This is a genomic window from Sphingomonas paludis (genome assembly GCF_053502515.1).
Window position 1 is genome coordinate 1,849,108 of the sequence record NZ_CP187558.1, and the last position, 230,686, is coordinate 2,079,793.

The window sequence follows — 230,686 nt, forward strand, 5'->3', positions numbered from 1 at the left end:
ATGGGCGGCATCGGTGCGCTTGCCGGGATGATCCCCGGCCTGAAAAAGGCACAGGCCCAGGTCGATCAGGTCGGCGGCGACAAGGTGCTGATCCGCATGGACGCGATCATCGGATCGATGACGCCAAAGGAACGCGCCAAGCCGGAACTGCTCAACGCCAAGCGCAAGATTCGCATCGCCAAGGGCTCGGGCGTCACGGTTCAGGACGTGAACAAGCTCATCAAGATGCATCAGGAGATGCAGACCGCGATGAAGCGCCTGAAAAAGATGGGCGGGCTGAAGGGGATGCTGGGCATGCTCGGCAAGGGCGGCCTTGGCGGCATGGGCAACGCGCTCGGTGGCCCGGACATGGGCGCGATGATGGACAAGATGGGCGGGGGCCTTTCGGGCCTGCCCGGCGGCCCGGGCGGCGGCAACATCCCGCCGGAACTGGCAAGGCTTTTGAACAAGAAGAAGTAGCTTCCCGTTCCCCGGCGAAGGCCGGGGTCCAGGGCGTCACAGGTAATCGTCGCGGTTCGATCCCGCGACATGGATAGAGAAGAGAAGGACGAAGTTAGAATGGCACTTTCAATGCGTCTGTCGCGTGGCGGCTCCAAGAAGCGGCCCTATTACCGGATCGTCATCGCCGACGCCCGTTCGCCCCGCGACGGCAAGTTCATCGAAAAGATCGGCACCTATAACCCGCTGCTCGCCAAGGATTCGGCCGAGCGCATCAAGCTGGATGCCGATCGCGCTAAGCATTGGCTGAGCGTCGGCGCGCAGCCGACCGACCGCGTCGCCCGTTTCCTCGATGCCGCCGGCATCAAGGAGCGCGCAGCCCGCAGCAACCCGAAAAAGGCCGAGCCGGGCGAAAAGGCCAAGGAACGCGCCGAAGAGCGCGCCGAAAAGCTGAAGGCAGCCGAGGAAGCCGCCGCCGCCGCCAAGGCCGAGGCCGAAGCGCCTGCCGCCGAGGAAGCTGCTGCCGAAGAGGCACCAGTTGCCGAAGCGACCGAGGAACAGGCCGAAGGTTGATTCAGCAAAAGCCCCTCCCCTTCAGGGGAGGGGTTGGGGTGGGGCAGTCCCGATGACCGCGCGTTCCGATATCTTGGCCTCGAGTGACGACCGACCCGTCACCCTTGCCGTCATCATCGGCGCGCATGGGGTGGCGGGCGAAGTCCGGCTCAAGGTCTTTGCCGAAAGCCTGGACGGCTTTGCTGCATTCAACGGCGGTACACTGACGCTCAAGTCCCTGCGCGACGGCCCCAACGGTGCCATCGCCCGCTTTGCGGAAGTGCGCGATCGCAACGCGGCAGAGGCGATGCGCGGCACCGAACTCACCGTGCCGCGCTCCTTGCTTCCGCCGCTGGGCGAGGGCGAATATTATCATGTCGACCTGATCGGCCTGCCGGTCGTCACCGACGCTGGGGAGGCGGTCGGAACCGTCGTCGCCATCGACAATTTCGGCGCGGGCGATGTCATCGAGGTCGAACGGCCCGATGCCAAGCGCTTCATGGTGCCCATGACACCCGCCGCCGTGCCCGATTGGAATGCCGACCGATTGGTGGTCAACGCCGCCTGGATCGAATGACGCGCACCGCCGTCCTGTCCGACATTCACGGCAATTTGCCTGCGCTCGAAGCGGTTCATGCCGATGCACTGGCGCAAGGGTGCACGCGCTTCGTCAACCTGGGCGACAGCTTGTCTGGACCCTTGTGGCCGGCCGAGACAGCGGATTGGCTGATGGCGCAGGACTGGGCGACGCTGGCGGGCAATCACGAGCGACAGCTGCTGACCCACGGGCCGGAGCGCATCGGCAAGTCGGACCGGTTTACGCGCGAACGGCTGTTACCCGAACATCTCGAATGGCTGCGCATGTTGCCGGCCACGACCATGCTCAACGACACGCTGTTATGCCATGGGTCGCCTCGCAGCGATGTCGAGCATCTGCTGCACAGCGTCGATCCGCCGACGATCCGGGATGGGGATGCGGGCGAGGTCGCCTTGCGCCTCGGCCCCGCCGATGCGATGCTCATCCTGTGCGGGCATACCCATCTGCAACGGATCGTCACGCTTGCCGATGGCCGCCGTGTCGCCAATGCAGGCAGCGTCGGATTGCAGGCCTATGACGACGATCACCCCGCTCCTTACCGGGTCGAGGTGGGTGACCCGGATGCCCGTTACCTTATCCTCGATGGTTCGGCGGTCAGTCTACGCAGAGTGGCATATGACCACCACCGCGCTGCTGCAAAGGCGCGTATCGAAGGATTTGAGGGATGGGCGCACGCCCTGTCCACGGGGCAAATGCCGCCTTGGGTTACTGTCGGATCTGCGGGCTGAGCTTGACGTCAAAGCTGCGCGCCGCTCAGGTCCGGGCCGGTTTGGCAAGGGTGATGCCCTGTCATGTGCTATGCCGGGCAGCCGGATCGAAAATGCTTTCCTAACCGCCCGACTTCTGATTGGCTGCGGGCATGCCGATTTCCGCCCTTTCTGCGCCTGACGCCCTTGGTCGGCCTCGCGTTAAACCCGTTCGGTTCGTCAACACTGTCAACCGGTTGACACCCCTTCTGCTGCTTTTTTGGGCATCGGCAGGGGCGGCGCAGCAGGCGATCCCTGCCGAAACCGAAGCTCGGATTGACGCCGCCTTCGATGCCTTTCAACAGGCGACGCCCGTGCCCGGCCTCGTCTATGGCATCGTCCGCAACGGCCGGTTGGAACTGGTCCGGGCCGAAGGCGTGCAGCGTTGGGGCAGCCCGCGTTCGGTCGCGGTGGACACCCGTTTCCGCATTGCCAGCATGTCGAAGGCATTCACCGCGCTCGCCATTCTCAATCTGCGGGATCAGGGCAGGCTGCGGCTCGACGATCTCGCCGAAACCCATGTGCCGGAAATGAAGGGCTGGGCCTATCCGACCAGCGACAGCCCCCGCATCCGCATCCGCGACCTGCTGGCCCACACCACCGGCATGGTCACCGACGATCCATGGGGGGACCGGCAACAGGTGCTGAGCGAACCCGATTTCACCGCGATGATCGCTCGCGGGGTGCCGTTCAGCCGTACGCCGCAACTGGCGCACGAATATTCCAATTACGGCTATGCGCTGCTCGGCCGCATCGTCACCAATGCCTCGGGGAAGCCCTATCAGGCCTATATCCGCGACACGATCCTGACACCGCTGGGCATGACCGCAACCGGCTATGAGGTGGGGGATGTGCCGCCGGACAAGCTGGCTGTCGGCTATCGCTGGGAAAACGACCAGTGGGTCGAGGAGCCGTCGATGAAGGACGGCGCATTCGGCGCGATGGGGGGTCTGCACACCACTGCCACCGACTATGCCAAATGGCTGTCCTTCCTGCTGTCCGCCTGGCCGGCGCGCGATGGCGCGGAATCGGGGCCGGTCCGGCGCTCCACGGTGCGCGAGATGGCTCAGGGGCTGAACTTCGTCCGCCTTTCGCCGCGACCGGGGCAGGGGGCGGATGATCGCTGCACCCACGCCATCGCCTATGGCATGGGGATGCGCGTGACTCCCGACTGCGACCTTGGCCTGACGCTTAGCCATGGCGGCGGCTATCCCGGCTATGGCAGCTTCGTCGTGCTGGCGCCCGAACGCGGCGTCGCCGCCTTCGCCTTCGCCAACCGCACTTACCAGGCCCCGGCCGTCGCCGTCTGGCAAAGCCTCTATGCGCTGGCCCGCGATGGCGCGCTGTCGTCGCCAGCGCCGGTCGATGCGCCGCACCTCTCCGCCTTCGTCGACGCCGCCCGCGCCGCTTATGCGGCCGGTTCGCTGGCCCCGCTTGAGGGCAAGCTGGCGATGAACTTCCTGCTGGACCGGTCGGCGGACAATTGGGCCGGGGAGTTTGCCCGACTGAAAGGGGCGGTCGGTGCCTGCTCCAGCGCCGAGCCGCTGGCGGTCCAGACGCGGATGCAGGTCAGCTTCCGCTGGAACTGCGAACGCGGCCTGCTCGACGGTCAGGTGCTGCTTGCCCCCACCGATCCCCTGACCATCCAGGCACTGCGCTTCGCGCCGCAGGTCCGATAGCATGACCTTCCACGCCACCGTCCTGACGCTCTATCCCGATATGTTCCCCGGTCCGCTCGGCCATTCCATCGCCGGGCGGGCGCTGGCGGAGGGGAAATGGGCGCTGGAAACGGTCCAGATCCGCGACTTTGCCACCGACCGCCACCGGACGGTGGACGATACCCCGGCCGGGGGCGGGGCGGGCATGGTGCTGAAGGCGGACGTGCTCGCCGCCGCCTGCGATTCCGTCGGTTATGGCCGTCCGATGCTGGCCATGTCCCCCCGCGGTCGCCCGCTGACCCAAGCCCGCGTCCGCGAACTGGCTGCGGGGCCGGGGGTGTCGATCCTGTGCGGCCGGTTCGAGGGGTTTGACGAACGCCTGTTTGATGCCCGGCCGATCGAACCGGTCAGCATCGGCGACTATGTGCTTTCCGGCGGGGAAATGGGCGCCCTTGTTACGCTGGATGCTTGCATTCGGCTCATTCCCGGCGTAATGGGCGCGACCCAGAGCGGGGATGAGGAAAGCTTCGAAAGCGGCCTTCTCGAATACCCGCATTATACCCGACCCGTCGAATGGGAAGGGCGCACGATCCCCGAAGTGCTGCGATCGGGGGATCATGCGCGGATCGCGGCCTGGCGAAAGTCGATGGCCGAGACCGATACACGGCTAAGGAGGCCGGACCTGTGGGAGCGCCATGAGGGCGCTCGGGTCGGTTCTCCCTCTGGCGCGCGGCGACAGAAGGACGAATGAGATGAACCTCATCCAGCAGATCGAAGCCGAGAATATCGCCAAGTTCAACGAAGCGAAGAAGATCCCCGATTTCCGCCCCGGCGACACGCTGAAGGTCGGCGTGAAGGTCGTCGAAGGCGAGCGCACCCGCGTCCAGAACTTCGAAGGCGTCTGCATCGCCCGCTCGAACAAGGGCATGGGCAGCAACTTCACCGTCCGCAAGATTTCGTTCGGCGAGGGTGTCGAGCGCGTTTTCCCGCTCTATTCGCCGAACGTCGACAGCATCGAAGTCGTCCGTCGCGGCGTCGTGCGTCGCGCGAAGCTCTATTATCTGCGCGGCCGCACCGGCAAGTCCGCCCGCATTGCCGAGCGCCGCGATCCGCGCGCCGGCGAAAAGGCGGCCGCTGCCGAATAAGCTGCTGGCATACAGGCATGAAAGGGCGCGAAGGCACGGCTTTCGCGCCCTTTTTCTTGGAGCTCGCCTTTACGCCTCAACCCTGCCGCGTAATAAGGTTGCGCGAATGGCCGGACGATCGCGGCCAGGGTTGGAGTGTGTCGGGGATGCTGAAATGGGCCTTTATGGCAAGCGCGTTGATGATGGGTGGCCTGTCCATGGCCGCTGAACCGCAACAGGCACCCGCTCAGTCCGCGCCCGCCGAACTGACGCTGCAGCGCGTCTTCGCCTCGCCCGACCTGAACGGTCCGGCACCGCGGTCGGCCCGGCTGTCGCCCGATGGCAAATGGCTGACGCTGCTTCGCAACCGTCCCGATGAGCGCGATCGCTATGACCTGTGGGCGATGGATACCGCCAGCGGCGAATGGCGGATGCTGGTGGATTCGGCCAAGCTCAGCAGCGGCGGAGAACTGTCCGAAGCGGAAAAGATGCAGCGGGAGCGCGCCCGGATCGGCGGCACGCGCGGCATCGTCGCCTATGACTGGGCACCCGACGGCAAGTCGATCCTGGTGCCGCTGGACGGCGAGCTGTACCGCGCGGGCCTGGACGGCAGCGCTGAAAAGCTGCCCGCCGGAACCGGTGCCAAGCTGAACCCCGAAATCAGCCCGCGCGGGTCGGCCGTCAGCTATGTCCAGGATGGCCGCCTGATGCTTCTCGACCGGGCCAGCGGCAGGGCGACGGCGGTAACGCCTCAGGAGGATAGCGAAACCGTTCACTGGGGCGAGGCGGAGTTCGTCGCTCAAGAGGAAATGAGCCGCAGCAAGGGCTATTGGTGGTCACCCGATGACAGCATGATCGCCGTCGAGCGCTATGACGAAGCGCCTGTCGCCATCGTCAGCCGGGCCGCGATCGGCGCCGATGGCACTCGCGTCTATGATCAACGCTATCCGAAGGCAGGCACGGACAACGTGCTGGTCGACCTCTATGTCCTGCACGACGGCGGAAAGCGGCGGGTAAAGGTCGATCTGGGCGAGGAGCGCGACATCTATCTGGCGCGGGTCGACTGGGCGCCTGATGGCAAGACCCTGTATGTTCAGCGCCAGAGCCGCGACCAGACGGTGCTGGACATGCTGGCCGTCGACCCGCAGACGGGTGCATCCCGCATCCTGTTCACGGAAAAGTCTGGCGAGCGAAGCTGGGTCAACCTGTCCGATGCCTATCGCTTCCTGAACGACGGGACGCTGATCTGGTGGTCCGAACGCGACGGGCACGGCCATCTGTACCGGTTCGACCGCGGCCAGTGGCAGCAATTGACCCGCGGCGATTGGGAAGTGTTCGGGCTGGTCGGCGTCGACCAGCAATCGGGCCGCATCATCCTGACCGGCAACAAGGACGGCGTGCTCGAACGCCACATCTATGCCGTACCGCTTGGTGGAGGCGAACCCGAACGGCTGACCGAAACCGGCTGGTGGCACGGCGCGTCCGGCAATGGCGATGCCAGCCGGATGATCGTCACCCGCTCCAACCCGGATCAGCCGCCACAGACCTGGCTTGCGGATGCGGGCGCCAAGCGCATCGCGTGGATCAACGAAAACGCGCTGGATGCCTCGCATCCCTATCACCCCTATCTGCCCGGCCACCGGCCCAAGCGGTTCGGCACGATGAAGGCTGTCGACGGCACGGTGCTGCACTGGGAAATGGTCACGCCGGTGCTTGAGCCGGGCAAGCGCTATCCGGTGTTCTTCCAGCATTATGGCGGCCCGCACAGCCAGACGGTGGCCCGCCAATGGTCAGGCGCGCTTCAGCAATATCTGGTGGACCGCGGCTACATCTTTTTCCAGATCGACAATCGCGGCGCGGCCAATCGCGGCAAGGCTTTCGAGGATCACCTGTATCAGGCGATGGGCAGCGTCGAGGTGCAGGATCAGCTGACCGCCGCCCAGTGGCTGAAGACCCAGGCATTCGTCGATCCCGATGCCATCGTGACCTATGGCTGGTCCTATGGCGGCTACATGACGCTGAAGATGCTGGAGGCAGGGCAGGGCGTCTTTGCCGGCGGCATTTCCGGCGCGCCGGTCAGCAAATGGGAATTGTACGATACGCATTATACCGAGCGGTACATGGGCGATCCGCGAAAGGTGCCGGATGCCTACAAGACGTCGAACACGGTCGAAAACGCCGCCAAGATCGCCGATCCGCTGCTGTTGATCCACGGCATGGCCGACGACAATGTCGTGCTCGATCATTCCACCGTCATGATGGCGGAAATGCAGAAGTCGGCAGTGCCGTTCCAGGTCATGCTCTATCCGGGGCAGACCCACCGGGTGGCGGGGCCGGGGATCAGCGAGCATCTGTGGGGCACGATCCTGAATTTCGCTGACCGGGTCACCGGGCGGCCCAAGACGGATTGACCCGGCACCCCCCGAAAGCATAGCCTTGGGCGACTTCGGGGGGAGTATCGAAATGACGGAATTGGCAGGCATCGCGCCCGTAAGGGGCGCGGACCGGATCGCGGTGCTCGACATCCTTCGGGGGGTCGCGATCCTGTTCATCTTTTACATGAACATCCCCTTCCAGGCCGCGCCGACCACCCTGTTGTTCGATCATTTCAAACAGATCGGCTGGACACCGTTGGATCAGGCCGCCTGGTTCGGCGTGACCATCTATCTCGAAGGGACACAGCGCTGTCTGCTGGAATTGCTGTTCGGTGCGGGGCTGATGCTGCTCGCGCGGCGGGCGATGGTGCCGGACGGGCCGGTCGCCATCGCCGACCTTTACTACCGGCGGACCATGTGGCTGATCCTGTTCGGCCTGATCGATATCTTCCTGATCCTGTGGGTCGGCGACATTCTGTTCGTCTATGCGCTGGCCGCCATGTTCCTGTTCCCGTTCCGGCTGCTCGGACCGCGCGTGTTGATCGGGATCGGGCTGGCCTATGCGTTGCTGACGATCGGCGGTGGTAGTTTTGGCTATGTCGATCGCACCGGCCTGATCGACCGGGTCGAGGCTGTCGCGCAAAAGCAGGCGCGCGGCGAGAAACTGAGTAAAGACGACATCGAGACCGCCCGGGAATGGAACAAGGTGGCGGCACGGCGCACCCTGTCCGACAAGCAGCGCGAGGAACTGGCCGAGGAGCGCAAGGCGCATTCCGGCAGCGCGCTCGATTACGCGCAATATCAATGGCAAACCTGGATGAAGATCTTCATCGGCAAGGGCGCGCTTGCCTTTACGGTGATCGAGGCGTTCTTCACCATGTTGATCGGCATGGCGTTGTTCAAATGGGGCGTGATCCAGGGGGATCGCTCCCGACGCTTCTACCTGATCCTAATGCTGGCCGCCTACGCCGTCGGCCTTTCGGTCCGCACCCTCGGCGCGATCGAGGTGACGCAGTTCGGATTGGCGGCAAAGACGATCTGGTTCACGAATGAGGTCGGACGGCTGACGACGACCATCGGCCATCTGGCGCTGATCAACTGGGCTGCCAAATCGGCCTTGGGCCTGCGGTTGCTTGGCCCGGCGGCGGCGGCGGGGAAGACGGCATTCTCGCTCTATTTCCTGACCCAGATCATCGGCATCCACATCCTGTTCGCACCCTATGGCCTGAACCTGTGGGGCACCCTCGACTGGTGGGAACTGCTATGGGTGGCGACGGCCGTGATCGCCCTGCTGTTGATCCTGGCCAATGTCTGGTTGCGCTTCTTTGCTGCGGGACCGCTGGAATGGGTGTGGCGCAGCCTGTCCTATGTCCAGCGGCAACCGTTCCGGCGGCGCACCGCATAACGCTTGCCGACACCCGATTCGATCCGCCATTGGCGTTCGCATGACGGTTGGCGTGGATATGGGGGTCGATCCGGCGGGCAGGCCGGTGGTGATGGACCTTGAAGAACTGCTGGCCACCCGGCTGCTGGTGCAGGGCAATTCCGGATCGGGCAAATCGCACCTGCTTCGCCGCCTGCTGGAGGGCAGCGCTGGCCGTGTGCAGCAGGTGGTGATCGACCCGGAGGGCGATTTCATCACCCTGTCGGACGCTTATGGTCATGTCGTGATCGAGGCGGCCGACCATGCCGAGCGCGAGATCGAGCGGTTCGCCGCTCGCATCCGTGAGCATCGCGCCTCCGTGGTGCTCAGCCTGGAGGGACTGGAGGCAGAAGGGCAGATGCGCTGTGCCGCCACGTTCCTGAACGCGATGTTCGATGCCCCGCGCGACCATTGGTATCCGGCGCTGGTCGTGGTGGACGAGGCACAGCTCTTTGCTCCCGCCGGGGGCGGCGAGGTGGCGGAAGAGGTGCGCCGGGCCAGCCTTTCGGCCATGACCAACCTGATGTGCCGGGGCCGCAAGCGCGGTCTGGCCGGCGTCATCGCCACCCAGCGGCTGGCCAAGCTGGCAAAGAATGTCGCGGCCGAGGCGTCGAACTTTCTGATGGGCCGCACCTTTCTGGACATCGATATGGCGCGTGCCGCCGACCTGCTGGGCATGGAGCGGCGGCAGGCCGAGGCGATCCGCGATCTCGCGCGCGGGCATTTCCTTGCATTGGGTCCGGCGGTGTCGCGTCGTCCGATTGCGGTGACGATTGGTGCCGTCGAAACCAGCGCCCGCAGCGGCAGCCCGAAGCTGACGCCGCTGCCCGATGCGCCGGCAGGCGATATGAAGGACCTGCTCTTCGCTCCCGTCGATCCGGTGCCGTCGTTCGTCCGCCCGCCTGAACCGGAGCCAGTTTCGGCAGAGGACGTCCTCGCCGAAATCGCCGCCCCCCGGCCGGAGGACGCGCCTGAGCCGGAGCCTGACCTGTTCGCCGATCTGGATGCGGAAGCCGTGATTGCCGATGTGCTGAAGGCGATCGTTGAGGAGCCGGACTCCGCGACGCGACCGGCCGCCGTGCTGTTTCAGGATTTCCAGGTGCGGTGCAGGATGCAGGGCCTGAAAAGCCCGCCTGTCGATCTGGCGGGCTTTACCCGCCGGCTGTCGGCGGCGCGGGCGGGCATCGTCGACGGGCTGGATGCCGAATGGGCGCCCGCTTTTCGCCTGGCCAGGGAATTGCCGGACGAAATGCTCGGCCCGTTCCTGCTGATCGCGCGCGCAGCCCGGGAAGGCATGGCCTGCCCGCCGGATGAGGAGCTTGCCCGCATCTATGGCACCGCCTCGCTTGGCCGCGTCCGGCGGCTGATCGGCTATATCGAAAGCCGCGAATTGTTTGTCGTCCGCACCGATCTGTCCGGCCGGCGGTCGATCGCCATCCCCCGACTTGGCTGGACCACGATGCCGAGCGAAGCGGTCTGATTGACCCGACCCCGGTTTGCCGTATGATCGCGGTAACAGAAAAAGCGGGGAGAGGGGCAGGTGGCAATGGCGACCAGCGATGCGGCCATGGCGGCGCGGTTCATCCAGCGCGCCAAGTTTGCCGCCACGCCGCAGGATATTGTCGAATATCTGGACATCGGCCCCGACCGCTGGCTCGACAGGCATTTCGCGGTTTCCCCCGGGCAGAGCGGCTCGGACTGGCTGACCGCCAATGGTCACGCCGCCATTACGAAGGAATCCCGCTATTTCTGGCCGCAGGCGGGCGATTACATGATCTGGAACCAGCTCATCGCTCAGCCGGACGAGATGCGCCAGCGGCTCGCCTTTGCCCTGTCGCAGTTCTTCGTGGTGTCGCTCAATCCGATCGACGGGTTCTGGCCGCCCTACATGATGGCGGGATACTGGTCGGTGCTGACGCGCCATGCCTTCGGCAATTTCCGCGACCTGATGCAGGCGGTGACGCTGAACGCCGCCATGGGCATGTACCTCAATACCAAGGGCAATCTGAAGGAAGACCCCGCCACCGGTCGCCAGCCTGACGAAAATTACGCCCGGGAAATCATGCAGCTCTTCACCATCGGCCTGTATGAACTGAATCCGGACGGCACGGAGAAGCTCGATGCGGCGGGCAAGCCGATCGAAACCTATACGCAAAGCGATGTGACCAATCTGGCGCGGGTCTTTACCGGCTATGACCATGACATGCGCCGGGTGAAGAAGACTGATGTCGCCTGGCAGGATTATCCGGTGATCAGCCAGGAATTCTGCCTAGACCCCATGGTGCTTGATCCGGGGAAGCATTCGAAGCTGGCCGTCACCTTCCTGGGCCTGACCATTCCTGAAAACACGCCGGGCGAACAGGCACTGGCGATGGCGCACGACCATCTGTTCAACCATCCCAATGTCGGACCCTTTTTCGGGCGGCAGATGATCCAGCGACTGATCACCAGCAATCCCAGCCCCGCCTATGTCGGGCGCGTCGCGGCGGCCTTTGCCGACAATGGCAAGGGGGTGCGCGGCGACCTGAAGGCGGTGTGGCGCGCGGTGTTGACCGACCCGGAAGCGATGGCACCGCCGCGGCCGGATGACCGGCTGGCTGGCAAGGTGCGCGAACCCGTCCTCCGCTATGTCGGCTGGGCGCGGACCGTTGGTCTGAAACAGGTGGATGAACCTTTCGAGATGTTCGACACCAGCCGCAATGACGAGGCGCTGGCGCAAAGCCCGCTCCGGTCGCCGTCGGTGTTCAACTTCTTCCGCCCTGGTTACCGCCCGCCCCAGACCGAGATCGCCAAGGCGGAGAAGCTGGCGCCCGAATTCCAGATCGCGAACGAGACGAGCATCGCGGGCTATCTCAACTTCCTGCAATGGACGATCCGCTGGGGCGCCCGGGGCATCCGGCCCAGCTATGCCGCGCTGCTGCCCATCGCGCATGACGCGCGAGCAGTCACAGACTGGCTGAACCTGCATCTGGCGGCAGGGCGATTGTCGGAGCAATCCGTGACGCTGATTGCGGATGCGCTTGCCGCAACGGCGGTGGCCGAGGACGCAGGCGAGGACGCAAAGCTAGACCGGCTGGCCAGTGCCTGCCTGCTGGTCATGGCATCGCCCGAATATCTGGTCGAGAAATAGGGGGGATCGGGGCATGGCGAACATCATCACGACGCCGGTCAGCCGCCGGACCTTGCTGGCCCGCGCATCGCAATTGACCGCGATCGGCGCTGGCGCGCCGCTGGCGATGAGCCTGGGCCATATGGCCGAGGCGGCGGCGCCGGGCGCGGACGATTACCGCGCGCTGGTCTGCATCTTCCTGTATGGCGGAAACGACCATGGCAATACGCTGATCCCGGTCGATCCGGTCAATCACGCCCGCTACCTGCGCATCCGGGGCAATATCGGTTATGGCCGGAACGACCTGGGCGCGACGACCCTGGTGCCCCGCGTCAAGCAGGTGCTGACCGACGATCTGGCCTATGCGGTCGCACCCCAGATGCCGCGGGTGAAGCTGTTGTTCGATGCGGGCAAGATTGCACCAGTGCTGAATGTCGGCCCGCTGATCGTGCCGCTGACCCGCGCGCAATTCGACGGCAATGACCGAGCGAACTTTCCGCTGCCGCCAAAGCTGTTCAGCCACAACGACCAGCAATCGGTGTGGCAGGCGCTGGGCAGCGAGGGAGCCGTGGTCGGCTGGGGCGGGCGGCTGGGCGACTGGGCGATGGACCGCAACCAGCATTCGCTGCTCACCTGTATCTCGGCCAGCGGCAATGCCGTGTTCGTGTCGGGCGACAAGGCGCTGCAATATCAGATCAGCCCGAAGGGCGCGATCAAGGTTCAGGCGATTCACAAGCCGGCCTATGGATCGCCGGCCATTGCCGCTGCGCTGAACACGCTGATGACTGCCCAGCGCGATCACGCGATGGAAAACGAACTGGCGATGCTGGCCCGGCGGTCGATGCGGATGGAGGGCATCGTCAATTCGGCCCTCGACAAGGTGGACCTGAAAACCAGTTTCGACATCGTGCCGGGGGAAAACAAACTGGCGGACCAGCTGCGCATCGTCGCCCGGCTGATCGGCGCTCGGGGCGAATTGGGGTCGAAGCGTCAGGTTTTCTTCGTCGCGCTGGACGGATTCGATCATCACAACGACCTGTCGGCCAAGCATGCCGACCTGATGGCCAAGCTGGATGAGGCCATGGCCGCATTCTACATGGCAACGGTCGAACTGGGCGTCCAGCAACAGGTGACGACCTTTACCGCATCCGATTTCGGCCGCACGCTGGTCAACAATGGCGACGGGTCCGATCATGGCTGGGGCAGCCATCATTTCGTGATGGGCGGCGCCGTCAAGGGCGGCCGCTATTACGGCACCGCACCCCATGTCTCGATTGAAACCGACGATCAGGTGGGGCAGGGGCGCTTGCTGCCATCGACCGCGACGGACCAATATGCCGCAACGCTGGCCCGCTGGTTCGGGGTGCCGGATGCCGATCTGGGCACCATCCTGCCCCAACTGGGCAATTTTGGTTCGCGCAACCTGGGCTTCGTGTAACGCCCAGGCTTTCTTGGGTTCCATGAGCGTGCAAAGGCGCTAAAGCAGCCGCGCTCAATCACCGAGCGGGAGCCATCAAGGAACTGGACGTTATCATGGGGTATCGGGTTGTCGTCGCGGGGGCCACGGGCAATGTGGGCCGCGAAATGCTGAACATCCTCGCCGAGCGGGAATTCCCGATCGACGAGATCGCTGTACTCGCCTCTGCACGCAGCCAAGGCGACGAAATCGAGTTCGGTGAGACGGGCCGGAAACTCAAGGTCCAGAATATCGAGCATTTCGACCCCACCGGCTGGGACATGGCGCTGTTCGCCATCGGCAGCGACGGCAGCAAGCTGCACGCCCCGCGATTTGCCGCGGCCGGTTGCACCGTCATCGACAATGCCTCGCTATACCGCATGGAACCGGACGTTCCGTTGATCGTGCCCGAGGTGAACCCGGAGGCGATCGACGGGTACAAGGCGCGCAACATCATCGCCAACCCGAACTGTTCGACCGCACAGATGGTCGTCGCGCTAAAGCCGCTGCATGACGCTGCAAAGATCAAGCGGGTCGTCGTCGCCACCTATCAGTCGGTGTCCGGCGCCGGCAAGGCTGGGATGGACGAGCTGTTCGAACAATCGCGCAACATTTTCGTCGGCGACCAGGCCGAGCCGAAGAAGTTCACCAAGCAGATCGCGTTCAACGTGATCCCGCATATCGACAGCTTCCTGGACGACGGATCGACCAAGGAAGAATGGAAGATGGTGGTCGAGACCAAGAAGATCCTGGATCCGAAGATCAAGGTCACCGCCACCTGCGTGCGCGTGCCCGTTTTCGTCGGCCATTCGGAAGCAATCAATATCGAGTTCGAGGATGAGATCTCTGCCAAGCAGGCCCAGGATATCCTGCGCGAGGCGCCTGGCGTGATGCTGGTCGATAAGCGTGAGGACGGCGGATATGTGACGCCCATCGAATGCGTTGGCGATTACGCCACGTTCATCAGCCGCGTACGCGAGGATTCGACGGTCGAAAATGGCCTGTCCCTGTGGTGCGTCAGCGACAATCTGCGCAAGGGCGCTGCCCTGAACGCGGTGCAGATCGCCGAGCTGCTGGGCCGCCGCCACCTGAAAAAGGGCTGAGCGTCAGCGTCATGGACGGCACCCGGCGGTTCGACAGTTTCGACGGCACACCCATCGCCTGGCGCGAGCTGGGCGAGGGGCGGCCGCTGGTGCTGATCCATGGCTATTTCAGCGACGCCAACACCAACTGGATCAAATACGGCCATGCATCCTTGCTGGCCGATGCGGGGTTCCGGGTGATCGTGCCGGACCTGCGCGCGCATGGCGACAGCGGGCGACCGCATGATGCGGCGGCCTATCCGCCCGATGCGCTGGCGATGGATGCCGAGGCGCTGATTGCGCATCTTGGCCTGACTGCCGGAGATTATGATCTGGGCGGCTATTCGCTGGGCGCGCGGACCGTCGTCCGGGTGCTGGCGCGTGGCAACGCCCCGGCACCCCGCCGCGTCATATTGTCGGGCATGGGGCTGGAAGGGCTGCTTGATACCGGCGCGCGGGCGGGGCATTTTCGCCGGGTGCTCACTGGCCTGGGCAGCCATCAGCGCGGATCGCCGGAATGGATGGCGGAGGCGTTTCTGAAAACCACGGGTGGCGATCCCGTTGCGCTGCTGGGCATCCTCGACACCTTTGTCGATACGCCGCGCGAGGCGATCGCCGCAATTGCCCAGTCGGTGCTGGTCGCCGCAGGCGCAGAGGATGACGATAACGGGTCGCACGTCGCGCTGGCCGACCTGCTGCCGGACGCGCGGCTGGTCGAGGTGCCGGGCAATCACATGAGCGCAGTCACCAAGCGCGAACTGGGCGAGGCGATCCACGACTTCCTGACCGCTTGACGGCCGGTTGCGCGCTGGCTCACAAGACGCGCATCCCATTGTCGCGTCCAGAAGGTCCCGCCATCATGATCCGCACCGGAGTTTCCGCCCTCGCACTCGCTTGCCTGTTGGCAATCCCTGTTTCGGCCCAGCAAAAGCCCGCCGCTCCTGCCGCCGCTGCTGGAAAGGCGCTGACGCCTGCCGATGCCGATGCCTTTGTGGCTGCGGCCGAAAAGGCGGCGTTCGACTATTCGGTCGAGGCCAGCCGGATCGCATGGGTCAACTCGACCTACATCACCGACGATACCGACGCGCTTGCGGCCCAGAGCGGGGCCGAGGGCACGGAAATGGCCGTGAAGTACGCGCTGGATGCCGCGAAATATGCTGCCATCCCCGACCTGTCGCCCGATACCAGGCGCAAGCTGGACATCATGCGCTCCGGCCTCACTCTGCCTGCGCCCACGACACCGGGCGCTGCGGACGAGCTCGCGACTTTGGTGACCAAGATGTCCTCTGCCTATGGCAAGGGCAAGGGGACGCTGAACGGTCAGCCGATCAACGGATCCGATATCGAAGCGGCGATGGGTACCGAGCGCGATCCGGCCAAGCTCAAGGAAATGTGGGTCAGCTGGCACGACAATGTCGGCGCGCCGATGGCCGCGGACTATGCCCGCACCGTCGAGATTGCCAATCTGGGGGCAAAGGAACTGGCGTTCCGCGACGTCGGGGCGATGTGGCGGTCCAATTACGACATGGACCCTGCCGAATTCGCTAAGCTGACCGACAAAATGTGGAAGGAGGTCGAGCCGCTCTATCGCTCGCTATTCGTCTATACGCGCAAGAAGCTGAACGAGAAATATGGCGACGCAGTGCAGCCCCGCACCGGCCCGATCCGTGCCGACCTGCTCGGCAATATGTGGGCGCAGGAATGGGGCAACATCTATGACATCGTCGCGCCCAAGGGGGCGGGCGATATCGGCTATGACGTCACCAAGCTCCTTGAAGCGAAGAAGGCCGATCCGGTCGGCATGGTAAAGATCGGCGAGGGCTTTTATTCCTCGCTGGGGTTCGAACCGCTGCCGGAGACGTTCTGGCAACGCTCCATGTTCGTGAAGCCGGCCGATCGAGAGGTCGTCTGCCATGCATCGGCATGGGATATCGACAACAAGGACGATATCCGGATCAAGATGTGCATCAAGGTGAATGGCGACGATTTCGTCGTCATCCATCACGAACTGGGCCATAATTACTATCAGCGCGCCTATAAGGATCAGAGCTATCTGTATCTGAACGGTGCCAATGACGGGTTCCACGAGGCGATCGGCGATTTCGTCGCGCTGTCGATCACGCCCGACTATCTGGTCCAGATTGGCCTGCTCGATGCGTCAAAGGTGCCGAGCGAGGACAAGGATATCGGCCTGCTGCTGCGTCAGGCGATGGACAAGGTCGCGTTCCTGCCCTTTGGCCTGCTGATCGACAAATGGCGCTGGGGCGTGTTTTCGGGCAGCGTCAAGCCCGCCGGTTACCAGGCCGCCTGGGATTCGCTGCGGCTGCAATATCAGGGGCTGGTCCCGCCGGAGGAGCGGGGCGATGACAAGTTCGATCCCGGCGCGAAATATCATGTGCCCGCCAGCGTGCCCTATACCCGCTATTTCCTGGCTCGGCTGCTGCAGTTTCAGTTCTACAAGGCTGCGTGCGAACAGGCTGGCTGGACCGGGCCGCTCCACCGCTGCTCCTTCTACGGCAATAAGGAAGTCGGCGAAAAGCTGAACGCGATGCTGGGAATGGGGGCTTCGAAGCCGTGGCCCGACGCGCTGGAGGCGTTTACCGGCAGCCGGGAAATGTCCGGCGCGGCAATGGTCGAATATTTCGCGCCGCTGAAGGCTTGGCTGGACGAACAGAATAAGGGTGAGGCCGAGGGCTGGTAAGCCCTCAGCCCGCCGGGCGGACGAGCAACAGGTCGGAAAACGGCGCGCCGATCAGCGCATCGTCGCTGTCCTGCGCCGTATAGCCCTCGTCCGCTTCGATCCGGTAGATGCGGAAGCCGATGGTCCGTAGCAGCTGGAGCAGCGACCGTGCCTCGTTCGTCCCCATGATGTGGGGCACGAACTCCATGATGATCTTCACCGAAGGGGAACGGCGCAGCAGTTGTTCCGCCCCGCGGATGACGGCGGGCTCATGTCCCTCCGCATCGATTTTCAGGACATGGATCTCCGGCACGTCGCGCATCACGTCGTCCAGCCGAGCCATCGGCACATCAATGGTATGGGACGGCCGACCGGTTTCTGCCTCGGTATGCGCCAGGAAATCGTCCGGCACATCGCGAATCGTCGATGTCGCCTCATAGCCCGGAAAGATGCGCAGCGCCGCCGTGCCGGTCCGGTCCGACAGGGCCACGCGGTGACGCCGCGCCATCCATTGCATCGCATTGCTGGTGATGTTGTCGCTCAGAATCCTGAAAACTGCGGGATTCGGTTCGAACGCCCATAGCTGCCCATCGGGATAGGCGCGCCATCCCGCCAGGATGCTGAAATAACCGACATTCGCACCGATATCGACGACCACGTCTCCCTGCCGGACCAGCGACACGAGCGTGCGGCTGTTATGCGGTTCGTTGATGCCCAGATTGATCAGGTGCGGGGCGACGATCATGTCGTTGGTCGACACCATGAACGGATGCCCGGTCCACAGCCGGGTGAGCACCACCTGATTGCCCAGATATACGCCGGAAAGCCGGTCCGCCTTGGCGTTGATCGGGCCGTGTTCCATTGCATCGGGAACAATATCGGTCAGCGCCAGTCGTTGCATGCAGTCATCCCGTTACGCGTTACTGGGTTCACTTTAGCGGAAAGGCGGCTCGTTAAACGCCCTTAATTTGCGGCTGTGCAATTTCGATCCTTCACGCCGCAATTCTTCGACGGTTTCAATGCCGATTTTCAAATGTTCAGCGATGGCCCGCTCGTAAAAGCGGTTCGCCTGCCCCGGCAATTTCAATTCGCCGTGCAGCGGCTTGTCGGACACGCACAACAATGTGCCATAGGGGACCCGGAACCGGAAGCCCTGGGCCGCGATGGTGGCCGATTCCATGTCGATGCCGACCGCCCGGCTGAGTGAAAAGCGAAGCGCCGATTTCGAAAAGCGCAGTTCCCAGTTGCGGTCATCGGTGGTGACGATGGTCCCCGTGCGCAACCGCCGCTTCAGCGCCTCTCCATCCTCGCCCGACACCGTTTCCGCCGCGCGGGCCAAGGCCTGCTGCACCTCGGCGATGGCGGGCACCGGGATCTCAGGCGGCAATACGTCGTCCAGAACGTGATCGTCGCGCAGATAGGCGTGGGCGAGCACATAGTCGCCGATCCGCTGGCTCGGCCGAAGCCCGCCGCAATGGCCGATCATCAGCCACGCATGGGGGCGCAGCACCGCCAGATGGTCGCAGATCGTCTTGGCATTGGACGGGCCGACGCCGATGTTGACCAGCGTGATGCCCTGGCCGCCGGGCGCCATCAGGTGATAGGCCGGCATCTGGTGCCGCCGCCATGCACTGTCGCTGACCAGCCGCTCCGGATCGTCACCCGCGCGGATCATCACCCCGCCGGCCGCTGACACGCCGGTATAGGGACTGTCTGGCCCAAGCTGGGCACAGGCCCAGCGGACGAATTCGTCGACATACCGGTGATAGTTGGTGAACAGGATATAATCCTGAACATGCTCGGCCGGGGTGCCGGTATAATGCCGCAGCCGGGCCAGCGAAAAATCGGTGCGCAGCCCGTCGAACAGCGCGAGGGGGCGGACGCCGGACCCGTCGTCCCATTGCCCATCGGCAATCTCGTCACCGATATGCGCCAGCTCGGTTGCCGGGAAATGCCGGGCCAGTTCGATCGCCGACACCTGGTCAAGGCTCAGCGCATGGCCGGGATCCAGGACATAGGGAAACGGGATTTCCTGGCGGCTGGTGCCGACTTCGATGGTGACGTCATACCCCTCGATAAGCAGGTCGAGTTGTTCGATGAGATAGCCGCCGAACATGGCGGGTTTGGTTACTGTGATCCGGTAATCGCCGGATTCGCTCAATCGCCCGAACGAGCGTAGCGGCGCAGGGCGCTGTTCGCTTTCGCCGTGATAGGTCAGCCGTATCTCGGGATAGGCAAAGCTGCCATCGGTGCGCGCCGATGCCGGCGGGGGGGTGGCGTCGGTCAGATACCGGGTCAGGGCATCCTGCAGATTTCGGACGGATTGCTGGTATCGACGTTCCAGCTCGGCAACGATTTCGGTCGCGTTCATGATGCCCGGGCTAGGCCGTCATTATGACCCTGACAAGACCGCCGCGAAAATGTCGTTTCGCGGCGGTCATGATAAAATCGGCGGAGTGGTCAGTCCTCGGCCGGATCGGTAACCGGCGTCGCAATACCGGTAACCTTGGCCTCTGCCGGCTTGTCGGCCCGATTACGCAGCTTCGCCGCGCCAAAGATCGCACCGGCCACCGCAGCGGCAGCGCCGGTGGCGATGGCGGCAGCGGTCTTGGGATTGTCCTTGACGGCCTTGACCGCCTTATCCACCGGGCTGGCGCCAGCAGCCTTGCCCGCCTTGCTCGGGGCCTTTGCCTTGGTGGTCGTCGCCTTGCCCGCAGTCTTTGCCGGAGCCTTTGCCTTGGGCGCCGCTGTCTTGGCGGGGCGGGAAGTTCCGTTCGCCGACTTGGCCGCAGTCCCGGTCCTGGTCGCCGTGCCCGATTTGGCAGCAGCGGTCGTGCGCTTGCGCGGTGCCGCCTTCTTGGCTTCCGGCGCGGCCGTGTTCTTGGTGTCGGTCGGGGTCCCGGTTGCCGGGCCGCTGGTGGTGGTCATCGGGAATCTCCTTCGTCTGGCGGTCTGAACGAACCTGCAACGAAGATGGTTCCATTACAGCAACGGCCGGAAACCCACGCCCGCGCCGGGATCGTTGCGCGGGCGTGGTCCGATGTCAGAGCGTTTCCAGCAGATGTTCGGCCGAACTCACCCGGAACTCGCCCGGCGCCTCGACATTCAACGCTTCTACCACGCCGTCATTGACCAGCATCGAATAACGCTGGCTGCGCGTGCCCATGCCGTATTTCGATCCGTCCATGGTCAGCCCGATGGCTTCGGCGAATTCGCCATTGCCATCGGCCAGCATCGTCACCTTGCCCTCGGCATCGTTGGCCTTGGCCCATGCACCCATGACGAACGCGTCGTTGACTGAAATGCAGGCGACCTCGTCCACGCCTTTGGCCTTCAGATTGTCGAGCTGCTCCAGATAGCCGGGCAGGTGCTTGGCCGAACAGGTCGGGGTATAGGCGCCCGGCACCGCAAACACGGCCACCTTTCGCCCTGCAAAGAAATCCGCCGACTGAACGGCGTCGGGGCCTTCGCTCGTTGCCTTGATCAGGGTCACATCGGGCAGCTTGTCGCCGGTTTGGATGCTCATGGCCGTCTCCTTTTATTGATATCGTCCGGGCATTTAGGGTTCGGGCTTGCCGTTTAAAGGCGCGCGATCGTCAAACCCGCTGATTGTTGCGCGCCCTGGCGGACAGGATCGGGCGGGCGAGGGGGGGCAATGCCTGCATCACGGCCATGGTCACCCGCCATTTCAGCGATTCCTCGCCCATCCGCCCTTCCGCCAGCCGGGCGATGCCGCCGCGCGTATCGCCCGACAGGATCATCGCCTCTCCCTCCGCCCGGGCCAGCCGCTGTTCCAACAGGGTCGCCATGCGGGCGGCGGTATCCGCCTCCGGTCGGTCAGCCAGCGCTGCCGCAGCCTTTCGGTAAACCGCCGCCTCGTACCGGAACAGGCCCGCGGAATTGCGGGACAGCGACGTGGATCGCCGCCGATACCGGTGCAGCGGCTCTGGCACATAGCCCCCCGTCCACCCCGCCGATAACAGCCGGATCCAGAAGTCCAGATCCTCGGCCGAACGCAGCGAGGCGTCGAACCCCCCGATCGAATCGAACGCGTCGCGCCGGAACATCCCGGCCCCGAACACATAGAATTGCCGTGACAGCACCCGGTCCAGCGTCATCGGCAGCGTCTGCGGGAAATAATCGGTGAACCGCTCGCCCGACCGTGAATCCCCGAAATAGGTCGCATCGCATGTGACGAAGCCATGTCCGGGGTCGGCAGTCAGCCCGGCCAGCATCGCCTCCAGATAGCGCGGTTCATACAGGTCGTCGCCGTCCAGCAGCGACACGACCGGTGCCCGCGCCGTGGCGATCGCCCGGTTGCGCGCCGTCGCCAATCCGCCATTGTCGGTTTGCAGCAGCCGGATGCGCGGATCGGCGAGAAATGTTGCGACCGCGCCCGCCACATCGTCTGGCGCTCCGTCATCGACGACGATCGCTTCCCAGTCCGTCAGCGTCTGCGACTGGAGCGACGCGAGCGTTTCACCGACCAGATCGGCGACGCCATAGGCCGGGACGATTACGGAAACGGCGGGCGGGCTTGGGTTTGCCATGCGGCGCACTATAATGGAGGTGGATGGACGCGCCAGCCTATCTTGTGGGCCAGTTTCTGCTGGCGATGCCGGGAATCGGGGACAGCCGGTTCGACCAGGCGGTGATCGCGATGTGCGCGCACAATGAAGAAGGGGCACTAGGCATCGGCATCGGTGCCACGATCGAGGGCCTCAGTTTCTACGACCTGCTGGCCCAGGTGGAAATCGATGCGCGGGAATGCCCCGATGGGCCGGTCCATTTCGGCGGTCCGGTCGAATTGCGTCGCGGATTCGTCGTGCATAGCCTGGACTGGAGCGGACAGGATACCATCGACGTCGCCGGTCGCTGGGCTTTGTCGGGCACGATCGACGTGCTCCGTGCGATTGCGGAGGGGCGGGGGCCGAACCGCTGGCTCGCCGCGCTGGGCTATGCTGGCTGGGGCGAGGGACAGCTTGAGGATGAGATGACCCGGCATGGCTGGTTCAATACCGGCGGAGATCCCGGGCTGGTGTTCGACACGCCGACCGATCAGCGCTGGTCGCACGGGTTCCAGCGCGCCGGGATCGATCCCCGGCTGCTTTCGATCAGCGGCGGCAGCGCCTGACCGATCGGCATATAAAGAATCCTTTATACGACGTTGCGTTCCGCCGGCGGAGGCTGTATCGGCAGCCTCAGTTCACACGGTGCCAACGCCGTGTGCCTATTGCTGAGCAGGAGATTTGACAGTGGCCACCGCGACGATCGACGCCGCCAAGGACTATGTGATTGCCGATATCGGCCTGGCCAATTGGGGCCGGATGGAAATCGACATCGCCGAAACCGAAATGCCGGGCCTGATGGCGCTGCGCGAGGAATTCGGCCCGTCCCAGCCGCTGAAGGGCGCGAAGATCGTCGGTTCGCTGCACATGACGATCCAGACCGCCGTGCTGATCGAAACGCTGACCGCGCTGGGTGCGGAGGTCCGCTGGGCCACGTGCAACATCTTTTCGACCCAGGATCATGCCGCCGCCGCCATCGCCGCTGCGGGCATCCCGGTGTTCGCGGTGAAGGGCGAGAGCCTCGCCGATTACTGGGACTATGTCGGTCGCATCTTCGACTGGGGTGACGAAACCTGCAACATGATCCTGGACGATGGCGGCGACGCCACCATGTTTGCGCTGTGGGGCGCCAAGCTGGAAGCTGGCCACAGCTTCGGCGAGCCGGAGAATGAGGAAGAGGTCGAAATGCAGCGCGCGGTGAAGGAATTCATCGCTCGCAAGCCCGGCTACCTCACGGAAACCGTGAAGAACATCAAGGGCGTGTCGGAAGAAACGACCACCGGCGTGCACCGCCTGTATCACATCGCCAAGAAGGGCGAACTGCCCTTCCCCGCGATCAACGTGAACGACAGCGTCACCAAGTCGAAGTTCGACAACCTTTATGGCTGCAAGGAATCGCTGGTCGACGCGATCCGCCGCGGCACCGACGTGATGCTGGCCGGCAAGGTCGCGGTCGTCGCCGGCTTCGGTGACGTCGGCAAGGGCAGCGCCCAGTCGCTCCGCAACGGCGGCGCTCGCGTGCTCGTCACCGAGATCGACCCGATCTGCGCGCTGCAGGCGGCGATGGAGGGCTTCGAGGTCGTGACGATGGAAGAGGCGGTCACGCGCGCCGACATCTTCGTGACGGCGACCGGCAATGCCGACGTCATCACCGCCGATCACATGAAGGCGATGAAGCCCATGTCGATCGTCTGCAACATCGGCCATTTCGACAGCGAGATCCAGATCGCGGCCCTGTCCAACTACAAGTGGACCGAGATCAAGCCGCAGGTCGACCTGGTCGAGTTCGACGATGGCAAGCAGATCATCATCCTGTCCAAGGGCCGTCTGGTGAACCTGGGCAACGCGACCGGCCACCCGTCCTTCGTGATGTCGGCCAGCTTTACCAATCAGACGCTGGCGCAGATCGAGCTGTTCACCCGGCCCGAGCAGTACAATAACGAAGTCTATGTCCTGCCGAAGCATCTGGACGAAAAGGTCGCGGCGCTTCACCTGGAAAAGCTGGGCGTCAAGCTGACGCAGCTGAGCCAGAAGCAGGCCGATTACATCGGCGTGCCGGCCGCCGGCCCGTTCAAGCCGGATCATTACCGCTACTGATCCGACGCGCACGATTGCACGTCATCGGGGGCGCTCCGGCATCGGCCGGGGCGCCCCTTTCTTTTTGTCGGTCGTGAAACCGGGGGGCACCGGACCAAAAAAAGGGGCGCGCGGATCGCTCCGCACGCCCCATTCAATGGTGTCGATCGATGTTTAGCGGGTGGGGCCGAAGGCGATCCGCGCACCTGCATAGAAGTACCGGCCAAGGAAGCTGTACGGCTGGTTGACCGACGCCACGTCGCCCACGTCGTTCAGCAGGTTGTTGACGCCGGCATAGAAACGGAAATTGTCCTCGACATTCACCGCGACCTGCACGTCATGTTCCCACTTTTCGCGGTAGAAGAAATAGCGCGGATCGGAGATGTCCGGCTGGGCCGCGATCTGATCGTCCGTGAACCGGCGGGTCTTGCTGAAGAAGTTCAGACCATAGTTGATCATCAGCACATCGTTCGACCAGGTCAGGTCGGCGGTGCCCGACAATTCCGGGTAGCTGACCGTCAGCTTGCTCACCTCGATCGGCGCACCGGGGGTGGGTTCGAAATCGAACCGGTCCAGGTAATTGCCGACCAGCTGCAGGTTGAACTTGCCGATCTTGCCGACTTCGAAATTGTAATTGACCTGAACGTCCAGACCGGCGGTGTTGATCGCCGCGACGTTCTGCGGACCGATCAGAAAGTCGTTAACGTAACCGGTCGTCGTGGAACGTCCAACGCTGTCGCAGAACGCATTTTCCAGGGTCGGCTGATCGACGCAAAGATCCACGATTTCCTGCGCCGTAGCGGTGCGGACTGCGTTCTTCAGCTCGATGTCATACCAGTCGGCCGTGATGTACAGGCCGGGGATGAATCGCGGCTGCAGCACCACACCCGCCGTCCATGTGCGCGCGGTTTCCTCGCTCAGGTTGACGTTGCCGCCGGTGCGGCCGGGCAGGCTGACCGTGGCCGTCGGATCGGTCGTCGGGCTGAACGTGCCCGGGTTGACGCCCAGCGAGGTGAGCAGCGCGGTGCAGTTCGCCTGGCGGAACTCGGTGCCCTCCGGAATATTCTCCGGATCGCACGGATCGTCGATGAACGCGAACGTCCCGCTGACCGGGGAGAACAGCTCCGAAATGTTCGGCGCGCGCACTGCCTGCGAATAGGTGCCGCGGATGCGGATGTCGTCGACCGGCGAATAGATGCCGCTGAACGCCCAGGTATCGGTGCGCCCAACGGTCGAATAATCCGACAGACGGACCGCTGCGTTCACCTCCAGCAACTGGGCGAACGGCACATCGCGCAGCAGCGGGGCGCTCAGTTCGCCGAACACTTCCTTGACGTCGAACTGGCCGCTAACCGGCGAAATCTGCGCAATGTCCGCCAGCACGCCGTCCTGCAGGAACTGGTCGGGGGTATAGTCGCTGATTTCCTTGCGATATTCCCCGCCGACCGCGAATGCGATCGGGCCGCCAGGCAGTTCGAAGAACTGGCCGAAATCGCCGCTGATCGACCCCGAAACAACGTGCTGCTGCACCTTGTAGTTGTTGACCAGATCGACGTTCATGAAATCGAGCGCCGCTTGGTCCAGCACGCCGTCGCCCAGGACATTCAGCGGACGGCAGCCGCTGTTCGCGCCGGGGGTAAAGGTCTGGAAGCCGGGGAAGGGGACCGATCCGAAATCGAACTGGAACGGCGCAGCCGTCGGATCCAGGTTCGAACGGCAGACGATGTTGCCCGACACCGGATCGCGCACCGCGTCCAGCGCAGCCAGGTAACGGTCGGTCAGGCGGTAATTGGTCGACAGGAACTCGCTGTCCGTGACGCCGTACGTGTAATAGACGTCATAGGTCGCGTTTTCGCTGATTTGGCCTTCCGCACCGATGACGCCGCGCCACGTTTCACGCACAGCCCGCTCGCCGCGGATGCCGAAATCGTAATTGTCGCGCGAAACCAGCGCACCGTCGGTCCCCGCACCGAAGCGGTCGACCAGATAGGCGTTGTCCGCCTCAAGATAGGTGAAGAAGTCGAAGCTCGGCTGGGCAACGGTGAAGCTGCGCGTCTTGGCATATTTGCCCTGCGCATACAGGCGCAGCGCCGGCGACACTTCGAAACTGGTCAGCAGATTGACGTTGTGCACTTCGTTCTGTGGCGCCAGGTCGCCCTGATACCCCGCCAGCGGCGTGCTGGAGCCACCCTGGGTCAGGCCGCCCGACGACGGGAGCAGCCGGCCGCGGTCATAGACGCCGCCGGAACCGGTGAACTCGGGAACGCCGTCGAACGCGCCGATCACGAACTGGCCGGTCTCTTCGTCGATCGAGCCCAGATCGATGGCGCCGTCGCGCGAGCTGTCGGCATAGCGCAGGTCGTTGAACAGCAGCCGGTCGAACACGGCGGGATTGTCGGGGAAATCGTCCGGATTGCGGACCAGGCCGAATGCCTGGCGCGGATCGCCGACCCGGCGGCGGCCAAAGCCGTTGACGCGGTCGTCGTCGCGCCATTCATAGGCAAGCGCGATGTTGCCGCGATCCTGGGCGAAATTGCTGCCCAGCGTCACGCTCAAGAACCGGTTGCCCGCATCGCCCTCTTCCGAAATGCCGGTCTGGGCGCGGACGACCGCACCCTCGAAATCGCGGCGCAGGACGAAGTTGACGACGCCGGACACGCCATCGGCACCATAGACGGCGGACGCGCCGCCCGTCTGGATGTCGATGCGGCGGACCAGTTCGGTCGGGATGGTGTTGATGTCCACCGACGCCGTCCCGCTGATGCCCGCGACGTGGCGGCGGCCATCGACCAGCACCAGCGTGCGGTCGGTGCCCAGCGCGCGCAGGTTCAGCAGCTGTACGGCGGTCGCGCCGGTATCGCCGGTCGAACCGGACTGCTGGGCGCTGGTGCTGGACCCGAGCAGGGCCGGGTTCTGGACCAGCACGTCGGTCAGGTTGACACGGCCCGACTGCTGCAGGTTTTCCGAGCTGTACGAAATGACCGGATTGGGGTTGTCGATCGCCGGGCGCTGAATGCGGCTGCCGGTAATGACGATGTCTTCGCCGGTGTCGGTTTCCTGGGCGGCCGCAGTATCGTCGACCGGTGCCGCGTCCTGGGCCATCGCGGCCGGAGCGAGCAGCAGGGTGGCGGGCAACAGGACCGAACTGGCCAGCAGCATACCGCGCTTACGATTGTTCATGGACGTTTCCTCACGCTAACAACCCCGATCGGACGGGAGTCATCCCTAAGGCCATTTACCTAGTGTGGCCCAAAAGCAATGGCATTCCATAGCCAACGCCTATTCACCATCGCCTGTGTTGCTGGATCGCAACACTTGGAAATCGGAGTGGTTACCGTCCCGCCGAGCGTAATGGCCCTGTCCATCAACACGATAGTCGTCGGACCGCCCAGCCAATTTGTCTCGATCGTGACATATCCGCCACGATGCCGAAAAAACGTGGGTTCAGCGTTTACAATGCCCGCAGGTGCAGCATGATGCCGACATTGCACTTTGGATGGGCAGAAGGCGGACCACCGCACGGGCCCGAGTGAGCAAGCGCAGGGGAACATGGCTGGCGGCGTAACGCCACGCCATCGCTCAATCACTATTCATGGGGTGTATCATGTTGAACAGAACAGGGCTCTGGACATTGCGTCTGGCGGCGGGGGCCAGCCTTGCCATCGCGCTGGCCTCGACGGCCATGGCGCAGTCGATCGACACGCAGGACGCTACGGCAGGCGCGGTTGCCACCGACCCAGAGACGGATGACCAGGCGATCATCGTGACCGGCACCCGGCTGGCGCGTGATCCGAATGCCACCTCTCCCTCACCGATCAGCGTCACCACGGCGGCGGACATCGCGGCAACTGGCGCCCAGGATGCGACGGCCGCGCTTCGTCAGATCCCGGCGCTGATCTCGTCCGGGACGGTGGCCGACTCGATCGAACGCGGTGGCGGCGGCGTCGGTCAGGCGACGCTGAACCTGCGCCAGCTCGGATCGAACCGGACGCTGGTGCTGGTCGACGGCTATCGGCACGTCTCGGGCGTTGCGGGCGCTCAGACCGTCGACGTGTCGACGATCCCGACTGCACTCATTGAGCGGGTCGACGTGCTGACCGGCGGCGCTTCGGCGGTGTACGGCGCAGACGCGGTGACCGGCGTCGTCAACTATATCCTGCGCAAGGATTTCGAGGGGCTGCAGATCAACGGCCAGTCGAACTTCGCCACCTCCGGTGCCGGTGGCGGCCAGTCGATCGACCTGACCTATGGCACCAATTTCCTGGACGATCGGGGGAACGTCACGCTCTCGGCCGGCTACACGCTGGAACAGGAAGTGCTGTTCGGCGACCGGCCGTTCACCCGCGACAATGGCCGCGGCAACAACAGCACGACGTACCAGAACCCGCTGCTGCGGTTCCAGCGCGGCGACATCGATCCGGTGGCGACGCCCAACTTCGCCCAGCGCTATGCGATCGGTGGCGGGCGCTTCCCGATCGGCTACGCCATTCCTACCGCGGCGCAGTTCGCCACCTTCTTCCCCGGACGGACCCCGACACCGGCGGAAACGGCACTGATGAACCGGGCGGTCGGCGCACCGCGCTTCGTCATCGGCGCCGATCCCCGCTTTGCGATCAGCTCGGGCCAGGGCCTGATCTTCCGTAACGATTTCGGCTTCTTCAACGCCGACATCAACAACAACGGCATCAACGATTGCGAGGAAAGCTATATCGGCCTGACCGGCTTTGGCGGTGGCGGCTGCTATGTCTCGACGCCGGGCGGCGGCGTGAAGATCTTCGAGGACGGCATCGTCTCCACGTCGCAGAACCAGTTCGGCGGCGATGGCGCGGTCGAACGCACCAACCAGTCTTCGCTCATTCCGCAAAGCGAGCGGATGTTCGCCAATCTCCGGTTGAACTATGATTTTTCGCCGGGGGCCGAGTTTTTCCTCGACGCGAAATATGCCCGCAACAACACGCTGTCGCGCAACAACTACAACACCTTCTACGACAGCTTGCTGATCTTCCCGGACAATCCGTTCATCCCGGCCGTGCTGCAGGCCGATGCCGATGATGCCGGCGGCCTGCGGGTCAGCCGCGACTTCCTGGACCTCGGGCCGAACACGCAGCGGGCGGAGCGGGATACGTACCGCGTCGTCGCTGGCCTGCGCGGCGAAGTCACCAGCAACCTGTCCTACGAAGTGGTTGCCAATTACGGGCGCACCGATACGTCCGTTACCCAGTCGAACTCGGTGCGCTATGACCGTCTGTTCGCCGCGATCGACGTGGTGCGCGGACCGAACGGCCAGCCGATCTGCCGCTCGGACATCGATCCGACGCCGCATCCGGGCAGCGAAATCTTCCCGGTCATCGCCCCCGGTTTCTTCACTTTCCGTCCCGGCGACGGCCAGTGCAAACCGGCCAACATCCTGGGCGGCGAACAGTCGCTGAGCGCGGACGCGGTCAATTTCATCACCACGCCGACCACCGACTTCTTTGGGCTGGAACAGTTCGTCGCAACGGCACTGCTGACCGGCAACACCGGTGCGTTCTTCAACCTGCCCGGTGGGCCGGTCCAGTTCCTGGTCGGCGGCGAATATCGTCGGGAAGAATCGTCGTCGCGCTTCAGCGACCTTGAACTGGGCCTGCTGCCCGAAGGATCGCCCGCCGGACCGGCAGGCACTTTCATCGGTGACATCTCGCCCAACAATTCGCTGCTGTTCGATGCATCGACCCAGACGTTCAACACCGGCGGGTCGTTCAACGTCAAGGAAGCCTTCGGCGAAATCTCGATCCCGCTGTTGGCCAACACCCCATTCTTCCATGAACTGACCGTCGATGGTGCTGCCCGCTATGCCGATTATTCGACGATTGGCGGCGCATTCACCTGGTCGGTGAACGGCATCTGGGCGCCCGTTCAGGACATCCGGTTCCGGGGCACCTATTCCCAGGCCATTCGTGCGCCCAACATTGCCGAGCTGTTCAGCCCGGCACAGGGGGCCACCTTCCGACCGTCGGATCCGTGCGATGTGGTCAACCAGAACGCGACGCCCAACCGCCTGCAAAACTGCATCGCGGCCGCGACGGCATTGGGGATTCCCAATCCGGCCGCATTCATCGCCGGATATTCCGATCCGTTGACCGCCCGTTTCTCGGGCACCAGCGGCGGTAACCCCGACCTGACCGAGGAAACGGCGACGACCTGGACGGCGGGCGTCGTCATCCAGCCGCGCTTCATCCCCGGCCTGACCGTGTCTGGCGACTATTATTCGATCAGCATCGCCGACGCGATCGCGGCGGTGCAGGCGCAGGATATCGTCAACACCTGTTACGATAACGCCACTTTCCCCAACCAGTTCTGCGACCTGTTCGATCGCAACGGGCCGAACGCGGGGCCGACGTCCTTCGGGTTCAACTTCCTGCGTCAGACCCAGCTGAACTTTGGCCGGATCGAAACGTCGGGCGTCGATTTCACGGTCAACTATGCCTTCAGCCTGGGCGACCATGATTTCAACCTGCGCGGCACGGGCAACTGGACGGAAAAGGTCAACCGGTTCTTTGATCCGGTCGACGAAACGCTGGTCAATCCCGGTCTGAACGAACTGGGCTCGCCCGAATGGGCCGGCGTCGGTTCGTTCACCTATGGCTATCAGGGGTTCGGGCTGAACTATACGCTGCAATATGTTGGCCGTCAGGCCATTGCCACAGCGGTTCAAATCGAACGGATCGAGACCGAATTCGGCGATGCCGGATGGGCGCGCGAATATTTCGTGCACAACATCTCTGCCAGCATCAAGGCGAACGACCGTTTCACCCTGAATATGGGCATCAGCAACCTGACCGATGCCCGACCCTACATCGCCAGCTCGGCCTATCCCGTCAGCGGGATCGGCCGGGTGGCGTTCGTCGGGGTTCAGGGTCGGTTCTGACCGTTCCAAGCGAACGATCATTGGGGGAGGGTGCGGCATCGGCCGTATCCTCCCTTTCTTTTCGTTGCTCGCCGGTTGGCCGGCAAAGGCGGGTTGCCTGATCGACTCCATCGCCTACACAGGCACGCATGGTGATCGATGGTGGCAATGGCTGAATCCTATATCGTCGCAATTGCCGGTATCGTGGCGGCGGTCGCGCTGGGCGGCGGCGGCTGGATGCTGTTCCAGGGCATGACAGCCGCACGGACGGCCCGCGCCGCAGCCACCGACCATGCCCGCGCATCGGCATTGGTGCAGGCGGCACCGGCCATATGGATGCTGGTTCACGGCGATGGCAGGATTTCCGGCCCTGCCGAATTGGCGCAGCGGCTGGGGCTGGACCGCCTGCCGGACACGCTGAAGGATCTGGCCGCCCATCCCGACGGATTTGAACCGGCATCTTCAGCCGCGTTTGACGCTGCGGTGGGATCGGCGATGCGATCGGGCCAGCCTTTTGTCGAACACCTGGCAATGGTTGGCGGCGACCGGTATCTGATCGCTAGCGGCGATCGCGCGCCGCCCGCCATGCAGGCGCCGGGTGGCGTGCTCGTCTGGCTGATCGACGACAGCGCGCGCCAGCAGCGGCTGGAGGAACAGACCGGGGCAGCGCGCGAATGGCGCGCCGCGTTCCATGCGGTCAACGACCTGATCGACGCCGCCCCGATGCCGATGTGGCTGCGGGGTGCCGATCTGCAACTGGCGATGGTCAACCGCGCCTATGTCGCGGCGGTCGAGGCGGGCAGCGCGATGGACGTCGTCACCCGACAGATCGAATTGGCGGAAGCGAGCGGCAGGGAAGGGCCGATCGCTCAGGCGGCGGCTGCGCGCGACGACCAGGCCGCCATCGTCGTCTCGGCTCCGGCAACGGTGGCGGGCGAGCGGCGGATGCTGCGGTTCCATGTCCTCCCCCTGGCCGACGGGATGACGGCAGGCTTTGCCGTCGACATCGACGATCTCGAACAGGCGCGATCCAGTCTGAAACGGTTCGGCGAGGCACAGCGCGCGATGCTTGACCGGCTGTCGGCCGGGGTCGCGCAGTTCGGGGCAGACCGGACACTGACCTTCTGCAACCAGCCGTTTCGCCGCATTTTTGGCATCAAGCCGGAATGGCTGGCCGACCGCCCGGAGTTCGACCGCGTGCTCGACCGGATGCGCGAGGGCCAGCGGGTTCCCGAAGTCCGCGATTTCCCCAGTTGGAAGGCGGAGCGGCGCGACTGGTTCCATGCGGCCGAAGGCGGGATCGAGGAAAGCTGGCACCTGCCGGGCGCCGTGCATCTGCGTGTCCTTGCCCAGCCGTTACCCGAAGGAGGGCTGGTCCTGATTTTCGAGGACCGGACCGAACAGGTGCAACTCGCCAGCGCGCGCGACACGCTTCTGCGGGTGCGCACCGCAACCTTCGAAAACCTTGCGGAAGCCTTGGGGGTTTTTGCGGCCGATGGGCGCATTCAGCTGTGGAACAGCAAATTTGCCGCCGCACTTGCGCTTGATGCCGAATATATGGCCGGCCACCCGCGGGTCGATGCGCTTGCCGCCACGGTTCGGCCGGTACTCGCCAAGCCGACACAGGCAGACCTGATCGCGGTGCTGGTGCGCTCGGCAACGGTCGAACGCGTCCAGCGTGGCGGGACGCTGGCGATGGCCGACGGACGTCTGTTCCAATTGAACGCCGTGCCGCTGCCCGACGGCAATGCGCTGCTGACGCTGATGGACATGACCGATTCGCTGCGCGCGCAACAGGCGCTGGAGGAGCGCAACCAGGCGCTGGTCGCGGCCGACCGGATCAAGACGGATTTCATGGCGAATATGAGCTATGAGCTGCGTACGCCGCTGACCTCGATCGCCGGTTTTGCCGAAATGCTGGAGGCCGGCTATGGCGGCAGCCTCAGTGAGGCCGGACAGGGATATGCCACCGCCATCGTCGCCGCATCCGCCCGGTTGGGCACGCTGATCGACGATGTGCTCGACCTGACCGCAAGCCAGGACGCCGAACCCGTCCGCCAGCAGGTCGAGCTTGCGCCGCTCGCACGGGCGGCCGCCGAAGCGGTCATGCCCATGACCACCCAGCGCGGCATAACGCTGGAATTGAACATCCGCGATACCGCTGGCGAGGTCCGCGCCGACCCGCGCCGCATCCGTCAGGCCATGGAGCATCTGTTGCGTCATGCCGCCGGGGGACTGGCCGATGGCGCGCGGATCCTGCTCCATGTCGACGGGACGGCGCGGCGGGCGCGGATCGTCATTTCCGATGACGGACCGGGATCGGATTCAGGCGGGCGCAACCGGGGCACCGATCTGGGCCTGCCGCTCGCAAGGCAGGCAATCGAGGCGCATGGCGGCACGCTGAAGCTGGTCGCGCGGGCGGGGGAGGGCACGATGCTGACCGCAGAGCTGCCTCGTTGATGCGATTGGCAACAGCAGAGGCCAGCGAGGCGCTTGGCCGGGCATTGTCGCCGCTGTTGCGTCCCGGCGACGTCATTACGCTGAGCGGGCCGCTGGGGGCGGGCAAGACGAGCATCGCGCGCGGCCTGCTGGCCGGGCTGGGTCTCGCGGGGGAGGCGCCGTCGCCCAGTTTCGCGATTGTCCAGCCCTATGCTCCGCCAGAGGTGCGGTTGCCGGTGCTGCATGTCGATCTGTACCGGCTGAACGATCCGGACGAGGTGTGGGAGCTTGGGCTGGACGAGGCTCGGATGGATCATGCGCTGGTCATCGAATGGCCCGAACGGGCAGGGATGAATGCATGGCCCGATGCGCTGGGCCTGACCCTGGAGCCGATCGCGGACGGCTCGCGCTGCTTGACAGCATCGGTGCCGGAGGGTTGGAGGCACCGATGGCCCTTTCCATGATTCCGCCGCCCCATGCCGATGCTTTTCTGGACCGTGTCGGCTGGTCCGGCGCACAGGTGACGCCGCTGGCGGGCGATGCGTCGTTTCGCCGCTATTTCCGGGTCTCGCGCGGGGGCGAGGCCGCCGTCCTTATGGACGCGCCTCCGCCGCATGAGGATCCGCGTCCGTTTCTGGCGATGGCCCGCTGGCTTTCGGCGCAAGGGTTTGCCGCGCCGCGCATCCTGGGCGAAGATCTGGCGGGTGGTCTGATCCTGATCGAGGATTTCGGTGATTTGTTGATGCGGCGCGTGGTCGATGAAGGATTGGCCGACGAGGCGGAGACCTATGCTGCGGCGATCGACGTGCTGATCGCGCTTCGCGGTGCCGGTGTCGCCGAAGTCGCGCCCTATGATGGTGCCGTCTATCAACGCGAAGCGGCCTTGCTGACCGAATATTACTGCCCGGCCGTCGGGATCGATGCCGATGCCGGTTCCTATGCCGCTGCCTGGGACCAGGTGCTGGCGCCGATTCTGGATGCTTCGCCCGTCGTGACGGTGCTGCGCGATTACCACGCCGAAAACATCATGGTGCGGGGGCCGGACGCGCCGCTTGGCCTGCTGGATTTCCAGGACGCGCTTGCCGGGCATCCGGCCTATGATCTGGTGTCGTTGCTGCAGGACGCGCGCCGGGACGTCGATCTTGCGCTGGAGGCGGCAATGCTCGACCGATATTGTTCGGTCACCGGCGAAGGGGATGCGTTCAGGGCGGCCTATCACGTACTGGGCGCGCAACGAAACGCCAAGATCATCGGGATTTTCACGCGCTTGTGGAAGCGCGATGGCAAGCCGCGCTACCCGGCTTTGTGCCCGCGGGTGTGGCGATACCTGGAACGCGATCTGGCGCATCCGGCGCTGGCCCCAGTCGCCGCCTGGTTCGATGCCATGATCCCGGCGGACCGGCGCGGCGACCCCATGGTCATCGCGGGGCAATGATCCGATGGCCGTAGCGCAGTCCATCCGCCCCGAACCCACAGTGCAGGTGCCGGAGACGGCCATGGTGATGGCCGCCGGGCTGGGCAAGCGGATGCGGCCCCTGACGGCGACCCGACCAAAGCCGCTGGTCGAAGTCGCGGGCAAGCCGCTGATCGACCATGTGTTCGATCGATTGCGCGCCGCCGGCGTCAAGCGGGCGGTCGTTAACGTCCATTACCTGGCCGATGCGCTGGAGGCGCATTTGCGCCGCCGGGTCCAGGGCATCGAGGTCGTCATTTCCGACGAACGGTCCCAGTTGATGGAAACCGGTGGCGGGCTGGTTCATGCCCGGGCGCTGATCGGCGACCGGCCGTTCCTGTGCGTCAACAGCGACAATCTGTGGCTCGATGGGCCGATCGACGCGATCCGCGCGCTGGCCCAGGTGTGGGACGATGACCGGATGGACGCGCTCTTGCTGATGGTGCCGCTGGCGCGGGCGCATCATCATGGCGGCCAGGGCGATTTCTATCTCGACGCGCGCGGACGCATCACCGGACGACGCAAGCCGGGACGGGTGGCCCCCTTTGTCTTCACCGGCATCCAGATCCTGTCGCCGCGGATCATCCGCGACTGGCCGGACGGACCGTTCAGCACCAACCTGTTCTGGGAACGCGCCATCGCCGATGGGCGCGCATGGGGCCTGCCGCATCAGGGGTTGTGGTTCGACGTCGGCACGCCCGCCGCGATCCCCGCGACCGAGGCGATGCTGGCCGATGGCTGATCGGGCCCGCCCCGGCCTTTATACCATCCCAATTCATCGGGCCTTTGCCGACGCACTGGCCGACGGGTTGCTGCGGATGACCGCGAAGGACCCGATGGCGCTGGCCCGGGCTTTGGTGCTGGTGCCAAACAATCGGGCCAAACGGTCGATCAGCGATGCATTCGTCCGGGCAAGCGGCGGCGGACTGTTGTTGCCACGGCTGGTCGCGATCGGCGATCCCGAACTGGACGAAGCGGCGGGCGCTTGGTTCGATGCGGCCGATGCCGACGATCCACCGCCGCCTGCCGTCGACCCGCTGACCCGTCGGCTGGTGCTGGCCCGGCTGGTGGAACAGGCGCTGGCCAGGGCCGGGCGCGCGGTCGATGCCGTGGAGGCCATGCGCCTGGCGGGTGACCTGGGTCGGACGCTCGACCAGTTGCTGATCGAGGAGCGGGACCCCGCCGATCTCGACACGCTTGCGTTGCCGGAGGGCCTGTCCGAGCATTGGGAACGATCGCTGGCGCTGTTCCGCATCGTCGTCGAACAATGGCCGCGTGAACTGGCGCAGATGAACCGCATCGATCTGGCACGCCGCCGGGCGATGCTAATGGACCGGCTGGCCCGATACTGGCGCGACACGCCGCCACAGGGCCTGGTCTGCGCGGCTGGCGTCACCACAGCAGCCCCGGCCATCGCGCGCCTGCTGCGCCAACTGGCCGAATTGCCGCAGGGCATGGTCGTCCTGCCGGGCCTGGCCACCGAAATGCCGGACGATCAGTGGGAATCGCTCGGCCCCCATCGCGCAGATCCGGACACGGGCCGCCGCCAGCCGTCGATTGAGACCCACCCGCAATTCCACCTGAAACTGCTGATCGATCGGATGGGCGTCGGTCGCGGCGAGTTCCGGCTATGGCGCGGCGGCAGCGAGCATGATGCAGCGCCCCAGCGAAGCCGGGCGGTCGCCACCGCAATGGCACCGCCCAGATACACGCGCGACTGGATCGCCAAGCGGCCCGACGAACGCCGCCTGGCCGGCGTATCGTTGGTCAGCCTGCCGACCCCGGCGGACGAGGCTCAGGCGATCGCGCTGGCGCTGCGCGAGGCGCTGGAGGTGCCGGGCCGCACCGCTGCACTGGTGACGCCGGACCGGGCGCTCGCCCGGCGCGTCGCCGCACACTGCGAACGCTGGGGCCTGGCCATCGACGACAGCGCCGGGCAGGCCCTGTCGCTGACCCCGGTGGGCACGCTGCTGATCGGGCTGGCCGAGGCAGTGGCGGAGCGATTTGCGCCGGTGCCGCTGCTGGCGCTGCTGAAACATCCGCTGGTGCGGGCCGGGGATCAGCGACTGGCATGGCTGGACGGTGCGCGTCAGCTGGATCGGGCGCTGCGCGGCCCGCGGCCCGCCCCCGGCCTGATTGGGATCGACCGGCATCTGGTTCAGGATACCGGACGGCCAGGCGAGAACCTGGTCCGGCAGCGGGCGGCTGGCTGGTGGCCTGTAGCCCGTGACTTGCTGGCCCCGCTTGCCGACCGGACGGCAGCCGACACCATGCCGCTTCGCCCGATGCTGGCTGCACTGCGCGAAGCCGCCACGGCGCTGGCGGGCGATGCCGCATGGGCGCGGGCGGAGGGGCGGTGCGCCGCCGACCTTTTCACCCGGCTGGAGGCGGAGGCCGATCTCGGCCCGCCGCTGATGCAGGTGGGCGCGCTGCCCGCCCTGCTGCGGATGCTGTTCGACGAACAGTCGATCCGGCCGCCACAGGGCGGCCATCCGCGCCTGTCGATCCTGGGCCTGCTGGAAGCGCGGCTGCAGACGGCTGACCTGATGATCCTTGGCGGATTGAACGAAGGGGTCTGGCCATCCCGACCGGCACCTGATCCGTGGCTGGCCCCGCGTATCCGCGCCGAACTCGGCCTGCCGGGGCTTGAACGGCGGATCGGTCTGGCCGCCCATGACCTGGCCGGTGCACTGGGAGCGCCAGAGGTGATCCTGACCCGGGCGGAGCGCGATGCGACCGCGCCGACCATCCCGTCCCGGTTCTGGCTGCGGTTGGAGGCCTTGACCGCCGACCAGCGGGCCGCCGCCGAGCGTGCCCGCGCCGCGACGCTGACCGGCTGGACCCGCGCGATCGACCGCGCCGTCGAACATCGCCCCGCCGGGCGCCCCGCGCCCGCCCCGCCAGCCGCCGCCCGTCCCCGCCGGATCAGCGTGACGGAAGTGGACCGGCTAAAGGCAGACCCATACGCATTCTATGCACGCCGGATGCTGCGGCTGGAGCCGCTGGATGCGGTGGATGCCGATGTCACCGCAGCGTGGAAGGGCACTGCCGTCCACCGTGCCTTCGAACTATGGGCCAAAGAAGATCGCCAGCACCCCGACCGGTTGCGTGCCCATGCCGAAGCGTTGTTCCTGGCCGAAACCACGCATCCGATGATGCGCGCCCTGTGGCGCCCGCGCCTGATGGAGGCCATCGACTGGATGATCGGACAGTTGGCGACCATGCAAGCCACCGGGCGGGAAGTGCTGGCGGTGGAGGAAAGCGGCAAGATCGATTTCGACGGGGTTACGCTGTCCGGCCGGTTCGACCGCATCGACCAGGCGGCGGATGGCGGGCTGGTCGTGATCGATTACAAGACCGGGACGCCGCCATCGACCCGTGCGATCCGCGCAGGCTTCAGCTTTCAGTTGGGGCTGATCGGGCTGATGCTGGAACGCGGTGCCTTTCGCGGGCTCGCCGGCCGGGCCACCGGGTTCGAATATTGGTCGATGGCGAAGAAGGGCGGCACCAGCCAGTTCGGATATATCGACAGCCCGGTCGATCCGGCCAAGCGCGATCCGGTTCCCGTCGATACATTCGTCCCCCATGCAGCGGAGCAATTCGGCCATGCGGTGCGCGAATGGTTGACCGGCGATGCGCCGTTCACCGCAAAGCTGCGTCCGGAATATGCCAATTATGCCGATTACGATCAGTTGATGCGCCGTGACGAATGGTGGGGCCGTGAGTGACATGCGGCCCCTGCCCCTGCTGAAGGGGGACCAGGCGCAGGCGTCCGCGCCGGATGCGCATATCTGGCTGTCCGCGTCCGCCGGCACCGGCAAGACGCAGGTGCTGTCTGCCCGGGTCTTTCGCCTGTTGCTGTCCGGCGTTCGGCCGGAGGCGATCCTGTGCCTGACCTTTACCAAGGCCGGCGCGGCGGAGATGGCGGAGCGGATCAATACGCGGCTGGGCGCTTGGGTGCGGATGCCCGATGCCGCGCTGGCGAAGGAAGTGTTCGCGCTGGGCGAGGATCACACGTCTGAGGCCGTTCTGCAGCGCGCCCGGACGCTGTTTGCCGAGGTGCTCGACGCGCCGGGCGGCGGCATCCGCATCCAGACCATTCACAGTTTCTGCCAGAGCCTGCTTGCCGCTTTCCCGCTGGAGGCCGGGCTGGCGCCCGGGTTCCGCCCGCTGGAGGCGCGGGAAGAACAGGTGCTGGCCCGCGAAACGCTGGCGGCGATGCTGGTGTCGGAGGCGGCTGGCGGGGCATCCGAGGTGCTCGATGGCGTCGCTGCGCTCAGCCTGCGGTTGGGCGAGGGCGGGGCGGAACAATATCTGCGCGCCTGCGCCGCCGTGCCGGATGCCATGGCGGCACTGCCCGATGCGGTCGCGCCTTGGCTGCGGGAGCGGCTGGGCCTGCCGGTGGGAGAAGTCGAGGCAGAGATCGCGGCGCAATGCTCGGTCGAATGGCTGGGCCTTGCCGAAGTCGCGCGGCTGAACGCGGAATGGGGCACCAAGAAGGGGCTGGACCGGGCCGACCGGATTGCGGCGTGGCTGGCCAGCGATGCGGCGCGGCGGGCGGAAACGCTCGCCAACCTGCATCTGTGCTGGGCGAGGAAGGACGGCGAACCGTCATCCACCGGCAAGGGACAGGCACCGCAGGTCGATGGCTATGGCGATCTTGCCGCCCGGTTGTTCGAACGCTGTTCTGCGTTGATCGGCCTGCGCGCCAAGGCCGCTTTCAGCGACCTGCTGGCGCAGGGCATGGCCGCCGGGCGCGCCTATGCCCTTGCCTATCGCAGCGCCAAGCAGCGGCTGGGCGCCGTCGATTTCAACGACCTGATCCGCGAAACCGGGCGGTTGTTGTCGCAACCCGGCATCGGCGAATGGGTTCGGTTCAAACTCGACCAGACGACCGACCATATCCTGATCGACGAGGCGCAGGATACCAACTGGGACCAGTGGGAAATCGTCAAGGCGCTGGCCGACGAATTCTTCGTCGGGGAGGGGCAGCGGGCGTCCGGCACCCGCACCCTGTTCGTCGTCGGGGATTACAAACAGGCGATTTTCGGGTTTCAGGGCACCGATCCCTATAATTTCGCGCTGGCGCAGCGGCATTTCGAACGGCAGGCGCAGCGGGACGCGGCCGTGGACCGCGATGCGCCGCTGCTGGCGTTTCACCCCTTGTCGCTCACCCACAGTTTCCGGTCCGCCGAACCGATCCTGCAATTCGTCGATCGGGCGATCGAGACGCTGCCAGCGGGCGCGCTGGGACAGTTTTCCGAAATCCAGCGGCATGGCACCCATGTGCCGGGGCCGGGGCTGGTGCGGCTGTGGCGACCGGTGACCGACGCGGCGATCGATGACGGAGAGGAAGGGTGGGTGGACGATGCCACCCGCGCCCTGGCCAAACGCATCGCTGCCTGGCTGAAACACCAGATCGCGGATGGGCGGATCGCGCCGGGCGAAGTGATGATCCTGGTCCGGAGCCGGGGGGAACTGGCGGCATTGCTGGTCGCCCGACTGTACGAGGCCGGGGTGCCGGTTGCCGGGGTGGATCGGTTGCGGCTCAATGCCCCGCTGGCGGTGCAGGACCTGCTGGCGGCGATCCGCTTCGTGTTGCAACCCGACGACGATCTGTCGCTGGCGGCGCTCCTGGTTTCACCGTTGATCGGATGGAGCCAGGACGAATTGCTGGAGGCTGCCGTCCGTCCCGATGGGGTGACCTTGTGGCGTCATCTGCGCGATACGCACCCGCAGGCACGGCTGGCACCGCTGTTCGCCATGCTCAACGCGGCGGATTTCACGACGCCGCACCGGTTTCTGGAAGCCATCCTGTCTGGCGACATGGATGGCCGCCGCCGGCTGCTGGAACGGCTGGGCGAGGAGGCGCGCGACCCGATCGAGGAACTGCTGTCCGCCGCGCTCCAGTTCGAGGGGCTGGCGACGGCGTCGCTGCAACGGTTTCTGGACTGGTTCGACCGGGGCGAGGTCGAAGTGAAGCGCGATGCCGCCCAGCCCGGCAATGCGGTGCGGGTGCTGACCGCCCATGGGGCCAAGGGGTTGCAGGCACCGCTCGTCATTCTGGCCGACGCCACCGCCGACCCCGACCGGCGGCCGGAGCGCAGCTTTCAATGGGAGGTGGAGCGCGGCGTGAAGCTGCCTGTCTTCCGACCCAGAAAGGATGAACGGGGCGAGGCGCTGGGCCAGTTGATGGCCGACGCGGCTGCGCGCGAGCTGGAGGAGCATTGGCGGCTTTTCTACGTCGCCGCCACGCGCGCTGAACGCGAATTGATCGTCGCCGGGGCGCTTGGCCGCAGTGCAAAGGGCGAGGTTGCGCCCAACAGCTGGTATGCACAGGCGGCGCGCGCATTCGATGCACTGGGGGTCGCGCCGCTGGGCGAGGAGGCCGATGAACGCACCTGGGGCGCCGACGGATTGGCCGGTCGCCGTCGCACGGTTGTCGAGGCGGCCTATGTCCCGACAACCCGCACCGATTTGCCAGCCTGGGCGGCTCTGCCCGCCCCGCAGGAGGCGCGACCGCCCCGGCCGCTGGCGCCGTCGTCGATGGGCGATGATTCGGTCGCCGATCCGCCGCCGGGTCCGGCCATGCTGGCGGCGGCCGAGCGGGGCAAGCGGTTGCACGCCCTGTTCGAACGAATGCCGGCGGTGATGCCCGACCGGCGTCGGGCGGCCGCCGATCGCTGGCTGGAAAAGGGGGCGGGGCTGGCCGATGCCGATGCCCGGCGCGCGCTGATCGACGACGCGCTGGCGGTGATCGAGCATCCCGGCTTTGCCGACTTGTTCGGCCCCGATGCGCTGGCCGAGGCACCGATCGCCGCCGTCCTGGCGGATGGGCGCGTGGTAGCGGGTACCGCTGATCGGCTGCTGATCGGGCCGGACCGGGTGCGGGTGATTGATTTCAAGACCGGGCGCCATGCGCCCGCCGATGCCGCCGCGGTCCCGCCCTATCACCTGCGACAGATGGCGGCCTATTGCGCCGCGCTGGAGGTGATCTTTCCCGGCCGGGCGGTCGATGCCGCGCTGCTTTATACCAGCGGCCCCCGACTGATCGCGCTCGATCCCGAAATGCTGGCGGCGCACAAGGTTCAGTTTGGCGATCCGCAACAAAGCTATATCGCGCAGATGCTTGAGCCGGGCGATCCGCCCGCCTAGATTGCACCCAATGCAAGCCGATTGATCAAGGAGAACTCCCCATGGCCACCAAGGCCGTTTCCGACGCAAGTTTCGAGGCCGATGTACTGACCGCGGACAAGCCCGTTCTGGTCGATTTCTGGGCTGACTGGTGCGCACCGTGCAAGATGATCGCCCCCGCGCTGGAGGAATTGTCGGACGAGCTGGCGGATCAGGTGACGATCACCAAGGCCAATCTGGACGATGCGCCGTCAAAGGCGGCCGAGTTCGGCATCCGCTCGATCCCCGCACTGATCCTGTTCAAGAATGGCCAGGAAGTCGCCCGGTTCAACCGCGCCGCGCCAAAGCGCGAACTGGCTGCCTGGCTGCAGAGCGAGCTGTAATGCGATCCAGCCGGGGCTGAGCGATCAGCTCCGGTAATCTGCGTTGATGCTGATATAGCCGTGGGTCAGGTCGCACGTCCAAACGGTCGCGCGACCTTCCCCCAGGCCGAGATCGACGCCGATATCGATTTCCTCGCCCTTCAGATGCGCGGCGACCGGGGCCTCGTCATATCCGTCCACCGCCAGCCCGCCGCTGGCGACCTGAACCCCGCCGAAGCGGATGGACAGGCGGTCGCGCTCGGCCGGTTCGCCGGCCTTGCCCACCGCCATGACGATCCGCCCCCAATTCGCGTCCTCGCCCGCGATTGCGGTTTTCACCAGCGGCGAATTGGCGATGCTGAGCGCGATGCGATGCGCGCTCGCGTCGTTTGTCGCCCCCTCCACGTCGATCCGGATGAACTTGCGCGCGCCTTCGCCATCCCGGACGACCAGATGGGCGAGTTGCAGGCACAGGTCCGACAGTGCCGCGCGGAACGCATCGGCCCCGTCGCTGTCCTCGTCGGTCAGCACCGCGTTGCCCGCTGCACCCGTCGCAAAGGCAAGCACCGTGTCGCTGGTCGACGTGTCGCTGTCGACGGTAATGCAGGAAAAGCTGCCCTGATTGGCGGCACTGAGCGCGCGTTGCAGAAAGGCGGCATCGACGGCGGCGTCCGTAAAGATGAACCCCAGCATCGTCGCCATGTCCGGCGCGATCATGCCCGACCCCTTGATGATCCCGGCCAGCGTCACGGTGCGTCCATCGACCACCGCCCGCGTCACCGTACCCTTGGCAAAGGTGTCGGTCGTCATGATCGTGGCGGCCGCCGCTTCCCAGCTGCACGGTTCGGCGGCGAATGCCGCGTCCAGACCCGCCTCTGCCTTGTCGATCGGCAACGGGACCCCGATGACGCCGGTGGATGCCACGAACACATCCGATGGCTGGCAGCCCAGATGCCCCGCCACCCGGGCCGCAATCGCCTCCACCGCCATCCGCCCGCGATTGCCGGTAAAGGCGTTGCTGTTGCCGGCATTGACGACCAGTGCTTGTGCCCGCCCCAGGACCAGCGCGTCGCGGCACCATTCGACTTCCGGTGACGGGCATTTGCTTTGGGTCGTCACGCCCGCGACAGCCGTCCCCTCGCTCAGGGTGATGTAGGTCAGGTCGCACCGACCCCAATCCTTGTATCCGGCACGCGCGACCCGGGGCACGGCTCCGGCGATGGCGGGCATTTCGGGAAAGGGGCGGGCGAGCGGCGAGCGTTCCATAGCGCCGGGGTGATTACAGGCTGCATCCCGGGGTGCAAGTCGCGGTTCGATTTCCGTTGGACGACGCCTTGTTCAGAAACTATGTCGGCGTTCGGGTGTATATGTGACACCGAAGCGTAACGAAGGGCCTGTCTTGAACCTGTTGCTGTTGCTGACCGCGTTGCTGACCGGCCTGTCCGGCGCGATGACGGCTGCCCAGCCGGTCGGGCGTATGGCGATCGAGGCGCGCCAGGAAGCGGCCATCGCCGTCGCCGCCGAAATGGCACAGGCATCGGCCATCCGCCCGTGGCTTTCGCTGATCGGCACACCCATTGCGCCACGCAGGATCGACGGTTCGCCGGCCATGCTGGGCGATCAGCGGGCCGTCCTTCGCGGTGAGCGGCGGCTGAACTGAGTTCCGGGCGGAGCGTCCATGCGCTCTGCCGGCCTCCCTGCACCCGCGCCGGCAAACGGCGCTGTCAGACCGCGCGCAATCCGTGCGGCCCCCCCAGATCATAGTCAGGATTTCATCATGCTCGGCGGTATTGCCAAGTCGCTCTTCGGATCGTCCAACGATCGCTACGTCAATTCCATGAAGCCGCAGGTCGCCAGGATCCGCGACCTCGAAACGCAGATCCAGGCGCTGTCCGACGAGGATCTGGCGGCCCAGACCGTCCGGTTCCGCGAACGGCTGGCCAATGGCGAAAAGCTGGATTCGATCCTGCCCGAAGCCTTTGCCACGGTCCGCGAGGCATCGGTGCGTACGCTGGGCATGCGGCATTTCGATGTGCAGATGGTCGGCGGCATCGTGCTCCACCGCGGCGAAATCGCCGAGATGCGCACGGGCGAGGGCAAGACGCTGGTCGCCACCCTCGCCGTCTATCTGAATGCGCTTGAGGGCAAGGGCGTCCATGTCGTTACCGTCAACGACTATCTCGCCCGGCGCGACGCGGCGGAGATGGGCCGCATCTACGGCTTTCTGGGCCTGACCACCGGGGTGATCGTGCCCAACCTGTCGGACGGCGAGCGGCACGCGGCCTATCACGCCGACATCACCTACGGCACCAACAACGAATTCGGCTTCGACTATCTGCGCGACAACATGAAGTATGACCGCGAATCGATGGTGCAGCGGCCCTTCAATTTCGCCATCGTCGACGAGGTGGACTCGATCCTGATCGACGAGGCGCGCACGCCGCTGATCATTTCCGGTCCGACCGACGACAAGTCGGACCTGTATGTCTCGGTCGACGCCATCGTGAAGCAGTTGGTGCCCGAGGATTACGAAAAGGACGAGAAGCAGCGCTCGATCGTCCTGACCGAGGACGGGACCGAGCGGATCGAGCGGATGCTGGAGGCGGCCGGGCTGCTCAAGGGCAGCAACCTCTATGATTACGAGAACACCCAGGTCGTCCACCACCTGCAACAGGCGATGCAGGCGAACATCATGCGCAAGCGGGAGACGGACTATATCGTCAAGGATGGCAAGGTTATCATCATCGACGAATTCACCGGCCGCATGATGGATGGCCGCCGCTGGTCCGACGGCCTGCATCAGGCGGTCGAGGCCAAGGAAGGCGTGAAGATCGAGCCGGAGAACCAGACGCTGGCCTCCATCACCTTCCAGAATTATTTCCGCATGTATCCCAAGCTGTCGGGCATGACCGGCACGGCGGCGACCGAAGCGGCCGAGTTTTACGACATCTACAAGATGAACGTGGTGTCGATCCCGACCAACGTGCCGGTGCAGCGCGTGGACGAGGACGACCAGTTCTACAAGTCGCTGCAGGACAAGTTCATCGCCATCGCGCGCACGATCAAAGAACATGCCGAACGCGGCCAGCCGGTGCTGGTCGGTACCGTGTCGATCGAAAAGTCCGAATTGCTCAGCGAATATCTGAACAAGGAGGGCGTCACCCATTCGGTGTTGAACGCCCGCTATCACGAACAGGAAGCGCGCATCGTGGCGCAGGCCGGGCGGCTGGGGGCAGTAACGATCGCCACCAACATGGCGGGCCGCGGCACCGACATCAAACTGGGCGGCAATCTGGAATACCGGGTCGAGGACGAATTGCGCGACATGCCGGAAGGGCCGGAGCGCGATGCCGCCATCGACGCGATCCGTGCCGAGATCGAGGCGGAAAAGGCCGAGGTGCTGGCTGCGGGCGGCCTGTTCGTGCTGGGCACCGAACGGCACGAAAGCCGCCGCATCGACAACCAGCTGCGCGGCCGTTCGGGCCGTCAGGGCGACCCCGGTCTTTCGCGCTTCTATCTGAGCCTCGACGACGATCTGCTGCGCATTTTCGGCCCCGACACGCTGTTCGCCAAGATGATGCGGTCGAGCGTCGGCGACGGTGAGGCGATTGCCAGCAAATGGCTGTCCAAGGCGATCGAGACCGCCCAGAAAAAGGTCGAGGCGCGCAACTACGACATCCGCAAGCAGGTCGTCGAATATGACAACGTCATGAACGACCAGCGCAAGGTGATCTATGAACAGCGCGCCGACATCATGGACGCCGATACCGTCGGCGATGTTGTGGTCGACATGCGGGCGGAGACGGTGAACGCCCTGGTCGGGGAAGCATGTCCGGTCGGCAGCTATCCCGAGCAATGGGATGTCGAGGGCCTGATGCAGCGTTCGCGCGACGTGCTGAACGTCGATCCGCCGGTCAGGGACTGGATCGAGCAGGAAGACGGTATCGAGCCGGAGACGCTGGAGGAGCGCATCCGGGCGATGGCGGACCAGCTGATCGAGGAAAAGGCCGCGACGCTGGACCCCGACACCTGGACCCGGGTCGAAAAATCGATCTTGCTCCAGAATCTGGACCATCACTGGAAGGAGCATCTGGCGCTGCTGGATGCGCTGAAGGCCGTGATCCACCTGCGCGCCTATGCGCAGAAGACGCCGATCAACGAATATAAGGCAGAGGCGTTCGCGCAATTCGAGCGGATGCTGACCGCGATTCGCGAGGATGTGACCCGCGTGCTGGCGGTGAGCCAGTTCGGCTATGCGCCGCCGCCGGAACTGCCCGAACTGCCCGATTTCCTGACCACGCATATCGATCCGCTGACGGGCGAGGACGACAGCCGCGATATCGACGGCGGTACCCTGGGCCTTGTGACCACCCGGTTGCCGCCGATGCAGATGCCGCGGCCGGAAATGCAGGAGGATATCGACCCGGCGGCCTTTGCCAATATCAACCGCAATGCCCCTTGCCCCTGCGGATCGGGTCGCAAGTTCAAGCATTGCCATGGGGCGGTCGCGTAACGCACGCCCCCGTCGCGGACGGTCTGGCCACCGGGCCGGACCGTCAATAAAAAGGCGTGACAGGCACTGGCCCGTCACGCCTTTTCGCTGGATCAATTGAGCGCCGGATCAGCCGGCGGTCGGCATCCTCACGGTCGGGCCCAGGCTCTGGACCACTGCCCGTGCGTCGAATGCCCGCACGTCGTTGCCGGGCTTCGGACCCTTGCCCATCACGATTTCCGCCATCGCCTCATATTTGTTGATGGTGCGGACATCGATCTGGCGATCCCAGAACGGATCGTACCACGGGCTCCACGCCCCGACGCCCCAGCGCGGACCGCCAAAGCGCCAGCGCGGACCCCAATAGCCGAAGCCGCCGCCGAACGCGCCGAATCCGGGGCCACCCCAGTCATTGACGACCGTCCGGCTCTGCTTGTCGGTGTCGCGGTTGGCCAGGACGAAGTGATCGTACCCCTGTTCCAGCGTCAGCTGGGCCGACCGGTACAACAGGTACCGTTCGACAGTTTCGCGCGACGTGACGCTGTTGCCGGCGAACATGACCTGGAACCGGTCGGGTTCGATCTGCTGTTCGGCATAGCCGGTGCGCGAACTGCCGCTGCCCATTGCCGGGCGATAGGGGGTGGGGGTCGCACAGGCGGCCAGCGTGGCCGTCAGGGCCGATGCCAGTGCCACCTGCTTGATACGCTTAAAGGTCGACATCGTCATTCTCCATGCCGCCCCGTTCGAACCAATGAGGAGCGGAGCAGGTTCGTTGGTATCATGGCGAAACGCGCCAGGACAGACTGGGGTCCAGCTAAACCATCCGACATTGCGCGGCGCTGAACATGGGATGACCGGGCGGCTCCGTCCGGCGCCCGGCAATGGCGGCCGGTCCGAACCCTGTCGGCAATTTCTGGTCGCAGCCCCCGGATCGCCGCTTGGCAGGGCAATCGACCGACACTAAGGTCCGCCGCAATTCGGTCCCCCGGCAAGGGGGTTTTCCAGACGATCGACGGGCGAACATGACGGACCAGGGCTTCAAACGCATCCTTTTGAAATTGTCGGGCGAAGTGTTGATGGGCGGTGGCCAGTTCGGCATCGATCCCGCAACCTGCGACCGGGTAGCACGCGAGGTAAAAGCCGCGACGGAAACCGGGCTCGAGGTCTGCATGGTCGTCGGCGGCGGCAACATCTTTCGCGGCCTGGCCGCCGCAGCGAAGGGGTTCGACCGGACGAGCGCCGATTATATGGGCATGCTGGCGACGGTGATGAACGCGCTTGCCATGCAGAATGCACTGGAACAGCTGGGCGTCGACACGCGCGTCCAGTCGGCGATCCCGATGGCCAGCGTCTGCGAACCCTATATCCGCCGACGCGCGGAACGGCATATGGAAAAGGGCCGGGTGGTGATCTTTGCCGCCGGCACCGGCAACCCGTTCTTCACCACCGATACCGCAGCCGCCCTGCGCGCCGCCGAGATGCAGTGCGATGCCCTGTTCAAGGGCACCAGCGTCGATGGCGTATATGACGCCGATCCAAAAAAGGTGCCGGGCGCACAGCGTTATTCGACGCTCAGCTTCAACCGCGTGCTGGCCGACGATCTGAAGGTGATGGACGCCAGCGCCGTCGCGCTTTGTCGCGACAACGATATCCCGATCGTCGTGTTCAACATCCGCAGCGAGGGCAATCTGTCCGCCGTGCTGCGCGGCGAGGGTACGCACACCATCGTCCGCAACGACGCCTGAGAACGACAAAGCAAGAAGGAACATTGCCATGGCCGTTTATGACAAGGCCGATCTGGAACGCCGGATGCACGGCGCCGTCGAATCGCTGAAGGGCGATCTCAGCGGCCTGCGCACCGGACGTGCCTCCACCTCGCTGCTCGATCCGGTTACCGTGGAGGTGTACGGCGCTGCGATGCCGCTGAACCAGGTGGCGACCGTTTCCGCGCCGGAGCCGCGCATGTTGTCGGTACAGGTGTGGGACAAGACGAATGTCGGCCCCGTGGAAAAGGCGATCCGCTCGGCGGGCCTTGGCCTCAATCCCATTTCGGACGGCAATACCCTGCGCCTGCCGATCCCCGACCTGACCGAGGAGCGCCGCAAGGAACTGGCCAAGCTGGCCGGTCAATATGCGGAAAAGGCGCGGATCGCGGCCCGCAACGTCCGCCGCGACGGCATGGACAGCCTGAAGACCGACGCAAAGAAGGGCGCGATCAGCGAGGATGAGCGCAAGCGGCTGGAAACAGAGGTCCAGAAACTGACCGACGCGACCATTGCCGACATCGATGCCGCCGCCAATGCCAAGGAACAGGAAATCCTGGGCAAGTGAGTTCCGACGCCGCCGGAGACCAAATCGAGGGCGGCGTGCCTCGACACGTCGCCATCATCATGGACGGAAACGGTCGCTGGGCAAAGGCCCGGCGGCTTCCCCGCATTGCCGGTCACCGCAAGGGCGTAGAGGCCGTGCGGGCGGTATCGCGCGCCGCCCGCGATCTTGGGATCGAGGTGCTGACCCTCTACGCCTTCTCCTCGGAAAACTGGCGGCGGCCGGAGGAAGAGGTGGGCGACCTGATGGGGTTGCTGCGCCATTTCCTGAAGACCGAGATCGACGATCTGGTCGAAGAGGGGGTCGGTCTTCAGGTCATTGGGGACTATCGCAAGCTGTCCCCCGATCTGGTGGCGATGATCGATCGCGCGATCGAGCGGACGGCGGCGTTCAGCCGGCACCGACTGGTCATTGCCCTGAATTACGGGGCCCATGCCGAAATCGCCGAAGCCATGCGGACGCTGGCCGCACAGGTCGCCGACGGCACGCTGTCAGCCGATGCCATTGATCCCGAACGGATCGAACGCACGCTTTCGACTGCCGATCTGCCGCCGCTGGACCTGTTGATCCGCACATCGGGCGAGCAGCGGCTCTCCAATTTCCTGCTGTGGCAGGCGGCCTATGCCGAACTGCTGTTCGTCGACACGCTCTGGCCCGATTTCGATCGCGCGGCGCTGGTCGATGCCATTGCCGCCTTTCGCCGTCGCCAGCGGCGGTTCGGCGGGTTGTGAGACAGCGCATGGCAGGGCCGCTGGCCGATCTGTCGGTACGCGCGACGGTCGGACTGGCCCTGGCGGTTGTCGCGATGACCGTCATCTGGCTCGGCGGATTCGCATTCTGGCTGGCATTGACCGTCATTGCCCTCCTGATGCTGCGCGAATGGGGTGGGCTGGTCAATCTGCCGCCCCGGGTCACCTGGTTGGGGCAGATGGCGCTGATGGTGCCGCTGGCCATCCTGTCTCCCTGGGCGGCTGGTCCGGGGTTTTTCGGATTGGGCCTGATCCTGGCAGCCGCATTGTTTGCAGCGGCGGTCGACCGGCGTCTGTGGCTGTCGGCAGGCGTGCTGTACGTCGCGCTTCCGGTGATGGCGCTTCTGGTGCTGCGCGACCGGCCCGACGGGATCCTGTTGACGCTCTGGGCGATGGCACTGGTCTGGGCCTGTGACATCGGGGCCTATTTCGCCGGGCGATTCATCGGCGGCCCGAAACTCGCACCCGCGATCAGTCCGAACAAGACTTGGGCCGGGCTGGCCGGCGGCGTTGTCGCGGCGGCATTGTTCGGATGGGCACTGACCGGTCAGGGCTTGCCGGTGCCGCTTGCCATCGCCACGCCGCTGCTTGCCGTCATCGCGCAGATCGGCGACCTGTTCGAAAGCTGGCTGAAGCGGCGGGCAGGGGTCAAGGATGCAAGTACGCTGTTGCCGGGTCATGGCGGGCTGATGGATCGGCTGGACGGGCTGGTCCCGGTCGCGCCGGTCGCGGCGCTGATGCTGGCGTTGGTTTCAAAGGGGTTGTGATGCGCCGCGTAACGATTTTGGGGGCGACGGGCTCGATCGGCACGTCGACCCTGGACCTGATCGAACGGGCGCCCGATGCCTTTCGTGTCGTCGCACTGACGGCGAACCGGGACGTCGATCGGCTGGCCGACATGGCGATCCGGACCCGTGCCGAACGGGCGGTGGTGGGTGATGCCGCATGCCTGCCCGAACTGGAAGCTGCGCTGGCAGGAACCGGCATCGACGCCGCCGGCGGCATGCAGGCCGTCTGCGATGCCGCACGGATCCCTGTCGACTGGACGATGAGCGCGATCGTCGGTTGTGCGGGGCTTGGCCCGACCCTTGCTGCGATAGAGGGCGGCCAAACCGTCGTCATCGCCAACAAGGAGCCGCTGGTGTCGGCCGGGGAGTTGGTATTGGCGGCGGCACGGGCCAGCGGGGCGAACATCCTGCCGGCCGACAGCGAGCACAATGCCATCTTCCAGTGTTTCGATTTCGACCGCCCGGAACGCGTTCGGCGGATCATCCTGACGGCCAGCGGCGGGCCGTTCCGCGACTGGCCGCTGGAGCGGATGGCGGCGGTGACGCCGGAACAGGCGGTGGCGCACCCGAACTGGTCGATGGGCGCAAAGATATCGATCGACAGCGCCACGATGATGAACAAGGGGCTGGAGCTGATCGAGGCGGCACGGCTGTTTCCGGTGCCTGCCGACCGCATCGAAATCCTGGTCCATCGTCAATCGGTCATTCATTCCATGGTCGATTATGTCGATGGCTCCATTCTTGCCCAGCTGGGGCCGAGCGACATGCGGGTGCCGATTGCGCATACCCTGGCCTGGCCGGACCGGATGCCGACGCCCATCGCCCCGCTGGATTTCGCCAGTCTGGCGCGGCTGGATTTCGAGGCGCCGGACCCGATGCGGTTCCCCGCCCTGCGACTGGCACGGGCCGCCGTCGATGCAGGGGGCGCCAGGCCGGCGATCCTGAATGCGGCAAACGAGATCGCGGTCCAGGCATTTCTCGACAAGCGCATCGGCTTTCTTGAAATTGCCGCAATCGTCGAGGAAATATTGTCGGGCTATGATCCGGCGGCCCCGGCAACGGTCGATGCGGTTATCGCCATCGACACGGAAGCACGGGCCCGCACGGCAGAGCGGGTGAAGCGAGGCGTTTCTTGACCGATAATCCCGGCCTGATCTTTTCCATTTTCGGGTTCGTGCTGGTCATCGGCCCGCTCGTTTTCCTGCACGAGCTTGGCCATTATGCCGCCGGCCGCTGGTTCGGCGTGAAGGCAGAGGCGTTTTCGGTCGGGTTCGGTCGGGAAATCGCCGGCTTCACCGACCGGCGCGGCACCCGCTGGAAATTCGGCATCCTGCCGCTGGGCGGCTATGTGAAGTTTGCCGGCGACATGAACCCGGCGGGTCAGCCAAGCGCCGAATGGCTGTCGCTCCCCGCCGAGGAACGCGCCCAGACATTTCAGGCAAAGCCGGTCTGGCAGCGCGCGATCATCGTTGCGGCCGGCCCGGTGACCAATTTCGTGCTGGCCATCGCCATTATGGCGGCCTTTGCCATGATCTACGGCGTCGATCGTACCCCGGCGCAGGTGGGGTCGGTGGAACCGGACAGTGCCGCGGCAAGCGCCGGATTGCAGCCCGGGGACCGGATCCTAGCGATGGGCGGTCGCCCGACAGAAACCTTTGCCGACATGCGGTCCTTTACCGTCATGCGCCCCGGCGAGCGGGTGATGCTGACGGTCGAGCGCGACGGTGCCCGGATCGACCAGCCGGTCACATTGGGGGTCCGGCGCGAAATCGACCGGTTCGGCAACGAATATCGCTTGGGACTGCTGGGGGTGCGGCCGGTCGCCCCTGTATCGGAAACGGTCGGCCTGCTCGAAGCGCCGATGGCCGGGTTGTCGATGACGATCGGCCAGCTGACGACCATGCTGGACGGCTTGGGCCAGATCATCACCGGTCGCCGCTCAATCGACGAATTGGGCGGGCCGCTCAGGATTGCGCAGGTGGCTGGGCAGCAACTGAGCCTCGGTCTGCCGGAACTGATCTTGCTGGCCGCGATCATCTCCATCAATCTGGGGTTCATCAACCTGTTGCCAGTGCCGATGCTGGATGGCGGGCACCTGATGTTCTACGCGGCCGAAGCGGTGCGCGGGCGGCCGGTGCGTGCCGAGGTGATGGACTGGTCGTTCCGGCTGGGCATGGTATCGCTGCTGACGCTGGTTCTGGTCGTGACCTTCAATGATCTCGGCGCATTCGGCCTGTGGCGCGGCCTCGCTGGCTTGATCGGCACGGCAGGTTAGGGCAGGGCTACGCGCGCATCCGGGACAGATGCGCTTTTTCTTCCGGTTCAAGGTGGTGGGGTTCGTGATCAAGGCAAAGCTTTTCACCAATGGGTCGGGCGCGTCGGCGCTGCTCGCATGCACGATGCTGTCGGGCGTCGCGGTGGCACAGACCGCACCGGTGGCTCCCGCCGTTCCCGCCGCTCCGGGGCAGGCCGCCCCGACGGCTGCGCCGCAGCCGGGCCAGGACGTGCGCATCGTCCGCTCGCTGACGGTCGAGGGGTCGCAGCGGATCGAGCCGGAAACGGTCCTGTCCTATACCAAGCTGCGCATCGGCGAACCCTATACCAACGAGTCGGTCGATGAGGCGATCCGCGACCTTTATAACTCCGACCTGCTCGCCGACGTGGCGATCGCCGGGGTGGAAACGGGTGAGCTGGTCGTCCGGATTCGGGAAAACCCGATCATCAACCGCATCGTGCTCGAGGGCAACCGGCGGCTGAAGAACGACAAGATCCTGCCCGAAATCAAGCTGGCACCGCGTCAGATCTTCACCCGCACCGCCGTCCGGGCCGATGTGGCGCGCATCATCGAACTGTATCGCCGCCAAGGGAGGTTCGCCGCGACGGTCGAGCCTCAGATGGTCACGCTCGACCAGAACCGGGTCGATGTGGTGTTCGAAATCAACGAAGGGCCGAAGTCCAAGGTCCGCCAGATCAACATCATCGGCAACGAACAGTTCAGCGACAGCGAGCTGCGCAAGGAGATGGCGACGAAGCAGGCCCGCTTCTTCCGCCTGTTTTCCTCGGCCACCAGCTATGACCAGGACCGGCTCGCCTATGATCAGCAAAAGCTGCGCCAATTCTATCTGACCGAGGGTTATGCCGAGTTCCGGGTGATCTCCGCCGTCGCGGAACTGACCCCGGACAAGGAAGACTTCATCATCACCTATGTCGTCGAGGAAGGGCCGCGCTACAAATTCGGCGAGGTGACCGTCGACAGTGCCATCCGCGATTTCAACGACGATTCGCTGGCCAAGAACCTGCCGATGAAGCAGGGCGACTGGTACAACGCCAAGCTGGTCGAAGAAACGATCGACCAGCTGAGCGAGCTGGCCGGCACATTCGGCTATGCGTTCACCGACGTCCGTCCGGAGTTCCAGCGGGACCGCGAAAAGCTGACGATGAACCTGGCCTTCTTCATCGCAGAGGCCAACCGGACCTATGTCGAGCGCATCGACATCACTGGCAACACCCAGACCCAGGACAAGGTCATCCGCCGCGAAATGCGCGTGGCGGAGGGCGATGCCTTCAACACGTTCCTAGTCAAGCGCAGCCAGGACCGGATCAACTCGCTCGGCTATTTCCAGGACAAGTTCGAAATCGAACAGGCCGAGGGGTCGGCGCCGGACCGCGCTGTGCTCCGCGCGAATGTCGAGGAACGGTCCACCGGCGAACTGACCCTGTCCGCGGGCTTTTCCAGCCTTGAACGGTTTATCCTGCAAGGGGCGATCCGCCAGCGTAACTTCCGGGGTCGCGGCCAGGATATCCGGCTGGAGGTGAATTATTCGACCTTCTCCAATTCGGTCGAGGTCGGCTTCACCGAACCCTATCTGTTCGACAAGAACATTGCGCTTGGCGGCGCGATCTTCCGCCGGGATTTCAACTCGTTCAACTTCCTGGGCCAGAACCGGAACACGACGTTCCAGCAGGTGTCGACCGGGTTCAATATCGTGTCCGGCATTCCGCTGACCGAATACTGGACATTGTCGGGCCGCTATACGTTGCAGCAGGACGACATCACGCTGGACGAAAGCCAGTTCTTCACGAACGGGCAGTGCGATCCGCTGCGCGCCGGCCGGTATCTGTGCGATGCCATCGGCAATCGCATCACCTCTGCCATCACCCTGTCGCTGATCTACGACAATCTGAACAGCCGGTTGCGGCCGACCCGCGGGCAGCGGCTGGTAGTCGGTGCCGACGTGGCGGGGCTGGGCGGCGACGTCCGGTATCTGCGCGCCCGCGGCGATTTCCGTAAATATATGAGCTTTGGCAGCGGCTGGGTGTTTTCGACCACGCTGGAGGGCGGATACATCTATTCGCTCGAATCCAGCCGTGGCCCCGGCAACGATCCGATCCGGATCAACGACCGTTTCTATCTGGGCGAACCCCAGTTTCGCGGTTTCCAGATCCGCGGTGTCGGCCCCCGCATCCTGCGTCAGACCTATACCGGCATCGATCCGGATACGGGCGACCAGATCCCGGTGACCGACCGCAATCAGCTGGTGGACGATCCGCTCGGCGGCACCGTCTATTATATTGGCAAGCTGGAACTGGAGCCGCCGCTGGGCAGCGGGATCCAGGAACTGGGCATCCGGCCGTCGGTGTTCGTCCAGGTTGGTGCTCTTGCCGGGCTGACGCGGCCCGTGCTGCAATCGCCCCAGGCGCGGGACGGTGCCGGCAATCCGCTGTTCATCGGCCGCAATGCAGAGGGGGATTTCGTATCCACCACGCAGGCGATCGACGTGAACGGCAATGCCAACCGGCCGCAGCTGTTGTTCAACGAACTGTTCCTGGGCGACACGATCAAGCCACGCGTCACCGCCGGTATCGGGGTTAACTGGAATTCGCCGTTCGGCCCGCTGCGCATCGACATCGCCAAGGATATCGTCAGCTATGAAGGCGACGATCCGAAACTTGTGACCTTCAACGTAGGAACTGCATTCTGATGACCAAGCTCAACCATCTTCCGCTCGCCGCGCTGGTGATCGCGCTGGGCGCGGCGCCGGCTATCGCCCAGGTCGCTGGCCTTGCCTATGCCGACCCGTCGGAAGCGATCCTGACAGCAAAGGCGTTCGACACTGCCAACCAGCAGATTCGGACCACCTACAAGCAGAATATCGACCAGATCGCACAGCGTCGCCAGCAGACCGACACGCAGCTGCGCCCGCTGATCACCGCCCTTGACACGAACAAGGACAATCAGCTTTCCGAACAGGAAGTGCAGGCGGCACAGACGGCGAAGCGCGCCGAAGTGACGCAGATCCAGACGATCCAGCAGCAGTCGGAACAGGCGATCACGCAGCTGAACGAGCCGATGCTCCTTGCCCAGGCCTATGCGCTTGAAACCATCCTGCGCGCCTATCCGGCCGCGCAGACCAAGGTGGTCACCGACAAGAAGATCAACGCGATCCTGACGCCCGAAGCGTTCGTCTATGCGCCCGACGCCGCCAATGTGACGCCCGCGATCAAGGCGGAACTGGATCGCAGCACGCCCAACGTCGCGATCACGCCGCCGGCCAACTGGCGTCCGTCGCAGCAGACGCTGCAGCTGTTGCAGCAGTATCAGCAGCTGGTTGCCCGCGCGGCGCAGGTGCAGGCGGCGCGTGCCGCCCAGCAGCAGCCCGCCGCCGGCACGACCCCGGCCCCCGAAGGCCGGTGAGCGAGAGCGCCGTCGAAGGCCGCACCGCCATCGGCCCGCTGGATGTCCAGCGGGTGATGGCGGCGCTGCCCCATCGTTATCCGATGCTGCTGGTCGACCGGGTCGAGGAAATCCTGCTCGACCGGTCGATCCGCGCGGTCAAGGCGGTGACGATCAACGAAGGCTTTTTCCAGGGGCATTTCCCCGGCCGTCCGATCATGCCCGGCGTGTTGATCGTCGAGGCGCTGGCCCAGGCGGCGGGGGTTCTGGCCGTCGAGAGCCTTGGCCTGGCCGGTTCGGGCAAGCTCGTCTATTTCATGGCGATCGAGGAAGCGAAGTTCCGCAAGCCGGTTGAGCCGGGTTGCCTGCTGACGCTGGAAGTCGAGTTCGTCCAGAAACGGTCGAGCGTCTGCAAGTTTGCGGGCCGCGCGCTGCTTGGCGATGCGGTTGCCGCTTCGGCCAATTTCACCGCAATGATCGCCGATCCGCCCAAGGCTTGATCGGTCGAATTTCGCTTATTTCAGGGCGTCCGGACCGGTTCCGGGCGCCCTGTTTGTTTATGGACGGCCGCAGGTCTCGGCGCCCGGTCCACCCGTGCGCCAGCAGCGATGCTTTGCGGCACGACAGCAAAACTGTTCACTTTGCAGCAACCATTCCGTCCAGGGCGCATTACATAGGGTGAAGCCTCATTTGGAATTGCACCATGAACAAGATCGTCCCCGTCGTCCTCAGCCTGATCCCGCTCGCGCTGGTCATTACCGCCTGCGTGTCGGTGCCCTGACCGGACGGCAACGTCACCCCGAATCGAAAAGGGCCGCCGGGTGGATCCCGGCGGCCCTTTTTCTTGTCCGTCGAACCGGGCGATCAGCCCTGTTCGGCTTCGTCTGTTGCCGGTTCGGCCGAAGCGATTTCGCCCGGCTCGGCATTGGGATCATAGTCCTCGGTGAAGCCTGCTTCGTCCTTTTCGAACATCGCGGACATCACGTCGACGCCCTGAGCCTGCATATCGGCCTCTTCGGGCGAGCGAGCGACATTCACCTTGATCGTCACCGACACCTCGGGGTGCAGCGCGACCTTGACGTCATAGACGCCGATGGCCTTGATCGGCTTGTCCAGCACGACCTGGTTTTTGGCGACCTTGTGCCCTTCGGCCTCCAGCGCCTCGACCAGATCGCGGACGGCGACCGAGCCATAGAGCTGGCCGACGTTCGACGCCTGACGGATCAGGGTGACGGACGCGCCGTCCACCTTGCCGGCATCCTTTTGCGCTTCGCTGCGGCGCGCGGCGTTTTCCGCCTCGATCCGTTCGCGATTGGCTTCGAACACCTTGCGGTTGGCTTCGTTGGCGCGCAGCGCCTTCTTGTTGGGCAGCAGGTAGTTGCGGGCGAACCCGTCCTTCACCTTCACCACATCGCCGATAGCGCCGAGCTTTTCGACGCGTTCCAGCAGAATCACATCCATGGGGCGCTCCTTACTTCACGATGTAGGGCAGCAGGCCCAGATGACGGGCGCGCTTGATGGCCTGAGCCAGTTCGCGCTGCTTCTTTGCGCTCACCGAAGTGATGCGCGACGGGACGATCTTGCCGCGCTCGGACACAAAGCCCTGCAGCAGACGGACGTCCTTGTAATCGATCCGCGGCGCGTCCTTCGCACTGAAGGGGCAGCTCTTGCGGCGGCGGAAAAATGCGCGTGCCATGTCTTATTCTCCCCGGCCTTCGTCGTCGCGGTCGCGGCGGCCGCGGCGGTCACGATCGCCCTTGCGCATCATCACGCTTGGGCCGGATTCCAGTTCGTCGACCTTGACGGTCATGTAACGGATCACGTCTTCGTTGATCGCGGTCTGGCGCTCCAGCTCGGCGACGACCGTCGGCGGACCGTCGATCTCGATCATGACATAATGCGCCTTGCGGTTCTTCGCGATGCGATAGGCCAGGCTGCGCAGGCCCCAGGTCTCGGTCTTGACGACCTTGCCTTCCATCGATTCGACGATCTTGGTGGCGGTTTCCGCCAGCGCGTCCACCTGCGCCTGTGCCAGATCCTGGCGCGCAAGGAACACGTGCTCGTACAGAGCCATGTGTCTTCCCATCTGTTGGCCGATCGCTGACATGGCCCCGTGCCATGCCCCTCCGGCTGTCGTCTTCAAATGCAGGCCGGGGCGTGAAGGCTGGCTTCACACCCCGGACGCTGTCGCCTTTAGCCATATCCGGCCGAAAGGCAAGGGTTAGAACGCAATCCCGCCGATGACCGCACCGATCAGGCCGCTGGCGACGGCGACCAGCACCGCGTCATTGCCGGAGCGGACCCACTGATGCCCGCGGGGCGGGGCATACAGGCCGCGCTGGCGATACTGGCGATAGTCGATCTGGCGATAATTGGTCGCATAGCGCCGGTCGAACCGCTGGCCGCGCTGCCACTGCCGCTGGTTGTTCCAGCGATTCTGCTGCGCCCACTGACGCTGGTTGTTGTGGCGGACGACCGTGCGCTCGCGGTATCCGGGGCCGCGATTGACGATCACGGTGCGGTTCGGCTGCTGCTTCACGATCTGACGGTCGCGGGGCGGGGCGGCCAGTGCCGGGGTGGCCATCAGCGAGGCGGCGATTGCGCCCAGGATCAGCTTTTTCATCTTCCTTACTCCTCGATTGAACTTCGATGAGGCCAATCTGGGGGCTGCCTGTCCCGCAAATGTCCCAATGGCACCGCAAATGCGTCACCAAATGTCGCAAGGCGCACCCTTGCGTTCAGGTTGGATGCCGCTAGTCCGGCACACCAGTTTCAATCGGAGGACGCCGACGCCATGCGCGCATTCATTTTTCCGGGGCAGGGCAGCCAGGCCGTGGGCATGGGCAAGGCGCTGGCCGATGCCAGCCCGGTCGCCCGCGAAGTGTTTCAGGAAGTGGACGATGCCCTTGGCCAGCATCTGTTCCGGCTGATGACCGAGGGGCCGGAGTCCGACCTGACGCTCACCGAAAATACCCAGCCCGCGATCATGGCCAACGCCATTGCGGTCCTTCGCGTAGTGGAGCGCGAAGGCGGCGTGCGGCTGTCGGAAAAGGCGGATTTCGTCGCCGGCCATTCGCTGGGGGAATATAGCGCCCTGTGCGCGGGCGGCGCATTCGACCTTGCCACGACCGCCCGGCTGCTGAAATTGCGCGGCCAGGCGATGCAGGCGGCCGTCCCGGTGGGCGAGGGGGCGATGGCCGCGCTGCTGGGTGCCGATGTCGCCAAGGCGCGCACGATCGCCGAAGCCGCTGCAGAAGGCGAAGTCTGCACGGTCGCCAACGACAATGATCCCACCCAGGTGGTGATCTCCGGGCACAAGGGTGCGATCGACCGCGCGGTCGCCATCGCCAAGGATCATGGGGCCAAGCGCGCGGTGCTGCTGCCCGTCTCCGCGCCCTTTCACTGCCCGTTGATGCAGCCTGCCGCCGACGCCATGGCCGCCGCCCTTGCCGATGCGGCCATTCAGGCGCCACTGGTGCCCGTTTACGCCAATGTCACCGCCGCTCCGGTCAGCGATCCGGACGCGATCCGCGCGCTGCTGGTCGAACAGGTCACCGGCATGGTCCGCTGGCGGGAATCGGTGATGGCGATGTGGGATGCCGGGGTCACCGGCTATGTCGAACTGGGCGGCAAGGTGCTGACCGGCATGGTCAAGCGCATCGCGCCCGACGCGACCCCGGTCAGCGTCGTGGGCATGGATGATATCGAGGCGTTGCTCGCCTCGCTTTGACGACAAGGATGATGACATGTTCGATCTGACGGGAATGACTGCGCTGGTGACGGGCGCATCCGGGGGCATCGGTTCGGCGATTGCACGGGCGCTGGCGGCGCAGGGCGCGCGTCTGGCGGTTTCCGGGTCCAATGCCGACAAGCTGAACGCCTTCCTCGCCGACCTTGGCGGCGATCATGTCGCCGTGCCGTGCAACCTGTCCGATCCGGCGTCGGTCGACGCGCTGGTGCCCCAGGCGGCGGAGGCGCTGGGCGGGCGGCTCGACATCCTGGTCAATAATGCCGGGATCACGCGTGACAACCTGTCCATGCGGATGAAGGATGACGAATGGAGCCAGGTGATCCAAGTCAATCTTGAGGCCGCATTCCGCCTGATCCGCGCGGCTGCGCGCCCGATGATGAAGCAGCGCTTCGGCCGTGTCATCTCGATCACCTCGGTCGTCGGCGCCACGGGCAATCCGGGCCAGGCCAATTATGCCGCATCCAAGGCGGGGCTGGTCGGCATGAGCAAGGCGCTGGCCCAGGAACTGGCCAGCCGCAGCATCACGGTGAACTGCGTGGCGCCCGGCTTCATCCGCTCGGCGATGACCGATGCGCTGCCCGATGCGCAAAAGGCCGCGCTGCTCGGCCGCATCCCGGCGGGCGATCTGGGCAGCGGGGAGGATGTTGCCGCCGCCGTCGTCTACCTCGCCAGCCGAGAAGCGGGCTATGTCACCGGCCAGACGCTGCACGTGAACGGCGGCATGGCGATGATTTCGTAACGTTGGTTCCATCGCCAACGGTCCGCCCTCTTGCGCGCGAACAGCGGGCGGATTAGGTGCGGATGGGACAAGACAATCATTTTTCTGCATAAAGGAATTGGGAATGAGCGAGACCGCCGATCGGGTTAAGAAGATCGTCGTCGAGCATCTGGGCGTCGAAGCCGAGAAGGTGACGGAGGATGCCAGCTTCATCGACGATCTGGGCGCGGACAGCCTGGACATCGTCGAACTGGTCATGGCTTTCGAAGAAGCGTTCGGCGTCGAAATCCCCGAAGAAGCCGCCGAAAAGATCACGACCGTCAAGGACGCGATCGCTTATATCGACGAGCATCAGGGCTGATCGCAGGATCGCCCATGGCCCGCCGGGCCGGATAAGGATTGACGGCTCCATCGCGCGGGTGTTTTGACCCGCCGTCGATGGGGCCGTTTTTCATCCAACGGCCGGAAACGGTCTCGCTGAACTGGAATCATGGAGAAATTGCCCATGCGCCGCGTCGTCGTCACCGGCCTCGGCCTGGTCACCCCGCTGGGGGCCGATGTCGAAACCGCCTGGAAAAACATCATCGCCGGCAAATCCGGCGCGGGCACCATCACGCGGTTCGACGCCACCGATTACCACACCAATTACGCGTGTGAGGTAAAGCCGGCCGACCATGAGTACGGGTTCGATCCCGGCAAGCGCGTGGACCACAAGGTGCAGCGTCAGGTGGATCCGTTCATCGTATTCGGGATCGATGCCGCCGGTCAGGCGCTGGAGGATGCCGGCCTGACCGACATGACCGAGGAAGAGCGGTTTCGCGCCGGTTGTTCCATCGGATCGGGCATTGGCGGCCTGCCGGGAATCGAGAGCGAATCGCTGGTCTTGGCTCAGAAGGGGCCGAAGCGGGTTTCCCCGCATTTCGTCCATGGTCGCCTGATCAACCTGATTTCCGGTCAGGTCAGCATCAAATACGGACTGATGGGGCCGAACCATGCGGTCGTCACCGCCTGTTCCACCGGCGCGCATTCGATCGGCGATGCCGCGCGCATGATCGCGATGGACGATGCCGACGTCATGCTGGCCGGCGGAGCCGAAAGCACGATCTGTCCGATCGGCATCGCCGGGTTCGGTCAGGCGCGGGCGCTGTCGACGGGTTTCCGGGACGAACCATGGCGGGCCAGCCGCCCATGGGATCAGGACCGGGACGGCTTCGTCATGGGCGAAGGCGCCGGCATCCTGGTGCTCGAGGAATATGAGCGGGCCAAGGCGAGGGGCGCGAAAATCTATGCCGAAGTGGTCGGCTATGGCCTGTCGGGCGATGCCTATCACGTGACCGCTCCTCATCCGGAGGGGTCGGGCGCGTTCCGTTCGATGGAAATGGCGCTGCGCAAATCCGGGCTGGCTCTGTCGGACATCGATTACATCAATGCCCATGGCACCTCGACCCCGCTGGGCGACGAACTGGAACTGGGCGCGGTCCGCCGCCTGTTCGGCGACGCGATCGGCGATCTGTCCATGTCGTCGACCAAATCGGCCATCGGCCACCTGCTGGGCGGTGCCGGCGCGGTGGAGAGCATCTTTTGCATTCTGGCGATGCGCGACGGCATCGTGCCGCCGACCCTGAACCTGGATAATCCCAGCGAGAATTGCGCTGGCGTCGATCTGGTTCCGCACAAGGCCAAGGAACGGTCCGTGCGCGCCGTGTTGAACAATTCGTTCGGCTTTGGCGGCACCAATGCCAGCCTGGTGATGAAGGCGGTTTAAGCGGACAGTTCAACCAACCCCCGTTCGCGCTGAGCCCGTCGAAGCGCTGTCCTTCTGTTTCGACCAGCGGAGGAACAAGGGCGAGGCTTCGACAAGCTCAGCCTGATCGGGTTAGGGAGTTGGGTAATGCGCAAGTTCGGATGTCTGCTGATCCTGGCCGTGCTGATCGCGATTGCCGCGGGCGGCTATGGCTTGCGCGAATGGGGTGGGCCAGGCCCGGCCAGGGACAATCTGTCGGTGATCGTGCCACAGGGGGCCAGCCTGTCCGCTGCGGCACGCGAGCTGGAGCGGGCGGGGGCAATCCGTTCGGCCGACCGGTTCCGGCTGTACGCCCGCATCTTTGGCGGCGACGAACCCATCCGGGCGGGTGAATACCGGGTGCCGAAGGGGCTGAGCCAGGCCGATATCCTGAAGATGCTTCAGGGCGGCCAGACACTGCAACGGTTCGTGACGGTGCCGGAGGGGTGGCCATCGGTGATGATCCACGACGCATTGATGAAGGCACCGCAACTGGAAGGGCCGGTCGACGTGCCCGCAGAGGGTTCGGTCCTGCCCGACAGCTACAGCTATAATCGCGGCGACAAGCGGGCGGATGTGCTGACGCGGATGCAAAAGGCGATGCGCGACTATCTGGCCGAGGCATGGCAGCGGCGCAAACCGACCACCGTCGTCAAGACCCCGGAAGAGGCGATCATCCTGGCCTCCATCGTCGAAAAGGAGACGGGCGAGGAGGAGGAGCGCCGCACCGTCGCCGCCGTCTATTCCAACCGGCTGCGTCAGGGGATGAAGCTGCAGGCCGATCCGACGATCATCTATCCGATCACCAAGGGCCGCCCGCTGGGCCGCCGTATCCTGCGGTCGGAAATCGCGCAGGTGAACGATTACAACACCTATGCGATGACCGGCCTGCCAAAAGGGCCGATCGCCAATCCCGGGCGGGCCAGCATCGATGCGGTGCTCGATCCGGCGCCATCCAGCGCGCTCTATTTCGTGGCGGACGGCACCGGCGGGCACATTTTCGCCGACACGCTGGAACAGCACAACGCCAACGTCCAGAAATGGTATGCCATCCGCCGTTCCCGCGGCGAAATGTGAACGCGGCAGACCTGCCCGGCGGGGCAGGGCAGCAGGACATTGCGGGGATCGCGCAGGCGATGCCGTGCGGAATCGGTATCGCGTACGCCGAGGGCACGATAAGGGCGATCAGCGGCCCAAGTTGGCGGCTTCGCGGGCCAGTGCCTCGACCTCTGCCATCGACGCACCCTTAGCCGTCACCCAGCTGCCACCGACACACTGGACGGGGCCGAACGCCAGCCATTCGGGTGCGGTCGCCGCGCTGATCCCGCCGGTGGGACAGAACTGCGCTTCGTAAAACGGGGCCGCCAGCGCCTTCAGCGCCTTCAGGCCGCCGCTCGTCTCGGCCGGGAAGAATTTGAAATGGCGCAGGCCCAGGTCATAGCCGCGCATGATGTCGCCTGCCGTGGCGATACCGGGCAGGAACGGGACGCCCGATGCGATGATCGGATCGGCCAACCGTTCGGTGAGGCCGGGCGACACGATGAACTCGCCGCCCGCATCCATCACCTGCGCGAACTGCTCGGGCGAAACGACGGTGCCGGCGCCGACGATCGCCCCTTCGACCTTCTTCATCTCGGCAATGGCTTCCAGCGCCGCGCCAGTGCGCAGCGTGACTTCCAGCACGCGCAGGCCGCCCTTGACCAGCGCCTCGGCCAGCGGGCGGGCCGTCGCCGCATCCTCGATGACCAGCACGGGAATGACCGGGCTGGTTCGCATGATCGCTTCGATACCGTTCATCGCGTGTGCTCCTGCGCATAGGCGGCAGCCGCGCCGTACAGGCCGGGCTGGGGGTGGGTGATGATCTTGACCGGAATGGACTTCATCAGCGTGGTAAATCGGCCCTTGGCGGTGAACCGCTGTTCGAACCCGGATTCCAGCAGCTTGTCCTTGAGCCGCAGGCCAAGGCCGCCCGCGATCACGACGCCCCGCGGGCCATGCGCCAGTGCCAGATCCCCGGCAATGGCACCCAGCGCCAAGCAGAACCGGTCCAGCGCCGCGACCGCCAGGCTGTCCGAACCCTCAAGCGCCATGGTCCAGATCGTCTTGTCGTCGCGGCTCGCGACCGCCAGATGCTCCAGATCGGCCAGCGTTTCGTAGATGCTGACAATGCCCGGCCCCGACGCCACGCGTTCGGTGGATACGCGGGTAAAGCTCTTGCGAAGTCGCTTGACGATCGCATCCTCGATCCCGTCCAGCGGCGCGAAATCGACATGGCCGCCTTCGGTTTCGATGACGTGATAATGGCCGTCCTTGCCGGTGCGGAACACCTGGGCCACGCCCAGTCCTGTGCCTGGACCGCACACCGTGATCGATCCGCGATCGGGCAGGGCAACGTCCGGCCCGCACAGATGAACCAGCTGATCGTCGCTGACCTGCGCCACGGCGTGACCGATGGCCCCGAAATCGTTGATCAATGACCAGCTGTCCACCTGCAGCCGCTCGTTGATCAGCTGGGGGCGGATGATCCACGGATTGTTGGTCAGCTTGATCAGGTCGGAATTGATCGGGCTGGCGACGGCGATCGCGGCGGCGCGGGGCAGCGGCCGGCCGATCTCGCGCCCGAAATGCTGCCAGGCGAGTTGAAGGCTGCCATGCTCAGCCGTCTTCAGCGTGATCGGCTGGCCAAGCGACTGGACCTTGCCTTCATCCACCTCCGCGATGGCAAAGCGGGCATGGGTGCCCCCGATATCGACGGTCACGATTTCCATGAATTTATCCCCTCCTGTACGCTTACAGGCCTGCCGCGGCCAGAATGGCCGACGCGCCCTTTTCGGCTTCGTCTGCCTGGCGCAGCATGGCGAACAGTTCGCGTCCGGTGCCCAATGGCGGCGGCGGCGCTTCGGCTATGGGGCGCGCTGCCCATTCCGCCGGATCGACCAGCGCCTCCAGCACCCCTGCTTCGGCGTCCAGCCGCACGATATCCCCATCCCTGATCTTGCCGATCGGGCCGCCGCCCAGTGCCTCGGGCGAAAGGTGGATGGCGGCGGGCACCTTGCCGGATGCGCCGGACATGCGCCCGTCGGTCACCAGCGCGACGCGAAATCCGCGATTCTGGAGGACGCTCAGCGGCGGGGTCAGCTTGTGCAACTCCGGCATGCCATTCGCCCGCGGCCCCTGAAACCGCATGACAACGACGACATCGCGATCCAGCTCGCCGGCCTTGAACGCGGCCTGCACGGCAGCCTGGTCGCTGAACACCAGCGCCGGAGCTTCGATCACCCAGCGGTCGCGTTCGACGGCGGACACCTTGATGCATGCCCGGCCCAGATTGCCGGACAGGATGCGAAAGCCGCCTTCCGGGGAGAACGGGACATCGATGGTGCGAACGATACTGTCATCACCGCTCTGGTCGGGATGGTCGTGCCAGACCAGCGCCTCCGCATCGATTGCCGGCTTGCGGGCATAGGCTGCCATGCCCTCTTTGGCGATGGTCAGCGTGTCCGCATGCATCAGGCCGCCGCGCAGCAATTCGCGGATGACGAAGCTCGGCCCGCCGGCATCCTCGAACCCGTTCACATCCGCAGACCCATTCGGGTAAACGCGCGCCAGCAGCGGCACGACCTTGGACAGCCGGTCGAAATCCTCCCAGTCGATCACGATGCCCGCGGCCCGCGCGATTGCGGGCAGGTGGATCAAGTGGTTGGTCGATCCGCCAGTGGCGAGCAGGGCGATTGCCGCATTGACGATGGCGCGCTCGTCCACCACTTCGGCAATAGGCCGATAATCGTCGCCGTCCCATCCGATCTCCGCCAACCGATGCACGGCAGCGCGGGTCAGTTCCTGGCGCAATCTGGTCCCCGGATTGGCAAAGGCCGCGGCGGGGACATGCAGGCCCATCGCCTCCATCATCATCTGATTGCTGTTGGCGGTGCCGTAGAATGTGCACGTCCCCTTGGAATGATAGGCCGCGATCTCGGCCTCCATCAGTTCCTCCCGGTCTGCCTTTCCTTCGGCATAGAGTTCGCGGACCCGCGCCTTTTCCTTGTTGCTGATGCCGGTGCGCATCGGTCCGCCCGGGATCATCACCATGGGCAGATGACCGAAGCGCAGTGCCCCCATCAACAGCCCCGGCACGATCTTGTCGCAGATGCCGAGCAGGGCTGCCCCCTCAAAGGTGCGGTGGGACAGGGCGACGGCGGTGGAAAGGGCAATGGTGTCGCGGCTGAACAGCGACAGCTCCATGCCCTGATACCCCTGCGTCACGCCGTCGCACATCGCGGGCACGCCACCCGCAACCTGAGCCGTTGCGCCGGCTTCGATTGCCCAGATCTTCATCTGTTCGGGGTAGCGATAATAGACCGCATGCGCCGACAGCATGTCGTTATATGCCGTGACGATGCCGATGTTCATCCGATTGGCGGGGCGCATGGCATCGCGCTGTTCATCCGTTCCGGCATAGGCGTGAGCGAGATTCGCGCAGCCCAGCTTGGCCCGGTCGGCACCGGAATCGCGCTCGCGTCGGGTCAGCGCCAGATAGGCCTCGCGGCCAGGCCGGCTGCGTTCGATCACGCGATCGGTGACGGCGGCAATCTCGGGATGAAGCTTGGTCATGTCGGTCTTCCTTTTCCCGTTCGGTCAGTGCCGGAGGACGTCGTCTGCACCCGGGCGGGATGCTGCAGTTCGGCGGCGAATTCGGAGCGAACGGTGTCTGTCGTGCGGCTTACGCTCCCCAATGGATGTCGACCGGCAGATCGACCTCGGCCAGCAGCCGCCCGATGGGATAGGGCGAGCCCGCCCCCTGTTCGATGGCGCGTTCCAGCACGTCCTTTTTCTCGTCGCCCGTGATCGCGATGATCAGCGACTTGGACGATGCGATTGCAGCGGCCGACAGGGTTACGCGCGCCACGGGTGCCTCCGGCGGCAGCGGGTCGGGCATGACGCCAAGCGCGCGGCGCTCCTTCGGTCCGGTCAGCGCTTCATTCAGGTCCGGCCCGGGAAAGATCGACGCGGTATGCCCATCGGCGCCCATGCCAAGCACCACCAGGTCGAGCGGCCAGTGCAGGTCCTGAAGCCGCGCATCGGCGGCGCGGCCACACGCCTTGTAATCCTCCGCTTTCTCGCTGGTGATCGGGATCACCCGCGCGCCCAGCGGCAGGAACGTGCGCGCGATCATGGTGACGTTGGACAGCGCATCGCCCATCGGGACGATCCGGTCGTCGGTCGGGACGATCGTGACGCGTTTCCAGTCGAGCTTGGTCTTGGCCAGCTTGTCATAGGCAGCCTGGGGCGTCCGGCCGCCAGCCAGCGCGATCACCGCACTGCCGCGCGCATCGAGGGCGCTTTCGATCACGAACCCGATATCGCCCGCCAGCGCGTCGGCGAATTCCGATTTCTCTTCATAATCCCACCATTCGATTTCATCGGCCATGGTCGGGTACTCCTTGTTGTTCAATCATTGGACGCCGATCCCGGACGATCATTCGTTCCAGGTCACATCATCCTTTTCGGTCAACGCGATCGCGGCGTTCGGACCCCAGCTGCCAGAGGCATAGGGTTTTGGGCGGACCCCCTGATCCGACCATCCCTTGCGGATCGCGTCGATCCAGACCCATTGCGCCTCTACCTCGTCCCGGCGGACGAACAGGGTCGGATCGCCCTCGATCAGGTCGAGCAACAGCCTTTCATAGGCAATGCGGCGGCGGGTGCCGGCAAAGGCTGTGGTCAGCGATAGATCGAGCGGGACTTCCCGCAGGCGCACGCCGTCACGGTCCAGGCCCGGCTCCTTGGCCATGACCAGCAACCGGACATATTCCTCTGGCTGCAACCGGATGACGAGCGTGTTCGGTTGAAGCGCGCCGCCGCGTTCGGAAAAGATCGAATGCGGGACCGGCTTGAACTGCACGACGATTTCGCTGCGCCGCTCCGCCATCCGCTTGCCGCTGCGAAGGTAGAAGGGCACGCCCTGCCACCGCCAGTTGTCGACATGCGCCTTGATCGCGACGAAGGTTTCGGTCGTACTGGGCCTGCCCAGTTCATTTTCGTAGCTGTCGACGATGGTCGAGCCAACCACGCCAGGGCCATATTGGCCGGTGACGGTCAGCTTGTCGGCGTCGGTGATGGGACGCAGCGACCGCAGAACCTTGACCTTTTCGTCGCGGATCGCCGTTCCGTCGAACCGCGAGGGCGGTTCCATGGCGATCAGCGCCAGCAGCTGGAGCATGTGATTCTGCACCATGTCCCGCAGCGCGCCGGACCCGTCATAATAGCCGGCCCGCCCCTCCAGCCCCACGGTTTCGCTGACTGTGATCTGGACATGGTCGATGCCGCGCGCGTTCCAGCTCGGCTCGAACAGGGCGTTGCCGAAGCGCAGAGCCAGGATGTTCTGGACCGTTTCCTTGCCCAGATAGTGGTCGATGCGGAACGTGCGCTCCTCCGGAAAGGCGGAGGCGACGATATCGTTGATCTCGCGGCTGGTTTCGAGGTCGATGCCCAGCGGCTTTTCCAGACTGATCCGGACATTGCTGCCCGTCAGCCCCGCAGATTGCAGCCCGTGGATCGTCGGTCCGAACAGCGACGGAGCGGTGGACAGGAAAATGGATAGCCCGCCGGATATGTCGCCCAGCTTTTCAGCCAGCGCATCGAACCCCTCAAGCGTCGATGCATCCAGCGGCTGATAATGCAGCCGGGCCAGAAACGCATCGGTGACGGCCGCATCTTTGCGGTCGTCCGGCAGGAACTGGTCCAGCGCCTTTGCGGCGAAATCTCGGAAACCGGCATCGTCCATCGCCGAGCGGGCCGTGCCCGTAATGGTCAGCCCGTCCGGAAGCAGCCCATCGGCATGAAGGCCGTGAAGCGAGGGCAGCAGCATCCGTTGCGACAGATCGCCGGTCGCTCCGAACAGCAGCAGCTTTCCAAACGGCTCGCCCATGTCATCCCCTCGACGGATTGTACCCTGTTGCGCCTAGCAAGGCTTGGCCGCCCCGCGAAGCGCGAACCGGGTATTTTTTCGTATGCGGGCGCCGATTGGGCCTAAATCGCTAGTCCGGCGAGCGGATCGCACCCCGCCATCAGGTTCAGGTTCTGAACCGCCGCGCCCGCCGCGCCCTTGCCCAGATTGTCGAGCGTTGCCACCAGCCGCACCTGGCCGCGGTCGTTGCCGAACACCCGCAAGGTCATCCGGTCGCTGCCGGCATTTTCCTCGATATTCAGTTCCGGCTCGGTCGCATCGGCCACGGTGATCAAAGACGACGCCTGATAAGCCTCCTTCAGAATCGCGGTGATCCCCGTTGGGGTTGCACTGCGCGGCAGCAGCGGCAGGGCCAGCGGCACTTCCAGCAGCATCCCGCGATAGGTGTTGGCGACGGCAGGCTGGAACACTGGAGGATGCTCCATGCGCGAATGCTTCTGCATCTCGGGCAAATGCTTGTGCGCCAGCGCCAGGCCATAGGCACGGTAGCCGGTGGTGGGGCTGCCGCCTTCAAACGCCTCGATCATGGCGCGTCCGCCGCCGGAATATCCCGATGCACCGCCCGCCGACAGCATCCAATTCGCCGGGATCAGGCCGGAACGGACCAGCGGGCGGACCAGCGCCAGATAGGCCGTCGGCCAGCAACCGGGATTGCTGACTCGAGCGGCATCGGCGATGGCAGCCGCCTGGGTGGGTTCAAGTTCGGCAAAGCCATAGGTCCAGCCATCGGCAACACGGTGCGCCGTCGAGGCATCGATGATCCGGGTCGTGGGATTCGTCACCAGCGATACTGCCTCGACCGCTGCGTCGTCCGGCAGGCAGAGGATGACATAATCGGCATCGTTCAATGCCTGCGACCGCTTGGCCGCGTCCTTGCGGTCGGCATCATTTAACAGGATCAGATTGAATTCGGATCGTCCGGCAAGACGCTCGCGGATTTCCAACCCGGTGGTGCCAGCCGCGCCGTCGATGAAGACATGGCCGGACATCAATAGAACCGCCGACCGATGGCGCCGGGATGCGCGGCAAGCCATGCATTCAGAGCCTGTGCAACGACCCCGGCATCCGGATCGACGGCGGCTACCTGGTCAGGGGCAATCAGCATCGCGGTCTTGCCTGAACAGAACAGGGCATCGCCCAGGCGCAGGGAGGACAAATCGACGGGAAGCCCCTGTTCCTGCTGCAGATCGGCAAAGCGAGCAATCGTCGGGGCGATTCCGACATGGACAGCGTAGATAAAGCCATCGGCGTCCACCGCGGCAGGGGTACGACCGCCCGTCCGATACGGCGTGCCGATCATGGCCCTTGCACGCTCCACCGGGTCGCCGGTGGAAGCCGTCGGAGTTTGGACTGCACCGTCGGGTTGCAGTGCGATTGCAGCGGCATCGATGAAACCGACAGAGCCGTCCTGCGCACAGCCCCAGGCGCGGCCAGCGGTTTGCTCAAGCACGTCGAAGGTTTCGCCCGCGACGATTTCGGACAAGGGGTGGCCGTCCATCGACGGCTCGGCCCATAAGGGCGCAGGTGAAACGACGACATGCGGCAGGGCGCGCGCATAATGAGGCGCAAAGATACTGCCCGCCAGTCGCATGTCCACCAAGTCCCGCCGCGCGGGCGTGGTGCGGGGGTCGAATCGGCGGGAAGTCCCGTTCAGGTGAAAGCGATCAGCCGGCTGCGCGTCGCCGACGATCTTGCTCCTGTCTGACTGGACCGAGCAATTGTCCGAATTCGTCAAGAAATGCTGCCCCTTCCTCGGTGCACGCGACAAAGATATTCCGCTTGTCGCTATCGTCGCGCTGGCGGCGCAGATAGCCGAGCGCCCCCAGTCGATTCAAGGCGCGAGTGATCACCGGCTTAGACACGTTCAGGCTGCGCGCAAGCCCCCGCACGGTATGCGGCCCATCCTCCAGATGGACGATCATCAACAGCGCCATCTGGCGATTGGTCAGGTCCGGGCGACCGGATCGGACATAATTGATCAGCGCCGTGCACCATTCGCCGAGGGGATTGTCACGATCGTCGGATCGGGACTTCAGAATGAAATCAGCCATTTGCTACACCATTACTGGCCCGGTGGGGCATAAGAGGAACGCAACTGTAACGTCCCGTCGCGCCCGACGGTTCCGCTGCCATTTCCATTGCTGCATTCGTCGGACCCCCGAGTGACCAGTCAGGTCCGGCGGGACGGTTGATTGCCATGCCCGGCTGGCCTATGTGCGCGCCTTGCCAAGTTGCCGGGACGTTTGCGAACCATCATGCTGTTTACCTTTCTTCTTGTCGTTCACGCCATCATCGCGGCCCTGCTGGTGACGGTTATCCTGATGCAGCGGTCCGAAGGCGGCGGCCTGACCACCGGCGGCAGCCCGGCCGGATTGATGTCGGCGCGTGGCGCCGCGGATTTCCTGACCCGCTCTACCTCGGTGCTGGCGGTGCTGTTCATCGGCATGGCCATTGTGCTGGCGGTACTGGCAGCCATGCGCGGCAACGACCGTATCGACCCGTCGCTGGCGCGGGACATCGCACCGGTAACGGCGCCTGCGCCCGCCGCAGCGCCCGCAGATGCGATGGGCAATGCCGCCACCGGCACCGAGGATTCGGTTCCCCTGCAGCAGTAATTGCTGCCCAAGGCGGGCCATTTCGCGCTTGCCCCCCGGTTTTTTTGCATCGTCCGGATTCGGGCGCTTGCTCTTGTTCGTTCCAAAGGACTAGGCGTTACCCCCCATGGCGCGGTATATTTTCATCACCGGCGGCGTGGTCTCGTCGCTCGGCAAAGGTCTGATGGCAGCCAGCCTGGCGGCACTGCTCCAGGCGCGTGGCTACCGGGTGCGGATCCGCAAGTTCGATCCCTATCTGAACGTCGATCCAGGCACGATGAGCCCGTATCAGCACGGCGAAGTTTATGTCACTGACGACGGCGCGGAAACCGACCTGGATCTGGGCCATTACGAGCGCTTCACCGGCGTGTCGGCGCGCCAGTCGGACAATGTGACGTCGGGCCGGATCTACAAGACCATCATCGAGCGCGAGCGGCGCGGCGATTATCTGGGCGCTACGGTGCAGGTCATTCCGCACGTGACCGACGCAATCAAGGCGTTTGCCACCGCCGATACCGATGATCTGGATTTCGTGCTGTGCGAGATTGGCGGCACGGTCGGCGATATCGAATCGCTGCCCTTCATCGAGGCGATCCGCCAGCTGAAGAACGACCTGGGCCGCGGTCAGTCGATCAGCGTTCACGTGACGCTGGTGCCCTATATCGCTGCAGCGGGCGAGCTGAAGACCAAGCCGACGCAGCACAGCGTGCGGGAACTGGCGGCGCTTGGCGTTCAGCCCGACGTGCTGGTCTGTCGGTGCGAAAAGCCGCTGCCCGACAGCGACCGGGGCAAGATCGCCCTGTTCTGCAACGTCCGCAAGGAAGCCGTGATCCCGGCGCTGGACGCGCGCAGCATCTATGCCGTGCCGCTGCAATATCATGCCGAGGGTCTGGATGACGAAGTGCTTCGCGCCTTTGGCATCGAGCCAGGGGCGAAGCCGGACCTGAGCCGCTGGAGCGGCATCATGGAGCGGCTGGACAATCCCGAAGGCGAGGTGACGATCGGCGTCGTCGGCAAATATGTCGGCCTGCCCGATGCGTATAAATCGCTGCAGGAAGCGCTGGTCCATGGCGGCATCGCCAACCGGGTGAAGGTGCATGTCCGCTGGCTGGACGCCGAATTGTTCGAGCAGGAAGAAGAGGTGATCGCCGCGCACCTGGAGCCGATGCACGGCATTCTGGTGCCCGGAGGCTTTGGCGAGCGCGGGAGCGAGGGCAAGATCGCGTCGGTCCGCTTTGCGCGGGAACGCAACGTGCCGTTCCTGGGCATCTGTCTGGGGATGCAGATGGCCTGCATCCAGGCCGCGCGCGACCAGGGCATTTCCGATGCCTCGACGACCGAGTTCGGGGAAACGCACGAACCCGTGGTCGGGCTGATCTCGGAATGGATGACCGAAAAGGGGCTGGAACGGCGGGAAGCCGGAGGCGACCTTGGCGGGACGATGCGGCTGGGCGCCTATCCGGCTGCGCTGGCGGGGAACAGTGTCGTCCGTTCGATCTATGGCGATGCGGAAATTTCCGAGCGGCACCGCCATCGGTACGAAGTGAACACGGGGTACCGGGAAGTGCTGGAGCGGGACGGACTGGTCTTTTCGGGCATGTCACCCGACGGAACGCTGCCCGAAATCGTCGAGCGGCCCGACCATCCCTGGTTCGTCGGCGTCCAGTTCCATCCGGAGCTGAAGTCCAAGCCCTTTGACCCGCATCCCTTGTTTGCAGGGTTCATCGGTGCGGCGGTGAAGCACTCCCGTCTGGTCTGACACTGTCCGCGTGCCAGTCGTTCGGCAACCGCTGGCCTGAATGCAATCGCAATCAAAAAAGGGGGGAGGCGACCCGTTCGCCTCCCCCCATTATTTCGTGGTATCGCCAGCGATCAGAGGCCGACGACCCCACCGTCATTCTTGGTGATCACCACCGTCGCCGAACGCGGACGGCTGCCTGCTGCCGGGCCGGTCTGGCTGGCCGGCCAGTTGCTGGTGATGTTGGCAACGCTGCCGCCTTCGCCCGGGTGCTGGATGTTGACGAACAGCGTGCGGCCATCCGGCGTCGAGTCGACCCCGGTGATCTCGCATCCGACCGGGCCGACCAGGAAACGGCGCAGCTGCGTGCCCGGGTTGGCGCCGATCCGGGTGACAACGGTCGAGGTGGTGCCGTTGGCGGCGGTGTTGGTGACCGTGCGCGTGCCGCCGTCACCGACGCGGCCCGGCATGCCGACCAGCATCTGGTTGTTGGTGACGTCAGTGAACGCGCCGTCATCGGTCTGCAGCCACAACAGCGGCGTCACCTGGCCAGAGGCGTTGGTCGGTCGACCGAACCACAGGCCGTCAGGGCTGGAGAAATCATTGTCCGCCGTCAGCCCGGACAGGTTGACGTTGGTGCCGTCCAGGTCCGAACCGGCGCCAAAGGCATAGATGTCCCAGACGAAGCGCGTCGCCTCCGTCGTGTCGCCCTGTTCGCGCAGGCGCAGGATGTGGCCGTTGCGGTTGCCGCGCGCCGTGCTGGGCGCATCGACATAGACGCGCGGGTTGGCGGCATCGACCAGCCGCTGGCTGCCGGACAGCGTATCGCCGGGCACCCGGCGATTGGCGTTGTTGGTCAGCGTCAGGTACATTTCGCCGGTCACCGGGTTGACCGCCGTCCATTCCGGACGGTCCATCGGCGTCGCGCCCTGGGCATCGGCGGCGAGCCGGGCGTGGATCAGCACATCGGCCTGATCCGCAAAGGCATAGGCGGGGTTGGCGGCCGTCACATTGCCCTGACCGAAGACCAGCGGCAGCCATTCTCCGGTGCCGTCGGCATTGAAGCGGGCCACGTAGAGCGTGCCACTGTCCAGATATTTGTCGCCAATGGCCAGCCGGTCGGTTGCCTGGGCGTCCGCCGCGGCCCAGGGGGTGGCGGACACGAACTTGTACACATATTCGTTCTGCGCGTCGCAGCCCTGATACCAGGCGGGACGAACGCCGGGCACGAAATTGCCGGGCCAGGCCCCTTCATGGTTCATCCGGCCAAGCGCGGTGCGCTTGCGCGGGGTCGATGCCGGATCATAGGGATCGATTTCAACTACCCAGCCATATTGGTTCGGTTCGTTGCGATAATCCTGCGTTGCGTCCGCGCCGGAGACGCGGGCATCCCATTTGCGGAAGATGGTGTTGGCGGCATTTGCGGGAACGACGGTCGCCCAGCCATAGTTGCCTGTGCTGCTGGTGACGCCGTACCGGGCAAGGCCGACGACTTCCTTGGGCGAACGCAGCGCATTGTCGGTCGCCGTCGGGCGGCGGAAATAGCCGGCCCAGTTTTCTTCACAGGTCAGGTTGGTGCCCCATGGCGTCACGCCGTTGGCACAGTTGTTGATCGTGCCGCGACCCGCAACGCCGGTCGGCGAAAAGGCGGTGCGCAGCATCGCGCTGCCCCGCGCCGGGCCGTTGATCGCCATCGGGGTATTCGGCGTGATGCGCCGGTTGAACGGGCTGCTCTGAACATAGGACCATGCGCCGCTGGCGGCGCGAGTCACTTCGACGATGCTGACGCCGTGCAGGTCGATTTCGGTCGTGGCTTCGCTTTCCGGGCGAACGCCGCCGGGCGCGGTTGGGCCGTTGGCGTGCAGATATTGTTCGGTGATGTTTTCATGGTTCATCACCAACAACCCGCGCGTGCTGCTGTTGTCGTCGCGCGCGCCCGTTGCGGACAGGCCGTAATAATAGAGCGCGTCGCCGTGATCGCCCGCGCGCTGAGCGAAGTTGGTGTCGGTGCCGTCGTTGCGATAGGCGGGGACGCTGGCCGCCAACGGATCGCCCATGCGGTAGAGGACGGTGGCAGTGTAGCCGGCCGGGACCGTCACCACGTCGTTCCGGTTCTTGGCAATCGCCGAAAAGCCGATGGCGGGCGGGTTGACCGTCACGGTCGTGTCGGCCTGAGAAATCAGGCCACCGGCATTGGTCGCGCTGTAGCGGAAACCGAGCGTGGTGGCCGTCGAAACCGCAGGCGCGATGAAGGTCGCGGTGCCGCTGTTCGCGCCAGTCAGTGCGACGGTCGGGCCGCTGGTCTGGGTAAAGCTCTGCGCCGTCACCTGCGCGCCGCTGGCATTGCCGTTCAGCGTCACCACCCGGCCGCCCGAGGTGGTGCCCGACGATCCGGCGGTCACGCTGAGCGCGGGTTCGCCATTGGTCGTATCCTCATCGCACGCCGCCACGACGCCGCCGCCGAATACGGCCAGCGCAGCGGCATTGACGCCGCCACGCAGGGTCGACCGCCGGGAATAGCGCTGTTCGATCAGGCTGTTCAGCGATACGGCGCTGGACGGATTGGTGTCGATGTCTCCGTCGGTATAGCTGACGGTCGGCAAGGCCATGTCTTCCATTGGATCGGTCCCCCGGGATGCGAATCAAACTGGTGCGGTCGTGCCGCTGGAGCATCCCTTGATCGTGCCATGAGACAGGCTGATGAGCGTTTGGCGACAAACCCAAGACGGTGGTGCGACACAATCGTGACGGCCGGGCTGCTTGTATCGGTGGGCGTGGGGATCGGGGGCTTGCGGGACGCGGCCCCCTTGTCTTGGCCGGTGACACCATTAGGGGCAGCGCGATGGAATCGCCCAGCGAACCTCGGTCGGACACGCGGCAACGCGGCACGCCGCTGATGACGCGGATCCGGGTCGCGGCCGGAGCGCCGTGGCGTCGGCCGGTCCTGCCAGGCGGGCAATGGCCCTTGTGGCTGGCGCTGCTGATGGCCTGGACCATGGTTGCTGTGTGGGCGGGGGGGCGTTGGCTGGAGCGTCAGGTGCGCGCGGACACCGCCCGGGTCGTAGCTACGGGACAGGTCGATCGCTTGCGCCACGCCATCGGGTCTGCCGAGCACCGGACGCTGGCGATGTTCGCAGGAAGGCCGGGTGCGGCCCAGACGATGGACGAACTGGCAATGGCGATCCCGGTCGATGACCGGTTGGTGCAGGCGGGCCAGGATCAGGACAATCGCTTTGTGATCGAGGTGGTGACGGTCGATCCCGCACGGCTGCGCGCCGCGCTGCGTCGGTCGGCCCGCTTTTTCCGGCTGCGGACACAGGCTGAGCGCCGGACCGAGGGGGGGATGCGGGTGACCCTGGCAGGTGTGGTTCAATGACCGGGCGTATTGCAACCCTGATGGCGGCGGCGTTCGCTGCGCTGGTCGCATGGCCAGCGATGGATGCCTGGTTCGACCTAGCCGATGCGCGAACGTCCTTTGCCGCAGCCAAGGCCGATCAGTCGGGGGCGAGGCAACCCTTGCCACCGCTGGCCGAACCGGGGTCGGAACTGCGCGCCATCGACGCCATGGCCGCCCGACGCGCCATCGCCAGCGCGGCGATGGGCCGGGCGCGGGCGGGGGGATTGCTGGTGGAACGGATCGCCCTGGCACGCGGCACGCCCCGGCTGGCGGCGGTGAGACTGAGGCTGTCCGGTTCCGAAGCGGCGGTGATCGCACTGATCGATCATCTCGAACGACAGCGGCCGATGGTCCGGCTGGCTCGGTGGCGGCTGACAGCGGCCGGGGAGGGGACCGTCCGGCTGGATGCTGTGCTCGTGTCGCCATGGCGTCGATGATGCGATTGGGCATCGGCCGTGCCGCGCTGGTGGGACTGGCCCTGGTCCTGCCGCCCCTCATCCTGGCCCTGGCGCGGGGAAGCGAACCCCCGACCGCGGACCGGGCGTTGCCGCCCGTCAGGCCGGGCACGCCGCCGCAGCCGGCAAGCGCATTCCAGCGCAGCCTGTTCGGACAGGCGGACATCGATGTCGGCGTCGAGGATCAGCCAGTGCTTGTCGGCATTTTCGGGCGGATCGGCCGCGATGCGGTGGCGATCGTCCGCAGCAGCGGGGGCGAAACCCGGACGCTTGGCCTGGGCGACAGTGTCGAAGGCTGGCGACTGGAGGCACTGTCGGCGGATGCTGCGTCCTTTCGGCGCGGCAATCGCCAGGTGCGTGTCGCGGTGCCCGGTCAATAGATCCCTTCGAGCTCCAGCGTCAGGCGGGGCGGGGGCCGGTCGATCAGCAGGCTGCGATACTTGCCCAGCCGTTCCTCCTCCTGCCGCAATCGATCCATCCGTTCGCGCGTCACCTGAGCCGCATCGGCCGTATCGCGCAGGATGGTCGGCTTCAGGAAAATGAACAGGGTGCGCTTTTGTTGCGTTTCCCGGCGGCTTTTAAACAATTCGCCGACAATGGGAATGTCGCCCAGCACAGGCACCTTCTGCTGCGTTTCCGACCGGTCGTCGGTGATGAGTCCGCCCAGCACGATCACCTCGCCGTTGTCGGCCAGCACCGTCGTCGAAATCTGACGCCGATTGGTGATCAGGTCGGCGGCAGAGGTGGGCAGGCCGGTCGGCAGCGAAGACGCCTCCTGCACGATTTCCAGCCGCACCGTCTCTCCGGCATTGACGCGGGGCAGGACGCGCAGGGTGATGCCGACATCCTTGCGTTCGATCGTGGTGAACGGGTTTGCCGTGCCGTTTCCGGTCAGGATAGAGCCGGTAATAAACGGCACTTCCTGGCCCGCAATGAACTCGGCCGGGCTGTTGTCCAGCACCGTCACCTGCGGCTTGGAGAGCAGGTTGGCACGGGTCGACTGGCCCAGCGCCTGAACCAGGATGGAGAAGGTGTCGCCCACCGACACATTACCGTTGAACCCGCCCAGCTGCCCAAACAGCGCGGCGGCCGGCACGTCCAGCGCACCCAGGATCTGCCCGAGCGACGGACCGGCGGTGGTGAACGACGTGCCCGCGCCTTCGACCTGATTGAGGACGGCCGCACTCGTGCCCAGCTGAATGCCCAGCGCCTCCGCATCGTCGCCGGTGATTTCGGCGATCGCTGCCTCGATCATCACCTGTGGCCGGCGGACATCCAGTTCGCGGATGACCGTTTCGATGGACGCAATCATCGCCGGGGTTGCCCGAACGACCAGGGCGTTGATCTCCGGCGCAGGCTGAACGGTGATGTCCGGGGTCGAGAACCCTTGCGGCGTCGCTTCGCGCCCGCCATTCACTTCGGACGGCAATTGCAGGGGGGCAGCACCCTGGCCCCCGCCCGCGGCCTGCGCATCCTGATTGGCGGCGATCAGGCCAGCCACCGCTGCACTCGGGCTGTTGCGCGATGTGCCTGCTGCGCCGTTCCGCGATTGCAGGCTGCGCGCAACGGGATTGGTCGCGCCCGTATCGATGCCCAGCACGCCGCGCAGCACTTCTGTCACCGATTCGGCATCGGCATAGCTCAGGCGGAACACTCGGGTTTGCGGTGTCGCGCCGCCCGGGGCATCCAGCGATGCGATCATCCGGCGCGCCTCGTCGACGGCGGACGGCGTGCCGCGCACGATGACGGTGTTGGACCGCGCATCGGCGGCAACGCGGGTCGCCCCGGCACCCTGACCGTCGCCCATCACCCGTTGAATGGCTTCAGCGACGGCCTCTGCGCTGCCGTTGCGCAGCACGATCGCAACAAAGGTCTGGCCGCCGCCGCCGTCCAGCGACCGGACGATCTGCTCGATCCGGCGCACATTGTCGGCATAATCGGTGACCACGATGGCATTGGGGCTGTCGAGCGGTTCGACCGATCCGAATACGGCGATCAGCGGACGGGCGATGCGCGCAGCCTCTGCGGCGGGCACGTTGGACAGGCGGATCATGCGTGTCACCACCTGTTCCCCGCTGGCCGATCGGGTAGGCACGCCGCCATCGCGCACCGCATTGGCTGCGGGCACTACGCGCCAGCCGCTGCCCGAGCGGACCGCCGCGAAACCATTGGCCCGCAACACCGACAGGAACAGTTCCCAGACGCCGTTCGGCGACAGGGGCGCGGCGGAAGTGACCGTCACATTCCCCTTGACCTGCGGGTCCAGGATCAGCGTGCGGCCTGTGATCCGTGACACCTGATCGGCGACCGTGGTGATGTCCACGTCGCGCATGTTGACGACCACATCCGCCGTTTCCGCCGTCTGCGCCAGGATCGGCTGAACGGTCGTGGCGGCCATGGCGGTGGCGAGCAGCAGGGTCCGGATCGAATGGCGCACGGGCGGAAACTCTATTGGATGGGGATGGTGACGATGACGGTTTGGCCGTCACGCTGGATTTCGACATCGGCACTGCCCCGCTGGATCGCACCGGCCATGGCGGTATTGGCCGAATTGGCGTCGCTGAGTGGTTGCCGGTTGATGCTGCGGATGAGGTCGCCGGGCTGAAGCCCCGGCAGGCCTGCTGCGCCGACGACGAAGCCGCCCTGCACCGGGCTGGCCTGGATCTTGGACAGGATCGCCTGCACCCGCTGGGCATCGGGCGACCCGGCGGCGTCGCCGGGCGGGGCGGCAATGGGCGACTGACCGGCCGGCTGGGCCGGGGCAGCCGCCGCGTCGGTCGCGGACGCCGGCCGGGCAAAGGGATCGGGCAGCGCGAGATATTCGATGCGCCCGCCATTGTTCAGGATGGCGCGATCGCGCAGGATCGCCGTGATCTGCGCGCCGCCAAGCGATTGGCCGATGGCATATTCGCGCGCGGGCTGATCGCCAATCTGGACGATGACCCGTGACAGGGCGTCGGGCCGGGCAAAGATCACGCCCTTCAGCGTGGCGGCGATCGTGGTCGGCTGGGCAGCATCGGCGGGATTGGCCTGGCCAAAGGGTGCGAATGCGAGTGCCGGGGCAATATCGGGGCGCGCGTTTGCCGGGCGTGCGACACCGCCGGGAACGGTCACCGCACCGGTTCCGGCATGGCCCGCAATCCGCCACGTCAGCCCCGCTAGCGCGACCGCGACCGACAGCACCACCGCCCCGGTCAACAAGTCGAGCGCACGCCGCTTTCGGGCATCGGTCAGGGGCGGGAACAGCGTCATTGCGCCGCCTTCATGACGAAGCCGTCGAGCGATGCAAGCGATCCCTGTTCCCCGGCGGGCGATACCGTGATCCGGACGCGGTCGAGCATCGGGTCGCTGGTCCCCTGCCAGGTGACCTGCGCCTGCCATTGCTGGCCCATCATCTCGACGGGTTCGTCCCCGGCAGGGGCAATGCCCAGCGACAGTTCGGCCAGCCGGTTTTCCGCGACCCACAAGGCGGCCGCCCGGCGCTCCATCGCGCGGGTCGAATCGATATGCGTCTCCACCGTGCGGACCAGCCCGACCGTGGCGATGGCCAGCACTGCGAGCGCTACCAGCGCCTCGATCAGCGAAAAGCCCTGTTCGGTGGGGTCGGCGGTCACAGCGCCGGGACCTGTTCGGCGGGCAGTGCGACCGCGATCAGGCCGTCATAGACGATTCGCCAGCGTTGATCGCCGCTTTCGACCGTTGCCGTTACCGGCTTGCCCATGCCGCTGCCGTTCAGGACAATCGGCGGCGCGGTGTCCAGTTCGATGGCCATTCCGCCCGGCACCTGATGAAAGGCGAGCGCGTCGTCGGTCCGTTCCCGCCAGCGGCCATCAGGCTCCATCGTCGAAAACGCATAGCCATCGTCGCGGATCGTTAGGGCGATGATCCGGTCGCCGAGCATCGCGTCGTCGGATGCCGCCTGAATGCGTCCGGCAAGCCTGCGCGCCTCGGTTTCGACGTTCGGCGTCCGGCTGGCCGCGCCGATGCCCAGGGTCACGGCACCGGCGGCGACAGCGATGATCGCAAGGACGATTAGCATTTCGATCAACGTCATGCCCGCCTCGCCCGCACGGGGCGGGGGGCGCCGGCTGATCAGGTCCCCCCCGCTCATCGGATCAGTTGCGCTTGCCGCTGCTGATGTCCGCGTCCATCCCTTCGCCGCCGGGCTGGCCATCGGCGCCCAGCGACTTCACCTCATAGCTGCGGCCGTCGGATTCATAGACCAGCGGGTTCTGCCACGCGTCCACCGCAGGTGCCGACAGATAGCCCCCATCCGGCCAGTTGTTCGCAAGCGGCGGGACCGTCGGGCGTTCGACCAGCGCCTTCAAACCCTGGGCGGTCGTCGGATATTGCCCGTTGTCGAGGCGGTAGAGCTTGAGGGCGCCCGACACGCTGGTCAGGTTCGTCTGGGTCGTCGTCACCCGCGCCTGATCGGGCCGCCCGATGACGTTAGGCACGATCAGCGCCGCAACCAGCGCGATAATTGCCAGAACGACGATCATTTCCACCAGCGTCAGGCCGGTTTCGCCGGCAGCGGGAAGCGGGTTCGACTTGCGGGCCTTGCGCAGCTTTGCCACGCTGTCATGGAACTGTTTCAATACTATGTGCATCCCCGCCCCATGCGTTTGATCCGTGAAAGCAATGTGACAGCCATGGCCGCCCACCCTCTAGATACGCCATCAAACGCCGGAACGACGCAAAAGCGGGCGGACGGGGTGTGGCGGCTGACCGCCGACGGATCGATCATAGCCGTTTGCGACGGCCCTGCAACGCTGCTTGTCCCCACCGAATCGGTGCGGGTGCTGGTGGTGGAACTGCCCATTCGTTCGGCCGCGAAGCGGCTGGAGGCATTGCCCTATGCCATCGAGGACCGGATTGCCGACCCGCTGGATGCCGTGCACCTGGCGATGGGGCCGGGCATTGGCGGTGACCGATACCGGGTCGGCGTGGTTCGCCATGCGGTGATGCGGGAATGGACGGCGCTGGCCGATGCGGCCGGGCTTGGCCATGCAGCGATGGTGCCTGATGCGCTGGCGTTGCCGGAACCACCGACCGGAGAATGGGCCATCGGCATGGATGGTCAGCGTGCATTGGTCAGGGACGGCGAGGGAGCGGCCTTTGCGCTCCCCGTGCAGGCGCTGACCCCGGCATGGCGGGCGGCCGGTGCTCCGGCGGTGCTGGCTGATGGCGATCAATTGCCGCCGGAACTCGCGGCATTGGCTAAGGTGCTTACCGCTGCAGAACCATCGGTGGCGTTGGCCAGTCCAGGGCTTGATCTGCGCCAGGGGGCGTGGCCGCGCCAGTCGGTCGCCGACCCGCACCTGCGGCGGCTGTTCTGGATCCTGGCGATCGGCGTCGGGGCGCATGTGGCCATTGCCGGGGCGGACACGGCGATGACGCGCGTCATCGCGGAACGAAGGGCGGCTGATACCCGCGTGCTCGTTCAGCAATTCGCACCGGGCACGCCGGTCGACGGCGATCTGGCCGACCGGGTGACGGCGATGTTGCCAGCGCCCGGCAGCGGGGGCGGGAATGACCGGTTCCTGCCAAAACTGAGCCGCCTGGCCGCAGCCTTGCAACCCGTCGTGCCGGCGGGCAGCGTGCGCAGCGTCCGGTTGCAGGGCGATGCCATGATCCTGGTCATCGATGGCGATGCGGCGCTGGCGGGCGGGATCGAGCGATCCTTGCGGGCAGCATCGGTCGCGGGCACGGCGATCAGCGACGGGGCGGGTGCGGTGACGGTGACTTCGGGGGCATGATGCGGACGGTAATTGCACGGCAGATGCCAACGCTGGACCGCGCGCTGATCGCGTTCGACCGGTGGTGGGCCGGACGTTCGACCCGCGAGCGACAGGCAGTCAGCGTGCTTGCAGTCATTCTGGCGGTGGCCGTCCTGATTTTTCTGATCATCAAGCCGTTGCAGGCTGCCCGCGCCGATGCACTGGCGGACATCCGCCTCTATGAAACGCTGAACGCCCGGATGCTGGCCGCAGGACGGCTGGACCCGACTCAGGCGCAGCCGACCCTGCCGCCAGACCAGCTGTTGCAGCAGGCAGCCGGTCAGATCGGTGCCTCGGTTGCGCCAAGCGGCGACCAGTTCGTCCTGACGATGACCGATGCCGATTACGGACAACTGATTGCGCAACTGAGCACGGTAACGGGCCAGGCAGGCCTTTCCGTGGTTCGCGCCGATCTGGTGCGCACAAGCTCGCCTGGCCGGGTCAGCGGCACGGTGGAGCTTGCGAAATGAACGACATCTCCTTTGCCCAGGCCGCTTCGGCTCCCGCGCCCCGGATCGGATCGGCGATGATCCCCTATGGCTTTGCACGGCGGCACGGCGTCATCCTGCGCGTCGGCGACGGCGGCGCGGAATGCCTGCACCGCGAGGGGGCCGCGCTGGAGGCCTTGCTCGAGGTTCAGCGGATCGCGCCGGGTGTTGCCATGCAGCCACTGGCCGATGCTGCGTTCGATGCCGCCCTTGGCGCGACCTATGGCGAGGGCAGTGCGGCGACCGCCGCCGAACTCGACATGGGCGGCATGGACCTGGCCGCGCTGGCCGACAGCGTCGCGGCGGTCGACGACCTGCTGGACACGCGCGACGATTCGCCGGTCATCCGCCTGATCAACGCGATCCTGCTGGAAGCGGTGAAGGAGGGCGCGTCGGATGTCCATGTCGAAACGCAGGAAAAGCGGCTGGTGGTCCGGTTCCGCATCGACGGCGTGCTGCGCGACATCGTCGAGCCGCAGCGCGCGCTCGCGCCGCTACTGGTCAGCCGGATCAAGGTGATGGCCAAGCTGGACATCGCCGAAAAGCGGGTGCCGCAGGACGGGCGCGTGACGCTTCGCATCGGCGGGCACGACGTCGATGCCCGCGTCTCCACCATCCCGACCCAGCACGGCGAACGGGTGGTGCTGCGCCTGCTGGAAAAGGGCAATCTGCAGCTGGACATGGCCGCGATGGGCATGAGCGACCGCGACCGGGCGGTGTTCGAGCGGCTGCTGGAAAAGCCGAACGGCATGGTGCTGGTCACCGGCCCGACCGGTTCGGGCAAGACGACGACGCTCTATTCGGCACTCAACCGGCTGAACGATCGCAAGCGCAATATCATGACGGTGGAGGACCCCATCGAATATGAGCTGGCGGGCATCGGCCAGACCCAGGTCAATCCGCGGACCGACCTGACCTTTGCGCGCGGGCTGCGTGCGATCCTGCGTCAGGACCCCGACGTCATCATGGTCGGCGAAATCCGCGACCAGGAAACGGCCAGCGTCGCCGTCCGGTCGGCGATGACCGGCCATTTCGTGCTGTCGACGCTGCACACCAATTCCGCGATCGGATCGGTCACCCGGCTGATCGACATGGGGGTCGAACGCTATCTGCTGGCGCCGATGCTGGTCGGGCTGGTGGCGCAGCGGCTGGTACGGCGGTTGTGCCCCGATTGTCGGCGCGAGGACCGGGCGAGCGAGGCTGATGCCGCGCTGCTCGGCGGGTTGCTGAAGGCGGGCAAGAAAATCTGGCGGCCGGTCGGATGCGACGCGTGCCACGGCGAAGGCTATCGCGGTCGGGCGGGCTTGTATGAAGTCATCGCCGTGGACGACCAGTTCCAGGCGCTGGTGCATGAGGGCGCATCCGAGGCGCAGATGGAGCGGGTGGCGCGCAAATACGGACCCGGCCTGTTGGAGGATGGCGTGCGCAAGGTTCGCGAAGGCCTGACCACGGTCGAGGAAGTCGCCCGTGTGGTGCGGGACGAGGCCTAGTTCCGTGCCCGCCTTTGCCTATCGTGCGGCGGATCGCGCCGGTGCCACCAAAAGGGGGGTGGTCGAGGCATCCAGCCCCGCCGCGGCGCGTGCGATGCTGCGCGATCAGGGGATGTTGCCATTGGCGGTCGACCTGGCGGCGGAGCGGGGAGGGGCTGGCGGCCCCGGCCTGCGCCTGCCGTCGCTGCGCCGTCGCGGCGTTTCCGCCCGGCAGCTGGCAACGCTGACGCGGCAGATCGCCACGCTGGTCGGATCCGACATTCCGGTCGAGGAGGCCGTTCGGCTGGTGGCGCAGCAATCCGACGCACCCGCCGCCAGCGCCGTGCTGATGGACGTGCGGGCGGCGATCCTGGACGGGCGGGGATTCGCCGCAGCGCTCAATCGTCACCCGCGCGTTTTCCCGGAATTCTACCGCGCCTCCGTTGCGGCCGGGGAACAGTCGGGCACGCTGTCGCAAGTGCTGTCGCATCTGGCGGAATTTGTCGAACGGCGTCACGCCAACGGCCAGAAGATTCAGCTGGCGCTGCTTTATCCCGCGCTGTTGGCTGCGGTGTCGTTCGGCATGATGGTGCTGCTGATGGTGTATGTCGTACCCGACATCGTTAGGGTGTTCGTCAGCCGGGGGGCGGAGCTGCCGTTCCTGACCCGTGCGCTGATCGCGATCAGCGCGTTCCTGCAATCCTATGGCTTGTATGTCGCGATCGGCGCGGGCGTGCTGGCGCTGGTCTATGCTCGCTGGGCACGCGTTCCGGCCAACAAGCTGCGGGTCCACCGCGCGTTCAACCGGCGCCCGCCCTTTGCCCGGTTCAGCCGCCAGTTCAATGCAGCGCGCTTTGCCGGATCGCTGGCGACGCTGGTCGACAGTGCAGTGCCATTGCTGGAATCGCTTCATGCCGCAGCAGCGGTCACCCCCAATCTGCATGTGCGGGAAGCGGCGCTGGGCGTCGCGGCGCGGGTGCGCGAGGGGGTCAGCCTGCGCGCCGCGATGCAGGAATCGGGGGTTTTCCCATCGATGCTGGTCGCCATCGTCGCATCCGGCGAATCCAGCGGCAAGCTGGGTCCGGCATTGGGCCGGGCGGCCGATGAGCTGGACCGGGAACTGGATGCGCTGACCTCGACCTTGGTGTCGCTGGTCGAGCCTCTGGTCCTGCTGGTGATGGGTGGACTGGTGCTGCTGATGGTGCTGGCGATCCTGCTGCCGATCATCAACCTGAACAACCTGGTCGCGCTATAGCTGTTTCTGGATCGTGACGCCGGCGGGCAGGCCGGTAAAGGGCAGGTCGGCGGCACCATCCGGGGTCAAGGTGATCGACAGCCGCCCCGTTTCGCTCAGCCGCGCGTCGATCAGCGTCCGGCGCTGCTGCGCCTGCGGCACGACGCGGATCAGGCTTTGGTCGCCCACCTTTTCGGCGGTGATGCGCAGCGCCGGAACCGCCACGGGTGCGCCCGGCGTCCCCTTTGCCCAGCATTGGCCGGGTTCGGTGACGATCCTGCCGCTGGCCATCTCCTGGGATCCAGTTGCCAGTCGATCAAGGTCGACGCGCATGACCAGGTCGCATTGAAAGGGCAGGGCACCGAACGCCGCGCCGAACAGCGAATAGGCGGCGGCCCCGCTGACCTGATCCAGCGCCCAGCCGCCCGGCCGGGCGAGCATCCGTCCGCCCAGATCGGTATCGGTCCCGCTTGCCCGCCAGTCGGCGGCGAAACCCAGGCTGGTCAGCGAACGCAGCGGTGCCCAGTCCCATTCGACGCGGCTGCCGCCTGCGATCCCCACCTCGCCGTTCCAGATCGTGCCCGCGATCCCCGTGCGCCATGGCCGGTTCTTCAATATAACGCTCGCGGGTATGGTCGCCACCATGGCGACGGCATAGCAGGCTATGCCCCAGGCGGCGAAGCGGATAAGGGTGCGCCGAGCCGCCGCGCGTGAGGGAATCGGAGTTGAGCGTGAACCGCCGTCAGTTGCTGCACCTGTCATCGGGCCTGATGCTGTCGTCGCTGCCATGGCTGTCCGAACCCCTGTTCGCCCAGAAGAGCAAGGCAAAGCCCGACAAGCGGCCCATTGCCCTGTTGCTGCCGCTGACCGGCGAGCATTCGGCGCTGGGCACTAGCATGAACAATGCAGCGATGCTTGCCCAAATCGCGGCAAAGGATGCCGACGCCCAGCTGGTGGCGTTCGACACCGGCGGTACCGCCGCCGGGGCCGCGCGCGCGGCGGCGCAGGCAATCAAGCGGGATGCCGCAATCCTGCTTGGCCCGTTGACGGCGGGCGAGGCCCGGGCTGCGGCCGGGGCAGCGGCGGGGGCGGTCCCGTTGATCGCGTTTTCAAACGACGCCGATCTGAGCGTCAGCGGAGCGCATGTGTTCGGCATCACTCCGGGTCAGGTGACGACGGCCGTGCTACGCTATGCCCGCCAGCGCGGCGTCCGGCGATTGCTGGTGATCGGCGATCAGACCCCTTGGTCCAGAGCGGCGAGCGCCGCCGCCATCGGCGTTCAGGGTGAGCTTGGTCTGGATGTGCGGACCATCGATGTTGCCGCCGGACAGCCTTTGCCAGCCGCCGGCGAGGTGCCGGATGCGGTCTTGATCCCGGGCGGCGGGGAAGGGGTTCTGGCAGCGGCGCGGCAATTGCGGGAAACCGGCGTACAGTTGCTGGCGACGATGCAGGGTCTGGATCACCGCCCCGCCGCACTTGCCGCGCTGAACGGGGCGTGGCTAGCCAGTATCGATCCCGAAGTGTTCAGCGGGTTCGCCACCGAATATGAGGCGCGCCACGGCGGCAATCCCGGCGCGGTCACCGCATTGGCCTATGACGCGACGACCATTGCGCTCAAACTGCGTGCCGGGGGCGCGATCAGCCGCGCCGCGCTGTTCGATCCGGCGGGGTTCGATTGCGTGACCGGGCCGGTCCGGTTTCGCACCGATGGCAGTTGCGCCCGCCAGTTCGCCCTGTTGACCGCAACGGGCGCGGGCTATGAAAAGGTGGCAGTGAGCCAGGGCACATGATCCAGCCGCGTGTCGAGGAGCAAGGCTTCACGCTCATCGAGCTGATGATCTCGCTCGGCCTATTCGCGCTGATCGCGGTCGCGGGGCTGGGGATGGTCGACGGCATTCTGGGCGTGCAGGCACGAACCGAGGCGCGGCTCAGCCGCTTGTCCGATCTGCAGCGGGCGATGCTGGTGATCGAAAGCGATCTGGACGCGGTTGCCGGTGGTGACGTGACCGGAAACGGGGATGGCGTTGCATTTGTCCGCAGCGCACCGGGGCTGGGCGGCCCGGCCGTCCCCGTCCGCTACGGCCTGTCCGGCGACATGCTGACCCGGCAGGTCGGTCCGCAATCCCAGTTTCTGTTGCGCGGCGTGACCGGCGTGCGGTTGCGGTATCTGGGCGCGGGATGGGTGGACCGATGGCCCATGGAACAGGAAACGGCACCACCCTGGCCCCGCGCGGTCGAGGTGGAACTGACTTTGGCACCGGGTTCCGGACCGCAGGGCAAGCTGCGGCGCCTCGTCGCCCTGCCTGAACGCCCCGCAACTGTCCCGGCGGCTCAGCCATGAACCGGGTCGTCCGCGCGGACGAGCAGGGCATGATCCTGGTCAATGTGCTGATGTTCGTCGCGATCGCATCCGGCCTGGTGCTGTTGATGATCAACCGGGAGGAACTGGCGCTGGACCGGGCGCTGCGCGTCAGCGAGGCGGCGCGCGCCATGGCGGTGGTGCGGGGGGGAGAGGCCAGCGCGGTCACGGCATTGAGACGCGACATGATCGACGCGCCGACGATCGATCACGCTGGCGAACCCTGGGCCGCAATTGCCGAACAGTCGGTCGCGATCGATGGCGGGGTATTCAGCCTGGCGATCGGCGATGCGGAGGGTCGGTTCAACCTCAACAACCTGATGACGGGGGACGTCATCGAAACCATTCGGTTCCAGGATATCGCCAAGGCCGCAGGATTGACCGAGGATCAGGTCGTCCAGGCGATTGCCCTGGTCCGCACCTATGGCCCGATCAGCGACATCCGGCCGCTGCGTCAGGCGGGCATCGATCCGGCTGCGAGCGCGCGGCTGGAAACCATGGTGACGGCGCTTCCCGGGCGGACGACGATCAACGTCAATTCGGTATCGCAGGAATTGCTGGCCATCCTGATCAACAATCCCGAACTGGCCCAGCGGGTCATCTCTGTTCGGGAACGGGATGGTGCGCTGACACTGGAAAACCTGACGTTGGCCGGGGCATCGCTGCCGGAAGGGGTGACGATCACTTCGGGCAGTTTCTGGGTGCGGACGCGCGTTGCAGTGGGCGACAGCGTGCAACAGGGGGCATCGCTGATCCAGCGACGCAAATCCGGCCCCGACCAGCAGCCGGTGGTGGCGGTGGTCGGTCGATGGCGCAACGCCAGCCTGCCGCCGGGCATCCCCGATCTGGCCGCAGATCCGGCGTCGGCGCGATGACATGGCGATGAACGATTACCGCCATCTGTTTCAGCGCAGCATCGCCGCCGCGCCCGACCGGGTCCACTTCGCTGCCCACAGCCATCACCTGTGGCCCGACGCTAGCTATCTAGGCCAGATTGCATGCTGGCAGGATGCGGCCCGTCTGGCTGACCGCAAATGGGGCCGCGTGATGGACGAATTGTGGCCAGCGGCCCAGGCCCATGTCGCCGATGAACTGCACCTGCCCGATCCGTCGACGGTGGTATTCGCCGGCAACACCCATGATTTCCTGATCCGCATCGCCTCGGCCCTGGCCGGGCGGCCGCTTCGCATCCTGACCAGCGAAGGCGAGTTCCACAGTTTTCGCCGCCAGGTCGCCCGGTGGGAGGAAGCGGGCCAGGCCGTCGTCCACCGCGTCGCCGTCGGCGATACCATGGTTGATGCCATGATCGGCGCGGCGGCGACGTTTAAGCCCGATCTGATCTATGTCAGTCAGGTGATGTTCGGAACCGGGTTCATCGTGCCCGGCTGGCAGCGGCTGGCGCAGCTTGCCGATCCGGCCGGACCATGGGTGGTCATCGATGGCTATCACGGGTTCATGGCGATCGACACTGACCTGTCCGCCGTTGCCGACCGCGTCTTCTACCTGTCGGGTGGCTATAAATACGCCATGTCGGGGGAGGGCGTGGCCATGATGCATGCGCCCCCGGGCTATTGCGATCGCCCGGTGCTGACCGGATGGTATGCCGAGTTCGAGGACGTTCAGCTGCCGCCCGGGCATGTCGGTTACGCCCCCGATGCGCGTCGATTCATGGGCGCGACGTTCGATCCGTCGGGCCTCTACCGTTTTGTCGCCGTGCGGGACATGCTGCGGGGGGAGCGGCTGGATACCGCCGCGATCAGCGGCCATGCGCTGACGTTGCGCCAGCGGGTGCTTGCTGCGCTGCCCGACACGATCTTGCGGGATGCGCAGGTGCTGAACCCAGGGATCGAGGGTCCGCTTGCCCGCTTCATCTCGATCCGCTCACCGGATGCGGCGTCGATCCAGGCCCGGCTGGCCGCGCAGGATGTGATGACCGACGTTCGCGGCGACGTGCTGCGCATTGGCCTCGGTCTCTACCAGTCGTCGCGCGATGTCGATGTGCTGATCGACTGCCTTGCGGGATAATCCTGACTTTCTCTTGCCTCGCGCAGTCGCTATCGGCATTTGTCTGATTAGTTGATGGCGCAGCCGGGGATAGTGAATGACGACGACGGGAACGGGCGAGGGACGCAAGCTGCGATCGCGGGCATGGTTTGACGACCCCGACAATACCGACATGACGGCGCTCTATCTCGAGCGGTACATGAATTTCGGGCTGTCGCTGGACGAGCTTCAGTCGGGCAAGCCGATCATCGCCATCGCCCAGACCGGCAGCGACCTGTCGCCCTGCAACCGTCACCATCTCGTGCTCGCCGACCGCGTGCGCGAGGGCGTGCGCGAAGCGGGCGGCGTGGTGTTGGAATTTCCGGTCCACCCGATTCAGGAAACCGGCAAGCGGCCGACGGCGGGGCTCGACCGCAACCTGGCCTATCTGGGCCTGGTCGAGGTGCTGTTCGGCTATCCCATCGACGGCGTGGTGCTGACCACCGGATGCGACAAGACGACGCCTGCGATGCTGATGGGTGCCGCCACGGTCAACATCCCGGCGATCGCGCTGCCGGTCGGGCCGATGCTGAACGGCTGGCACAAGGGCGAGCGCACCGGATCGGGCACGATTGTGTGGAAGGCGCGGTCGATGCTGGCCGCCGGAGAAATCGACCGGCAGGGATTCATCAAGCTGGTGGCAAGTTCCGCCCCGTCGACCGGCTGGTGCAATACCATGGGCACGGCGACGACGATGAACTCGCTGGCCGAGGCATTGGGCATGACCCTGCCCGGTGCCGCCGCCATCCCCGCGCCCTATCGTGACCGCCAGGAGTGCGCCTATCGCACCGGGCTTCAGATCGTGGAAATGGTCCATGCCGACCGCAAGCCCTCGGACGTGCTGACTAGGCAAGCGTTCCTGAACGCCATCCGGGTCAATTCGGCGATTGGCGGTTCGACGAACGCGCCGATCCACATCAACGCCATTGCGCGGCATATCGGCGTGGAACTGAGCATCGACGAATGGCAGGAGCATGGCCGCGACGTGCCGCTGCTCGTCAATCTGCAGCCGGCCGGGGAATATCTGGGCGAGGATTTCTATCGCGCTGGCGGCGTGCCCGCCGTGGTGGCCGAACTGATGCGCCACGGTCTGATCGAACAGGGCGCGCTGACCGTCAACGGCCGTTCGATGGGCGACAATTGCCGCGACGCCGCGAACGAGGATCCCAAGGTCATCCGGCCGATGGATCAGGCGCTGAACCCCAAGGGTGGCTTTGTCGTGCTGCGCGGCAACCTGTTCGACAGTGCGATCATGAAGCTGTCCGTGATTTCCGACGATTTCCGCGCGCGCTATCTGTCCAATCCCGACGATCCCGATGCGTTCGAGGGGCCGGTGGTCGTGTTCGACGGGCCGGAGGATTATCACCACCGCATCGATGACCCGTCGCTGGGCATCACCGAAGAGACGCTGCTCGTCATTCGCGGCACCGGGCCGATCGGCTATCCCGGCGCTGCGGAAGTCGTGAACATGCGGCCGCCGGCCGACCTGATCAAGCGCGGGATCAAGGCGCTGCCCTGCATCGGCGATGGCCGCCAGTCGGGGACAAGCGGTAGCCCGTCGATCCTGAACGCCTCGCCCGAGGCGGCGGCGGGCGGCGGCTTGGCGCTGCTGCGCACCGGCGACCGGGTGCGGGTGGATATCGGCCGGGGCACGGCCAATATGCTGATTTCCGACGAGGAGCTGGCCGAGCGTCGCGCTGCGTTCGAGGCGGCGGGAGGCTACAAGTTCCCGCCGCACCAGACGCCCTGGCAGGAGATGCAGCGTGCCGTGGTCGGCCAGATGGAAACCGGCGCGGTACTGGAGCCGGCGGTCAACTATCAGCGGCTGGCCCAGACGGTCGGCGTCCCGCGGCACAATCACTGATCGGCGCGCCGGGCCGACGGAACGCTTCCGTCGGCCCGACGCCGCATTGGCTCCGCAAGTTTATCGCGGTTCGGCGCGCACCATCCGCATTTCATAGACGGGCGCATCGCTGCCCCGCGTCTCGATCCGCACCCGCACCTTGGCCTTGCCGCGCGTCAGTTCCATTGGGATGGGATAGTCGCGCGACACGAACGCGCTGACCGACGGATCGGCGCGTCGTTCGACCGCTACTTCCCGCCCGTCGACGAGCAGGGCAAAGTGCTTGTTCACTTCCTCGCCCCAATAAAGCGCGCGCAGGGACATCGGCCCTTCGGCGACGGCTAGGTCGAACTCGGCGAAATTGCCGATGCCCCACCAGATCTGACGCCCGGCCCGCCCGCCCCAGGACAGCAGGTCGGCCTGATTGGTCACGAAGCCATGATCCTGTTCCGGCTGCTGCTCGCCCAGTTCCAGGACGTCGACGGTTCGTGTCGCCAGCAAACGCGACTGTTCCGCCTTGACCGCATAGGCATCCGCCTCGACCTGCCATTCGGCGGCGGTGAAGCGCGGAAAATAGACCGCGCTGCGTCGGTCATATTGCCGATAGAAGGGCACCATGGGCAGCGGGGCAGGACGTGCCGCTGCCAGCACCAGCCTTCCGTCCGTCCGGGACACTGCCTGTTCGGGGCGCTCCGCGACGATCGCCGGGTCCGGGCTGGCATAGGGCTGATCCGACGGACCGAGGTCGGCCGCCAGCACCATGGGCCCGTTGCAATAGGCGATGCGCGGGCTGGTGCCCGGCGTTGTTTCCATTCGCACGGTCATCGGCAGTGTCAGCACGATCCGGTCGCCGCTTTGCCACGTGCGGGTGACGCGTGCCTGTCGAGCGTCCGAGCCGATAGGTTCAGGAGCGCCGTTGACTGTGAGGGCAGGGGCCAAGCACCAGCCGGGCAGGCGAAGGGCCAGCGTCTGGCCGCCGCGCGGGGCCGCCTCGACAATCAGCTCTATCCGCTCGCTCTCGGGGTAGCGCGTGTCCATCCGCACGCGCCAGCCCTGCCAGTCCAGCGTCGATGGGATGAACAGATTGGCGACCAGCGCATCGTCCTCGCGCCACCAGATCGATTCGCCGTGCTTGGCATGGCTTTCCAGGCCGGAGCCGTAACAGCACCAGAAACTGTCCTCGGTCGTCGACCAGGTCCGCCGCGATCCCGAGGCGAGCGGCATGAAATAGGCGAACATGCCGGTCGCGGGATTCTGGTGCGCCAGAATGTGGTTCAGGTGCACGCGCTCGTAAAAGTCGAACAGCGCCGGATCGGGCCGCCAGCCATGCAGGTGCCGGGTCAGGCGCAGCATATTGTAGCTGTTGCAGGATTCGCAGGTGCGGTCGGTAATGAAATCGGCTTGGCGGTCGGGCGGGGTGAAGTGTTCCCGATCCGAATTGCCGCCGATGACATAGCTGTGATGGGTAGCGACCGTTTCGTGGAAGAAGCGGGCGGCGATGGCATCGCCGGGTTCCCCGATCAGTTCATATAGGCGGGCTAGGCCGACCAGCTTGGGAATCTGCGTATTGGCGTGCAGGCCGGGCAGGATGTTGCGCTGCTGCGCCAGCGGATCGAGCACCCGGGCATCGCGGATGCGCCGCGCGAGCGCCAGCCAGCGCGGATTGCCGTCCAGCGCATGCAGGTCGGCATAGGCTTCGTTCAGCCCGCCATATTCTGCCTTGAGCAGCGTTTGCAGTTGCCCGTCATCCAGCCCCTCGATGATCGTGCCGAGATAACCCGCCATGCCGGTCAGCACCGGCATCGCCTCCGCGACCCGAGCGGTCCGCACCGCCTCGATCAGTCCGGCCTGCACCTTGTGCCAGGTATAGAGCGGCACCCAGCCGCCATTGACGTCGAAGCCGCTGGAGCGGACGTCCCCGCGGCGCAGTTCCTCGAACACGATCTTGCCGTCGACCACCTTGCCGTCGCGTTCGACGGTGGTGCCGCCGATATAGCCATCGCCATGCGCCGCCTGGATGCGCGCCAATTCGCGCACGATCCCCGCCAGCCGCTCGCGCGGCGCCGGGTCGCCCGTCTGGGCGTGGATCAGCGCCAGCGCACTCATCGCATGGCCCAGCGAATGGCCGGCAATGCCCCGCGCTTCCCAGCCGCCATAGCATTCGCCCTCAACGGGCAAGCCGGCGCTCTTGTGGAAATTGTGAAGAAGCCGCCCGGGATCGAGCGCCATCAGCACCTTCATGTTGGCGCTGACGGCGTCGAGATAGGGAGAGGGCAGCAGCCGGACGGCCTGCAGGGGAGCAGGCACCGCCCGGATGCGCGGGATCAGGTCGGCGACGCGCCCCAGCACCGGCCCCGCAAGCGCCGCAATGCTTGCCGATGCCAGAAAGGCGCGTCGCCCGATCCGCATCACTCGACGGCCACGACCGCGATCGCCTTTGCCGGCAGGTCAAACACCAGCTTGCCGCTCTCCACCTTGCCGGAATAGGCCACCGGCTTCAGCGTTTCCGGCTTGGCGAAGGTGTTGTGGGTATCCATGGCAGGGGCGGTCAGCATCCGACCCGTCGCCCGTCCGGTCAGGCTGGTGCGCACCTTGACCGGCCGCTTGGGATCGAGATTGACCAGCGAGACATACAGCTTGCCGTCCGCGCCCCGAGCGACGGACGAATCCACCATCGGCAGGTCGATGCTGCCCAGCACATAGCGGGGGCCGTCCACCTTCGCGTCGATCGGCGTCGCGCCCTGGAATGGCTTGTACAGATCAAAGGCGTGATAGGTCGGCGTCAGGAGCATCTTCTCCTTGTCCGTCAAGATCATCGCCTGCAGCACGTTCACCGTCTGCGCGATCGCCGCCAGCTTCACGCGGCGGGTGTGCCGGTGGAACACGTTCAGCGTCAGCGCAGCGACGTGCGCGTCGCGCAGCGAGTTCTGCTGATACAGGAAGCCCGGATTGGTGCCGGGTTCGGGATCGTACCAGGTGCCCCATTCGTCGGGATAAAGCGCGACGCGCCCTTCCGGATCATATTTGTCCATGATGGCGATATGCCGGGTCAGCAGATCATCCATCTTCATGGCGTTGCGCAGGGTCGATGCCCATTCGCTTTCGGGGAAACCCAGTGCCTGGCCCTTTTTCGCCCAGTCGCCGGTCGGCAGCGTATAATAATGGATGCTGAGCGCCTGGACCTCCTTGGTCGCGTCGCGCATCAGCGCCTCGGTGAATTTTTCATCGTCGCCGTTCGCGCCGGTTGCCACCTCGATCGTCGGCTCGGCGCCGGGCGGCGACTTGACGAACGTCTGATAGCGGCGGTGCAGCACGGCCGACTGCTCGCCCGTCATGTTGCCGCCACAGCCCCAGCTTTCGTTGCCGATGCCGAAATACTTGATTTTCCACGGCTGTTCGCGGCCATTGGCCTTGCGCTGCTCGACCAGGGTCGAGGGCACGGTGCCCGTCATATATTCCATCCAGCGCGCCATCTCGATCGGCGGCATGGAGCCCATATTGCCGGCGATATAGGCGTCCGCCCCGATCATCTCGGCGAAGTTCAGGAATTCGTGCGTTCCAAAGCTGTTGTCCTCGATCACCCAGCCCCAATGGGTGTTGATCCGCTTGGGCCGTTCGGCGCGCGGGCCGATGCCGTCCTTCCAGTCATATTCGTCGGCGAAGCAGCCGCCGGGCCAGCGGATCGCGGGCACTTTCAGTGCCTTGAGCGCCGCCACCACGTCGTTGCGATAGCCATTGGTGTTGGGAATCGGGCTGTTCTCGCCGACCCAGATGCCTTCATAGACGCTGCGGCCCAGATGTTCGGCAAACTGGCCCTGGATGGCCGGCTCGATCTTCGGGCCTTGCTTGGCCATGTCGACGGTCAGGGTTGCCTCCGCCATCTGCTGCGCATGAGCCGGGGCGGCAAGGGCCAGGGTCGCCGCGCCCGACAGGGCCATCCGTGTCATCCATTTCATCATGTCTCTCCCAGATGCCGCCTTCATTCGGGCGGCCGATTGTTCAAAGCGCCTTTACCGTCACCTCGACGGGATCGGCGATGGTGAGCGCATTGCGCAGCGGCAATGTGAACGGCGCTGCCTCGATCTCGAACTCGTCACCTGGCTGGACGGTAAATCCGTCAGCGAAGCTGAGCGTCGCGGTGCCGAAGAAATGAACATGCACATCGCCCGGCCGCCGGAACTGGGCGTATTTGAAGTGGTGGTGCTCCAGATTGGCGATCGAATGCGACATGTTCGCCTCGCCCGACAGGAACGGTTTTTCCCAGACCGTCTCGCCGTCGCGCAGGATGCGGCTGGCGCCCCGCACGTCGGCTGGCAACTCGCCGACGAACAATTCGGCCCCAAGCGCGGCGTGGCGCAGCTTGCTGTGCGCCAGCCACAGATAGTTGCCACGCTCTGTCACATGGTCGGAAAACTCGTTCGCCAAACAGAAGCCCAGGCGATGCGGCGTGCCGTCGGGTCCGATCAGGTAGATGCCGGCGATTTCCGGCTCTTCGCCGCCATCCAGCGCAAATGCAGGCGACGGGATCGGCTGGCCCGTCGGGACGATCGAATCGCCGTCGCCCTTGTAGAACCATTCCGGCTGCACCCCGGCCTCGCCCGGTGCAGGCTTGCCGCCGTCGACGCCCATCAGGAACATCCGCATGGAATCGGTCAGGTCGCCGCTGGCCGCCGCCTTGTGCATCTTGTCGCGACCTTCCGCCGAACCAAGATGCGTCAGGCCGGTGCCGGTCAGGTGACAATGCGCCGGATCGTCATGGCCGATAGGGGCCAGCAGCCGACCGTTCGTTGCCAAGGCCGCCAGATCGACCGGGGCACCGGATCGCTGATCGCACAGCGTCGAAAGCGAGATGCCCGCGGCGACGGCGTCGTTGGCAAGCGCATAGACGGACGGGGTGGCCGTCAGCCAGTGCGCTCCCCGTTCGTCCGCCGCGACGACGCCCGGTGTGCCATCATCATCCAGCGCCTGAATCAACCGCATCATGCCCTCCTGAGTTGCCGGTAATTACTCAGACATATCGCTTTGCCGCAACCCTATTCCGTCCGGTCGTCCGGCATCCGCATTTTCCGGTTGCCCGCCACCGGTGGGGGCCATAGGAAAAGTCTGATTATTCGGCAGCAGAGCCGATTGCAGGGAGAGTGGGATGCCGTCTGTGGGAATGAGTGGGGGGGCAAGCGCGCCGACGGGGGCACCGGTCCCCGCCTATCGCGGTGCGCTCGGCGTGCTGGCATCGCTGTTCTTCATCTGGGGTTTCATCACCGTCATCAACGGCACGTTGCTGCCGCATCTGCGCAGCGTGTTCGACCTGAATTATACCCAGACCACGCTGATCGAAAGCGTGTGGTTCATCGCCTATTTCTTTGCCTCGATCCCGTCGGCGTTCCTGATCCGGCGGATCGGGTATCAGCGATCGCTGGTGGTCGGGTTGCTGATCATGGCGGCCGGGGCGCTCGGCATGATGCTGGCGGCGAGCATTCCATCCTATGGCGTCACCCTGGCGATGCTGTTCGTCATCGCCAGCGGCATCACGCTGCTGCAGGTGGCGGCAAACCCCTATGTCGCTGTCATCGGCCCTGCATCCTCGTCTTCGGCGCGGTTGACGCTGGTTCAGGGGTTCAATTCGCTCGGCACCGTGCTGGCGCCGCTGTTCGGTGCCTATCTGATCCTTGGCCGGTCGGTCGGTGGCACGGCCGAACAGGGCCGGGTGCTGACCCAGGCTGAGCGCCTCGCTGATGCGCAGTCGGTGATCCTGCCCTATGGCATCGTCGCGCTCGTGCTGGTCGTGCTGGCCGTCGTCATCGCTCGTTTCCCTTTGCCTGCGATGGGCGGGGCCACCGCGTCGAACAAGGCGGACCGGCACAAGCATTCGCTTTGGCGGCACCGCAACCTGGTGTTCGGCGTGCCCGCGATCTTCATCTATCTCATTGCTGAAATCGGCGTTGCCAACCTGTTCGTCAATTTCGTCAGCCAGCCGGACATCGCCAACCTGACCACGGAACAGGCGGGCCGGTATCTGACGCTGATGTGGCTGGGGATGATGGTCGGCCGATTTGCCGGTGCGGGCATCATGCAGAAATATGCAGCGGACAAGGTGCTGGCGGTATTCAGCGTGGGTGCGTTCATCGTCATGCTGGCAACCGTGGTCGTCGACGGCCCCGTGGCGATGTGGACGCTGATCATCGTCGGGCTGTTCCACTCGATCATGTTCCCCACGATCTTCACCCTGGGCATCAAGGGGCTGGGGCCGCTGACCGAGGAAGGCTCCGGCCTGCTGATCATGGCGATCGCCGGTGGCGCGCTGGTGGTGGTTCAGGGCTATCTGGCCGACATCTTCGGGTTGCAGGCAAGCTTCCTGCTGACGGCCGTCTGTGAGCTGTACATCCTGTTCTACGCGCTGTGGGGGTCGAAGCCCACCAACGCCTTTCCCGACGAGGCTGCGACGGCGGAAACTGCCGCCTAAGCAGCGGGCAGGGTGGACGTGGTGTCGCGGAACGCCTGATCCACCAGCTCGGTCATGACCCGGTGCGCAAGCGCCGGGTCACCCGCCACCACGGCGTCGAACACGCGGCGATGATCGGGCAAGGGATCGCGTTGAAGCGGGCTTTTGCGCTGCTTGAAAATCGTGGTCCAGGCCACCGCCGCGCCGACCCCGCTGGTCAGCGTCGTCAGGAACGGGTTGGCCGCGGCATCCAGCAATGCGGCATGGAAATGCTGGTCGGCCACCCGCCCCTCCGGGGTCGCCAGCGTATGCCGCGTCATCCCGTTCAGTGCGTCGGCCAGCCGTTGCAGATGGCTTTCGGTCCGCCGCGCGGCCGCAAGCGCAGCCGCCTCCGGCTCGACGATCCGGCGCAGCTCGAACAGGCTGGCGAGCAGATCGGCATCGGGTTCGTCGGCGAATATCCACGACAGGACGTCCGGATCCAGCAATTGCCAACGGTGCCGCTCGCTGACCCGTGTTCCGGTCTTTGGCCGCGATTCGACCAGCCCCTTGGCCGCCAGGATGCGCAACGCCTCCCGATAGGCGGTGCGGGACACGTTCAACTGCTCGCTGGCAGCCACCTCGCCGCTCAGGACTTCGCCAGGCACATACCCGCCCGACACGATCCGTACGCCCAGATCGCGGGCGATCGTTCCATGGATGCGCAGCGCGCGCACGACGGGGCCTTGGCGGGTCATGGGGTGGTTGTAACGGCAATTGCCGGGGCTGCAACAAGTGCCCCTGGCAAGGGTGATCCAAAGCGCGACATGGGCGATGCTGGAAAATTGGTCGGGGAAAGAGGATTCGAACCTCCGGCCCCTGCCTCCCGAAGGCAGTGCTCTACCAGGCTGAGCTATTCCCCGACCATGGGGTCCGCCGGGGCCTGCCCCGGTGGAGAGCGGCGCGTATATCACCGCGGACGCCGGATTCAAGGATTAGTTGACGGGGGCGGGGCAACGGAACGGGTATTGATGGAACCGCGTTCAGCATTCTTGCAAAATCGACGGCGCGATCGCAGTCTGGATCGGGGCGGACGGGGACGGGATTGGCGATGCTCACGGGCCGATGGCACATCCTGATCCTCGCCATCGCGATATTGCTGGCCGGATGCGAGCGGCAGAAGACCTATCCCAAACCGCCGCGCTTCGACGCCGGCTTTACCATCCCGGAGCAATCGTCTTCGCTGAACGTCCCGGTCCGGTTCGACCTCGATGCGCTGGAGGCCGAATTGAATCGGCAGACGCCGCGGACTCTGTGGTCCATCGACGAACGAACCCAGTGCGCCGCGCCCCAGCGCCTGACCGTCTGTCTGAAGCATGAGCGACCGTGCAAAGGAAAGGCGTGCCGTGACGTGCCCTGCAAGGTGGGGTTCAAACGCGCCAAGGTAACACCGGCGATCGGATGCCGCATCGTCGGACAGGTCGTTCGGGGAACCATCCGTCTGTCGGGCCGGGGCGACCGCATGGCCCTGTCGATGCCGGTCAAGGCAACCATTCAGGCCCGCGATATCGGTGGCATCCTGAAGCAGGAAACTGCGACCGGGGCAGCGATCGTTCGCGCGACCGCCCGCCTGGACATCGATCAGCGCTGGGAACCGACTGCCCGCATAGACATCGATTATGACTGGACCGAACCGCCGGGGATCGATTTCCTGGGTCAGCGCATCCGCTTTGCCCGGCGTGCCGATGAAAAGCTGGTCGGGGTGGTGCGGCAACTGGAGCGGGATCTGCCCCGCTCGCTGCCGCGCGGGGTGGTGCGAAAACAGGTCGAAGCGGCTTGGAAAAGCGGCTTCACCGTCATTCAACTGAATCGTGAACGACCACCCGCCTGGATGCGCGTCACGCCCCAGGCGCTGGGCTTTGCAGGTTACCGGATCAGCGGACGGACGATGGAGGCGTGGATCGCGGCGCAAGGGTTGACCCAGACCTTTCTCGGCGATGCGCCCGCTGCTGCCCAGCCGACGCCGCTGCCGCCGCCTATCCGGCAGGTGGGGAAGGCGGGTCTGCGGTTCCATATCCCGGTGCTGGCCGATTATGACGAACTGAAACCGCCGCTGAAACGCGCGCTCGGCCGGCTGGCGGCGCGAAAGTCCATCGAAATCGATGCGGTCGGGCCGGTCAAGGTCGCTTTCGGCGATGTCGAAATCTTTCCCACCGACAATGGCCGCATCGCGGTCGGCGTCGATGTTGCCGCAGATGTGGTGCGCGGACCCCTGGCCCCCACACGGGGACGGGTTTGGCTGACCGCGATCCCGGTGTCGGCGGAGGGATCGCAGATCGTCAAGGTGCGCGACCTGCAGATCTTCGGTCAAAGCGAGCGCGGCGAGGCAGTGGACCTGCTCATCCGGTTGTTCCTGACGCCGATCGTGCAGAGCGAGATCGAACGATCGTTGACGCTGGATTTCAACAAGGATTACGAAAAGGTACTGGCCGCGGCGCGCAAAGCGATTGCCGAGCGGCGAGAGGGCGATTTCCTGGGCACGGCGACCATCGACCGCGTTCGCCACGGACCGGTGCAGGTGACGGGACAGGGTCTGTTCATGCTGACGGACATCTGGGGAACAGGCAGCGTCCGGTACGTGCAATAGGGCCTATCGTCCCGCTTCCCCGGCGGGCGGGTCCCTGCTATCGCGCGCGATTATGGCAACCGATCTGTCCAAAATCCGCAACTTTTCCATCATCGCGCATATCGATCACGGCAAGTCCACGCTTGCCGACCGCCTGATCCAACGCACCGGCGGCCTGACCGAGCGCGAGATGAGCGCGCAGGTGCTCGACAACATGGAGATCGAAAAGGAACGCGGCATCACCATCAAGGCACAGACCGTGCGCCTGGAATGGAAGGGGCATGTCCTGAACCTGATGGACACGCCCGGCCATGTCGATTTCGCTTATGAAGTGAGCCGGAGCCTGGCGGCATGCGAAGGCGCGCTGCTGGTGGTCGATGCCGCGCAGGGCGTCGAGGCGCAGACGCTGGCCAATGTCTATCAATCGATCGAGCATGATCATGAGATCGTGCCCGTCATCAACAAGATCGACCTGCCCGCCGCCGAGCCGGAAAAGGTGAAGACGGAGATCGAGGATATCATCGGTCTGGATGCCTCAAACGCGATCCTGGCCAGCGCCAAGTCCGGCATCGGCATCGACGAAATTCTGGACGCCATCGTCGAGCGCATTCCTGCGCCAAAGGGCGACGCGCAAGCGCCGCTGAAGGCGATGCTGGTCGACAGCTGGTATGACCCGTATCTGGGCGTCGTCATCCTGGTCCGCGTGATGGAAGGGACCTTGAAAAAGGGTCAGCAGGTCAAGTTCATGCAGGCCGGCACCACCCATCTGATCGACCGCGTCGGATGTTTCCGGCCAAAGATCGAACAGCTCGCCGACCTTGGCCCCGGCGAAATCGGCTTCATCACCGCCCAGATCAAGGAAGTCGCACAGACCATGGTCGGCGACACGATCACCGATGCGCGCAAGCCCGCGTCCGAAGCGCTGCCGGGGTTCAAGGAAGTGCAGTCGGTCGTGTTCTGCGGCCTGTTCCCGGTCGATGCCAACGACTTCGAGAAGCTGCGAGAAAGCATTTCCAAACTGCGCCTCAACGACGCCAGCTTCACGTTCGAGATGGAAACCAGCGCTGCGTTGGGGTTCGGCTATCGCTGCGGGTTCCTGGGCCTGCTCCATCTGGAGATCATCCAGGAGCGGCTGACGCGCGAATATGACCTCGACCTGATCACTACCGCGCCGTCGGTCATCTATGAAATCGAACTGGTTCACGATGGCGGCCGGATCGAACTGCACAATCCGGCGGACATGCCCGATCCCAGCCGGATCGAAACCATTAGCGAGCCCTGGATCAACGCCACCATCTATGTGCCCGACGAATATCTGGGTGCGGTACTGAAACTGTGCCAGGATCGGCGTGGCATTCAAAAGAACCTGACCTATGTCGGTGGACGGGCGCAGGTAACCTATGAACTGCCGCTCAACGAAGTGGTGTTCGATTTCTATGACCGGCTGAAATCCCTGTCCAAGGGCTATGCCAGTTTCGACTATACCCAGATCGGTTACCGAGAGGGCGATCTGGTCAAGATGGGCATCCTGGTCAACGAGGAACCGGTCGATGCGCTGAGCATGATCGTCCACCGTGCCACGGCCGAGGTGCGCGGGCGCGGGATGGTCGAGCGGTTGAAGGATCTGATCCCCCGCCACTTGTTCAAGATCCCGATCCAGGCGGCGATCGGTGGCAAGGTGATCGCGCGCGAGACGATCAGCGCGATGCGCAAGGACGTGACCGCCAAATGCTATGGCGGCGATGCGACGCGCAAGCGCAAGCTGCTGGACAAGCAGAAAAAGGGCAAGGCCAAGATGCGCGAATATGGCAGCGTCAGCATCCCGCAGGAGGCATTCATCGCTGCACTGCGCATGGGTGACGACAAGTAACTGCCCGTCGCGCGATACCGGGCTTCCATCCATTCCGGTTGCGCTGAGCCTGTCGAAGCACTGCCCTTTCGTTCTGCACGCCAAAAGGAAGGGCAGCACTTCGACAAGCTCAGTGCGAACGGGTATGGAATGAACGCCTTAACCCCTCCGTTTGCGGGAGGGGCTTCAAATCATCAGAACTCGACGCTGGCCGACGCCTTGACGGTCCGCGGCTGACCCTGAAGCAACTGCGGCGCAAAGCTGTCGAAGGCGGACGCCCAATAGCGTTCATTGGCCACGTTATCGACCTGCACCCGCAGGGTGAGCGCCTGCTCGCCGACGCGGGCGACGTAGCGCGCACCAAGGTCGAACCGCGTCCAGTTGGGCAGTTCAAGCGTATTAGCGACGTCGACCGCCTGCGGCCCGGTATGCACCACCCGACCGGTCAGGGTCAGCGCAGGGATAAAGGGCACGTCCCATTCGACATTGGCATTGGCGGTGTATTCCGGGATGCCGGCCGCCTTGTTGCCCGCGTTCACGCCGCCCTGGGTTTCGCGCAGGACCGCATCGGTGATGGCGATGCCCGATATGACGCGCAGGCCCGGCGTCACTTCGCCGTCCAGCGCCAGTTCGATGCCGCGATTGCGCTGAGTTCCATACACGCCGAAGCGGTTGAGGCCCGATCCCAGAGGATCGGCGATGGCATAGGCGCTCGGCAGTTCGATCTGATAGATGGCGGCGCTGGCATTGACCGGCCCAAGCGACACCTTTGCCCCCACTTCATACTGGGTGGACACGAACGGCGCGAACACCTCGCCCGAATTGACCAGCGTGACGTCAACGGGCGCCGTCGGACCCTGGCGCAGACCCTCGATCCGGTTGGCGTAGAAGGACAGGCCCTCGACCGGTTTGACCACCAGCCCGACGACCGGCGTCACCGCATCCTCGGAATAGGTGCCCGTCTCGGCACCCCCGAAATAGCTGTAGCTCTTGACCGTGATCGACTGAAGCCGAAGCCCGCCGGTCAGCAGCACCCGCCCGTCGAACAGGCCGATGGTATCGCTGGCAAAGGCGCTTCCCTGTCGCACGCGGGTGATCGGATAAGGCTCATATAGATCGCCGCCGGCAAACAGGCTGGCCGGGATGGCGACATCCTGCGGTGCATAAAGGTTTGTCGCAAAGCCGCCGAAAAAGTCATAGGCATTGCGGTTCACCTGCCACAGATGATCGCCGCCGACATTGATCTCGTGCGTCACCGCCTCGCCAAGGCGTACGCGCAGGCCGGCCTGAACCGCCTCGTTATTGTCGGTGCGGGGAATGAAGCTGCCCCCGCCGGTGGCCGCGCCGGTGGCGGCATCCGTGACCGTGATCGAATTGTAGATGCCGGTTTCCGATCCGTCGCGCGCACCGAAGCGGGCATAGAGCATCGCGTTTTCGGACAGGTCATATTCCAGCTTGGCGATGCCGAACACATCCTCCAGCGTCGTCGTCGCCCAGTCCTGCGCGTAATTGGCATCGGCGCGCGGCACGGACGGCAGCCGGGTCAGCCCGGCCCCCAACTGCACCTTGGGCCGCAGCCGGTCGACCTGCACCCGCTGATAGGCCAGATCGAGCGAGGCACGGAACCGACCGGTGTCGACATCGAACGCCGCGCCGATGACCCGGGTATCGCGGTCCTCGCCATCGACGGCCAGCTCGCCCGATCGCCACGCGCCGTTGATGCGGACCCCGACCGTACCGTTCGCAAAGCGGCGTCCCGCATCGAACGCGCCACCGAAATGGCCAGCCTCCGCATAATTGGCGGTGACGCGGAGAAGATCCTCGCCCGCGCGCTTCGGCAGCAGATTGACGCTGCCCCCGATGCCCGATCCGCCGGGTGCCGCACCGTTCAGGAACGCGCTGGCCCCGTTCAGGACCTGAACCTGGTCATAGAGTTCGGGCGCGACGATCTGCCGCGGCGCGATCCCGTACAGGCCGTCAATGCCGACATCGTCACCGAACAGGGGAAAGCCCCGGATGACGAACAGTTCGGCCGCATTGCCGAACGCATAGGTGGTGCGGACAGCCGGATCGTTTTCCAGCACCTGACCCAATGTCTGCGGCTGCTGGTTGCGGATCAGCGCCTCGTTATAGCTGCGGATGCTGAACGGTACGTCCTCCGCCGCCTTGTCGCCCAGCACGCCCAGGCTGCCCTTGCGGCTGACCTGGGTTTCATTGGCCTGTTGCGCGGTGACCACGATATCGTCGCCATCGACTTCCTGGCCAAGCGCGGCGCTGGCGCTGGCAAGGGCCAGGGTGGATGCGGCAAGACGGACGGCAGCCCGGACGGCGTTCATGGTGTAACTCCCTTGAATGATTGTTGTCGTTGTTCAGCGTTGGCGGCTGCGCACGGCCAGAACCGTCGCCAGCACTGGCACCGACAATGCGGCCGATGCGGCCAGATCGGCGATTCCGTCGCCGGTCAGCGCCAGTACCAGCCCGCCCAGGCTGAGCACGCCGACCACGGCGGGTATGGCAAAGGTCGACCGGATCATTCCGCCGGTTCCGGCATCATCGCGGTTGCGGGTATCAGGCCTCCGGTCTCCACCTCTTGCACCGGTGCCTCCGCCCCGCGCCGCCGCCCAAGCCACAGATACAGGCCTGACCCCAGCACCAGGATGGTGAACACATCCAGCACCGCCCACAGGATCTTCAGGGGCAGGCCGCCATAGTCGCCAAAATGCAGCGGCTGGGAATAAAGCAGCGCCTGTACATACCAGGGCAGGGGGCGGGCGTCGGTAAATTCGCCGGTCGCGCCGTCGATCAGGGCGGGGGTCAGCATCCGCTCGGTCAGCGGCGTGCTGCCCTGCATGAACACCGCCATATGGTGCGCCGAGCTGTATGCGCCGCCGGGAAAGGCGATGAATTGCGGATTGGTGCCCGGCAGCGCCGAACGGGCGGCGGCCATCGCCCGGTCCACCGATCCATAGCGAGCCGGTGACAGCGGGGGGCGACCGGCATAGGCCGTCGTCATCTGCGCCAGTTCGCTTTGCTGCCATCCCTGAATGATCGGCGTGGCAAGCGTGTGAATGATGCCCGTGACACCAACCACGCTGGCCCAGACCAAGGCGGTGATGCCGAGCAGATTATGCGTATCCAGCCATTTCAGACGCTGGCTGCGACCGGTGCGCAGCGTGCCGAAGTCCAGCTTTCGCATGAACGGGGCATAGAGGACGACACCGGAGACGAGCGCAACGACGAACAACAGCCCCATTGCCCCCAGAAACAACATGCCGGGCAGGCCCAGAAACATGTCGGTGTGAAGCTGCAGGATGAAGTGCATCACCCCATCGTCGCTCGCCGCGCCGGCGGGTTCGCCGGTCGCGCGGTTGAACAGCATCACCGTCATTTCCTCCGCCGGCGAATCAGGACGCGGGGCGGTGGTGACGGTCAGCACCGGGCTGGCATTGTCGAACGCCATGAACACCGGCACTTCGCCAGGCCGCTGCGCCAGGCCCTTTGCCAGCATCTCATCCAGCGTACGCAGGGATGGATCGGTTCCCGCCGACGGCGCACCCCGCATCCCCGCGATCACGTCGTCGCCGGTCAGGGCATCGATTTCGTCGTGAAAGATCAGCGGCAGGCCGGTAACGCATAGCATCAACAGGAACAGCGTGCACAGGATGCTCGACCATTTGTGGACGAGGAACCACGCGCGGATCACGCCGCGACTCATGTCCGATGTTCCAATGCGGTAATGCGAACCATTATCATTCGCGCTTAGCGAACGACCGCATCACGGGCAAGCGACAATTGCTGTCCAATGTTCGACGAGAGGTAGGGGAGGGCGGACGTTACGAAGGCTGGGCTTTGGACAAGGAGATGGGGCGGGACCGGAGGAGGGGATGCCGATCAGCGCCCGGATCGCTTTCGTAACGTCCTGGAAATCGAAATAGTCGATCCGGCCCGATGCGACGATACGGTCATTGGCCGGTATGGGCCAAAGACCAGTTACAGTCCCGCTTCGACCGCCACCCGGATCATGTCTGCGGTAGTCGGCGTTCCCAATCGGTCCATCAGGATCGCACGGTGCATCTTCACCGTTTTTTCGGACAGGCCGAGGACGTTGGCGATCTGCTTGTTGAGCAGTCCGTTCGAAGCCAGTTTAAGCACCTGGCGCTGCCGTTCCGACAGGTTCTTCACCCGCTCTGCCGCGCGGATGCGCCGGGCGGTCGATGGTCCGCGGCTGTCGTCCGGCAATTCAACCTGCGACCCCAGAAAATACACCAGCGCATCATTCTCGTCGAAGATCGGCGCGACCAGCACGGCATTGCGAAACGGAGTCCCGTCCCGCTTGTAATTCAGGATCTCGACCAGGACCGGCCGGTGGTCCCGGACACCCTCCCGAATGGCTTCGGACAGCCATGGTTCGGTGCCCGGCCCAGACAGGAACCGGCAATTGCGCCCGACGACCATGTGTTCGGGATACTGGGTCAGTTCGCAAAACGCCCGGTTGCAGGCCACGATCGGGTTGTCTTGCAGCCGGGGATTGCTGATCACCGATGCGACGGGACTGTCGGCGATCAATTGCAGGATGTGCGGATCAATCAGCGTGATCGTGTCGGTCGACTGACTGGCCCTCATTGCCATAAGTTAACTCGCCAAGCGGCGAATAGCCAGCGAAAGCGAACGGTTGGCGACAAATCCTTCCACGATCAGCCCCCGGCGTCGGGTGGTAGGGGGCAACCAGCCGGAAACGCACCTTGCAATTTGCGGTGGGAGGGTCGACCTTGCGGAGCGGCGGGGGCCGTGCAGATCGGACGACGGGTGAGCGCTGAACCAGCTTTTTTGAATGCCATCGCCACCGCCACCCCCGAACATGACATCCATGATGCCTTTGTCGGATGGGCTTCGTCCCGCCTGGACGGGCGCGACCGGGCGATTTTCACGCGGATGGCGGCGCGTTCCGGGATCAGGCACCGCTGGTCCGTGCTCCCCTATGCCCGTGAAGGGGACGGTTCGCCGATTGACGAGGGTGGCTTTTATGCCTTGGGCCGGATGCCCGGTACGGCGGAGCGGATGCAGGTTTACGCGCAAGCCGCGCCCGATCTGGCGGCTCGTGCCGTTTCATCGCTCGATGCCCCGATCCACAGTGCCACGCACCTGGTCGTTGCCAGCTGCACCGGCTTTACCGCACCCGGCATCGATCAGATCCTGGTGCACCGGCTGGGATTGTCGCCGACGGTCGAGCGGACGCTGATCGGCTTCATGGGTTGTTATGCTGCAGTCGTCGCCTTGCGCACCGCCCGGCAGATCGTCCGGTCGGACCCGACGTCGCGCGTCCTGGTGGTGACCGTCGAATTGTCGACCCTGCATCTTCAACCGGATCGGGCGATCGAGCCGCTGCTCGCCATGCTGCAGTTCGGCGACGGTGCCGCTGCCGCCTGGGTGACGGCCGAGCAACGCGGCATGCGGCTGTCCCGCCCCTTTTCCCTGACGTTGCCCGACAGTGGTCCGCTGATCCGGTGGCACATCGGCGATACCGGGTTCGCCATGCATCTGTCGGGCGAGGTGCCGGGCCGCATCCTGGCGGCCCTTGGCGACCCGGCGGTCCGCGGGACGATCACGGGCGGAACCGCGCCGGATCAGCTCGCATGGGCCGTCCATGCCGGCGGGCGCTCGATCCTCGATGCGGTGACCGCCGGGTTGGAGCTCGATGCGGATGCCCTTGATCGATCGCGGGCCGTGCTTGAACGGGCTGGCAACATGTCGTCATCGACGCTGATGTTCGTGCTTGCCGATCTGATGGCTGCGTCAGAGGCGCGGCCGGGCATCGCCCTAGCCTTCGGCCCCGGTCTGGCGGCCGAGGGTCTGGCGTTCGGGCCGGTGCAATGACCCTGGCCGTTCGCAGCATGCAGGCCGAGCAGATGGATGCGGATGATCTGCCGCAACCCGTTTACGCCGCCGTTCTGGCCGATCTGGCGCGGGTCAATCGGTGGACGATGACTGCGCGTCCGATCCTGAACTATCTGTCGCGCGTCGTCCCGCCGGGACAGCCCTTTTCGCTGCTGGATGTCGGTTTCGGTCATGGCGATGGCCTCCGCGCCGTCGAGCGATGGGCGCGCCGTCGCGGATCGGTCGCACGGCTGGTCGGCGTCGACCTGAACCCCGGCAGCGCGCCCGTCGCCCGGTCGGCCGCGCCAGCGGGGTCGCAGATTGAATATCGCACCGGCGATGCGGGCGACCTTGCGGAGCGGTTCGATTTCTGGACGGCGTCACAGGTGGCGCATCACATGACCGACGATGCGCTGGTGGCGTTCATCCAGTTGATGGAGGCGCGTGCCCGGCGCGGATGGGTGGTCGGCGACCTGCACCGGCACTGGCTGGCGCATCGCAGCTATCCGCTGCTGGCGCGGGTGCTGCGGGTTCATCCGATCGTCCGGGCCGATGGCACATTGTCGGTCGCCCGCGGGTTCCTGCCTCACGAAATGGGCGCGTTGATCGCTCGTGCGGGGCTCGACAGCGCGGCCACCACCATCCGCTGGTTCATGCCGTTCCGGTTATGCGTCGCACGGACGCGTTGATCCTGGGCGGCGGACCAGCGGGAAGCGCCGCTGCGATCCGGCTGGCCCAATCGGGGCAGGCCGTAACCCTGATCGAACGTCGAACCGATCCGGGCGAGGGGGTCTGCGGGGGTTTTCTGGGGCCTGACGGCATGACGGCCCTTGCGGCGCTGGGACTATCGCCTCCGGATATCGACGCCAGGCCCATTCGGTCGGTGCGGATGTTCAATGGCCGCGAACAGCGGCAACTCGCCTTGCCCTTTGCCGCGCATGGCATTTCGCGGGCCGTGATGGATGGGGCGCTGCTCGATCACGCGCGAAGGGAAGGGGTGACGGTACGATCCGGGATTGCCGTCCGCGCGCTCGAGGATGGCGGTGCCCGACTGTCCAACGGCGAAAGGCTGGGTGCCGGAACCGTCATGCTGGCGACGGGCAAGCATCCGCTGCGGGGCATTCAGCGCCGGGCCGAGGCGGTGGGCAAGGGCGCTGTCGGTATTCGCTGGACCATCCGGCCCAGCCCGCGGCTCGCGGCTGCGCTCGACGGGTCGGTCGATCTGATTGCGTTTCGGGGCGGCTATGCCGGTCTGCTTCTGCGTGGCGACGGGACGGCCAATCTCTGCCTGTCGATCGCGGCAAGCCGGGTGGCCGAAGCAGGCGGAATCGACGGCATCATCGAACGGCTGGGTCGCGAACAGCCGGTCTTCGCGTCCTGGTGCGATCAGGAGCGGCAGGGCGAGCGCAACAGCGTCGCCGACGTCCCCTATGGCTGGCGGGCGCGGGTACCGGCCATGGGCGCCTATCGATTGGGGGATCAGGCGGCGGTCATTGCGTCGATCGTGGGCGACGGCATGGCCATTGCGCTTAACAGCGGGATTATCGCCGCCGACGCAGCAGGCGCTGCCGATGGCCCGGATCTGTTTCAGGCACGGTTTGCGAGGCTGGCGCGGCGACCGGTCGCACTGGCCCAGGCGCTTCGCTGGGCAGCCGAACGGTCGGCGCCGCGTCGCGCAATGATCGCGCTTGCCGCGATCGCCCCGGGCTGGGTTGCCCGGGCAGCAAGCGCAACACGCATCATTGCCACAGCGCCCCCGCCGGGATAGGCATTGCAGCGTGACATCGGACAGCGGAACGGATCGTGCGCGACAGGCGCTCAGCGACGCGCTGGTCCAGGTGGCGACCGGCGACCGGGCGGCGCTGCGTCTGGTTTATGATCAGACCGTGTCGAAACTTTTCGGCATCTGCCTCCGTATCTGCGGAGAGCGGGAAGCGGCAGAGGACGTGGTGCAGGACGTTTACGTAAAGATTTGGCATTCGGCAGCACGCTTCGACCCCTCGCGCGCCAGCCCGATCACCTGGATGGCCACCATCGCGCGCAACACTGCGATCGACCGCATCCGGGCGACGGGAAACCGTCGGATGGAGGGTGAGGAAGCGGCATTGGCAGTGGCGGACGATCGGCCATCGGCATCCGATACCCTGATCGCAGCCGAGACCAGCGACCGCATTCGCACCTGTCTCGACACGCTGGACGAACGATCGCGTGGCATGATCCGCCAAGCCTATTTCGACGGAATGACCTATGCCGTCCTGGCCGAACGGACCGGTGCGCCGCTGGGGACGGTCAAGAGCCTGATCCGGCGGGGCTTGCTGCGGTTGCGGACGTGCATGGCCGATGACTGAGGAACAGGATATCCTGGCTGGCGAACTGGCGCTGGGCGTTCTGGACGGCGATGACCGGGCAGAGGCCATGCGCCTGAAGCTGAATGACCCGGCCTTTGCAGAAGCTGTTCGCCGGTGGGAATCGCTGTTGGCTCCGATGGCGGTTGCAACGGGTATTGCCGATCTTGCAGCGGCAACCATCTGGCAATCGCTTGAGCCGCGCCTTGCGGATCGTAGTGGCGCCGTCGACGTCGTCCAGCTGCCCCTGCGCCGGTCGCTTGCACGGTGGCGGGCGGGGGCCGTTGGATCGGCTTCGGTCGCGGCCGCGCTTGCCCTGGCTTTGATGCTGCGCCCCGACCCATCGCCTCTGCCTTCACCGGTACAGCCGGTTCAGGCGATTGCAGTCGCGCAGTTGAGTGGTGCAGCCGAAGGCCCGCTTTTGACGCTGCGTTATCAGCCAGAGCGTGGGGCGATGATCATCCGGGCCGACGGGGTGACCGCAGTCAACGCCTATGCGCCCGAACTATGGGTCATCCCGCAGGACGGCGTCCCGCATTCGCTGGGTCAGATTGCCCCCAGCGGCACGTCGCGAGTCACGGTGCCTGACAACCTGCGCGCGTTGATCCGGGACGGCGCGGTGCTGGCCATCACCATCGAGCCCCAGTCGGAAACGCCCCATCCAGCGCCCAGCAGTCCGCCGGTCGCTTCGGGCCATCTGGCGACGATCTGATTCCTGCCGTTTTCAGCGAAACCGTCCGTTTCGCAATTCTTACCTGTCGGTATGCATCCAGTGACAACCGCGATGCGTAACTTCGCTGCCTCCGGACCAGTACCCAGGTACTGATTGCCCCCCGCCCGGAGCAGAACAGGAAGGATGACCCCAATGCAGAATGTTTCCAAGCGATTCATGCTGTCGGTTGCCGCCGCCGCGCTGGCGATCACTGGTTCGGCCGCCGTTGCCAACCATCACAAGCAGAATCCGATGGTCGGCGGTGCAGCAATGTACGCGACCAAGACGATTGCCGAGAACGCCTCGGCCGCTCCCAACCTGACCACGCTGGTCGCTGCGGTGAAGGCTGCCGGCCTGGTCGACACGCTGGCCAGCCCGGGACCGTTCACCGTGTTCGCGCCCACCAATGATGCGTTCGGCAAGCTGCCCGCCGGCACGGTCGAAACGCTAGTCAAGCCCGAGAACAAGGGCACGTTGACCACGATCCTGACCTATCACGTCGTCCCCGGCACCTATACCGCCGACAAGATCGTCGCGGCGATCAAGGCAGGCGGCGGCAAGGCCGAGCTGACCACCGTGCAGGGTGGCAAGCTGACCGCTTCGCTGAAGGGCAGCTCTGTGGTGCTGACCGATGCCAAGGGCGGCATGTCCACCGTGACCACCGCCGATGTCATGCAGTCGAACGGCGTCGTTCACGTCATCGACACGGTGGTGATGCCCTGAACCCCTTCGGTCGGGGGCTAGTCATCCCATTGCCGCCCCCGATCGGCGCGCCCGCCGGACTTCCATCCCCCTCCTGACCGGCGGGTGCGTTTCATTGATGCGGGTCGGCTGGCCCCAGCGCGCCGGCCGGCCCGTTTCGCATCAGAACAGAAAGTCGTCGGCGTCCAGGCTGGCCTTGGCGACACCGGCGAGGATGATGGTACTGCCATCGGCAAGCTGGATGGCGGTGGATCCTCCGATTTCGGTCATGCGTGGCTGGAGCGTGGACCAGGTGAGGCCAAGCCCGCCCAGGACGACTTTGTCCACATTGACCGCGAAGTCGCCGATCGTGTCGATGCCGAACGCGCCGGAAAACTCGAAACGGTCGGCCCCGGCCTCGCCGAACAGAACGTCGTTGCCGCCGCCGCCGTTCAGCCGGTCATTGCCTGCGCCGCCGAGCAACCAGTTTGCCGTCTCGCTGCCGATCAGCACGTTGTCCAGCGCGTTGCCGACCCCGAACGGGGTTTCGCCCATCAGGGTGAGGGTCTCGACATTGGCATAGAGATAATAGCCTGCGCCCCGGATATCGGCCACCACCCCGTCGGTGCCGCCGCCCACTGCCTCGAACGTCAGGTCATCGGGCGTGTCGACGAAATACAAGTCGTCGCCGGCCCCGCCATCCAGCAGGTCGTAATCGCCTTCGCCGCTGTTGCCGTCGAGCACGTCCGCGCCGTCGCCACCGACCAGAATGTCGGTGAAGAAGCCAGTGCCGCCGAACAGGTCGTCGTTGCCACCCTCGCCATACAGCGCATCGGCGCCGTCGCCGCCCTCGATGCGGTCGTCATCGGCACCACCGGCCAGATAGTCGACCCCGCCACCGCCGATCAGGATATCGTCCCCCGTCTCGCCGAACAGCTGGTCGTCGCCGCCCGCACCCTCGATCCGGTCGCTGCCGCCGCCGCCCAGCAACAGGTTGCTCCCCTGATTGCCGGTGATCGCGTTGCTAAGCGCGTTGCCGACGCCGAACCAGTTCGCGCTGCCCGCCGCCAGGATCAGCCGCTCGACATTCGCGAACAGGTAATAGTTGGTCGAAGCGACCACCGTATCCATGCCCTGGCCCGCATCCTCGAACACCAGGTCGCCCTGGCTGTCGACAGTGTAGCTGTCGTCGCCCAAGCCCCCGTACAGCCGGTCATTGCCCGACCCGCCATCCAGAATGTCGTTGCCGGCAAGCCCGATCAGCGTATCGACACCGCCTTCGCCGCGCAGGAAATCGGCATTGGCCGTTCCGGTCAGCGTTTCACCGGCACTGGTGCCGACGATCGGATCCGCAACGGTGCTGAGGATCAGGTCGCTCATCTGGACCGTTTGCCGGACGAAGAGCTGGAACCGGCCAAGCGCGCCGGTCGCGGAGATGAAACTGCTGGTGCCGGACGCTTGGATACGGACATCGTACAAAGCCATCGCGGACAGATCGATCCGGTCGATGCCGGATTGAAAATCCTCGATCTGGTCCTGGGCAATGTCGGTCGATTGATCGATGGCCGTAAAGACGAACCGATCGGCCCCGGCATCACCATACATGAAATGCCGTCCCGTGCCCGCGCGGATCACATCGTCACCGGCGCCGCCACGCAGCGAACCGAATCCGGTCGTACCGTCGCTGCCGTACAGCGTGTCGTTGCCCTCGCCACCCGACAGATCGACCGTGACGAACCCGCTTTCGACCTGCAGGACATCGTCGCCGCTGCCGCCGGTGATCCGTACCGATTCGATCGAACGGATGTTCAATCCCAGGGCAGCAATCCCTGCGCTGGTCATCGTCAGTGGCGCACTGCCCGCGCGGACCAGATTGATGGTGTCCGTTCCCGCTCCGCCGTCGAAGGAGTCGGTCAGGTCGTCGATGTCGAAGGTCGCGCTGTCATTGCCAGCGCCGCCGATCAACCGGTCGATCCCTGCGCCACCGGTCAGATTGTCGTTGCCCGCGCCGCCGTCGAGCACATCGTCGCCAGCGTCGCCAAGCAGCGAATCATTGCCGTCACCGCCAAGCACGCTGTCATTGCCGAGGCTGGCGCTGATATAGTCGTCGCCCGCCAAGCCCTCGATGATGTCACTGCCGCGCCCGGCAAAGATGGTGTCGCGGATCGTCGATCCGATGACGGTCATGTCGTGGGTCGGCGCGACGATCGACAGCTGGACCGATTCGACGCCGACCATCGTGGATCCAGCAGCAAGCGCATCGCTCACGGACAGGCGGTCGCCGCGATAGGCAAAGGCGGAAATCTCGAAACTGTCGGTGCCCGCACCGCCATCGATGGCGAAGGACACGGAAAATCCGTCCGCCTCGACCGACAACTGGTCGTTGCCGTCCCCGCCGGACAGTGTATTGCGGCCCAGCCCTCCGACCAGTCGGTCGTTTCCGGAACCGCCGGTCAAGGTGTCGTTACCCTCGCGCCCGATGATGACATCATCGCCGCCCTTGCCGTCGATGACATCGGTGCCGCCAATGCCGAACAATCGCTCGTCTGCATCGGTGCCGTTCTGGGTCAGGGTCAGGCTGGTCGCATCCCACGACCATTGGGCGACCTGGGTACCCTTTTTCGTTTCGTCGCCATACAGTTCGCGCATCGCCTGGATATCGAACGGTTTCAGCGCGTCGCGCTGAGACCCGCCAGAGGTGTAGCTCATGACGGTATTGCTGAAATTATCCAGGTCTTCGGCCAGCGTATTCTCGCCTTCAAAGGGGTGCTTCAGTCCCAGAGCGTGGCCGATTTCGTGGAGCAGGATACCGTAATTGCTCATGAACTGAATGCCCATGAACACATCGCTGGACAGCGTGCCGCCGAACCCGTTGTCCGGAAAATAGGCAAATCCCGCCGCCGTGCTGTCCAGCGCCGACAGGTCGAACCCCATGAACTTCAAATCGCCTTCGCCGGGCGCAACCTCGAAAAAGGTGATGCCGGACACGGCGGAAAAGGCAGCGATCGCCTGTCGCACGACGGCCTGCTGCTCACTGCTATAGGCCTGGAACGTTGCCAGCCCGGATGCCGAATAGGTCCGGTAAAGATAATCGGGAACGACGGTGGGAAAGGAAAAGCTGATAAAGGCTGCCTGCCCCGGCTGACCGTTAATGGATGCCCCGGACAGCAGAGCGCGAAAATCCCGAACAATTGCCATCTGAAGCCCCCTCCGAACTGCTCGGGTATCAGGCTAATATAGTCGCGCGACTTTGCCCATAGTCGCCGCTGCCGGCCATGGCATTTGTTCCGGTCACCACACCGCCGTCATGCTGCATGAGAACAGGAAGTCGTGGGCGTCCAGGCTGGCCGTAGTGACGCCGGCAAGTACCCTTTGTCCATATTAACGACCAAGTCGCAGATGGGATCAATGCCCAACATATCGACTGCTATCATCGAACGCGCAAAGAAAAGGGCCACCGCCTGGATGAAGCCAGGCGGCGGCCCTCGCCCGATCGGTTAATCGGCTCAGTCGTTCAGATAGTCACCGGCATCCGCGTCGGTACCATGGCCGCTGTTGACCACCGCCGCCAGCGGATCGTCGCCGATGCCCGCCGAATCCCGCGCACTACGCGCGAGCTCGGCATCATGCTCTTCCTTGGCGGAAGCGGGAGCGATCAGCGACGCCCCCTGCATCTTCCGCTGGGCGACGCGCAACGCCGCATCGCGCGACGTGGCGGCAACCCGCAGGCGGTTCATTCCGGCACCGGTGCCCGCCGGGATCAGGCGGCCGACGATGACGTTTTCCTTCAAGCCAATCAGCGTGTCCTGCTTGCCCTGGACCGCCGCCTCGGTGAGCACGCGGGTGGTTTCTTGGAACGACGCGGCGGAGATGAAGCTGCGGGTCTGCAGCGACGCCTTGGTGATGCCGAGCAGGATCGGCTTGCCCTGGGCGGGCTGCTGACCCGGCTCCAGCTTGGCATTCACGGCATCCATTTCGTCCCGGTCGACCTGTTCGCCGGCCAGCAGCGTCGTGTCGCCGCCGTCGGTGATCTCGACCTTTTGCAGCATCTGGCGAACGATCACCTCGATGTGCTTGTCGTTGATCTTCACGCCCTGCAACCGGTAAACTTCCTGGATTTCGCTCACCAGATATTCGGCAAGCGGCTCGATGCCGAGCACTTCCAGAATGTCATGCGGATCGGGCGAACCACCGATCAGGTTGTCGCCACGCTTGACGTAGTCGCCTTCCTGAACGTCGATCACCTTGGACTTCGGCACCAGATATTCCACGACCTCGCTGCCGTCCTCGGGCTGAATGCCGATCTTGCGCTTGGCCTTGTAATCCTTGCCGAACACGACGCGGCCCGAAACCTTCGCGATGATCGCGTTTTCCTTGGGCTTGCGCGCTTCGAACAGCTCGGCGACGCGCGGCAGACCGCCGGTGATGTCACGGGTCTTGGCGGACTCGCGGCTGGCTCGGGCCAGCACGTCACCGCCCTGAACCTGCGCACCGTCCTCGACCGACAGCACCGTGCCCGGTGCCAGCATGTAGCGGCCGGCCTCGCCCGACGCATCGTCGTGCAGGGTCAGGCGCGGACGAAGATCTTCCTTCGACCGCGACGCGGCGCGATATTCCGTCACCACGCGCTGCGCGATGCCGGTCGCTTCGTCCACCTGTTCGGTCAGCGTCTTGCCGTCGATCAGGTCCTGATACTTCACGATACCCGGATTTTCCGTGATCACCGGCATGGTGAACGGATCCCATTCCGCCATCCGGTCGCCCTTTGCCACCGGCGCGCCGTCGGCGTGCATGACATAGGCACCATAGGGAATGCGATGAACCGCCAGGTCACGACCTTCGCCGTCGACGATGGCCAGTTCGCCCGAACGCGACAGCACGACGCGACGGCCGCGCTGATCGTTGATCAGGCGCAGATCGCGGTGTTCGATGATGCCATCGATCGATGCTTCCAGGTTGGACTGTTCGTTCAACTGAGCCGCACCGCCGATGTGGAAGGTCCGCATCGTCAGCTGTGTGCCCGGCTCACCGATCGACTGGGCGGCAATGACGCCGACCGCTTCACCGATATTCACCGGCGTACCGCGGGCCAGGTCACGGCCATAGCATTTCGCGCAGACACCGATCTTGGCTTCGCAGACCAGCGGCGAGCGGATCTTCATCCCCTGGATGCCGATGGCTTCGATCTGGGCGATGTGCCCCTCGTCCAGCAGCGTGCCGGTGGGGATGATCACCTCGCCGGACTTGCTGTCGACTACATCCTCTGCCGTGGTGCGGCCAAGGATCCGTTCGCCGAGCGACGCGATGGTCGAGCCGCCCTGCACGATCGAGCGCATTTCCAGCGCGCGCTGCGTGCCGCAATCCTGCTCCATCACCACGCAGTCCTGCGACACGTCGACCAGACGGCGGGTCAGATACCCCGAGTTCGCCGTCTTGAGCGCGGTATCGGCCAGGCCCTTGCGGGCGCCGTGCGTCGAGTTGAAATATTCAAGAACGGTCAGACCTTCCTTGAAGTTCGAGATGATCGGCGTCTCGATGATCTCGCCCGACGGCTTGGCCATCAGGCCGCGCATCCCGGCAAGCTGCTTGATCTGCGCCTGCGAGCCACGGGCACCGGAGTGAGCCATCATGTAGATCGAGTTGATCGGCTTCTCGCGACCCTGGTTGGGGCCGTCGTCGTACCGCTTCACCGCCTTGATCTCGTCCATCATGGCGGCCGCCACCTGGTCGCCGCAACGGCTCCACGCGTCGATCACCTTGTTGTACTTTTCCTGCTGGGTGATCAGGCCGTCCTGATATTGCTGCTCGAAATCCTTGACCAGGGTGCGGGTCTCGTCGACCAGCGCCACCTTGCTGTCCGGGATGATCATGTCGTCCTTGCCGAACGAGATGCCGGCCTTGAACGCGTGGCGGAAGCCCAGCGTCATGATGCCGTCGGCAAACAGCACCGTCTCCTTCTGGCCGGTGTGGCGATAGACGGTGTCGATGACGTCGCCGACTTCCTTCTTGGTCAGCAGGCGGTTGATCGTCTCATAGGGAACGCGGTGCGACTGGGGCAGCTTTTCGCCGATCAGCAGGCGGCCCGGGGTCGTCTCGACACGCTTCTGATAGACGTTGCCGTCCTCATCGGTCTGCGCGACGCGCGTCACGATCTTGGTGTGCAGCGTAACGGCACCGGTATCCAGCGCGTGATGCACCTCCGCCATGTCGGACAGCATCATGCCTTCGCCCGGCTCGCCTTCCTTCATCATCGACAGATAATAAAGGCCAAGTACCATGTCCTGCGACGGCACGATGATCGGCTTGCCGTTTGCGGGCGACAGGATGTTGTTGGTCGACATCATCAGGACGCGCGCTTCCAGCTGCGCCTCAAGGCTCAGGGGTACGTGCACGGCCATCTGGTCGCCGTCGAAGTCGGCGTTGAACGCCGAGCAGACGAGCGGGTGCAGCTGGATCGCCTTGCCCTCGATCAGCACGGGTTCGAACGCCTGGATCCCCAGGCGGTGGAGCGTCGGCGCGCGGTTCAGCAGCACAGGGTGCTCGCGGATCACCTCGTCCAGGATGTCCCAGACTTCCTTGCGCTCCTTCTCGACCCACTTCTTGGCCTGCTTGAGGGTCATGGACAGACCCTTGGCGTCGAGGCGCGCGTAGATGAACGGCTTGAACAGCTCGAGCGCCATCTTCTTGGGCAGGCCGCACTGATGCAGCTTCAGCTCAGGACCGGTCACGATGACCGAACGGCCAGAATAGTCGACGCGCTTGCCGAGCAGGTTCTGACGGAAGCGGCCCTGCTTGCCCTTCAGCATGTCGGACAGCGACTTCAGCGGACGCTTGTTGGCGCCGGTGATCGTACGGCCGCGACGGCCATTGTCGAACAGGGCGTCGACGGCTTCCTGCAACATGCGCTTTTCGTTGCGGACGATGATGTCCGGCGCGCGCAGCTCCATCAGCCGCTTTAGGCGGTTGTTGCGGTTGATGACGCGGCGATAGAGGTCATTGAGGTCCGACGTCGCAAAGCGGCCGCCGTCCAGCGGCACCAGCGGGCGGAGTTCCGGCGGAATGACCGGCACGACGTCCAGGATCATCCATTCCGGGCGGTTGCCGGAATCGATGAAGCTTTCGACGACCTTCAGCCGCTTGATGATCTTCTTGGGCTTCAGTTCCGACTTGGTGGTGGCCAGTTCCTCAAGCAGGTCGCGGCGCTCGCCCTCCAAGTCGAGGTCGATCAGCATCTGCTTGACCGCCTCTGCACCGATCCCGGCGGAGAACGCGTCCTCGCCATACTGGTCCTGCGCGTCGAGCAGTTCGTCCTCGGTCAGCAGCTGATACTTCTCGAGCGGGGTCAGGCCCGGCTCGATCACGATATAGCTCTCGAAATAGAGGACGCGCTCAAGCTGCTTCAGCTGCATGTCGAGCAGCAGGCCGATGCGGCTGGGCAGCGACTTCAGGAACCAGATGTGCGCGACCGGGGCGGCGAGCTCGATATGGCCCATGCGCTCGCGGCGGACCTTGGACACGGTCACTTCCACGCCGCACTTTTCGCAGACGATGCCCTTGTACTTCATGCGCTTGTACTTGCCGCACAGGCATTCGTAATCCTTGATCGGACCGAAGATGCGCGCGCAGAACAGGCCGTCACGCTCGGGCTTGAACGTGCGATAGTTGATCGTCTCGGGCTTCTTGATCTCGCCGAACGACCAGCTGCGGATGCGGTCGGGGGACGCGATGCCGATCTGGATCTGGTCAAAGGTTTCCGGCTTGGCGACCGGATTGGCGAAGTTGGTCAGTTCGTTCATTTCTGCTTCCTCTTGGGAGGATCAATGTCTGGCGCGGAGGGGGAGGGCGCTATCCGAAAGGCAGCGCCCGGTTCCCTTACTCCGCCGCGATCGCGACGCCGTCGTCGTCGAAGCCCAGGTCCTCATCGGTCTTGAGTTCGACATTCAGGCCCAGCGAGCGCATTTCCTTGACGAGCACGTTGAAGCTTTCCGGAATGCCGGCCTCGAACGTGTCGTCACCCTTGACGATCGCCTCATAGACCTTGGTGCGGCCGACCACGTCGTCGGACTTCACCGTCAGCATTTCCTGCAGCGTATAGGCAGCGCCATATGCCTGCAGTGCCCAGACCTCCATTTCGCCGAACCGCTGGCCGCCGAACTGCGCCTTGCCGCCCAGCGGCTGCTGGGTGACGAGCGAGTAGGGGCCGATCGAGCGAGCGTGGATCTTGTCGTCGACCAGGTGGTGCAGCTTCAGGACGTACTTATAGCCGACAGTCACCTTGCGGTCGAAGGATTCACCGGTTCGGCCGTCGTACAACGTCACCTGACCGCTTTCGTCCAGCCCGGCCAGCTTCAGCATCGCGGACACGTCGGCTTCCACCGCGCCGTCGAACACTGGCGTTCCCATCGGAACGCCCGCGCGGACATTCTGGGCCAGGTCAATCAGCGAGGCGGTATCGCGGTTATCGATCTGATCGTCGTAATTCTCGCCATACACTTCCTTCAGCAGTGCCCTGACTGCCTCCGGCGGCTGCCCGGCCTGCGGGTCCGGATTGGCTTCGCGCCAGGCATCCAGCGCCTCGCCGATCCGCGCGCCCAGACCGCGGGCGGCCCAGCCGAGATGGGTTTCGAAGATCTGACCGACGTTCATGCGCGACGGCACGCCCAGCGGATTGAGCACGAAATCGACCGGGGTTCCGTCCTCCAGGAAGGGCATGTCCTCCTGCGGCAGGATGCGGCTGATGATGCCCTTGTTGCCGTGACGGCCGGCCATCTTGTCGCCCGGCTGCAGCTTGCGCTTCACCGCGACGAACACCTTGACCATCTTGAGCACGCCCGGCGGCAGTTCGTCACCGCGCTCCAGCTTTTCGCGGCGGTCGTCGAACTTGTCCTTGATGCGCTTCACGGCCTCATCATACTGGACCTTCACCGCTTCCAGGTTCGACTGCATCGCGTCGTCGGCAACGGCGAACTTCCACCATTCGTGCCGCTCGGCCTCCTCCAGCACCTCCTCGGTGATCTCGACGCCCTTCTTCAGACCCTTCGGCACCGCAGTCGCGGTCTGGCCGAGCAGCATCTCCTTCAGCCGCGACCAGGTGGCACGGTTCAGAATGTTGCGCTCGTCGTCCGAATCCTTCTTCAGCCGCTCAATCTCCTCGCGCTCGATCGTCATCGCGCGCTCGTCCTTGTCGATGCCGTGACGGTTGAAGACGCGTACGTCGACAATCGTGCCCGCAACACCCGGCGGCAGGCGGAGCGAGGTGTCACGCACGTCGCTCGCCTTTTCGCCGAAGATGGCGCGCAGCAGCTTTTCTTCCGGCGTCATCGGGCTTTCGCCCTTCGGCGTGATCTTGCCGACCAGGATGTCGCCCGGTTCGACCTCGGCGCCGATATAGACGATGCCGGCTTCGTCCAGGTTGCGGAGCGCTTCCTCACCCACATTGGGAATGTCGCGGGTGATGTCTTCCGGCCCCAGCTTGGTGTCGCGGGCCATGACTTCGAATTCGTCGATATGGATCGAGGTGAACACGTCGTCCTTGACGATGCGTTCGGAGATCAGGATCGAATCTTCGTAGTTATAGCCGTTCCAGGGCATGAACGCGACCAGCACGTTACGACCCAGCGCCAGTTCGCCGAATTCGGTCGAAGGACCATCGGCGATGGTGTCGCCGGCATTGACCAGGTCGCCGACCTTCACCAGCGGACGCTGGTTGATGCAGGTGGACTGGTTCGACCGTTCGAACTTCATCAGCGTGTAGATGTCGACGCCGCTTTCCTGCGCCGACACGTCGCCGGTCGCACGGATCACGATACGGCTGGCATCGACCTGATCGACGATGCCCGCCCGCTTGGCGGCGATCGCAGCACCTGAATCCCGCGCAACGGTCTCTTCCATGCCGGTGCCGACGAACGGCGCCTCCGCCTTGATCAGCGGCACTGCCTGACGCTGCATGTTCGACCCCATCAGGGCGCGGTTGGCGTCGTCATTTTCCAGGAACGGAATGAGCGAAGCGGCGACCGACACCAGCTGCTTGGGGCTGACGTCCATCAGCGTGATCTGTTCGCGCAGCGCCATCAGGAACTCGCCGCCCTGACGTGCGGAAACCAGTTCCTCGGCAAACGACCCGTCGGCATTCAGCTCGGCCGAAGCCTGGGCGACGGTGTGCTTCTGCTCCTCCATCGCGGAGAGATAGACGACCTCGTTGGTCACCTTTCCGTCGATCACCTTGCGATAGGGCGTTTCGATGAAGCCGTATTTGTTCACCCGGCTGAAAGTCGCCAGCGAGTTGATCAGACCGATGTTCGGGCCTTCCGGCGTTTCGATCGGGCAGATACGGCCATAATGCGTCGGATGAACGTCGCGGACTTCGAAGCCAGCGCGCTCGCGGGTCAGACCGCCCGGCCCGAGCGCCGAAACGCGGCGCTTGTGCGTCACTTCCGACAGCGGGTTGGTCTGATCCATGAACTGCGACAGCTGGGACGAGCCGAAGAATTCGCGCACCGCTGCCACGGCGGGCTTCGCGTTGATCAGGTCGTTCGGCATGACGGTCGACACGTCGACCGAGCTCATGCGCTCCTTGACGGCCCGTTCCATCCGCAGCAGGCCGACGCGATACTGATTTTCCAGCAGCTCGCCCACCGAACGGACGCGGCGGTTGCCGAGGTTGTCGATATCGTCCACCTCGCCCTTGCCGTCCTTCAGATTCACCAGCGTCTTGACGACTTCCAGGATGTCTTCGGTGCGCAGCGTCGTCACCGTATCCGGGCAATCCAGGTCGAGGCGCATGTTGAGCTTGACGCGGCCGACCGCCGACAGGTCGTAGCGGTCCGGATCGAAGAACAGGCCAGCGAACAGCGATTCAGCCGTTTCCAGCGTCGGCGGCTCGCCAGGGCGCATCACGCGGTAGATGTCGGACAGCGCCTGTTCTCGCTCTTCGGCCTTGTCAGCCTTCAGCGTGTTGCGGATCCAGGCACCGGTCGACACATGATCGATGTCGAGCAGCTCGATCCGGTCGATACCAGCCTTGTCCAGCTTCTCCAAGTTCTCGGCGCCGATCTCGTCGCCCGCCTCGACATAGATTTCGCCCGTCGTTTCGTTGATCAGGTCGAAGGCCGAATAGCGGCCATAAATTTCCTCGGTCGGGATCAGCAGGTCGGTCAGGCCATCCTTGGCCGCTTTGTTAGCAGCGCGCGGCGAAATCTTCTGGCCGGCCGGGAAGATCACTTCGCCGGATTTGGCGTCGACGATATCGAACATCGGCTTCTGGCCACGCCAGTTTTCTGCCGCGAACGGAATTTGCCAGCCGCCTTCGCCGCGGACGAACGTCACGCGGTTATAGAAGTGGTTGAGGATTTCCTCGCTATTCAGCCCCAGCGCATAGAGCAGGCTGGTCACCGGAAGCTTGCGCTTACGGTCGATGCGGACGTTGACGATGTCCTTGGCATCGAATTCGAAATCCAGCCACGACCCGCGATAGGGGATGACGCGGGCAGCGAACAGATACTTGCCCGAAGCATGCGTCTTGCCGCGGTCATGGTCGAACAGGACGCCAGGCGAGCGGTGCATCTGCGACACGATCACGCGCTCCGTGCCGTTGACGATGAACGTGCCGTTCTCCGTCATCAGCGGCATGTCGCCCATGTAAACGTCCTGCTCCTTGATGTCGAGCACGGAGCGGGCATCGGTATCCGGGTCCACCTCGAACACAATGAGGCGCAGCGTGACGCGCATCGGCGCGGCATAGGTGATGCCCCGCTGGCGGCATTCTTCCTGGTCGAACTTCGGCGATTCAAGCTCGTAGTTCACGAAATCGAGTTCAGCCGTGCCGGCGAAGTCGCGGATCGGAAACACGCTGCGCAGCGTCTTTTCCAGGCCGGACACATAGCCGATCGACGGATCCGACCGCAGGAACTGTTCGTAGGATTCGCGTTGAACCTCGATCAGGTTCGGCATCTGCACCACTTCGTGGATGTCGCCGAACACCTTGCGGATGCGGCGCTTCATGGTGCCGCTCTCGATCGCCTTGGTTGCCATAGTTGAGGATTGCCCTTGTTGAAACAGAAGGTCGTGCAGTCGAAAATCACATCCGGAATGCCACCGGATCATGCACGCAACCGACGCAAAAAAAAGCCGCGCATTCATCGCCTGGCAGGCGAGGATGGCAGCTTTACGGCGTCGTGATACCGGATGATCCATTCATGGGTGCGCTGCGCGACGGCGTACCTTGCTCGATCAGCTAGTTGGCGTGAGATAGCGGCCTGTCCCGTCCGTGTCAATCGTACCTGCTGGCTCTCGCCATTTGCTTATCCGTCGTCAAGTTGATGCCGACCCACAGATAAACCGTTGATGAACAGGTGGTTATCCAGCGCGACTTGTCGCTTGGTCAGGGCAATCCATCGCTGATTCCGCAACCGCAATGAACCCATATTGGGCTTGGCAACGTTGCGTCGCCGCTATGAACAAATATCGGCTCTCCGCTCACACGGCCACCCTGGCGCTGATTGCCACGCTGGCCATCCCTGCAACCGCCCAGCAGCTGACGCCCGTACCGGCGCCAGCCGAACCCGTGGCCGCACCTGTCCCGGCGTCGCCCGCACTACAAGCGCCTATCACCATTCAGCAGGCACCCGCGCCTGTCGAGCGGGCGGGTGCACCGGTTTCCCCTTCCGCCACAGCAAGTGCGAATGATGGCGCATCCCGAAGTGTGATCGCCCCAGAAGCGCTGCGATCGGTGGAGGCGGAGCGTCGTGCCGAGCGCATCCCGCCACGTCCCGCCCGCGTCCCATCGAACCAGGAGCCTACCCTGCGCGAAGTTGCTGCCTCTGAACCGACCGTACCGGCCCCGGAGGCACCTTCGGTCATGGCCGTCGCACCGATCCAGGCGGTGCCGCCAAGCGAGGGCGCTCCATCATTCGATAATGATCCGCTTCCGGCAGAATCTGCGGTTGAAGAGCGCTCCGACATCGCGATGCCTGTGATCGTTGGGGTTGCGGGTATCGGACTTGCCTTTGCCTTGCTGGCATGGCTCGTTGCACGGCGCCGTCGGCCCGCTGCACTGCGTCCAGCCGTGGCGCGGCCCAACGGCCGAGCACGCACTACCCCGAAATCGGCTTCGCCCATGCAACAGGCGGCCGATAACAGTCGGCATGGATCGGCTCCGGTCACCCCTGTGCGTCAGTCGACCGTCGCGGCGAGCATGACCCCGATTTCGGCCGATGCCGGTCGGCATGAGCGTGCTGCGCTGACGGGTCCTTCTCCGGATAATCCTTTCCTGACCCGTCGCGCCCGGCTGAAGCGCGCGAGGTTCCTTGATGCCCGCGAACGCGAAGTCTTGCTCAATCGCCAATCATCGTCCGACGCTTCACCCATCGATCGGGTCGAACCGGCGAGGCCGGCGGCGGGGCAGCAGACCGTTTCCCGGCCCGCAAAGCCAGTCACCTTGCAGTGGCCGGGCGGTTTCAAACCTGGCTTTCAGGGATAGATCGAAGGTATAAAAAGAGGGCGACGTTCCAAATCCGGAACGCCGCCCTTTTTTTGCAAGCAAGTGCCGGGGCCGATGCCCCGGCAGCCGATTACTTGACTTCGACCGTGCCGCCAGCGGCTTCGATCTGAGCCTTGATCTTCTCGGCTTCGTCCTTGTTCACGCCTTCCTTGACGGGCTTCGGCGCGCCTTCGACCAGCGCCTTGGCTTCGGTCAGGCCCAGGCCGGTGATCGCACGGACTTCCTTGATGACGTTGATCTTCTTGCCACCGTCGCCGGTCAGGATCACGTCGAATTCGGTCTTTTCCTCGACCGCTTCGGCAGCAGCGCCACCGCCGGCGGGGCCAGCAACCGCAACCGCAGCAGCGGCGGACACGCCCCACTTTTCTTCCAGCATCTTCGACAGCTCGGCGGCTTCGAGGACGGTCAGTTCGCTCAGCTGGTCAACCAGCGCGTTCAGATCAGCCATTTCAATACTCCAATCAATCGGTTCAATTCAGGGGTAAATCGGTGTCACCGCGCAAAGGTTACGCGGCTTCCTTCTCGCTATAGGCTGCCAGGACCCGCGCGATCTGGGCCGCCGGAGCCTGCGTGACGGTTGCCAGCTTGGTGGCGGGTGCCACCAGCAGACCAACCAGCTTGCCACGCAGTTCATCAAGCGACGGCAGAGACGCGAGCGCCTTTACACCGTTCGCGTCGAGCAGCTGCTTGCCCATTGCTCCGCCGACGATTTCGAGCTTGTCGTTCGTCTTGGCGAAATCAATCACCACCTTGGCGGCGGCCACCGGATCGGTGGACGTGGCAAGCGCCGTCGGCCCGACCAGCAGGTCGGCAAGACCCGCATAATCCGTGCCCTCGAGCGCGATTTTGGCGAGGGTGTTCTTCGAAACCTTGTAGCTCGCGCCGGCGTCGCGCATCTTGTTGCGAAGGGTCGTCGACTGCGCGACGGTCATGCCCAGATTGCGGGTGACCACCACAACGCCGACCTCCGAAAAGGTGCGGTTCAGCTCGGCAACGGCATCGGCTTTCTGCGAACGATCCATGCCATTCTCCTCAAACAAGCGTCATCGCCAAAGCCATGACGCGGGTGAAACCAGGCCTGCGTGAGCAGACCAGGCGGTATTCGTCCAAGGGGGCAGGGTCCGCAGCCGGAGGTTTCCGATGGCTGCTGTCCGCGCCAGCGCCATAGCACCGGTCGCGCATCAATTCTGTCCCCGTCTAGGCGGGGGATTAAGGTGGGCATATTCCCACCACCCGCTGTCTCGGACGGATGCCTGCCGACACTGAGCCGACTGACGGTCGGGCGTCTGCATTTGCAACGACCAAAAGTCAAGCGTTCGCTTCGCGGAACGGCATGGAATGACAGCAGGTCGGCTTCTCGATCCTGCAAATCGTTAACGCCAGCGGGTTTGTCCCAGCGGGGAACATCGAAAAAACGGGGCTTTTCTGCGGATCGCAAAGCGGGGATAAGCATTGGCATGACACAGATGCTGCTCGCCCGGATTAACCATTTGCCGCGGATCACCTTGATTCGGTGGGCATTGTTATTGCTTAGCGTGGCACTGCTTACGGCGCCGGTGCTGGCCAATCCCGCATCGCCGCTGGAACGGCGCGTATCGCTGGTGATGGAACTCGACGCGCCGCTGAACCCGGGGGAGTTCGCATGGGACGAAGAGGGCGCAGATCCCGCCGGCGAACGCTGGATCGTGGTCGATATCGCCAGCCAGATGCTGTATGTTTACCAGGGTGGAGCGGAGATCGGGCGGTCAACCCTGGTTTACGGATCGGACGAAAAGCCGACCCCCTATGGCAGCTTTCCCATTCTGGCGAAGGTGGCCGACAAGCATTCGATGAAATATGACGCGCCGATGCCGTGGTCGCTGCAACTGACGCGCAGCTGGGTCGCGATCCACAGCAGCGATGTCGACCCGCGCTATGCCACGCATGGCTGTATCGGCGTTCCCGACGCCTTTGCACGGACCTTGTTCGCCAAGATGCGGATCGGCGACAAGGTGACCGTTACGAACAACTGGATGCGGCGCCATTATGCGGCCCAGGAACATGGGCCGGCATCCGATGTCGCCCATTCGTCAATGGAGGCAGGGGCCGAAGCTGTTGCGGAGCAGGTGGCCGATCCAGCCTATTGATCTGACCTCAAGGTCCACCGCGCACCATGTCGGCAAGCGATGGGCCTTTGCATCACTCCTGCGGCGCTGGGTCAGTTGAAGGCGGCGTAGGGTCGATCGGGGTCGGGTCCATGGGCTTGGGATCAATCCCTTCCCCCGGTGCCGGAACGGGGGCGGGCGTGACGGCGCTGCGGTCGATCCGGCTGGTCATCCCGGTGGATTCGGCGTCCTCCAGCACCTGCTCCTCATCGGTGAACTCGGCATCGGGCGCACGCGCTGGCGGCGGCGTCGGGGTCGACTCCGGCACCACGGGCATTTCGCCCTCGATCGGGGCCGGGGGTGGTTGATCGATCAGGCCCATATCGGCGCTATTCTCGGTTTCCGACGCCATCGGTTCGTCTCCGCCGCCCGAACACGCAGCAACCAGCAGCAGCGGCGCCGCCATGGCCGGTCGAAGCCCGATCAAACCCTTTGCCATGTTCCATTTCCTCATCGTGCAGCCAGCTGAGCCTTTTCGGCGCGGGATTCGATCTTTTCCGCCAGTTGCCGGTCCCAGCCATAGGGATCGCCCCGGAAGCTGACGGTGCCGTCGCTGGACGCAATCGCTGTCCAGTACAGCAGATAGACGGCGACCGGCTCGGGCAGGGCGGCGCGAACCGTCTTGCCGCCCGCCAGCGTCTCGTCGATCTTTTCCGGCGTCCATTCGGGGCTCATTGCCAGCAATAGTTCAGCCAGTTCGCGTGGCTTGGCCAGCCGGACGCAGCCATGGCTTGCCAGCCGGTCAAATCGGGTGAACCCGGCCTGAGCGGGGGTGTCGTGCAGATAGACGGCATAGCGATTGTCGAAATCGAACTTGAACCGGCCCAGCGCGCTTTGCGGCCCGGCCGCCTGTTGCAACCGCTTTCCGCCGCCTTCTGTTTCGATCACGCGAAAGCCATTGCGACGCAGATAGCCGGGATTGGCCCGTTCCTTCGGCCACAACTCCCCATTGGCGATGCTGCTGGGCACGTTCCAGGGCGGATTGAGCACGATGGAATGGATCGTGGACGACAGCATCGGCGTCGCGGTGCTCGGTGCCCCGGTTACGACCTTCATCGACGCAACCGGCCTGTCGCCGTCGAACACGGTCAGCTTGGCATCGGCAATGTTCACTTGGATCCGCTTTGGCGGCAGTTGCGCCGGCAGCCAGCGCCACCGCTCCATATTGGCCATGATTTGGCGAATCCGGTCGCGCACCGGCACATTCAACGCAGCTAGGGTCTGTGTCGACACGATGCCGCTGGGGTTCAGGCCATAGCGCTTCTGCGCCCGCTTCACTGCCGCATCCAGATCATCGTCGAACGCGCTGCCTTCCAGGCGAACCAGCATGTCCTCGGCCGCCAGTCGCTTGCGCAGAGCAATCACCCGCGCACCGCTGGCACCGACTTTCAGGTCAGGCCCGGCGGGAAGGGCGGCCCAGCCCCCCATGGCTTCGATCTGGCGATATTTCTCCAGTCCCTCACGCAGCGCTTCATAGCCGGTCCAGGGCGGGGGCAGGGATGCGATCCACCGGTCCAGCCGGTTATCGGACAGAGCCTGCTTGAACGCGGGATAGGGATCGAACGACGGCGGGCGCATTCCCCAGTCATCGGCGAAATCTTCCTCAGCCAGGCGTCCGTTATGGACCGAACGCGCATAATCCAATGCAGCGCGGACCAGCCCGTCATTGTCGGTGGGCAATGGCATTTCGCTGTCGATCCGTCGCAATCCTTGAACCTGCGACGCGGTTTTCAGCAGCGCGGTCAGCTGGGCGCGCTGACTGTCGGACAATACTGGCAACGGTTCGGTGATGGTGCCGGGCAGTGGCTGGACCATCGGTGCAGCCTGGGCGGGTCGCGCCTGAGCAGTCGGGCTTATTTGCTGCTGCGCGACGGCAGCACCCGACGCCAGCGCCAATGCCGAAAGTGCAGCGGCACCAGATGGATACGCAACCGAAAGCTTCACGATTCCCCGACCCTCCATGCAGATGACCATAACCGGCCTGATCCGTCGGCTAAAGAGGGACCACGCCTGTATCGCCAATTAACGCCCCGGCAAGAGGCGGGTTCATGCGGAACGGTTGCGGGGCAAAGTTTTCTGGACCGCCTTCGCTCTAGCGCGCGCCGTCGGAACCCCCGATCCGGTTCAGGATCGCTTTCGCCTGTGGCTGCTCGGGCGTTACATAGGCTCCGTTGGCGACCGGTTGGAGCATCAGACGCGCGGCATCGGCCTGACCGCGTTCGGCCAATGCCTCGCCGAGCATCAGCTTGACCTCCGGCGACTGCGGAACACGCGCATTGGCTTTCACGAGACCCAGGACCGCGATTTCGGGAACCGCCTGATCCAGCGCGGCATAGGACCGGTAATAGCCGAGCAGGGGAAGGGTTTCCTCCGTCTCCGCCTTGTTCGCGCGGACGATGGTGCGTCGTGCCTGATCGGCCAGCGCCGCCCGCTGATCGGCCGGAGCGACGGCTGCCTGGCCAGTCAGCGCAACGCCCTTCCATCCGAGCGTCTGCGCATTTCCCGGTGCCAAGGCGAGCGCCCGGTCGGCTGCGGTGGTGCACCCTGCGCCAGAGGGATCGGAGCGGCATTCACCCTCGGCCAGCAGCAACTGTGCTACAAGCTGTTTCGGGTAACGGTCTGCGTTCGATCGGGCATCGCGCAACCACGCATCCCGGCGATCGATGGCCCGTTCGCGTTGCTGGGTCATGTCCTTGGCCGTTTCGGGATCCATGCCCGGTGTCGGGGCGGGCGGCAGCGTGACATGGGCGCCGAGCTTCAGCCGGCCAAGGATCGATGCGGATTCGTCCCGGGTCAGCCGCCACGTCTTTGCCGGTTGGAACTGACCCACCGGAACCGTGACTTTTTCGTACGGCACCTTGGACCCGTTATAGTCGGCCAGTGCCTTGCGCAGGGCAGCCTCGTCGCCAAGCGCCCGCGCAGCTTCCGAATGGCTCTGGCCGCGCTGATAGGCCGCCAGATAGTTCAGGAGCGGCGCCTTCCACTGTTCGTTGAAGAACAGCATGTGCGTCAGCGACCAGGCACGATAGGGCGACCAGCGAGTTTTGCGATCGGTCAGATAGCTGCCGTCCAGCACCTTGGTCAGCGAATACGGCCCAAGTGCTTCCAGCGTTTCCCGGTAATTGGGCGGACGCTGACCATAGACCAGCGCGCCGGTGGCATCGACGTGGAAATCCGCGAAAATCTCCCCAAAGCCGTCCAGATACCAGCGCGGATAGGCGACCGGGAAATAGGTCATCAGGAAATGCCGGGCATAAGCGGCGTAAACCCGCCCCTCGACCGTCATCTGGCTGGAAATCTCGCCTACGCTGGCCTGGGCGACGGCGCCGCCCTGATCGGCAAAGCTGTTCCCCACCTGTGCCTGTTGGCCCGGCGCTGTCGGTTCGGACGCTGTCAGCCCGCCCAGCGATTGCAATTGCACCCCCTGGCGAACCAGCATCACCTGATTGGTCCCGGTCGTCGCCAGCACCGCTCCGTCATCCCTGGGGTCGTAGTAAAGCGACGAGGGCACGGCCCGGGCATAGGGTCCCTGCTGCCAGCGATGGCTGACCAGATCCAGATTGTTGAAATCCGCCTCGTCGCCGAACAGCGTGATTGCCAGGGGGACGGGCTCTTCTTCCGGATCGAAGCGGTTGAAGGTCAGGGACAGGAGGAAATGCAGACGTTCGAGATTTTCCGCCAGGCTGGCCAGCTTGGTCTCCTCGACCCGGGAAAAGATGACGAAATGGCGGGTTCGCGCGACCCGCCAGTCGCTCATTTCCACGTCTGCGCGGCGGACCTGGCGGCCGGTCGTTCCCTCGACCACGATGTCGTCAGGCCGTGGCACCGTATCCGGAATGCCCGATTGGGCATGGACGACGGATGGCAGGGCTAGCGCCGACAAACCGACGAGCATGGCAAGGGTGTGGCGCATCGTCCGGCTCTCCATCGACATTTATGCGGTGGTACTACCACCCGCACGCCGATGGGCAAATAGCGCTGAGCTATATCGCCAATAGTCGACCATCATTGTCGGGAGCCAAGCAAAAGGGGCCGGAACAGCGTTCCGACCCCCTGCTTCATCGTGATGTTCGACGATCAGGCGCTGGCGACTTCCGCCACATCCACCTTCACGCCCGGGCCCATCGAGGACGACAGGGCGATCTTGCGGACATATTTGCCCTTCGCGCCCGAAGGCTTGGCCTTGACCAGCGCATCGACCAATGCGTCAAAATTGGCGCGCAGATCCTCGGCAGGGAAGCTCGCCTTGCCAATGCCGGAATGGATGATCCCGGCCTTTTCGACGCGGTATTCCACTTGGCCCGACTTGGCATCAGTGACAGCCTTGGTCACGTCCATGGTGACCGTGCCCAGCTTGGGGTTCGGCATCAGACCCTTGGGACCCAGCACCTTGCCCAGACGACCAACGATGCCCATCATGTCGGGGGTTGCAATACAGCGATCGAATTCGATCGTGCCGCCCTGGACCAGCTCCATTAAATCTTCCGCGCCGACAACATCAGCGCCAGCAGCCTTGGCTTCCTCTGCTTTGGCACCGCGCGCGAATACACCAACGCGGACAGTTTTGCCTGTGCCTTTGGGGAGGTTTACCACGCCGCGGACCATTTGGTCGGCGTGGCGGGGGTCGACGCCGAGGTTGATGGCGACTTCGATGGTTTCGTCGAACTTCGCGGTCGCGTTGCTCTTTACCAGCGCGATCGCCTCGTCGACGCCGTGCAGCTTTTCCGCGTCCACGGCCAGAGCCTTCTGCTTCTTGCTAAGCTTTGCCATGGGATCAGCCCTCCACCACTTCGACGCCCATTGCGCGGGCACTGCCTTCGATGATGCGGGTCGCCGCGTCGATATCGTTGGCGTTCAGGTCCTTCATCTTGGTCTGCGCGATCTCGCTCAGCTGGCTGCGCTTGATCGTGCCCGCACGCACCTTGCCCGGCTCCTTGGAGCCCGACTTGAGGTTCATCGCCTTCTTGATGAGGAAGGTGGCGGGCGGCGTCTTGGTCTCGAAGCTGAACGAACGGTCGGCATAGACGGTGATGATCGTGGGGATCGGCATGCCCTTTTCCAGGTCGCCGGTCGCCGCGTTGAACGCCTTGCAGAATTCCATGATGTTCACGCCGCGCTGACCCAGCGCAGGGCCGATCGGCGGCGAGGGGTTGGCGGCACCGGCCGCCACCTGCAGCTTGATATAGCCAGTAATCTTCTTGGCCATGGTTTCTCACTCTGTTGCAGGACCACAGCCCCAAAGAGCCGCAATCCGGTTCAAGTTTAGCGGTGGTTGCGGCCCCGGTCGCCCGGAGCCTCCCGCACGGATTTCCGCCACCATCAGTGTTGGAAGCGGGTGCCCTTAGCGGAAAGGGGGGAAAGGTGCAACCGGGTCAGGCGATGTTGAGCTTCGTCTCTCCGCGCGCGACCGTCACCTTGGCGCGGGAGCGGGCGGGGGCGCCGCGTTCGCTGACGCGGTCGAGGACCATGTAATCGCTGGTCCAGCTGTCTCGCGTGACGTCGCACAGCACGAAGCCGCGCTGATCGTTGTGGAATTTGAGCTGCGGGTCGGCGGCCTGGATCGCGCTGGTCTCCGGCCGCTGATCCTGTCCGTCGCCGCCCGAGGTGATCGAGGTGGCGACGAATTCCACCGCCACCGCGTCCCGATCCGGCCGCTTGCCGTCCAACTGCACCTCTCCGGCATAATTCTGATGCTCGTCGCCGGTCAGGATCACGGTATTCTTGCGACCCAGCCCCTTGATCCCCGACAAGAGCCGCTCGCGGGGCACGCGGTATCCGGCCCAGGTGTCGAGATTATAGGTGGTGTCGGCACCCGGATTGCGATCCAGGTCCATCACCATCACCTGCTGCGCCAGCACCTGCCACCGGGCATCCGACCCGCGCATATTGGCCATCAGCCAGTCCTGCTGGCGCCGACCCAGCACCTCCGCATCCCGGCCCGACACTTCAGTGCAGACCTGATTCCAGCGATCGTTGCACGGTTGGTCGGTGCGGAACTGGCGGGTGTCTAGCAGGTTGAAATCGAGCAGGTCGCCATATTGCGCGCGGCGATACAGCTGCATCTGCGCGCCGACGGGCAGGGACGAGGCGCGCAGCGGCATATGTTCGTAATAGGCCTGCATTGCCGCTTGCCTGCGGAGCGCGAAAAGGCGGGGATCGGTGCCGTCCTGATCCAGCATATCGACCCAGTTATTGTCGATTTCGTGATCGTCCCACGTCACGAACCAGGGCGCGGCGGCGTGCGCCGTTTGCAGGTCCGGGTCCATCTTGTACTGGGCGTAGCGGCGGCGATAATCCTCCAGCGTATAGATTTCCTGGCCGAAATGCTGGCGGACGCTTTCATAGACGCCGCCCGGGCCGCTGCGGAGCCGATTGCCGCGTCCTTCATAGATATAGTCGCCATAGCAGAAGACGAAATCGGGATTGGCCTCCGCCATGCGGCGATGCGCGGTGAAATAGCCGGCCTCATAGCTCTGGCACCCGACCACGGCGAAGCGCGCGCGGGCAAGCGGCGCGCCCGCCGCCGGAGTGGTGCGCGCCATGCCGGTGCCGCTGCGTTCGCGCCCGGCCATGAAGCGATACCAGTATGGGCGGTCGGCCTTTAGCCCCGTCAGTTCGACATGGACGGCATGGCCGAGTTCGGGGCGGGCAATTGCCGTGCCCTTTTGCGCGACGGTGGCGAAGCCGCGATCCTCCGCCACCTCCCACGTCACCTCGACCGGCGCACCGGGCATCCCATGGCCGATCTCAAGCGGTTCGGGCGCAAGCCGGGTCCAGATGACGAAGCCGTCCGCCGCCGGATCGCCCGAGGCAATGCCAAGCTGAAACGGATTGGTGGCGAACACCGCCTGCGCCAGGGCAGGGCGGGCGGCGGGCATGAACCCGGCAGCAATCGCCGCCCCGCCGAATCCGCGCAGCAGATGGCGGCGGGACAGATCGAGACGATGGCTGCGGATACGGTCGGACATGGCACAGGCTCCGGGAAGCGGGGGTTAGCTGCGGGGAGCGGTAGCCCGGCTGTGCGACGGATTGAAGACGGTTTGGGGGGTGGTGGTTGAAAGGCACAGATTTGCTGACAAAAGTGTATTCGTTTAGGGAGAACTGCGCGAAGTTTGAATACAACCAACCGATCGCCTTCGTTTTGCAAATGAGCGCAAAAGCATTACGGACCGCAGCTGAATAGCATAGGCTAACCATATATCACATCACATACGGAGGATGTTGCACTAGGCTTAGAGCAGACAAAGCCAGCTCGTGGTGCAGCTTGTCTATGTACGCCCTTTACAAGCCCCTCCGAAATTTTTTACGCGGCTTCAATCTGTGGAGCGGTCTTGGCGCGACCTATTTCTACACACAGCACCTATGTTTCAACCAGCGATTACCCGAGCAGTTGAAGAACAATGCGCTCAAACTAGGGCAATCGAATGTGAAAGCAGGCCTCCACGGCCACCTTGTGGAATTACTCGCGCGCGAAATGATTCTCAATGGGCAACAGCGCGGCGGAAAGCCCCTGAGCAACGCAGATGCGGCGTTCAAGGCAATGGGCATGATCCATCGACTCGATGATAAGTTTTGGGGACTGCACGGCTCCCGATCCGACGATATAATCCTCCATCTATCACGGGTAGCCTTCCAGCAATTTCCTTGGCAGACCCCGCTGACCAACGGCGTGCTCGCACGCTATCACATGCTCTACGATCACCCGTTGGTTGCGCCGCTGGTAGAGGCAGAGTTTGGGATGTCGACTGGTGAACTTTTCCAGCTGATCCTTCTGCTTGCCGATGAGATGCTTTGGCGTCCGACACTCGCTTTCGAGTTCCTCCCCGCTGCCGACAAATCGATACACGCGCCCGTTTGGGCGCTTTTGGACCGCATTTCTCGCTCAGCCAACGATCTACGAACGGCGACAGTTGAACGTCAAAGTTACGACGTGAATTGGGCCTACAGTTTCAATCCCCTTCGGGCATTCCCGTTGGTACATGCCGGCAATCCGGGCGCCCTGATGTGCCCTGTTCCAACGATCCTCCTCCAGCGGTTGACCGATGGACTCTATTTTGACTTTATCAACGCGCACAGCAGTTTTGGTAATGTCATCGGCAAAGCCTTTGAGCATTACGTGGGCAAGGTGGTGGAACGGATCGGAGGTGATGTATTTGACCTGCGCGAAGAGGCGCGGTGGGGGAAGCCGGAACGTCGAAGCATAGACTGGATCGTCAGCGACAACAGCGCCTCGCTGTTCGTCGAGTGCAAGCTGGGTCGTCTCGACAACGCGTCGCAGACCGAAATATCGCCCGAGCCGCCGTTCGTTGCCGCGATCGGCCGCCTCGCTGAAAATGTTGGGCAGCTTTACGCCACGCTTAGCGACGCGCTAGCGGGAGGATATCCTCACTGGAAGCCTGATGGTCGCCCCGTTCATCCGGTCGTCGTCACGTTCCACGAGTGGTTTTGCTTCGGTCCGTTTTTCTACAAGCATCTCGATGAATTGGTGGACACGGAGTTTGAGAAGCGCAGATTGGACAGGGTCTTGCTCAAGCGCCATCCTTACTGTGTTTGTTCGATCTCCGAATTTGAGGGGCTATTGGCAGCCGGATCTGAAGCAACCCTCGACGTCGTGCTTTCGGAAAAATTGTCGGCTGCACATCGGCTATCGTTGACGCAAGGTTTCCTTGCTGATCGCTACCCTGGCAGTCTGAGCCGAGCGAAGCGTGCATTCGAGGACGGCATGGACTCTGTAATCGCAGCACCATCGCGTCTGACACGGCAGTAACTATTTTGGCTTGCTCAGTTGAGCATTGACTAACGCAATTTGATTGTGGCCTCGTTCACGAGGGCTTTGCGTCGAGCGCTGCCTCTCACCACACTCACCCAGCTTCGACTAGGCGGCGTAGCCGCCAAGTCTGCGCAACCCTCTCCCACAAGGGGAGAGGGGAAGGTGGGCTACCCCTTGCAATGTAGGATATGCCGGATCAAACCGGGAACATGGCAAAGCCGCTGACCCGAGAGCAAGTGCATGAGAACCGCGCTTTCCTGAGGCTGCTGGCCGAGGGCGGGAATGCGCGGGCGGCGGCGCGGGGGATCGGGCGGGCTTTTTCCACGATGATGCACCGGCGGGGCGCGCATCCGGACTTTGCGAGGGGCTGGGATGCGGCGGTGGCGGCGGCGGATGCGCGCTTTCACGCACAGGGCGGGCGGCAAAGGCCGGTGGGGCCGGCGGGCAAGGGCGAGGACTGTGCCGCGCGCATGGCCGAACGGCGGACGCGGGGCGGCGAGCCGATCGTGGTGATGAGCCAGAATGGCCGGTTGCAGGTGCGGGGCGCGCATCCGAACAAGCTGACGGCGCAGGCGGAGCAGGCGTTCCTGCTGGCCCTGTCCGCCACGGCCAATGTCACGCTGTCGGCCAAGGCGGCGGGGGCCAGCCCGGCGGCATTCTATCGCAGGCGGCGGCGCGATCCGGCCTTTCAGCGCGAATATGCGCTGGCGCTGGCGCAGGGCTATGAGCGGCTGGAGATGGAGCTGCTCAGCAATTGCGATCCCGCCGCTTATGCCCATGACGGGTGGCGGCACAACGAACCGCCGCCGGTGCCGACGATGACGGTAACCCAGGCCTTGCAGCTGATGTACCTGCACCAGAAGGCGGCGCGGTTCATGGACGCGCGGCCCGACCTGAGCTGGCGGCGGGGGGAGACGGCGGAGCGGAGCCGCGCGCGGATGGCGATGATGCGGGCGATCGAGGCGGCGCGGGCGCGCGAGGCGGCGGCGGATGCGCTGGCGCAGGCGCGGTCGCGCGGGGGACTGGCCCCGCACGAGCCGCCGGTCACGCTGCCCGCGCTGGACCAGGTTACGGGGTGGAGCCGGGCCGCCTCTGGCAAAGGCGGGCCGGAGGGGCGGTGGGGCGAGGCCGCGCTGTTCGGCGGATGGCGGATGGACCATCTGGCCGAGCGGATGGCGGCGGCCGAAGCCGAGGAATGGCGGCAGAGCGACCGGCCCTATCGCACCGTCGGCGGGCGGCGGGTCCATTCCTCTCGCGCACGGTCAGACAATCATGGCGACGGGGGCGGCGGGGGCCGGGGATGACCTGGCTCAAATGCCCCCTTTTCACGGGCGGCATTGCGGTTAGGCTGGGGCGCATCATCCCCATCCCGTGCAGGAGTATTCCATGAAGACCATCGCCATGTTGTTGCGGACCGGCAGCCTGACCCCCCTGGCGCTGGCCGCGATGGGCGGCGCGGCGATGGCGCAGGACGCGCGGATCGTTCAGCCGGGCGCGCCGGGCCAGGCGCCGCGCGCGCTGACCGCCAGCGAGGCGACCCGGATCGCTGCCACTACGGACTCACCGGCCGATATCGCGTTCATGTCCGCGATGATCCCGCACCATGCCCAGGCGGGCGAGATGGCCGCCTTGGTCCAGGGGCGGACCAACAACCCCGATGTGGTGAAGGCGGCGGAGCGCATCCGGGCATCGCAGGCGGACGAGATCGTGTTCATGCGCGACTGGCTGAAGGCGCGGGGCGTGGATGCGGCGGCGGCGGGCGGCATGGATCATGGGGGCCATGCGGGCCATGCGATGGCCGGCCATGCAGGGCATGGCGTCATGAAGGGCATGGCGACGCCGGAGCAGCTGCGCGCGCTGGCCGCGGCAAAGGGGACCGAGTTCGACCGCCAGTTCCTGACGCTGATGATCGCGCATCACGAGGGGGCGACGGCGATGGTCCGCGAGCTGCTGAACCAGCCGGGCACGGCCTATGACCCCGCGCTCTATGAGTTCGTCAACGATGTGCGGGGCGAGCAGCAGAGCGAGATCAACCGGATGGGCGCGATGCTGGCCAAGCTGTCGGACGATCCGCGCGCGACGCTGGCCGCCGGGCTGACCGATGCGGGGGTGGCGGCGAAGAACATGCGGCTGGTGGCGTCGCTGCCCAAGCCGGCGGGGTTCTTCGATCCGGGCAATCCGGGCGCGCTGGCCCCGCCGGTGCCGGCAAAGGATGCCAAGCCGGGCGAGGGCGGCGAGGGGCAGGAGGGGACGCAGTTCGGGTCGCGCTCCTCGCTGCTGAGCTTTTGGAACACCGACATCGCCTTTTCCGGCGACCTGATGGTGACGGGCAATTATCATGGGTTCAACGTCTATCGCCTGGCGGATGGGGGGATGCCGTCGCTGGTCAGTTCGGTGGTGTGCCCGGGCGGGCAGGGGGATATCTCCATCGTCGGCACGCTGCTGGTGATGTCGGTGGAACAGACGCGCGGGCGGGTCGATTGCGGGCTGCAGGGCGTGCAGGGCGAGGTGAGCGCAGAACGGTTCCGGGGGCTGCGCATCTTCGACATCGCCAACCCCGCCCAGCCGGTGCAGGTGGGCCAGGTGCAGACCTGTCGCGGCAGCCACACCCATTCGATCGTGTCGGCGGACGACAAGCGGATCGTGGTCTATAACAGCGGCACGGCATCGGTGCGCGACGAGCGGGAGCTGGCGGGCTGCATCGGCGACGTGCCGGGGGACAGCCGGACGGCGCTGTTCAGCATCGACGTGGTGGAGATCCCGGTCGCCAATCCGGGCGCAGCGCGGATCGTGGACCGGCCGCGCGTCTTTGCCGATGAGGGCACGGGGCAGATCGCCGGCCTGTGGCGCGGCGGCGATCACGGCGACGGGACGCAGGACACCAGCCGGACGGACCAGTGCCACGACATCACCGTGTTTCCGTCGAAGAAGATCGCGGCGGGTGCGTGCTCGGGGAACGGCATCCTGCTCGACATCTCCGATCCCATGAAGCCGAAGCGGATCGACGCGGTGACCGATCCCGGTTTCGCCTACTGGCATTCGGCGACGTTCAACAATGACGGGACCAAGGTGATCTTCACCGACGAATGGGGCGGCGGCGCGCGGCCGCGGTGCCGGACCTATGACCCGGTCAACTACGGCGCGGACGCCATCTACGACATCGTCGACAACAAGCTGGTGCGGCGCGGCACGTTCAAGATCCCGGCCCCGCAGGGCGAGAAGGAGAATTGCGTCGCGCACAACGGGTCGATCGTGCCGGTGCCGGGCCGCGATCTCTTTGTCCAAGCATGGTATCAGGGCGGCATTTCGGTGATCGATTTCACCGACAGCAGCGCGCCCAGAGAAATCGCCTATTTCGACCGGGGCGCGATCGACAAGCAGCAGCTGGTGCTGGGCGGATTCTGGTCGGCATATTGGTATAACGGTCATGTGTACGGGACGGAGATCACGCGCGGGCTGGACGTGCTGGCGCTGGAGCCCAGCGAAGCGCTGACCGCGCAGGAGATTGCCGCGGCCAAGGCGGCGCAATATCCGGGCGGCGTGTTCAACCCGCAGACGCAGCAGCCGGTCACCTGGCCGAGCGCGGCGGTGAAGGCGGCGACCAGTTCCCGTGGGGCGCGCTAGTCCGAGTGATTGAGCGCCAGACCGTTTGTGCTGAGCTTGCCGCAGGGGTGCCTTAAGAAAGGCAGTGCTTCGACAGGCTCAGCACGAGCGGTTGTTTTTGAGAGTCAGCGTTAGTCGGCGGCTTGCCAGTGCATCACCGCGCCATTGCGGCGATCCGGCGATGCGCCGGGCAGGTCGGCGGCATAGGGGTTGCCGGTGCCGGGCGACAGGCCGACATAGCGGTTGGTGGCGAGCGACAAGAGCATGAACTGACCCCGCAGCATGTCCTGCCACTGGAACAGGCCGGTGGAACTTTCGGCCTCAGTCAGCCGCACATCGGCGGCAAGGCCCGCGCCGGTCACGGTCAGGAAGCGGCCGGTGGATACCGACTGGAGCGCGACGCGGCCTTGGCCCCGGTCGAGGACGCGGAAGCGGACCTGATCGCCCTTTGCTGCGTCCGATTCACCTGCAACATGGTGCAGCATTCCATGCGGGTTGGCCCATGCCACGCTGTTGTCGGCCAGGTTGCGGATGGTGATGGTGCGGCCGAGCGGCAGGTTGGCGCTGCGGTCGGCGAGAGGCTCGGCAACGGTAAAGGCGTCGAAATCGGCGCGCCCACCGGTGCGGCCAAGGGTGTTATAGGCGAACAGGGCGAAGCGGACGCCCTGAAACGTCTTGAGCTGATAGGGCGTGCGGATGGCATCGCCGATCGGCGTGAAGGCGGTGCCGTCGGTGCTGTAGCTGAACCGGGCGGTTTCCTGATCCGCGTCGAACGCCATGCGCAGATGGACGCGGGGGCCGGACAGGGGCGCTTCCACCGTGCCGTTCGTCCCCTGATCATAAAGGCGCAGCGTGTAACGCCCCCCGTCCCGCGTCACGCCCAGCGTTGCGTGGGGCAGGTTGAGCAAGCCCAACCCGGCAATGTCACCGGGGGCAAGGCCGCTTGCGTCGAGCAGCGCGGTGGCGGTGGAGGCGGGTGCTACGGCGCGCTGGGTCAGGCTGTTGCGGGCCAGCATGAAATGGGCGGCGGGAAGCGGGGTGAGCCGCAGATGGCCGGGTCGCGTCCGGAGCGACCAGCGGCGGTCGTCCGGGTGATGGTTCCATTGCCAGACCGGTTGCAGCGCGGGGCCGCTGAAGTCGTCGCTGCGCTGCCAAGCCGGGCGGGGAAGCGTATCTGTGCCGGTGGCCGGCTTGATCCAGGTTACCGGGCTGCGCCCCGGATTGCCGGGCAGACCGAACATCGGCCAGCCGCCCTGCCAGTGAACGGGCGAGAGGAACGTCGTGCGCCCCATCGCGCCCACATCCATCATGGAAAAACCCCACCAGTCGCCATTGGGAAGCTGAACCAGCCCGCCCTGATGCAGCGGCGTGGCACCATGGGCATTGGCGCTGTCCGGCCGGGTGAAGTCGAACCTGGCGCCGGGGCCGGGCAGCGGCTTGCCAAGGCCATTGTCCGCAAGCCACCAGCCGCGTGGCCTGCCCATCGTTTCGGCGGCGCTGATGACGGTGGTTTCGTACGGCCCGTCGATCCGGTCGGCCCGAGCGGCCTGCATCCGGCCGGTGGGCGAATAATTGGCGCTGATGATCCAGTATTTGCCGTCGATCTTGTAGAAATGATGCCCCTCACCCATCGCATTACCGGCGGGAATGATCGTCCTTTCGCTGCCGGGGACAAAGCCGGACAGATCGGGTTTCAATTCCAGCAGGCGGACCGCATCATAGCCGGTGACCGCCCACACGCGCCCGTCATCGTCGAACAGGACGGAGATGTCATGGGCATCGCCGGGGATCGAATTATGGGTCCACGGTCCGGCGGGGTTCTTCGCGCTGAAATGCTGAAGCCCCTTGCGATTAACATTGGCGAAGATGTGGAAGGTGCCGTCGTGATAGCGCAGCGACGGTGCCCAGATGCCCTGGCCGTAGATTTCCTGACCCTCGGCCAACCGCCAGCCCGACCCCAGATCGAGCCGATCAAAGGCATAGGAGGCGAGCCGCCAGTTCACCAGGTCGCGCGAATGGAGCAGGGGCAGGCCGGGCATGACATGCATGGTCGTGCCGGTCATGTAATAAACGTCGCCGACGCGGATGATGTCGGGATCGGAAAACTCGTCGTTGAACAGCGGGTTGGTGAAGGTGCCGTTGCCATTGTCCGCCGTCCAGCCGGTGATGGGGACGGGCGTATGCTGCGCCACCGCCACGCCGGAAAGCAACGCGGCGGCGAGCGCGGCGCGCAGCATCATTTCCAGATGCCCTGCGGCGTCTGTTCGACAAAGGCGAGCGTGCCGTCGGGCTTGTGATGCAGCTTTTCGGCCCGCACCGCACGCCTGCCCATGCTGCCCGGCACGCCGTTCACGGTCAGGCTGGCGTCGTGATAGAAGAACAGCCAGTCGCCACGGAATTCGGCGACGCCCGGATGGATGGTGAAGCTGTTCTTCGCCACGTCGGTCAGCTCGCCGCGATAGGTCCAGGGGCCGGTAATGCTGGGCGCGGTGGCATAGGAAATGCGCTCGTCGCGGTGGCTGGCGCGGTCCATCGAGGCATAGGTGAGGTAATAGAGGTCGCCGCGCTTGTGCACCCACGGCCCCTCCTCGAAATGCCTGGGCGTGATGTCGACGATCGGCCCGTCCAGCTCGATCATGTTGGGCTTGAGCTTGGCCATGTAGCAATTGCCGTTGCCCCAGATCAGGTAGCTGGTGCCGTCCGGTTCGGTCCAGACGGTCGGGTCGATATCGTCCCAGTGATGCGGGCCATCGGGCGTCATGTCGTTATGGACCAGCGCCGAGCCCTTTGCGTCGACGAACGGGCCGGTCGGGCTGTCCGACACGGCGACGCCGATCGATTTGCCGGGATGAGTGCCGTCATGTTCGACGGCGGTATAGAACCAGAACTTGCCGTTCTTCTGATGCACCTGCGAGGCCCAGGCATCGCCCTTGGCCCATTTGAAGTCGGTCGCCCGCATGATCGGCCCGTGATAGGTCCAGGTCTTCAGATCCTTGGTCGAATAGGCGATCCATTCCTCCATCCGGAACATCTCGCCATCGCGCGCCTGATCGTGACCGGTATAGAGGTAGAGCGTGTCACCGACGACCAGCGGCGCGGGGTCGGCGGTGAAGCGATCCTTGAACAGCGGATTGCCGTTCGTCGTCACGGTTGTCTGGGCCGAAGCCGCGCTTGCCATCAGTGCCGCCGCAAGGGCCAGTACCATCCGCATCCATGCTCTCCTTCGTGGTCCATGCCCACCGGTCCTCCCGCTCGTACTGAGCTTGTCGAAGCACTGCCTTTTGTCGTCCGTTTGGAAGGGAAGAAAGGCAGCCCTTCGACAGGCTCAGGGCGAACGGTGGGGGGACAAGAGCGTAATAGTCAGACAAATGCAAGTCAGCGCAGTTGCCGTTTTTCCAGTTTCCGCGCCAGCGTCCGCCGGTGCATGCCCAGACGACGGGCCGCTTCCGAGATATTGAAGTCGGTTTCGACCAGCGTCTGGTGGATATGTTCCCATTCCACGGTCTTGATCGAGGATTGGCGACCATCGACGGGTGCGTCCGCATCGCCGGAGGTGCGCGCGAACGCGGCCTCGATATCGTCGGTGTTGGACGGCTTCGCCAGATAGTGATCGGCCCCCAGCTTGATCGCCTCGACTGCGGTGGCGATGCTGGCAAAACCGGTCAGGACGACGATGCGGGCATCGGGAAGGGCGGACCGGAGCGTCTGTACACAGGCTAGGCCGGACGCGCCGCCCGCCAGCTTCAGGTCGACGACCGCATGGCTCGGCCGTTCGCCCGCACCCAGCAGGGCAGCGAGCGCATCATGTCCGTCGGCCGACAGCACGCGGTAGCCCCGCCGTTCGAACGACCGGCGGAGCGTCCGGGCAAAGACGGCGTCGTCCTCGACGATCAACAGGGTGGGCGCATCGGTCATGCCGGCTGGTTCCGGTCGGGCAGGGCAAGTGCGGCCAGCGGCAGGCGGATCGTTACCCGAGCGCCGCCGCCGGGGGGATTTTCGCCCATCGCCTCGCCGCCCAGCTTGCGCACGACATTGACCAGCAGGAACAGGCCAAGGCCCGCGCCTGGCCGTTCCTTGGTCGAATGATAGGGGCGGCCGAAACCGTCGATCATGTCGGCGGGAAAGCCGGGGCCGCGATCGTTGACGGTGAGCACCAGGATGTCGCCATCGCGCGTGGCGCGAACGCTGACCCAGTCCGGCGACACCTCTGCCGCATTGTCGATGACGGTGCCGATCACCTGGCGCAGCGCCGGATCGGACAGGATGGGCATGTCCGCCCCGAAACGGTTGTCATAGTCCAGCTGTTTCAGGCCGCGCGTACCTTGCCAATCGGTGATGATGCCGGCGAGAAAGGCATGGACGGTGGTGCGCTCCGTCGCCTCGCCCCGCGCCTCGCCCGCCGACATCAGGATGCCGCTGACGATCGCCTTGCAGCGATGAACGGCGGATTCCATGTCATCCAGGTCGTCGCGGATCTCATGTTCCTCGGCCAGGCGGGGCATCGCCTTCAGATCGCCCAGCAGTACCGACAGCGTGGCGAGTGGCGTGCCCAGTTCATGCGCCGCGCCGGACGCGAGCAGGCCGAGGCGCACGATATGATCCTCCTCCGCCGCGCGCTGACGGATGGCGGCAAGCGCTGCGTCCCGCTGACGCAGGTTGCGGGCGATGCGGGTGACGAAGGCGGTCAGCAGCACGGCGATCAGCACGAAACAGACGAAGCTGCCGGTCAGGTACAGGGTCAGCGGGTCGCTGGCATAGGGGGCGGGCAGGGCGAGCGGCACCGCATCGATGGTGAGTATCCCAAGCGCGATCAGGGTCGCGGCGACCAGCGCCCAGGATGCGGCGGGGCGCAGGATCATGGCGCCGATCACCACCTGCAGCAGGAACAGCGAGGCGAACGGATTGGCGAGGCCGCCGGTGAATTGCAGTTGCCAGGTAAGCGCCGCGACATCGAACAGCAGCACGCCGAACAGCTCGGGCTGCGATACCGACCGGCGGCCCCGCAGCACAGCCATGGTGACCAGGTTGATCGCGACCAGCCAGCCAAGGGCTGCCAGCAGCGGCGGCAGGGGCAACGGAACGGCCATGCCCCAATGCACGACGACGATGGTGGCAAGCTGGCCCCCGACGGCCAGCCAGCGCAGCTGAACCAGCAGCGCCATGTTGCGCAGGCCGGCATCGGTGTCCGGGGTGTGGGCAAGCACGCTCATCCCCGGCGGATCACCAGCCACGCGCCCCACCCGCAACCGATGGCCAGCGCGAACCAGGTGAGGGCATAGACCAGATGATTGTCGGAAAAGCGCACGACCGTCAGCCCCCCCACCGGATAGCCACCCGGAATTGGGGTGGCATCCGCATCGATGAAATAGGGCGCGGCGTTGCGGATGCCGCGCGCCGCAGCAATGGCCGCAACATCGCGCGAATACCAGCGGTTCTGCCGGGGGTCGTTGGTGCGCAGGAAGCCGCCCGCCGGTTCGGTGAGCCTGAGCAGGCCCGTGACGGTCGTTTGTCCGCCGGGATTCGCATCCCCACGACTGGCCGGATCGCGCCGGTCGGGGGGCACGAAACCGCGATTGACGAGGACGGTGAAACGCGGCGTCTCCAGCGGGGTCATCACCCAATAGCCGGCGCCGAGATCGGTCACCGCCTGGACCAGCGTTTCGCGGTCGTGGCGGAAGCGACCGGTGACGGTGACGCGTCTATAGGCATCGTTGCCTGCCGTCAGCCGCACGTCTGGGCCGGGAGCGGGGACGGGCGGCGCGGTGATGCGGGCATCGACGGATGCGATCAGTGCCGCCTTCCACTGCATTCGCTGCACCTGCCAGATGCCGAGCGCGATCCCGGCAAGCGCAAGGAGAACGAGCAGGCCCGCCAGCCCATAGCGGGCGGTGGCGGGCCGGGCGGTCATGGGGCCGGGTTGGTCGTGTCGGGCGTCATTTCCATGCCGCCCGGCATGGGCATCATGTTGCTGTTCAGATGGCTCATTACCCAGAGCGACCCGGCGAGCATGATGAAGACGACGATGATCGTGAAGACGAGCGAGGTCAGGCTCCACCCGCCCTCCGCCTTTGGCGTCATGTGCAGGAAGTAGATCATGTGTACGATGATCTGAGCCACCGCGCACAGCATGATCGCGACCGCCGTCAGCGTGGCCGAGAGCGCGCCGGTCATGACGAGCGCAAAGGGAATGGCCGTCAGGATCACGGAGAGGACGAAGCCTCTCGCATAATCCCGCATCGTCGCGTGCGGAATTTCGATGCCGTGATGTTCGTTGGCATCATCGCCGTGGATGGCAACCGGATCAGCGCTCATCGCAACATTCCCATCAGATAGACAAAGGTGAAGACGCCGATCCAGATGACATCCAGAAAGTGCCAGAAGAGGCTGAGGCAGGCCACCCGCCGCTGATTGGCGGGGTTGAGGCCGTGCAGGCCAAGCTGGACGATCAGGGTGACAAGCCAGATCAGGCCGAAAGTGACGTGCAGGCCATGCGTTCCGACCAGCGTGAAGAAGGCGGAGAGGAAGGCGCTTCGCTGGGGCGTGGCGCCGATGTGGATCAGGTGCGCGAATTCATAGAGTTCGATGGCGAGGAACGCCGCGCCGAACAGGCCGGTGATGGCCAGCCAGAGCTGCGTGCCGCGCACCCGGCCCGCCTGCATCTGGATCATCGCCATGCCATAGGTGATCGACGAGAACAGCAGCATCGCTGTGTTGAGCGCGACCAGCGGCAGATCGAACAGGTCGCGGGGACCGGGACCTGCGGCGAAATTGCCGCCCAGCACCGCGTAACAGGCGAACAGGATCGCGAAGATGAGGCAGTCGCTCATCAGATAGATCCAGAAGCCCAGCATGGTGCTGTGCCCCTCGGGATGAGGATGCTCGTCGAGCTCGAAATATTCGACGCGTTCGCCGCCCGCCGCAATCGTGGTGGTGCTCATGCGCTTCAGGCTCCCAGGGCGGCGAGCTGGCGGGTGCGATCACCCTCTGTCGCCGCAACCTCGCTGGCGGGGATGTGATAGTCCCGCTTGTAATTGAAGGTATGCACGATCGCCGCACCGACAATGCCGACGAAGCTGGCGGCGGCAAGCCACCAGATGTGCCAGACCAGGGCAAAGCCGCACACCGCGCTGATCCCGGCGATGATGACTCCTGCACCGGTGTTGGCGGGCATATGGATGTCCTTGTAGCCGTCGACTGGCCGTTCGACGCCCGCTGCCTTCATGTCGTACCATGCGTCCAGTTTGTGGATGCGCGGCGTGAAGGCGAAGTTGTAGGCGGGCGGGGGCGAGCTGGTCGACCACTCAAGGGTGCGGGCATTCCAGGGATCGCCGGTTTCCTCGTGCAGCTCGTCGCGCTTCCAGATGCTGACCGCGAACTGGATGAGCATGGCCCCGATCCCCGCCGCGATCATCGCAGCGCCGATTCCGGCGATCACGAACCAGATCTGGTAGGACGGATCGTCGAACACGCGCATCCGGCGAGTGACGCCCATCAGGCCGAGGACGTAAAGCGGGGCAAAGGCGACCCAGAAACCGGGCACCCAGCACCAGAAGCTGACCTTGCCCCAGAACTCGTTCAGCCGGAAGCCGAACGCCTTTGGCCACCAGTAATTGATCGCCGCAAAGATGCCGAACAGCACGCCGCCGATGATCACATTATGGAAATGCGCGATCAGGAACAGCGAATTGTGGAGCACGAAGTCGGCAGGCGGCACTGCGAGGAGCACGCCGGTCATGCCGCCGACGGTGAAGGTCAGCATGAAGGCGACGGTCCACATCATCGGCAGTTCGAACCGGATCCGCCCGCGATACATGGTGAAGAGCCAGTTGAAGAGCTTGGCGCCCGTCGGGATCGAGATCACCATGGTAGTGATGCCGAAGAAGCTGTTGACGCTGGCGCCCGATCCCATGGTGAAGAAGTGGTGCAGCCACACGACATAGCTGAGGATCGTGATGACGACCGTGGCATAGACCATCGAGGTATAGCCGAAGAGCTTTTTCCCCGAGAAGGTCGAGACCACCTCGCTGAACACGCCGAACAGCGGCAGGATGAGGATGTACACCTCCGGGTGGCCCCAGATCCAGATGAGGTTGACGTACATCATCGACGACCCGCCAAAGTCGTTGGTGAAGAAGTTGGTGCCGGCATAGCGATCGAGGCCCAGCAGGGCGAGAACCGCGGTGAGAACGGGGAAGCTGGCGACGATCAGGATGTTGGCGCAGAGCGATGTCCAGGTGAAGACGGGCATCTTCATCAGGCCCATGCCGGGCGCGCGCATCTTGAGGATCGTCACGATCAAGTTGATACCGGATAGCGTCGTGCCGACGCCCGCGATCTGGAGCGCCCAGATATAATAGTCCACGCCGACGCTGGGGCTGTACGAAATGCCGGAAAGCGGCGGATAGGCGAGCCAGCCGGTCGCCGCGAATTCGCCCACGAACAGCGATGCCATCGTCAGGCCAGCACCCGCAGCGGTCATCCAGAAGCTGAAATTGTTGAGAAACGGAAAGCTGACGTCGCGCGCGCCGATCTGAAGCGGGACGACATAGTTCATCAGACCGGTGATGAACGGCATCGCCACGAAGAAGATCATGATGACGCCGTGCGCGGTGAAAATCTGGTCGTAATGATGCGCGTCGAGATACCCTTCGGACCCGCCGAAGGCCATCGCCTGCTGCAGGCGCATCATGATCGCATCGGCAAAACCGCGCAGGAACATGACCAGCCCCAGGATCATGTACATGATCCCGATCTTTTTATGATCGACAGTGGTGAACCATTCCTTCCAGAGATAGCCCCACAATCTGTAGCGGGTGATCAGGCCGAGCAGGCCCGCGCCGCCGATCATCACCACGATCATGGTGGTCAGCACGATCGGATCGTGCGGCAGCGCATTCCACGACAACTTGCCAAGCAGGAATGTCGGTTCAGCGGCGGAAGTCGATACAGTCATCGGGACACCGTGTTTCAGGAAAGCGGAACGGAATTGGTTTGCGCGGTCGACGGCCCGTCAGCGGCCCTGGCGCCGCCGGGGCGGGGCAGATTGGCCCCGGTCAGCGGCGTCAGGTCGACCCGGCGAACCATGGCAGCCGCAACCCCTTTGCCAAGCATGGTGGGGTTGGTGCACAGTTCGGCGACATAGGCCTGGCCCTGCGCCTGAGCGGTCTGCCCATCGGCGGTACCGCGCGCCCGCGCCTTGTCATATTCGAGCTGGCGGACATTGTAGAGCCCGGCACGGCCAAGACCCCCCTTCGCGTCGATGGCCATCATGTCGTGCATGCACATCTTGCCCGGTTCGACGCAGAGGTTGACCACCCGGTCGAACAGCCCGTTTTCAACCGAGGCAAAGCGCATCACCGGCACCTTTTCGCTCGGCCGTTCGAGCTTCAGATAATTGGCCCGGTCGAGCGCAAGGCCGCTGCCCCGCGCGGTCATCGCCCAGGCATCGAATCCGGCCTGATCCAGGCTTTTCACCGCGAAGCGCATGTTCGAGAAGCCGGCGCCGGAATAGTTGGCGGAAAAGCCGGTAAAGGTGCCGCGTTCGTTCAGGACGCCGTGCAGCTTCGTCTCCATGCCGGGCATGGCGTATATCTGTCCGGCCATTGCCGGCACGTAGAAGCTGTTCATGACCGACGACGATGAAATGCGGAACTGCACCGGCCGGTCGACCGGCAGGGCGAGTTCGTTGACCGAGGCCACGCCGAGTTCGGGATAGATGAACAGCCATTTCCAGTTGAGCGCCACCACCTGAACCTCGAGCGGCTGGATGTCCGCCGCCACCGTCTTGCCCGGCGCAGTGCGGGCAAGCGGGCGATAGGGATCGAGCAGATGGGTGCCGACCCAGGTCAGCGCGCCGAGGCAGATGATGATCATCAGCGGCGCGGCCCAGATCAGCAATTCAAGCTGGGTCGAGTGATCCCAGTCGGGCTTGTAGGTCGCAGCCTTGTTCCCCGCCCGGTAGCGCCATGCGAACAGCGCCGTCGCCGCCATCACCGGCACGATGATCAGCAGCATCAGCGCAGTCGAGATCATCACCAGATTGCCCTGTTGCCGGGCGACGTCGCCGGCCGGGTCGAGCACGATCATGTTGCAGGCACCCAGCATGGACAGCGCGACCAGCGCTGCGATCACGCGGACGGGGCGAAGGGGCGACGGCATCCTGGTCATGTCGATCCACTTATTCTGGACAGCCGGACCGCGACATTGGACATTTTGTCCAATACCCAGTCCCGGGGCAAATCGGCACAGCACCAAAACGGTCGTGATGCGTTATGGTTCGCACTGACCCCGGAATAAACTGATCCAGCCCGTGGAAAGCCGCCTATGACCACCACCGCCGTGCCAACGACCGAAGCAGAGGACGATGCCCGCGACGTCAATGACGACGGCCATCGGATCGCACCGGGCGAAATCGCCATCGGGGTCATCATCGGACGGACGTCGGAGTTTTTCGACTTCTTCGTCTATGCCATCGCATCGGTGCTGGTGTTTCCGAAACTGATATTTCCCTATCTGGACCCGCTCACCGGGACGCTGTGGTCTTTCGCGCTGTTCGCGCTGGCATTCATGGCCCGGCCGGTCGGGACGGCGTTCTTTACGTGGGTCGACACCGCCTATGGGCGCGGCGCCAAGCTGACCATGGCGTTGTTCCTGCTGGGCGGGTCGACCGCCGCGATCGCCTTTCTGCCCGGTCATGCCAGCATCGGCATCTGGGCGGCGTTATTGCTGGCGCTGTTCCGCATGGGGCAGGGCGTGGCGCTGGGCGGATCATGGGACGGCCTGGCGTCGCTGCTGGCGCTGAACGCGCCGCAGGACCGGCGCGGCTGGTATGCGATGATCCCGCAGCTTGGCGCGCCGCTCGGCCTGATCGTCGCCAGCCTTTTGTTCGCGTTCCTGATCGCGGCGTTGCCGGCGGAGGATTTCCTGCAATGGGGCTGGCGCTATCCGTTCTTCGTCGCCTTTGCGATCAACGTGGTTGCGCTGTTCGCCCGGCTGCGCATCGTGGTGACGCCGGAATATGGCGAATTGTTCGAAAAGCGGACCTTGCAACCCGCACCGGTGATCGAGACGATCCGCACCGAATGGCGGGTCATCGTGCTGGGGTCGCTGGCACCGCTGGCCAGTTTCGCGCTGTTCCACATGGTGACCGTCTATCCGCTCAGCTGGGTGTTCCTGTTTACCGATGAATCGCCGGTGCGGTTCCTGTTGATCGAGGCGGCGGCGGCGGCCGTCGGCGTGCTGGCCATCCTGGCGTCGGGCAAGCTGGCCGACCGGTTCGGCCGCCGCAACCTGCTGGCCGCGACGGCGGTGGCGATCGCGGCGTTCAGCGGCTTTGCCCCGCAGCTGCTGGATGCGGGCGGGACGGGCGAGGCGGTGTTCATGTTCGCCGGCTTCATCCTGCTCGGCCTGGCGTTCGGACAGTCGTCGGGCGCGCTGTCCGCCAGCTTCAGCCAGAAGCGCCGCTATACCGGGTCGGCATTGACTTCCGATCTGGCCTGGCTGTTCGGCGCGGGCTTTGCGCCGCTTGCTGCCCTGTGGCTGTCGGCCAATTACGGGCTGATCGCGTCGGGCACCTATCTGCTGTCGGGCGCGGTGGCGACGCTGGCGGCTTTGTGGGCGAACCGCGAACTGGGCAAGCAGCAATAGGGCGGGGCGGGTGTTCGTCAGCTTCGACCCCGACTGGCCGCCGCCGGACGATCCGGCCCCGCCACGGCCCGAACCGCCCCGGCGCATCGACCGGATGCAGGAAAAGCGCCTGTTCCAGATCGTCGGCGTCAACATCGTCATGTTGCTGGTCGCGCCGATCGGCGGGGCGACGCTGTTCCTGGCGCTGGCCCGGCTGTTTCAGTAAGCCGCAGCGGCGCCGGGCGTCACCAGTAGCGCGCGCTGGCGATCCGGGCGCCCTCTGCCAGGGCGGCCATCTTTGCCCAGACGACTTCCCGGTCGACGCCGCCCGACCCGACATGGACCGAAAAGCCGCAATCGACCCCGGCCAGCACATTGTCGCGCCCGACCAGGTCGGCATAGCGGCCGATCCGCTGTGCGATCAGCTCGGGATGTTCGATATAGCCGGACTGGCATTCGACCACGCCGGGGATCAGCACCTTGCCGTCCGGGAGGCCGATTTCCTTGAACAGCTCGTACTCATGCGCGTGGCGGGGATTGGCCGCCTCGAACTGGATGGCATGCGGACGCGCGCGCCAGACGAGGTCGATGATGTCGCGCATCGGCACGTCGCAGTGGTGCGGGCCGGGATAATTGCCCCAGCACAGGTGCATCCGCAGGCGTTCCGGCGGGATGTTGGCGGTGGCGCGGTTCAACGCCTCGATATTCAGCATGATCCGGTCGCGGAACTGCGACAGGCTCAGGTCGCGGAACTGGGTATGGCGGCCCATGGCGAGATCGGGGCAGTCGATCTGAAGCAGGATGCCGGCATTGGCGATGGCTTCATATTCGTGGCGCAGGCCCTCGGCGAGGGCGAACAAATAGGCCTCGTCGCTGTCATAATAGTCGTTGGCGAAGAACAGGGCGGTGACGCCGGGGGAGGCGGCGCTCATGAACGCCTGTCGCCCCTCATGCTTCGCGACCGCAGCGTTCAGCGTGCGGGTGTCCGCTTCCACCGCCGTCATGTCCTTGACCGTGATCGGCGCGTTGCACGCCGGGGTCTTGCGGTGGCGGCGGCCGGGATCGCCGAAGATGCGGTCCTTCACCCCCGGAAAATCCTCCACATCGGCAAAGACATAGCTGTTGCCGCTGCCGCCGAAGCCGTTCAGCCGATCTTTGATATAGGTCGCGTAGCTGGGTTTCGACTGTTCGCCGTCGTTGACGATATCCAGCCCCGCCTCGGCCTGACGCCGCACGACATAGTCGACCGCCTGTTCGACCCGGGCAGCGACCGCCGCCTGGTCGAGCGGGAGCCCTTCTTCGCTGGCGAACATCAGCGCGATCAGGTCGTCCTCGCGCGGCAGGCTGCCGACATGGGTGGTCAGGAAACGGCCATGGGTCATCGATGCGGTCTTTCTCAGCAAGGAAGCGAGGACAGGAAATCGGCGACGATCGCGTTGAACGTATCCGGTGCATCGAGATTGCACAGGTGGCCCGCGCCATCGATCCGGGCGTGGCAGCCTTTGGGCGCGGTGGCGGCGATCCAGGCGGCGACCTGACGCCGCCAGGCGGTGTCATCCGCTCCGGCGATTGCCAGTACCGGCATCGGCAGCTGCGCGATATCGTCGGCCGCGAACTGCAACGCCGCATTAGCCCCGATCAGGTCGCGGCCATCATAATCGGCCAGGATCGCATCCAGCAGCGGCTGGGCCGACGGAGTGACGCGCGTGAGCGGGTGGCGTCGCCACTGGCTGCGCACCGCGTCGATCCGCCCGGCACGGACCAGGTCGGCATAGTCGCCGCGCGGAATGGCCGGTTCGCCGCCGCCGTTCGGGACGATTCCATGCAGCGGCGTCCCGACCAGGATCAGCCCCATCAACCGGTGAGGTTGCCGACGGGCGTAATCCAGTGCGACGCCGGCCCCCTGCGACAGGCCGAGCAGGACGAACCGATCATCGCCGACCAGCCGGTCGATGTCCCGCCATTCGGAGTCAGGCGACGCAGCGGCGCTGGACCGGCCGAACCCGCGGCGGTCGGGCAGGATCAACTGGTGCGATCCAGCGAGCGGATGCTGGGGCGTCCAGCTGCGGTGATCCAGGGTCCAGCCGTGGAGCATCACAAGCTGCGGCCCCGATCCCAGCCGGAGACAAGCCAGGGTGCCGCCATCGACGGCAACATCCGCCATGGCGCCGACCCCATCCGTCACCGCCGGTTCGTTCAGGGTCAGCGCGGCGCCGATGCTCACTGGGCTGGTTGCAACAGATGCCGGACGTCGTTGTTCGGCCGGTGATCGCCAGCCAGCCAGCGTTTCAGCTCCGCATGGGCATCCTGGCGCCGGGCGGCATTGATGGCGTCGGAACCGGGCGCATCCTGAGTGAATTCAAGGATCATGCCGTCGGGATCAGTGACATAGACCGAGCGGCAATAGCCATGTTCGAGGACATAGGTGGCCGGCGGCTCGATCCCGGCGGCGATGATCCGGCGCTCCAGTTCCGCCTGCGCCTGTGCATCGACCGTCAGCGCGATGTGCCGAAAGGGGCTGGGGGGCAGTTCCGGCCCGAACTCCGCCTGATCCGCGGGATCAGCGAAGGAGAAGAAGGCCAGCGCACTGCCGTCCTGCATCCCGAAGAACAGGTGGCAATAGGTCCGCTCGCGCCCGAACAGCTCCTCCTGTTCGCACCAGGTGGCGACGAGCGGAAAGCCGAGGATATCCTCATAGAAATGCCGCGTCGCCTCCAGATCCTTCGACACATAGGCCGTGTGGTGGAGGCGGGTGGGAAGGGAAGCAGTCATCGATGCAGCTCCATGCGGTTCAATTGAGAAGGGGTACACCCGGAAAAAGCTTGGACAGCCATCCGATCAGAACTTCACCGTTGCCTCAAGCCCGTACACGCGCGGCCGCGCCTTGAACACGAAGCCGCCGGGCGAGAATTCGGCGTTGTAGCGTTTGTCGAACAGGTTGTCGGCGAAGGCGGACAGGGTCCATTGGCCATTATCCAGCGCCACGCGGGTATCGACCAGATCGACCGGATCGCGCGAGGTCGAGTTCGTGACATCGAACCAGGTCCGCCCGATGCGGCGATAGTCGATGCGCACCCGCGCCTTCAGATCGCCGCCGTCGATCGCCGTTTCATATTGGCCGCCCGCGTTGAGGGTGTAGCGGGAGATGAAGGGCGCTTCGTTGCCGATCACAGTGGGATCGGGAAATTCGCGGATGTCCGAATAGGTGACGCCAAGCCCCAGGTTGAAGTCCAGGCCGGGCGCGGGCCGGAGGGTGCTTTCAAGTTCGAAGCCCCGCAGTCGCGCCTTTGGCACGTTCCCGAGATTCTGGGTGGAGTTGGCGGCCAGAAAGACGAAGAAATATCCGTTTCTGGATTCGGTCGTATAGGCGCTGCCGTTGAAGGTGAGCAGACGGCCGAACGGGCTGCTCTTGAACCCGATTTCGAACGTGTCGGCGATTTCCGCTTCATAGATATCGGCTACGCCGACGACGCCCGTGCCCGCCGCCACCGCGCCGACGCCGGTCTGGTTGAAGCCGCCCGAGCGGAAGCCCCGGCTGTATCCGCCGTAAAGGGTCAGGTTGCGATTTGGCGTCCAGGTGGCGGTGATCTTCGGCTGCCATGACGAGAAGGACCGCTCGCGCACTTCGCCGGTGGTGCCGGTGGGAAAGCCGGGAACGACGGGGATGAACGGCTGGGGGGTGAGCGTGGTGTTTTCACGGTTGTCGCGGTCGTAGCGGAGGGAGGCATCGACGCGGAACCGGTCGCTGAACTTGTAGCCGAGCCCGCCATAGACGGCCCAGGCGAAATTGTCCTGGCTGTCCGCCAGGAACGTCGCCTGCGGGTTCAGCGGATTGGTGCTGGGGGTGCGATAGACGGGAAACACGCCGTTGCCGCTGTCGACCAGATTGCCGGTCGAGATATAGCGGTCGGTCTGGATCAGATAGGTGCCGATCGACCAGCTGAACGCGGAATCGTCGTTGGACGAGATGCGCAGATCCTCGCTGATCGCGCGCACGTCCAGAAACTGGCTCTGGTTCAGGTCGAAGCCGAGGATGTTGAAGAACAGCGAGTCCGGGATGGGCAGGAAGTCGAAGGCGTCGCCCGTCAGGATTTCGCTGATCTTGTCATAGGAGGTGACCGAGCGGATATTGCCCCAGTCGGCATCATATTCGACCTTGGCGGAAAAGCTGTAAATGTCGCGGTCGTTCTGACCCGCATTGTTGACCCGCACCGGCAGGCTGACATCGTTCACGTCGGCGACGATGTTGTAATAGAATGCCTGGGTTTCCAGCCGCGAATAAAAGCCGCGCAGATCGACGGTCAGCGCGTCGGTCGGCTGCCACAGCAGCTTGCCACGGACCGAGAAATCGCGGACCGGATCGGCATCCTCGCCAAGAAACGTGTTGGGGATATAGCCGTCGGTGTCGCGGAACGAACCGGACAGGCGGAACTTGAGCGTGTCGCTGAGCGGACCGCTGATCCCCGCCCGGATGGTGTAGCCAAAGCCGTTGTCGATCCCGGCCATCACCCGGCCCTCCAGCTCGTCGCTGGGGTCCTTGGTCGTGATGACGATCGCGCCGCCGATGGCGTTGCGGCCATAGAGACCGCCCTGTGGCCCCTTCAGCACCTCGATCTGCTCGATGTCGAACAGCTCCTGGTTGAACTGGGCGGCGTTCACTTGCTGCACGCCGTCCACAACCACCGCGACCGATGGTTCGGAATTGCGGTTCTGGGTGATGCCGCGGATGATGACGAAGGCGTTGCCGACATTCTGCGTCTCGACCAGCTGGACGTTCGAGGTCAGGTCGATGAAGTCGGAGGGACGATCGATGCCCGCCGCCTCGATCGAACCGGCGTCGAACGCGGTGATCGCAGCTGGGGTATCCTGAAGCCGGGTGTCGCGGCGAAGCGCGGTGACGACGATGTCGCCCGAGTCCTGAGCCTGTTCCTGGCCCGTGTCTGCCGGAACCGGCCGATCCTGTGCTGCGGCAGGGGATGCGAGCGCGGCCGCTAGAGCCAAGCAGGACGACGCGGCCAGAGCGCGAAAGCCGGTGGTGACGTGCTTCATTCGGAAACCTCCCCTGTCGATGCCACCGCGCCCCGATTGTTGTCCCCGGGTGCGCTATCCCTGGCAATGCTGCAGGCTGAACACTTCGTCATACGAAGTCAAGTTCGATATGCGAAGTTTCGTTTCGATAAGGCAAGGGTGTTGCGCGGAAGGCGTAGCGCTCCGACGATCCAGCCTGACAATGGAGAAGATCAGCCGATGTGGAGGGAATGCAGCAGCGCCGGCCAGCGTTGCAGCGCGCCGCCAATCTCCGCAGCGGCATCGCGCAGCAAGGGCAGGCGGGTCCGCACCAGCTCGTCCTGCGAAATGCGAGTCGTCAGCGTCGAGCAGTTGATGGACGCAACCACGCGGCGATCGGCATCGAACACCGGTACCGCGACCGAGACCAGTCCGTAATCGAGTTCGTCGAGCGCGGAATCATAACCATTCGTGCGCACATCGTTCAGCCGGGCGACCAGTGCGTCCTGGCTGGTAATCGTGCGTTCCGTGAACCGGGTGAGGGTTGCCCGCGCGAGATAGGCGTCCAGCGCCTGTTGCGACTGATGCGCCAGCAACACCTTGCCCATCGATGTCGCATGGAGGGGAAAGCGGGTTCCGACGCTGGCGCCCAGCCGGATCCGGCGATTGGTGGACAGATGCGCGACATAGAGGATGTCGTCGCCGGACAGCACCGCCATCGACGAACTGTCACCGGTTGCATCCCGCACCTGTTGCAGCGGCGGCACGACGATCTGATCGACGTTCATCGACGACAGATAGCTGGTGCCGAATGCCAGCACCTCTGCCCGCAACAGAAACTTGCGACCATATTGCGCGACATAGCCGAGCTGAACCAGCGTGTTCAGGCAGCGGCGGGCAACTGCGGGGCTGAGCCCGGTAATCTGCGCGACCTCGCTCAACTGCATTTCCGGGTGCGCGGCGTCGAACGCCCGCAATACGCGCAGCCCCCGTTCCAGGGTGGATAGATATTCGCTGTCCTTGCCGTCGCGCGGTTCGTCGGTCATGCCCCGCGTTACGGAACCGGACGCATCCCGGCAAGCCGCACCGTCCGGGTGGCCTGCGGTCATTCAGCCGCTTCGGCGCGGGGCGGCATTCCGAACCGTTCATTATGCTGTCCCAGCACCGGCGGGGCGGTGACCGACGTCATCCGCTCGCCGTCGAAGCTGACTGGCGAACGGATGGTGCGGAACGGGCCGTGGGGGCCGCCCGGATCCTCGACGCACAGACCCAGATGCCGTGCCTGTTCGGTTTCCAGCACCTGGGGCGCGGTATGGACCGGGGAATGCGGCACTTCTAGGCGGCCCAGTTCGGCGCACCATTCGGCGCGCGACCGGGTGGCGAAGATCGGGGCCAGAAACGCCGCGACCTTTTCGTAATTGGCGATGCGGGCGCTTCTGGTGCCGAATTCGGGGCGTTGAAGCATGTCCGGTTGGCCGACCGCCGTCGCCAGATTTTCCCAGAATTTGGGCGGCGACGACATGTGCAGCGCGATCCAGTCGCCGTCCGCGCACTGAAAGACATAGGATTGCGAGACGTTGGGGCGGCTGTATGGGCCCATCACCTCGCCCTCGGACAGGTAATGGGTGAAATCGTCGAGGTTGAAATGGGCCATCGCCTCGAACATCGATACCTCGACCAGCCGCCCCCTGCCGGTAGTCGCGCGTTCATGCAGTGCCGCCAGCACGCCGTACGCCCCGTAAAAGCCGGTGATCGCATCGGCCAGCGCAGGGCCGACCACACGCGGGCTTTCGGGATTGACGAGCAGCCGCAGGAAGCCGCTGGCCGCCTGTGCCACAGTGTCGAAGGCGGGGCGATCCCGGTCGGGACCGGTCGGCCCGAAGCCGGAGATCGACAGATAGATCAGACGCGGATTGATGGCACGCAGGCGTTCCGGGCTGATATTCAGCTTGTCGGCGACGCCAGGCCGGAAATTCTGGATGAACACGTCCGCTTCGGCGATCATGGCATCGAACCGGGCAAGATCGTCGCCGCCGCGGGTATCCATCGTCACCGACCGCTTGTTGCGATTATAGGTCTGGAAATGCGGGCTGTAATAGCCGCCGTTGAAGGCGCGGAACGGATCGCCGCCATCGGGCCGTTCGACCTTGGTCACGTCGGCACCCAGATCGGCCAGCAACATCCCGGCCGCCGGGCCGGTGATGAACGTGCCCATTTCCACCACCGTGACATTGGAAAGCGGCGTTGCCATGTTGACGTCTCCCTGTATGCCGGTCATAGAAAGTTCGATATACGAAATCAACTTCGTAAAACGAAGTTCCGCCTCGGGTCGCACCGAATACTCACCGGAGAGCCAGTTTCATGCGCATCGGCAAGCAGGACGCGCCCCACACATCCATCTGCACATCGGATGCCGACAGCATCACGGTGCGCGGCCGCGACCTGTGCGGCGACATCATCGGCCAGATGGATTTTACCAGCTATTTCTGGTTGCTGGTCACCGGGCGCGAGCCGACCGAGACGCAGCGCTTCTTCGCCAATGCGGTGCTGGCGGCGATCGCCGAGCATGGCCTGGTACCCAGCGTCGTTGCCGCGCGCATGACCTATGCCGCGGCACCGGAGGCGTTTCACGGGGCGGTTGCTGCCGGATTGCTGGGTTGTGGTTCGGTGGTGCTGGGAAGTGCCGAGGTGGCCGGGCAATTCTATGCCGAGCGGGTGGCGGCGGCGGGTGAGGGCGGAGACCTGTCGGCGATCGCAGCCGAGGGCATCCGGCGGCTGCGCGCGGAGAAAAAGGCCATTCCGGGGTTCGGCCATCCGCAGCATTCGGCGGGCGATCCGCGCGCATTGCTGTTGCTCGATCTGGCCCGGCAAAAGGGCGTCGCGGGCAAGCATATCGCGATGCTGTATGCGATCCGCGACGCGCTGCCCGACACCATTGGCCGGCCCCTGCCGATCAACGTCAACGGTGCGATCCCGGCGGTGATGCTGGACGTCGGCTTTCCGCTGGGCGCACTAAAGGGTATTTCGCTGCTGGCGCGCACGGCCAGCCTGATCGGGCATCTGAACGAAGAGATCGAACGACCGATCGGCTTCATCCTGTCCGGCGCGGCGGCGGAGCGGATCGACTATGTCGAAGGGGACAGCGATCCGGCATAGCGTTGCTGCCGATCATCGAGTGGACGGAAGGCGACGGATGGCCCCTCCGTCATCGCTGGCGGCGGACAGATGGGCGGGTGCCACGCCCGCTTCGACCCATTGTTCCATGGCCTGCTGAGCATCGAACCGCCAGAAGCCGGGACCACCCGCGCAGTGGTTCATGCCGGGAACCAGGAACAGCCGGTACCATTGCTGCAGCTTTGCTGCACTGTGCTGCATTCGGGCAGCGACCTGACGGCGATAGGCGAGCGTATCCAGCGGCGACACGACCGGATCGGCGAGCCCGTGATAGACCAGCAGCCTGCCGCCCCGCCCATGAAAGTCAGACAGGTCGGGATCGACGGCGTCGATGGTCGGTGACAGCCGCTGCCGTGCGAGAGACAGGTCGCGGGCGAACCGGTCAATGCGCGGTTGCCACGACTGGTCGAATGCCCAGATGCGCCAGAAATCGGCGCGCGCCGGTTCGTTTGGATTGGCGGGGTCTGCCCAGTAAGCGCTCCATCCAGCCTCGCTGCCCGGCAGCCAGGGATGGGTGAGCGCCCGTCCGGTCCGCGGATCGCGCGCGCCGGCATAGAGGCGGCGGGCGGCCGTTATCTGGGTCGCGGACAGGCAGGACCGGCCCTGGCTGGACTGGCCTTGGCCGGGGCGGCATTGCAGCACGGTCACATCGGGGCGGCACGAAAGCGGGTCGACGAGCCAGCGCCGATCGCCGGCCCCCTCTGTAGAGCATTGGTTCAGGCTGTTTTGCTGGAGCAGGCGCAGCGCCGGCACGTCGAGGACGGGTTTGCTGTCGCCGCCGCGATTGGCCAGAAACTGCCACAGAAAGGCAGCGTTCAGCGTCACCCGGTTCGATCCCGGAGCACCCGCGACGATGCCATCGAAATCGTCGGGAAAGCGTTGCGCCTCCATCATCGCCTGATGCCCGCCGGTCGAGCAGCCGTTGAAATAGCTATGGCGCGGCCAAGCATGATAGTGGCGGGCGGTCAGCTGCTTGGCCGCGACCGCCGTCCGGTGCACGGCGCGCCAGGCCCAGTCGCGGATCGCCTCTGGCCGCCCGAGGGCGAAGTCGGGACCGTCGCCCTGATGCCCCGTATCGGTCGCCACGACAGCGGCACCCCGCAGCAAATGCGCGGCCATCGCTTCGACCGGCAGGCGGGACGAATAGCCGCCATTGCCGAACATGATGAACCGCCCCGACCAACGGGCGCGCTGCGGCAACCAAAGGTCGAAGCCGATCCGCGATCCATCGACGGGGATCAGCACGCCCTGAACCCTGCAATGCGGGGGCAGGGCCGGAGCGGGAGCGGGGGCGGGCGTGGCGGCTTCGGGCCGCCAATCGGCCTGGACGATGAAACGGGCGGATTGCCGCGTCAGGGCGCGGCAGCCATCGGCCTCCCCGGCAATCTGAGCCGACAGCGGCGTCGACGATGCGGCAAGCGCGGCGGCTGCGATCGCAAGGGCAAAGCAGCGCGACCTAGCGCAGGACATCGCTTGCCTGTGCCTCGGCGACGATCCGGTCCGCATCCTCCGGCAACAGCCATCCCTCGGCCACCTGTTGCGCGGCGGCCGATCGAACACGGGCGACGAACCCGTCATGCGTGCCATAGCGCGCTTCGAGCGACGGTCGGGGATCGCGATTGGCGATGCGTTGCGCCTCGGTTCGCGCAAAGGGAATGAAGCCGCCGACAAAGCCGCAATTGCCGCCCACGCCATAGCCGGATTGCAGCCGGTTCCAGCCGGTATAGGTGCCCAGCGGCACCAGATGCTGCACCGACGGCACCCCGCCGATTTCATTGCCATCGGCATCGACGCGGGGGACGCGTTGCGGGATCATGCCGCGAATGACCGGCGGCTGCCGGGCGATGCCGCTCAGATAACGGTCATCGAATTGCGGACCGAAATCCTGGTCCGGCAGCGTGTTCAGCATTCCGTCCGGCGCTGGCCAACCCTGAATGAACGGCCATCCCATCGCCGCACTGGTCGGTTCGACCAGTTCGCCGCGCGACAGCATGGGATAGGCGCTGGGCGGCGGTGCCGTACCCTTTGCCACCCAGTTCTGCAGCACGGCCAGCAACGCGCGCCGGGTGTCCGTCATCGGATTGGCATTCCAGGGCAAGGCGCATTTCGGGGCGCCGGGATAGGTCGGATCGCCGTTGAGTGGCCAGCCGCCGCGATAGGAACCGCCATGCGTCGTGCCGGGCGAGTAATAGCGGCGAACCCCATCCGGCAGCGGGATGTCCGTCGCGGCGTCGGTTCCGACCAGTCCTGGCGACATGCGCAGGCCCCAGAATTCGGCGGACCCAAAGGTTTCGATGACCCGGGGACAGGTTGCCGTCGCCGTGCACCGGTCGAGGAGGCTGGAGGCGCCCTGGCCACGCCGGCGATCGTCATACCGTCCCCACCAGAGCGTGCCCTCGCTGCCCACCTCATAGGGATTGGCTGCGCCGCCGGGCACTGCAAAGCGCAGATTGAGCGGAACCTGACGCGCGGCGATGTGCGGATTGGCACCGTCGAACACGATACGGCCCCGTTCATCGGCGTTATGGCCGTGGTGGATCAGGCTCTTGACGAAATTGCCCGATTGCGACGTCCCGGTCGCGATGGTCCAGCGGACCAGCCCGGCCAGCGGATTGGCGCTGCCGTCGACGGCAGTGGCATCATAGCGCAGAAAGCTGTTCAGATCGCGCACCGCCGCAAAGCCGATGCCCAATATCTGCGGATCCCTGCCCTGATAGACCAGGGTATAGGCAAGGTTGGGATCGAAGCCGCCGCGCAGGCACAATTTGCTGGCGTCCGGAGTGCCGGGAAAGGGCGTGACCGAACAATCGGCAAAGGACCAGTCGGTGGCGGCGATGGTATGCGGCGCATCGTCGTCGGTTCGCTGGACGACAAGCTGCGCCTGCCGGGTGTCTAGGGTCACGGGCAGGGGGCGGGGCGTAGGCCGCCCGATGCCGCCGGTAATGGCGATGCTGGCAGAACCCCGCGGAATGTTGGTGAAGCGCTGGAGCACCGGTCCGGTGCGTCCGGCCGCCACCGGCACCTCAAGATACTGGACCCCCGGCTGGGGCGCGATATCGCCCTGCCATCCGCTGATGACATGGATATGCCCGGCAGGGTCGGCGGCAACAGCACCGTTCCCGCGATTGGGCACGTCATAGATCAGGAACCCGCTGGCGCGCGCGGGATCGGCCGGCATGGCGATGGCAAAGGTCGCCCGGTAACCGACCCTGCCATTGGCGTCGCGCGGCGCACCGTCCAGATCGGTGATCGGCACCGCGCGGCTATCTGACGGATCGAGCGACCCCCGGTAATGCCCGCGGATCAGCACATAGGCGGGGGCACCCGGCCGCGCTGCCGGGATCGCCTCGCGCGTGTCGATCGAGATGCTTTCGACCCGTGCCGATAGGGGGTGCAGGGCGACGGAGGCAGCCAGTGCCGCCACCAGGGTTTTGCGGTTCATCCGGGGTCTCCTGTTCCGATCGGCAGGTCGAGCAGCTGAGTGCCCAGTGCCTTGCCATGGGCATCCAGCGCCAGCGAACGGGTGACGCCGCCCTGCAACGCCCCTTCCAGCACGAAATTGAGCGCCCCGATGCCGGGCAATGTGTAGCGCGTGGCCCGCCGGACCGAGAGGGCGGGCAGGTGCGCGAGCAGACGATCGACCGTCACCTCGCGTTCGATGACCGCATAATGGCCAGCTTCGTTGGCGATGACGGCGATCTGGCTGATATCGCCCTTGTCGCCCGTGCGGACATGCGCAATTTCACGCAGCGTCATCATTGCAGCACCTCATGCATTTCGATGACAGGATGCACCTGTGCGGCGTCGATCAGGGTCGATGCGACGGCGACCACCGGGCGGACGCCATGGGTCGCGCCGCCTCCACCGGCCGGGCCGTTGGTGTAAAGGGCCTCGACCTCGGCCCCGATGGACAGGGCGTGATCGCCGCGGGCAGCGCGGCCGACCACGCGGAGGCGCACTTCGGCGGGTTCATGGCCGGACGGGCCGCGCCGGTCGGTTGCATCCAGTCCGATCAGATCGACCCGAAGGTCATCGACTTCGGCACCGATCAGCCTGAGCCGTTCCTGCACGATGGCACCGGCAAGCCGGGCACGATCCACTGCCCCCGGCCCGGCATAGGAAATCTGTCCTTCGCCGATGAACCCGTCCCGATAGCCGATGGAAACCTTCAACTTCCCGCTGGGCGGACGACCGGTGCCGCCGGTCACGCCAACTTGGTCGGGGCCGAGCGCATCGAAGCGGACACCGGTGAAATCGGCGATCACATCCGCCTGGTGATAGGCGGCGGGGTCGAGAATTTCATACAGCAATTGTTCCTTGCACGTCGCCGGGGTGACCCGGCCGCCGGTGCCGGCGACCTTGGTCAGCACGGCCGATCCGTCCGCCGCGATTTCAGCCAGCGGAAAGCCCAGCCGCGCAAGGTCCGGCACATCCTTGAACCCCGGATCGGCGAAATAGCCGCCGCATAACTGCCCTGCACATTCCAGCAGGTGACCGATCAGGGTAGCCTGCCCCATCATATGGGGATCGTCGATACTCCAGCCGAAACGATGGAGCATCGGTCCGCAGAACAGGGCCGGATCGCCGATCCGTCCGGTCACCACCACATCCGCACCCATCAACAGCGCCCGGGCCACCGGCTGCGCGCCCAAATAGGCATTGGCGGATACCAGCTCGCCCAGATCGCGGGTCGTCCCGGCCCGGTCGGTCAGCGGCAGTGCCTCGCGCAACATCAGGTTGAGCACATCGTCGCCCGTTACCGATGCGATCCGCACCGGACCCAGGCCAAGCGCGCGTGCCTCCTCGGCGATGGCGAGCGCTGCGCCGCGCGGATTGGCCGCGCCGCCATTGGTGATGAGGCCGACGCCGCGCTGCATCGCCAGCGGCAGCGCGCGGCGGAACCGTTCGCGCAGGCGGGGGTCATAGCCCCTGGACGGATCGGTCAGCCGTTCGGTCTGCGCAAGCGCAATGGTCCGTTCGGCCAGGCATTCGAACACCAGATAATCGAGATCGCCCTGTTCCAGCAGCTCGAGCGCCGGTTCGATCCGGTCGCCCGCAAAGCCGGCACCTGCGCCGATCCGCAGCGCCCTGGTCTGCGCGGTCATAGCGGCAATGCTCCGATCAACAGCGCGGCGACCAGCATCACCAGGCTGGCGGCGAACAGCCAGGGGATGGCGAACCGCTGATGCGCGCCCAGATCGACGCCGCTCAAGCCGGCGACCAGGAAGGTGGCCGGGGTCAGCGGGCTGACCGGAAATCCGGTCGTCATCTGCCCGATCAGCGCCGCACGGCCCATGAACAGCGGGTCGGTCCCAAACTGCTCGCCGACCTTTGCCAGCACGGGCAGCACGCCGAAATAGAAGCTGTCGGGATCGAACACCAGGCTGAGCGGCATGGAGACGGCACCCAGGATCACCGGCAGGTTGCCGCCGATCTGGGGCGGCACGGCCCCGGCCATCGTCGTCGCCATCGCGCCGATCATGCCGGTTTCGGTCATGATGCCGGTAAAGGCGCCCGCAGCGAACAGCACCGCCGCCATCAGCAACGCCGCCTTTGCATGGGCATCAATCCGCTCGCGCTGATCCGCAGCTGCCGGATAGTTGATGATCAGCGCCAGCGCGGTGCCGACCATGAACGCGGCGACCGGCTCGACCAGGCCGGTGACCATCGCGCCGACGATGAACGCGGTCAGCACCAGGTTCACCCAGAACAGCCGGGGCAGGCCGGTCTCAGCATTGGGACCGCTGGATGAGGGGGACGCGGTACCGGCGGGGGAAGGACCGGTCATCGCCAGGCGGTCACCATCCGTCATGGGTGGAGCGCTGGCCAGGCCTGCGAGCCGAACCTCCTCCCGTCGGCCCATCCACCAGGCCGCCGCAAAGACAAAGGCCAGCCCCGCCAGCTGCGCCGGGAGCATCGGCACGAACAGGTCGGTAGTCGACACGTTCAACGCGGCCGATGCGCGGAGCGTCGGGCCGGTCCAGGGCAGGAAATTGACCCCCGCCGCCAGCGATGCGGTGGCGGCGAGGACCCGGCGGTCCATGCCCAGCCGATCATATAGCGGCCTGAGCGCCGGGATCGTGATGAGGAAACAGACCGCGCCGGATCCGTCGAGATGGATGACCAGCGCCAGGAACGCCGTGCCCATGGCAATCCGCGTCGGCCGTTCGCCGACCAGCCGCAGGATCGTGCCGACCAGCGGATTGAGCAGCCCGGCATCGGTCATGATGCCGAAAAACAGGATGGCGAAAACGAACATGCCCGCCACTGGCGCCAGCCGTTCGATCCCGGCGGTGATATGGTCCGGCAGCTGCGGCCCCTGACCGATCAGCAGTCCGACCGTTACGGGAACCAGGATCAATGCAGCGATCGGCGAGACCCGGTTGGACATGATCAAGGCCAGCAGCGCTACGATGGCCAACGCGCCGGATAATGCGAGCATTCACCCCTCCTGTCCCGGCCGCGCCGGGGCTTGCAATGGGAATGGCGGCATCGAAGCTATCCATCAATTACAATTATTCGATAGATCAATGCACCGAGTGGAACGGTAAGCCGCTCGGTCGATCGATAGCGATGCGTTATCAATCGATGAGAAAATTGTATTTCCCTTCTTGAAACTGCCCTCCCATCCTTCCGGGCAAGGCACTCGCAAAAGGTGCTGGCGATAGTGCGGCTCGTCCCCGGCGCTGGTCCCGATCGACCATCGCCATAGCGTATCGAGGACTGCCGTCCCTTCGCAACGGGAACCATTGAAAAGGGAGGGGACGCATGACCGTGCGTTACAATCAGCTACGTTCGTCGGTGCGGCATTGGTCGCTGAGCGCCATTCTGGCGGTGGCGCTGGCCGCGCCGGTGCAAGGCGCGGTGGCACAGGAGGTTGATCCCGACGATGCAGCGGCGCAAGCGCAGGGCGCGCAGCCGGAGGCCGAAGAGACGGGCGGCGCCGATATCGTCGTGACCGGTTCCTATCTGAATATCCGGCAGGAGGATCGGGCATCCCCGGTCCTGTCGATCACCGCCGACGATCTGTCGCGCACGGGGGTCAATTCGCTGGCCGACCTGACCCGCTACATTCCCCAGAATATCGGCAGCGCGGGCGGCATCCAGGACCTGGCCAAGGGCGGCGGCGCGGATTCGCGCGATACCCGGTCAGCCAACCTGCGCGGCCTGGGTTCAGGCGCGACGCTGGTGCTGCTGAACGGGCGGCGCGTCGTTCCGCTGGACGGGTTCGTCAACCTGAACAGCCTGACGCCGGAAATCGCGATTTCGCGCATCGACACCGTGCTGGACGGGGCATCCTCCACCTATGGTGCCGATGCCGTGGCCGGGGTGCTGAACGTCATCACGGACACGCGCTTCTCCGGGCTGCGCGTGGCCGGCCAATATACGCATATCGCCGACTCTCCCGCCTATAACCTGCAGGCCATGTTCGGGGTCGGGAACGAGCGGTTTCATACCGTCACCTCGCTGACGTACCGCGATGTCGACCGGTTGCAGAATGGCGACCGGGCCGTCACCGATTTCTTCAACCCATCGTCCGGCGCGGGGGCCAATCCCGGATCGTTCGTCCTGTACGGTCGCCCGGTCAGCGCGACGGGCGGGGACGTCATCATCAACGGCAACAATTATTCGACGCTGTACGACCGGTTCCGCAACGCCAATGGCACGTTGACCGTCGTCGATCCCGAATGCGGGTCGGAGGCGACGCAGAGCCGATATGTTCCCGCCGCCAACAGCCCCGGATTCGGACTGGGTGCATGTCAGTTCAGTTTTCAGGCGCAGAACCCGATCCGTCCCGCTTCTCAATCCTGGCTGGTGCACAACGATACGACGTTCGAGCTGGCGGAGGGGCATACCCTGTTCGCCGAACTGGCATTCTATCACCAGGAAGCGCAGCGTTACGGGGTTCCTTCCTTTGCCCAGAACCGCAACGGACCGTTGCCGCCGATCGTGCCGGCGGAAAATCCGTTCAACCCGTTCGGCGTCGATGTGGGCTTTATCGGGCGTGCCATCGGATCGCAGGGATTTGCAGGGACGCAGTTCAAAATCCAGCGCGATACCGTGGACCAGCGCCATTTCGTGCTGGGCGCACGCGGCCGCATTTCCAGCAACTGGAACTACAACGCCAACGTTACCTGGTCGCGGGGCGAAGTCCATGTCAACGACAAGGACACCGACATGCGGCTGTTCCAGGCGGGGCTGGACGGGTTCGGCGGCCCCAATTGCAACATCCGGTTCAATGGCCCTGGCAGCGGCGCCCAGCCGGGGGTCGGCAACTGCCTGTGGCTCAGTCCGTTCGGGGCGGACAGCCAGACGCAGGACCCCTCGCTGATCTTCAACATCCAGACCGATGAGTTTTCGACCACCATCCGCGAATATCTGATTGGCGAGGCGGTGGTGAACGGCACGCTGATCGAGATTGCCGGCCGACCGCTGGATGTGGCGGCGGGCGCGCAATATCGTCGTGAGTTGCAGATCAGCCGGTTTTCCGACCTGTTCAAGAACGGGTTCGGTGCGTTCAACGGACCGTTCCGCGATCAGGACCTGCGGCGGGAAGTGAAGAGCCTGTTCGCCGAGGCGAACATCGAGCCCGTCGACGGGCTGAACGTCAACGCCGCCGCCCGGTACGAGGATTACGGCAATTTCGATGCGCTGACGCCCAAGATCGCGGTCAACTGGCGGGTGTTCGAGCAACTGTCCCTGCGCGGATCGGCCAGCAAGGCGTTCCAGGCACCGGCCATCGCCAATTCCACCGCTTCACTGATCGCAACGAACGTCGCCAACATTATCGATCCGCTGGACGGATCGCTGGTGTTCCGGTCGATCCAGCAATTCGGCAATCCGGAACTTCAGCCGCAAAAGGCCGATGTGTTCAACATCGGTGCGACCTTGTTGCCCGTGGCAGGCGCGCGGCTGTCCATCGATTACTGGAATTACAAATATGCCAACCAGATCCAGCTGGAGAACGGCCAGGCTGTGATCAATGCCGACCCCAACGGGCCGAAGGTGATCCGCGACGCAAGCGGCGTGGCGCAATCCGTGATCGTCACGTCATATAATGCACCCAGCGGCACCCAGACATCCGGCATCGACGTGGCCGGACAGTTCAATTTCGATATCGGCGCGTTCAGCATCGGGCTGCGCGACAACCTGTCCATCCTGCTCAAATATGACGTGGATACCGGCCGGGTCGTCTATGACGGCGTGGGCACGCGCAACAATTACCAGACATCGCCGCTGACCGCAGCGGCCGCGCCCCGGTTCCGCAACGTGGCGGGGATCGATGTGTCGACGGGTAGCCACAGCTTCAACCTGGACTGGCGCTATGTCTCGTCGATCCGCGACGATTATCAGCAGGTGCTGGGCGCCCCCGAAGTCGCGCGGATCGGCGCATGGTCGGTATTCGACTGGCAGTATAATTTCACCTTTGGCGCAGCAGATCAGTTCACGCTGGGCGCGGGCATGATCAACCTGTTCAACAAGGAACCGCCCCGGGCGATCTATACGGGCTTTCTGTCGTCGGTCGCCGATCCGTTCGGTCGCCAGACCTATGTCCGGCTGGTCGCCACCTTCTAGGCGACGGCATCTCCCGACCAGGCAGCCGCATCCTCACCGGGAGCGGCTGCCGCGTCCGGGCCGCCGACATTGGCGAGCAGGTGGCGGACAAAGGCCTGGGCGGCGGGGGGCAGGGTGCGGGCCGCGAAGCTGACGATACCCAGCATCCGTTCGACGGGCGGATCGACCAGGGGCCGGGCCACCAGATTGGGCGCGCGCAGCAGACCCAGCGTCGATTGCGGCAGCGCCGTAATGCCAAGCCCCGCCACCAACAGGCCGCCGACGGTCGCCAGCTGAGTGCATTCATACAAGGGTCGCACCTTGACGTCCGCCCTGTGCATCACCTGATCCGTCATCTGTCGCACGCTGCTGCTGGCGGCCATGGCGATGAACGGGTGGTCCCCGAAGATCGACCAGGGCGCGGGCCCACCGACATTCAACGGTGAATCCCGACGGACGACCAGCATATAGGGGTCGGGGTGCAGCAGGGTGAACGCATAGCCATCGCCTTCGGGCTGGGTGGTGAGGGCAAGATCGATCTGACGATCCCGCAACTGCTGGAGCAACGGCCCGGACAGGTGATCGCGCAACTGGATTTCAACCTGCGGATAGAGCGCCTGGAACGAGGCGATGGCCGGTGGCAGCTGGACCGCGGCAAAGGAGGGCAGCGCACCGATGACGACGCGCCCCCGCTCCCCCGCAAAGGTTTGCGCCAGTGCCGAAAAGGCGTGATCGAAATCCGACGCCAACCGCTCGACGATGGGCAACAGCGCCTCTCCGGCGCTGGTCAGCGCGACATTGCGCGAATTGCGGTCGAACAGTCGGACGCCCAGATCCTCCTCGAGCAGCCGGATCGACCGGCTGAGCGCAGGTTGGGAGACATTGGCCAGCCGCCCTGCTGCGCTGAAACTGCTGTGCTGGGCCACCAGCATGAACAGCCTGAGGCTGGAAAGCGAGGGGCGGCGCGGCATCAGCAGTCAATCCTATCCATATCCGTTATCGATGTGATGAACGCATCTGTTTTTGGCAATGGTTTGGGCAGGCATGCGTGCCGCGTCAAGCAAAAGCAAAACCGGCTGCATGGCCAGAAAAGCCATGCAGCCGGTCGAGTTCGTTCAAGGATCGGTTCGTCGCGAACCGATTCAGAAGCGGTTGATCAGGTTCTCGCAATATTCCTGACGGCCCGAACGCTGCTTCGGATCGGCGTTGGTCGACACGGCATGGTCGGCGATCGCCGCCAAGGTCGTCCCTTCGGCATGGACCTTCTGGCCCAGTTCGCCCTTCCAGCCCGCGTAGCGATCGGCGCGCAGCGCCTCCAGACGGCCATCCTCGATGATCGCGGCAGCGCGGACCAGCGACCTGGCGATGGTATCGACGCCGCCGATATGGCCATGGAACAGGTCGATCGCGTCGATCGACTGGCGACGCACCTTTGCATCGAAGTTCCAGCCGCCATTGCCCAGGCCGCCGTTGCGGACGACTTCGAGCATGGCCAGCGTCACTTCCTCGACCGAGTTCGGGAACTGGTCGGTATCCCAGCCATTCTGGTAATCGCCGCGATTGGCGTCGATCGACCCCAGGATGCCCAGCGCACGGGCCATGGCAATCTCATGCTCAAAGGTGTGGCCCGACAGCGTGGCGTGGTTCGCCTCGATGTTCACCTTGACCTCGTTCTCAAGGCCGAAGCGCTTCAGGAAGCCGTACACGGTCTGCGTGTCGAAATCATACTGGTGCTTGGTCGGCTCGTGCGGCTTCGGCTCGATCAGGATGGTGCCGGTGAAGCCGATCTTGTGCTTGTGCTCGACCACCAAGCTGAGGAACCGGCCGAAATTGTCGAGTTCGGTGCCGATTTCGGTGTTGAGGATCGAATCATAGCCCTCGCGGCCGCCCCACAGGACGTAGTTGGAGCCACCCAGGCGGTGCGTCGCCTCAAGCGCGTCGCGCACCTGCGATGCGGCCCAGGCATAGATTTCGGGATCCGGGTTGGTCGCCGCACCGCCCATGTAGCGCGGGTGGCTGAACAGGTTGGCCGTGCCCCAGAGCAGCTTGCGGCCATGCTGCGCCTGCAGCGCCTCCAGATGATCGACCGCCTCGGCAAAGCTCTTGCGGAACTCGCTGATCGTGCCGGCATCGGCCATCACGTCGACATCGTGGAAGCAGTAGAAGGGCAGGTCGAGCTTTTCGACGAACGCCAGTGCCGCTTCGCGCTTGGCGGCGGCGTTCTTGGCGTCCATCGGCCCCTGCAGCCACGGGCGGCTGAAGGTGCCCGCGCCGAACACGTCGCTGCCCGGCCAGCAGAAGGTGTGCCACATGCAGACGGCGAAGCGCAGATGCTCCTCCATCGTCTTGCCCAGGATCACCTTGTTCTTGTCGTACCAGCGATAGGCAAGATCATTGGTGCTGTCCGGCCCTTCGTAACGGACGGTGTCAAACTCGGCGAAATAGTCAGCAGACATGGACGTTCCTCTCACAGTGTCCGGATGGCAGGGTAGGCGGCGCGGAAGCGTTCGAGCTTCGGCGCCAGCCGGTCGGCTAGGGCCGGGTCCGGCTGAATGCTCTGGCGGATGGGCGGGCGGGTGCAGACCGAGGCGGGATCGTCGCCGGTCGCGGTCAGCTGAGCCAGACGGGCCGCGCCCAGCGCCGGACCGACTTCGCCGCCGTCGAGATAATCGAGGCGAACGCCCAACGCCGAGGCGATGATCGTGCCCCAGAAGCGCGACCGGGCGCCGCCGCCGATGACCGACAGGCTTTCGACCTGGGTCCCCGCCGCCTTGAGCGAGGCAAGGCCGTCGGCATGGGCAAAGGCCACGCCCTCAAGCACGGCGGCCGCGATGCGACCCGGCGTCGCCTCATGGCCCAGGTGCAGGAACGCGCCGCGGACATGCGGGTCGTTGTGGGGGGTCCGTTCACCCGACAGATAGGGCAGGAACAGCTCACGGCCCGTTCCCGCACCTTCCTGTTCCGCCAGTGCCAGCAGGTTGGGCACGTCGATGCCCATCAGCCCCGCCGCCCAGTCGAGGCAGCAGGCCGCCGACAGGTGAACGCTCATCTGATGCCAGGTGGCGGGCAGACAGTGGCAGAATGCGTGGACCGCGCCGGCAGGATTGGCACGGAACTGGTCGGTCGCGACAAAGATGACGCCGGAGGTGCCCAGCGACAACAGGGCATCGCCGTCCTTGACCACCCCGACGCCCACCGCTCCGGCGGCATTGTCGCCGGCGCCGCCCGCGACGATCACCTGACCCATGCCCCATTGCGATGCGATTTCCGGCCGCAGCGTGCCCGCAGCATCCGTCCCCTCGACCAGGCGCGGCATATGGTCGCGCGTCAGGCCGGTCGCGGCGAGCAATTCGTCGGACCAGTCGCGCGCGGCCACGTCCAGCCACAGCGTCCCCGCGCTGTCGGACATGTCGCTGGCCTTTTCGCCGGTCATCACCAGGCGAACATAATCCTTTGGCAACAGGACGGTGGCGACCCGGTCGAACAGGGCAGGTTCGTGCTTGCGCACCCAGGCGAGCTTCGGCGCGGTGAAGCCCGGCATCGCCAGGTTGCCGGCGATGGCGTGCAGCGCGGGTACCGCCGCTTCCATCTCGGCGCATTCGTCGAAGGCCCGACCGTCATTCCACAGGATCGCGGGGCGGAGCGGACGATCGTCGGCATCGAGCAGGGTCGCGCCGTGCATCTGCCCGGCCAGGCCGATCGCCTGGACCCGCGCCCGAAGATCGGCGGGCAGTGCGCGGACCGCAGCGTCCGTTGCCGTCCACCATTGATCTGGATGCTGTTCCGACCAGAGTTCCTGGGGCCGGGATACGGTCAGTGCCGACGTCGCCTGAGCGGCGACGGTGCCGGTCGGTTCCACCAGCACGGCCTTGACCCCGGAGGTGCCGATATCAATACCCAGATACATTATCGTGCGTCCGCCTGTTCCTGTGTTCGCGCCGAGGGACCGGCATCAGCCCGGTGCCCATTGCCGTGGAGCGGTTGCGACGGCGGCAGATCGGCGTGACGCACGCCCGCGGCAATGGTGCCAGGCACCGTTGCACCCGCGGTGTGAGCCACATTCATCCCCGACATTCCTCCCCTCCACCCGCTGACGGATCAGCGGTGCCGGCTTCGGCATTGGTATGCGGTAGCGCTAACAAAGCCCGATGACCAGATGGTTTCTTTGCAGAGGACGGGAAATAGGACAAGCCGGAACGGGATGACGTGGCGCCGTCCAGCGTTCATGCGCCGGGTGTCGCTGCACGATCGACGCAGCCCTGATCGGGATTCGTGGTCGGTGCACGGCCATACTGCAGAGCGCCGGTCCGCATCGATCATGCGGCGGCGGGGACGGGGGCAGGAGCCAGTGGTAGGGTCACGCGGAAAGTGCTCCCTTCGCCCGGCACGCTGCGGGTCAGCGCAATCCGCCCGCCATGCAGTTCGACGAGCTGGCGCACGAGGGCCAACCCGATGCCGAGCCCCCCATAGCCGACATCGGTTTCCGTATGGACCTGTTCGAAGATGCCGAAGATGCGATCATGCTGATCGGCGGGGATACCCATGCCGTTGTCCGACACCTCGATCACCGCATCCGCGCCGTCGATCCTGGATTCAACGCTGATCCGGCCACCGGCGGGCGTATAGCGGGCAGCATTGCTGAGCAGATTGCCGACGATCTGCGTCAATCGTGCCGGATCAGCGTCGAGCCGGATCGTGTCGGTCCACAGGTTCAGAATAAGGCTGTGCCCCGCCTCGTCGATCACCGGCCGGGACGTCGCCACCGCCAGCGAAAGGACATCGTTTAGGTCGACCGGCTCGCGCTTCAGCGACACCTTGCCCTTTTCGATGCGCGACACGTCCAGCAGGTCGTCCACCAGCCGGGTCATGTGCGACAGGCAACGGTCCATCGCCTGGCGGATGTCGCCCGCGCTTTGCGTCCCCGCCCGCCGTTCCAGCAGGTGCAGGCCGGCAGTCAGCGCCATGATGGGGTTACGCAGTTCATGCGCCAGCACCGCCAGGAACCGGTTCTTCTGGCGGTCGGCCGCCTTCAGCGAGGCACCGAGTGCTGCCAGTTCGTCGCGCTGGGCCGCGATCTGGCGCCGCTGGGCATAGAGGGAATAGAACACGTTGGCCTTCGACCGAAGGATATCGGCCTCGATCGGTTTCTGGATGAAGTCGACGGCCCCGGCCTCATAGCCGCGAAAGCGCCGGGCGACGTCGTTCGACCCGGCAGTCACGAAGATGATCGGGATGTGGCGGGACCGTTCGCTGTTGCGCATGAATTCCGCGAGTTCGAACCCGTCCATGCCGGGCATCTGAACATCGAGCAGCGCCAGGGCATAGTCGTTGACCAGGAGCAGTTCCAAAGCCTCGTCGCCGCTTCGCGCGGTATCGAAGGCCAGCCCCTCGCGCCGCAACAGCGCCGCCAGCGCGAGCAGATTTTCCTCAAGGTCGTCGACCAGCAGAAACTTGATGTCCTGGTCTGCAGTCATTGGTCGGCGCTTTCGGTGAACAGGGTAGCGATCTGATCCAGGGTCATGATCCGTGCCTCAGGACAAGCGGCCAGTGCGGCGGCGGGCATCGCCGCCACCTCTGCGGTCGCAGGATTTTCGACGATCGCGGTGCCCCCGGCATCATGGATGGCGCGCAACCCTCTCGCACCGTCGTGATTGGCACCGGTCAGGACGATGCCGGTCAGCCCCGGGCCAAAGGCATCGGCCGCGCTTTCGAACAGCACGTCGATCGCCGGACGGGAATGATTGACCGGTTCGTCCGAAGAGAGGGCGGCGGCTCCGTCGCGTTCGACCAGCAGGTGATAGCTGGACGGGGCGAAATAGATCGTGCCGGGCAGCAACGGCTCCTTGTCCTCCGCTTCCTTCACGGCGAGCCGACACTTTGTCGTATAGAGTTCGACCAGGGGATTCTCCTTGCGCTGGGGTACGTGCAGCACGACCAGGACGGGACAGGACAGGCCCGGGCGCAGGGCCGGCAGGATGGCCGACAGCGCCTGGACGCCCCCGGCTGAACCGCCGATGACGATTGCCCGGGCCGTCATGCTGCGGCCCTGCGATAGATTTTTTCCTGCGGCACGAAATCGGTGAAGGCCGATGCATGGGCAGAAAAGCGCAGGCTTTCCTTTGAGCCGATGCCCAGGAATCCGCGACGGGCGAGCGAATCGCGGAATAGCCCGACCGCCCGATCCTGAAGCTCCCGGTCGAAATAGATCAGGACGTTGCGACAGGAGATGAAATGCATTTCGCCGAACGCAGCATCCGTGACCAGGCTGTGATCGGAAAACACGACCTGGCTGGAAAGCTGCCGGTCGAATGCCGCACGGCCGTAGTCGGCGGTATAGTAATCGGACAGGGAGGACCGCCCGCCGGACTTCTGGTGATTTTCGGTGAACAGCCGGATGCGGTCGAGCGGATAGATGCCCGCCTGTGCCGCGTTCAGTGCGGCAGGATTGATGTCGGTCGCGTAGAACATCGTTTTGCGGAACAGCCCTTCTTCCTGAAACAGGATGGCAAGCGAATAGAGTTCCTCCCCCGTGCTGCAGCCGGCGACCCACACTTTGAGCGAGGGATAGGTATGCAGGTGCGGCACCACCTTTTCCCGCAAGGCCCGGAAATAGCCGGGATCGCGGAACATCTCGCTGACCTGAACCGTCAGGAAGTCGAGCAGTCGGGGCAGCACCAGGTCGTCGCGGAGCACCGCGGCCTGCATCGCCGAGATACTGTCATAGCCGAGTTGCACCCGCGCCTGCAGCAGCCGACGCTTGATCGACGCGCGGGCATAATTGCGAAAGTCGTAATGATAGTGATGATACAGGGCATCCAGCAGCAGCTGGATCTCGATATCCTCGATACTGCCGGTCATCAGCGCGGCATCCAGACCCGGACCAGCGACAGCAATTTGTCGACGTCGATCGGCTTGGCCATATAGTCGTTGGCACCGGCATCCAGGCAGTTCTGCTGATCGTCCGGCATCGCCTTTGCCGTCAGCATGATGACCGGCAGTTTGCGCATTTCCGGCCGGGCGCGGATTTCACGCACGGCGGCAAGGCCGTCCATCACCGGCATCATGACGTCCATCAGCACCAGATCGATCCTTGCCCCTTCTTCGGTGTTCAGGAAATCGAGCGCCTCCTGGCCGTTGCGGGCGATGCTGGTCACCACGCCGCGCGGTTCCAGCACGCTGGTCAGCGAATAGATGTTGCGCACATCGTCCTCGACGATAAGCACCCGGCGTCCCTCAAGCGCGGCATCGCGGTGCCGTGCCTTTTCGATCATCCGTCTCTGTTCGGGTGGCAGATCGGCGACCACGCGGTGCAGGAACAGCGACACTTCATCCAGCAGCCGTTCGGGGGATTTTGCGCCCTTGATGATAATCGAGCTGGAATAGCGGCGCAGGCGCTGTTCCTCGTCCGTCGTCAGGTCTCGCCCGGTGTAGACGATCACGGGCGGGTAGGAGATGGTATCGTCGCCGCTGAGTGTTTCCAGAAGGGAAAAGCCCGACGCATCGGGCAGCGACAGATCCAGCACCATGCAGTCATAGGATTCGCTGCGCAGCCGGTCGATGCACTCCGCCGCCGTGCCGACGCCGACAGGTTCGACGTCCTGGGATTTCAGCAGTTCGCTGACCGCTGCGCGCTGGACCGCATTGTCCTCAACGATCAGCACGCGCCGCATCCGGGCGGTCAGCTTGTCCTGAAGCGCAGCCAGCACGTCGACAAGCTGTTCCCGGCGCGCGGGCTTTTCCAGATAGCCGATCGCACCCAGCGCAAGCGCGTTCTGACCCTGGTCTGACCCGGAAATGACATGGATCGGAATGTGGCGCGTCTCGTCCTGGTGCTTTAACCGGTCGAGGACCGTCAGGCCGGACTGGTCGGGCAATCCGATGTCGAGGACGATGGCATGGGGTTTTAGGTCGCGGGCAATCTCCAGCGCTTCCTCGGCGGTATCCGCGATGGCGCATTGGAATCCCCGTTCGCGGGACATGTCGCGCAGGATGGCGGCAAAGGTCGGATCATCCTCGATCACCAGCAGCAGGCGCTTGTCCGTTTCAAGCATGTCGCGGTCGTCGTCGATCCGTCCGCCCGACTGGACAGGCGCCGTCCTGACCGCCGGGCCGGGTTTGCCCGGTGCCGGGGCGGCGGCAGGGCTTGGTCGGCCGCCCGCCTCGATCCCCGCGACGGAGGCCGGATCATAGACAGCCGGGATAGACAGGGTGAAACAGCTTCCCTGGCCCGGCGTACTGGTCAACCGGATCGAACCGCCAAGCAATCGGGCCAGTTCGCGCGAGATCGACAGGCCCAGGCCGGTGCCGCCATAGCGGCGGCTGATCGTGCCGTCGGCTTGCTGGAACGCCTCGAAGATGCTCGCCTGATGCTCGGCGGAAATGCCGATGCCGGTATCGGTCACCGCCAGTTCGATGCGATCGCCAGCGGGGGCGATGCTCAGGCGGACACTGCCCTGTTCAGTGAATTTCAGCGCGTTGGACAACAGGTTCTTCAGCACCTGTTCCAGGCGCATTCGATCGGTTTCGATCGAGCGGGGCGCGTCGCTCGCGACATCGATGGTCAGCGCCAGGCCGCGCTGGTCCGCGATCGGCTGGAACGTCTTGCGGACGTCGGCGACGATGCGGTCGATGGCGACGGGGGCAGGCTGAATTTCGATATGCCCGGCCTCGATCTTCGACAGGTCGAGAATGTCGTTGATCAGGCTGAGCAGGTCATTGCCCGACGATTCGATGGTCCGGGCAAACTTGACCTGTTCGGCGGTCAGGTTTTCGTCCGCATTGTCGCCGAGCAGCTTCGACAGGATCAGCAGCGAATTGAGCGGGGTGCGCAGTTCGTGCGACATGTTGGCGAGGAAGTCGGATTTATACTGGCTGGCCTGTTGCAGCTCGCGCGCCCGTTGCTCGAGCGCGTTGGAGGTTTTTTCCAGTTCGTCGCGCTGGATTTCCAGCGTGTGCGCCTGCTCCTCCAGCTGGCTGTTCGTCTGTTCCAGTTCCACCTGTTGCAGTTCCAGACGGGCCTGGGTTTCGCGCAGGGCCGCACCCTGCTCCTCCAATTCCTCGTTGGATACGCGCAATTCCTCGGACTGGGCCTGCAATTCGCCCGCTTGCCGCTGCGTTTCCTCAAGCGCGTCCTGCAGGCGTTCACGAAAGCGCGCCGACCGCAGGGCAATGCCGACTGCGCCGGCGGTTTCATCGAGGAATTGAAGCACCAGATCGTCGACCGGCTCGAAAAAGCCGAGTTCGATCACTGCATTCACCTGACCATCGGCAGTCGCGGGCGCGATGACCAGATGGCGGGGATTGTCACGCCCCAGTGCGGAACCGATCGTCAGATAACCGGACGGCACGTCCCGCAGGACGATGGGACGGGCATCGGCCGCGACCTGACCCAGCAACCCTTCCTCACGGACGAAGCTGTCGGGGATGTCCGCGTCCCCCGGGACGCCCTGTGTCGCGATCCGGCGGAAATGCCCTGCCTCTCCCTTGAACAGCACCCCAGCCTGCGCAGCGACGCGTTCGTGCAGGAACGCCAGGATCGCCTGCGACAAATCGGTCAGGCTGCGGTCACCCATCATGGCCCGGCCCAAGTCGTTCTGCGCCGTCTGGAGCCATTCCTGACGCTGGCGGGCGCGGAGGTTGCGGACGAACAGGGTGTAAACGGCACCCACGAGCAGAATACCGCTCAGGCTGGAGATGATGGCGCCGATGATCGCGGTTCGCCATGCGGCCGCCATCTGTGCCATGCGCATATCGCGCGACTGCTGCTCGGCTTCGGCCATTCGGGCGATCTGGGTGCGAATGGCGTCCATCGCCGCCTTGCCGCGGTCGTTCCCGACGAACTCGCTGGCCTGCTCCATCGTTCCCGAGCGGCGAACCTCGACCCCCTGAGCCAGGATCGCCAGCCGTGCATCGACACGGCTGCGCAGAACCACGATGTTTTCCCGCTGAGCCGCGTCGTCGCTGGTCAGCCGGGCCAGCTCGTCCAGCTTTTCATCGATCATCGCCAATCCGGCCGTGTACGGCTCCAGATAGGCGTCCCGTCCGGTCAGCATGAACCCGCGCTGCCCGGTTTCGGCATCCAGCGCGGCGTTCAGCACATCGTCGAGCGTCGTGATGACCGCGTGGGTACTGCGGACTTCGGCCTCCGCTTCCTGCACATTGGCGATGTTGACATAGGCAATGGCGGCATTGCCAAGGAAGAACAGGACACCAAGGACCAGCCCCAGCACCGCCCATTTGTCCGCGCGGCCACCGGATTGCCGCGCTGCTGATTTCAATGACACGCTGCTGCTTTCGCTTGGAATGGATCGGTGTGACTACAGCCCCCGGGATGAAACAATCAAGCGAACAGAACGGCATATCGTTCCGTGTGCGATACCGTTTTCCGTCCGATCGACCGAGCGATCCGCGCCCGGCAAACCATCGAGCGGAAAACGTCATTGCCTTTTTCGCGCGGTTCTGGCCGGAGGGTGCTGGCATGGGGACATATGGTCCCTGCATGACGGGAGACGCTGTGCGTTGGATGGCGATGCCGGGCAAATGGCGATGACGGGAACGCACGATGCAGTGCTGGTGCTGGTATCCGTCGCCGTTGCGGTCCTGGCCTCTTTCACCGCGCTCAGCCTGGCTGGGCGGATGCGGGCGGCCAGCGGGCGATCGGCGCAATTGTGGCTGGGTGCAGCCGCGGTAGCGCTGGGCGGCGGCATCTGGTCGATGCACTTCGTCGCCATGCTGGCCTATCGGATGCCGGGCATGCCCATGCGCCATGACGTGACCATGACTGTTTTGTCGTTGATGCTGGCCATCGGCGTTACCGGTTTCGGGCTGGCGATGATCGATTGGCGGCGGCCCCGCCCGGCGCGGATCATGGCGTCGGGGCTGTTGATCGGCGGCGGTGTCGCGGGCATGCATTATCTGGGCATGGCGGGAATGCGGATGCCCGGCCTGATTGCAGTCTATGATCCGGCATGGGTTGCTGTATCGGTCCTGATCGCAATCGGCGCAGCCACCGCCGCCATCTGGCTGTCGCTCCGCGAATATCGACGCGGCCAGCAACTGGCCGCCGCGATGGTGATGGGCGCTGCCATATCCGGGATGCACTATGCCGGCATGGTTGCGGTCCGGTTTATCGACGGTGGCAGCGATGTCGGACAGGGGGGGATCGCGGTCATCGATCAGGGCCACCTGGCGATGGTCATTACCGGCATCACCACCCTGATCCTGGTCCTGGCGCTGGCGGCCGCGCGCGTGCAGCGGTTTCTGGACCGGACCGCGCTGGAACAGGCGCGGACGACGCTGTTGCTGACCATCGCGGACACGCTGCGCGGGCAGGACAGCAGCGAGGCATTGTCCCGGATCGCAGCCGCGCTCGGCCAGCATTTCGCCGTCGCCAGAACCGGATTTGCCGAATATGACTCATCGGAAGGCAGCCCGGACCATGCGGTGGGATGGAGCGACGGGACGGTCCCGCCGTTCCAGGGCCGGGATGCAACGCCGTTCGATCCATCGACGACAGCGGCATTGGCGGCAGGGCGAACGGTCGCCAGCGACCAGGTGTCGCCGGTGCGGGGCGTCGACGATCCCGCTTCGCCGGGGGAGGGGGATCGCCACCGCGCCTATCTGATCGTGCCGTTCGTTCGGCACGGCAAGTTGCGCAGCATCCTGTTCCTGAACGACTGGACGCATCGGCGTTGGCGACCGGACGAGATCGCGGTGATGGAGGAAGTGGCCGAGCGCATCCGGCTGTTCGTCGAGCGACAAGCAGCGGAGAACGAGCTGCGTGCGCTGAACGCCAGTCTTGAGGAGCGGATCGAGGCGCGCACGGCGGAGCTGAGGATGGCCGAGGATCAGCGGCGCCAGGCGGACGCCCTGTACCGCGCCTATTTCGAGCATACGCCGGACCGGTTGTTCGTGATCGGCGCGCGCCCCGACGGCCGGTTCGTCGTCGAGCAGCTGAACCCTGCCCATGAAGCAAGCCTGGGCGTGTCGCTTGCCGATATCGACGGCCGTGCGGTGGACGACATCCTGCCGCCGGACCAGGCCGAACGCGTCATCCGCGCCTATCGCCACGTCGTTGCGACCCGCCAAGTTCACCAGTACCGGGACGTCCATCCCGATACCGGCGATCAACGCTTTCTGGACACGATGCTGGTCCCGCTGATGGATGGCGACGGCACCGTCGTGCGGATCATCGGATCCAGCCGCGACGTGACCCGGCAGGTCAGGGCCGAAGAGGCATTGCAACAGGCGCAGAAGATGGAGGCGCTGGGCCAGCTGACCGGCGGCGTTGCCCATGATTTCAACAATCTGCTGACGCCCATTCTGGGTGCGGTCGACCGGCTGCACCGCAAGGGGGTGGGGGACGAACGCGACCGGCGGATGATCGACGGTGCCCTGCAATCCGCCGAGCGGGCAAGGACGCTGGTCCACCGGTTATTGTCCTTTGCCCGGCGCCAGCCGCTGCAGCCCGTGGCTGTCGACCTATCGCAATTGGTGATCGGCATGTCGGACCTGATCGTCAGCACGGTCGGCACGCCAGTCAACGTGATCATCGATGCGCCAACCATGTTGCGCCCGGCCATGGCCGACCCCAACCAGCTGGAAATGGCGTTGCTGAACCTGGCGGTGAATGCGCGCGACGCGATGCCGAATGGCGGGACGCTGACGATCGGCGTGTCCAGCGCGACCGTCGATCCGGGCGACCGTTCCGGGCTGACGCCTGGCCCCTATATCTGCCTGTCGGTGGAGGATACCGGCACGGGGATGGATGCGGACACGCTGGCCCGTGCGATCGAGCCGTTCTTTACCACCAAGGGACAGGGGCGGGGCACCGGGCTTGGCCTGTCGATGGTGCACGGCCTCGCTTCGCAGCTTGGCGGGACGTTGACCATCGATAGCGCGCCCGGGCGGGGCACCGGCATGACCATCTGGTTGCCGGCGTGCGACGAGGCCCCCTTGCGACCAGCCCCGGCGGCAGGCCCCGTGGCCCTGGCCGACAGCCAGGTGCTGCTGGTGGACGACGAGGAACTCGTCCGCCAGACCACCGCACAGATCCTGTTCGACCTGGGATACCGCGTAACCACCGCTGATTCCGGTGAGGCGGCATTGGCGTTGCTGGATAGCGGTTTCCGGCCCGATCTGCTGATCACGGATCATCTGATGCCGGGCATGACGGGCAACGCACTGGCCCGAACGTGTCGCACGCGCATGGCCGATCTGCCCATCCTGATCCTTTCCGGCTATGCCGATGCCGACGGGATCGACGCGGACCTGCCACGCCTGACCAAGCCGTTTCGTCATGCCGAACTGGCGCAGGCGATCCAGCAGGCAGGCAGGCCGATCGTCCTGCCCGTCGAGCGGGATCCGGTGCAATAGGCCGATCGGATCGGCCAGCAAGTTCTCCGCCACCGGATGGCACCCACATGGCAGAGCCCATTGACCGGCTTGTCACCTCTAACGCTGGACGACGCCGCTGCTTGGATTAGGGTTGCGGGATGAGCGAACCCGATAGCTATGCCGGCGTCGAACTGGGCGGGACCAAGACCATCATGGTGCTTGCCCACGGCGATGCCATTGTCGAACAGCGGAGTTTGCCGACACAGTCACCATCGGTGACGTTAGAGGCCGCACGGGAGCAATTGCTCCGTTGGCAAGCGATCCGGCCGCTGCGCGGCCTGGGGATCGCCTCGTTCGGGCCGATCCGGCTGGATATTCGGGCGCCCGATTACGGCCGGATGCTGGCCACGCCAAAGCCCGGCTGGGCGGACGCGCCCGTGCTGGCCACACTGACCCGCGATCTGGCTTGCCGGGTGCGGATCGACACCGACGTCAATGCTGCCGCGCTGGCCGAATATCGGTGGGGTGGCGGGATTGGCTGCGACAGCCTGTGCTACGTTACCATCGGCACGGGCGTGGGCGGTGGCATATTGATCGGCGGTCGTCCGGTTCATGGGGCATTGCATCCGGAAATCGGCCATCTGCGGCTGCCCCGGGCCGGGCATGACCCCTTTCCCGGATCATGCCCGTTCCATGGTGACTGCATCGAGGGATTGGTGTCGGGCCCGGCCCTGGCGCAGCGCTTCGCCGCCGACCCGCGAACGATTGCCGATGATCATCCGGGATGGGACTTCGTCGCCAGCGACCTTGCCGAATTGTGCAGCGCCATGGTGCTGACCCTTTCGGCCGAGCGCGTCCTGTTTGGCGGCAGCGTCTCGCTGGCCCGCAGCGCACTGTTCAACCGGGTTCGCGGGCGAGTGGTCGATCGATTGGCGGGATACCTGCCCTTTGTCGACGCGGACAGCGTGTCGTCCGTCATTCAGGAAGCGGCACTGGGCACGCAGGCGGGCCCGCTCGGCGCCATCGCCCTGGCGCAAGCTGCGGCGCGGGACTGATCATTCCGCATAGCCGGTCCGCGGCGCGACTTGCAGCTGTCCGATCGGAAAACGGTACAAGAGCGGCGCAATGGCGGCCGTTGCGCTCGGGCGGAACTGCCCATTTTCAACGAAGGAAATGGTGGACGCACTTGGGCTCGAACCAAGGACCCGCTGATTAAGAGTCAGCTGCTCTACCAACTGAGCTATGCGTCCATTCGCGTCGACAACAGGCCGACTAGGTCGGCGTCCTCAAGCGAGAGCGGGCGGTTAGCACCGGGTTTGGCGCATTGCAACAGCTTAATTGGCAAAGTTCGCCCAGCGCATTTGCCGGGTTATGGATGCCGTGCCGTTCTGGATTGGCGGTCGATGCTCATCATGATGCCGATGCAGATCATGACGGTCATCAGCGCCGACCCGCCAAAGCTGATGAAGGGCAGGGGGATGCCGACAACCGGCGCCAGGCCCATGACCATCGCCATGTTGATCGCGGCATAGAAGAAGATCGTCGCCGCCAGGCCGGCCGATGCCAGCTTGCCGAACCGGCTGGTCGAACGGATGCCGACCAGGATGCCCCAGCCGATCAGCAGGGCGAATCCGATGATCAGTGCCACGCCGCCGACCAAGCCCCATTCCTCCATCATCGTGGCCAGCGCGAAATCGGTATGACCCTCTGGCAGATAGTCCAGGTGGCTTTGCGTGCCGTTCAGGAATCCCTTGCCGAAAATGCCGCCCGATCCGATCGCGATCTTGGACTGGCTGATATGGTAGCCGGTGCCGAGCGGATCGCTTTCGGGGTCGAGGAAGGTGAGCACGCGCTTGCGCTGATAATCGTGCAACAGGAAGTTGACGGCCAAGGGGACTGCCAGGGCAACCGCCAGTCCGCCCCCAACGAACAACCGCATCGGAACGCCGGCCAGGAACATGACCACGACCCCGCCAAAGCCGATCATCAGCGCAGTGCCAAGATCGGGCTGAAGCATGACGAGCCCCATCGGCACGCCGATCAGCACGGCCGCCGGCCAGATGCCCGACAGCCGCCGCGTTTCGACCGGCGGCAGCACTTCGTAGAAGCGCGCGAGCGCCAGGACGATGCACGGCTTCATCAATTCGGACGGCTGCAATCGGATGAACCCGAAATCCAGCCAACGCTGAGCCCCGCCGCGAACCGCGCCGAGCAATTCTACCAGCACCAAGAGAATAAGGATGACGGCATAGGCCGGCAGCGTCCACCGCGCGAACAGGCTGACCGGAATGCGGGAAATGCCGATCGCGAGGCCAAGGAATGCGACAAGCCGCATCCCGTGCGATTTGGCCCAGGGCGAAATGCTGCCCCCCGCCGCCGAATAGAGAACCAGTAGCCCAAATCCACCAAGCAGCAGCACCAGCAACAGCAATCGCCATGGCTGATCGGCGACAGCCGAAGGGACGACGTCGCGCGCCCTCATTGCCCCGGGGACTCCGGTGGCGATGCCTGTGCCAGGTCGCCGCGCGACCGCGCCTCTCGGGCAAAGAGCCAGGCCGCCTGCTTGCGCGCCATCCGTTCCATCATGGTGCCGCCCCATGCGGTTTCCAGGCCGGTCAGCGTGGCCATCGCCCGATCCCGGTCGAACAGCCAGGTCAGCACGTCGCGGGCAACCGGGGCGGCCGCACCGGAGCCGGACATGCCATGTTCGATCACCACGGAAACGGCATAGCGGGGATCGTCGACGGGAGCGAAACCGACGAACAGGCCATGATCGCGGTATTTCCACGGCACGTTCAGACCGCCGCGGGCACCGCCGGCGATCCGCCGCACCTGAGCCGTCCCCGTCTTGCCACCCATGCGGATGCCATCGAGTTGAAGGCGGCTGCGTCCGGCGGTTCCGGCACCGTTCACCACTTCATCCATGCCCGACCGGATCAGCGCCATGCGGTCGGGCGACACGTCCAGCGGCGGCCCGACGATGGGGCTGTCGGCCAGGATGCGGGGTACCAGCGCCCGGCCCGATGCGATCCGCGCCACCTGAACCGCCAGCTGCAACGGGCTGGCGAGGATATAGCCCTGACCGATCGAGGCGTTCAGCGTATCGGCGGCGGTCCATTGCTGTTTGTACTTGCGCAGTTTCCAGGCGGGGTCCGGGATGGTGCCGTACCGCTGCGACGGGAAGGGCAGGGGATATTCCGCGCCCAGACCCAGCTGGCGGGCGGCATCGGCGACGGCATCCATCCCCGTTTCCCGGCCGACGGTATAGAAATAGGTATTGCAGCTTTTGGCGATGGCGCGGTGCAGGTTCACCGGCCCGTGCCGTCCCAGACAGCGGAAGAAGCGATTGCCCAGCTGATAACCGCCCGGACAATTGACGGTCCGTTCGGGATCGATACCGGCCCGCAAGCCCGCAAGCGCGGTCGCCGGCTTGAACGTCGAACCGGGGGGATACAGGCCCTGCAGCGCCTTGTTGGTCAAGGGCAGGTGATCATCCTCGTTCAGGAACGCCCATTCCATCCGGCTGATCCCGTCCGAAAAGCCATTGGGATCATAAGCGGGCATCGACGCCAGGGTCAGGATGCCGCCCGTTCGCGTGTCGATGACCACGACCGCACCGGATTCATCGCCCAGGCGGCGCGCCGCATATTCCTGCAACCCCGCATCGATGGACAGCTTGACCGTCCGGCCCGGCACATCCGGTCGCGTCGCCAGTTCCTGGACCAGCCGTCCGCTTGCCGTCACCTCGACCCGCTTGGCGCCGGGGCGACCGCGCAGTTCCTGTTCCAGCACCTTTTCGATGCCATCCTTGCCCAGCTTGAAACCGGGCGTGACCAGCAGGGGGTCGCGTTCCGCCTTGTACTGGTCAGCATTGGCCACGCCGACATAGCCGATCAGATGCGCCACCGCCGGGCCGGAGGGATAATAGCGGGCAAAGCCGCGCGCAGGCGCTACGCCGGGCAGTTCGGGCAGGCGAAGACTGACCGCGGCAAAGCGTTCCCAGTCGAGATTTTCCGCCACCGGAACGGGGCGAAAGCCCGATGCGCCTTTCAGGTCGTCGCGGATGCGCTGCATATCGTCGGCGGTCAGCGCCAGGATCTGTTGCAACAGCCCGAGCGTCGCATCGGCGTCCTTGATCCGGTCGGGGATCAGGTCGACCCGGAAATCCGTGCGGTTGGAGGCGATGGCCGCACCGTTCCGGTCGACGATCCAGCCGCGACGCGGCGGCACCAGGGTCAGGTTGACCCGGTTGCTTTCGGCCAGGCTGCGATAGCGCTCATTCTCGGCGACCGACAACCAGGCCATGCGACCGGCCAGGACGACGCCAACGCCCGCCTGTAGCCCGCCCAGCAACAGCGCCCGTCGGGAAAAGCTGAACGCCTGTTGCGCCTCGGTTACCAGCTTGCTCGACCCGCCCAGCAGATTGCCCGGCTTCATGCCGCCACCTGCCGCGCATCGAGCCAGGCCGCGAGGCGCAGGGCAACCGGCAGCACCACGATCGACGCCACGATCTGAACGGTGAGGGCCGTGTCGACATGCGCGGTGAGGGGTGCCGCGACCAGTCGGCCCGCCACGAGGCAAACAGCGACGATGCCGCCGCCGACGAGCCAGTCCTGCCAGAAATTACGCCACATCAGGCGGGTATCTAGCACGTCCACGGCCAACAGGCACAGGGTCCAAAGGACGACCGCACTGCCGACCGGTTGGCCGCTGATCAGATCGTCGAACAATCCCAGCGGCAGCGCATGCCATGCCGGCAGCTTGCCCGGCCGACAGAAACGCCACCCGATCAACATCATCAACCCGAACGGCGGCAGCAACGGAACGGTGGCGACAACCGGAAACAGGGCAAGCAGCGACGCCGCCATGATCGATACCGGCATCACCCAGCGGCGGCGGTGCACCCGTTCATCGGGGCCAAGCAGGTTCCGGCCGGGGGGTGTCATTCCGCCGCCGGTTCGGCTGGCGGCGCTTCGTCGGGGCGGGCCAGTTGAGGCACGAATGCCCGCTGGACCAATGCGAAATCCAGCGAATCGGGATTGGCGAAGGGGCGTCCCACCACCACGTCGCGGCCGTTGCGCAGCACGCGCGCCACCGGAATGTCGGGGGGATAGATGCCCCCGGCGCCGGAGGTGACAAAGCTGTCTCCCGCCTGCAACGGCGCATTGGAAACCGCCGCGACGCGGATGTCGACCATCCCGTCGCCGCGACCGTTGACGATGGCGGGCATCCCATCGCGCGTCCGGCGAACCGGCACCACGCTGTCCGGATCGACGATCAGCAGGACCCGTGCGGTGCTGGGGCCGGTTTCCAGCACGCGACCGATCAGCCCCTCCGGCCCGCGCACCGGCTGGGCACGGCGCACGCCCTGCATCGATCCCGCATTCAGGATGGCGTATCGCCGGGTGCTGCTGGCCGAGGATGCGACAAGCCGCGCCGCGATGACCGGCTCCACCGCGCGGTCGCGCACCTGTGCCAGCGCCCGTAGCCGGCGGTTTTCGATGCTGAGCGCTCGCGCCCGCTGAAGCAGCAGGCGATTGTCGGCCAGTTCCCGCTTCAACCGGCGGTTTTCGCTGACCGCGCCGAAATGAGCGCCGATGCCCCGGGGAATGGCACTGAGCTGACGCCGAACCCAATGGGTTCCGGTCGCAACCGGCGTCGTCACTTCCCGCGTCGCACCGCGCAACACGGCAAAGGCCTGGGGATCCAGAACGGACAGCAGCAACGCGGCAGCACCGATCACCGTGCCGGAAACCGCCACGACATAGCCGATGAACAGCGAATATTGCGCCCGGCGCGAAAATCCGGGCCGGTTCTTTGGCGGTGCCATGACCGCGCTCCCTGGCTTAGCCTGCGAGCAGCACGCCGCGATACACCGGATCCTCGAGCGCACGGCCAGTGCCCAGCGCCACGCAGGTCAGCGGATCCTCGGCCACCGAGACGGGCAGGCCGGTTTCGTCGCGCAGCACTTCGTCCAGCCCGGACAGCAGCGCACCGCCACCCGTCAGGACGATCCCCTGATCGACGATGTCGGCCGCCAGTTCCGGAGCGGTATTTTCCAGTGCGATCCGGACCCCCTCGACGATCTGGCCGACGGGTTCCGACAAAGCCTCTGCGATCTGGCCCTGATTGATCTGGATTTCCTTGGGAACCCCGTTGACGAGATCGCGGCCCTTGATGTGGATGGTCTGGCCGATGCCGTCCAGCGGCGGCTTGGCCACGCCGACTTCCTGCTTGATCCGTTCCGCGGTCGCTTCGCCGATCAGCAGATTATGGTTGCGGCGGACATAGGAAACGATGGCTTCGTCCATCTTGTCCCCGCCAACGCGGACGCTGGTGGAATAGGCGAGGCCGCGCAGCGAAAGCACCGCGACTTCGGTCGTGCCGCCACCGATATCGACCACCATCGAACCGATGGGTTCGGTGACGGGCATGTCGGCGCCGATCGCGGCGGCCATCGGCTCCTCGATCAGCCATACCTGGCTGGCACCGGCATTGCTGGCAGCATCGCGGATCGCGCGGCGTTCGACCTTGGTCGAACCCGACGGCACGCAGATCACGATCTGGGGCCAGCGGAAATGCGACTTCCGTCCGCCATGAACCTTGCGGATGAAATGCTTGATCATCTCCTCCGCCACGTCGATGTCGGCGATCACGCCGTCGCGGAGCGGCCGGATCGCCTCTATGCTGCCCGGCGTCTTGCCCATCATCAGCTTGGCGTCGTCGCCGACCGCCTTTACCCGGCGTTCGCCATTGCGCGTTTCAACCGCCACGACCGACGGTTCGTTCAACACGATACCGCGTCCCCGCACATAAACTACCGTGTTTGCCGTGCCCAGGTCGATGGCCATGTCGTGCGACATGAAATTGAAAAGCCGGGAAAAATTCATGAACCGTTACCGCCCGCTACCAAATCATGAAACGACGCCTGCGCCGTTCCCTTTGCCGAGTTTACCCGCGCCGCCGGGGGGCTGGCCCAGGTCCAGACAGGCTGGCCAAAACGGGTCGCGGATAGCCGCCGCTTGGGCTAGAGCCGGGGTCATGTCAATACGCCGCCTGCCAGAACATCTGATCAATCGTATCGCTGCCGGTGAAGTGGTCGAAAGACCGGCCAGCGCGCTGAAGGAGCTGTTCGAAAACGCGGTCGATGCCGGCGCGCGGCGGATCACGGTCCGATTGATGGGCGGCGGAACCGACCTGGTCGAAGTCACCGACGACGGGTGCGGCATGGCCCCCGCCGACATGCTGCTGGCGCTGGAACGGCATGCCACATCGAAACTGCCCGACGATGCGATCGATGCCGTCACAACGCTGGGGTTCAGGGGCGAGGCGCTGCCATCCATTGCCAGCGTTGCCCGGCTGACCATCGAATCGCGGCCCGCCGGGGCGGAGGGATGGTCGATCGCCGTCGACAACGGCGTGCTGACCGCACAGGGGCCAGCCGCAGTGCCGCCGGGAACGCGCGTGCGGATGGAGGGATTGTTCGATCGGGTTCCCGCCCGGCGCAAGTTCCTGCGCAGCGCCCGGTCGGAATATGCCGCATGCCTGGACGTGGTGCGGCGGCTCGCGATGGCGCGGCCCGACATCGCCGTCAGCGTGGAACATGACGGCCGCAGGACCATGAGCGTTCAGGCCGACCAGGATCGGCCCGCCCGCGTGGCCGCACTGACCGACCGGGCGCTGGCCGACAACAGCGTCGTCGTGACACTGGACCGGGAGGGATACCGGCTGGGCGGCGTGGCGGGCATTCCGACGTTCAACCGGGGCGTTGCCGATCATCAATATCTGTTCGTCAATGGTCGCCCGGTGAAGGACCGATTGCTGATCGGGGCAGTGCGCGGCGCCTATGCCGAGATGCTGGCCCGCGACCGGCATCCCGTGCTTGCCCTGTTCCTCGACCTGCCGACCAGCGAGGTGGACGTGAACGTCCATCCCGCCAAAACCGAGGTACGCTTCCGCGATCCGGCGCTGGTCCGCGGCCTGATCGTCAGCGGCTTGAGGCGTGCGTTGGACGAGGCCGGGCATCGCAGCATCCAGGCGGCACAGGCCGGTGCGATGGACCGCTGGCAGCCGGGATCGATTGCATCACCACAGCCATTCGGCGCCATGGCGCATCGGCAGAGTGGCTTTGCCCATTGGTCTGGGCCGGGCGGGGGCGACACCCAGTCGGAAACGACCGTGGCCGATGGCCGCCCCGGCTTTTTCGCGGAGCCGCCATCGGCGCGCGCCGAGCCTGCGGCCGATCCGGTGCCGACAAGCGCCGATCATCCCCTGGGCGTCGCGCGGGGACAGGTGGCGCAGACCTATATCGTGGCAGAGGCAGCCGACGGTCTCGTGCTGGTGGACCAGCATGCGGCGCATGAACGGCTGGTCCTGGAGCGGATGCGCCGGGCGATGGCCGATGGCGGCGTTCCGGCACAGGCGCTGTTGTTGCCCGACGTCGTCGAACTGGACGAACCGGCCTGTGACCGGCTGGAGGCGCGGGCCGGCGAACTGGCGGCATTCGGGCTGGAGATCGAACGGTTCGGCCCGAATGCGGTGCTGGTGCGCGCCATTCCGGCGATGCTGGGGCAGGGGGACGCGGCCGGTCTGGTCACCGATCTGGCGGATGAGCTGGCGGCGTTCGATACCGCGCTCAGCCTAAAGGAACGGCTGGATCACGTCGCTGCGACGATGGCCTGCCATGGGTCTGTGCGGGCGGGTCGCATCCTGTCGGTCGCCGAAATGAACGCGCTGTTGCGGGAGATGGAGGTGACGCCCCATTCCGGTCAGTGCAATCACGGCCGCCCGACCTGGGTCAAGCTGGCGCATGGCGACATCGAAAAGCTGTTCGGCCGCAAATAGGCCGCGATCGCTTGCCTTTCCGGCGCTTCGCGGCTATCGCGCGCCACCTGTTTCCACGAAGGCTGGTCGGAACCAGCCACTATCGGAGAACATCCATGAAGCGCGATACCCACCCCGACTATCACATGATCAAGGTGCAGATGACCGACGGCACCGTGTTCGAAACCCGCTCCACCTGGGGCAAGGAAGGCGACACGATGCAGCTGGACATCGATCCGCTGGCGCATCCGGCATGGACCGGCGGCCGCGGCCAGATGCTGGATTCGGGCGGTCAGGTCGCACGGTTCAACAAGCGGTTCGGCGGGCTGTCGCTTACCAAGAAGTAAGCCGCGCTCGTCCCGACGGGATGAAAAAAGGGCCTGGTACCGCGATGGTACCAGGCCCTTTTTGCTGCAATCGACCGGCCGTGCGCGCCGGATTGGTGACCCCTACGGGCATAGTTCTGAAATTCCAGTAACCTTCAGAACGTCCCAACCTATTGATCAGGCATCGAATATTTGAAAACGGCTGGGCCAGCTCGTCCCACAGTCGGTCACAAAATCCGGATCAAAACGTGGGACGCAATGTGGGACTTCAGAAAGAGGTTTCCGATGGCGCTGACCACACTGAAGGTGAAGCACGCCGGTCCTGGCAGGCACGCCGACATGCATGGACTTTACCTGCTCGTGCGCGAAAGCGGGGCGCGTTCGTGGGTACTGCGGATGCAGCATGCCGGGCAACGGCGGGATTTCGGTCTTGGACCCGTGCACGACGTTTCATTGGCCGACGCGCGCATACGCGCTGCTGATTTCCGCAAGGCGGTTCGCGCAGGCATCGATCCGTCCTCCAGTCGGCACGGGAGCAGGAAATCAGCACCGACCTTCGAGAAGGTGACGCGCGACTGCTACGACGCGATGAAGGGCGGCTGGAAAGATCAGCGCCACGCCTCATGGATGTCGAGCTTCGAACGGCATGTGTTTCCACACATCGGGGGACGGGCCGTGACCGCAGTGGACAGCGCAGCGGTCCTTTCTGTGTTGGAGCCAATTTGGCTGACCATCCCGGATACAGCCAAGCGCGTGCTTCAGCGAATTGGCACCGTCCTGGACTACGCGCACATCAAGGGGCTAGTACCGGAGGAAGTTTCGCTTCGATCGGTGACGCGAGGTCTACCGCGCCAGACCCGTCAGGTCACCCACCGCGCCGCAATGCCGTATGAGGATGCTCCAGGCTTCATGAAGGCACTGAGCGCGCTTCCTTCCACGCTTGGTCGAGATGCGCTCAGGCTCACGGTACTGACTGCTGTGCGTTCCAATGAGACACGGAAGGCTGCGTGGGGCGAGTTCGATCTCGACATGGCGGTCTGGTCGATACCGGCGGCCCGAATGAAGATGAAGGAGGCGCACGTCGTTCCTCTCGCACCGGCCGCAGTCAAGCTGCTGCGCGCGCTGCGCCAGCGTCACCTGGAACTGCACGGCCAAATCAAGGCCGAAAGCCTGCCGTTCAGCTTCACAGGGGAGAAACCAATCAGCGATATGACGATGCTCAAGGTCCTCCGCGATATGAAGATCGGCGATGCGACCGTTCACGGTTTCCGCAGCACCTTCACCGACTGGGTCGCCGAATGCACCAATGTGCCGAAGGAAGTCGCAGACAAGGCCCTGGCCCACCGCATCGCCAACACAGTAGAGGCAGCCTATCGGCGCACCGACTTTTTCGATCGCCGCAGGGTGCTGATGAACGAATGGGCCGAGTTCCTTCTGACCTGAGCCTGTTGTGGCAGTTGTTGGGCCGATTGCTGAAAGGCAGCTTTCAGCCGACAGAATAGAAAAAGTTACCGTCGCGAGATTGCTCGTCGGTTGGCACTATCAACCGGTTCCCGAACGCGCAGGGCAAGATTTTTTGGTACAAGGTGCAGACGGTCCGCTGTTTCGGCAATTGCGACTGAGTACCTGCGAAAACTCTTCGTTGTAATTCAGGCCACGACACTCCGAGTCCAACCGTTATCTCCAGAAAGCGAGGCACACCGCTGACCCTGTGGGCGCGAGCGTGAGAAAGGCGATAGAGGTGGCGAGCGCACCCAAGGCTAGGATGGCGCAGATTCCGATCAACGCGCCGCGATGCCACCGTATTCTTTTCGCAAGATCATCGAACACGTCCATAAACTGATCAGCGACCGCGGCGAAGTCGTCCGAAAGCCGAGTCTTCTGGCGTTCGACCTCATTCGAGATTACCTCCAGCGTCTTCCACTGGTTGATACCAGCAATGACGAGCATGCTGACGAATATCCACGCCCCCAGCAGCACACCAAAATTGGCCCAAAAGGTCACGTCGCAGCCGGTCACTTTCTTCAGCTGCGACACGACGACGATGGTAGCAACCGGGATGCCGAGGAGTTGCCCCTGGATGTCCACGATGGTCTTGTGGATTTTACCCGCGAAGTCGAGACGCGCGGTCTCGACGTCATTCCGGATCTTCGAATAGGAGAAGCTGGAGGTGAAGAGGCGATACCCCTTATCCACCTCGTCGGCGAGGCGGTCCAGATTGCGGATCAGATAGCCTAGCCGGATGTCGGCGCGCATGGTCCCGACCATCTCGATCAGAGTGGTCTGGAGGATCGTCCGTTTTTCGTCGATGTGGAGTTCCTCCGCGAAGAGCCTGATGACTCGCGCGGCCTTCGCGACGACATCGCCCTGGAGGTCACGGGTGCCGAAACGGATCGGGACGACGACCTTATCCTTCCCGATGAAGATCATCTGGCGCATCGTCTCGTCGTTCAAGGAGGCGGTATCTCTCAGTATGCGCAGGACATCCAGGACGGCTCGGTATCGAAGGAGGACATCTGGGACGGGATGGTCGCCAGATGCGAAACTGGAATCCTTGACATAATAGCGCTCAGGCTCGGCGATAACGGCGCCGGGCGCCCGGAACAGGTCGTCGAAGGAGGAGACAAGCAGACCCATGCTCGCGGCATTTGGCGGGCCGACGTGAACGCGCAGTTCGGAGCCGACCGCCGGCTCATCGTCGCCATCGACCGTGATCTGGGTTTCGGCATACAGGTCATTATCGTCCATGATGGCGCGCAGATTTGCCGCCATATGCTCGCTGCCGACGGTCAACACGCCGCCGTCTTCGCCGTCGAACCGCGTGGCGCGGTAGATCTCGACGAGATCGGCGAATGTGATGTCAGGCACCAATCATCCCCTGCTCGCGCATTTGCCTCACCAGATCCTCAGGCACCTCAAACAGGGTGAGCGAGTTCGCCGCCTGATCGAAGCGCACGATGCTCTTGTCGACCGCCTCGCGAGAGAAGTCGACCGTCCACATCTTGGTCTTGCCGGTGAGGCGCACCAGCGTTTTGATCGCGCTCGCGTTTGGCACAAAGCCTTCGTTCAATTGGCGGTCGGTGTCAGCGAGGAAGCTCGACAGCTTGGCGGGAGCGTTCGGCATGAGCCGGTTTGCCATCGCCTCGAACTCGACAGGTTCCTTGGCCTTGTTCGCCTTGCCGAGGTACTCCATTGCGTCGGACAGGAAGGCCGTGGCGGTCTTGTCGTCCATCTTCTCGGCAATAGTGAAGTCCTTCAGTGCTCCGACGAGATGCAGCGTGTCCTTCCGTTCCAGAATCGCCGAATCACACCCGAGGAAATCTCGGAAATAGTCAGAGACGGATCCCTTCCCCTTCAGGAAGCTCAAATACCGGTCTTGGCCGTTGGCCCATGCCGTTAGATTGATGCGCCCGGCGAAGCGGAAGCCGTCTAGATCGAGCGTCTCGACGTCCTGTATGCCGCGCCGCTTGGTCAGCGCGGTGCTCAGCGTATCGGTGATGATCGTCACCAGAATGTAATCGCTGCCCTCGCGCCGGAAGTGGGCGAAGAACACGTGCCCGCCTTCCGAGGCCGTCTTCTTCCCGGCCTCCCGCGCAAGATTGTCCATCATCCGGCCGGTCAGGCCGAGGAAGTCCTTCTTTTCCGTTGTGACATAGTCGCGGATCTGCCCCTCAGTCGGCGATCCCTCGGCCGTGGTGAAGCGGCCATGGGATTTGGAGGTGCGCCGATTGTAGAGGTCGTAGATGATCGCGATGACCCGCTCGGCCGTCGGAGTGACCTGAAGAAGCTCCTCCGACTGAGTCACAGAATACACTGCATCTTTGCGATTCAGATCATGGATCGCGAGAGCTATTATCTCGTTCAACTGACTTTTCCCCCGTCCCATCCAATCGAGGATCGAACCTAACGCCAAGGTCGGCATTCAGAAACCGCAATCTGGTCCGCATGTCGCTGAGTGGTGAGGCCGGCTCAGCGAGTTAATCTGATTGGCAGCGATCCGTCCGCCTCCTGTCGGTCCACGCTCAGGCAGAGCGTGACAATGGCAGGAATAGCTAGCGAATATCAACGATATCGAAGAATCGCGTCGCGTGGTTGCGCTCACCCTTGACATAGCCCGCCTCCAATCTCATGTATCTCACAACAAGCGGTGAGACATATGAGATGATCGTTTCGATTCGCCAGCAATGTGATGACGCAGTCTGTGCCGGCAGCCATGCCGGACGCGAGCTACTGGGCAAGCTGCTGGCGTTGACCAGCGGCGAACCGCAGTCACCGTCGCCGCTCTTCCTGGATTTCAGAGGAATAGAAGTCGCCACAGTCAGTTTCGTCCGTGAGAGCGCATTGGCGCTCCGGGACTTCCTGCGCGCCCGGAAGTCAAATTACTTTCCGGTTTTGGCCAACGTCAATGAACAGATTCAGGATGAATTTGAAATCATCCTATCACTCAAAAACGAGGCATTTCTTCACTGCCATCTACAAAGTGACGGGCGCGTGACTAATATAAAGATGCTTGGCTCTCTCGATGAGAGGCTCAGGCATGTTTTCGGGTTGATACAAGAACGGGGCGAAATCGACGCGGGCGAGCTTCAACGAGAATTTGGTGCAGCGGAAGGCGTCCAGCAGACCGCGTGGAATAACCGACTGGCAGCCCTTGCGGCAGCTGGGCTGGTTACCGAAACAAGTCGTGGTCGCGCTAAACGCTATTGGTCCCTTTTGAAGGAAGGCTAACAGTGGGCACGGATTTCATCGAAAAAACCAAGCGGTCCTTTGACAAGCATCTCGATCGCCAGAAGGCGAAGTTAGCGACGGCTGACCTCTTCACGCAAGAGCTTGGCGATATGTGCCAGACCTTCCCGGCTGTCATTCAGGATGGAGCGGTTGTCACGCCCGGCGAGGCTCTCATAGCCGAAGTGGCAGGTGGTCAGCTCATTTTGACGCATGACTTGCGTGTTGTCGCAATCGTGGCTGATCCGCCTGTTGCCGTTTTGAACGCAATTCAGGACTCGTGCGGCATCGCCACCGCCCTCGTTCAGGAAGTCCATATCTTCTCCGGCATTGCCGAGGTGACGCTGTGCTGACACCCTACTCAGAAAATCCTGATGCGGTGCAAGCCCGTCTGCGACGGCGGCTCCGTCGACATTGGGATCAGCCGCACCTGCCAACCTCCTTAGGCTGTTCCCTCTGCCCGCAAAAGGAGATGTGTGGAGGGCTGCATACCGAAATCAGGCAATTCGACTGCCTTGCCTATTGCTGCGGCAAGCCGGAGGGCTGCACTAAGGTTTGCCGAAAGAAGCCGGAGCTGTTCACTCAACAGGTGCGCGAGATTGGCGGTTTCGACCTCGCTCTAACACCGCGCTCGCCTGCGTTGGAGCCGCCAGCACTGCCGCCCTTCGCGCCAGTCATCTATCATCGTGGTAAGCGGCAGGTGCCTTTGGATCGGCCAGCGGTTGCCCTACCACTTTACGCCCTTTTCTCGAAGAAAACTGGGATCGGCAAGTTTGCGTCGCGCGAAGCTCTTTGCGCCGCGTTCGCCATTTCGCCGGAAACGGCGATCATCCTCACCGGCACGGATCAGGATGAAGCTCTTGAACGATGGTGGGGCTACGGCGAGGAGCGCAGGCGCGAAGGGATCGCCTATCTGCGCACGCTGGGGGTCGCGCTGATTACAACACCAAATTACAGCCTTTTCGCCAATATCCCCCGCACCGACGATATGCACTCAATGAAGCGAATTGCATTGGTGCATTCGGAGTTTCTCGAGGGTGGCATCCCTGCCGCCCTCCATATCAACGGCCGCACGGAGCAAGATTTCGCGCATTGGGCAGCCTTCCTGGCCGCCCGACCGGAAATCACGCACGTCGCTTATGAATTTGGAACGGGCGCTGGATTTTCGGAGCGGATACAACAGCATTTGGCTTGGCTCGAATCCATTGCGCGGGCGCCGGGTAGGCCGCTGACATTGGTAGTGAGGGGCGGTTTTGAAATCCTCCCGGCGCTATCTGCGGCGTATGAGCATATAGTCTTTCTGGACACCGCCGTTTTCATGAAAACCATGAAGCGTCAGCGCGCTGTCCGCGTCGCCAATTCCAAGTTGGATTGGCAGCGGTCACCTACGCTACAAGGAGCTTGTCTCAGCACGCTGTTCGAGGAAAACAACCGCGAACGAGAAGCCTTGGTGAGGCTTCTCACATCCCCTCCACCGTCGTCTATCGCGACCTGATGGTAGTCCCCGCGCTCGATTTCCGCGCTCTCGATGACGTGGCATTCGCGGCGGAACGCGGGAAGCTGGGCAACATCCCCGCGACCTACCGATTGAGAGCAGATCGAATAGGGCCATTTCTAGAATTATTACATCTACAGCAAAGTGGTTTGCTGCCGCCCAATCCTTGCTGGCTTGAGGTTGGCGATCTCACCGATCTTCAAGCAGCCATTATCGCGGGAAAGGCAGCTTTCGCGTCCGATGGCGAAGCGCGCGTCAGTATGATGAAATTGGCACCCCTCGCGATGTCGAACGAATGGACCGCATTTGCGATGGAAGCACGGCGGGCAGCGGTGTTCGCTGGGTTCGACATGAGTTGGGCTGGGCAATTGATAGCGGCGATCCGAGAGCTGGAGAATAATGTTCGGGATCACTCTGGCGCTGCAGAGAGCGCCTATATCGCGATCCGAGCATCGGCTGGCAATTTCGAGTTTGTCGTTGCCGATGAAGGCAAAGGTGTACTCGAAACGCTGCGCGAGGCGGCAGATTTCGTGAATCTGACGAGTGACGGAGATGCTCTCCGGGCCACGCTATCAGATGGTGTTTCGCGGTTCGGTGTAAACAAGGGGCGAGGCTTTGGTTATGCTCCACTTTTTACCGGCCTGGTCAATCGGCGGGCAACCCTCAGATTCCGATCGGGTCGGGGCTCGCTTGTGATGGATGGTGTTACACCGGCTCTGCCGTCTGCTCAGATCGGTATGAAGCCACGTTGCCCAGGTCTATTTATCTCAGTGTGCTGCTTTGCGAATTGAACTTTGGCGCTGCCACCGTCGCATATCGGAATGCGAGCGCCAAACACCCGCTTGAAGGCTTCCAACTGAGCGCGATGCCGTGCGGGCCCATTGACACTTGCTGGCTGACCGATCGCCGCTTCTCTCGGGGATTAACTTTGCCCCAGGAACAGCCGTAACCGAAGCAGCAACAGCCACCACTAAATGCCGCCACCGATGTCCGCCTTATTCGGATCACTACCCGGAACCCGGCAGCGGACGACCAAAGGTGAACCGTCGGAAATCCTGCCATCGGCGGATGAACCGAACGACTGATTTTTGGGTCGCTCGTGCTAGCAGTGAACGGCCGAGATCGGGGCGCAAAGCTGACAGGCTGCCGATAGCGGAACCAGCCTGATCGTTTGTGGGCCGGTTGCCGCCTTTCCGGTTCTGGGGACCAAATCAGGAAAGCGGACATTCGGAAACGGAGTAGCCATAAGGCGCTGCGAGGCGTTGTACTTCGATGAACATTCACCACACGCGCTTAGGCCGCGGCAAACCCCTCCTGCTCATTCACGGTCTGGGGGGAAGCCACCGCAGTTGGGATACGGTCTCTACTGCTCTTGCCGAAGCGCGGGATGTTATTGCCATCGACCTGCCCGGCCATGGGCAAACTCCTTCAGAGGCCGACAGCGGCACGTTTGTCGGGTTGACGCGCGGCTTGGAGGAGTGGCTGGTCAACGAGCATCTCGAAGGGATCGATATGGTCGGCAGCTCGATGGGCGCTCGCCTCGTGCTCGAGATGGCGCGGCGGGGTCGTGCCGGCGCGGTGGTCGCCCTTGATCCGGGCGGTTTCTGGCAAGGGTGGGAACGCATGTTCTTCAGGACCACCATAACGGCCTCGATTGCCTTGGTGCGGGCGATGCAACCGGCGCTTCCCACCATCACCAGGAATGTCGCCAGCCGAACCGCCCTCATGCTCCAGCTCTCTGCAAGGCCGTGGGTGCTGCCCCCCTCTCTGGTACTGAACGAACTGCGTTCGTTTGCCGAGACCTCTACCTTCGATTCGCTGGTGAAGGATCTCGCTTCGGGTCCGATGCAAGAAGGCCCCGCAAACACTGATGCGCCGGTCGTCATCGGCTGGGGCCGCAAGGATCGTCTGTGTCTTCCAAGGCAGGCGAGCCGAGCGACGGTGGCATTCCCAAAGGCAAAGTTGCATTGGTTCGAGCAGAGTGGACATTTCCCCATGTGGGATCAGCCAAACGCGACAGTTACGGTAATTCTCAACGCCACGGGTCAGTGAATCTGGGTGGCAGCGGCGGGGCTGGTTGGTAGCCGAACCGCACAAGTGCAAGCGATGTGGGCGGCAGCGGGGAGCGAGGAGAACTGGCGGGCTTGGAGCGAGCGGTAGGGGTGAGGGTTGAGGCGGTTATTGGGCCGTTAACCGTTGGTCGGGTTTCAGGCGCGCATCTGGCGAAGGCGGACAGGCAGGCATCGCCTGATGCTTCACTTGATTGCTGACGGCTAAGCTCGTCGTCTGCCGCCCTTAGACGCCGCGTTGTCGCTTGGAACGCTATCAAGATGTTGAAACCATCGGCGTAGTTAGCCAATGTGGATCGCTTCCGCGACAGCCATAGGCATGATAGAAGCGTTTTGAGGTGGTGATGACGTCGGGTATTGAGATGGCCAGCGGCAAACACCGGTTTGCAGCGCTGCTGAGTGGTCGTGGCGACACGGCCTATGACCGGCCTTTGCTAGAAACCAAGGACTGGATAGTCGCGCCGACCCTGGGCGCGATCGTCCCGGGCTGGCTTCTGGTCATCCCACGCCGTGCCGCAACCAGCTTCCGCGAATGGACTGCGAGATCCGGACTCGTGCCGCTCTCTGCAGTGGTGGACGTCGCAGCGCACCTGGGTCTCGCGATGAACGAGATAATCTGGTTCGAGCACGGGCCGGCGACTGCTGGCACCGTCGTCGGATGCGGCCTCGATTATGCGCACATGCACATGATCATACGCCCGCAGTTCGATTTCGACGCCTTCGCAGCAACGGCACATGCAATGACTGACCTTGAGTGGCATAATTCGGAAGCCCACGACGCGTACACACGGGTTGGTACAAGCTCCTACTTTATTGCCGGTTCGGGAGATTCGGCGATGATCGCGACCGAGGTCGAGACCGCGGGCTCCCAGTTTTTCCGCCGCGTTGCTGCCTCGTTGATTGAGGATGGTGAGAGCTGGGACTATCGCAGCCATCCGCATAGCAAGAACATCCAGGGTACCATCGAGATGTTCAGTCGTCTCGAGGACGCCAAACGACGTGGCTGCTGATGCCGAGATACCCGTACCGACGGAACCGGCAGCGCCGATGAAGCCTACCTTGGGTGGGATTCAGGACTATACCGACGGCCGAAAGCCTTGGGAGTGGGAGTCCAGATATCCCGCTCCCGCGCGGCGTGAGATGAACGTCGAGACACGCGCGCTACTCGCCATGTTGATTGTTTCGATTCTCGGTGCCGGATTCTGTCTGGGCCTTGCCGATCAGAATGTTTCGATCTCGGTAGGTGGCCCCGAACTGTCTATCAGCTTTCGATTGCTGGCCATTTTTTTCACAGGGTCGGTTGGCGGGGTTACCTTCTCTATCAAATGGCTGATCCATTCGGTGGCCAAGGGCAAATGGCACCTGGATAGACGATATTGGCGGCTGATGACGCCGATCGTCGGTGGCGTTTATGCCTGCGTGGTCATGACGTTGTTCGCGTCCGGCATGTTTGCAGCGGAGACGGCAGCTGTGCCCACGGCGGGGATTGCTCCCACCGCGGCGCTTGCATTCCTTGTCGGCTATTTCTCGGACGGCGTGAGCGGGTTGCTCTCCAATATCGCCAACGCCGTGTTCGGCACGCTGGAGAAAAAGTGAACGATATCATCCTGTCCGATGCATATGAGCGCATTGACTGGTCGGACGTTCAACAGTTCGCTTCCCGCTTCGGCGTGAAGGGGGCGAGTTCGCTCGCGATCCCGAGGTCTTGGACGCCCCCATTTGCATTGATCTCCGCACCGCTGGCCACCACGGTTGGAGCATCAAGCGCTTGGCTTTCTGATCTTCTGGTTGCCAAGCTCGCCGAGATTGCGGGGCCAAGAAAGCAGCTTTTGGTGCGTTCGAGCGTCGTTGGCGAGAGCATATGGGAAAGGGGCACGTTTCAAAGCCACGCGCTGGAAGTTAACGATGACCCAGTCGCCTTCGGCCAAGAATTGATTGAGGCCATCGGCAGGGTCCTTGCGTCGACCGAAGGCCGAGAATCCGGGATAATGATCCACCGCCGTATTCGGCCGACAGCACAGGGTGAGTTTGGCAACCTACAACGTATCTCTAAGACCCGAGACCATTGGGAGATCGCAATAAGGGAGGCCGATGGCCTTACCTTGCGCCAGCGGTTGAACAGCCAGCGCGATCAAGCCGCTGAACCTGAAGCGCCCCTTGCCGTCCGGTCTGGCCTGGCACGGGAGAGACTATTCGGGAGCGTGGGCGCCTGGCTCAACAACGAGCTTCTTCGAGGACGATCGCAACGGCTAAACTGCGAGTGGATCACCGACAATAGCGCCTATTATCTCGTACAGCTCGACGAGGAGGATGAAGATCTCTGGGGCGTAAATCCTTTTCAGGTGCGCGTGGCGCCAGCGGTACGACCAGCAGCGAATAGCGGGGCCTATTTCCGCTTGGCAGAGGGAGACGCGCTTCGCGAGTGGGACAAGCTGGAGGTCCTTGAACAGTTGTGGGAGCCCGATGCGCTTCATAAGCCGACGCTATTTTACGCGCCGCTGACCACCCTGCCCGCTAGGCTTACAAATTCGACGCAGAAGAAGCTCGAAGAGGATTTTCGGACCCTGATCGGCGTGACAGGTATCGTCGTGCGCACGAGCGTTGCCGCCGGTGCCGAAAAGATTACCAACCTGCCTCGATCGGAATGCCTCGATTCCGCTGCAGCCGCCGACTGGGTTCTGAAGCACGCGCGAGATCTTCGACGTAAAAACCCCGATGCTCAATTCGCATTCGTCGCTCATCGCTTCGTTGCGTCGCGCAGCAGCGCTTGGGCGCGCGCCGAACCGGAAAACCCGATCGTCGAGATCAATTCCCTCTGGGGCCTACCAGATGCCCTTCAATATTGCCCCTATGATATCTGGGAAGTGCATGTGCCGACTGGCCACGCCACCGAGTATCCCGATTACAAATCCGACATGCTCATCTCGCAACCCGACGGCGGCTGGGAATATGTGCGAGTCAAGAATGAGCTCGCCCGGAGCAACTGCATAATTTCGAGCGAGGCAAAGGACATCGCGTTACGATCTTCATTGATCGCCAAGCGTCTTGGGCGCGCTTGCCATATTATGTGGTTCGTCGGGTGCGTCGATGCAGACGGCAACACCTTCAACATCCCTTGGTATTGGACTGAGGCGCATGAGTCAGATCACGATCCCGGCCGGAACCCCGACCGGAGCAGCTACAAGGTCTTCACCGTCAGCGATCGTGAAACGCTTGGGCATTTCGTTGCCTGGGAGGGGCCGCGAACGAAGCAGGCGCTTGCCTTACGTCCAACAGATCTCAACCTGATGCGCGACAACGGCTTCATTGAAGCGGTCGGAACCGCCGCACATAATGCGCGCGTTCCTATCATTTTATCTGGTTCGACGCTCGCTCATGCATTCTATCAGCTGCGCAAAATTGGCTGCACGATCGTCACCCCAACCGAAAAGGATCATTCTCGCGTCCGGAGGTCGACGAACCTCGGCAAGCTGGTACGTGACAAAATTCCCGAACGAATTGCTCAGCGACACGAACTCCAAGTCGCCCGCCAAATGTCCGGCAATCTTCGCAAGGGTTTCCTGATCAGTAAACTGCTCGAGGAAGCGCTTGAAGTGCGAGAGGCCTCGGACGGATCCCAGAAGCTCGAGGAACTCGCTGACTTGTTCGAAGTCTTTCGCGCCATTGCCAAAGCGGAAGGTGTTTCGCTCGATGCCGTGAAGCGGGCAGCGGACGAGAAGAAACGCAAGGCCGGCGGTTTCGAAGGGGGCCTTATCCTGCTTCAGACCGGAATCGGTGGCCCGGATGGTAACGCGCTGGCTGACTGGGAACGTGGGATTGGCGAAGTTTTGACGGACCGCTCTGCAGAAGACGTCGCGGAAATACCCTTCTCTTTTTTCGGCTTCATGGAAATGGGTCAGTCCCGCTCCATATATTTCGAGCAGTTAGGGATACGACTCGACATAGCACTCAAGGCGGATCGCCTCGAGCTACGACTAACGCCCGGCCCTCAGCAGCTCGGCCTTCCGCTCAACTGAGCGGGACACCTCGTGCGCCCCCCACGCTCGGAAAAGGTTCCTCCATCACCCTTAGGATGGCATAGGCCAGAATGGCCAGAATTACGCCCGGTGCTAAGAATCTTATGAAGCGGAGCGTCGTCGAATAAATTTCTGTTCCCATAACGTTGTAGTGGAGCGGTGGCGATCTCAACAGCCGATAGGGCCATCTAGGCGCTATCAATTGGGCTCCTGATCTGACCAACGTCCCTCGGTCGCCGGCCTGCGAACTGGTGTGTCAGTCGGCCAACAGCCGAAATCGGTGAAAGGACGACAGCTTTCGGGACAGTCCGCGGACCGACTTAACGGCCGCAATTGGGGCGCAATGCTGACAACGAATTCCTGATCATCGTGACGTTTCGCGCCTGAGGCGCGACCATGCTCTATTCCGCTTGCGCTCCACCGAGCCCCTGGCGGGTCTCGTCCCCTGCCGCGGTGACGATCATTAACGCAAAGGGCCGGCGAAGTGCCGGCGATGCGGACAGCGCTGGCGCGCTGGCGTTGGCCTGCCGGCCGCGGCCAAGGGGGGTGGGCGTCGCTGCCCTCTAGTCCCGCGGCGGCGGGCTGCAACCTGGGCTTTGCCCAGGTCCTCCACTGCGTTGCGGCCCTACGGGTGCAGCCCCCCGCTCGAGCGGGACTGCCGGTTCGCTCCTTGCCGCCCACCCCCCTTTTCCGGGGCCGGTGCGGTGTTCGAGAAGGAGTAAGGACCATGGAACTCAAGCATATCGACATCGCCAAGCTGAGCATTTCGCCTGTGAACATGCGGGCGGGTCGGAAGGCATCCGACCTTGCCAACATCCTGCCGTCCGTCCGGGCGCGCGGGGTACTGGTCCCGCTGATCGTGCGGCAGAACGGATCGCCGGACACCTATGAGATTGTCGCTGGCAAGCGGCGCTATCATGCGGCGCTGGCAGTCGCCGGGGAGGGCGGGGACGTGGATGCGCTGCCCTGTGCGGTCATCGATGCCGGAGACGATGCCGCAGCGCTCGAAGCTTCGCTCATCGAGAACATCGCCCGGCTTGATCCCGACGAGGTCACCCGCTGGGAGACCTTCACCCGGCTGGTTCGGGAAGGCCGCAGGCCGGACCAGATCGCCGCCGTGTTCGGGCTGACCGAGTTGCAGGTGAAGCGCACCCTCGCGCTCGGCAACCTGCTGCCCCGCATCCGCAACCTCTATCGCAGCGAAGCCATCGATGCCGTGACCGTCCGGCACCTTACCCTCGCCTCCAAGACGCGACAGCGCGAATGGCTGGCCATACTTGACGATCCCGAGGCCCGCGCACCCACCGGCCATGCGCTCAAGGCATGGCTGTTCGGCGGCGCGTCCATCTCAACCAAGGTTGCGCTGTTCGACCTTGTTGGGTTCGACGGCGAGATCGTCGCCGACCTGTTCGGCGACGATAGCTATTTTGCCGATGCCGACGCGTTCTGGGCTGCCCAGCATGCCGCCATTACCGAACAAGCCGAGGCCTATCGGGCTGCGGGATGGCGCGAGGTGGTGATCCTCCAGCCCGGACAGCACTTCCAGAGCTGGGACCATGAGAAGCGGTCCAAACGGCAGGACGGCAAGGTCTATATCGCCATCGGTTATCGCGGCGACGTGACCATCCACGAGGGCTATCTCAGCCACAAGGAAGCGCGGCAGCTGACCAAGGGCACCGCCCCAGAAGCGCCTGCCGACAAGCCCGCCCGGCCGGAGATCAGCGCAGCCTGCAACGACTATGTCGATCTTCATCGCCATGCAGCGGTTCGCGCCAGACTGGCCAATGCCCCGGGGATCGCGCTCCGGGTTGCGGTCGCGCATATGATCGCCGGTTCGCCTCTCTGGTCGGTCCGTATCGAGCAGCAGCGGGCAGTGACAACCATCGTCGAGAGCGTCGAACTGTCCCAATCGGAAGCTGCGTTCGATGCCAGGCGCCGTGCCATGCTGGCTGTGCTCGGGTTTGATGGCGACACCCCGACCCTCACCTGCGGGGAAGGGCTGGGACTGGCTGACCTATGCGCCCGGTTGCTGCCGCTTGCCGACGAGCAGGTGCTCGCCATCCTCGCTATCGTTATGGGCGAGACGCTCCATGCCCGCAGCGAGATAGTGGACCTGCTTGGGCGGCATCTAGGCGTAGACATGGCATCGGTCTGGCAGGCGGATGATGCCTTGTTCGACCTGATCCGCGACCGCGAGGTGCTGCTTGCCATGGTCGAGGAGGTCGCTGGCAAGTCGGTGGCCGAAGCCAATGCTAAGGCCACCGGCAAGGTGCTCAAGACCATCATCCGGGACTGCCTGAGTGGCGAGAACGGGCGAGCGAAGGTCGAGGGCTGGGTGCCGCGCTGGCTGCGGTTCCCCGCGTCCGGCTACACCGCGCGCGGCGGGGTGGGGGCGGTGGATCGCACCAGTGCAGTCGCCACGCTGGTTGGTCTGCAGTCGTCTGGCGAGCAACCTGTCGAACCTGTCCAGCCGCATGTGTGATCCGAGTGCCCGGCGGCGTTTATGCCGCCGGGCGTTGCTCGCCGAACCCCGGTGCACAGCGATTACGAGCGATGCTGATCCTCGACACTGTAGAACACCGGATTTTGCAGCCAGTCCTTGATGGCTGACTCCCGCCATCCGGCGCAGCGCGTGCTGATCTTGATGTTCGGGGGGAAGGTGCCTGCATCCATCTTGCGGTAGAGGGTCGAGCGGCTGAGCCCGGTGCGGTCGAGCACCGCATCGAGCCTCAGAATACGGTCGGGCTGGTCGGTTTGCATGATCACTCCTTCGACATCACGCCATTTGGTGATGCGCTATCGGACAGGCTGACCCGGATCGTGGCCGTGCAAAAGAGCCCTATTGGGGTCCATAGGGCCCGGTTCGGCGAAGGACGGTACAAAGGATGAAGCGGTCAGTCCGCCCCGCGACGGTCCGGCGTCCCAGCACGTCCCGTCATTGCGACGGGTTACGCCGACCAGCGTGATTGACGGACCTGAGTCGCGGGCTGGCGGCTGTGTCGCTTTGGTTTCCATTCCCCGGCATGGCGGGGAGAGGCTGGGCAGTGCGGTTCCAAGTGGTTAGGGTTGAATGCAATGCGTAGCGATCTCGATCATCTCCCCGCTGCCAAGCGCCGCGACCTCGAACGGATCGTCGCGATCCTGTTCGAGGAGTTCGAGGACGCCACCCGGCTTGCCACCCAGAAGTGGAAGAAGCAGGGGCGCATCCTTAAGATCATTCTCTATGGAAGCTATGCACGTGGCGACTGGGTCGAGGACCCAGTCGGCCGCTACTTCTCGGACTATGACATCCTCGTACTGGTCAGCGACCAGCGGCTGACCGATCCGGTAGACTATTGGGCGAAGGCCGATGACCATCTCACCCGCGAGGTGACCATCTCGCAGAAGATCAGCGCGCCGGTGACGTTCATCGTCCACAGCCTCGAGGACGTGAACAACTTCCTGCGCTGCGGGAAGCCGTTTTTCATCGATGCGGTCGAGCAGGGCGTCGTTCTCTACGAAGCCGAGGGCCACCCGCTCGCGGCGCCACAGCCGCTGACTGAAGAAGCGCAGCGCGCCGAGGCGCAGCGGCATTTTGACCAGTGGTTTCCGAATGCAGAAATGCGATTTGATTTGGCGCGAACCGCCATCGAACGCGGTTACTCAAATCAAGCGGCATTCGACCTGCATCAGACCGCAGAGCAGCTCTACCACTGCCTGTTGCTGACCCTGACCCTGTACAGCCCCAAGTCGCACAAGCTCAACTTTCTGCGCAGCCAAGCAGAACCGTTGGTACCGGAGCTAATTGGAGTATGGCCGCGCGACACCAAGTTCGCGCAGCGCTGCTTCGAGCTACTGCGCCAGGCTTATGTCAACGCGCGCTACTCGCCGCACTACAAGATCAGCGCGGCCGAACTCGACTGGATCGCCGAGCGCGTCGAACTGCTGCAGCAACTCGTGCGCGAGGCCTGTGACCGGCGGCTCGCGCCACACGACTAATCACGCGGCGCTCGCCAATGATCAGCCCTGCTTGGTCGTGCGCCGCTTGGCGGTAGCAACGGTGGCAGCGTCGGCGGTCTTGCCTCCACGCCCACGCGACCCGAGCCCAATCTGCTTCGCCATCGCCCGGCGTTGCTCGGAATAGCTTTCCGCGACCATCGGATAGTCGGCACGCAGATTATAGCGCTCGCGATACTGCTCCGGGGTGAGCCCGTGCGTTGAGAGATGTCGCCGCAAGGTCTTGTAGGGCTTGCCGTCGATCATGGAGATGATCACGTCCCTCGACGCCAAGGATTTGCGGACCGACACGGCCGGCGTGTATTCAGCAGCTTCGGACGAGCCGGGTTCGGGGGACGAACCAGTGTCACCTGCAAGACTGGTCAGTGTCGCGTGCATCGTGCGCAGAAACGCCGGCACTTCATCGGCTGCGATCCGGTTGTTCTGATTACCCAGCCACGCAATGGTGAGTTCAGTTGCCAGCTCGACCGTGTTCAGCTGCGTCTCTTCAGTCATGATGTTCCTCTCGGATGCTTTGGGTGCTTGCACCGCCAACGTCTAGATTGATCCGTTTCGGAGGTATTTCGATCCAGCGCAAGCCGCCAAGATTAGCAGGCTCAGCAAGAACGTCTCGCATGGTGACACCCGATGCGCCGTGGGGTTCTGAACTCCGCTAAATCAGGCGACCTGTTGCCGTCAGTAACGCCTTGTCTCTGGACCGGCCGGGAACTGCCGCAACCTTCTGGCCTGCACGATTTTCCCCGCCGACCGTGTCGGCTCCTCGCGAAGCAAAATCGCGCGTCCGCCAGGTCCTTCGCTGACGCTGCGGTCGCATGCGCGATGCGCCGGTTCCCTGATGGCCGGTCCGGTCGGTCGGCGTCGACGGGAACAGGTCCCCTCGATCATCAGGAGCAAGACAATGCCTGCCATCGGATATGTCACCAAGGACGCAAACGGTTCGTTCAAGGGCCAGCTGAAGACCCTCAGCATCCGCGCCGAGCTCACCATCACACCGAACGCTAGCAAGTCGAACGACGTCCAGCCCGACTACCGGGTCCATTCCGGCGATGTCGAGATCGGTGCCGGCTGGAACCGCCGCTCAGAAAGCTCGGGCAACAGCTATGTGTCGCTTAGCCTTGCCGCCCCAGAGTTCGGGCCGCGCCGGCTCTACGCCAATCTCGGCCGCGCCGCCGATGGCGGGGACCACCGGTTCGCGATCATCTGGAACCCCGCCGACTGACCTCAGGGCCCGGCGGCGCTGCCGCCGGGCCCCCTTCTTGTTCGGACAGTGCACGCGAGGGCCGTTTCAGCAAGCCGATCAGCCCGGTTCTATGAGGCCACATCATCGGCTGATGCTTGGAACCCGCGAACGCCGCGCCGCCGCCACAGCAGCATCTGGCGATCACGCTCCTCACCCTGAAGCCTAGCGGCAACTTCGATGAGCGCGCCGTAGATCACCGCGCGATCATCTTCGGTTAGATCGATGAGCCCAGCCTTGGCGACCAGTCCGCCCAGCTCGATCAGCTGGCGGGTACGCTCGCGCCGCTTCACGACCCAGGCCCGCCGGTCATTGCGCGCCAGCTTCGCCTGGCACCGATGGCGTGCCGCGATCGTCTGCTTTAGTGCTGCGCCCAGCATTTCCAGTTCGCCCGCCAGTACCGGCCGTGCCGTGAAAGAACGCCGCGCCGCGAACGCGCTGCGCCTCCTTTGCGGGCTCGCTGCGTTCGGCGACCGCTAGCAGCAGCGCACCCGTCAGTCGCTCTATGGGCAGTGTGTCTGCGCCCGTTGCAATGACCAGCTCGCCGAGCTGCTGGAGCTTGCGGGTCTTGAGCAGTCTTGCCTTGTCGTCCAGTGCCTTCAGTTCAGCGTCGAAGTCGCGGGGTTTTCGCATGATGATGTCCTCGGTTGCAGGGGGAGGGCAGACCAGTTATCGCGTCAGTCGATCAGCGGCAACACACTGAAATCCCATGGGACTTCGCGTTTCCAAGAAAGATGAATTCTTTTGAGGGCGCGCTTATACGTCGTGCCGACGTGCTCGTTCAGGTGTAGATGGATTGCCGTCATGGCGATCTACCATTTCTCGGCCAAAGTGATTTCACGCGCTGCTGGATCATCTGCGCTAGCGGCTGCAGCCTATCGCTCCGCCTCACGGTTGCACGATCAGCGGCTCGACCGGCACCATGATTTCTCGAACAAGGCGGGCGTCGTTCATTCCGAGGTGATGCTGCCGGACGGCGCTCAGGAGTACCTGTCAGATCGAGAGGAGTTGTGGAACGCCGTCGAGGCCGCCGAGCTGCGCAAGGACGCGCAGCTTGCGCGCGAGATCGAGTTCGCGATTCCGCGCGAGATGACCAAGGCGCAGGGCATCGAACTGGCCCTAGATTTCGTCCGCGACGAGTTCGTCCAGCGTGGCATGATCGCCGATCTCAATGTCCATTGGGATATCGGCGTCGATGGCCTCGCAAAGCCGCACGCCCATGTGATGCTCACCATGCGCGAGGTTGGCGACGACGGGTTCGGCAGGAAGAACCGCGACTGGAACCGCACCGACCTGCTGGAGAAATGGCGTGAGCGCTGGGGCGAGCACGTCAACCAGCGCCTTGCCGAGCTCGATATCGACGCACGGATCGACCACCGCTCGTTGGAAGCCCAGGGGATCGACCTTGAGCCACAGCACAAGATCGGCCCGGCGGCTACGCGCATGGCGGGGCAGGGGTTAGACTCCGAACGTGCCGCCGAGCACCGCGAGATCGCGCGGACCAATGGCGAGAAGATCATCGCCAACCCGCAGATCGCGCTCGACGCGATCACACACGGCCAGGCGACCTTTACGACCCGCGACCTCGCCCGGTTCATCCACCGGCATAGCGATGACAAAGAGCAGTTCGACCTGGCAATGGGCGCAGTTCGTGGCTCGCCCAACCTCATCGCCCTCGGTAAGGACGGACGCGGTGACGACCGGTTCACGTCGCGCGACATGATCGATGTCGAGCAGCGGCTTGAGCGTGCCGCGCTGCGGCTTGCGGATCGCTCAGGCCATGGTCTCCCGGCAGCGATGCGAGACAGAGCCATCGATGCTGCCGGGAGTAACGGCCTTGTCCTCGGGGGGGAGCAGAAGGCCGCGTTCGACCATATAACCGGATCTCGCGATATCGCCATCGTGACTGGCTATGCCGGCACCGGCAAATCAGCCATGTTGAGCGTTGCGTGCGATGCCTGGGAGCGGGCCGGCTACGAGGTGCAGGGGCTTGCCTTGTCGGGCATCGCGGCTGAGAACCTCGAAGGCGGATCGGGCATTACCTCGCGCACGATCGCATCGATCGAGCATCACTGGGCGCAGGGGAGGGACCTGCTGACATCCAATCATGTGCTGGTGATTGATGAGGCCGGGATGATCGGCTCGCGCCAGATGGAACGCCTCATCTCCGAAGCAGAAAAGCGCGGCGCGAAGCTGGTCCTGGTCGGTGATCCCGAGCAGCTTCAGGCAATCGAAGCGGGGGCAGCGTTCCGCTCGATCGCTGAGCGGCATGGCAGTGTCGAGATCACCGAGGTTCGCCGCCAGCGTGCTGACTGGCAGCGTGATGCGACGCGGCAGCTTGCGACCGGGCGGACCGGCGAGGCGATCCAGGCCTATCACGCGCATGACGCGGTGCACGCTGCCGCGTCCCGGGACGCGGCACGCGATGCACTGATCGACCGCTGGGACCGCGACCGGATCGCCAATCCCGATGCTTCGCGCATCATCCTCACCCACACCCGCGATGAGGTTCAGGCGCTGAACGCTGTCGCACGTGAGCGGCTGCGGATCGCTGGTGCGCTTGGGCAGGATGCCACGATCGCCACTGAGCGCGGAGCGCGGGACTTTGCGCCCGGCGACCGCGTCATGTTCCTCAGGAACGAGCGCGGTTTGGGGGTGAAGAACGGGACGCTCGCCACCGTGCAGAGCGTCAACGCGATGCGGATGGCGGTGCTGCTCGATGACGGCCGCTCGGTCGCGTTCGACCTCAAGGATTACAACCACATCGACCATGGCTATGCCGCGACCATCCACAAGGCGCAGGGCATGACGGTCGATCGTACCCATGTGCTCGCGACGCCGGGGATGGACAGCCATTCGGCCTATGTCGCGCTATCCAGACACCGCGACCGGGTCGACCTGCACTATGGGCAGGACGACTTTGCCGATCGGGGCAGGCTTATCCGCACGCTGTCGCGGGACCGTGCCAAGGATATGGCGAGCGACTATGCCCGCGAGCCGGAGCAGCGCTTTGCCGAAGCCCGGGGTATTACGTTCCGACAGCGCATCGCCGAACTGGCGCGCAAGGTGCCCGAGAAGATGCGGAACATGTTCGATGGGTTGCGCCTCCCGGTCGAACGAGCGGCGGAGCCGGTCAGACCACCCGAGGACGAAGCGCGGCAAGCCCGCAGGGCCATTGTCCAGCGCCACGCCCGCGTCGTGGTCGGCATCTTCGAGCGGTTCGACCAAGGTCTCGCTGCCACTCCAGACCAAGTGAAAGAACTCCGCGCGGCACGCCACGACCTTAACGCCCTGCGCGAGAATGCATCGCTTGATCTGGAAACGGCCTACAAAAAGGATCGCACGCTTGCTCGGGACGCAGCAGGTGGTGACTTTACACGGACGAACCAGGTGCTGCGGCTTGAAGCCAGGATGCGTAACGACCCCACGCTGCGCGCCGACCGGTTCGTCGAGCGCTGGAACAAGCTCAACGCCCAGGCCGAGCGCGCCTATGTGACCGGCGACATCTCTGGCCGCAAAGCAGCGCAAAGCCAAATGGCCGGGATGGCAAAGAGCCTCGAATGCGATCCGCAACTGGAATCCATTCTCGCGGCGCGTAAGGCTCAGCTGGGTATTACGATCAATACCGGGCGAAGGCTGGGCGCCGAACTCGCGTTTAATCACGGGATCGACTTTGGGCGGGGCAGGGGCATCGGTCGATAAACAAACGTAGGTCCGCTTGGCGCCGGATTTCAGCCGTCGGATACCCATTCCGTTTCGCTCGAAAGCGGACGAGCCGGACAGCCCAACCAAACGAACTAAATTGCCAACGTCCTGTTAAGTGTCACACCTTTTCACGGGCGACATGCGGCGTCCACTCAGGCGACGCTGAGGTCAGTCCTGCCCCTATTCAGGCCCAGGAGTAATCGCCGCCGGCCCGGCTCTGGTTGCAGCATAGTCCGCCTCAGCATTGACCATTTGCAATCTGCCGTTCTCGATCTTCAGGCTAGCATCTGCCCTTTGCGACGAAGCAACGCTGATCTGTCGCTCCGCCTTTGCAACAGCAGCGCGAGCCCGCACAAGGTCTCGTTCACCGTCGGCCAACCTGCGGCTACTTTGCTGAACCGATCGCTCGCCCTGCTTCACGCTATCCTGTCCCTCGGACCAAGCGGTGCCATAGGATCCGATGGCCGCGCCCCGTGCCGACAGTCTCTGACCGGTGTCGGTGCGCTGATCATTCATGGAACAGGCACCGAGCGCTATGCATGCCATTGCAATGGCAAAGCCCGGCGTCGATCTCGACCTGCTGGTCGGCAATGGCGTGAAAGAAACGTGGCGATCAAAAGAATATGACATTGCATCATCCCGACATCAGCGGGAGCACAACGTCTCTCAGTCGCGCAGCGCCGAAACCGGAGACGCGATGGTTTGGAAATGGGGTTCATCCCACAATATGCAAGGGGACATTGTCGCTGCGGACAACATTCTGGCCCGTAGCGCGCGTCCGTCAATGACCGTGAGGTCGATGAACGATGCCACAGGACGAACGATGGCGTTGCAGCATCTCGGGTGGCGGCCTTTGGAGCGATGCGACGCGTTCGAAACCCATCGCCTCGTCGCCAGATTTGCTCGGCCCCGCATACCCAACCACCCGACATCCAATCGTGGCATCCGGTCAGGGCAACAGCCGGCTCGGGCCGTTATCCGTCCGATCGATCTCGAGCGAAGCCGCTATCGCTTGCAACAGCGCGTGCGCTCTGCGCGCATGACCCGCCGTTCCATGGGCTGAGTCAGCGTGATCCAGCTGAACCTGCACGGCGCGATCGGTAATCGCGATCGCTTCCTCGGTGCTGATCACACCTTTCTCGCACAGACCGTGGATGAGGCTTTCAACCAGAAGCAGCGCAGCCTGGCCATGCGGATCGCTTGTTGCGGGCATTGGCTTGCCATCGATGTGTTGGGGCATTGGTGTCGCCTTAGTCGAGGCGAGAGTATTGAACTCCCAGCCGCCGACGCCTGTGAAACGATGCCAACGATGGGCTGGCGATACAGCATGCAGCGCCCCTCTACCACAACATACAATAACAACCGACAATAACTTCCTACAATATCCGGGGGACGGGGAATGCGGTAAACCGCATCATGGACAATCGGTTCGTGCAGAAATTGAGCGGGTTGGCCAAGCTTACGGATCGCGACATCCGGGCCCTCGAACGCGTGACATCGAGACCACGCCAATACGTCGCGCGACATGATTTGATCCGTGAAGGGGATGAGCCCGGGCCGATGTTCGTGGTCCTCGACGGCTGGGCCTGCAGATACAAGGTTCTTCCAAGCGGGACGCGCCAGATCATGGCATTCCTGATGCCTGGCGATGCCTGCGATTTGAACGTCAAGCTGCTCGCCGAAATGGATCACAACATTCAGGTGCTGACAAGCGCGGCAGTGGCAACCGTCACCAGGGCCGAGATGCAGGCATTGATGGACGCGCACCCGAACATTGCGTCGGCCATGTATTCGGCCCAGCTTGTCGATGAAGGCATCATGCGGGCGTGGATCGTCAGCATGGGCCGACGCAGCTCGATCGAGCGGGTGGCGCATCTGATGTGCGAACTCTATCTGCGCGCGCTGAACATCGGTCTCACCAGCGGCGACGAATTTGCGCTACCGCTCTCGCAACTCGTGCTCGCGGACGCACTTGGCATGACGGCAGTCCATATCAACCGGGTGTTGAAAGACCTGCGACTCCAAGGAGCCATGGCTCTTCAGCGCGGTAGCGTCACGATCCTTGATCCGCGGAAACTGGTTCAGATTGCGGGGTTCGATGAAAATTATCTACATCGCCGAATGCGTCAAACAGTCTGACTGACCGTCATGATAACTTCTGCCTTTTCCCGAGAGAGTGAAGCCATAAAGTCGTATCGACGGGCAAGCTCGGCATGAATGGCAGCGACGGATGGACTGATTGCGCGCTTTTCCATTTCGCGCGCGTTTGCGGCGCGGCTGGCATAATAGTCACGATCACAAATCCTGCTCATCTTCATTCCCCGGGGGCGAAGTTTGCATAATTGATCTGCCGGGAGCGGCCCTGTCTTCGCTGACGGCCCAACCAGTCTATCGAACCGCCGCGGCCCATTGTTAACTTGACGCAATGAAACTACCGGTTTTGGTTCCTCGCAAAGCCACGACATGCGCTCCGTCGGTTTCGCGTGCCTCGCTGTGCATCGCATCCGGTCTGTCATCGGGGATCGGGGGACCACAGTGACGCAGCGACGTATCGCCGCTCCGCCCGTCATGCCGCCGTTTCCAGCGATCAAGAAGGCTGAGCGCAGGCGTGACCGTAATTCCATGAAGGAGGATCGAGGCCAGCACAACGCCGCCGATAATGCCCCACAAGCGTTCAGGGTCCGCGAACGCCGCATGATTGAGTGCAAAACCGAGATAGTAGATCGAGCCCATGCCGCGGATGCCGAAAAACGCGATCACAATCTGTTCGCGCCACGGCAGATTCGACCCCGCCATGCTCAGGAGGCCCGCTGCGGGCCGAGCCACGAGCAGGACGCCCGCGATGAACAACAGCATCGTCCAATCCAACGGGTCAAGCAGGCCGCCGAAGGTAGCGACACCGCCGAACAGGATCAGCAGCGCCATCATGAGCAACCGCTCAGCCGCCTCCGCAAAATCGTGTAGCCGATGATGATAATCGTGATCCCGGCTCGCATTGCGAATGGCGAGCGCCGAGACGAACACAGCCAAAAAACCATATCCGCCGAGCGTCTCCACCACACCATAAGCAAGGAAGGTTACCGCGACCGCGACGAACCCGTCGCCCGTGCCCGACAGGCTTGCGCGCATCGGCAGATGGAAGGTGAGATAGCCCAGACCGCGGCCGATCGCATAGCCGGCACCCGCCCCCAGGACGATTTTCCAGAGCAGGTCGCGGGCAACCCATTGGGTCAGGTCGCTGGTCCCGAACGAGGCTGCGCTAAGGGCAATGGCAAGATGGACAAAGGGGAAGGCAAGGCCGTCATTCAGGCCGGCCTCCGATGTCAGGGCGAAACGGGCTTCGTCCTCGTTCCCGTCACCAGGCCCGTTCACCTGGACATCGCTGGCAAGCACCGGATCAGTCGGGGCCAGCACCGCAGCGATAAGCAGCGCACCCGCAAGGCCCAATCCCATCAACCCCCATGCCATTACGGCAACGATCGCCATGGTGACCGGCATCGCGATCCCCAGCAGTCGCCAGGTCAGGGCCCACCTGCGTAGCCCGATGATCCGGTCGATCTTGAGTCCCGCACCCATTAGCGAGATGATGACGACAAGTTCGCTGATCCGTTCGACAAGGATCGGATATTGCAGCGGGTGGACCGCAAAGGGCCGGAGCGGGGGCAGCGCGAACAATACGGCGCCCGCACCAACGCACAGGATGGGCAGCGATAACGGTGCCTTGCGCAGCAGCAACGGCAACCAGGCCGTAAGCAAGATCAGCGCGCCTGCTCCGGCCAGCACGAGCAGATAGACATCATGCGAAATCGCCAAAAACATTCCTCTCGTTGATGCGATCAGCGCATCAGACCGGCCTTACGCAAGGCATCTTCGATTACCTGACCGACACCGTTCGACACAGGCCTGGATGCACGCGGCGCTTCGTTTGGTGCGGTAGATGGGCGCGAGCTAAGGTGCCGACCTGCAGTCACCAGGCCAGTCGGCATTGGGCCCGGCTCTTCCATGGCCGGCGATGTCAGAAGGCCCCAGAATGCAGCGATGCGATGGGTCGAGGAAATCCCGGCCTCAAGCATGAATGGTCCAGCCGCACCATATGCGTCCATTCCCGCCGTGCTCAGCGGCGTTCCATGACCCAAACCGTCGATCCGATATTCCTCGATCACCTCGCGTCCATGTGCGTCAAGCCATGCTCGGCGAATGTGACCATTGACGACTTCGCTCACGGGCTCGCGCTCGACCCCGTGAATTCCGCGCCATTGTTCGACGATCATCGCCGAATTGGCATGATCCACGGTCGCGTCGCTGTCGCCATGCCATATGGATATCGTCGGCCAGGGACCGGTGTGCTGGGAGGCGTTCCTGACGAGTTGCCCAAGGGCCGTTGCCGGGGGACCGCCATGCGCACGCATCCGGTCAAATGCCTGCGGAATTGACGTCGCCGTTCCATAAGGAAGACCCGCAATGATCGCTCCCCCGGCGAACACTTCAGGATAGGTGGCCAGCATCACCGATGCCATTGCGCCACCTGCCGAAAGCCCCGTTGCGAAGATACGGGCCGGATCGATCGGATGCTGGTCCACCATCGCAGCCACCATCTGGCGGATGGACAGAGCCTCACCAGCGCCGCGCCGCGTATCGCCCGTCTGAAACCAGTTGAAGCAGCGATTGGCGTTGTTCGCAGGCTGTTGCTCGGGATAGAGCAGGGCAAACCCATGCTCATCGGCCAGTCGTGACCAGCCCGCACCATGGTCATACCCGGCGGCGCTTTGCGTGCACCCGTGGAGAACGACAACCAGCGCCGAAGCTTGTCCGATGGATTGGGGAACATAGACGCGGCCCCGCAAAGCGCCCGGGTTTGAGCCGAATGGGCCAAGATCCGACAACCGGTCTTCCCCAGCAGCGCCCATGGGATGATGGCCAAAGCTTTGCCGCACTGCAGACAGACGGCGGATGGTATCATTGAGACGTGACATGTGAGGTTCTCCCGGGCACGACCACAGCCATGTCACCAAACTCGATCAGCTGCGATTGCTGCGGCGCACAATCAACACGATCGTTCGAATTTTGTTCCACGGCTGGAGATGCAGAGACATCGGCCGGGGTGTGAAACTTGCCCGCCATCAACTCCGGTTATGTTAGTCACCAGCAAGCGGGCGCGCCGTCTTCATCCGATTTTTCAATTGTTTGGCGGGTGTTCACTTCCCATCTGCACCGGTCACCAGAGCCGGAAGCGGTTGCCATGTCGGCAATTCCCGGTATCGCCTTCGCAGCGGCGCTCGTGGCAGGTGCTGCGATACATCCTATATGGTAGCGTGGGTGCTAGTTGATAGAGGCAACTCAGCAGTCGTGCGTGAACTGGAATGTCAGCCAATTGTGTTGGGGGTGGCACAGCCGAATCGAGCCTTGTCACCGGCTCCGGCGACACGCCCGTCTCATTCAACACCGATGTGTCCGCTCGGATCGGTTGAATTCGACGTCTGGCGAGGCACGCTTGAACTTGGCGGCCGCAAACCCAGGTCCGGTGCTTGTTCTGCTGGTTAGCCTATCGACCGCTTGTTTCAATGCTCGGCCAAAAGCCGCCCTTCCGTTATCGGCCCAAAGGCGGCCAGATTCTGAAACCCATTCCCGCGAAAAGTCGCAATGAGTTCCGAGGGCATTCCAAGGGATGCCATTAGAGCCGCAAAAAAGTGTGGGACGAAAAGTGGGAGCGACTTCCACCAGATCGTCCGAAATGGCGCAGTTCCGCCATTTTTCGCTTGACGATGGTGACCCCTACGGGAATCGAACCCGTGTTTTCGCCGTGAGAGGGCGACGTCCTGACCGCTAGACGAAGGGGCCGTGCGCGGTTGCGAGGGGCGCGGATTAGGCCCGGCCAGGGGTGGCGTCAAGGCGGGCGCGCCGCTGATTGAGCACCTCGTACGCCATGACGGCGGTCGCGACGGCGGCATTCAGGCTGTCGGCCCGTCCCAGCATCGGGATCTTGACCAGCAGGTCGCAGGCATCGGCCATTTCGGGCAACATGCCCTGCGCCTCGTTTCCGGTCAGCAGGAAGGTCGGGGCGCGGTAGTCGGGCAGTTGGTAATCGACCGCGCCCTCCAGATGCAGTCCGACCAGCTGCCCTTCCCCTGCGCGCAGCCAGTCGATGAACGGGGACCATTCGGTCCGGGCCAGCGTCACCGTGAACATCGCCCCCATACTGGCGCGAACGGCCTCCACTGAAAACGGGTCGGTGCTGTCGCCGATCAGGATCAGGCCACCGGCCCCGACGGCGTCGGCGGTCCGCAGGATCGTGCCGAGATTGCCCGGGTCGCGCAGCCGTTCCGCAACCAGCCACAGGGGCGCTGCGTGGCGGTCGATGCGGTCCAGCGCGGTCGGCAGTTCGGCATAGACGCCGATGACCGCGCCAGGATTGTCCTTGCCCGATAATTTGGACAGGATGTCGTCGCTCGTCTCGATCGCCTCGCCATGCGCCGCCTCGACCGCCTCGACCAGCCGGGCGACCAGCGGGTGCGAACGGGACGGCTGGGCAAAGAACAACAGGTCGGGCACGTGGCCGGCATCCAGCGCCTCGGTCAGGATACGCAATCCCTCGGCCAGGAACCGGCGTTGTTCACGCCGGTGGCGCTTGTCGCGCAGGGCGCGGACATCCTTGATCAGGGGATTGGAAAAGGCGGTGATCTGTCGTGTCATCCGCCACGCCTTAATGCGACGCGGCGAGCGGGTCGAGCATCCTAATCCTCGCCGAACTTGGCCTCGACCAGATCGGTCATCGCAGCGACCGCTGCCTCAGCATCCGGTCCCTCCGCACTGATCGTGATGGTATCGCCCTTGGCCGCGCCCAGCATCATCAGGCCCATGATCGACGTGCCGGTAACGGTCGACCCCTCCCGCTCGACGGTAATGGTCGCCGGCTGGGCAGAGGCGAGGGTCACGAACTTGGCGCTGGCGCGGGCATGAAGGCCGCGGCGATTGGTGATCGTGACGATCCGGCTGATCCGGCTCATGCTGCGGCTTCGCCGAGCACCTCGGATGCGACCGAGATGTATTTGCGGCCGGCTTCGCGCGCGGCGGCCACCGCATCGGCGACCTTCATCGATTTGCGGGCACCGCCCAGCCGGATCAGCATGGGCAGGTTAATCCCGGCAATCACCTCGATCCGACCCTGTTCCATCAGCGAGATCGCCAGGTTGGACGGCGTGCCGCCGAACAGATCGGTCAGGACGATGACGCCCTTGCCCCCATCGACCGTTTCGATGGCGCGGGCGATGTCGGCGCGGCGTTCCTCCATATCGTCGTCCGGCCCGATGGAAATCGGCAGGATCCGTTCCTGAGTGCCGACTACATGTTCCATCGCGCGGACAAACTCCTCCGCCAGCCGCCCATGCGTTACCAATACCAAACCAATCATGATGCAGGGTTTCCGTCCGTTGACAGGGCCGTTGGCGATCCTTCGAGCGAGTCCTGGGGCGCCGCGCCCAGGTCGCGATGCGTCAGACTGGGGGAAAAACCGGCCTGGTGCAACCGTTGCGCCAAATGTTCGGCCACATGAACGGACCGGTGCCGACCCCCGGTGCAGCCGATTGCAATGGTGACATAGGCCTTTCCCTCCGCCTGATAGCGGGGGATCAGGGTCAGGAGCAGCGCCTCGATCTGCGCCATGGCGTCGGCATAGCCGGGATCGGCGGCGACATAGGCACTGACATCGGCATCGCGGCCGGTGCCGGGACGCAGCGCCGGAACCCAATGCGGATTGCGCAGAAAACGCATGTCGAACACCAGGTCGGCATTGCGGGGCAGGCCACGGGCGAAGCCGAAGGACAAGAGCGTGACCACCACCTTTCCCGTGCCGGGCGCGGCAAAGGTGCGGCGGATCTCTCCGGCCAGGTCGTTGGACGACATGTCGGTGGTGTCGATCAGGCGATTGGCCCAGCGGCGCAAGGGGGCAAGCAGTTCGCGTTCGCGCGCGATCCCGTCCACCGCCGGACGATCGGTGGCCAGCGGATGCCGCCGCCGGGTTTCGGAATAGCGGCGCTCCAGCTCCGCCCCGCCGCAATCGAGGAACAGCGTGCCGATGTCGTGGCCATGCGCCTCGCGCAGCAACTTGATCCGCCGGACGATCGCCTCGGCATCGAAACCGCGCGTCATCGATCCGATGCCCAATGCCAGCGGCCGTTCGTCATTCCCGTCGGGCAGGGCGGTGGCGAGCAACCGGTCGAGCAGCAGCAGCGGCAGATTGTCCACCACTTCCCAGCCCAAATCCTCCAGCGTCCGCAGCACGGTCGACTTGCCGGCACCGGACAGCCCCGTCACCAACAGGATGCGCTTGGACACGGGCTCGCTCATCGGGTCCCCGTCAATTGACGCAGCGCCAGTTCGACCTTGATCGGCGCAGACGCCTCGCGCGGATCGATCAGCAGCACCGGCAGGGTGCGGCCCAGCAGAAAGCGGTGCTGCCCGGCGTCCGGCATTCGCGGCGACCGGTCATGCAGCCGGATCACCAGCGCCAGCGGCACGCCGGAGACGAAGGGAAGTTCGACGATGCCGAGGCCGCGTACCTCGATCCGGCCCGCAATCCGGTCGGGCGCTGTCGCCAGCAATTGTTCGCCGCTTCGCCGGACCAGTACCTGATCGTCGCTGACCAAAGTGGCACCGCGATCGATCAGCCGCAGCGCGAGATCGGATTTGCCTGCGCCCGAAGGCCCTTCGATCAGGACGGAGGCGTCTCCGATGGCCACGCACGACGCATGGACGCTTTCCGACGACAGCTGGTTCATGACGCCCGGTTCAGCGGCAGCCGGACCCAGAAACGGGCGCCGCCCAGACCATCTGCTCTTGATTCGGCCCCGATCATGCCCTGATGTCCTTCGACAATCGTCCGCGCAATGGCAAGCCCCAGTCCGGAATGGGTTCCGAACGCTTCGCCGCCCGGGCGGACCGAATGGAACCGGCGGAACACCGCCTCTCGTTCGGTTTCGGGCACGCCCGGCCCCTGATCCTCGACAGCGATCATCGCATGACCATCGGTGACATCGACCGTTATCGATACCGTCGACCGGTCGGGCGAAAAGGAAATGGCGTTGTCGATCAGGTTTTCGAAGACCCGTTCCAGCCGCGTGCCATCCCCCATGACCGTGATCGACTGGCCGGCCCGGACATCGAGGTCGAGCAGGATATCGCGCGGCAGGCCGCGGGCACGATGCGCATCGACCAGATGAGCGATCAACTGGTCCACCACGATCGGCTCGAACTGAACACGGCTCAGCTGTGCGTCCAGGCGCGAGGCGTCCGAAATGTCGGTCAGCAACCGATCGAGCCGCAGCACGTCTTCGCGGATGATCGTGATCAATCGGTCCTGAAGCGCGGGATCGCGCACTGCGCCCAGGCTTTCGACGGCCGATCGCAGCGATGCCAGCGGGTTTTTCAGTTCGTGGGTGACGTCGGCGGCGAATGCCTCTGTCGCGTCGATGCGCGCGGTCAGTGCCTGGCTCATGTCGGACAGCGCCCGGGCGAGCATCCCGATTTCATCGCGGCGGCTGGGCAGGCGGGGCACGACGACGCCGCGCGCACGGCCCAGGCGAACCCGCACCGCCGCCACCGCCAATCGCCGCATCGGCCGGACGATCGTTCGCGCCAGGAACAGCGACAACAGGATCGAGACGATGGCAACGATGGCGAGGACGATGGACAGCCGGAACCGCTCGACGCGGACGGTGCGGGTGATGTCGATGGCGTTGACCGCGCTCAACACCGCACCGCCCCCCGCCAGCGGCGCCGACGCCGTGATGACGACCGTCCGGTCCGGCGCGCGCCACGCCGATGCGCTGGCGTCGCCGGAGCGGACGGCGCGTGCGACGTCGGGCCACGAGGTGCCGGCATTGGCCGGGCGTTCGCGGTAGAGCGGGGCACGGGCGGTGCCGACGACGGTATCGATCATCGCGTCGAGAAAGCGTGCCGCATCCTGTTGCCAGGGGTCCTTGTCGGGATCGCGCAGCAGGAAATTGCGCACGCCCAGTGCCCGGCTGTCCGCCGTCAGCCGGCCATCGGCGTCATAGAGCCGCAGTCGGGAACCACTGATCCGGGCCAGCGTGGTGAGCGCCTGATCGCGCGCGGCGGAATCATTGCCGGCCTGATCGACCGACCGCGCGATCAGCCGCACCTCGCGCTGGGCTCGGTCCATCCGGCCGTCGATGATCCGCGCCCGATAGGTGTCGAGGTAGAAGAACCCGCCGGCCAGCAGCGCGAGCGCAAAGATGTTGACTGCCAGGATCCGCGGCGTGAGCGAAATCCGCCCCGACCAGCGGAGCGAGAGATCGCGGTCGTCATTCATCGGCAAAGCGGTATCCAGCGCCGTACAGGGTCTTGATGGAATCGAATTCGGGATCGACTTCCCGGAACTTGCGCCGGACCCGCTTGATGTGGCTGTCGATGGTGCGATCGTCGACGTAGATATCGTCCTGATACGCCGCATCCATCAACTGATTGCGGGTTTTGACGATGCCCGGTCGCTGCGCCAGCGTTTCCAGGATCAGGAACTCGGTCACGGTCAGCGTTACCGATTTGCCGTCCCACAATACGGCATGGCGGGCGGGGTCCATGGTCAAGCGGCCACGGGCCAACAGGGGCGCTGTCTCCCCATCCAGCGGAGCGGCATCCGCATCGGTCCGCACCAGTTCCGACCGGCGAAGAATGGCACGGATGCGGGCGATCAGCAGGCGTTGGCTGAACGGCTTGGCGATATAATCGTCGGCCCCCAGCGCCAGTCCCAACGCCTCATCCAGCTCGTCGTCCTTGGACGTCAGGAAGATCACCGGCAGCCGGCTTTTCTCGCGCAGCCGCCGCAGCAATTCCAGCCCGTCCATGCGTGGCATCTTGATATCCAACACGGCCAGGTCGGGCGGATTGTCGATCAGGGCGCGGAGAGCGGCATCCCCGTCGGAATAGACCCGGGTGACAAACCCCTCGGCCTGAAGGGCGATCGAAACCGATGTCAGGATGTTCCGGTCGTCATCGACCAGCGCGATGGTCGCACTCAACTGCCTTCTCCCTCGATCCGATCCGCCCACCGCCCTAGGCCAAAGCAGAGCCGGCCTCAACCGACCGGCAGAGCGGAGGTATCAGCGGATTGCACTGGTATCCCGGTGGAACCAGGCCTATGCGCGGCCCGTCCATGCTTCCCCACCTTCCTCGGCCGTTCCAGAACGATCAGGCGGTCCGCACGCTCGGCCGGCATTTCCTGACGCAGCGGCTGGCAAAGGCGGAATGGACGCACGAGGCGCATCTGGCCGTTACGCTTTGGGCGATCGAGGAGCGGGCGGACCTGATCCCCGAGCGGGATTTTCCCCAGTTGATCCGGGATTTCAACGTCAGTGTCGGCGGGGTCAACAATGACCGCCAAGGGTATCACGACACGATCACGCAGTGCTTCATCGTCGGTGTCCGTGCGTTTCTTGCCGGACAGCGCGATGCGCTTGCGCTGGTCGACCGGGTCAATCGCCTGTTGCTGTCGGACCAGGGGCAGCGGGACTGGCCGCTGCGTTTCTACAGTCCCAGCCGCCTGTTTTCCGTCGATGCGCGGCGCAAATTCATCGCGCCGGACCTGGCACCCCTGCCGGTGGTGAACTGACGCCTCGTCAGCGCAGGCCTGCGATGATAGGATCGGCACCGTAATCAGCGGGAGGCAATCATGGATTTGAATGCGATTCTGAACCAGTTCGGTGGCAACGATGCCACCATCGACAATCTCGCCCAAAAGGTCGGCCTGTCGCCCGAACATGTGCAGTCGGCCATTGCGGCCCTGGCCAAGTTTCATCCGATGGCCGGCGACACCGCCGAGGGCGCGGCGGCGGAAACCGGCCTGCCGGTGGATACGCTGAACCAGATCGTCGCCCAGATCGGCGGCGAGGGGTCGCTCGGGCGGTTTGCTCAGCTGCTGAACGCCGATCAGGGCGGCATTGGCGGCGTCATCAGCGATCTGGCAGGCAGTTTCTTCGGCAAGAAGTAGCATTCCGGTCGGAACCCGTCCGCAGCGCGGCGGGTTTCGGTTGGTAATGGCTGATCTTTCCACCCTGCTGCCCGGCTGGGCCAGTTCGCTGGCGCTGGCCGGAATTTCCATCCTGTTGGCACTTGCATTGCACGCCGTGGCATTCGCGATCGCCCGACGCCTTGCCGCTCGCAATCGCAGTCCGGTCGACGATCTGTTCGTCGCGGCGGCGAGGCAGCCGGCCCGGTGGCTGGTCGTGGCGTTTGCGCTCGCCGTCGTCCGCCCGTTCATGCTGCTGGACGATGCGTTCGACCGGTTCTGGGTGCTTGCGGCGGGCATGGCCATTCCAGCGTTGATCGGCTGGCTGGCGATCAATCTGGTGCGCGCGGCTGGCGATGCAGTTGCCCTGGGTGCCGATATCACGGTCGCCGACAACCTGGCCGCCCGGCGCAAGCGGACCCGAAGCGCCATCCTGACCCGGATCGCAGTGTTCGTGATCGGATTCCTGACCCTGTGCCTGATGCTGTTGAGCATTCCGGGCGTGCGCAGTGTTGGCGTCACCCTGATGGCATCGGCCGGTCTGGCGGGGCTTGCGGTCGGGGCGGCGGCTCAGCCGTTACTGAAAAACCTGATCGCCGGCATCCAGATGGCGTTTACCGAGCCGATCCGCATCGATGATGTCGTCATCATCGATGGCGAATGGGGCAGGATCGAGGAAATCCGCCTGACCTATGTGGTGGTTGCGGTGTGGGACGAGCGGCGGCTGGTCGTGCCCGTGTCCCGGTTTCTGGAGGACAGTTTCCAGAATTGGACCCGGAACAACAGTCAGTTGCTGGGATCGGTGTTCTTCCATCTGGATCCGACCGCCGACATCGACCGCATCCGTGCCCGGTTCGAGCAACTGGTGCGCGGCAATGCACGGTGGGACGGGCGTGCGCAGGTGCTGCAAGTCACCGAGGTTCGCGCAGACGCGATCGAGGTGCGCGGACTTGCGACAGCCGCCGATGCCGGCACCGCGTTCGACCTGCGCTGCGACCTGCGCGAAGGGATGCTGGCGTTCCTCCGCGACGAGATGCCCGAAGCTTTGCCCCGTCAGCGCACGCGGATCGAGGCGGATGGCGGTCGCGGCGCGGCCGATGCTGGCCTAGGCTGACCGCCGCTGAACATATCGGTCGACGATCTTGTCCAGAACCGTCATCGGCACGCCGCCGCCGGTGATCAGCGAATCGTTGAACGTCCGGAAGTCATAACGGGGGCCGAGCGCGGCTTTGGCCCTGTCCCGGAGCCGGTTGATGTAACTGTGCCCGACCTTGTACCCGCAGGCCTGGCCCGGCCAGCTGCAATAGCGGTCGACTTCGCCCCGGACTTCCTCGACCGTTGAACCATTGGTGGTCGCAAACCACTGGACGGCGTAATCACGGGTCCAGCGTTTCGCATGAAGCCCGGTATCGACCACCAGCCGACAGGCGCGAAACGCCAGGCTTTGCAGGTAGCCGAGCCGCATGACGGGATCGTCCGCATAATAGCCAAGCTCGTCGGCAAGCTGTTCGGCATAGAGCGCCCATCCCTCCGAATAGGCATTGAAGCCCAGGATCGAGCGGATCAGCGGCAGCTTGAAGGTATATTCCCCCTGCCAGGCATGGCCGGGGATGCTTTCGTGAAACGCCAGGTCGGGCAGGGCGTATCGCGGCCAGATCTCGGTCGTGCGCAGGTTGATCCACAACCGCCCGGGCACCTTGCCATCGATGGTGCCCGCCCCGCCATAGGCCCCCGGCGCACCCGGTTCGACTTCCGGCGCCATCCGCTTTACCTCGACATTGCCGGGTGCCAGCACCGTGAATGCATCCGGCATCCGCCGCCGCATGTCAGCAATGGATTTTTCCAGAAGGGCGATGATCGCCCTGCGCCCCTGATCATTGTTCGGGAACAGGTATTTCGGATCCTTGCCGAGCGCGGTCATCCGTTCGCCCACGGTGCCGTCGCGGTAGCCAATGGATTGAAGGATCGTGTCCATCTGGCCCTGAAGCTCGGCGAGCTGGACCATGCCCATCTCGTGGATTTCATCCGGGGTCATCCGGGTCGTCGTCGCAGCGCCCAGCGCCCAGGCATAATAGGCATCGCCGTCGGGCAGTTTCCATACGCCAGCATCGCTGGTGGCGCGCGGTGCGTGCCGCTCCAGTTCCGCCAGCTGGCGGGCCAGTGCCGGCGCGATGCGGGCACGGACGACCCGTTCGGCGCGGGCCGCATAATCGGGATGCAGCCGCTGGGTTCGACGGGCGAGCGACGTTACCAGCGTCCAGTCCGCAGGGTCGCCGGTCTGCGCGATCTTCAGCTGGTTGATCGCCTTGGCCAGATTGAAATCGGGCAGGATTACGCCCCGGCCGGCGGCGTCGCGCAGGCGTTCCGTTTCCCCGTCCAGCTGCCGGGCATAGCCGTCGAGCCGCGCCAGATAGGCTTCGGCATCCCACGCGGTTTCGACGGTGTGGCTGTCGTCCAGGAATTGCGGAACATCCAGAAAGGCGCCGACATTCTGCGCAACGACATAGGGTGAATTGCGCCAGCCGCCAAAGGCGACGTCGCCATATGGAAACCGATAGCCGGCAGCCGCGATCTCATGCGCCGCCAGTGTCACTTCCAGATCGATCCGCGTGCCCTCGCCAAGCGTGGCGGGGTCCACCGCCTTCATCGCCGCGATCCGCTCGTCCACCGCAGCTGCGACCGCGCGGACCCCGGCCAGCGATTTGTCGGCCATTCGCGCCTTCAGCCCCGCTCGTGCGCCGCGATCGATGCCAAGCGACGTCGCCCCTTCGGGATTTTCGATCAGGATCGCCTCAGTCGTTAGGTCGATCAGGGCGCGGGCTGCGCCATCGCCCGTCGCCGGGCGCTGGGCGGAGGCGATACGGGGCAGGGAAGCGCCGGCCAAGAGCGTGGCGGCGGAGGCAATCAACGAGCGGCGATCCATCGGTTCGATCAATGTCCTGTGTCGAAAGAGGTGGCGGCAATGGCAGGCTGTGGCGCGACGATCAGGATGCCGTCATCGACCCGTTCGATGCGGGCGCGCGTGCCGATGGGCATGTCCGGTCCCGATGCGGGCCATTCGCCATCGCCCAGGCGGACACGGCCCGACCCGTGAATCAGCGGTTCGACCACCACCACCTGTTGTCCGATCAGCCGGGCCGCACGGTCATTGAGCAGCGGATCGGCACTGGCGACGGGCCAGTCGCCATACCAGCGTTTGCCGATCAGCACTGCCGCCGCCGTCCAGCCCGCCAGCGACAGGAGCTGTCCGACCATGCCCAGTTCGGGAAACAACAGGGTCAGCACGCCCGTGGCCGCCGCGCCGGCTGCCAGGAACACCAGAAAGACGCCCGGCACCAGCAGTTCCGCCAGCCCGATGAGCGCGGCCAGCATCAGCCAGACGAAACCCCAATTGCCGTCCAGCGTCATCCGTCATTCCCGCCATCGAAGGGACTGATCCGTTGGGCCGGTGGGCGCGGGGTGGGGGGCAGCGGGGCGTGATCCTTGCTCAGCGCTTCCTTGGCCAGTTCGCCGATGCCGCCAAGCGTACCGATCAGCTGCGTCGCCTCCACGGGAAACAGGATCGTCTTGGCATTCGGGCTGGTGGCGAACTTGCCGACCGCTTCGACATATTTCTGGGCGATGAAGTAGTTGAGCGACTGGACGCCGCCCTTTTCAATGGCTTCCGACACCACCTGCGTCGCCGTCGCTTCGGCCTGGGCGGCGCGTTCCCGCGCTTCGGCGTCGCGGAATGCCGATTCCTTCCGGCCTTCCGCTTCCAGGATGCGCGCCTGTTTCTGGCCCTCCGCCCGCAGAATCTCGGAGGCGCGGCTGCCCTCTGCCTCCAGGATGTTGGCCCGCTTCTCGCGCTCCGCCTTCATCTGGCGGCCCATGGCGTTGACGATATCGGCCGGCGGGCGGATGTCCTTGATCTCGACGCGGGTGATCTTCACCCCCCAGGGCGTGGTCGCATGATCGACGACGGACAACAGCCGCGCATTGATCTCGTCCCGCTTGGACAGCGTTTCGTCCAGGTCCATCGACCCCATCACGGTGCGCAGGTTGGTCGTGGTCAGCTGAAGCAGGGCGACATACAGGTCCGACACTTCATAGGCTGCCTTGGCAGCGTCTAGCACCTGAAAGAACACCACGCCGTCGGTGGAAATCATCGCATTGTCCTTGGTGATGATTTCCTGGCCGGGGATGTCGATCACCTGTTCCATCATGTTGATCTTTCGACCGACGCGATAGAAGAATGCCGGATAGAGATT

The 230,686-nt window shown here is 64.6% G+C and carries 193 protein-coding genes and 3 tRNA genes (2 of these 196 running past the window's edge); 96 read left to right on the forward strand and 100 right to left on the reverse strand.

The window, feature by feature from the left end; translation table 11 throughout:
• From ffh to ACPVPU_RS09090, 15 genes are all read left to right on the forward strand, one after another.
• On the forward strand, window positions 1-459 hold the 3' end of the coding sequence (gene ffh / locus ACPVPU_RS09020; RefSeq protein ID WP_448657598.1) for a signal recognition particle protein. The gene continues 1,026 nt to the left of window position 1, outside the view; 459 of the gene's 1,485 nt are visible here — the last part of the coding sequence; its start codon lies beyond the left edge, outside the window; the stop codon is at window positions 457-459.
• Window positions 460-558: 99 nt separating this feature from the next.
• A complete protein-coding gene (rpsP, locus tag ACPVPU_RS09025; protein ID WP_448657599.1) occupies window positions 559-1,011 on the forward strand; it encodes a 30S ribosomal protein S16 in 453 nt (150 codons plus the stop codon).
• A gap of 52 nt (window positions 1,012-1,063) precedes the next feature.
• Entirely contained in the window at window positions 1,064-1,567 is a 504-nt protein-coding gene (rimM, locus tag ACPVPU_RS09030; RefSeq protein ID WP_448657600.1) for a ribosome maturation factor RimM, read from the forward strand.
• Window positions 1,564-2,316 (forward strand): metallophosphoesterase family protein, encoded by a 753-nt coding sequence (locus ACPVPU_RS09035; protein WP_448657601.1) that lies wholly within the window; start codon window positions 1,564-1,566, stop codon window positions 2,314-2,316. The genes rimM and ACPVPU_RS09035 overlap by 4 nt, the downstream gene beginning before the upstream one ends.
• A gap of 215 nt (window positions 2,317-2,531) precedes the next feature.
• On the forward strand, window positions 2,532-4,013 hold the full coding sequence (locus tag ACPVPU_RS09040) for a serine hydrolase domain-containing protein (protein WP_448657602.1): 1,482 nt from the start codon (window positions 2,532-2,534) through the stop codon (window positions 4,011-4,013).
• Between the two features lies 1 nt (window position 4,014).
• Window positions 4,015-4,743: a tRNA (guanosine(37)-N1)-methyltransferase TrmD gene (trmD, locus tag ACPVPU_RS09045; RefSeq protein ID WP_448657603.1), complete on the forward strand. Its 729-nt coding sequence runs from the start codon at window positions 4,015-4,017 to the stop codon at window positions 4,741-4,743.
• Between the two features lies 1 nt (window position 4,744).
• Window positions 4,745-5,137, forward strand: coding sequence for a 50S ribosomal protein L19 (gene rplS / locus ACPVPU_RS09050; RefSeq protein WP_448657604.1), 393 nt, complete (start codon window positions 4,745-4,747; stop codon window positions 5,135-5,137).
• Between the two features lie 164 nt (window positions 5,138-5,301).
• Complete coding sequence (locus tag ACPVPU_RS09055; RefSeq protein WP_448657605.1) at window positions 5,302-7,527, forward strand: DPP IV N-terminal domain-containing protein; 2,226 nt, start codon at window positions 5,302-5,304, stop codon at window positions 7,525-7,527.
• Window positions 7,528-7,579: 52 nt separating this feature from the next.
• Window positions 7,580-8,896, forward strand: a complete 1,317-nt coding sequence (locus ACPVPU_RS09060; protein WP_448657606.1) for a DUF418 domain-containing protein — start codon at window positions 7,580-7,582, stop codon at window positions 8,894-8,896.
• Between the two features lie 40 nt (window positions 8,897-8,936).
• Entirely contained in the window at window positions 8,937-10,394 is a 1,458-nt protein-coding gene (locus tag ACPVPU_RS09065; RefSeq protein ID WP_448657607.1) for a helicase HerA domain-containing protein, read from the forward strand.
• Window positions 10,395-10,460: 66 nt separating this feature from the next.
• On the forward strand, window positions 10,461-12,044 hold the full coding sequence (locus ACPVPU_RS09070) for a DUF1800 domain-containing protein (protein ID WP_448657608.1): 1,584 nt from the start codon (window positions 10,461-10,463) through the stop codon (window positions 12,042-12,044).
• A gap of 13 nt (window positions 12,045-12,057) precedes the next feature.
• Window positions 12,058-13,461: a DUF1501 domain-containing protein gene (locus ACPVPU_RS09075; protein ID WP_448657609.1), complete on the forward strand. Its 1,404-nt coding sequence runs from the start codon at window positions 12,058-12,060 to the stop codon at window positions 13,459-13,461.
• A gap of 95 nt (window positions 13,462-13,556) precedes the next feature.
• Window positions 13,557-14,582, forward strand: coding sequence for an aspartate-semialdehyde dehydrogenase (locus tag ACPVPU_RS09080; RefSeq protein ID WP_448657610.1), 1,026 nt, complete (start codon window positions 13,557-13,559; stop codon window positions 14,580-14,582).
• 11 nt (window positions 14,583-14,593) lie between these two features.
• Window positions 14,594-15,355, forward strand: coding sequence for an alpha/beta fold hydrolase (locus tag ACPVPU_RS09085; protein WP_448657611.1), 762 nt, complete (start codon window positions 14,594-14,596; stop codon window positions 15,353-15,355).
• 65 nt (window positions 15,356-15,420) lie between these two features.
• Entirely contained in the window at window positions 15,421-17,262 is a 1,842-nt protein-coding gene (locus ACPVPU_RS09090; RefSeq protein WP_448657612.1) for a M2 family metallopeptidase, read from the forward strand.
• Window positions 17,263-17,266: 4 nt separating this feature from the next.
• On the opposite strand, the gene ACPVPU_RS09095 is transcribed toward ACPVPU_RS09090, so the two are convergent.
• From ACPVPU_RS09095 to ACPVPU_RS09115, 5 genes are all read right to left on the reverse strand, one after another.
• Window positions 17,267-18,142, reverse strand: a complete 876-nt coding sequence (locus ACPVPU_RS09095; RefSeq protein WP_448657613.1) for an FkbM family methyltransferase — start codon at window positions 18,140-18,142, stop codon at window positions 17,267-17,269.
• A 33-nt stretch (window positions 18,143-18,175) separates the two neighbouring features.
• A complete protein-coding gene (locus ACPVPU_RS09100) occupies window positions 18,176-19,612 on the reverse strand; it encodes an AMP nucleosidase (protein WP_448657614.1) in 1,437 nt (478 codons plus the stop codon).
• Between the two features lie 89 nt (window positions 19,613-19,701).
• Window positions 19,702-20,169 carry a hypothetical protein gene (locus ACPVPU_RS09105; protein ID WP_448657615.1) on the reverse strand — a complete coding sequence of 156 codons (468 nt, stop codon included), beginning with the start codon at window positions 20,167-20,169 and terminating at the stop codon, window positions 19,702-19,704.
• A 115-nt stretch (window positions 20,170-20,284) separates the two neighbouring features.
• On the reverse strand, window positions 20,285-20,767 hold the full coding sequence (locus tag ACPVPU_RS09110) for a redoxin family protein (protein ID WP_448657616.1): 483 nt from the start codon (window positions 20,765-20,767) through the stop codon (window positions 20,285-20,287).
• Between the two features lie 70 nt (window positions 20,768-20,837).
• Window positions 20,838-21,791, reverse strand: a complete 954-nt coding sequence (locus ACPVPU_RS09115; protein ID WP_448657617.1) for a glycosyltransferase family 2 protein — start codon at window positions 21,789-21,791, stop codon at window positions 20,838-20,840.
• Between the two features lie 23 nt (window positions 21,792-21,814).
• On the opposite strand from ACPVPU_RS09115, the gene ACPVPU_RS09120 reads away from it, so the two are divergent.
• Together ACPVPU_RS09120 and ahcY are read left to right on the forward strand one after the other, a co-directional pair.
• Window positions 21,815-22,375 (forward strand): YqgE/AlgH family protein, encoded by a 561-nt coding sequence (locus tag ACPVPU_RS09120; RefSeq protein WP_448657618.1) that lies wholly within the window; start codon window positions 21,815-21,817, stop codon window positions 22,373-22,375.
• 136 nt (window positions 22,376-22,511) lie between these two features.
• Window positions 22,512-23,906 (forward strand): adenosylhomocysteinase, encoded by a 1,395-nt coding sequence (ahcY, locus tag ACPVPU_RS09125; RefSeq protein ID WP_448660468.1) that lies wholly within the window; start codon window positions 22,512-22,514, stop codon window positions 23,904-23,906.
• A 153-nt stretch (window positions 23,907-24,059) separates the two neighbouring features.
• Here the strand turns inward: ahcY and ACPVPU_RS09130 are convergent, their stop codons facing one another.
• On the reverse strand, window positions 24,060-27,065 hold the full coding sequence (locus tag ACPVPU_RS09130) for a TonB-dependent receptor domain-containing protein (RefSeq protein WP_448657619.1): 3,006 nt from the start codon (window positions 27,063-27,065) through the stop codon (window positions 24,060-24,062).
• A gap of 424 nt (window positions 27,066-27,489) precedes the next feature.
• Between ACPVPU_RS09130 and ACPVPU_RS09135 the strand changes: the two genes are divergently transcribed.
• The 8 genes from ACPVPU_RS09135 to trxA all read left to right on the forward strand — a co-directional run bounded on the left by ACPVPU_RS09135 (window position 27,490) and on the right by trxA (window position 42,180).
• On the forward strand, window positions 27,490-30,792 hold the full coding sequence (locus tag ACPVPU_RS09135) for a TonB-dependent receptor domain-containing protein (RefSeq protein WP_448657620.1): 3,303 nt from the start codon (window positions 27,490-27,492) through the stop codon (window positions 30,790-30,792).
• Between the two features lie 147 nt (window positions 30,793-30,939).
• Window positions 30,940-33,231 carry a PAS-domain containing protein gene (locus ACPVPU_RS09140; RefSeq protein WP_448657621.1) on the forward strand — a complete coding sequence of 764 codons (2,292 nt, stop codon included), beginning with the start codon at window positions 30,940-30,942 and terminating at the stop codon, window positions 33,229-33,231.
• Window positions 33,231-33,674 (forward strand): tRNA (adenosine(37)-N6)-threonylcarbamoyltransferase complex ATPase subunit type 1 TsaE, encoded by a 444-nt coding sequence (gene tsaE / locus ACPVPU_RS09145; RefSeq protein WP_448657622.1) that lies wholly within the window; start codon window positions 33,231-33,233, stop codon window positions 33,672-33,674. The genes ACPVPU_RS09140 and tsaE overlap by 1 nt, the downstream gene beginning before the upstream one ends.
• Window positions 33,671-34,645 carry an aminoglycoside phosphotransferase family protein gene (locus ACPVPU_RS09150; protein ID WP_448660470.1) on the forward strand — a complete coding sequence of 325 codons (975 nt, stop codon included), beginning with the start codon at window positions 33,671-33,673 and terminating at the stop codon, window positions 34,643-34,645. The genes tsaE and ACPVPU_RS09150 overlap by 4 nt, the downstream gene beginning before the upstream one ends.
• A 4-nt stretch (window positions 34,646-34,649) precedes the next feature.
• Window positions 34,650-35,405 carry a nucleotidyltransferase family protein gene (locus ACPVPU_RS09155; RefSeq protein ID WP_448657623.1) on the forward strand — a complete coding sequence of 252 codons (756 nt, stop codon included), beginning with the start codon at window positions 34,650-34,652 and terminating at the stop codon, window positions 35,403-35,405.
• Window positions 35,398-38,391 (forward strand): double-strand break repair protein AddB, encoded by a 2,994-nt coding sequence (gene addB, locus ACPVPU_RS09160; protein ID WP_448657624.1) that lies wholly within the window; start codon window positions 35,398-35,400, stop codon window positions 38,389-38,391. The genes ACPVPU_RS09155 and addB overlap by 8 nt, the downstream gene beginning before the upstream one ends.
• A gap of 1 nt (window position 38,392) precedes the next feature.
• Complete coding sequence (gene addA, locus ACPVPU_RS09165; RefSeq protein ID WP_448660472.1) at window positions 38,393-41,818, forward strand: double-strand break repair helicase AddA; 3,426 nt, start codon at window positions 38,393-38,395, stop codon at window positions 41,816-41,818.
• Between the two features lie 41 nt (window positions 41,819-41,859).
• Window positions 41,860-42,180 (forward strand): thioredoxin, encoded by a 321-nt coding sequence (gene trxA, locus ACPVPU_RS09170; protein WP_448657625.1) that lies wholly within the window; start codon window positions 41,860-41,862, stop codon window positions 42,178-42,180.
• A 24-nt stretch (window positions 42,181-42,204) separates the two neighbouring features.
• On the opposite strand, the gene argJ is transcribed toward trxA, so the two are convergent.
• Window positions 42,205-43,425, reverse strand: a complete 1,221-nt coding sequence (gene argJ, locus ACPVPU_RS09175; RefSeq protein ID WP_448657626.1) for a bifunctional glutamate N-acetyltransferase/amino-acid acetyltransferase ArgJ — start codon at window positions 43,423-43,425, stop codon at window positions 42,205-42,207.
• Between the two features lie 133 nt (window positions 43,426-43,558).
• Between argJ and ACPVPU_RS09180 the strand changes: the two genes are divergently transcribed.
• A complete protein-coding gene (locus ACPVPU_RS09180; RefSeq protein ID WP_448657627.1) occupies window positions 43,559-43,819 on the forward strand; it encodes a hypothetical protein in 261 nt (86 codons plus the stop codon).
• Window positions 43,820-43,936: 117 nt separating this feature from the next.
• Window positions 43,937-46,672 (forward strand): preprotein translocase subunit SecA, encoded by a 2,736-nt coding sequence (gene secA / locus ACPVPU_RS09185; RefSeq protein WP_448657628.1) that lies wholly within the window; start codon window positions 43,937-43,939, stop codon window positions 46,670-46,672.
• 108 nt (window positions 46,673-46,780) lie between these two features.
• On the opposite strand, the gene ACPVPU_RS09190 is transcribed toward secA, so the two are convergent.
• Entirely contained in the window at window positions 46,781-47,371 is a 591-nt protein-coding gene (locus tag ACPVPU_RS09190; protein WP_448657629.1) for a CC0125/CC1285 family lipoprotein, read from the reverse strand.
• 302 nt (window positions 47,372-47,673) lie between these two features.
• Between ACPVPU_RS09190 and pyrH the strand changes: the two genes are divergently transcribed.
• The 9 genes from pyrH to fabZ all read left to right on the forward strand — a co-directional run bounded on the left by pyrH (window position 47,674) and on the right by fabZ (window position 56,690).
• On the forward strand, window positions 47,674-48,396 hold the full coding sequence (pyrH, locus tag ACPVPU_RS09195; RefSeq protein WP_448657630.1) for a UMP kinase: 723 nt from the start codon (window positions 47,674-47,676) through the stop codon (window positions 48,394-48,396).
• Window positions 48,397-48,424: 28 nt separating this feature from the next.
• A complete protein-coding gene (frr, locus tag ACPVPU_RS09200) occupies window positions 48,425-48,982 on the forward strand; it encodes a ribosome recycling factor (RefSeq protein WP_448657631.1) in 558 nt (185 codons plus the stop codon).
• A gap of 59 nt (window positions 48,983-49,041) precedes the next feature.
• Window positions 49,042-49,710: a polyprenyl diphosphate synthase gene (uppS, locus tag ACPVPU_RS09205; protein WP_448660474.1), complete on the forward strand. Its 669-nt coding sequence runs from the start codon at window positions 49,042-49,044 to the stop codon at window positions 49,708-49,710.
• Window positions 49,711-49,718: 8 nt separating this feature from the next.
• On the forward strand, window positions 49,719-50,495 hold the full coding sequence (locus ACPVPU_RS09210; protein ID WP_448657632.1) for a phosphatidate cytidylyltransferase: 777 nt from the start codon (window positions 49,719-49,721) through the stop codon (window positions 50,493-50,495).
• Entirely contained in the window at window positions 50,495-51,652 is a 1,158-nt protein-coding gene (locus ACPVPU_RS09215) for a 1-deoxy-D-xylulose-5-phosphate reductoisomerase (protein ID WP_448657634.1), read from the forward strand. Before ACPVPU_RS09210 ends, ACPVPU_RS09215 begins: the two co-directional genes overlap by 1 nt.
• The gene (locus ACPVPU_RS09220) at window positions 51,649-52,791 is read left to right on the forward strand and encodes a M50 family metallopeptidase (protein WP_448657636.1); all 1,143 of its coding nucleotides are present in this window, start codon (window positions 51,649-51,651) and stop codon (window positions 52,789-52,791) included. The genes ACPVPU_RS09215 and ACPVPU_RS09220 overlap by 4 nt, the downstream gene beginning before the upstream one ends.
• Window positions 52,792-52,915: 124 nt before the next feature.
• Window positions 52,916-55,498: an outer membrane protein assembly factor BamA gene (gene bamA / locus ACPVPU_RS09225; protein ID WP_448660476.1), complete on the forward strand. Its 2,583-nt coding sequence runs from the start codon at window positions 52,916-52,918 to the stop codon at window positions 55,496-55,498.
• Window positions 55,498-56,211, forward strand: a complete 714-nt coding sequence (locus ACPVPU_RS09230) for an OmpH family outer membrane protein (protein ID WP_448657638.1) — start codon at window positions 55,498-55,500, stop codon at window positions 56,209-56,211. The genes bamA and ACPVPU_RS09230 overlap by 1 nt, the downstream gene beginning before the upstream one ends.
• A complete protein-coding gene (fabZ, locus tag ACPVPU_RS09235) occupies window positions 56,208-56,690 on the forward strand; it encodes a 3-hydroxyacyl-ACP dehydratase FabZ (RefSeq protein ID WP_448657640.1) in 483 nt (160 codons plus the stop codon). Before ACPVPU_RS09230 ends, fabZ begins: the two co-directional genes overlap by 4 nt.
• 364 nt (window positions 56,691-57,054) lie before the next feature.
• On the opposite strand, the gene rplI is transcribed toward fabZ, so the two are convergent.
• The 4 genes from rplI to ACPVPU_RS09255 all read right to left on the reverse strand — a co-directional run bounded on the left by rplI (window position 57,055) and on the right by ACPVPU_RS09255 (window position 58,813).
• Window positions 57,055-57,651 (reverse strand): 50S ribosomal protein L9, encoded by a 597-nt coding sequence (gene rplI / locus ACPVPU_RS09240; protein ID WP_448657642.1) that lies wholly within the window; start codon window positions 57,649-57,651, stop codon window positions 57,055-57,057.
• A 10-nt stretch (window positions 57,652-57,661) separates the two neighbouring features.
• The gene (rpsR, locus tag ACPVPU_RS09245; RefSeq protein ID WP_250753687.1) at window positions 57,662-57,886 is read right to left on the reverse strand and encodes a 30S ribosomal protein S18; all 225 of its coding nucleotides are present in this window, start codon (window positions 57,884-57,886) and stop codon (window positions 57,662-57,664) included.
• Window positions 57,887-57,889: 3 nt separating this feature from the next.
• A complete protein-coding gene (rpsF, locus tag ACPVPU_RS09250; RefSeq protein WP_426273972.1) occupies window positions 57,890-58,264 on the reverse strand; it encodes a 30S ribosomal protein S6 in 375 nt (124 codons plus the stop codon).
• A 147-nt stretch (window positions 58,265-58,411) separates the two neighbouring features.
• Window positions 58,412-58,813 (reverse strand): RcnB family protein, encoded by a 402-nt coding sequence (locus tag ACPVPU_RS09255; protein ID WP_448657643.1) that lies wholly within the window; start codon window positions 58,811-58,813, stop codon window positions 58,412-58,414.
• Between the two features lie 171 nt (window positions 58,814-58,984).
• On the opposite strand from ACPVPU_RS09255, the gene fabD reads away from it, so the two are divergent.
• From fabD to mltG, 5 genes are all read left to right on the forward strand, one after another.
• On the forward strand, window positions 58,985-59,920 hold the full coding sequence (gene fabD / locus ACPVPU_RS09260) for an ACP S-malonyltransferase (RefSeq protein WP_448657644.1): 936 nt from the start codon (window positions 58,985-58,987) through the stop codon (window positions 59,918-59,920).
• 16 nt (window positions 59,921-59,936) lie between these two features.
• The gene (fabG, locus tag ACPVPU_RS09265; protein ID WP_448657645.1) at window positions 59,937-60,680 is read left to right on the forward strand and encodes a 3-oxoacyl-[acyl-carrier-protein] reductase; all 744 of its coding nucleotides are present in this window, start codon (window positions 59,937-59,939) and stop codon (window positions 60,678-60,680) included.
• Between the two features lie 103 nt (window positions 60,681-60,783).
• Window positions 60,784-61,020: an acyl carrier protein gene (locus tag ACPVPU_RS09270; protein WP_260019506.1), complete on the forward strand. Its 237-nt coding sequence runs from the start codon at window positions 60,784-60,786 to the stop codon at window positions 61,018-61,020.
• A 144-nt stretch (window positions 61,021-61,164) separates the two neighbouring features.
• A complete protein-coding gene (gene fabF / locus ACPVPU_RS09275) occupies window positions 61,165-62,424 on the forward strand; it encodes a beta-ketoacyl-ACP synthase II (RefSeq protein WP_448660478.1) in 1,260 nt (419 codons plus the stop codon).
• 126 nt (window positions 62,425-62,550) lie between these two features.
• Window positions 62,551-63,519: an endolytic transglycosylase MltG gene (gene mltG / locus ACPVPU_RS09280; protein WP_448657647.1), complete on the forward strand. Its 969-nt coding sequence runs from the start codon at window positions 62,551-62,553 to the stop codon at window positions 63,517-63,519.
• A gap of 108 nt (window positions 63,520-63,627) precedes the next feature.
• Here the strand turns inward: mltG and eda are convergent, their stop codons facing one another.
• The 8 genes from eda to ACPVPU_RS09320 all read right to left on the reverse strand — a co-directional run bounded on the left by eda (window position 63,628) and on the right by ACPVPU_RS09320 (window position 71,460).
• Window positions 63,628-64,239 carry a bifunctional 4-hydroxy-2-oxoglutarate aldolase/2-dehydro-3-deoxy-phosphogluconate aldolase gene (gene eda / locus ACPVPU_RS09285; RefSeq protein WP_448657649.1) on the reverse strand — a complete coding sequence of 204 codons (612 nt, stop codon included), beginning with the start codon at window positions 64,237-64,239 and terminating at the stop codon, window positions 63,628-63,630.
• Window positions 64,236-65,210, reverse strand: a complete 975-nt coding sequence (glk, locus tag ACPVPU_RS09290) for a glucokinase (RefSeq protein WP_448657651.1) — start codon at window positions 65,208-65,210, stop codon at window positions 64,236-64,238. The genes eda and glk overlap by 4 nt, the downstream gene beginning before the upstream one ends.
• A gap of 22 nt (window positions 65,211-65,232) precedes the next feature.
• Window positions 65,233-67,053 (reverse strand): phosphogluconate dehydratase, encoded by a 1,821-nt coding sequence (gene edd / locus ACPVPU_RS09295; RefSeq protein ID WP_448657653.1) that lies wholly within the window; start codon window positions 67,051-67,053, stop codon window positions 65,233-65,235.
• Between the two features lie 109 nt (window positions 67,054-67,162).
• A complete protein-coding gene (gene pgl / locus ACPVPU_RS09300; protein ID WP_448657655.1) occupies window positions 67,163-67,870 on the reverse strand; it encodes a 6-phosphogluconolactonase in 708 nt (235 codons plus the stop codon).
• 48 nt (window positions 67,871-67,918) lie between these two features.
• The gene (zwf, locus tag ACPVPU_RS09305; RefSeq protein WP_448657657.1) at window positions 67,919-69,370 is read right to left on the reverse strand and encodes a glucose-6-phosphate dehydrogenase; all 1,452 of its coding nucleotides are present in this window, start codon (window positions 69,368-69,370) and stop codon (window positions 67,919-67,921) included.
• Window positions 69,371-69,471: 101 nt separating this feature from the next.
• Complete coding sequence (argC, locus tag ACPVPU_RS09310) at window positions 69,472-70,398, reverse strand: N-acetyl-gamma-glutamyl-phosphate reductase (RefSeq protein WP_448657659.1); 927 nt, start codon at window positions 70,396-70,398, stop codon at window positions 69,472-69,474.
• Window positions 70,398-71,000 carry a hypothetical protein gene (locus tag ACPVPU_RS09315; RefSeq protein ID WP_448660480.1) on the reverse strand — a complete coding sequence of 201 codons (603 nt, stop codon included), beginning with the start codon at window positions 70,998-71,000 and terminating at the stop codon, window positions 70,398-70,400. The genes argC and ACPVPU_RS09315 overlap by 1 nt, the downstream gene beginning before the upstream one ends.
• Before the next feature lie 73 nt (window positions 71,001-71,073).
• Window positions 71,074-71,460 (reverse strand): MarR family transcriptional regulator, encoded by a 387-nt coding sequence (locus ACPVPU_RS09320; protein WP_448657661.1) that lies wholly within the window; start codon window positions 71,458-71,460, stop codon window positions 71,074-71,076.
• Window positions 71,461-71,667: 207 nt separating this feature from the next.
• On the opposite strand from ACPVPU_RS09320, the gene secG reads away from it, so the two are divergent.
• Together secG and ACPVPU_RS09330 are read left to right on the forward strand one after the other, a co-directional pair.
• Entirely contained in the window at window positions 71,668-72,024 is a 357-nt protein-coding gene (secG, locus tag ACPVPU_RS09325; protein WP_448660481.1) for a preprotein translocase subunit SecG, read from the forward strand.
• A 106-nt stretch (window positions 72,025-72,130) separates the two neighbouring features.
• Window positions 72,131-73,762: a CTP synthase gene (locus ACPVPU_RS09330; protein WP_448657663.1), complete on the forward strand. Its 1,632-nt coding sequence runs from the start codon at window positions 72,131-72,133 to the stop codon at window positions 73,760-73,762.
• Between the two features lie 113 nt (window positions 73,763-73,875).
• On the opposite strand, the gene ACPVPU_RS09335 is transcribed toward ACPVPU_RS09330, so the two are convergent.
• Entirely contained in the window at window positions 73,876-76,359 is a 2,484-nt protein-coding gene (locus ACPVPU_RS09335; protein WP_448657665.1) for an alkaline phosphatase PhoX, read from the reverse strand.
• 224 nt (window positions 76,360-76,583) lie between these two features.
• On the opposite strand from ACPVPU_RS09335, the gene ACPVPU_RS09340 reads away from it, so the two are divergent.
• Genes ACPVPU_RS09340 through ACPVPU_RS09350 form a run of 3 tightly spaced genes read left to right on the forward strand, consistent with a single transcriptional unit; the run spans window position 76,584 to window position 77,973 of the window.
• Entirely contained in the window at window positions 76,584-77,117 is a 534-nt protein-coding gene (locus tag ACPVPU_RS09340; protein WP_448657667.1) for a hypothetical protein, read from the forward strand.
• Complete coding sequence (locus ACPVPU_RS09345) at window positions 77,114-77,575, forward strand: hypothetical protein (protein ID WP_448657669.1); 462 nt, start codon at window positions 77,114-77,116, stop codon at window positions 77,573-77,575. Before ACPVPU_RS09340 ends, ACPVPU_RS09345 begins: the two co-directional genes overlap by 4 nt.
• Window positions 77,572-77,973 (forward strand): hypothetical protein, encoded by a 402-nt coding sequence (locus tag ACPVPU_RS09350; RefSeq protein WP_448657671.1) that lies wholly within the window; start codon window positions 77,572-77,574, stop codon window positions 77,971-77,973. The genes ACPVPU_RS09345 and ACPVPU_RS09350 overlap by 4 nt, the downstream gene beginning before the upstream one ends.
• Here the strand turns inward: ACPVPU_RS09350 and gspD are convergent.
• From gspD to gspG, 5 genes are read right to left on the reverse strand one after another with little or no spacing between them, the layout of a single operon-like run.
• Window positions 77,967-80,030 (reverse strand): type II secretion system secretin GspD, encoded by a 2,064-nt coding sequence (gene gspD / locus ACPVPU_RS09355; protein WP_448657672.1) that lies wholly within the window; start codon window positions 80,028-80,030, stop codon window positions 77,967-77,969. The two genes, ACPVPU_RS09350 and gspD, sit on opposite strands and share 7 nt — an antisense overlap.
• 11 nt (window positions 80,031-80,041) lie before the next feature.
• Window positions 80,042-80,845: a type II secretion system protein N gene (locus ACPVPU_RS09360; protein WP_448657674.1), complete on the reverse strand. Its 804-nt coding sequence runs from the start codon at window positions 80,843-80,845 to the stop codon at window positions 80,042-80,044.
• The gene (gene gspI, locus ACPVPU_RS09365) at window positions 80,842-81,207 is read right to left on the reverse strand and encodes a type II secretion system minor pseudopilin GspI (RefSeq protein WP_448657675.1); all 366 of its coding nucleotides are present in this window, start codon (window positions 81,205-81,207) and stop codon (window positions 80,842-80,844) included. Before gspI ends, ACPVPU_RS09360 begins: the two co-directional genes overlap by 4 nt.
• Window positions 81,204-81,704 (reverse strand): GspH/FimT family pseudopilin, encoded by a 501-nt coding sequence (locus ACPVPU_RS09370; protein WP_448657676.1) that lies wholly within the window; start codon window positions 81,702-81,704, stop codon window positions 81,204-81,206. The genes gspI and ACPVPU_RS09370 overlap by 4 nt, the downstream gene beginning before the upstream one ends.
• 4 nt (window positions 81,705-81,708) lie before the next feature.
• Window positions 81,709-82,203: a type II secretion system major pseudopilin GspG gene (gspG, locus tag ACPVPU_RS09375; RefSeq protein WP_448657677.1), complete on the reverse strand. Its 495-nt coding sequence runs from the start codon at window positions 82,201-82,203 to the stop codon at window positions 81,709-81,711.
• A 42-nt stretch (window positions 82,204-82,245) separates the two neighbouring features.
• On the opposite strand from gspG, the gene gspL reads away from it, so the two are divergent.
• Genes gspL through gspF form a run of 4 tightly spaced genes read left to right on the forward strand, consistent with a single transcriptional unit; the run spans window position 82,246 to window position 86,585 of the window.
• Window positions 82,246-83,352 carry a type II secretion system protein GspL gene (gene gspL / locus ACPVPU_RS09380; protein WP_448657678.1) on the forward strand — a complete coding sequence of 369 codons (1,107 nt, stop codon included), beginning with the start codon at window positions 82,246-82,248 and terminating at the stop codon, window positions 83,350-83,352.
• Window positions 83,353-83,375: 23 nt separating this feature from the next.
• The gene (gene gspM, locus ACPVPU_RS09385; RefSeq protein ID WP_448657679.1) at window positions 83,376-83,843 is read left to right on the forward strand and encodes a type II secretion system protein GspM; all 468 of its coding nucleotides are present in this window, start codon (window positions 83,376-83,378) and stop codon (window positions 83,841-83,843) included.
• A 56-nt stretch (window positions 83,844-83,899) separates the two neighbouring features.
• Window positions 83,900-85,351 (forward strand): type II secretion system ATPase GspE, encoded by a 1,452-nt coding sequence (gene gspE, locus ACPVPU_RS09390; RefSeq protein WP_448660482.1) that lies wholly within the window; start codon window positions 83,900-83,902, stop codon window positions 85,349-85,351.
• A 4-nt stretch (window positions 85,352-85,355) separates the two neighbouring features.
• The gene (gene gspF / locus ACPVPU_RS09395) at window positions 85,356-86,585 is read left to right on the forward strand and encodes a type II secretion system inner membrane protein GspF (protein ID WP_448657680.1); all 1,230 of its coding nucleotides are present in this window, start codon (window positions 85,356-85,358) and stop codon (window positions 86,583-86,585) included.
• Here gspF and gspN read toward each other — a convergent pair.
• A complete protein-coding gene (gene gspN / locus ACPVPU_RS09400) occupies window positions 86,580-87,179 on the reverse strand; it encodes a type II secretion system protein N (protein ID WP_448657681.1) in 600 nt (199 codons plus the stop codon). The genes gspF and gspN overlap by 6 nt on opposite strands.
• A 116-nt stretch (window positions 87,180-87,295) precedes the next feature.
• Here gspN and ACPVPU_RS09405 point away from each other — a divergent pair, with 116 nt between their 5' ends.
• From ACPVPU_RS09405 to ACPVPU_RS09425, 5 genes are all read left to right on the forward strand, one after another.
• Window positions 87,296-88,354, forward strand: coding sequence for a penicillin-binding protein activator (locus ACPVPU_RS09405; protein ID WP_448660484.1), 1,059 nt, complete (start codon window positions 87,296-87,298; stop codon window positions 88,352-88,354).
• The gene (locus ACPVPU_RS09410) at window positions 88,351-88,905 is read left to right on the forward strand and encodes a type II secretion system protein GspJ (protein WP_448657682.1); all 555 of its coding nucleotides are present in this window, start codon (window positions 88,351-88,353) and stop codon (window positions 88,903-88,905) included. Before ACPVPU_RS09405 ends, ACPVPU_RS09410 begins: the two co-directional genes overlap by 4 nt.
• Window positions 88,902-89,798 (forward strand): general secretion pathway protein GspK, encoded by an 897-nt coding sequence (locus ACPVPU_RS09415; protein ID WP_448657683.1) that lies wholly within the window; start codon window positions 88,902-88,904, stop codon window positions 89,796-89,798. The genes ACPVPU_RS09410 and ACPVPU_RS09415 overlap by 4 nt, the downstream gene beginning before the upstream one ends.
• Window positions 89,799-89,805: 7 nt before the next feature.
• Window positions 89,806-90,948, forward strand: a complete 1,143-nt coding sequence (locus ACPVPU_RS09420) for an aminotransferase class V-fold PLP-dependent enzyme (protein WP_448657684.1) — start codon at window positions 89,806-89,808, stop codon at window positions 90,946-90,948.
• A 76-nt stretch (window positions 90,949-91,024) separates the two neighbouring features.
• Window positions 91,025-92,830 carry an IlvD/Edd family dehydratase gene (locus ACPVPU_RS09425; protein ID WP_448657685.1) on the forward strand — a complete coding sequence of 602 codons (1,806 nt, stop codon included), beginning with the start codon at window positions 91,025-91,027 and terminating at the stop codon, window positions 92,828-92,830.
• Between the two features lie 60 nt (window positions 92,831-92,890).
• On the opposite strand, the gene ACPVPU_RS09430 is transcribed toward ACPVPU_RS09425, so the two are convergent.
• The 3 genes from ACPVPU_RS09430 to araD1 are packed head-to-tail and all read right to left on the reverse strand — an operon-like array spanning window position 92,891 to window position 97,792.
• Complete coding sequence (locus tag ACPVPU_RS09430; protein WP_448657686.1) at window positions 92,891-95,218, reverse strand: beta-L-arabinofuranosidase domain-containing protein; 2,328 nt, start codon at window positions 95,216-95,218, stop codon at window positions 92,891-92,893.
• Window positions 95,218-96,768, reverse strand: a complete 1,551-nt coding sequence (locus tag ACPVPU_RS09435; protein ID WP_448657687.1) for an alpha-N-arabinofuranosidase — start codon at window positions 96,766-96,768, stop codon at window positions 95,218-95,220. The genes ACPVPU_RS09430 and ACPVPU_RS09435 overlap by 1 nt, the downstream gene beginning before the upstream one ends.
• 40 nt (window positions 96,769-96,808) lie before the next feature.
• The gene (araD1, locus tag ACPVPU_RS09440) at window positions 96,809-97,792 is read right to left on the reverse strand and encodes an AraD1 family protein (protein WP_448657688.1); all 984 of its coding nucleotides are present in this window, start codon (window positions 97,790-97,792) and stop codon (window positions 96,809-96,811) included.
• Between the two features lie 160 nt (window positions 97,793-97,952).
• On the opposite strand from araD1, the gene ACPVPU_RS09445 reads away from it, so the two are divergent.
• Window positions 97,953-99,269: a sugar MFS transporter gene (locus ACPVPU_RS09445; protein ID WP_448657689.1), complete on the forward strand. Its 1,317-nt coding sequence runs from the start codon at window positions 97,953-97,955 to the stop codon at window positions 99,267-99,269.
• Here the strand turns inward: ACPVPU_RS09445 and ACPVPU_RS09450 are convergent.
• Together ACPVPU_RS09450 and ACPVPU_RS09455 are read right to left on the reverse strand one after the other, a co-directional pair.
• Window positions 99,266-99,985, reverse strand: coding sequence for a FadR/GntR family transcriptional regulator (locus ACPVPU_RS09450; protein ID WP_448657690.1), 720 nt, complete (start codon window positions 99,983-99,985; stop codon window positions 99,266-99,268). The two genes, ACPVPU_RS09445 and ACPVPU_RS09450, sit on opposite strands and share 4 nt — an antisense overlap.
• 88 nt (window positions 99,986-100,073) lie before the next feature.
• Window positions 100,074-100,150 (reverse strand) — tRNA-Pro (locus ACPVPU_RS09455).
• Between the two features lie 188 nt (window positions 100,151-100,338).
• Here ACPVPU_RS09455 and ACPVPU_RS09460 point away from each other — a divergent pair.
• Together ACPVPU_RS09460 and lepA are read left to right on the forward strand one after the other, a co-directional pair.
• On the forward strand, window positions 100,339-101,874 hold the full coding sequence (locus ACPVPU_RS09460) for a DUF4403 family protein (protein ID WP_448660485.1): 1,536 nt from the start codon (window positions 100,339-100,341) through the stop codon (window positions 101,872-101,874).
• A gap of 52 nt (window positions 101,875-101,926) precedes the next feature.
• On the forward strand, window positions 101,927-103,723 hold the full coding sequence (lepA, locus tag ACPVPU_RS09465; RefSeq protein WP_448657691.1) for a translation elongation factor 4: 1,797 nt from the start codon (window positions 101,927-101,929) through the stop codon (window positions 103,721-103,723).
• 173 nt (window positions 103,724-103,896) lie between these two features.
• Here lepA and ACPVPU_RS09470 read toward each other — a convergent pair whose 3' ends face one another.
• The 4 genes from ACPVPU_RS09470 to ACPVPU_RS09485 form a co-directional block, all read right to left on the reverse strand.
• Complete coding sequence (locus ACPVPU_RS09470; protein ID WP_448657692.1) at window positions 103,897-106,038, reverse strand: TonB-dependent receptor; 2,142 nt, start codon at window positions 106,036-106,038, stop codon at window positions 103,897-103,899.
• Between the two features lie 33 nt (window positions 106,039-106,071).
• Window positions 106,072-106,236 carry a hypothetical protein gene (locus ACPVPU_RS09475; protein WP_448657693.1) on the reverse strand — a complete coding sequence of 55 codons (165 nt, stop codon included), beginning with the start codon at window positions 106,234-106,236 and terminating at the stop codon, window positions 106,072-106,074.
• Entirely contained in the window at window positions 106,233-107,417 is a 1,185-nt protein-coding gene (locus ACPVPU_RS09480; RefSeq protein WP_448657694.1) for a PepSY-associated TM helix domain-containing protein, read from the reverse strand. The genes ACPVPU_RS09475 and ACPVPU_RS09480 overlap by 4 nt, the downstream gene beginning before the upstream one ends.
• Before the next feature lie 275 nt (window positions 107,418-107,692).
• Window positions 107,693-108,325 carry a LuxR C-terminal-related transcriptional regulator gene (locus ACPVPU_RS09485; RefSeq protein WP_448657695.1) on the reverse strand — a complete coding sequence of 211 codons (633 nt, stop codon included), beginning with the start codon at window positions 108,323-108,325 and terminating at the stop codon, window positions 107,693-107,695.
• Window positions 108,326-108,508: 183 nt separating this feature from the next.
• Between ACPVPU_RS09485 and ACPVPU_RS09490 the strand changes: the two genes are divergently transcribed.
• The 6 genes from ACPVPU_RS09490 to ACPVPU_RS09515 all read left to right on the forward strand — a co-directional run bounded on the left by ACPVPU_RS09490 (window position 108,509) and on the right by ACPVPU_RS09515 (window position 113,356).
• Window positions 108,509-109,576, forward strand: a complete 1,068-nt coding sequence (locus ACPVPU_RS09490; protein ID WP_448657696.1) for a type III polyketide synthase — start codon at window positions 108,509-108,511, stop codon at window positions 109,574-109,576.
• Window positions 109,573-110,265, forward strand: coding sequence for a methyltransferase domain-containing protein (locus ACPVPU_RS09495; protein ID WP_448657697.1), 693 nt, complete (start codon window positions 109,573-109,575; stop codon window positions 110,263-110,265). Before ACPVPU_RS09490 ends, ACPVPU_RS09495 begins: the two co-directional genes overlap by 4 nt.
• Window positions 110,244-111,344: an NAD(P)/FAD-dependent oxidoreductase gene (locus ACPVPU_RS09500; protein ID WP_448657698.1), complete on the forward strand. Its 1,101-nt coding sequence runs from the start codon at window positions 110,244-110,246 to the stop codon at window positions 111,342-111,344. Before ACPVPU_RS09495 ends, ACPVPU_RS09500 begins: the two co-directional genes overlap by 22 nt.
• Before the next feature lie 10 nt (window positions 111,345-111,354).
• Window positions 111,355-111,924, forward strand: coding sequence for a sigma-70 family RNA polymerase sigma factor (locus tag ACPVPU_RS09505; protein ID WP_448657699.1), 570 nt, complete (start codon window positions 111,355-111,357; stop codon window positions 111,922-111,924).
• On the forward strand, window positions 111,917-112,633 hold the full coding sequence (locus ACPVPU_RS09510; protein ID WP_448657700.1) for an anti-sigma factor: 717 nt from the start codon (window positions 111,917-111,919) through the stop codon (window positions 112,631-112,633). Before ACPVPU_RS09505 ends, ACPVPU_RS09510 begins: the two co-directional genes overlap by 8 nt.
• A gap of 153 nt (window positions 112,634-112,786) precedes the next feature.
• A complete protein-coding gene (locus tag ACPVPU_RS09515) occupies window positions 112,787-113,356 on the forward strand; it encodes a fasciclin domain-containing protein (RefSeq protein WP_448657701.1) in 570 nt (189 codons plus the stop codon).
• Window positions 113,357-113,497: 141 nt separating this feature from the next.
• On the opposite strand, the gene ACPVPU_RS09520 is transcribed toward ACPVPU_RS09515, so the two are convergent.
• The 3 genes from ACPVPU_RS09520 to rpoB all read right to left on the reverse strand — a co-directional run bounded on the left by ACPVPU_RS09520 (window position 113,498) and on the right by rpoB (window position 125,344).
• Complete coding sequence (locus ACPVPU_RS09520) at window positions 113,498-116,512, reverse strand: M10 family metallopeptidase C-terminal domain-containing protein (RefSeq protein WP_448657702.1); 3,015 nt, start codon at window positions 116,510-116,512, stop codon at window positions 113,498-113,500.
• A gap of 308 nt (window positions 116,513-116,820) precedes the next feature.
• Window positions 116,821-121,110 (reverse strand): DNA-directed RNA polymerase subunit beta', encoded by a 4,290-nt coding sequence (gene rpoC, locus ACPVPU_RS09525; RefSeq protein WP_448657703.1) that lies wholly within the window; start codon window positions 121,108-121,110, stop codon window positions 116,821-116,823.
• Between the two features lie 76 nt (window positions 121,111-121,186).
• On the reverse strand, window positions 121,187-125,344 hold the full coding sequence (rpoB, locus tag ACPVPU_RS09530) for a DNA-directed RNA polymerase subunit beta (RefSeq protein ID WP_448657704.1): 4,158 nt from the start codon (window positions 125,342-125,344) through the stop codon (window positions 121,187-121,189).
• An 826-nt stretch (window positions 125,345-126,170) separates the two neighbouring features.
• On the opposite strand from rpoB, the gene ACPVPU_RS09535 reads away from it, so the two are divergent.
• Window positions 126,171-126,791, forward strand: a complete 621-nt coding sequence (locus ACPVPU_RS09535; protein ID WP_448657705.1) for a hypothetical protein — start codon at window positions 126,171-126,173, stop codon at window positions 126,789-126,791.
• Window positions 126,792-126,882: 91 nt separating this feature from the next.
• Here the strand turns inward: ACPVPU_RS09535 and rplL are convergent, their stop codons facing one another.
• Both rplL and rplJ read right to left on the reverse strand, forming a co-directional pair.
• Window positions 126,883-127,260, reverse strand: a complete 378-nt coding sequence (gene rplL / locus ACPVPU_RS09540) for a 50S ribosomal protein L7/L12 (protein WP_448657706.1) — start codon at window positions 127,258-127,260, stop codon at window positions 126,883-126,885.
• A 58-nt stretch (window positions 127,261-127,318) separates the two neighbouring features.
• Window positions 127,319-127,834, reverse strand: coding sequence for a 50S ribosomal protein L10 (gene rplJ, locus ACPVPU_RS09545; RefSeq protein WP_448657707.1), 516 nt, complete (start codon window positions 127,832-127,834; stop codon window positions 127,319-127,321).
• Between the two features lie 513 nt (window positions 127,835-128,347).
• Here rplJ and ACPVPU_RS09550 point away from each other — a divergent pair.
• Window positions 128,348-128,938: a L,D-transpeptidase family protein gene (locus ACPVPU_RS09550; protein WP_448657708.1), complete on the forward strand. Its 591-nt coding sequence runs from the start codon at window positions 128,348-128,350 to the stop codon at window positions 128,936-128,938.
• A gap of 52 nt (window positions 128,939-128,990) precedes the next feature.
• Here ACPVPU_RS09550 and ACPVPU_RS09555 read toward each other — a convergent pair whose 3' ends face one another.
• The 6 genes from ACPVPU_RS09555 to ACPVPU_RS09580 all read right to left on the reverse strand — a co-directional run bounded on the left by ACPVPU_RS09555 (window position 128,991) and on the right by ACPVPU_RS09580 (window position 135,924).
• On the reverse strand, window positions 128,991-129,395 hold the full coding sequence (locus tag ACPVPU_RS09555) for a hypothetical protein (protein ID WP_448657709.1): 405 nt from the start codon (window positions 129,393-129,395) through the stop codon (window positions 128,991-128,993).
• Window positions 129,396-129,406: 11 nt separating this feature from the next.
• The gene (locus tag ACPVPU_RS09560) at window positions 129,407-130,771 is read right to left on the reverse strand and encodes a L,D-transpeptidase family protein (protein ID WP_448657710.1); all 1,365 of its coding nucleotides are present in this window, start codon (window positions 130,769-130,771) and stop codon (window positions 129,407-129,409) included.
• Between the two features lie 277 nt (window positions 130,772-131,048).
• Complete coding sequence (locus ACPVPU_RS09565) at window positions 131,049-132,869, reverse strand: hypothetical protein (RefSeq protein ID WP_448657711.1); 1,821 nt, start codon at window positions 132,867-132,869, stop codon at window positions 131,049-131,051.
• A 164-nt stretch (window positions 132,870-133,033) separates the two neighbouring features.
• The gene (gene rplA, locus ACPVPU_RS09570) at window positions 133,034-133,726 is read right to left on the reverse strand and encodes a 50S ribosomal protein L1 (RefSeq protein WP_448657712.1); all 693 of its coding nucleotides are present in this window, start codon (window positions 133,724-133,726) and stop codon (window positions 133,034-133,036) included.
• A gap of 4 nt (window positions 133,727-133,730) precedes the next feature.
• Window positions 133,731-134,162, reverse strand: a complete 432-nt coding sequence (gene rplK / locus ACPVPU_RS09575; protein WP_448657713.1) for a 50S ribosomal protein L11 — start codon at window positions 134,160-134,162, stop codon at window positions 133,731-133,733.
• Window positions 134,163-134,328: 166 nt separating this feature from the next.
• Window positions 134,329-135,924: an alkaline phosphatase D family protein gene (locus ACPVPU_RS09580; RefSeq protein ID WP_448657714.1), complete on the reverse strand. Its 1,596-nt coding sequence runs from the start codon at window positions 135,922-135,924 to the stop codon at window positions 134,329-134,331.
• Window positions 135,925-136,226: 302 nt separating this feature from the next.
• On the opposite strand from ACPVPU_RS09580, the gene ACPVPU_RS09585 reads away from it, so the two are divergent.
• From ACPVPU_RS09585 to ACPVPU_RS09595, 3 genes are all read left to right on the forward strand, one after another.
• Window positions 136,227-137,723: a hypothetical protein gene (locus tag ACPVPU_RS09585; RefSeq protein WP_448657715.1), complete on the forward strand. Its 1,497-nt coding sequence runs from the start codon at window positions 136,227-136,229 to the stop codon at window positions 137,721-137,723.
• 212 nt (window positions 137,724-137,935) lie between these two features.
• Entirely contained in the window at window positions 137,936-139,030 is a 1,095-nt protein-coding gene (locus ACPVPU_RS09590) for a hypothetical protein (protein WP_448657716.1), read from the forward strand.
• 82 nt (window positions 139,031-139,112) lie between these two features.
• On the forward strand, window positions 139,113-141,350 hold the full coding sequence (locus ACPVPU_RS09595; protein WP_448657717.1) for a DUF305 domain-containing protein: 2,238 nt from the start codon (window positions 139,113-139,115) through the stop codon (window positions 141,348-141,350).
• Window positions 141,351-141,460: 110 nt separating this feature from the next.
• Here ACPVPU_RS09595 and ACPVPU_RS09600 read toward each other — a convergent pair whose 3' ends face one another.
• From ACPVPU_RS09600 to cyoA, 9 genes are all read right to left on the reverse strand, one after another.
• On the reverse strand, window positions 141,461-143,569 hold the full coding sequence (locus ACPVPU_RS09600) for a family 43 glycosylhydrolase (RefSeq protein ID WP_448657718.1): 2,109 nt from the start codon (window positions 143,567-143,569) through the stop codon (window positions 141,461-141,463).
• Window positions 143,566-144,540, reverse strand: a complete 975-nt coding sequence (locus tag ACPVPU_RS09605; protein ID WP_448657719.1) for a glycoside hydrolase family 43 protein — start codon at window positions 144,538-144,540, stop codon at window positions 143,566-143,568. Before ACPVPU_RS09605 ends, ACPVPU_RS09600 begins: the two co-directional genes overlap by 4 nt.
• A 164-nt stretch (window positions 144,541-144,704) precedes the next feature.
• The gene (locus tag ACPVPU_RS09610; RefSeq protein WP_448657720.1) at window positions 144,705-145,244 is read right to left on the reverse strand and encodes a response regulator transcription factor; all 540 of its coding nucleotides are present in this window, start codon (window positions 145,242-145,244) and stop codon (window positions 144,705-144,707) included.
• Window positions 145,241-146,539 carry an ATP-binding protein gene (locus ACPVPU_RS09615; protein ID WP_448657721.1) on the reverse strand — a complete coding sequence of 433 codons (1,299 nt, stop codon included), beginning with the start codon at window positions 146,537-146,539 and terminating at the stop codon, window positions 145,241-145,243. Before ACPVPU_RS09615 ends, ACPVPU_RS09610 begins: the two co-directional genes overlap by 4 nt.
• Window positions 146,536-147,237: an SURF1 family protein gene (locus ACPVPU_RS09620; RefSeq protein ID WP_448657722.1), complete on the reverse strand. Its 702-nt coding sequence runs from the start codon at window positions 147,235-147,237 to the stop codon at window positions 146,536-146,538. Before ACPVPU_RS09620 ends, ACPVPU_RS09615 begins: the two co-directional genes overlap by 4 nt.
• Window positions 147,234-147,641, reverse strand: a complete 408-nt coding sequence (gene cyoD, locus ACPVPU_RS09625; protein ID WP_448657723.1) for a cytochrome o ubiquinol oxidase subunit IV — start codon at window positions 147,639-147,641, stop codon at window positions 147,234-147,236. The genes ACPVPU_RS09620 and cyoD overlap by 4 nt, the downstream gene beginning before the upstream one ends.
• A complete protein-coding gene (cyoC, locus tag ACPVPU_RS09630) occupies window positions 147,638-148,267 on the reverse strand; it encodes a cytochrome o ubiquinol oxidase subunit III (RefSeq protein ID WP_448657724.1) in 630 nt (209 codons plus the stop codon). Before cyoC ends, cyoD begins: the two co-directional genes overlap by 4 nt.
• Before the next feature lie 5 nt (window positions 148,268-148,272).
• Window positions 148,273-150,282 (reverse strand): cytochrome o ubiquinol oxidase subunit I, encoded by a 2,010-nt coding sequence (cyoB, locus tag ACPVPU_RS09635; protein ID WP_448657725.1) that lies wholly within the window; start codon window positions 150,280-150,282, stop codon window positions 148,273-148,275.
• Window positions 150,283-150,296: 14 nt separating this feature from the next.
• The gene (cyoA, locus tag ACPVPU_RS09640; RefSeq protein WP_448657726.1) at window positions 150,297-151,496 is read right to left on the reverse strand and encodes a ubiquinol oxidase subunit II; all 1,200 of its coding nucleotides are present in this window, start codon (window positions 151,494-151,496) and stop codon (window positions 150,297-150,299) included.
• Window positions 151,497-151,652: 156 nt separating this feature from the next.
• Between cyoA and ACPVPU_RS09645 the strand changes: the two genes are divergently transcribed.
• Together ACPVPU_RS09645 and ACPVPU_RS09650 are read left to right on the forward strand one after the other, a co-directional pair.
• Window positions 151,653-152,975 (forward strand): MFS transporter, encoded by a 1,323-nt coding sequence (locus tag ACPVPU_RS09645; RefSeq protein ID WP_448657727.1) that lies wholly within the window; start codon window positions 151,653-151,655, stop codon window positions 152,973-152,975.
• Window positions 152,976-152,985: 10 nt separating this feature from the next.
• On the forward strand, window positions 152,986-153,180 hold the full coding sequence (locus tag ACPVPU_RS09650) for a hypothetical protein (protein WP_448657728.1): 195 nt from the start codon (window positions 152,986-152,988) through the stop codon (window positions 153,178-153,180).
• Between the two features lie 19 nt (window positions 153,181-153,199).
• On the opposite strand, the gene ACPVPU_RS09655 is transcribed toward ACPVPU_RS09650, so the two are convergent.
• The 6 genes from ACPVPU_RS09655 to ACPVPU_RS09680 form a co-directional block, all read right to left on the reverse strand.
• On the reverse strand, window positions 153,200-154,336 hold the full coding sequence (locus ACPVPU_RS09655) for a cobalamin-independent methionine synthase II family protein (protein ID WP_448657729.1): 1,137 nt from the start codon (window positions 154,334-154,336) through the stop codon (window positions 153,200-153,202).
• 14 nt (window positions 154,337-154,350) lie between these two features.
• Window positions 154,351-155,178: an alpha/beta fold hydrolase gene (locus ACPVPU_RS09660; protein ID WP_448657730.1), complete on the reverse strand. Its 828-nt coding sequence runs from the start codon at window positions 155,176-155,178 to the stop codon at window positions 154,351-154,353.
• Complete coding sequence (locus tag ACPVPU_RS09665) at window positions 155,175-155,726, reverse strand: VOC family protein (protein ID WP_448657731.1); 552 nt, start codon at window positions 155,724-155,726, stop codon at window positions 155,175-155,177. The genes ACPVPU_RS09660 and ACPVPU_RS09665 overlap by 4 nt, the downstream gene beginning before the upstream one ends.
• A 66-nt stretch (window positions 155,727-155,792) precedes the next feature.
• A complete protein-coding gene (locus ACPVPU_RS09670) occupies window positions 155,793-158,003 on the reverse strand; it encodes a TonB-dependent receptor (protein WP_448657732.1) in 2,211 nt (736 codons plus the stop codon).
• A gap of 191 nt (window positions 158,004-158,194) precedes the next feature.
• Window positions 158,195-159,007, reverse strand: a complete 813-nt coding sequence (locus ACPVPU_RS09675; RefSeq protein ID WP_448657733.1) for an IclR family transcriptional regulator domain-containing protein — start codon at window positions 159,005-159,007, stop codon at window positions 158,195-158,197.
• 59 nt (window positions 159,008-159,066) lie between these two features.
• Window positions 159,067-160,212 (reverse strand): CaiB/BaiF CoA transferase family protein, encoded by a 1,146-nt coding sequence (locus tag ACPVPU_RS09680; RefSeq protein ID WP_448657734.1) that lies wholly within the window; start codon window positions 160,210-160,212, stop codon window positions 159,067-159,069.
• A gap of 110 nt (window positions 160,213-160,322) precedes the next feature.
• Here ACPVPU_RS09680 and ACPVPU_RS09685 point away from each other — a divergent pair, with 110 nt between their 5' ends.
• The gene (locus ACPVPU_RS09685; protein ID WP_448657735.1) at window positions 160,323-161,117 is read left to right on the forward strand and encodes a citryl-CoA lyase; all 795 of its coding nucleotides are present in this window, start codon (window positions 160,323-160,325) and stop codon (window positions 161,115-161,117) included.
• 12 nt (window positions 161,118-161,129) lie between these two features.
• Here the strand turns inward: ACPVPU_RS09685 and ACPVPU_RS09690 are convergent, their stop codons facing one another.
• Genes ACPVPU_RS09690 through ACPVPU_RS09710 form a run of 5 tightly spaced genes read right to left on the reverse strand, consistent with a single transcriptional unit; the run spans window position 161,130 to window position 167,577 of the window.
• Entirely contained in the window at window positions 161,130-162,605 is a 1,476-nt protein-coding gene (locus ACPVPU_RS09690; RefSeq protein WP_448657736.1) for a tannase/feruloyl esterase family alpha/beta hydrolase, read from the reverse strand.
• Window positions 162,592-164,577, reverse strand: coding sequence for an alpha/beta hydrolase domain-containing protein (locus ACPVPU_RS09695; protein ID WP_448657737.1), 1,986 nt, complete (start codon window positions 164,575-164,577; stop codon window positions 162,592-162,594). Before ACPVPU_RS09695 ends, ACPVPU_RS09690 begins: the two co-directional genes overlap by 14 nt.
• The gene (locus ACPVPU_RS09700) at window positions 164,574-164,894 is read right to left on the reverse strand and encodes an AtuA-related protein (RefSeq protein WP_448657738.1); all 321 of its coding nucleotides are present in this window, start codon (window positions 164,892-164,894) and stop codon (window positions 164,574-164,576) included. Before ACPVPU_RS09700 ends, ACPVPU_RS09695 begins: the two co-directional genes overlap by 4 nt.
• The gene (locus tag ACPVPU_RS09705; RefSeq protein ID WP_448657739.1) at window positions 164,891-166,240 is read right to left on the reverse strand and encodes an acyclic terpene utilization AtuA family protein; all 1,350 of its coding nucleotides are present in this window, start codon (window positions 166,238-166,240) and stop codon (window positions 164,891-164,893) included. The genes ACPVPU_RS09700 and ACPVPU_RS09705 overlap by 4 nt, the downstream gene beginning before the upstream one ends.
• A complete protein-coding gene (locus tag ACPVPU_RS09710; protein WP_448657740.1) occupies window positions 166,237-167,577 on the reverse strand; it encodes a CitMHS family transporter in 1,341 nt (446 codons plus the stop codon). The genes ACPVPU_RS09705 and ACPVPU_RS09710 overlap by 4 nt, the downstream gene beginning before the upstream one ends.
• A gap of 326 nt (window positions 167,578-167,903) precedes the next feature.
• Between ACPVPU_RS09710 and ACPVPU_RS09715 the strand changes: the two genes are divergently transcribed.
• Window positions 167,904-170,711, forward strand: a complete 2,808-nt coding sequence (locus tag ACPVPU_RS09715) for a TonB-dependent receptor plug domain-containing protein (RefSeq protein WP_448657741.1) — start codon at window positions 167,904-167,906, stop codon at window positions 170,709-170,711.
• On the opposite strand, the gene ACPVPU_RS09720 is transcribed toward ACPVPU_RS09715, so the two are convergent.
• The 7 genes from ACPVPU_RS09720 to ACPVPU_RS09750 all read right to left on the reverse strand — a co-directional run bounded on the left by ACPVPU_RS09720 (window position 170,708) and on the right by ACPVPU_RS09750 (window position 180,973).
• Window positions 170,708-171,661 carry a LysR family transcriptional regulator gene (locus tag ACPVPU_RS09720; RefSeq protein WP_448657742.1) on the reverse strand — a complete coding sequence of 318 codons (954 nt, stop codon included), beginning with the start codon at window positions 171,659-171,661 and terminating at the stop codon, window positions 170,708-170,710. The two genes, ACPVPU_RS09715 and ACPVPU_RS09720, sit on opposite strands and share 4 nt — an antisense overlap.
• A 171-nt stretch (window positions 171,662-171,832) precedes the next feature.
• Window positions 171,833-173,146 carry a xylose isomerase gene (gene xylA, locus ACPVPU_RS09725; protein ID WP_448657743.1) on the reverse strand — a complete coding sequence of 438 codons (1,314 nt, stop codon included), beginning with the start codon at window positions 173,144-173,146 and terminating at the stop codon, window positions 171,833-171,835.
• An 11-nt stretch (window positions 173,147-173,157) separates the two neighbouring features.
• A complete protein-coding gene (xylB, locus tag ACPVPU_RS09730) occupies window positions 173,158-174,597 on the reverse strand; it encodes a xylulokinase (RefSeq protein ID WP_448657744.1) in 1,440 nt (479 codons plus the stop codon).
• A 409-nt stretch (window positions 174,598-175,006) separates the two neighbouring features.
• A complete protein-coding gene (locus ACPVPU_RS09735) occupies window positions 175,007-176,164 on the reverse strand; it encodes a hybrid sensor histidine kinase/response regulator (RefSeq protein WP_448657745.1) in 1,158 nt (385 codons plus the stop codon).
• Window positions 176,161-176,727 carry a chemotaxis protein CheB gene (locus ACPVPU_RS09740; RefSeq protein ID WP_448657746.1) on the reverse strand — a complete coding sequence of 189 codons (567 nt, stop codon included), beginning with the start codon at window positions 176,725-176,727 and terminating at the stop codon, window positions 176,161-176,163. Before ACPVPU_RS09740 ends, ACPVPU_RS09735 begins: the two co-directional genes overlap by 4 nt.
• Window positions 176,724-177,548, reverse strand: coding sequence for a CheR family methyltransferase (locus ACPVPU_RS09745; protein WP_448657747.1), 825 nt, complete (start codon window positions 177,546-177,548; stop codon window positions 176,724-176,726). Before ACPVPU_RS09745 ends, ACPVPU_RS09740 begins: the two co-directional genes overlap by 4 nt.
• Window positions 177,548-180,973 (reverse strand): response regulator, encoded by a 3,426-nt coding sequence (locus ACPVPU_RS09750; protein WP_448657748.1) that lies wholly within the window; start codon window positions 180,971-180,973, stop codon window positions 177,548-177,550. Before ACPVPU_RS09750 ends, ACPVPU_RS09745 begins: the two co-directional genes overlap by 1 nt.
• A 256-nt stretch (window positions 180,974-181,229) precedes the next feature.
• Here ACPVPU_RS09750 and ACPVPU_RS09755 point away from each other — a divergent pair, with 256 nt between their 5' ends.
• Complete coding sequence (locus tag ACPVPU_RS09755) at window positions 181,230-184,064, forward strand: MHYT domain-containing protein (RefSeq protein ID WP_448657749.1); 2,835 nt, start codon at window positions 181,230-181,232, stop codon at window positions 184,062-184,064.
• 119 nt (window positions 184,065-184,183) lie between these two features.
• On the forward strand, window positions 184,184-185,080 hold the full coding sequence (locus tag ACPVPU_RS09760) for an ROK family protein (protein ID WP_448657750.1): 897 nt from the start codon (window positions 184,184-184,186) through the stop codon (window positions 185,078-185,080).
• A 119-nt stretch (window positions 185,081-185,199) separates the two neighbouring features.
• On the opposite strand, the gene ACPVPU_RS09765 is transcribed toward ACPVPU_RS09760, so the two are convergent.
• The 6 genes from ACPVPU_RS09765 to ACPVPU_RS09790 form a co-directional block, all read right to left on the reverse strand.
• Window positions 185,200-185,275, reverse strand: a tRNA-Lys gene (locus tag ACPVPU_RS09765).
• A gap of 119 nt (window positions 185,276-185,394) precedes the next feature.
• Window positions 185,395-186,507 carry a rod shape-determining protein RodA gene (rodA, locus tag ACPVPU_RS09770; RefSeq protein WP_448657751.1) on the reverse strand — a complete coding sequence of 371 codons (1,113 nt, stop codon included), beginning with the start codon at window positions 186,505-186,507 and terminating at the stop codon, window positions 185,395-185,397.
• Window positions 186,504-188,462, reverse strand: coding sequence for a penicillin-binding protein 2 (mrdA, locus tag ACPVPU_RS09775; protein ID WP_448657752.1), 1,959 nt, complete (start codon window positions 188,460-188,462; stop codon window positions 186,504-186,506). Before mrdA ends, rodA begins: the two co-directional genes overlap by 4 nt.
• On the reverse strand, window positions 188,459-188,971 hold the full coding sequence (mreD, locus tag ACPVPU_RS09780) for a rod shape-determining protein MreD (RefSeq protein WP_448657753.1): 513 nt from the start codon (window positions 188,969-188,971) through the stop codon (window positions 188,459-188,461). Before mreD ends, mrdA begins: the two co-directional genes overlap by 4 nt.
• Window positions 188,968-189,855 (reverse strand): rod shape-determining protein MreC, encoded by an 888-nt coding sequence (gene mreC, locus ACPVPU_RS09785; protein ID WP_448657754.1) that lies wholly within the window; start codon window positions 189,853-189,855, stop codon window positions 188,968-188,970. Before mreC ends, mreD begins: the two co-directional genes overlap by 4 nt.
• 16 nt (window positions 189,856-189,871) lie before the next feature.
• Window positions 189,872-190,915, reverse strand: a complete 1,044-nt coding sequence (locus ACPVPU_RS09790; protein WP_448657755.1) for a rod shape-determining protein — start codon at window positions 190,913-190,915, stop codon at window positions 189,872-189,874.
• Window positions 190,916-191,066: 151 nt separating this feature from the next.
• Here ACPVPU_RS09790 and mutL point away from each other — a divergent pair, with 151 nt between their 5' ends.
• From mutL to ACPVPU_RS09805, 3 genes are all read left to right on the forward strand, one after another.
• A complete protein-coding gene (gene mutL, locus ACPVPU_RS09795; RefSeq protein ID WP_448657756.1) occupies window positions 191,067-192,869 on the forward strand; it encodes a DNA mismatch repair endonuclease MutL in 1,803 nt (600 codons plus the stop codon).
• A gap of 95 nt (window positions 192,870-192,964) precedes the next feature.
• Complete coding sequence (gene rpmE, locus ACPVPU_RS09800) at window positions 192,965-193,195, forward strand: 50S ribosomal protein L31 (RefSeq protein WP_448657757.1); 231 nt, start codon at window positions 192,965-192,967, stop codon at window positions 193,193-193,195.
• Window positions 193,196-193,459: 264 nt separating this feature from the next.
• Entirely contained in the window at window positions 193,460-194,617 is a 1,158-nt protein-coding gene (locus tag ACPVPU_RS09805) for a tyrosine-type recombinase/integrase (protein ID WP_448657758.1), read from the forward strand.
• A 234-nt stretch (window positions 194,618-194,851) separates the two neighbouring features.
• Here ACPVPU_RS09805 and ACPVPU_RS09810 read toward each other — a convergent pair whose 3' ends face one another.
• Together ACPVPU_RS09810 and ACPVPU_RS09815 are read right to left on the reverse strand one after the other, a co-directional pair.
• Complete coding sequence (locus ACPVPU_RS09810) at window positions 194,852-196,042, reverse strand: hypothetical protein (RefSeq protein ID WP_448657759.1); 1,191 nt, start codon at window positions 196,040-196,042, stop codon at window positions 194,852-194,854.
• The gene (locus ACPVPU_RS09815; protein WP_448657760.1) at window positions 196,035-197,096 is read right to left on the reverse strand and encodes a nucleoid-associated protein; all 1,062 of its coding nucleotides are present in this window, start codon (window positions 197,094-197,096) and stop codon (window positions 196,035-196,037) included. The genes ACPVPU_RS09810 and ACPVPU_RS09815 overlap by 8 nt, the downstream gene beginning before the upstream one ends.
• 239 nt (window positions 197,097-197,335) lie before the next feature.
• Here ACPVPU_RS09815 and ACPVPU_RS09820 point away from each other — a divergent pair, with 239 nt between their 5' ends.
• From ACPVPU_RS09820 to ACPVPU_RS09860, 9 genes are all read left to right on the forward strand, one after another.
• Window positions 197,336-197,902: a hypothetical protein gene (locus ACPVPU_RS09820; RefSeq protein WP_448657761.1), complete on the forward strand. Its 567-nt coding sequence runs from the start codon at window positions 197,336-197,338 to the stop codon at window positions 197,900-197,902.
• Between the two features lie 2 nt (window positions 197,903-197,904).
• On the forward strand, window positions 197,905-198,252 hold the full coding sequence (locus tag ACPVPU_RS09825; RefSeq protein ID WP_448657762.1) for a hypothetical protein: 348 nt from the start codon (window positions 197,905-197,907) through the stop codon (window positions 198,250-198,252).
• Between the two features lie 119 nt (window positions 198,253-198,371).
• Window positions 198,372-199,394 (forward strand): hypothetical protein, encoded by a 1,023-nt coding sequence (locus ACPVPU_RS09830; RefSeq protein ID WP_448657763.1) that lies wholly within the window; start codon window positions 198,372-198,374, stop codon window positions 199,392-199,394.
• Complete coding sequence (locus tag ACPVPU_RS09835; RefSeq protein ID WP_448657764.1) at window positions 199,394-200,185, forward strand: hypothetical protein; 792 nt, start codon at window positions 199,394-199,396, stop codon at window positions 200,183-200,185. Before ACPVPU_RS09830 ends, ACPVPU_RS09835 begins: the two co-directional genes overlap by 1 nt.
• A 481-nt stretch (window positions 200,186-200,666) precedes the next feature.
• Window positions 200,667-201,446 carry an alpha/beta fold hydrolase gene (locus ACPVPU_RS09840; RefSeq protein ID WP_448657765.1) on the forward strand — a complete coding sequence of 260 codons (780 nt, stop codon included), beginning with the start codon at window positions 200,667-200,669 and terminating at the stop codon, window positions 201,444-201,446.
• Window positions 201,447-201,807: 361 nt separating this feature from the next.
• Window positions 201,808-202,473, forward strand: a complete 666-nt coding sequence (locus tag ACPVPU_RS09845; protein ID WP_448657766.1) for a hypothetical protein — start codon at window positions 201,808-201,810, stop codon at window positions 202,471-202,473.
• Complete coding sequence (locus ACPVPU_RS09850) at window positions 202,463-203,059, forward strand: hypothetical protein (protein WP_448657767.1); 597 nt, start codon at window positions 202,463-202,465, stop codon at window positions 203,057-203,059. Before ACPVPU_RS09845 ends, ACPVPU_RS09850 begins: the two co-directional genes overlap by 11 nt.
• Window positions 203,056-205,479 (forward strand): hypothetical protein, encoded by a 2,424-nt coding sequence (locus ACPVPU_RS09855; RefSeq protein WP_448657768.1) that lies wholly within the window; start codon window positions 203,056-203,058, stop codon window positions 205,477-205,479. The genes ACPVPU_RS09850 and ACPVPU_RS09855 overlap by 4 nt, the downstream gene beginning before the upstream one ends.
• 727 nt (window positions 205,480-206,206) lie before the next feature.
• On the forward strand, window positions 206,207-207,961 hold the full coding sequence (locus tag ACPVPU_RS09860; protein ID WP_448657769.1) for a ParB/RepB/Spo0J family partition protein: 1,755 nt from the start codon (window positions 206,207-206,209) through the stop codon (window positions 207,959-207,961).
• 62 nt (window positions 207,962-208,023) lie between these two features.
• On the opposite strand, the gene ACPVPU_RS09865 is transcribed toward ACPVPU_RS09860, so the two are convergent.
• Window positions 208,024-208,239: a helix-turn-helix transcriptional regulator gene (locus tag ACPVPU_RS09865; protein WP_448657770.1), complete on the reverse strand. Its 216-nt coding sequence runs from the start codon at window positions 208,237-208,239 to the stop codon at window positions 208,024-208,026.
• Window positions 208,240-208,554: 315 nt separating this feature from the next.
• On the opposite strand from ACPVPU_RS09865, the gene ACPVPU_RS09870 reads away from it, so the two are divergent.
• Window positions 208,555-209,457, forward strand: a complete 903-nt coding sequence (locus ACPVPU_RS09870) for a HEPN domain-containing protein (protein ID WP_448657771.1) — start codon at window positions 208,555-208,557, stop codon at window positions 209,455-209,457.
• Between the two features lie 21 nt (window positions 209,458-209,478).
• On the opposite strand, the gene ACPVPU_RS09875 is transcribed toward ACPVPU_RS09870, so the two are convergent.
• Window positions 209,479-209,970 carry a MucR family transcriptional regulator gene (locus ACPVPU_RS09875; RefSeq protein ID WP_448657772.1) on the reverse strand — a complete coding sequence of 164 codons (492 nt, stop codon included), beginning with the start codon at window positions 209,968-209,970 and terminating at the stop codon, window positions 209,479-209,481.
• Window positions 209,971-210,373: 403 nt separating this feature from the next.
• On the opposite strand from ACPVPU_RS09875, the gene ACPVPU_RS09880 reads away from it, so the two are divergent.
• A complete protein-coding gene (locus ACPVPU_RS09880; protein WP_448657773.1) occupies window positions 210,374-210,694 on the forward strand; it encodes a DUF736 domain-containing protein in 321 nt (106 codons plus the stop codon).
• Window positions 210,695-210,783: 89 nt separating this feature from the next.
• On the opposite strand, the gene ACPVPU_RS09885 is transcribed toward ACPVPU_RS09880, so the two are convergent.
• On the reverse strand, window positions 210,784-211,005 hold the full coding sequence (locus ACPVPU_RS09885; protein WP_448657774.1) for a conjugal transfer protein TraD: 222 nt from the start codon (window positions 211,003-211,005) through the stop codon (window positions 210,784-210,786).
• A 16-nt stretch (window positions 211,006-211,021) separates the two neighbouring features.
• Complete coding sequence (locus ACPVPU_RS09890; RefSeq protein ID WP_448657775.1) at window positions 211,022-211,345, reverse strand: conjugal transfer protein TraD; 324 nt, start codon at window positions 211,343-211,345, stop codon at window positions 211,022-211,024.
• Window positions 211,346-211,516: 171 nt separating this feature from the next.
• Here ACPVPU_RS09890 and traA point away from each other — a divergent pair, with 171 nt between their 5' ends.
• The 4 genes from traA to ACPVPU_RS09910 all read left to right on the forward strand — a co-directional run bounded on the left by traA (window position 211,517) and on the right by ACPVPU_RS09910 (window position 216,556).
• Window positions 211,517-214,414 (forward strand): Ti-type conjugative transfer relaxase TraA, encoded by a 2,898-nt coding sequence (traA, locus tag ACPVPU_RS09895; protein WP_448657776.1) that lies wholly within the window; start codon window positions 211,517-211,519, stop codon window positions 214,412-214,414.
• Window positions 214,415-214,967: 553 nt separating this feature from the next.
• Complete coding sequence (locus ACPVPU_RS09900; protein WP_448657777.1) at window positions 214,968-215,480, forward strand: hypothetical protein; 513 nt, start codon at window positions 214,968-214,970, stop codon at window positions 215,478-215,480.
• 6 nt (window positions 215,481-215,486) lie between these two features.
• Window positions 215,487-215,789 carry a hypothetical protein gene (locus tag ACPVPU_RS09905; protein ID WP_448657778.1) on the forward strand — a complete coding sequence of 101 codons (303 nt, stop codon included), beginning with the start codon at window positions 215,487-215,489 and terminating at the stop codon, window positions 215,787-215,789.
• 44 nt (window positions 215,790-215,833) lie between these two features.
• A complete protein-coding gene (locus ACPVPU_RS09910) occupies window positions 215,834-216,556 on the forward strand; it encodes a Crp/Fnr family transcriptional regulator (RefSeq protein ID WP_448657779.1) in 723 nt (240 codons plus the stop codon).
• Here ACPVPU_RS09910 and ACPVPU_RS09915 read toward each other — a convergent pair.
• The 11 genes from ACPVPU_RS09915 to ACPVPU_RS09965 form a co-directional block, all read right to left on the reverse strand.
• Window positions 216,544-216,735 carry a hypothetical protein gene (locus ACPVPU_RS09915; RefSeq protein WP_448657780.1) on the reverse strand — a complete coding sequence of 64 codons (192 nt, stop codon included), beginning with the start codon at window positions 216,733-216,735 and terminating at the stop codon, window positions 216,544-216,546. The two genes, ACPVPU_RS09910 and ACPVPU_RS09915, sit on opposite strands and share 13 nt — an antisense overlap.
• Window positions 216,736-216,829: 94 nt before the next feature.
• Window positions 216,830-218,230 carry a cation:proton antiporter gene (locus ACPVPU_RS09920; protein WP_448657781.1) on the reverse strand — a complete coding sequence of 467 codons (1,401 nt, stop codon included), beginning with the start codon at window positions 218,228-218,230 and terminating at the stop codon, window positions 216,830-216,832.
• 23 nt (window positions 218,231-218,253) lie between these two features.
• On the reverse strand, window positions 218,254-219,300 hold the full coding sequence (locus ACPVPU_RS09925) for an extracellular catalytic domain type 1 short-chain-length polyhydroxyalkanoate depolymerase (protein ID WP_448657782.1): 1,047 nt from the start codon (window positions 219,298-219,300) through the stop codon (window positions 218,254-218,256).
• An 880-nt stretch (window positions 219,301-220,180) separates the two neighbouring features.
• Window positions 220,181-220,255 (reverse strand) — tRNA-Glu (locus tag ACPVPU_RS09930).
• Between the two features lie 24 nt (window positions 220,256-220,279).
• A complete protein-coding gene (locus tag ACPVPU_RS09935; protein ID WP_448657783.1) occupies window positions 220,280-221,107 on the reverse strand; it encodes a TrmH family RNA methyltransferase in 828 nt (275 codons plus the stop codon).
• A 41-nt stretch (window positions 221,108-221,148) separates the two neighbouring features.
• Window positions 221,149-221,421 carry an HPr family phosphocarrier protein gene (locus tag ACPVPU_RS09940; protein WP_448657784.1) on the reverse strand — a complete coding sequence of 91 codons (273 nt, stop codon included), beginning with the start codon at window positions 221,419-221,421 and terminating at the stop codon, window positions 221,149-221,151.
• Window positions 221,418-221,825: a PTS sugar transporter subunit IIA gene (locus tag ACPVPU_RS09945; RefSeq protein WP_448657785.1), complete on the reverse strand. Its 408-nt coding sequence runs from the start codon at window positions 221,823-221,825 to the stop codon at window positions 221,418-221,420. Before ACPVPU_RS09945 ends, ACPVPU_RS09940 begins: the two co-directional genes overlap by 4 nt.
• Window positions 221,822-222,760 (reverse strand): RNase adapter RapZ, encoded by a 939-nt coding sequence (gene rapZ, locus ACPVPU_RS09950; RefSeq protein WP_448657786.1) that lies wholly within the window; start codon window positions 222,758-222,760, stop codon window positions 221,822-221,824. Before rapZ ends, ACPVPU_RS09945 begins: the two co-directional genes overlap by 4 nt.
• Window positions 222,757-223,191: an HPr kinase/phosphorylase gene (locus tag ACPVPU_RS09955; protein WP_448657787.1), complete on the reverse strand. Its 435-nt coding sequence runs from the start codon at window positions 223,189-223,191 to the stop codon at window positions 222,757-222,759. The genes rapZ and ACPVPU_RS09955 overlap by 4 nt, the downstream gene beginning before the upstream one ends.
• Complete coding sequence (locus ACPVPU_RS09960) at window positions 223,188-224,744, reverse strand: stimulus-sensing domain-containing protein (RefSeq protein ID WP_448657788.1); 1,557 nt, start codon at window positions 224,742-224,744, stop codon at window positions 223,188-223,190. The genes ACPVPU_RS09955 and ACPVPU_RS09960 overlap by 4 nt, the downstream gene beginning before the upstream one ends.
• Window positions 224,737-225,450 carry a response regulator transcription factor gene (locus ACPVPU_RS09965; RefSeq protein WP_448657789.1) on the reverse strand — a complete coding sequence of 238 codons (714 nt, stop codon included), beginning with the start codon at window positions 225,448-225,450 and terminating at the stop codon, window positions 224,737-224,739. Before ACPVPU_RS09965 ends, ACPVPU_RS09960 begins: the two co-directional genes overlap by 8 nt.
• Window positions 225,451-225,584: 134 nt before the next feature.
• Between ACPVPU_RS09965 and ACPVPU_RS09970 the strand changes: the two genes are divergently transcribed.
• The 3 genes from ACPVPU_RS09970 to ACPVPU_RS09980 are packed head-to-tail and all read left to right on the forward strand — an operon-like array spanning window position 225,585 to window position 227,550.
• Window positions 225,585-226,040 (forward strand): hypothetical protein, encoded by a 456-nt coding sequence (locus ACPVPU_RS09970; RefSeq protein WP_448657790.1) that lies wholly within the window; start codon window positions 225,585-225,587, stop codon window positions 226,038-226,040.
• Between the two features lie 60 nt (window positions 226,041-226,100).
• Complete coding sequence (locus ACPVPU_RS09975) at window positions 226,101-226,418, forward strand: hypothetical protein (RefSeq protein ID WP_448657791.1); 318 nt, start codon at window positions 226,101-226,103, stop codon at window positions 226,416-226,418.
• Window positions 226,419-226,464: 46 nt separating this feature from the next.
• Window positions 226,465-227,550: a mechanosensitive ion channel family protein gene (locus ACPVPU_RS09980; RefSeq protein WP_448657792.1), complete on the forward strand. Its 1,086-nt coding sequence runs from the start codon at window positions 226,465-226,467 to the stop codon at window positions 227,548-227,550.
• Here the strand turns inward: ACPVPU_RS09980 and ACPVPU_RS09985 are convergent.
• The 3 genes in view from ACPVPU_RS09985 to ACPVPU_RS09995 are tightly spaced (at most 8 nt apart) and all read right to left on the reverse strand, a layout consistent with a single transcriptional unit that may run on beyond the window.
• The gene (locus ACPVPU_RS09985) at window positions 227,542-229,359 is read right to left on the reverse strand and encodes a DUF885 domain-containing protein (protein ID WP_448657793.1); all 1,818 of its coding nucleotides are present in this window, start codon (window positions 229,357-229,359) and stop codon (window positions 227,542-227,544) included. The two genes, ACPVPU_RS09980 and ACPVPU_RS09985, sit on opposite strands and share 9 nt — an antisense overlap.
• Window positions 229,360-229,367: 8 nt before the next feature.
• Window positions 229,368-229,844: an NfeD family protein gene (locus tag ACPVPU_RS09990; RefSeq protein ID WP_448657794.1), complete on the reverse strand. Its 477-nt coding sequence runs from the start codon at window positions 229,842-229,844 to the stop codon at window positions 229,368-229,370.
• Window positions 229,841-230,686 carry the 3' portion of an SPFH domain-containing protein gene (locus tag ACPVPU_RS09995; RefSeq protein WP_448657795.1) on the reverse strand. 144 nt of this gene lie beyond the right edge of the window, so only the last 846 of its 990 coding nucleotides appear in the window; the start codon falls outside the window, past its right edge; the stop codon is at window positions 229,841-229,843. Before ACPVPU_RS09995 ends, ACPVPU_RS09990 begins: the two co-directional genes overlap by 4 nt.

What these genes read in the sequence shown, in the direction of transcription:
- rpoB (WP_448657704.1), bottom strand. Translation starts at nt 125,344, where the DNA reads ATGGCAACCAAGGCGATCGAGAGCGGCACCATGAAGCGCCGCATCCGC.
- ACPVPU_RS09595 (WP_448657717.1), top strand. Translation starts at nt 139,113, where the DNA reads ATGAAGACCATCGCCATGTTGTTGCGGACCGGCAGCCTGACCCCCCTG.
- ACPVPU_RS09915 (WP_448657780.1), bottom strand. Translation starts at nt 216,735, where the DNA reads ATGAAGATGAGCAGGATTTGTGATCGTGACTATTATGCCAGCCGCGCC.
- fabG (WP_448657645.1), top strand. Translation starts at nt 59,937, where the DNA reads ATGTTCGATCTGACGGGAATGACTGCGCTGGTGACGGGCGCATCCGGG.
- ACPVPU_RS09115 (WP_448657617.1), bottom strand. Translation starts at nt 21,791, where the DNA reads ATGGCAAACCCAAGCCCGCCCGCCGTTTCCGTAATCGTCCCGGCCTAT.
- ACPVPU_RS09820 (WP_448657761.1), top strand. Translation starts at nt 197,336, where the DNA reads ATGATCGTTTCGATTCGCCAGCAATGTGATGACGCAGTCTGTGCCGGC.
- ACPVPU_RS09910 (WP_448657779.1), top strand. Translation starts at nt 215,834, where the DNA reads ATGGACAATCGGTTCGTGCAGAAATTGAGCGGGTTGGCCAAGCTTACG.
- ACPVPU_RS09645 (WP_448657727.1), top strand. Translation starts at nt 151,653, where the DNA reads ATGACCACCACCGCCGTGCCAACGACCGAAGCAGAGGACGATGCCCGC.
- ACPVPU_RS09075 (WP_448657609.1), top strand. Translation starts at nt 12,058, where the DNA reads ATGGCGAACATCATCACGACGCCGGTCAGCCGCCGGACCTTGCTGGCC.
- ACPVPU_RS09430 (WP_448657686.1), bottom strand. Translation starts at nt 95,218, where the DNA reads ATGCGGATCGGGCGACGCGCCTTTCTGGCATCGGCAAGCATTGCGGCG.
- ACPVPU_RS09080 (WP_448657610.1), top strand. Translation starts at nt 13,557, where the DNA reads ATGGGGTATCGGGTTGTCGTCGCGGGGGCCACGGGCAATGTGGGCCGC.
- ACPVPU_RS09065 (WP_448657607.1), top strand. Translation starts at nt 8,937, where the DNA reads ATGACGGTTGGCGTGGATATGGGGGTCGATCCGGCGGGCAGGCCGGTG.
- ACPVPU_RS09435 (WP_448657687.1), bottom strand. Translation starts at nt 96,768, where the DNA reads ATGATGAAATGGATGACACGGATGGCCCTGTCGGGCGCGGCGACCCTG.
- mltG (WP_448657647.1), top strand. Translation starts at nt 62,551, where the DNA reads ATGCGCAAGTTCGGATGTCTGCTGATCCTGGCCGTGCTGATCGCGATT.
- ACPVPU_RS09605 (WP_448657719.1), bottom strand. Translation starts at nt 144,540, where the DNA reads ATGCGGATGGTACTGGCCCTTGCGGCGGCACTGATGGCAAGCGCGGCT.
- ACPVPU_RS09985 (WP_448657793.1), bottom strand. Translation starts at nt 229,359, where the DNA reads ATGGATCGCCGCTCGTTGATTGCCTCCGCCGCCACGCTCTTGGCCGGC.
- glk (WP_448657651.1), bottom strand. Translation starts at nt 65,210, where the DNA reads ATGGAAATCGTGACCGTCGATATCGGGGGCACCCATGCCCGCTTTGCC.
- ACPVPU_RS09135 (WP_448657620.1), top strand. Translation starts at nt 27,490, where the DNA reads ATGTTGAACAGAACAGGGCTCTGGACATTGCGTCTGGCGGCGGGGGCC.
- rplJ (WP_448657707.1), bottom strand. Translation starts at nt 127,834, where the DNA reads ATGGATCGTTCGCAGAAAGCCGATGCCGTTGCCGAGCTGAACCGCACC.
- pgl (WP_448657655.1), bottom strand. Translation starts at nt 67,870, where the DNA reads ATGGCCGATGAAATCGAATGGTGGGATTATGAAGAGAAATCGGAATTC.
- trxA (WP_448657625.1), top strand. Translation starts at nt 41,860, where the DNA reads ATGGCCACCAAGGCCGTTTCCGACGCAAGTTTCGAGGCCGATGTACTG.
- ACPVPU_RS09485 (WP_448657695.1), bottom strand. Translation starts at nt 108,325, where the DNA reads ATGAGGGCCAGTCAGTCGACCGACACGATCACGCTGATTGATCCGCAC.
- ACPVPU_RS09620 (WP_448657722.1), bottom strand. Translation starts at nt 147,237, where the DNA reads ATGACCGCCCGGCCCGCCACCGCCCGCTATGGGCTGGCGGGCCTGCTC.
- ACPVPU_RS09060 (WP_448657606.1), top strand. Translation starts at nt 7,580, where the DNA reads ATGACGGAATTGGCAGGCATCGCGCCCGTAAGGGGCGCGGACCGGATC.
- ACPVPU_RS09880 (WP_448657773.1), top strand. Translation starts at nt 210,374, where the DNA reads ATGCCTGCCATCGGATATGTCACCAAGGACGCAAACGGTTCGTTCAAG.
- ACPVPU_RS09415 (WP_448657683.1), top strand. Translation starts at nt 88,902, where the DNA reads ATGAACCGGGTCGTCCGCGCGGACGAGCAGGGCATGATCCTGGTCAAT.
- gspE (WP_448660482.1), top strand. Translation starts at nt 83,900, where the DNA reads ATGATCCCCTATGGCTTTGCACGGCGGCACGGCGTCATCCTGCGCGTC.
- ACPVPU_RS09585 (WP_448657715.1), top strand. Translation starts at nt 136,227, where the DNA reads ATGTACGCCCTTTACAAGCCCCTCCGAAATTTTTTACGCGGCTTCAAT.
- fabD (WP_448657644.1), top strand. Translation starts at nt 58,985, where the DNA reads ATGCGCGCATTCATTTTTCCGGGGCAGGGCAGCCAGGCCGTGGGCATG.
- ACPVPU_RS09720 (WP_448657742.1), bottom strand. Translation starts at nt 171,661, where the DNA reads ATGCCGCGCCGCCCCTCGCTTTCCAGCCTCAGGCTGTTCATGCTGGTG.
- trmD (WP_448657603.1), top strand. Translation starts at nt 4,015, where the DNA reads ATGACCTTCCACGCCACCGTCCTGACGCTCTATCCCGATATGTTCCCC.
- rpsR (WP_250753687.1), bottom strand. Translation starts at nt 57,886, where the DNA reads ATGGCACGCGCATTTTTCCGCCGCCGCAAGAGCTGCCCCTTCAGTGCG.
- ACPVPU_RS09100 (WP_448657614.1), bottom strand. Translation starts at nt 19,612, where the DNA reads ATGAACGCGACCGAAATCGTTGCCGAGCTGGAACGTCGATACCAGCAA.
- ACPVPU_RS09580 (WP_448657714.1), bottom strand. Translation starts at nt 135,924, where the DNA reads ATGTCCGACCGTATCCGCAGCCATCGTCTCGATCTGTCCCGCCGCCAT.
- ACPVPU_RS09745 (WP_448657747.1), bottom strand. Translation starts at nt 177,548, where the DNA reads ATGACCGGCAGTATCGAGGATATCGAGATCCAGCTGCTGCTGGATGCC.
- ACPVPU_RS09665 (WP_448657731.1), bottom strand. Translation starts at nt 155,726, where the DNA reads ATGACTGCTTCCCTTCCCACCCGCCTCCACCACACGGCCTATGTGTCG.
- ACPVPU_RS09830 (WP_448657763.1), top strand. Translation starts at nt 198,372, where the DNA reads ATGTGTGGAGGGCTGCATACCGAAATCAGGCAATTCGACTGCCTTGCC.
- ACPVPU_RS09935 (WP_448657783.1), bottom strand. Translation starts at nt 221,107, where the DNA reads ATGACACGACAGATCACCGCCTTTTCCAATCCCCTGATCAAGGATGTC.
- xylA (WP_448657743.1), bottom strand. Translation starts at nt 173,146, where the DNA reads ATGTCTGCTGACTATTTCGCCGAGTTTGACACCGTCCGTTACGAAGGG.
- ACPVPU_RS09835 (WP_448657764.1), top strand. Translation starts at nt 199,394, where the DNA reads ATGGTAGTCCCCGCGCTCGATTTCCGCGCTCTCGATGACGTGGCATTC.
- ACPVPU_RS09870 (WP_448657771.1), top strand. Translation starts at nt 208,555, where the DNA reads ATGCGTAGCGATCTCGATCATCTCCCCGCTGCCAAGCGCCGCGACCTC.
- addB (WP_448657624.1), top strand. Translation starts at nt 35,398, where the DNA reads ATGGCTGATCGGGCCCGCCCCGGCCTTTATACCATCCCAATTCATCGG.
- ACPVPU_RS09715 (WP_448657741.1), top strand. Translation starts at nt 167,904, where the DNA reads ATGACCGTGCGTTACAATCAGCTACGTTCGTCGGTGCGGCATTGGTCG.
- ACPVPU_RS09150 (WP_448660470.1), top strand. Translation starts at nt 33,671, where the DNA reads ATGATTCCGCCGCCCCATGCCGATGCTTTTCTGGACCGTGTCGGCTGG.
- ACPVPU_RS09615 (WP_448657721.1), bottom strand. Translation starts at nt 146,539, where the DNA reads ATGAGCGTGCTTGCCCACACCCCGGACACCGATGCCGGCCTGCGCAAC.
- ACPVPU_RS09600 (WP_448657718.1), bottom strand. Translation starts at nt 143,569, where the DNA reads ATGATGCTGCGCGCCGCGCTCGCCGCCGCGTTGCTTTCCGGCGTGGCG.
- ACPVPU_RS09515 (WP_448657701.1), top strand. Translation starts at nt 112,787, where the DNA reads ATGCAGAATGTTTCCAAGCGATTCATGCTGTCGGTTGCCGCCGCCGCG.
- ACPVPU_RS09690 (WP_448657736.1), bottom strand. Translation starts at nt 162,605, where the DNA reads ATGTCCTGCGCTAGGTCGCGCTGCTTTGCCCTTGCGATCGCAGCCGCC.
- ACPVPU_RS09090 (WP_448657612.1), top strand. Translation starts at nt 15,421, where the DNA reads ATGATCCGCACCGGAGTTTCCGCCCTCGCACTCGCTTGCCTGTTGGCA.
- cyoD (WP_448657723.1), bottom strand. Translation starts at nt 147,641, where the DNA reads ATGAGCGCTGATCCGGTTGCCATCCACGGCGATGATGCCAACGAACAT.
- ACPVPU_RS09270 (WP_260019506.1), top strand. Translation starts at nt 60,784, where the DNA reads ATGAGCGAGACCGCCGATCGGGTTAAGAAGATCGTCGTCGAGCATCTG.
- rplA (WP_448657712.1), bottom strand. Translation starts at nt 133,726, where the DNA reads ATGGCAAAGCTTAGCAAGAAGCAGAAGGCTCTGGCCGTGGACGCGGAA.
- ACPVPU_RS09685 (WP_448657735.1), top strand. Translation starts at nt 160,323, where the DNA reads ATGCGCATCGGCAAGCAGGACGCGCCCCACACATCCATCTGCACATCG.
- ACPVPU_RS09425 (WP_448657685.1), top strand. Translation starts at nt 91,025, where the DNA reads ATGACGACGACGGGAACGGGCGAGGGACGCAAGCTGCGATCGCGGGCA.
- ACPVPU_RS09560 (WP_448657710.1), bottom strand. Translation starts at nt 130,771, where the DNA reads ATGGTCCAGCCACTGCCCGGCACCATCACCGAACCGTTGCCAGTATTG.
- mreD (WP_448657753.1), bottom strand. Translation starts at nt 188,971, where the DNA reads ATGACACCCCCCGGCCGGAACCTGCTTGGCCCCGATGAACGGGTGCAC.
- ACPVPU_RS09520 (WP_448657702.1), bottom strand. Translation starts at nt 116,512, where the DNA reads ATGGCAATTGTTCGGGATTTTCGCGCTCTGCTGTCCGGGGCATCCATT.
- ACPVPU_RS09960 (WP_448657788.1), bottom strand. Translation starts at nt 224,744, where the DNA reads ATGAATGACGACCGCGATCTCTCGCTCCGCTGGTCGGGGCGGATTTCG.
- argJ (WP_448657626.1), bottom strand. Translation starts at nt 43,425, where the DNA reads ATGGAACGCTCGCCGCTCGCCCGCCCCTTTCCCGAAATGCCCGCCATC.
- ACPVPU_RS09120 (WP_448657618.1), top strand. Translation starts at nt 21,815, where the DNA reads ATGGACGCGCCAGCCTATCTTGTGGGCCAGTTTCTGCTGGCGATGCCG.
- ACPVPU_RS09535 (WP_448657705.1), top strand. Translation starts at nt 126,171, where the DNA reads ATGGCCGTCGCACCGATCCAGGCGGTGCCGCCAAGCGAGGGCGCTCCA.
- ACPVPU_RS09755 (WP_448657749.1), top strand. Translation starts at nt 181,230, where the DNA reads ATGGCGATGACGGGAACGCACGATGCAGTGCTGGTGCTGGTATCCGTC.
- ACPVPU_RS09320 (WP_448657661.1), bottom strand. Translation starts at nt 71,460, where the DNA reads ATGGCTGATTTCATTCTGAAGTCCCGATCCGACGATCGTGACAATCCC.
- ACPVPU_RS09255 (WP_448657643.1), bottom strand. Translation starts at nt 58,813, where the DNA reads ATGAAAAAGCTGATCCTGGGCGCAATCGCCGCCTCGCTGATGGCCACC.
- ACPVPU_RS09085 (WP_448657611.1), top strand. Translation starts at nt 14,594, where the DNA reads ATGGACGGCACCCGGCGGTTCGACAGTTTCGACGGCACACCCATCGCC.
- pyrH (WP_448657630.1), top strand. Translation starts at nt 47,674, where the DNA reads ATGACGGACCAGGGCTTCAAACGCATCCTTTTGAAATTGTCGGGCGAA.
- ACPVPU_RS09590 (WP_448657716.1), top strand. Translation starts at nt 137,936, where the DNA reads ATGGCAAAGCCGCTGACCCGAGAGCAAGTGCATGAGAACCGCGCTTTC.
- ACPVPU_RS09655 (WP_448657729.1), bottom strand. Translation starts at nt 154,336, where the DNA reads ATGACCCATGGCCGTTTCCTGACCACCCATGTCGGCAGCCTGCCGCGC.
- rimM (WP_448657600.1), top strand. Translation starts at nt 1,064, where the DNA reads ATGACCGCGCGTTCCGATATCTTGGCCTCGAGTGACGACCGACCCGTC.
- ACPVPU_RS09495 (WP_448657697.1), top strand. Translation starts at nt 109,573, where the DNA reads ATGACCCTGGCCGTTCGCAGCATGCAGGCCGAGCAGATGGATGCGGAT.
- gspG (WP_448657677.1), bottom strand. Translation starts at nt 82,203, where the DNA reads ATGCACATAGTATTGAAACAGTTCCATGACAGCGTGGCAAAGCTGCGC.
- gspM (WP_448657679.1), top strand. Translation starts at nt 83,376, where the DNA reads ATGCCAACGCTGGACCGCGCGCTGATCGCGTTCGACCGGTGGTGGGCC.
- ACPVPU_RS09975 (WP_448657791.1), top strand. Translation starts at nt 226,101, where the DNA reads ATGGATTTGAATGCGATTCTGAACCAGTTCGGTGGCAACGATGCCACC.
- ACPVPU_RS09555 (WP_448657709.1), bottom strand. Translation starts at nt 129,395, where the DNA reads ATGGCAAAGGGTTTGATCGGGCTTCGACCGGCCATGGCGGCGCCGCTG.
- argC (WP_448657659.1), bottom strand. Translation starts at nt 70,398, where the DNA reads ATGTCCGGCCATGTCTTCATCGACGGCGCGGCTGGCACCACCGGGTTG.
- gspL (WP_448657678.1), top strand. Translation starts at nt 82,246, where the DNA reads ATGGCCGCCCACCCTCTAGATACGCCATCAAACGCCGGAACGACGCAA.
- ACPVPU_RS09680 (WP_448657734.1), bottom strand. Translation starts at nt 160,212, where the DNA reads ATGGCAACGCCGCTTTCCAATGTCACGGTGGTGGAAATGGGCACGTTC.
- ACPVPU_RS09565 (WP_448657711.1), bottom strand. Translation starts at nt 132,869, where the DNA reads ATGCGCCACACCCTTGCCATGCTCGTCGGTTTGTCGGCGCTAGCCCTG.
- rpmE (WP_448657757.1), top strand. Translation starts at nt 192,965, where the DNA reads ATGAAGCGCGATACCCACCCCGACTATCACATGATCAAGGTGCAGATG.
- eda (WP_448657649.1), bottom strand. Translation starts at nt 64,239, where the DNA reads ATGAACGGTATCGAAGCGATCATGCGAACCAGCCCGGTCATTCCCGTG.
- ACPVPU_RS09345 (WP_448657669.1), top strand. Translation starts at nt 77,114, where the DNA reads ATGACCGGGCGTATTGCAACCCTGATGGCGGCGGCGTTCGCTGCGCTG.
- rpsF (WP_426273972.1), bottom strand. Translation starts at nt 58,264, where the DNA reads ATGGCTCTGTACGAGCACGTGTTCCTTGCGCGCCAGGATCTGGCACAG.
- ACPVPU_RS09035 (WP_448657601.1), top strand. Translation starts at nt 1,564, where the DNA reads ATGACGCGCACCGCCGTCCTGTCCGACATTCACGGCAATTTGCCTGCG.
- cyoA (WP_448657726.1), bottom strand. Translation starts at nt 151,496, where the DNA reads ATGACCAGGATGCCGTCGCCCCTTCGCCCCGTCCGCGTGATCGCAGCG.
- traA (WP_448657776.1), top strand. Translation starts at nt 211,517, where the DNA reads ATGGCGATCTACCATTTCTCGGCCAAAGTGATTTCACGCGCTGCTGGA.
- ACPVPU_RS09700 (WP_448657738.1), bottom strand. Translation starts at nt 164,894, where the DNA reads ATGATGACGCTGCGTGAAATTGCGCATGTCCGCACGGGCGACAAGGGC.
- ACPVPU_RS09215 (WP_448657634.1), top strand. Translation starts at nt 50,495, where the DNA reads ATGCGCCGCGTAACGATTTTGGGGGCGACGGGCTCGATCGGCACGTCG.
- rplK (WP_448657713.1), bottom strand. Translation starts at nt 134,162, where the DNA reads ATGGCCAAGAAGATTACTGGCTATATCAAGCTGCAGGTGGCGGCCGGT.
- fabF (WP_448660478.1), top strand. Translation starts at nt 61,165, where the DNA reads ATGCGCCGCGTCGTCGTCACCGGCCTCGGCCTGGTCACCCCGCTGGGG.
- ACPVPU_RS09450 (WP_448657690.1), bottom strand. Translation starts at nt 99,985, where the DNA reads ATGACCCGCCAAGGCCCCGTCGTGCGCGCGCTGCGCATCCATGGAACG.
- rplL (WP_448657706.1), bottom strand. Translation starts at nt 127,260, where the DNA reads ATGGCTGATCTGAACGCGCTGGTTGACCAGCTGAGCGAACTGACCGTC.
- bamA (WP_448660476.1), top strand. Translation starts at nt 52,916, where the DNA reads ATGCTGTCGGGCGTCGCGGTGGCACAGACCGCACCGGTGGCTCCCGCC.
- ACPVPU_RS09815 (WP_448657760.1), bottom strand. Translation starts at nt 197,096, where the DNA reads ATGCCGACCTTGGCGTTAGGTTCGATCCTCGATTGGATGGGACGGGGG.
- ACPVPU_RS09840 (WP_448657765.1), top strand. Translation starts at nt 200,667, where the DNA reads ATGAACATTCACCACACGCGCTTAGGCCGCGGCAAACCCCTCCTGCTC.
- ACPVPU_RS09230 (WP_448657638.1), top strand. Translation starts at nt 55,498, where the DNA reads ATGACCAAGCTCAACCATCTTCCGCTCGCCGCGCTGGTGATCGCGCTG.
- ACPVPU_RS09805 (WP_448657758.1), top strand. Translation starts at nt 193,460, where the DNA reads ATGGCGCTGACCACACTGAAGGTGAAGCACGCCGGTCCTGGCAGGCAC.
- ACPVPU_RS09695 (WP_448657737.1), bottom strand. Translation starts at nt 164,577, where the DNA reads ATGAACCGCAAAACCCTGGTGGCGGCACTGGCTGCCTCCGTCGCCCTG.
- ACPVPU_RS09110 (WP_448657616.1), bottom strand. Translation starts at nt 20,767, where the DNA reads ATGAGCATCCAAACCGGCGACAAGCTGCCCGATGTGACCCTGATCAAG.
- ACPVPU_RS09710 (WP_448657740.1), bottom strand. Translation starts at nt 167,577, where the DNA reads ATGCTCGCATTATCCGGCGCGTTGGCCATCGTAGCGCTGCTGGCCTTG.
- ACPVPU_RS09480 (WP_448657694.1), bottom strand. Translation starts at nt 107,417, where the DNA reads ATGAGTCGCGGCGTGATCCGCGCGTGGTTCCTCGTCCACAAATGGTCG.
- ACPVPU_RS09955 (WP_448657787.1), bottom strand. Translation starts at nt 223,191, where the DNA reads ATGAACCAGCTGTCGTCGGAAAGCGTCCATGCGTCGTGCGTGGCCATC.
- ACPVPU_RS09445 (WP_448657689.1), top strand. Translation starts at nt 97,953, where the DNA reads ATGCCGTCTGTGGGAATGAGTGGGGGGGCAAGCGCGCCGACGGGGGCA.
- edd (WP_448657653.1), bottom strand. Translation starts at nt 67,053, where the DNA reads ATGACCAAGCTTCATCCCGAGATTGCCGCCGTCACCGATCGCGTGATC.
- mutL (WP_448657756.1), top strand. Translation starts at nt 191,067, where the DNA reads ATGTCAATACGCCGCCTGCCAGAACATCTGATCAATCGTATCGCTGCC.
- ACPVPU_RS09420 (WP_448657684.1), top strand. Translation starts at nt 89,806, where the DNA reads ATGAACGATTACCGCCATCTGTTTCAGCGCAGCATCGCCGCCGCGCCC.
- ACPVPU_RS09845 (WP_448657766.1), top strand. Translation starts at nt 201,808, where the DNA reads ATGACGTCGGGTATTGAGATGGCCAGCGGCAAACACCGGTTTGCAGCG.
- ACPVPU_RS09970 (WP_448657790.1), top strand. Translation starts at nt 225,585, where the DNA reads ATGCTTCCCCACCTTCCTCGGCCGTTCCAGAACGATCAGGCGGTCCGC.
- ACPVPU_RS09760 (WP_448657750.1), top strand. Translation starts at nt 184,184, where the DNA reads ATGAGCGAACCCGATAGCTATGCCGGCGTCGAACTGGGCGGGACCAAG.
- ACPVPU_RS09130 (WP_448657619.1), bottom strand. Translation starts at nt 27,065, where the DNA reads ATGAACAATCGTAAGCGCGGTATGCTGCTGGCCAGTTCGGTCCTGTTG.
- ACPVPU_RS09940 (WP_448657784.1), bottom strand. Translation starts at nt 221,421, where the DNA reads ATGAGCCGGATCAGCCGGATCGTCACGATCACCAATCGCCGCGGCCTT.
- cyoB (WP_448657725.1), bottom strand. Translation starts at nt 150,282, where the DNA reads ATGACTGTATCGACTTCCGCCGCTGAACCGACATTCCTGCTTGGCAAG.
- ACPVPU_RS09335 (WP_448657665.1), bottom strand. Translation starts at nt 76,359, where the DNA reads ATGGAAGACATGGCCTTGCCGACCGTCAGCTATACCGACGGAGACATC.
- ACPVPU_RS09315 (WP_448660480.1), bottom strand. Translation starts at nt 71,000, where the DNA reads ATGCGACTGGCGGGCAGTATCTTTGCGCCTCATTATGCGCGCGCCCTG.
- ACPVPU_RS09860 (WP_448657769.1), top strand. Translation starts at nt 206,207, where the DNA reads ATGGAACTCAAGCATATCGACATCGCCAAGCTGAGCATTTCGCCTGTG.
- ACPVPU_RS09875 (WP_448657772.1), bottom strand. Translation starts at nt 209,970, where the DNA reads ATGACTGAAGAGACGCAGCTGAACACGGTCGAGCTGGCAACTGAACTC.
- ACPVPU_RS09500 (WP_448657698.1), top strand. Translation starts at nt 110,244, where the DNA reads ATGCGTCGCACGGACGCGTTGATCCTGGGCGGCGGACCAGCGGGAAGC.
- uppS (WP_448660474.1), top strand. Translation starts at nt 49,042, where the DNA reads ATGGACGGAAACGGTCGCTGGGCAAAGGCCCGGCGGCTTCCCCGCATT.
- ACPVPU_RS09140 (WP_448657621.1), top strand. Translation starts at nt 30,940, where the DNA reads ATGGCTGAATCCTATATCGTCGCAATTGCCGGTATCGTGGCGGCGGTC.
- rpsP (WP_448657599.1), top strand. Translation starts at nt 559, where the DNA reads ATGGCACTTTCAATGCGTCTGTCGCGTGGCGGCTCCAAGAAGCGGCCC.
- ACPVPU_RS09865 (WP_448657770.1), bottom strand. Translation starts at nt 208,239, where the DNA reads ATGCAAACCGACCAGCCCGACCGTATTCTGAGGCTCGATGCGGTGCTC.
- ACPVPU_RS09740 (WP_448657746.1), bottom strand. Translation starts at nt 176,727, where the DNA reads ATGACGGCCCGGGCAATCGTCATCGGCGGTTCAGCCGGGGGCGTCCAG.
- ACPVPU_RS09990 (WP_448657794.1), bottom strand. Translation starts at nt 229,844, where the DNA reads ATGACGCTGGACGGCAATTGGGGTTTCGTCTGGCTGATGCTGGCCGCG.
- ACPVPU_RS09735 (WP_448657745.1), bottom strand. Translation starts at nt 176,164, where the DNA reads ATGACTGCAGACCAGGACATCAAGTTTCTGCTGGTCGACGACCTTGAG.
- mrdA (WP_448657752.1), bottom strand. Translation starts at nt 188,462, where the DNA reads ATGAAGCCGGGCAATCTGCTGGGCGGGTCGAGCAAGCTGGTAACCGAG.
- ACPVPU_RS09410 (WP_448657682.1), top strand. Translation starts at nt 88,351, where the DNA reads ATGATCCAGCCGCGTGTCGAGGAGCAAGGCTTCACGCTCATCGAGCTG.
- addA (WP_448660472.1), top strand. Translation starts at nt 38,393, where the DNA reads ATGCGGCCCCTGCCCCTGCTGAAGGGGGACCAGGCGCAGGCGTCCGCG.
- ACPVPU_RS09890 (WP_448657775.1), bottom strand. Translation starts at nt 211,345, where the DNA reads ATGCGAAAACCCCGCGACTTCGACGCTGAACTGAAGGCACTGGACGAC.
- ACPVPU_RS09350 (WP_448657671.1), top strand. Translation starts at nt 77,572, where the DNA reads ATGATGCGATTGGGCATCGGCCGTGCCGCGCTGGTGGGACTGGCCCTG.
- rodA (WP_448657751.1), bottom strand. Translation starts at nt 186,507, where the DNA reads ATGAGGGCGCGCGACGTCGTCCCTTCGGCTGTCGCCGATCAGCCATGG.
- ACPVPU_RS09475 (WP_448657693.1), bottom strand. Translation starts at nt 106,236, where the DNA reads ATGATCCGGTCGACCTTTGCCATACCCGCCGTGGTCGGCGTGCTCAGC.
- ACPVPU_RS09945 (WP_448657785.1), bottom strand. Translation starts at nt 221,825, where the DNA reads ATGATTGGTTTGGTATTGGTAACGCATGGGCGGCTGGCGGAGGAGTTT.
- mreC (WP_448657754.1), bottom strand. Translation starts at nt 189,855, where the DNA reads ATGGCACCGCCAAAGAACCGGCCCGGATTTTCGCGCCGGGCGCAATAT.
- ACPVPU_RS09470 (WP_448657692.1), bottom strand. Translation starts at nt 106,038, where the DNA reads ATGAACGCCGTCCGGGCTGCCGTCCGTCTTGCCGCATCCACCCTGGCC.
- ACPVPU_RS09190 (WP_448657629.1), bottom strand. Translation starts at nt 47,371, where the DNA reads ATGTCGACCTTTAAGCGTATCAAGCAGGTGGCACTGGCATCGGCCCTG.
- rapZ (WP_448657786.1), bottom strand. Translation starts at nt 222,760, where the DNA reads ATGAGCGAGCCCGTGTCCAAGCGCATCCTGTTGGTGACGGGGCTGTCC.
- ACPVPU_RS09340 (WP_448657667.1), top strand. Translation starts at nt 76,584, where the DNA reads ATGGAATCGCCCAGCGAACCTCGGTCGGACACGCGGCAACGCGGCACG.
- cyoC (WP_448657724.1), bottom strand. Translation starts at nt 148,267, where the DNA reads ATGAGCACCACCACGATTGCGGCGGGCGGCGAACGCGTCGAATATTTC.
- ACPVPU_RS09210 (WP_448657632.1), top strand. Translation starts at nt 49,719, where the DNA reads ATGGCAGGGCCGCTGGCCGATCTGTCGGTACGCGCGACGGTCGGACTG.
- zwf (WP_448657657.1), bottom strand. Translation starts at nt 69,370, where the DNA reads ATGGGCGAGCCGTTTGGAAAGCTGCTGCTGTTCGGAGCGACCGGCGAT.
- ACPVPU_RS09055 (WP_448657605.1), top strand. Translation starts at nt 5,302, where the DNA reads ATGGCAAGCGCGTTGATGATGGGTGGCCTGTCCATGGCCGCTGAACCG.
- ACPVPU_RS09670 (WP_448657732.1), bottom strand. Translation starts at nt 158,003, where the DNA reads ATGAAGCACGTCACCACCGGCTTTCGCGCTCTGGCCGCGTCGTCCTGC.
- ACPVPU_RS09980 (WP_448657792.1), top strand. Translation starts at nt 226,465, where the DNA reads ATGGCTGATCTTTCCACCCTGCTGCCCGGCTGGGCCAGTTCGCTGGCG.
- ACPVPU_RS09330 (WP_448657663.1), top strand. Translation starts at nt 72,131, where the DNA reads ATGGCGCGGTATATTTTCATCACCGGCGGCGTGGTCTCGTCGCTCGGC.
- ACPVPU_RS09705 (WP_448657739.1), bottom strand. Translation starts at nt 166,240, where the DNA reads ATGACCGCGCAGACCAGGGCGCTGCGGATCGGCGCAGGTGCCGGCTTT.
- ACPVPU_RS09510 (WP_448657700.1), top strand. Translation starts at nt 111,917, where the DNA reads ATGACTGAGGAACAGGATATCCTGGCTGGCGAACTGGCGCTGGGCGTT.
- ACPVPU_RS09070 (WP_448657608.1), top strand. Translation starts at nt 10,461, where the DNA reads ATGGCGACCAGCGATGCGGCCATGGCGGCGCGGTTCATCCAGCGCGCC.
- xylB (WP_448657744.1), bottom strand. Translation starts at nt 174,597, where the DNA reads ATGTATCTGGGTATTGATATCGGCACCTCCGGGGTCAAGGCCGTGCTG.
- ACPVPU_RS09790 (WP_448657755.1), bottom strand. Translation starts at nt 190,915, where the DNA reads ATGAATTTTTCCCGGCTTTTCAATTTCATGTCGCACGACATGGCCATC.
- ACPVPU_RS09105 (WP_448657615.1), bottom strand. Translation starts at nt 20,169, where the DNA reads ATGACCACCACCAGCGGCCCGGCAACCGGGACCCCGACCGACACCAAG.
- tsaE (WP_448657622.1), top strand. Translation starts at nt 33,231, where the DNA reads ATGCGATTGGCAACAGCAGAGGCCAGCGAGGCGCTTGGCCGGGCATTG.
- lepA (WP_448657691.1), top strand. Translation starts at nt 101,927, where the DNA reads ATGGCAACCGATCTGTCCAAAATCCGCAACTTTTCCATCATCGCGCAT.
- araD1 (WP_448657688.1), bottom strand. Translation starts at nt 97,792, where the DNA reads ATGATGCGGTTGATTCAGGCGCTGGATGATGATGGCACACCGGGCGTC.
- ACPVPU_RS09360 (WP_448657674.1), bottom strand. Translation starts at nt 80,845, where the DNA reads ATGACGCTGTTCCCGCCCCTGACCGATGCCCGAAAGCGGCGTGCGCTC.
- ACPVPU_RS09370 (WP_448657676.1), bottom strand. Translation starts at nt 81,704, where the DNA reads ATGAGCGGGGGGGACCTGATCAGCCGGCGCCCCCCGCCCCGTGCGGGC.
- ACPVPU_RS09675 (WP_448657733.1), bottom strand. Translation starts at nt 159,007, where the DNA reads ATGACCGACGAACCGCGCGACGGCAAGGACAGCGAATATCTATCCACC.
- ACPVPU_RS09900 (WP_448657777.1), top strand. Translation starts at nt 214,968, where the DNA reads ATGGCAAAGCCCGGCGTCGATCTCGACCTGCTGGTCGGCAATGGCGTG.
- rplI (WP_448657642.1), bottom strand. Translation starts at nt 57,651, where the DNA reads ATGGATGTGATTCTGCTGGAACGCGTCGAAAAGCTCGGCGCTATCGGC.
- secA (WP_448657628.1), top strand. Translation starts at nt 43,937, where the DNA reads ATGCTCGGCGGTATTGCCAAGTCGCTCTTCGGATCGTCCAACGATCGC.
- ACPVPU_RS09460 (WP_448660485.1), top strand. Translation starts at nt 100,339, where the DNA reads ATGCTCACGGGCCGATGGCACATCCTGATCCTCGCCATCGCGATATTG.
- rpoC (WP_448657703.1), bottom strand. Translation starts at nt 121,110, where the DNA reads ATGAACGAACTGACCAACTTCGCCAATCCGGTCGCCAAGCCGGAAACC.
- ACPVPU_RS09095 (WP_448657613.1), bottom strand. Translation starts at nt 18,142, where the DNA reads ATGCAACGACTGGCGCTGACCGATATTGTTCCCGATGCAATGGAACAC.
- ACPVPU_RS09610 (WP_448657720.1), bottom strand. Translation starts at nt 145,244, where the DNA reads ATGACCGATGCGCCCACCCTGTTGATCGTCGAGGACGACGCCGTCTTT.
- frr (WP_448657631.1), top strand. Translation starts at nt 48,425, where the DNA reads ATGGCCGTTTATGACAAGGCCGATCTGGAACGCCGGATGCACGGCGCC.
- rplS (WP_448657604.1), top strand. Translation starts at nt 4,745, where the DNA reads ATGAACCTCATCCAGCAGATCGAAGCCGAGAATATCGCCAAGTTCAAC.
- ACPVPU_RS09155 (WP_448657623.1), top strand. Translation starts at nt 34,650, where the DNA reads ATGGCCGTAGCGCAGTCCATCCGCCCCGAACCCACAGTGCAGGTGCCG.